This is a genomic window from Streptomyces sp. NPDC031426 (assembly GCF_055581585.1).
In genome coordinates this window covers 295177-465318 of sequence record NZ_JBVIJE010000006.1, presented here as the reverse complement: position 1 = coordinate 465318, position 170142 = coordinate 295177, and the positions used below count along the sequence as shown (strand labels likewise).

Annotated in this window: 148 protein-coding genes, 2 tRNA genes, 3 pseudogenes and 1 riboswitch; of the genes and pseudogenes, 61 read left to right on the top strand and 92 right to left on the bottom strand. The window is 71.6% G+C overall.

What is annotated here, in order from left to right; translation table 11 throughout:
- A partial coding sequence (locus ACZ5NH_RS15355; RefSeq protein WP_468775505.1) for a sensor histidine kinase occupies positions 1-2641 on the bottom strand: 2641 nt, incomplete at its 3' end.
- A gap of 384 nt (positions 2642-3025) precedes the next feature.
- Here ACZ5NH_RS15355 and ACZ5NH_RS15350 point away from each other — a divergent pair.
- Positions 3026-3814, top strand: coding sequence for a protein phosphatase 2C domain-containing protein (locus tag ACZ5NH_RS15350; RefSeq protein ID WP_468775419.1), 789 nt, complete (start codon positions 3026-3028; stop codon positions 3812-3814).
- Between the two features lie 198 nt (positions 3815-4012).
- On the opposite strand, the gene ACZ5NH_RS15345 is transcribed toward ACZ5NH_RS15350, so the two are convergent.
- Complete coding sequence (locus ACZ5NH_RS15345) at positions 4013-4504, bottom strand: MarR family winged helix-turn-helix transcriptional regulator (protein ID WP_388620810.1); 492 nt, start codon at positions 4502-4504, stop codon at positions 4013-4015.
- 235 nt (positions 4505-4739) lie between these two features.
- On the opposite strand from ACZ5NH_RS15345, the gene ACZ5NH_RS15340 reads away from it, so the two are divergent.
- Positions 4740-5582 (top strand): lysozyme, encoded by an 843-nt coding sequence (locus tag ACZ5NH_RS15340; protein WP_468775417.1) that lies wholly within the window; start codon positions 4740-4742, stop codon positions 5580-5582.
- A gap of 22 nt (positions 5583-5604) precedes the next feature.
- Here ACZ5NH_RS15340 and ACZ5NH_RS15335 read toward each other — a convergent pair whose 3' ends face one another.
- Positions 5605-5811 carry a response regulator transcription factor gene (locus ACZ5NH_RS15335; protein WP_450981211.1) on the bottom strand — a complete coding sequence of 69 codons (207 nt, stop codon included), beginning with the start codon at positions 5809-5811 and terminating at the stop codon, positions 5605-5607.
- Between the two features lie 196 nt (positions 5812-6007).
- Here ACZ5NH_RS15335 and ACZ5NH_RS15330 point away from each other — a divergent pair, with 196 nt between their 5' ends.
- The gene (locus ACZ5NH_RS15330; RefSeq protein WP_468775415.1) at positions 6008-8374 is read left to right on the top strand and encodes an ATP-binding SpoIIE family protein phosphatase; all 2367 of its coding nucleotides are present in this window, start codon (positions 6008-6010) and stop codon (positions 8372-8374) included.
- 1 nt (position 8375) lies between these two features.
- On the opposite strand, the gene ACZ5NH_RS15325 is transcribed toward ACZ5NH_RS15330, so the two are convergent.
- From ACZ5NH_RS15325 to ACZ5NH_RS15300, 6 genes are all read right to left on the bottom strand, one after another.
- The gene (locus tag ACZ5NH_RS15325; protein ID WP_468775413.1) at positions 8376-8888 is read right to left on the bottom strand and encodes a hypothetical protein; all 513 of its coding nucleotides are present in this window, start codon (positions 8886-8888) and stop codon (positions 8376-8378) included.
- Between the two features lie 35 nt (positions 8889-8923).
- Positions 8924-9379 carry a DUF1153 domain-containing protein gene (locus ACZ5NH_RS15320; protein WP_468775411.1) on the bottom strand — a complete coding sequence of 152 codons (456 nt, stop codon included), beginning with the start codon at positions 9377-9379 and terminating at the stop codon, positions 8924-8926.
- A 116-nt stretch (positions 9380-9495) separates the two neighbouring features.
- Positions 9496-10092: a hypothetical protein gene (locus ACZ5NH_RS15315; protein ID WP_468775409.1), complete on the bottom strand. Its 597-nt coding sequence runs from the start codon at positions 10090-10092 to the stop codon at positions 9496-9498.
- Positions 10093-10337: 245 nt separating this feature from the next.
- Positions 10338-11288 (bottom strand): serine/threonine-protein kinase, encoded by a 951-nt coding sequence (locus ACZ5NH_RS15310; RefSeq protein WP_468775407.1) that lies wholly within the window; start codon positions 11286-11288, stop codon positions 10338-10340.
- 152 nt (positions 11289-11440) lie between these two features.
- Positions 11441-13861, bottom strand: coding sequence for an endopeptidase La (gene lon / locus ACZ5NH_RS15305; RefSeq protein ID WP_468775406.1), 2421 nt, complete (start codon positions 13859-13861; stop codon positions 11441-11443).
- Positions 13862-14009: 148 nt separating this feature from the next.
- A complete protein-coding gene (locus ACZ5NH_RS15300; RefSeq protein ID WP_388620793.1) occupies positions 14010-14834 on the bottom strand; it encodes a rhomboid-like protein in 825 nt (274 codons plus the stop codon).
- Between the two features lie 196 nt (positions 14835-15030).
- Between ACZ5NH_RS15300 and ACZ5NH_RS15295 the strand changes: the two genes are divergently transcribed.
- The 4 genes from ACZ5NH_RS15295 to ACZ5NH_RS15280 all read left to right on the top strand — a co-directional run bounded on the left by ACZ5NH_RS15295 (position 15031) and on the right by ACZ5NH_RS15280 (position 21775).
- Entirely contained in the window at positions 15031-15708 is a 678-nt protein-coding gene (locus ACZ5NH_RS15295; RefSeq protein ID WP_388620791.1) for a spermine/spermidine synthase domain-containing protein, read from the top strand.
- Between the two features lie 113 nt (positions 15709-15821).
- Positions 15822-16562 (top strand): response regulator transcription factor, encoded by a 741-nt coding sequence (locus ACZ5NH_RS15290; protein ID WP_351623052.1) that lies wholly within the window; start codon positions 15822-15824, stop codon positions 16560-16562.
- Positions 16559-17674 (top strand): HAMP domain-containing sensor histidine kinase, encoded by a 1116-nt coding sequence (locus tag ACZ5NH_RS15285; RefSeq protein WP_388620789.1) that lies wholly within the window; start codon positions 16559-16561, stop codon positions 17672-17674. Before ACZ5NH_RS15290 ends, ACZ5NH_RS15285 begins: the two co-directional genes overlap by 4 nt.
- Before the next feature lie 303 nt (positions 17675-17977).
- Positions 17978-21775: a multifunctional oxoglutarate decarboxylase/oxoglutarate dehydrogenase thiamine pyrophosphate-binding subunit/dihydrolipoyllysine-residue succinyltransferase subunit gene (locus tag ACZ5NH_RS15280; RefSeq protein WP_468775401.1), complete on the top strand. Its 3798-nt coding sequence runs from the start codon at positions 17978-17980 to the stop codon at positions 21773-21775.
- A 77-nt stretch (positions 21776-21852) separates the two neighbouring features.
- Here the strand turns inward: ACZ5NH_RS15280 and fxsT are convergent, their stop codons facing one another.
- From fxsT to ACZ5NH_RS15235, 9 genes are all read right to left on the bottom strand, one after another.
- The gene (gene fxsT, locus ACZ5NH_RS15275) at positions 21853-24855 is read right to left on the bottom strand and encodes an FxSxx-COOH system tetratricopeptide repeat protein (RefSeq protein ID WP_388620786.1); all 3003 of its coding nucleotides are present in this window, start codon (positions 24853-24855) and stop codon (positions 21853-21855) included.
- 95 nt (positions 24856-24950) lie between these two features.
- On the bottom strand, positions 24951-26222 hold the full coding sequence (locus tag ACZ5NH_RS15270; protein ID WP_468775399.1) for an aKG-HExxH-type peptide beta-hydroxylase: 1272 nt from the start codon (positions 26220-26222) through the stop codon (positions 24951-24953).
- Positions 26219-26494 carry a hypothetical protein gene (locus ACZ5NH_RS15265; RefSeq protein ID WP_468775397.1) on the bottom strand — a complete coding sequence of 92 codons (276 nt, stop codon included), beginning with the start codon at positions 26492-26494 and terminating at the stop codon, positions 26219-26221. The genes ACZ5NH_RS15270 and ACZ5NH_RS15265 overlap by 4 nt, the downstream gene beginning before the upstream one ends.
- Before the next feature lie 91 nt (positions 26495-26585).
- Positions 26586-29804: an SAV_2336 N-terminal domain-related protein gene (locus ACZ5NH_RS15260; RefSeq protein WP_468775395.1), complete on the bottom strand. Its 3219-nt coding sequence runs from the start codon at positions 29802-29804 to the stop codon at positions 26586-26588.
- 7 nt (positions 29805-29811) lie between these two features.
- A complete protein-coding gene (locus tag ACZ5NH_RS15255) occupies positions 29812-30828 on the bottom strand; it encodes an AAA family ATPase (RefSeq protein ID WP_388620779.1) in 1017 nt (338 codons plus the stop codon).
- A gap of 192 nt (positions 30829-31020) precedes the next feature.
- Entirely contained in the window at positions 31021-33192 is a 2172-nt protein-coding gene (locus ACZ5NH_RS15250) for a VMAP-C domain-containing protein (protein WP_468775503.1), read from the bottom strand.
- A 14-nt stretch (positions 33193-33206) separates the two neighbouring features.
- Positions 33207-33620, bottom strand: a complete 414-nt coding sequence (locus ACZ5NH_RS15245) for a CU044_2847 family protein (protein WP_468775393.1) — start codon at positions 33618-33620, stop codon at positions 33207-33209.
- A gap of 97 nt (positions 33621-33717) precedes the next feature.
- Entirely contained in the window at positions 33718-33897 is a 180-nt protein-coding gene (locus ACZ5NH_RS15240; RefSeq protein WP_003992906.1) for a DUF6104 family protein, read from the bottom strand.
- 425 nt (positions 33898-34322) lie between these two features.
- Positions 34323-35192 carry a hypothetical protein gene (locus ACZ5NH_RS15235; RefSeq protein WP_468775391.1) on the bottom strand — a complete coding sequence of 290 codons (870 nt, stop codon included), beginning with the start codon at positions 35190-35192 and terminating at the stop codon, positions 34323-34325.
- A gap of 156 nt (positions 35193-35348) precedes the next feature.
- On the opposite strand from ACZ5NH_RS15235, the gene ACZ5NH_RS15230 reads away from it, so the two are divergent.
- Together ACZ5NH_RS15230 and ACZ5NH_RS15225 are read left to right on the top strand one after the other, a co-directional pair.
- Entirely contained in the window at positions 35349-36368 is a 1020-nt protein-coding gene (locus tag ACZ5NH_RS15230; RefSeq protein ID WP_468775389.1) for a DUF4097 family beta strand repeat-containing protein, read from the top strand.
- Between the two features lies 1 nt (position 36369).
- Complete coding sequence (locus ACZ5NH_RS15225) at positions 36370-37413, top strand: PadR family transcriptional regulator (protein ID WP_468775387.1); 1044 nt, start codon at positions 36370-36372, stop codon at positions 37411-37413.
- 112 nt (positions 37414-37525) lie between these two features.
- On the opposite strand, the gene ACZ5NH_RS15220 is transcribed toward ACZ5NH_RS15225, so the two are convergent.
- The 4 genes from ACZ5NH_RS15220 to ACZ5NH_RS15205 form a co-directional block, all read right to left on the bottom strand.
- A complete protein-coding gene (locus tag ACZ5NH_RS15220) occupies positions 37526-38089 on the bottom strand; it encodes a Clp protease N-terminal domain-containing protein (RefSeq protein WP_468775501.1) in 564 nt (187 codons plus the stop codon).
- Positions 38089-38298, bottom strand: a complete 210-nt coding sequence (locus tag ACZ5NH_RS15215; RefSeq protein WP_018571396.1) for a helix-turn-helix domain-containing protein — start codon at positions 38296-38298, stop codon at positions 38089-38091. The genes ACZ5NH_RS15220 and ACZ5NH_RS15215 overlap by 1 nt, the downstream gene beginning before the upstream one ends.
- Before the next feature lie 114 nt (positions 38299-38412).
- Positions 38413-39378, bottom strand: coding sequence for a zinc-binding dehydrogenase (locus tag ACZ5NH_RS15210; RefSeq protein WP_468775385.1), 966 nt, complete (start codon positions 39376-39378; stop codon positions 38413-38415).
- 232 nt (positions 39379-39610) lie between these two features.
- On the bottom strand, positions 39611-40834 hold the full coding sequence (locus tag ACZ5NH_RS15205) for an NAD(P)-dependent malic enzyme (RefSeq protein WP_388620767.1): 1224 nt from the start codon (positions 40832-40834) through the stop codon (positions 39611-39613).
- A 554-nt stretch (positions 40835-41388) separates the two neighbouring features.
- Here ACZ5NH_RS15205 and ACZ5NH_RS15200 point away from each other — a divergent pair.
- From ACZ5NH_RS15200 to ACZ5NH_RS15190, 3 genes are read left to right on the top strand one after another with little or no spacing between them, the layout of a single operon-like run.
- The gene (locus ACZ5NH_RS15200) at positions 41389-42345 is read left to right on the top strand and encodes an ABC transporter substrate-binding protein (RefSeq protein ID WP_388620765.1); all 957 of its coding nucleotides are present in this window, start codon (positions 41389-41391) and stop codon (positions 42343-42345) included.
- 47 nt (positions 42346-42392) lie between these two features.
- A complete protein-coding gene (locus tag ACZ5NH_RS15195) occupies positions 42393-43343 on the top strand; it encodes an amino acid ABC transporter permease (protein WP_468775383.1) in 951 nt (316 codons plus the stop codon).
- 50 nt (positions 43344-43393) lie between these two features.
- On the top strand, positions 43394-44146 hold the full coding sequence (locus tag ACZ5NH_RS15190) for an amino acid ABC transporter ATP-binding protein (RefSeq protein WP_468775499.1): 753 nt from the start codon (positions 43394-43396) through the stop codon (positions 44144-44146).
- A gap of 73 nt (positions 44147-44219) precedes the next feature.
- On the opposite strand, the gene ACZ5NH_RS15185 is transcribed toward ACZ5NH_RS15190, so the two are convergent.
- Together ACZ5NH_RS15185 and ACZ5NH_RS15180 are read right to left on the bottom strand one after the other, a co-directional pair.
- Positions 44220-44366, bottom strand: coding sequence for a hypothetical protein (locus tag ACZ5NH_RS15185; RefSeq protein WP_468775381.1), 147 nt, complete (start codon positions 44364-44366; stop codon positions 44220-44222).
- Positions 44367-44416: 50 nt separating this feature from the next.
- Entirely contained in the window at positions 44417-45175 is a 759-nt protein-coding gene (locus ACZ5NH_RS15180; RefSeq protein WP_468775379.1) for a class I SAM-dependent methyltransferase, read from the bottom strand.
- Between the two features lie 97 nt (positions 45176-45272).
- On the opposite strand from ACZ5NH_RS15180, the gene ACZ5NH_RS15175 reads away from it, so the two are divergent.
- The gene (locus ACZ5NH_RS15175) at positions 45273-45902 is read left to right on the top strand and encodes a CGNR zinc finger domain-containing protein (protein WP_451552063.1); all 630 of its coding nucleotides are present in this window, start codon (positions 45273-45275) and stop codon (positions 45900-45902) included.
- Here the strand turns inward: ACZ5NH_RS15175 and sodX are convergent.
- Positions 45806-46240 carry a nickel-type superoxide dismutase maturation protease gene (gene sodX / locus ACZ5NH_RS15170; RefSeq protein WP_388621076.1) on the bottom strand — a complete coding sequence of 145 codons (435 nt, stop codon included), beginning with the start codon at positions 46238-46240 and terminating at the stop codon, positions 45806-45808. The two genes, ACZ5NH_RS15175 and sodX, sit on opposite strands and share 97 nt — an antisense overlap.
- A gap of 144 nt (positions 46241-46384) precedes the next feature.
- Here sodX and sodN point away from each other — a divergent pair, with 144 nt between their 5' ends.
- The 3 genes and pseudogenes from sodN to ACZ5NH_RS15155 all read left to right on the top strand — a co-directional run.
- Positions 46385-46780, top strand: a complete 396-nt coding sequence (gene sodN / locus ACZ5NH_RS15165; protein WP_351613554.1) for a superoxide dismutase, Ni — start codon at positions 46385-46387, stop codon at positions 46778-46780.
- A 166-nt stretch (positions 46781-46946) separates the two neighbouring features.
- A pseudogene (locus ACZ5NH_RS15160) lies at positions 46947-47369 on the top strand (relaxase/mobilization nuclease domain-containing protein); the annotation flags it as partial.
- Positions 47270-47572: pseudogene (locus ACZ5NH_RS15155) on the top strand (ATP-binding protein); the annotation flags it as partial. The pseudogenes ACZ5NH_RS15160 and ACZ5NH_RS15155, both read left to right, overlap by 100 nt.
- Positions 47573-47677: 105 nt before the next feature.
- On the opposite strand, the gene ACZ5NH_RS15150 reads toward ACZ5NH_RS15155, so the two are convergent.
- A complete protein-coding gene (locus ACZ5NH_RS15150) occupies positions 47678-50023 on the bottom strand; it encodes an ABC transporter permease (protein WP_468775376.1) in 2346 nt (781 codons plus the stop codon).
- On the bottom strand, positions 50020-50763 hold the full coding sequence (locus ACZ5NH_RS15145) for an ABC transporter ATP-binding protein (RefSeq protein ID WP_468775374.1): 744 nt from the start codon (positions 50761-50763) through the stop codon (positions 50020-50022). Before ACZ5NH_RS15145 ends, ACZ5NH_RS15150 begins: the two co-directional genes overlap by 4 nt.
- A gap of 128 nt (positions 50764-50891) precedes the next feature.
- On the opposite strand from ACZ5NH_RS15145, the gene ACZ5NH_RS15140 reads away from it, so the two are divergent.
- Together ACZ5NH_RS15140 and ACZ5NH_RS15135 are read left to right on the top strand one after the other, a co-directional pair.
- On the top strand, positions 50892-51770 hold the full coding sequence (locus tag ACZ5NH_RS15140) for a sensor histidine kinase (RefSeq protein WP_468775372.1): 879 nt from the start codon (positions 50892-50894) through the stop codon (positions 51768-51770).
- A gap of 44 nt (positions 51771-51814) precedes the next feature.
- Positions 51815-52576, top strand: coding sequence for a response regulator transcription factor (locus ACZ5NH_RS15135; RefSeq protein WP_468775497.1), 762 nt, complete (start codon positions 51815-51817; stop codon positions 52574-52576).
- A gap of 37 nt (positions 52577-52613) precedes the next feature.
- On the opposite strand, the gene ACZ5NH_RS15130 is transcribed toward ACZ5NH_RS15135, so the two are convergent.
- The 4 genes from ACZ5NH_RS15130 to ACZ5NH_RS15115 are packed head-to-tail and all read right to left on the bottom strand — an operon-like array spanning position 52614 to position 57461.
- The gene (locus tag ACZ5NH_RS15130; protein WP_468775370.1) at positions 52614-54251 is read right to left on the bottom strand and encodes a glycoside hydrolase family 13 protein; all 1638 of its coding nucleotides are present in this window, start codon (positions 54249-54251) and stop codon (positions 52614-52616) included.
- A gap of 26 nt (positions 54252-54277) precedes the next feature.
- Complete coding sequence (locus ACZ5NH_RS15125) at positions 54278-55111, bottom strand: carbohydrate ABC transporter permease (RefSeq protein ID WP_450981185.1); 834 nt, start codon at positions 55109-55111, stop codon at positions 54278-54280.
- Complete coding sequence (locus ACZ5NH_RS15120; RefSeq protein WP_468775367.1) at positions 55108-56151, bottom strand: carbohydrate ABC transporter permease; 1044 nt, start codon at positions 56149-56151, stop codon at positions 55108-55110. The genes ACZ5NH_RS15125 and ACZ5NH_RS15120 overlap by 4 nt, the downstream gene beginning before the upstream one ends.
- A gap of 11 nt (positions 56152-56162) precedes the next feature.
- The gene (locus tag ACZ5NH_RS15115; RefSeq protein ID WP_468775365.1) at positions 56163-57461 is read right to left on the bottom strand and encodes an ABC transporter substrate-binding protein; all 1299 of its coding nucleotides are present in this window, start codon (positions 57459-57461) and stop codon (positions 56163-56165) included.
- Positions 57462-57736: 275 nt separating this feature from the next.
- Here ACZ5NH_RS15115 and ACZ5NH_RS15110 point away from each other — a divergent pair, with 275 nt between their 5' ends.
- Positions 57737-58825: a LacI family DNA-binding transcriptional regulator gene (locus ACZ5NH_RS15110; RefSeq protein WP_468775363.1), complete on the top strand. Its 1089-nt coding sequence runs from the start codon at positions 57737-57739 to the stop codon at positions 58823-58825.
- A 104-nt stretch (positions 58826-58929) separates the two neighbouring features.
- Here ACZ5NH_RS15110 and ACZ5NH_RS15105 read toward each other — a convergent pair whose 3' ends face one another.
- Positions 58930-59169 (bottom strand): hypothetical protein, encoded by a 240-nt coding sequence (locus tag ACZ5NH_RS15105; RefSeq protein ID WP_468775361.1) that lies wholly within the window; start codon positions 59167-59169, stop codon positions 58930-58932.
- Between the two features lie 17 nt (positions 59170-59186).
- A complete protein-coding gene (locus tag ACZ5NH_RS15100) occupies positions 59187-60341 on the bottom strand; it encodes an inorganic phosphate transporter (protein ID WP_468775359.1) in 1155 nt (384 codons plus the stop codon).
- Positions 60342-60480: 139 nt separating this feature from the next.
- On the opposite strand from ACZ5NH_RS15100, the gene ACZ5NH_RS15095 reads away from it, so the two are divergent.
- From ACZ5NH_RS15095 to ACZ5NH_RS15085, 3 genes are all read left to right on the top strand, one after another.
- Positions 60481-60879, top strand: a complete 399-nt coding sequence (locus ACZ5NH_RS15095) for a helix-turn-helix transcriptional regulator (protein ID WP_388620735.1) — start codon at positions 60481-60483, stop codon at positions 60877-60879.
- Between the two features lie 76 nt (positions 60880-60955).
- Entirely contained in the window at positions 60956-61372 is a 417-nt protein-coding gene (locus ACZ5NH_RS15090; protein ID WP_388620733.1) for a VOC family protein, read from the top strand.
- 55 nt (positions 61373-61427) lie between these two features.
- Entirely contained in the window at positions 61428-62177 is a 750-nt protein-coding gene (locus ACZ5NH_RS15085) for a VOC family protein (RefSeq protein WP_468775357.1), read from the top strand.
- Between the two features lie 302 nt (positions 62178-62479).
- Here ACZ5NH_RS15085 and ACZ5NH_RS15080 read toward each other — a convergent pair whose 3' ends face one another.
- From ACZ5NH_RS15080 to ACZ5NH_RS15065, 4 genes are read right to left on the bottom strand one after another with little or no spacing between them, the layout of a single operon-like run.
- Positions 62480-62812, bottom strand: coding sequence for a DUF952 domain-containing protein (locus tag ACZ5NH_RS15080; protein WP_451002412.1), 333 nt, complete (start codon positions 62810-62812; stop codon positions 62480-62482).
- A gap of 39 nt (positions 62813-62851) precedes the next feature.
- Positions 62852-63274: a YciI family protein gene (locus tag ACZ5NH_RS15075; RefSeq protein WP_468775355.1), complete on the bottom strand. Its 423-nt coding sequence runs from the start codon at positions 63272-63274 to the stop codon at positions 62852-62854.
- A gap of 31 nt (positions 63275-63305) precedes the next feature.
- Complete coding sequence (locus tag ACZ5NH_RS15070; RefSeq protein ID WP_451554149.1) at positions 63306-63530, bottom strand: hypothetical protein; 225 nt, start codon at positions 63528-63530, stop codon at positions 63306-63308.
- Between the two features lie 26 nt (positions 63531-63556).
- Entirely contained in the window at positions 63557-64141 is a 585-nt protein-coding gene (locus ACZ5NH_RS15065; RefSeq protein WP_468775353.1) for a dihydrofolate reductase family protein, read from the bottom strand.
- Between the two features lie 144 nt (positions 64142-64285).
- Here ACZ5NH_RS15065 and ACZ5NH_RS15060 point away from each other — a divergent pair, with 144 nt between their 5' ends.
- On the top strand, positions 64286-64876 hold the full coding sequence (locus ACZ5NH_RS15060) for a TetR/AcrR family transcriptional regulator (RefSeq protein ID WP_468775495.1): 591 nt from the start codon (positions 64286-64288) through the stop codon (positions 64874-64876).
- Positions 64877-65070: 194 nt separating this feature from the next.
- Here the strand turns inward: ACZ5NH_RS15060 and ACZ5NH_RS15055 are convergent, their stop codons facing one another.
- Both ACZ5NH_RS15055 and ACZ5NH_RS15050 read right to left on the bottom strand, forming a co-directional pair.
- Entirely contained in the window at positions 65071-66207 is a 1137-nt protein-coding gene (locus ACZ5NH_RS15055; RefSeq protein WP_468775351.1) for a family 2 encapsulin nanocompartment cargo protein polyprenyl transferase, read from the bottom strand.
- 112 nt (positions 66208-66319) lie between these two features.
- Positions 66320-67726, bottom strand: coding sequence for a family 2B encapsulin nanocompartment shell protein (locus ACZ5NH_RS15050; RefSeq protein WP_468775349.1), 1407 nt, complete (start codon positions 67724-67726; stop codon positions 66320-66322).
- A gap of 289 nt (positions 67727-68015) precedes the next feature.
- On the opposite strand from ACZ5NH_RS15050, the gene ACZ5NH_RS15045 reads away from it, so the two are divergent.
- Complete coding sequence (locus ACZ5NH_RS15045; RefSeq protein ID WP_468775347.1) at positions 68016-68609, top strand: N-acetylmuramoyl-L-alanine amidase; 594 nt, start codon at positions 68016-68018, stop codon at positions 68607-68609.
- A 55-nt stretch (positions 68610-68664) separates the two neighbouring features.
- On the top strand, positions 68665-69558 hold the full coding sequence (locus tag ACZ5NH_RS15040) for a 1-aminocyclopropane-1-carboxylate deaminase/D-cysteine desulfhydrase (protein WP_468775345.1): 894 nt from the start codon (positions 68665-68667) through the stop codon (positions 69556-69558).
- 2 nt (positions 69559-69560) lie between these two features.
- Here the strand turns inward: ACZ5NH_RS15040 and ACZ5NH_RS15035 are convergent, their stop codons facing one another.
- Positions 69561-71156: a Na+/H+ antiporter gene (locus ACZ5NH_RS15035; protein WP_468775343.1), complete on the bottom strand. Its 1596-nt coding sequence runs from the start codon at positions 71154-71156 to the stop codon at positions 69561-69563.
- A gap of 61 nt (positions 71157-71217) precedes the next feature.
- On the opposite strand from ACZ5NH_RS15035, the gene ACZ5NH_RS15030 reads away from it, so the two are divergent.
- The 3 genes from ACZ5NH_RS15030 to ACZ5NH_RS15020 all read left to right on the top strand — a co-directional run bounded on the left by ACZ5NH_RS15030 (position 71218) and on the right by ACZ5NH_RS15020 (position 73355).
- Positions 71218-71478: a UBP-type zinc finger domain-containing protein gene (locus tag ACZ5NH_RS15030; protein WP_388620711.1), complete on the top strand. Its 261-nt coding sequence runs from the start codon at positions 71218-71220 to the stop codon at positions 71476-71478.
- Positions 71479-71799: 321 nt separating this feature from the next.
- Positions 71800-72216 carry an ATP-binding protein gene (locus ACZ5NH_RS15025; protein WP_009190566.1) on the top strand — a complete coding sequence of 139 codons (417 nt, stop codon included), beginning with the start codon at positions 71800-71802 and terminating at the stop codon, positions 72214-72216.
- 17 nt (positions 72217-72233) lie between these two features.
- A complete protein-coding gene (locus ACZ5NH_RS15020; protein ID WP_468775341.1) occupies positions 72234-73355 on the top strand; it encodes an RNA polymerase sigma factor SigF in 1122 nt (373 codons plus the stop codon).
- Between the two features lie 9 nt (positions 73356-73364).
- On the opposite strand, the gene ACZ5NH_RS15015 is transcribed toward ACZ5NH_RS15020, so the two are convergent.
- On the bottom strand, positions 73365-73790 hold the full coding sequence (locus ACZ5NH_RS15015; protein ID WP_388620707.1) for a hypothetical protein: 426 nt from the start codon (positions 73788-73790) through the stop codon (positions 73365-73367).
- Positions 73791-73933: 143 nt separating this feature from the next.
- On the opposite strand from ACZ5NH_RS15015, the gene ACZ5NH_RS15010 reads away from it, so the two are divergent.
- A complete protein-coding gene (locus ACZ5NH_RS15010) occupies positions 73934-74902 on the top strand; it encodes a diacylglycerol/lipid kinase family protein (protein ID WP_468775339.1) in 969 nt (322 codons plus the stop codon).
- A gap of 331 nt (positions 74903-75233) precedes the next feature.
- Positions 75234-75491: a WhiB family transcriptional regulator gene (locus ACZ5NH_RS15005; protein ID WP_003992873.1), complete on the top strand. Its 258-nt coding sequence runs from the start codon at positions 75234-75236 to the stop codon at positions 75489-75491.
- Positions 75492-75687: 196 nt separating this feature from the next.
- On the opposite strand, the gene ACZ5NH_RS15000 is transcribed toward ACZ5NH_RS15005, so the two are convergent.
- Together ACZ5NH_RS15000 and ACZ5NH_RS14995 are read right to left on the bottom strand one after the other, a co-directional pair.
- Positions 75688-77163: a sensor histidine kinase gene (locus ACZ5NH_RS15000; RefSeq protein ID WP_388620703.1), complete on the bottom strand. Its 1476-nt coding sequence runs from the start codon at positions 77161-77163 to the stop codon at positions 75688-75690.
- Positions 77164-77528: 365 nt separating this feature from the next.
- Positions 77529-78158, bottom strand: a complete 630-nt coding sequence (locus tag ACZ5NH_RS14995) for a TetR/AcrR family transcriptional regulator (protein ID WP_468775337.1) — start codon at positions 78156-78158, stop codon at positions 77529-77531.
- A gap of 133 nt (positions 78159-78291) precedes the next feature.
- On the opposite strand from ACZ5NH_RS14995, the gene nagB reads away from it, so the two are divergent.
- The 7 genes from nagB to ACZ5NH_RS14960 all read left to right on the top strand — a co-directional run bounded on the left by nagB (position 78292) and on the right by ACZ5NH_RS14960 (position 86284).
- Entirely contained in the window at positions 78292-79077 is a 786-nt protein-coding gene (nagB, locus tag ACZ5NH_RS14990; protein ID WP_468775335.1) for a glucosamine-6-phosphate deaminase, read from the top strand.
- 164 nt (positions 79078-79241) lie between these two features.
- On the top strand, positions 79242-80006 hold the full coding sequence (locus ACZ5NH_RS14985) for a GntR family transcriptional regulator (protein WP_388620698.1): 765 nt from the start codon (positions 79242-79244) through the stop codon (positions 80004-80006).
- Between the two features lie 123 nt (positions 80007-80129).
- A complete protein-coding gene (locus ACZ5NH_RS14980; protein WP_388620697.1) occupies positions 80130-80393 on the top strand; it encodes a DUF3311 domain-containing protein in 264 nt (87 codons plus the stop codon).
- Complete coding sequence (mctP, locus tag ACZ5NH_RS14975) at positions 80390-82018, top strand: monocarboxylate uptake permease MctP (RefSeq protein WP_468775332.1); 1629 nt, start codon at positions 80390-80392, stop codon at positions 82016-82018. The genes ACZ5NH_RS14980 and mctP overlap by 4 nt, the downstream gene beginning before the upstream one ends.
- Before the next feature lie 74 nt (positions 82019-82092).
- The gene (locus tag ACZ5NH_RS14970) at positions 82093-82599 is read left to right on the top strand and encodes a GNAT family N-acetyltransferase (RefSeq protein WP_451553371.1); all 507 of its coding nucleotides are present in this window, start codon (positions 82093-82095) and stop codon (positions 82597-82599) included.
- A 52-nt stretch (positions 82600-82651) separates the two neighbouring features.
- A riboswitch (cobalamin riboswitch) is annotated at positions 82652-82776 on the top strand.
- Between the two features lie 125 nt (positions 82777-82901).
- On the top strand, positions 82902-85271 hold the full coding sequence (locus ACZ5NH_RS14965) for a ribonucleoside-diphosphate reductase subunit alpha (RefSeq protein ID WP_468775330.1): 2370 nt from the start codon (positions 82902-82904) through the stop codon (positions 85269-85271).
- Positions 85271-86284: a ribonucleotide-diphosphate reductase subunit beta gene (locus tag ACZ5NH_RS14960; protein ID WP_468775328.1), complete on the top strand. Its 1014-nt coding sequence runs from the start codon at positions 85271-85273 to the stop codon at positions 86282-86284. Before ACZ5NH_RS14965 ends, ACZ5NH_RS14960 begins: the two co-directional genes overlap by 1 nt.
- 8 nt (positions 86285-86292) lie before the next feature.
- Here the strand turns inward: ACZ5NH_RS14960 and ACZ5NH_RS14955 are convergent, their stop codons facing one another.
- Positions 86293-86505, bottom strand: a complete 213-nt coding sequence (locus ACZ5NH_RS14955; RefSeq protein WP_468775326.1) for a hypothetical protein — start codon at positions 86503-86505, stop codon at positions 86293-86295.
- A 93-nt stretch (positions 86506-86598) separates the two neighbouring features.
- Here ACZ5NH_RS14955 and ACZ5NH_RS14950 point away from each other — a divergent pair, with 93 nt between their 5' ends.
- On the top strand, positions 86599-87561 hold the full coding sequence (locus tag ACZ5NH_RS14950; RefSeq protein WP_468775324.1) for a GlxA family transcriptional regulator: 963 nt from the start codon (positions 86599-86601) through the stop codon (positions 87559-87561).
- Between the two features lie 36 nt (positions 87562-87597).
- Here the strand turns inward: ACZ5NH_RS14950 and ACZ5NH_RS14945 are convergent, their stop codons facing one another.
- The 10 genes from ACZ5NH_RS14945 to ACZ5NH_RS14900 all read right to left on the bottom strand — a co-directional run bounded on the left by ACZ5NH_RS14945 (position 87598) and on the right by ACZ5NH_RS14900 (position 97551).
- Complete coding sequence (locus ACZ5NH_RS14945) at positions 87598-88968, bottom strand: bifunctional albaflavenone monooxygenase/terpene synthase (RefSeq protein WP_388620683.1); 1371 nt, start codon at positions 88966-88968, stop codon at positions 87598-87600.
- Positions 88965-90050: an epi-isozizaene synthase gene (cyc1, locus tag ACZ5NH_RS14940; protein ID WP_468775322.1), complete on the bottom strand. Its 1086-nt coding sequence runs from the start codon at positions 90048-90050 to the stop codon at positions 88965-88967. Before cyc1 ends, ACZ5NH_RS14945 begins: the two co-directional genes overlap by 4 nt.
- 289 nt (positions 90051-90339) lie before the next feature.
- A complete protein-coding gene (gene def / locus ACZ5NH_RS14935) occupies positions 90340-90990 on the bottom strand; it encodes a peptide deformylase (RefSeq protein WP_388620679.1) in 651 nt (216 codons plus the stop codon).
- Positions 90991-91063: 73 nt separating this feature from the next.
- Positions 91064-92044, bottom strand: coding sequence for a hypothetical protein (locus tag ACZ5NH_RS14930; RefSeq protein WP_468775320.1), 981 nt, complete (start codon positions 92042-92044; stop codon positions 91064-91066).
- A 100-nt stretch (positions 92045-92144) separates the two neighbouring features.
- Entirely contained in the window at positions 92145-93437 is a 1293-nt protein-coding gene (locus ACZ5NH_RS14925) for an HD-GYP domain-containing protein (protein WP_468775318.1), read from the bottom strand.
- Positions 93434-94747, bottom strand: a complete 1314-nt coding sequence (locus ACZ5NH_RS14920; RefSeq protein WP_468775316.1) for an HD-GYP domain-containing protein — start codon at positions 94745-94747, stop codon at positions 93434-93436. Before ACZ5NH_RS14920 ends, ACZ5NH_RS14925 begins: the two co-directional genes overlap by 4 nt.
- A 109-nt stretch (positions 94748-94856) precedes the next feature.
- On the bottom strand, positions 94857-95159 hold the full coding sequence (gene rsrA, locus ACZ5NH_RS14915) for a mycothiol system anti-sigma-R factor (protein WP_468775314.1): 303 nt from the start codon (positions 95157-95159) through the stop codon (positions 94857-94859).
- On the bottom strand, positions 95156-95851 hold the full coding sequence (gene sigR, locus ACZ5NH_RS14910; RefSeq protein ID WP_468775312.1) for an RNA polymerase sigma factor SigR: 696 nt from the start codon (positions 95849-95851) through the stop codon (positions 95156-95158). The genes rsrA and sigR overlap by 4 nt, the downstream gene beginning before the upstream one ends.
- Before the next feature lie 256 nt (positions 95852-96107).
- A complete protein-coding gene (locus ACZ5NH_RS14905; RefSeq protein ID WP_388620667.1) occupies positions 96108-96734 on the bottom strand; it encodes an alpha/beta hydrolase family protein in 627 nt (208 codons plus the stop codon).
- Between the two features lies 1 nt (position 96735).
- Positions 96736-97551 (bottom strand): SOS response-associated peptidase, encoded by an 816-nt coding sequence (locus ACZ5NH_RS14900; protein WP_468775309.1) that lies wholly within the window; start codon positions 97549-97551, stop codon positions 96736-96738.
- A gap of 216 nt (positions 97552-97767) precedes the next feature.
- Here ACZ5NH_RS14900 and ACZ5NH_RS14895 point away from each other — a divergent pair, with 216 nt between their 5' ends.
- The gene (locus ACZ5NH_RS14895; RefSeq protein ID WP_468775307.1) at positions 97768-100260 is read left to right on the top strand and encodes a peptidoglycan recognition protein family protein; all 2493 of its coding nucleotides are present in this window, start codon (positions 97768-97770) and stop codon (positions 100258-100260) included.
- A 114-nt stretch (positions 100261-100374) separates the two neighbouring features.
- On the opposite strand, the gene ACZ5NH_RS14890 is transcribed toward ACZ5NH_RS14895, so the two are convergent.
- Positions 100375-101178 carry an SMI1/KNR4 family protein gene (locus ACZ5NH_RS14890; RefSeq protein ID WP_468775305.1) on the bottom strand — a complete coding sequence of 268 codons (804 nt, stop codon included), beginning with the start codon at positions 101176-101178 and terminating at the stop codon, positions 100375-100377.
- A gap of 155 nt (positions 101179-101333) precedes the next feature.
- Here ACZ5NH_RS14890 and ACZ5NH_RS14885 point away from each other — a divergent pair, with 155 nt between their 5' ends.
- The 4 genes from ACZ5NH_RS14885 (at position 101334) to ACZ5NH_RS14870 (ending at position 104914) form a co-directional block, all read left to right on the top strand.
- Positions 101334-102056, top strand: coding sequence for a M50 family metallopeptidase (locus tag ACZ5NH_RS14885; protein ID WP_388620660.1), 723 nt, complete (start codon positions 101334-101336; stop codon positions 102054-102056).
- 110 nt (positions 102057-102166) lie between these two features.
- Positions 102167-103483 (top strand): 3-phosphoshikimate 1-carboxyvinyltransferase, encoded by a 1317-nt coding sequence (gene aroA, locus ACZ5NH_RS14880; RefSeq protein WP_468775303.1) that lies wholly within the window; start codon positions 102167-102169, stop codon positions 103481-103483.
- 9 nt (positions 103484-103492) lie between these two features.
- Positions 103493-104503, top strand: coding sequence for a ribosome small subunit-dependent GTPase A (gene rsgA / locus ACZ5NH_RS14875; RefSeq protein WP_468775301.1), 1011 nt, complete (start codon positions 103493-103495; stop codon positions 104501-104503).
- 87 nt (positions 104504-104590) lie between these two features.
- Positions 104591-104914, top strand: a complete 324-nt coding sequence (locus ACZ5NH_RS14870) for a DMT family transporter (RefSeq protein ID WP_388620654.1) — start codon at positions 104591-104593, stop codon at positions 104912-104914.
- 203 nt (positions 104915-105117) lie between these two features.
- Here ACZ5NH_RS14870 and ACZ5NH_RS14865 read toward each other — a convergent pair whose 3' ends face one another.
- The gene (locus ACZ5NH_RS14865) at positions 105118-105723 is read right to left on the bottom strand and encodes a TetR/AcrR family transcriptional regulator (protein ID WP_468775299.1); all 606 of its coding nucleotides are present in this window, start codon (positions 105721-105723) and stop codon (positions 105118-105120) included.
- A gap of 191 nt (positions 105724-105914) precedes the next feature.
- On the opposite strand from ACZ5NH_RS14865, the gene hisN reads away from it, so the two are divergent.
- Both hisN and ACZ5NH_RS14855 read left to right on the top strand, forming a co-directional pair.
- The gene (gene hisN, locus ACZ5NH_RS14860; RefSeq protein WP_468775297.1) at positions 105915-106715 is read left to right on the top strand and encodes a histidinol-phosphatase; all 801 of its coding nucleotides are present in this window, start codon (positions 105915-105917) and stop codon (positions 106713-106715) included.
- Between the two features lie 149 nt (positions 106716-106864).
- The gene (locus tag ACZ5NH_RS14855; protein ID WP_451553384.1) at positions 106865-107260 is read left to right on the top strand and encodes a CBS domain-containing protein; all 396 of its coding nucleotides are present in this window, start codon (positions 106865-106867) and stop codon (positions 107258-107260) included.
- 132 nt (positions 107261-107392) lie between these two features.
- Here the strand turns inward: ACZ5NH_RS14855 and ACZ5NH_RS14850 are convergent.
- Positions 107393-108264: pseudogene (locus tag ACZ5NH_RS14850) on the bottom strand (catalase); the annotation flags it as partial.
- Between the two features lie 106 nt (positions 108265-108370).
- Between ACZ5NH_RS14850 and ACZ5NH_RS14845 the strand changes: the two are divergent.
- Entirely contained in the window at positions 108371-108787 is a 417-nt protein-coding gene (locus ACZ5NH_RS14845; protein WP_468775295.1) for a Fur family transcriptional regulator, read from the top strand.
- Positions 108788-108918: 131 nt separating this feature from the next.
- On the opposite strand, the gene ACZ5NH_RS14840 is transcribed toward ACZ5NH_RS14845, so the two are convergent.
- The 4 genes from ACZ5NH_RS14840 to ACZ5NH_RS14825 form a co-directional block, all read right to left on the bottom strand.
- Positions 108919-108992, bottom strand: a tRNA-Met gene (locus ACZ5NH_RS14840).
- Between the two features lie 68 nt (positions 108993-109060).
- Positions 109061-110869 (bottom strand): tetratricopeptide repeat protein, encoded by a 1809-nt coding sequence (locus ACZ5NH_RS14835; RefSeq protein WP_468775293.1) that lies wholly within the window; start codon positions 110867-110869, stop codon positions 109061-109063.
- A gap of 203 nt (positions 110870-111072) precedes the next feature.
- Positions 111073-111146, bottom strand: a tRNA-Met gene (locus ACZ5NH_RS14830).
- Between the two features lie 41 nt (positions 111147-111187).
- On the bottom strand, positions 111188-114124 hold the full coding sequence (locus ACZ5NH_RS14825; protein ID WP_468775493.1) for a UPF0182 family membrane protein: 2937 nt from the start codon (positions 114122-114124) through the stop codon (positions 111188-111190).
- Between the two features lie 164 nt (positions 114125-114288).
- On the opposite strand from ACZ5NH_RS14825, the gene ACZ5NH_RS14820 reads away from it, so the two are divergent.
- Positions 114289-114831: a PPA1309 family protein gene (locus ACZ5NH_RS14820; RefSeq protein ID WP_388620642.1), complete on the top strand. Its 543-nt coding sequence runs from the start codon at positions 114289-114291 to the stop codon at positions 114829-114831.
- A gap of 71 nt (positions 114832-114902) precedes the next feature.
- Here the strand turns inward: ACZ5NH_RS14820 and ACZ5NH_RS14815 are convergent, their stop codons facing one another.
- From ACZ5NH_RS14815 to ACZ5NH_RS14800, 4 genes are all read right to left on the bottom strand, one after another.
- Positions 114903-116000 (bottom strand): YlbL family protein, encoded by a 1098-nt coding sequence (locus ACZ5NH_RS14815; protein ID WP_468775291.1) that lies wholly within the window; start codon positions 115998-116000, stop codon positions 114903-114905.
- Between the two features lie 50 nt (positions 116001-116050).
- Positions 116051-116224: a hypothetical protein gene (locus ACZ5NH_RS14810; protein WP_385316635.1), complete on the bottom strand. Its 174-nt coding sequence runs from the start codon at positions 116222-116224 to the stop codon at positions 116051-116053.
- Positions 116225-116396: 172 nt separating this feature from the next.
- Positions 116397-116855 (bottom strand): molybdenum cofactor biosynthesis protein MoaE, encoded by a 459-nt coding sequence (locus ACZ5NH_RS14805; protein WP_468775288.1) that lies wholly within the window; start codon positions 116853-116855, stop codon positions 116397-116399.
- A 129-nt stretch (positions 116856-116984) separates the two neighbouring features.
- Positions 116985-118097: an SDR family oxidoreductase gene (locus ACZ5NH_RS14800; protein ID WP_468775286.1), complete on the bottom strand. Its 1113-nt coding sequence runs from the start codon at positions 118095-118097 to the stop codon at positions 116985-116987.
- A 188-nt stretch (positions 118098-118285) separates the two neighbouring features.
- On the opposite strand from ACZ5NH_RS14800, the gene ACZ5NH_RS14795 reads away from it, so the two are divergent.
- Positions 118286-119719, top strand: coding sequence for a zinc-dependent metalloprotease (locus ACZ5NH_RS14795; RefSeq protein ID WP_388620631.1), 1434 nt, complete (start codon positions 118286-118288; stop codon positions 119717-119719).
- Positions 119716-120237, top strand: a complete 522-nt coding sequence (locus ACZ5NH_RS14790; protein WP_468775283.1) for an NUDIX hydrolase — start codon at positions 119716-119718, stop codon at positions 120235-120237. Before ACZ5NH_RS14795 ends, ACZ5NH_RS14790 begins: the two co-directional genes overlap by 4 nt.
- A 63-nt stretch (positions 120238-120300) precedes the next feature.
- Here the strand turns inward: ACZ5NH_RS14790 and ACZ5NH_RS14785 are convergent, their stop codons facing one another.
- The 4 genes from ACZ5NH_RS14785 to ACZ5NH_RS14770 form a co-directional block, all read right to left on the bottom strand.
- The gene (locus ACZ5NH_RS14785) at positions 120301-121056 is read right to left on the bottom strand and encodes an AIM24 family protein (RefSeq protein WP_468775281.1); all 756 of its coding nucleotides are present in this window, start codon (positions 121054-121056) and stop codon (positions 120301-120303) included.
- A gap of 17 nt (positions 121057-121073) precedes the next feature.
- Positions 121074-121754 carry an AIM24 family protein gene (locus ACZ5NH_RS14780; RefSeq protein WP_388620623.1) on the bottom strand — a complete coding sequence of 227 codons (681 nt, stop codon included), beginning with the start codon at positions 121752-121754 and terminating at the stop codon, positions 121074-121076.
- Positions 121755-121766: 12 nt separating this feature from the next.
- The gene (locus ACZ5NH_RS14775) at positions 121767-123470 is read right to left on the bottom strand and encodes a TerD family protein (RefSeq protein WP_468775278.1); all 1704 of its coding nucleotides are present in this window, start codon (positions 123468-123470) and stop codon (positions 121767-121769) included.
- A gap of 129 nt (positions 123471-123599) precedes the next feature.
- Positions 123600-124196: a M48 metallopeptidase family protein gene (locus ACZ5NH_RS14770; protein ID WP_388620617.1), complete on the bottom strand. Its 597-nt coding sequence runs from the start codon at positions 124194-124196 to the stop codon at positions 123600-123602.
- Between the two features lie 327 nt (positions 124197-124523).
- Between ACZ5NH_RS14770 and ACZ5NH_RS14765 the strand changes: the two genes are divergently transcribed.
- On the top strand, positions 124524-125738 hold the full coding sequence (locus tag ACZ5NH_RS14765; RefSeq protein ID WP_468775276.1) for a TOMM precursor leader peptide-binding protein: 1215 nt from the start codon (positions 124524-124526) through the stop codon (positions 125736-125738).
- Positions 125731-127140 carry an ABC1 kinase family protein gene (locus ACZ5NH_RS14760; protein WP_468775274.1) on the top strand — a complete coding sequence of 470 codons (1410 nt, stop codon included), beginning with the start codon at positions 125731-125733 and terminating at the stop codon, positions 127138-127140. Before ACZ5NH_RS14765 ends, ACZ5NH_RS14760 begins: the two co-directional genes overlap by 8 nt.
- Before the next feature lie 97 nt (positions 127141-127237).
- Here the strand turns inward: ACZ5NH_RS14760 and ACZ5NH_RS14755 are convergent, their stop codons facing one another.
- The 5 genes from ACZ5NH_RS14755 to ACZ5NH_RS14735 form a co-directional block, all read right to left on the bottom strand.
- Positions 127238-127450: a hypothetical protein gene (locus ACZ5NH_RS14755; RefSeq protein WP_388620608.1), complete on the bottom strand. Its 213-nt coding sequence runs from the start codon at positions 127448-127450 to the stop codon at positions 127238-127240.
- A gap of 137 nt (positions 127451-127587) precedes the next feature.
- Positions 127588-127911: a hypothetical protein gene (locus ACZ5NH_RS14750; protein ID WP_388620605.1), complete on the bottom strand. Its 324-nt coding sequence runs from the start codon at positions 127909-127911 to the stop codon at positions 127588-127590.
- Positions 127908-128276 (bottom strand): WhiB family transcriptional regulator, encoded by a 369-nt coding sequence (locus ACZ5NH_RS14745; protein ID WP_023546912.1) that lies wholly within the window; start codon positions 128274-128276, stop codon positions 127908-127910. Before ACZ5NH_RS14745 ends, ACZ5NH_RS14750 begins: the two co-directional genes overlap by 4 nt.
- 172 nt (positions 128277-128448) lie before the next feature.
- Positions 128449-128769, bottom strand: coding sequence for a hypothetical protein (locus tag ACZ5NH_RS14740; protein WP_451553004.1), 321 nt, complete (start codon positions 128767-128769; stop codon positions 128449-128451).
- Positions 128770-128932: 163 nt separating this feature from the next.
- Complete coding sequence (locus ACZ5NH_RS14735; RefSeq protein ID WP_468775271.1) at positions 128933-131185, bottom strand: ATP-dependent DNA helicase UvrD2; 2253 nt, start codon at positions 131183-131185, stop codon at positions 128933-128935.
- 125 nt (positions 131186-131310) lie between these two features.
- On the opposite strand from ACZ5NH_RS14735, the gene ACZ5NH_RS14730 reads away from it, so the two are divergent.
- On the top strand, positions 131311-131553 hold the full coding sequence (locus ACZ5NH_RS14730; RefSeq protein WP_030649619.1) for a mycoredoxin: 243 nt from the start codon (positions 131311-131313) through the stop codon (positions 131551-131553).
- 74 nt (positions 131554-131627) lie between these two features.
- On the opposite strand, the gene nudC is transcribed toward ACZ5NH_RS14730, so the two are convergent.
- The 5 genes from nudC to ACZ5NH_RS14705 form a co-directional block, all read right to left on the bottom strand.
- Positions 131628-132572: an NAD(+) diphosphatase gene (gene nudC / locus ACZ5NH_RS14725; RefSeq protein ID WP_388620594.1), complete on the bottom strand. Its 945-nt coding sequence runs from the start codon at positions 132570-132572 to the stop codon at positions 131628-131630.
- 154 nt (positions 132573-132726) lie between these two features.
- Positions 132727-134130, bottom strand: a complete 1404-nt coding sequence (locus tag ACZ5NH_RS14720; RefSeq protein ID WP_468775268.1) for a dipeptidase — start codon at positions 134128-134130, stop codon at positions 132727-132729.
- A gap of 53 nt (positions 134131-134183) precedes the next feature.
- Complete coding sequence (locus ACZ5NH_RS14715) at positions 134184-137735, bottom strand: UvrD-helicase domain-containing protein (RefSeq protein WP_468775266.1); 3552 nt, start codon at positions 137733-137735, stop codon at positions 134184-134186.
- Between the two features lie 114 nt (positions 137736-137849).
- The gene (locus ACZ5NH_RS14710; RefSeq protein ID WP_468775264.1) at positions 137850-141281 is read right to left on the bottom strand and encodes an ATP-dependent helicase; all 3432 of its coding nucleotides are present in this window, start codon (positions 141279-141281) and stop codon (positions 137850-137852) included.
- Positions 141282-141538: 257 nt separating this feature from the next.
- The gene (locus tag ACZ5NH_RS14705; protein WP_468775262.1) at positions 141539-141925 is read right to left on the bottom strand and encodes an MGMT family protein; all 387 of its coding nucleotides are present in this window, start codon (positions 141923-141925) and stop codon (positions 141539-141541) included.
- 186 nt (positions 141926-142111) lie between these two features.
- On the opposite strand from ACZ5NH_RS14705, the gene ACZ5NH_RS14700 reads away from it, so the two are divergent.
- The 4 genes from ACZ5NH_RS14700 to ACZ5NH_RS14685 all read left to right on the top strand — a co-directional run bounded on the left by ACZ5NH_RS14700 (position 142112) and on the right by ACZ5NH_RS14685 (position 148899).
- Positions 142112-144937 carry a lysylphosphatidylglycerol synthase domain-containing protein gene (locus ACZ5NH_RS14700; RefSeq protein WP_468775260.1) on the top strand — a complete coding sequence of 942 codons (2826 nt, stop codon included), beginning with the start codon at positions 142112-142114 and terminating at the stop codon, positions 144935-144937.
- 82 nt (positions 144938-145019) lie between these two features.
- Complete coding sequence (locus ACZ5NH_RS14695; RefSeq protein WP_468775258.1) at positions 145020-146564, top strand: alpha/beta hydrolase; 1545 nt, start codon at positions 145020-145022, stop codon at positions 146562-146564.
- A gap of 133 nt (positions 146565-146697) precedes the next feature.
- A complete protein-coding gene (locus ACZ5NH_RS14690; protein ID WP_468775256.1) occupies positions 146698-148254 on the top strand; it encodes an alpha/beta hydrolase in 1557 nt (518 codons plus the stop codon).
- Positions 148255-148311: 57 nt separating this feature from the next.
- Positions 148312-148899: an SMI1/KNR4 family protein gene (locus ACZ5NH_RS14685; protein ID WP_468775254.1), complete on the top strand. Its 588-nt coding sequence runs from the start codon at positions 148312-148314 to the stop codon at positions 148897-148899.
- Between the two features lie 101 nt (positions 148900-149000).
- On the opposite strand, the gene moeZ is transcribed toward ACZ5NH_RS14685, so the two are convergent.
- The 12 genes from moeZ to ACZ5NH_RS14625 all read right to left on the bottom strand — a co-directional run bounded on the left by moeZ (position 149001) and on the right by ACZ5NH_RS14625 (position 164284).
- Positions 149001-150179: an adenylyltransferase/sulfurtransferase MoeZ gene (gene moeZ, locus ACZ5NH_RS14680; protein WP_388620567.1), complete on the bottom strand. Its 1179-nt coding sequence runs from the start codon at positions 150177-150179 to the stop codon at positions 149001-149003.
- A gap of 63 nt (positions 150180-150242) precedes the next feature.
- Positions 150243-150992 carry a spherulation-specific family 4 protein gene (locus tag ACZ5NH_RS14675; protein ID WP_468775252.1) on the bottom strand — a complete coding sequence of 250 codons (750 nt, stop codon included), beginning with the start codon at positions 150990-150992 and terminating at the stop codon, positions 150243-150245.
- Complete coding sequence (locus tag ACZ5NH_RS14670) at positions 150980-151939, bottom strand: NAD-dependent epimerase/dehydratase family protein (protein WP_351208001.1); 960 nt, start codon at positions 151937-151939, stop codon at positions 150980-150982. Before ACZ5NH_RS14670 ends, ACZ5NH_RS14675 begins: the two co-directional genes overlap by 13 nt.
- 337 nt (positions 151940-152276) lie before the next feature.
- Complete coding sequence (locus tag ACZ5NH_RS14665) at positions 152277-153890, bottom strand: hypothetical protein (RefSeq protein WP_468775250.1); 1614 nt, start codon at positions 153888-153890, stop codon at positions 152277-152279.
- Positions 153890-155587: a DUF3492 domain-containing protein gene (locus ACZ5NH_RS14660; protein WP_468775248.1), complete on the bottom strand. Its 1698-nt coding sequence runs from the start codon at positions 155585-155587 to the stop codon at positions 153890-153892. Before ACZ5NH_RS14660 ends, ACZ5NH_RS14665 begins: the two co-directional genes overlap by 1 nt.
- Positions 155588-155788: 201 nt before the next feature.
- Complete coding sequence (locus ACZ5NH_RS14655) at positions 155789-157381, bottom strand: dipeptide ABC transporter ATP-binding protein (RefSeq protein WP_468775246.1); 1593 nt, start codon at positions 157379-157381, stop codon at positions 155789-155791.
- A complete protein-coding gene (locus ACZ5NH_RS14650; protein WP_468775244.1) occupies positions 157378-158376 on the bottom strand; it encodes an ABC transporter permease in 999 nt (332 codons plus the stop codon). The genes ACZ5NH_RS14655 and ACZ5NH_RS14650 overlap by 4 nt, the downstream gene beginning before the upstream one ends.
- Complete coding sequence (locus tag ACZ5NH_RS14645; protein ID WP_468775242.1) at positions 158373-159407, bottom strand: ABC transporter permease; 1035 nt, start codon at positions 159405-159407, stop codon at positions 158373-158375. Before ACZ5NH_RS14645 ends, ACZ5NH_RS14650 begins: the two co-directional genes overlap by 4 nt.
- Before the next feature lie 4 nt (positions 159408-159411).
- The gene (locus ACZ5NH_RS14640; RefSeq protein ID WP_468775238.1) at positions 159412-161130 is read right to left on the bottom strand and encodes an ABC transporter substrate-binding protein; all 1719 of its coding nucleotides are present in this window, start codon (positions 161128-161130) and stop codon (positions 159412-159414) included.
- Positions 161131-161299: 169 nt separating this feature from the next.
- Positions 161300-161395, bottom strand: a complete 96-nt coding sequence (locus tag ACZ5NH_RS14635; protein WP_388620542.1) for an Ms4533A family Cys-rich leader peptide — start codon at positions 161393-161395, stop codon at positions 161300-161302.
- Positions 161396-161451: 56 nt separating this feature from the next.
- Positions 161452-162492: a DUF3152 domain-containing protein gene (locus ACZ5NH_RS14630; protein WP_468775236.1), complete on the bottom strand. Its 1041-nt coding sequence runs from the start codon at positions 162490-162492 to the stop codon at positions 161452-161454.
- Positions 162493-163300: 808 nt separating this feature from the next.
- Complete coding sequence (locus ACZ5NH_RS14625) at positions 163301-164284, bottom strand: alpha/beta fold hydrolase (RefSeq protein ID WP_468775234.1); 984 nt, start codon at positions 164282-164284, stop codon at positions 163301-163303.
- Between the two features lie 267 nt (positions 164285-164551).
- On the opposite strand from ACZ5NH_RS14625, the gene ACZ5NH_RS14620 reads away from it, so the two are divergent.
- From ACZ5NH_RS14620 to ACZ5NH_RS14605, 4 genes are all read left to right on the top strand, one after another.
- Positions 164552-164776, top strand: coding sequence for a hypothetical protein (locus ACZ5NH_RS14620; protein ID WP_468775232.1), 225 nt, complete (start codon positions 164552-164554; stop codon positions 164774-164776).
- Positions 164777-164953: 177 nt separating this feature from the next.
- A complete protein-coding gene (locus ACZ5NH_RS14615; RefSeq protein WP_132853227.1) occupies positions 164954-165595 on the top strand; it encodes a TetR/AcrR family transcriptional regulator in 642 nt (213 codons plus the stop codon).
- A 134-nt stretch (positions 165596-165729) separates the two neighbouring features.
- Positions 165730-165957: a DUF3107 domain-containing protein gene (locus ACZ5NH_RS14610; protein ID WP_388620530.1), complete on the top strand. Its 228-nt coding sequence runs from the start codon at positions 165730-165732 to the stop codon at positions 165955-165957.
- Positions 165958-166127: 170 nt separating this feature from the next.
- Positions 166128-166397 carry a hypothetical protein gene (locus ACZ5NH_RS14605; protein ID WP_388620527.1) on the top strand — a complete coding sequence of 90 codons (270 nt, stop codon included), beginning with the start codon at positions 166128-166130 and terminating at the stop codon, positions 166395-166397.
- Between the two features lie 170 nt (positions 166398-166567).
- Here the strand turns inward: ACZ5NH_RS14605 and ACZ5NH_RS14600 are convergent, their stop codons facing one another.
- Positions 166568-167314, bottom strand: coding sequence for a ferritin-like fold-containing protein (locus ACZ5NH_RS14600; RefSeq protein ID WP_388620524.1), 747 nt, complete (start codon positions 167312-167314; stop codon positions 166568-166570).
- A 505-nt stretch (positions 167315-167819) separates the two neighbouring features.
- Between ACZ5NH_RS14600 and ACZ5NH_RS14595 the strand changes: the two genes are divergently transcribed.
- The coding region (locus tag ACZ5NH_RS14595; protein ID WP_468775491.1) for a DEAD/DEAH box helicase at positions 167820-170142 on the top strand (2323 nt) is incomplete at its 3' end.

Sequence of the window (170142 nt, the reverse complement as noted above, 5' to 3'; positions counted from 1 at the left end):
CGTCCCGCACCGTATCCCCGGCCGAGCCACCGCGCACCCCGAGCGAGTCATCGGCCGAGCCACCGAAGGCGTCCCGCGCCGCGTCACCGGCCGGCCCCCCGAAAGCATCCCGCACCGTATCCCCGGCCGAGCCACCGCGCACCCCGAGCGAGTCATCGGCCGGACCACCGAAGGCGTCCCGCGCCGCGTCACCGGCCGGCCCTCCGAAGGCATCCCGCACCGATTCCCCGGTCCGCACGCTGAAGGCGTCCCGCGTCGCGTGCTCCGTCGAGCCGGTGGGGGCGAGGGGGTTCTCCGTGTCGGTCAGGTCGCCGTAGGCGGTCCTGGTCTGGGCCGTGGGTGCCGTTGGTTCCGCTGACGGGGCGGGCTCGACAGCGTCGGACTTCGTCCTGGTGTCGGAGACCTGTGCCACCGCTCGTTCCGCCAGGGCGACCAGGGGGTCGGTGTCCTTGGTGCGGCCGTGGAGGACGTTGGAGTTGGCCTCGGCGTCGGCGCCGGGGAGGGAGAAGGTGCCCGTGGTGCTCGCGGACGAGGCCTGTGGGGGCAGGGCGGTGGGCGGGGCCTCACTGAGCAGGGTGGCCGGGAGGACGACCACCGCGGCGATGCCGCCCTGCTTCTGCTCACGCAGCTGCACCCGGACACCGTGACGGTGGGCGAGGCGGGCGACGACGTACAGGCCGAGGCCGAGGCCGGCGTCGCCCTCGTTGTCGTAGTGGCTCTCGGAGTCGAAGTCGCTCAGGCGGGCGTTGAGCAGGTCCAGGCGGTCGGCCGCCATGCCGATGCCCTCGTCCTGGACGGAGAGCATCACCTCGCCGCTCTCCAGCAGCCAGCCGGAGAGCTCGACGGGCACGTCCGGCGGGGAGAACGACGTGGCGTTCTCCATCAGCTCGGCCAGCAGGTGGGACAGGTCGTCCGCCGCGAAGCCCGCCACATGCGCGTGCGGGGGAAGCGCCGCGATCCGGACCCGCTCGTAGCGCTCGATCTCGCTGACGCCCGCCCGGACCACGTCGACCAGCGGCACCGGGCCGTGGTGCTGCTGGACGTGCTCGGCGCCGGCCAGCACCAGGAGGTTCTCGCTGTGGCGGCGCATGACCGTGGCGAAGTGGTCCAGCTTGAAGAGCGTGGCGAGGCGGTCGGGGTCCTGTTCGCGTTCCTCCAGGCCCTCGATGACCGCGAGCTGGCGTTCGACCAGGCCGAGGGTGCGCAGGGCCAGGTTGACGAACGTGCCGCCGATGCTGGTGCGCAGCCGCTCCAGCTGGGCGGCGGACTCGGCGAGTTCGGCGCGGAGTTCCTCGCGGGCGTCGGCCATCTTCTGGCGCTGGCCGACCAGGTGCTTGCGGTCCGTCTCCAGCGTGGCCACGCGCTCGTGCAGGGCCGCAGCGTGCCCGTGCAGGGCGTTGACCGAGCGGACGACCTGGGCGAACTCGTCGTTGCGGCCGGTGAAGGCGATCGGCTCCTGGGACGCCGGGTCGCCGGACTCCGCCAGGCGGGCCGAGCCGCGGCGCAGCACCGACAGGGGGCGGGTCAGCGTGCGGGCCATGGCCGTGGCCAGGCCGACCGCGACCAGCATGAGCGCACCGAGCACGGCGATGCGGATCTCCAGCGCCGTGACGTCGTCGTCGCGGAGTTTCGCCAGGTCCTTGGTGCGGTGGTCGTAGAGGGCCGACTCCGCGCCGCGCATCTCGTCGACGCGGGCGGACAGGGCCGCGTCCAGCTTCTTGGTGCTGGTGGTCAGCTCGCTGTCGGCCAGCGTCGGCTGGTCGGTGAGCGTGGCGAGGTACTTCTCGGCCGAGTTGACCTCGGGGCCGGTGACCGTGGAGTCGTAGGAGTCGACGGCCGCCTTGGGCGCGGTCGCGCGGAAGTCGGCGAGGGCGGCGTCGGCGCGCAGCCGGGCCTGCTGGGCGGCGGCGGTCAGTCGGTCGCGCTGTTTCCGGTCGGCCTCGGAGGTGGTGGAGGTCGTGGTGGGCAGCCCGGTGACGGGGCTGATCACCGTCCGGGTGGTGGACGGCACGTTCAGCGCGGCGAGCAGCAGGCCGCGGGCGGCGGCGGACTGCTGGACGGCGGTGTCCAGCTCGGCGAGCGCATGGGCGCCGGAGCCGGCCCGCGGGGGTGTCCGATCGGCCAGCTGCTCGGCGAGGCGGTGCAGCTCGGTGATGGCCGCCGAGTACGCCTGGTGGGCCTGGAGGGCCGTGGTCTTGCCGGTGAGGGCGGCCCGGCGGACGGCGGCGATGCCGTCGAGGTCGCCGCGCAGGCTCGCCGGGGTGTCGCCCTCGGCGCGCAGGTCCTCGACCTGGCGGTCGACGCGGGCGCTGCGGTCCTCGGAGGGGGCCTTGGACTCGGGGCGGCCCGCCGCGATGTAGGAGGTGACCTCGTCGCGCTCGTCGGCGAGGGAGTTCGCGAGGGCGAGGGCGTCCTGGGTGCGGCCGGCCAGCGTCACCAGGTCCTGGGAGTCACTGACGTCCTGGGAGGCGGTGAGCAGGGAGGGCACGCCGGCTCCCGCGACGGCGGCGGCCACCACGGCGACGGCGACGATCAGTCGGGTGCGCACATGGCTGGGGCGGCCGGTGCCCACGGGGGTCTGCGGTTCGGTCCCCGTGGGAGCCGTCTGCCTGCCTGTGCGCCGAGGCCGCTTCATCTGCACCGGTGCTCGCATTCCTGAACTCGACTAGCCAAGGACCCGGGTGGCACTCCGTCATCTCGGTGCCAAGTGGTGCGTACACCCGGTTCGTACGGTTCCCGACCCTCCCAGCGCCGGTGGGCAGTAGTCGCGCATCACCTGACCCGCCACCCGAAGGAGTGAACATCGGAGGGGAGTTGGCGGGCAAGTTCCTCTGGCCCGTGCGGTGCCCTTGCGCGGCACGCCGGTTGGACGAGCGGGGCAGGCTTTGGCAGTATTCGCCACCACGCCTTCCCGGAGTGGCTGATTCCATCCCAAAACAGGCGGCTGACCTGCGGGGTCGCACCAATACAGGGGCGGTTGCCAGCCTTTGGCGCATCCTGTGAAGGCCTCGTGCAGACTGGCTGAATGCGCACTGATCTCGTTTCGGAACCCGGTGACGCGAACCGGCCCAATGAGGACTTCGCCGCTGTCGGACTACCCGCTTCCGGACAGGGCGGTTGTGTGATCGTCCTGGACGGAGTGACTCCGCCACGGGGCGAGACGGGGTGTCTGCATTCCGTCCCCTGGTTCACCGCTCGGCTCGGTGGCGCGCTGACCGAACTGACCGTTTCGAGCGGAGATCTGACGCTGCCGGAGATTCTGTCGCGGGCGATCGGCCGCACCGCCGAGGCCCACGCGCGAACCTGTGAGCTTTCTCACCCGCGAACCCCCCAGGCAACCGTGGCCCTGGCCCGCTGGTCCGCCGAGACCGTCGAGTACCTGGTGCTGTCCGACTCCGCGCTGCTGCTGCAGGGCACCGACGGGACGGTCACTCCGGTCCTGGACGACCGGCTGGCCCGGCTCCCGCGCTCCGGGCTCGCCACGGACGCCGTGGTGGACGCCACCCTGCGCAACAAGGAGGGCGGGTTCTTCACGGCCGCCGCCGATCCCTCGGTGGCCGTGCGCGCGGTCGCCGGCACGGTGCCCCGGGGCGAGGTCCGTGCCGTGGCCGCGCTGACGGACGGCGCGACCCGCTGGACGGAGAAGTTCCACGAGGGCGACTGGCAGGCCCTGTTCGAGACGGTCGCGAAGCAGGGCGCCCGGTCACTGGTGGACCGGGTACGGGAACTGGAGACGGCGGACCGCGACCAGCGGGCGTTCCTGGGCCGGAGCAAGACACACGACGACGCGACGGTGGTGTACGCAGAGCTGTGATCCCTCCGGCCCGCGTCACGCTTCCACGCGGCCTCTTCGAGACGGCCGTTCCGCCCGCCCCCGTCCGCCCGACGCCGCCCGCCCGGCCTCTTCGGGCGGCCCGCCCCGCCCCGCCTGCTTCCGCCACCGCGTCCGCTCAGCCCCTTCCGCGCGCCGCCGTCCGCCCAGCCTGCTCCGCCCACCCCCTCCTGCGTGCCCCTACCTCTCCATGACCCCGTTCAGCTGATGCAGCAGCCGGGCCAGTTCCGCGACCTCGCGGCGGTCCCAGTGGGCGAGTTGGCGGACGTAGCGGGCGCGGCGGGCCTCGCGGACCTTGCCGACCCGGCCGCGGCCCTCCTCGGTCAGGGTGACGAGCCAGGCGCGGCCGTCGGCGGGGTCGGGTTCGCGGGCGATCAGGCCCAGCTCCTCCAAGGCACGCAGCTGGCGGGACATGGTGGCCTTGCCGACGCCGATGTAGCCGGCGAGCTCCGTGGCCCGCTGGCCGCCGCACTCGTCCAGCCGGATGAGCAGGCCGTACGCGGAGGACTCCAGGTCGGGATGGACCTCGCGGGCCATCTCGCCCTGGTTGGCCCGGGCCCGCCTGAGCAGTACGGTCAACTCCCGTTCCAGTGCCAGGAATTCCTGGTCTGCACCACTGGGCGTCATCTGCTGGGCGCCGCGATGTGCGTCGCCGTTTCCGTCCTCGTGCACGTCAGCACCCCTGCTCGGTTTCGCGTCCTGAAAGTTTCTGCCAAAAGTCGTCATTGCCGCAGCTCTGTAAGTATTTCGCAGGGCTAGACCAACGGCGGCGTCCGGACCCCCTTCCCCGTCGTCATCTACGTGCGTAGCTTCCTTACCAGGCAATTAATGGCATGCCCACGCCAGTGCGGCATCCGGTACACGGTCACAGCCACGTTCCCCCCACCCCACTCCCCGGAGGCACGTCATGCCCGTGCACAGACCCGGCTCCGACCACTCCGCCCGCTCCCCGCGCCCGCGCCCCCTCGCTGTCCTGGTCACGGCCCTGCTCGCGGCGCTCTCCCTGACCCTCCCGCTCACCTCCGCCCACGCCGCGAGCACGCACAGCCGCGGCTCCGCCTACATGGGCATGGGGGTCCTCGCGCACGACGGCCGGCACGGCACCCCGGCCTCCGGTGGCGTCACCCAGACCGAGGGCGTGGACGTCTCCGGCTACCAGGGCAACGTCGCCTGGTCGACCCTGTGGAACAGCGGGGTGCGCTGGGCGTACACGAAGGCGACGGAAGGCACGTACTACACGAACCCGTACTTCGCCCAGCAGTACAACGGCTCGTACAACATCGGCATGATCCGCGGCGCCTACCACTTCGCGACCCCGGACACCACCAGCGGCGCCACCCAGGCGAGCTACTTCGTCGGCCACGGCGGTGGCTGGTCCCGGGACGGCAAGACCCTGCCCGGCGCGCTCGACATCGAGTGGAACCCGTACGGCGCCGAGTGCTACGGCAAGACCGCGAGCCAGATGGTCAGCTGGATCGCCGACTTCCTGAACACCTACAAGTCCCTGACCGGCCGGGACGCCGTGATCTACACGGCCACCAGCTGGTGGAGCGACTGCACCGGCAACTACGGCGGCTTCGCGGTGAACAACCCGCTGTGGATCGCCCGCTACGCCTCGGACCCGGGGACGCTGCCGGCCGGCTGGTCGTACTACACGATGTGGCAGTACACCTCCTCCGGCCCGACCGTCGGCGACCACGACAAGTTCAACGGGGCGCTGGACCGGGTGCAGGCCCTGGCCAACGGCTGAGCCCTCACAGACCCCTGAGCCCTCACAGCCCCAGGGAAATCGCGATCCGTGTCAGCTCGGCCATGCTCGTGTGGCCGAGCTTGGCGCGGATGCGGCGCATGTAGGTGTCCACGGTGTGCCGGGACACGCCCATGGCGCGGGCCGTCTGGAGATAGGTGCGGCCCGCGGCGATATGTCGGAGCGTCTCCCGTTCGCGATCGGTCAGCGGCCGGGCCGTAACGCCAGTCATCGAGTCCTCCTTGTTGTCACCCCCCAGCAGGATGGGTAATGCCGGAATAAGGGCATTTGTCTCCTTCACGCCGGGCAACCCCCGACCGGTTGCGGACGCCCGCGGATTTCTTGCCGCGGCCCTGCGTTGGTGCTCCGCGCCGCCCGGGATCATGCTGGTCAGGAGAGCCTGCCGAGCAAGGGCGAGATGAGCGGCGATGGAGCGACAGTCGACGTACACGGCCACGGCCACCATCGATGAGCAGGGCATTCTCACCGCGTGGAGCGAAGGCGCCCGGCGGCTCCTCGGCTATGACGCTCCGGCCGTCGTCGGACGGCCCGCCACCGCGCTTCTCGCCACCGACGGCTCGGCGGCCCGCCGGATCCTCGCCGGCCGGGACCGCTGGAACGGCACCGTCCCGCTGCGGCACCGCGACGGCCGGCTGCTGGAACTGGGCGTGCTCGCGCACCGCCGGACCTCGGAAACCGGCGTCACCGACTGGCTGGTGGTGAGCGCCGTGACGGCCCGTGCGCAGCCGCCCCGGGGCGAACCGCTGGAGGAGTGGACGTTCCTGCAGTCCCCCTTCCCGCTGGCGATCTTCGACGCCGAGCTGCGGCTCGTGCGCGCCAACCGCCGGATGGAACACGCCCTCGCCCTGCCCGAGGCCGCGATGCGCGGACTCGGGCTGCCGCACATCGTGCCCGGCTCCGCGAGCGAGGAGGCCGACCGGTCGATGCGGCTCGCGCTGGAGACCGGCCGGCCGCAGGAGGCCCGGGCCCGGCTCGGCGCGGAACTGGGCCGAAGTGCCGTGCTCACCCCGCTGAAGGACGCCGACGGCCGGGTGCGCGCCGTCTGCCTGTCCACCCAGACACCCGCCCAGGACTCCGCCGCCCGGCAACGCACGTCCGCCGACAGCAGCTCGCGCGTCGGCATGGCCGCCGACCAGGCCCGCGCCGCGCAGGAGCTCGGCGAGGTCACCGTCCCCCGGCTCGCCGACGTCATGGCGGTCGACCTGCTCGACTCCCCCCGCGAGGCGGACGAGGAACCCGCCCCGCGGCCCGGCCCGGTCGTCCTGCGCCGCGCCGCGCTGCGCGCCATGCCCGACGGCGTCGGCCCGGCGTACGGCAGCGGCGTCGGTGAGGCCGTCGTCTACCCGCCGGACTCGCCCCCGGCCCGGTGTCTGACGGCCGGCCGGCCCCTGCTGTACGACACGGCGGACCCGCTCGTCGCCGAGTGGGCGGCGGTGGACCCGGGTGCGGCGTGGCTGCGCGCGTCCGGGGCGCGCTCACTGCTGGCGGTGCCGCTGCTCGCCCAGGGCAGCATGCTCGGGGTGGCGCTGTTCGGCCGGCGGCGCGGCCGCGAGCCGTTCGGCCCGGAGGATCTGCGGCTGGCCCAGGAGTTCACGGACAAGGCGGCCACCGGCATCCGGCAGGCGCGCTCCTACACCAAGACCCGCACCACGACCATGGCCCTCCAGCAGAGCCTGCTCCCGCACACGCTGCCCGACCAGGCGGCCCTGGAGATCGCCACCCGCTATCTGCCCGCCGCGACACGGGCCGGGGTGGGCGGCGACTGGTTCGACGTCATCCCGCTGTCCGGGGCGCGGGTGGCGCTGGTCGTGGGGGACGTGGTGGGCCACGGGATCCGCGCCTCGGCCACCATGGGCCGGCTGCGCACCGCCGTGCGCACCCTGGCCGACGTCGATCTGCCGGCCGACGAACTCCTCACCCACCTGGACGACCTGGTGCTGCGGCTCGCCGCCGACGAGGGCAGCACGGACCCGACCGCCGAGACCGCCGGCGGCATCGGCACCACCTGTCTGTACGCGGTCTACGACCCGGTCTCCCGCCGGTGCACCCTGGCCCGGGCCGGCCATCCGCCGCCCGCCGTGGTCACGCCGGACGGCACCGTGCGCTTCCTGGACGTGCCCGCGGGCCCGCCGCTCGGGCTCGGCGGGCTGCCGTTCGAGGCCACCGAGACCGAACTGCCCGAGGGCAGCCTGCTCGCCCTGTACACCGACGGGCTGTTCGAGGCCCGCGAGCACGACATCGACGAGGCGCTGGACAAGATGTTCGCCGCGCTCGTCCGGCCCGCGCGGTCACTGGACGCGGTCTGCGACCACGTGCTCACCGAGCTGCTGACCCATCGCCCCGACGACGACATCGCCCTGCTCGTCGCCCGCACCCGGGTCCTGCACGAGGACCGGGTCGCCGCCTGGGAGCTGCCGAGCGACCCCGAGGACGTCGCCCACGCCCGCCACCTGGCCTGCGCCCAGCTGTCCGCCTGGGGCCTGGACGAGGCCTCCTTCACCACCGAGCTGATGGTCAGCGAGCTGGTCACCAACGCCATCCGCTACGGCCGCCCGCCCATCCAGCTCCGGCTGATCCACCAGGACGCGACCCTGATCTGCGAGGTGTACGACTCCAGCGGCACCACCCCGCACATGCGGCGCGCCCGCATCTTCGACGAGGGCGGCCGGGGTCTGCTGCTGGTCGCCCAGCTCGCCGAACGCTGGGGCACCCGGCACGACCGGGTCGGCAAGACGGTGTGGGCGGAGCAGTCGGTCACCGAGGCCCCCGGCTGAGTCAGCCGTCGCCACCGTTGCCCCCGCGGCCGCCCTGACCGCTGGTCTCGCAGCCGACGCCGAGGCAGATCCCGCCGTTCCCGCCCCGCCCGCCGGCGCCGCCGTCGCCCCCGCCCACCGCGCCGCCGCCGTTCCCGCCGGCGCCGCCGTTGACGCTGCCCGAACAGACGCCGACGCAGATCCCGCCGTCGCCGCCCTTGCCGCCGTTCCGGCCCGGTGCGCCGGCGGTGCCGTCGCCGCCGTTGGCGCTGCCGTTGCAGAGCCCGGCGCAGATGCCGCCGCCCGCGCCCTTGGTGCCGTTGACGGTGCCGTTGCAGTCGCCCGCACAGATCGAGACGCCGATACGGACGCTGCCGTTGCCCACATGGACGCTGCTCAGGCTGGACGGGCTGCCGCCGGATCCACCGCCGACGGGGCCGGTGTCGGCCATCGCGGCGGGGGCCATCGCGCCCCCGGCGATCACCACGGTCGAGACCGCGAGACCGATACCGAATTTCCAGGAGTGGCTGCCCATGGGATTTTCCTTTCTCCGAACTTCTTCTCGGAACTTCAGTCCGTCTGCAGAAATGCGAGCCAGTCGCCGTTCAGGAGCTGCCGCTCCCATGTGCTGATCTCTTTCTCCGGGATCTTGTACTTCTTGGCCGCGTCGGCCTGGGTCACCCGGCCGGTCAGCACGGCCAGCGCGATCCGCGCCTTGTCCAGCCGCGAGAGATCCGACTTCGGCTTGTCGGGCAGGTCGTGGAGGTCGAGCGGGGAGCAGCCCGGCTTGCCCGGCTTGCCCGGCTTGCCCGGCTTGCCCGGCTCACCCGGCTTGCCGGGCGCGCCGCCCTTGCCGCCTTCGCCGCCCTCTCCGCAGTGCGAGGACGGATGGGCCGGCGCGGCCGCGTAGCCGCCGGGTACCGGGGCCGTGTGAGTGGCCGCCTGGGCGGCGCACGCGGTGGCGGTGACGAGAGCCACGGAGGCTGCCGCGAGGGTGAAGGGACGCCGCCAGGAGTTCATGGACATCGGGGGTCTCCTTTTCCGATCAGGGGTGTGGTGGGGCGTTTCATGTGCGGGCGCTGTGGCCCGGTCGGGGGTGGGGGCCGGGCGGCCCCCACCCCGTCGACGGTCACAGGAGACGGTCAGAAGAGGCTGGAGCCACCGGCCCCGCCGGAGCCGCCGGACCCGCCGAACAGGCCGCCGAAGCCGCCCTTGCCGCCCTTCCCGCCGCTACCGCCCTGGAAGACGCTGTCGCCGCCCTTGCCGCCGTTGCCGCCCTTGCCGCCGACGAGGGTGCCGTCGCCCCCGCCACCGCCGCTGCCGCCGCCACCGCCGGACAGGACGCCGAAGCCGCCGCCGCCACCGTCGCCGCCCTTGCCGCCGATGACGCCTTCGCCGCCGCCACCGCCGCCACCGCCGCCGCCACCGGCCAGGACGCCGTCGCCACCCTTGCCGCCCTGGCCACCGTCACCACCGGTGCCGAGGACGCTGCCGCCACCGGATCCACCGGCGCCACCGCCGCCACCGACCAGGCCGCCACCGCCGTCACCACCGGCTCCACCGGCGCCGCCACCGTGGACGAAGGCCACGGTCGAGGTGGGCATCGGGGCCGCCATCGCACTGGAGACGGGCAGGAGGACACCCCCGGTGACCAGCGCGGCGGAGGCGGCGAGGGTCGCGAAACGCAGACCTCGGCGCTTCGGACGGGCGTCGGCGTGGGTGTGAACGATACGAGTCATGAGCTTTCTCCCAATTACTGTGAGGATTTCCCGAGAGGGATTGCCGGAGGATTTCCGTTTCCCTCGGACCGCCTCATTTCCGTTCCGGTGAGGCCGTGCTTCAAGTAGGCCCGAACGGGAAATCGGGGTCACGTTCCGAGGACTCGGGACTTGACGCGCTCACAGGCGTCGGGTAAAGCCCGCGTAAGCGGCACAGATCAGCCGCGGCACAGATCAGCCGCGGCACGGATCAGCCGCGGCACGGATCAGCCGAGGAACCGCCGGGCCCAGGCAGGGGGCTCCGGCGGCGGGACCAGGTCCACCAGGGTCGGCGTACGGCGGCGGGGCACACAGTCGGCGACGGCCGCCCGCAGGGCCGCGACGAACTCCAGACAGGTGCCGTGACGGTCGTCCGGGGCCTTCGCCAGGGCCTTGTGCAGCACCTCGTCGGCGGCCGGCGGAATGTCCGGCCGCTCCTTGCTGAGCTCGGGCGGCGGGTCGTACTGGTGCGCCCACAGCAGTTCCAGGTGGTCCTCGCGCCGGAAGGGCGGGGCGCCCGTGAGCATCTCGTGGACCACACAGGCCAGGCTGTACTGGTCGGCCCGGCCGTCCACCGGGCGCCCGGCGATCCGCTCGGGCGCCACGTAGTCGAGGGTGCCGACGAACTCGCCCGCGGTGGTGAAACCGGTGAGCGACAGCGACTTCTTGGCCAGCCCGAAGTCGGTGAGATAGACGTGCTCGGGGTGGTCGCTGTCGACGACCTTGGCGATCAGGACGTTGCCGGGTTTGACGTCCCGGTGCACCAGGTCGCGCGCGTGGGCCGCGTCCAGGGCGGAGGCCAGCTGGGCCGCGATGCGCAGCGCGACCGGCACCGCCAACGGGCCCTCCCGGTCGATCAGGGCGCGCAGGTCCTGCCCGGAGACGTAGCACATGGCGATGTAGAGGACCCCGTCGAACTCGCCGGCCTCGAAGACGGGGACGATGTTGGGGTGGTCGATGGCGGCGGCCACCCGGGACTCCTGGGCGAAGCGGCGGCGGAAGGCGTCGTTCCTGGTGTACTCGGGGGCGAGCAGCTTGAGGGCGACCGTCCGGCCGAGGCGCAGGTCCCTGGCGCGGTAGACGACGGCCATCCCACCGCGACCGAGTTCGCGCTCCACCTTGTAGCCCGCGATCTCGGCCCCGATCAGACCGGAGGGGGTCTTGGGGGGCCAACTCACGCCTGAATTCTATCGAGCCATCCCGATATAAGCGCAATACGAAGATCCTCGTACGATCCCCTGTGATCCCCCCATGCCCGCCCCTGCGAGCACATGGCGAAGGCCCGGGCCTCCCTCACGGGACCCGGGCCTCGCCTTTCCCATGGCGTCCGTCACGCCGCCACGGGAACCTCCGGCGTCGCGCCGTTCGTCGCGGGCGCGAGTGCCAGTTCCAGGACCTGGCGGACATCGGTCACGGTGTGGACGTCGAGCTTGTCCAGCACCTCGGCCGGGACGTCGTCCAGGTCGGGCTCGTTGCGCTTGGGGATGATCACGATGGTCACCCCGGCGCGGTGGGCGGCGAGCAGCTTCTGCTTGACGCCGCCGATGGGCAGCACCCGGCCGGTCAGCGAGACCTCGCCGGTCATCGCCACGTCCGTACGGACCAGCCGCCCGGACAGCAGGGACGCGAGAGCCGTCGTCATCGTGATGCCGGCGCTCGGGCCGTCCTTCGGGACCGCGCCCGCCGGGAAGTGGATGTGCACGCCCCGGTCCTTCAAGTCGCCGACGGGCAGCTCCAGTTCGGCGCCGTGGCTGCGCAGGAAGCTCAGCGCGATCTGCGCCGACTCCTTCATCACGTCACCGAGCTGACCGGTCAGGGTCAGGCCCGCCGCGCCCGTCTCCGGGTCGGCCAGGGACGCCTCCACGAAGAGCACGTCACCGCCGGCGCCGGTGACCGCGAGACCGGTCGCCACGCCGGGGACGGACGTACGACGCTCGGCCGGGTCCTGGGCGGACTCGGGCACGTGGTGCGGGCGCCCGATCAGGTCGCGCAGGTCGGCGTCCGTCACGGTGAACGGCAGCTCCCGCTCACCCAGTTCGTGCTGGGCCGCGACCTTGCGGAGCAGGCGGGCGATGGACCGCTCCAGGGTGCGCACGCCCGCCTCCCGGGTGTACTCGCCGGCCAGCTTGCGCAGGGCGCTCTCGTCCAGAGCGACCTCGTCCGTACCGAGTCCCGCCCGCTCCAGCTGGCGCGGGAGCAGGTGGTCACGGGCGATGACGACCTTCTCGTCCTCGGTGTAGCCGTCCAGACGGACGATCTCCATACGGTCGGCGAGCGCCTCCGGGATGGCCTCCAGGACATTGGCCGTGGCCAGGAAGACCACGTCCGACAGGTCGAGTTCGACCTCCAGGTAGTGGTCCCGGAAGGTGTGGTTCTGCGCCGGGTCCAGGACTTCGAGCAGGGCCGCGGCCGGGTCGCCGCGGAAGTCGGAGCCCACCTTGTCGATCTCGTCCAGCAGGACCACCGGGTTCATCGACCCGGCCTCCTTGACCGCCCGTACGATCCGGCCGGGCAGCGCGCCGACATAGGTACGGCGGTGGCCGCGGATCTCCGCCTCGTCGCGGACGCCGCCGAGGGCGACGCGGACGAACTTGCGGCCCATGGCGTGCGCGACCGACTCACCGAGGCTGGTCTTGCCGACGCCGGGCGGGCCGACCAGGGCCAGTACGGCACCGCCGCGCCGGCCGCCGATGACGCCGAGCCCGCGGTCGCTGCGGCGCTTGCGGACCGCGAGGTACTCGGTGATGCGCTCCTTCACGTCCTGGAGGCCCGCGTGCTCGGCGTCCAGGATCGCCTTGGCGCCCTGGATGTCGTACGCGTCCTCGGTCCGCTCGTTCCAGGGCATCTCCAGGACGGTGTCCAGCCAGGTGCGGATCCAGGAGCCCTCCGGGGACTGGTCGCTGGACCGCTCCAGCTTGTCGACCTCCTTGAGCGCGGCCTCGCGGACCTTCTCCGGCAGGTCGGCGGCCTCGACGCGGGCGCGGTAGTCGTCGGACTCCTCGCCTTCCTGATCGCCGTTCAGCTCGCGCAGTTCCTTGCGGACGGCCTCCAGCTGACGACGCAGCAGGAACTCGCGCTGCTGCTTGTCGACGCCCTCCTGGACGTCCTTGGCGATGGTCTCGGCCACCTCCTGCTCGGCGAGGTGGTCGCGGAGCTGCTGCGTGGCGAGCTTGAGCCGGGCCACCGGGTCGGGGGTCTCCAGCAGTTCGACCTTCTGTTCGGTGGTGAGGAACGGCGAGTAGCCGGAGTTGTCGGCGAGCGCGGAGACGTCGTCGATGGCCTGGACGCGGTCCACGACCTGCCAGGCGCCGCGCTTCTTCAGCCAGGTGGTGGCGAGCGCCTTGTACTCCTTGACGAGGTCGGCGACCTGGCCCGGCAGCGGGTCCGGCACGCTCTCGTCGATGCGGGCGCCCTCGACCCACAGGGCCGCGCCGGGACCGGTGGTGCCGGCGCCGATGCGCACACGGCTCCGGCCGCGGATCAGAGCCCCCGGGTCACCGTCGGCCAGCCGGCCGACCTGCTCGACCGTGCCCAGCACACCGGTCTTCGCGTACGTGCCGTCGATGCGTGGCACCAGCAGCACCCTGGGCTTGCCCGGTTCCGACCGGGCGGCGGCCTGCGCGGCCTCCACCGCGGCCCGTACCTCGGCGTCGCTCAGGTCCAGCGGAACCACCATGCCGGGCAGCACGACCTCGTCGTCGAGCGGCAGCACGGGCAGGACGAGCGTGAACGCCGTGGACTCAGTAGCCATGATCTCCCCTTCGGCAGTCAAGTTGAGCTATGCCGACTCAACTGCTGGGGATGGGCTGGTGTTCCCCCTGCTTGTTCGCTCTCAGCGATCAAGTTCTCCCAAGGGGGTGCCGTGGAAGGTGCGTTCGCGGGTGCGGGTGCGTGGGCCCCTATCGGGGCGCTTCAGCCCACCGGCGCACGAAAGGCCAGCTCGCCACACCTATCGTCAGCGCGATCACGTGGCCCCAGTTCGTCATCGGATCCTCCAGGGCGATCAGGTCGCCGATGAGCTCGGCGGCCGTCACGGTGAGGAGGGGCCAGCGCAGCCAGGGGCGCAGGAGCCCCGCCAGCGAACCGATGCTGGCCGCGACGCCGAAGCTGATGCCGTAGTCGAGGCGGTGCAGTGAGGTGGGCGGGAGGTGGCCGACCAGGACGGCCAGGCCCACGGGGATCTCGGTGGCGAGTGTGGCCAGGACGTGCCCGGCGAGGAAGACACAGGCCGCACGCGCGCCGCCTATCCGCCGCTCCAGCGCGGTGAGCACCAGCACGAACGCCAGCGCGTACGGGGAGAGGACCCCGCCCGCGATCCACAGTGCGCTCGCCGGCAGCACCACCCCCGGCGTGCGCACCAGATGGGCCACGTCCGTGCTGGAGTCCTGGTAGAGCGCGTGCATCACGGCGGGGTCGGCCAGGGCCGCGACCACGGAGGTGACGGCAAGCACGGCCGTGTAGGCGAAGGTGAACGGCGTGCCGGCGGGAGTGGGCAGCAGGCGCCACGGCCGCGGGAGCGGAAACGGAAGCCGCAGCGGTGCGGTCGGGCGCGGGTCGGTGAAGGCGGGTCCGGGAGCGGGGAGCGGGGCATGCCGCTGACGTGGCATGCCGTCCAGCAGGTCCGCGATCGCGGGGACCGGGACGGCGGCGGTGCCGTCCGGCTGGGGCACGCCCGGCAGGGGCGGGGACGCGGCCGTCGCAGGGCCCGTCGCGGTCCGTTCCACGCTGTGGCACTCCTTCCGTCGCGCCCAACCCTTCGGGTTCCGGGGGCCGCTGTCTATGACCGACGCCACGCGAGACCCGATTCACAGCAACCTCCTACGTTCCGGCTGCGTCCGCGCCCCGCACCGCAAGGGTGCACATCAGTGCGACATCCCTAATTCCCGTGCAGGTCAAGGCGTGTTCAAGGAATATGGGTGCATGACTGCCGCGTACGACTCCCCCGTGGTCCTCGACCGGCGCGACGGCCCGTACGGCGAGGTGGTGCTGCGCCGGCACGGCGCGCTGTTGCAGATCATCGCCAACGGCTGCTTCCTGATGGACACCTCCGACGGGCGCTCGGAGCGGCTGCTGGTCGACGCCGCACACCGGGCGCTGGACGGGCGGCCGGAGCCGAAGGTACTGATCGGCGGGCTGGGAGTGGGATTCTCACTCGCACATGCAGCGGCGGACCCCCGGTGGGGCCGGATCACCGTCGTCGAGCGGGAACCCGCCGTCATCGACTGGCACCGGGACGGCCCGCTGGCGGAGATCTCCGCCGCAGCGCTCGGCGACCCGCGCACCGAGATCGTGCAGGACGATTTCGTGGCGTTCGTCAATGAGACATCCGACACGTTCGACGCGCTCTGCCTGGACATCGACAACGGCCCCGGCTGGACCGTCACGGACGACAACCACACGCTGTACTCACCGGCCGGACTGGCCGCCTGCGCAAGGGTGTTGAACCCCAAGGGAGTGCTCGCGGTATGGTCCGCCGAACCCTCTCCGGAATTTGAAGGAAGCTTGCGGAATGCCGGGTTCCAGCAGGTGCGTACCGAAGAGGTGCCCGTTGCCCGGGGCGTTCCGGACGCCGTGCACCTCGCCCTCCGCCCTGGATAGCGACAGGATGGTGGATCCCCGTAATGTGCTGCCCTGACGCGGATCATTCAAGCGTCAATCGCAGACATGGGATCACCCCACGGGTTCCGGAAAGCAACAAGCAGGGGCGGGCGATGGAGCAGACACACACCTCCCAGAGCGGCGCGGCGACGACCACCCCGGGCGCACAGCGCCGGGTGCTGGTCGTCGAGGACGATCCCACGATCGTCGACGCCATCGCGGCCCGGCTGCGCGCCGAGGGATTTCTCGTACAGACCGCGACGGACGGCCCGGCCGCCGTCGACACGGCCGAGGCCTGGCAGCCGGATCTGCTGATCCTCGACATCATGCTGCCGGGCTTCGACGGACTGGAGGTCTGCCGGCGGGTGCAGGCACAGCGCCCGGTGCCGGTGCTGATGCTGACCGCGCGTGACGACGAGACGGACATGCTGGTCGGTCTCGGGGTCGGCGCGGACGACTACATGACCAAGCCGTTCTCGATGCGGGAGCTGGCCGCGCGGGTGCATGTGCTGCTGCGCCGGGTGGAGCGGGCGGCACTGGCCGCGGCCACCCCGCGCTCCGGCATCCTGCGGCTCGGCGAACTGGAGATCGACCACGCACAGCGCCGGGTGCGGGTGAAGTCCGAGGACGTCCACCTCACGCCCACCGAGTTCGACCTGCTGGTGTGCCTGGCGAACACCCCGCGCGCGGTGCTCTCCCGGGAGCAGCTGCTGGCCGAGGTGTGGGACTGGGCCGACGCCTCCGGCACCCGTACGGTCGACAGCCACATCAAGGCGCTGCGCCGGAAGATCGGCGCCGAGCGGATCCGTACGGTGCACGGCGTCGGCTACGCACTGGAGACGCCGACTCCATGAGCGGTGACGGGCGGCAGGCCGCACGGAGGAGCCCCGGGGAGGATCCCTGGGGCGGCGTACGCCCGTTCTCGATCAAGACCAAGCTGGGCGCGCTGGTCGTCATCGCGGTGCTGATCACCACCGGACTGTCGATCGTCGCGGTGCACACCAAGACCGAGCTGCGCTTCATCACGGTCTTCTCGATGATCGCCACCCTGCTGATCACGCAGTTCGTGGCCCACTCGCTGACCATGCCGCTGGACGAGATGAACGCGGTGGCACGGTCGATCTCCGAGGGCGACTACACCCGCAGGGTGAGCGAGGGCCGCCGGGACGAGCTGGGCGACCTGGCCGGGACGATCAACGTCATGGCGGACGAGCTGGAGGCCCAGGACCGCCAGCGCAAAGAGCTGGTCGCGAATGTCTCCCATGAGCTGCGCACCCCCATCGCGGGCCTGCGCGCGGTGCTGGAGAACATCGTCGACGGGGTCACCGAGGCCGACCCCGAGACCATGCGGACGGCCCTGAAGCAGACCGAGCGGCTCGGCCGGCTCGTGGAGACCCTGCTCGACCTGTCCCGGCTCGACAACGGCGTCGTACCGCTGAAGATGCGGCGCTTCGAGGTGTGGCCGTACCTCTCGGGCGTGCTGAAGGAGGCCAACATGGTGGCCTCGGCGCGCGCGGGCATCGCCTCCGGCTCCGGCAGCCACACGCGCAGCGACGTCCATCTGCACCTGGACGTCTCCCCGCCGGAGCTGACCGCGCACGCGGATCCCGAGCGCATCCACCAGGTCGTCGCCAACCTGATCGACAACGCGGTCAAGCACAGCCCGCCGCACGGCCGGGTGACGGTGCGGGCGCGGCGCGGGCCGCAGCCGGAGTCGCTGGAGCTGGAGATCCTGGACGAGGGCCCCGGCATACCGCGGTCGGAGTGGCACCGGGTGTTCGAGCGGTTCAACCGGGGCGCGGTGACCCGGCCGCACGGCCCGGGCAGCGACGGCGGCACCGGACTCGGTCTGGCGATCGCCCGCTGGGCGGTGGATCTGCACGGCGGCCGGATCGGTGTGGCCGAATCCGAGCGGGGCTGCCGGATCATCGTCACTCTCCCGGGAGAGTCCTCCGTCCCAAGTTGACGTAAAGTTCGGACCGGAGACACAAGATCCACGAGCGTCCGCGCCATTGCCGTGCAGCTGGACACGTGTGATCAGGAGCAGGCCCGCGCGACCGGTCGGACGAAGGCGCGCCGGGCCGGGGCCGGTGCACCCTCTCACATGCGGAACCACGCTTGTTTCCCGCCATATCAAGCCCTGAAACAAGATTTCCGATGTGACTTACGCGACGATGACCTTGCTCGACCTGACCTTCCCGGCCATGGAGGCGTAGCCTTAATTCCCGCTGTCCATCACCTTGTGAAGCGGAAGAGGGCGGTTGCCGCCGTGTCGCCACAGTCCCCCAGTAACCAGAGCGTCTCCACCGACGACCAAGCCGGGAAGAACCCCGCTGCCGCGTTCGGTCCGAACGAGTGGCTCGTCGACGAGATCTATCAGCAGTACCTCCAGGACCCGAATTCGGTAGACCGCGCCTGGTGGGACTTCTTCGCCGATTACAAGCCGGGAGCGCCTGCCACCCCGGCTGCGGCGGGTACTGCGGCCGCGGGGGCCGCAGACACCACCACCACGGCCCCTGTGGGCCAGGCCGCGCCGGCTCCCGCAGCCCCGGCGGCCCCGAAGCCCGCCGCCGCTCCGGCGCCGGCTCCCGCAGCCCCCGCGGCGAAGGCCGCGGCCCCCGCCCCGGCCAAGCCGGCGCAGCCCGCACAGGCGCCCGCTCAGCCGAAGCCGAAGGCCGCTCCCGCCGCGGAGGCCCCCGAGGGCCCGGAGCTGATCACGCTGCGCGGCCCGGCCGCCGCCGTCGCCAAGAACATGAACGCCTCGCTGGAGCTGCCGACCGCCACCTCGGTCCGCGCGGTCCCGGTGAAGCTGCTGTTCGACAACCGGATCGTCATCAACAACCACCTCAAGCGCGCCCGGGGCGGGAAGATCTCCTTCACGCACCTGATCGGGTACGCGATGGTGCAGGCCATCAAGGCCATGCCGTCGATGAACTGGTCCTTCGGCGAGAAGGACGGCAAGCCGACCCTCGTCAAGCCGCCGCACGTCAACCTCGGCCTGGCCATCGACCTGGTGAAGCCCAACGGCGACCGCCAGCTGGTCGTCGCGGCCATCAAGAAGGCCGAGACGCTGAACTTCTTCGAGTTCTGGCAGGCCTACGAGGACATCGTCCGCCGCGCCCGTGACGGCAAGCTGACGATGGACGACTTCACCGGTGTCACGGTCTCCCTGACCAACCCGGGCGGCCTCGGCACCGTCCACTCCGTGCCGCGCCTGATGCCCGGCCAGTCCGTGATCATGGGCGTCGGCTCCATGGACTACCCGGCGGAGTTCCAGGGCACCAGCCAGGACACCCTGAACAAGCTCGGCATCTCGAAGGTCATGACGCTCACGTCGACCTACGACCACCGGGTGATCCAGGGCGCCGCCTCCGGCGAGTTCCTGCGCCAGGTCTCGAACCTGCTGCTCGGCGAGAACGGCTTCTACGACGACATCTTCGAGTCGCTGCGCATCCCCTACGAGCCGGTCCGCTGGCTGAGGGACATCGACGCCAGCCACGACGACGACGTCACCAAGGCCGCCCGCGTCTTCGAGCTGATCCACTCCTACCGGGTCCGCGGCCACGTCATGGCCGACACCGACCCGCTGGAGTACCGCCAGCGCAAGCACCCCGACCTGGACATCGTCGAGCACGGCCTCACCCTGTGGGACCTGGAGCGCGAGTTCGCCGTCGGCGGCTTCGCCGGCAAGTCGATGATGAAGCTGCGCGACATCCTCGGCGTGCTGCGCGACTCGTACTGCCGCACCACCGGCATCGAGTTCATGCACATCCAGGACCCCAAGCAGCGCAAGTGGATCCAGGACCGGGTGGAGCGCGGTCACTCCAAGCCGGAGCGCGAGGAGCAGCTGCGCATCCTGCGCCGGCTGAACGCGGCGGAGGCCTTCGAGACCTTCCTGCAGACGAAGTACGTCGGCCAGAAGCGCTTCTCCCTGGAGGGCGGCGAGTCCGTCATCCCGCTGCTCGACGCGGTCATCGACTCCGCCGCCGAGTCGCGCCTGGACGAGGTCGTCATCGGCATGGCCCACCGCGGCCGCCTGAACGTGCTGGCGAACATCGTCGGCAAGTCGTACGCGCAGATCTTCCGCGAGTTCGAGGGCAACCTCGACCCGAAGTCGATGCACGGCTCCGGCGACGTGAAGTACCACCTGGGCGCCCAGGGCACCTTCACGGGCCTGGACGGCGAGCAGATCAAGGTCTCGCTGGCCGCCAACCCGTCCCACCTGGAGACGGTCGACCCGGTGATCGAGGGCATCGCCCGCGCCAAGCAGGACATCATCAACAAGGGCGGCACGGACTTCACCGTCCTGCCGGTGGCGATCCACGGCGACGCGGCCTTCGCGGGCCAGGGCGTGGTGGCCGAGACCCTGAACATGTCGCAGCTGCGCGGCTACCGCACCGGCGGCACGGTCCACATCGTCATCAACAACCAGGTCGGCTTCACGGCCGCTCCCGAGTCCTCGCGTTCGTCGATGTACGCGACGGACGTGGCGCGGATGATCGAGGCCCCGATCTTCCACGTCAACGGCGACGACCCCGAGGCCGTCGTGCGCGTCGCGCGGCTCGCCTTCGAGTTCCGCCAGGCGTTCAACAAGGACGTGGTGATCGACCTCATCTGCTACCGCCGCCGCGGTCACAACGAGTCGGACAACCCGGCCTTCACCCAGCCGCTGATGTACGACCTGATCGACAAGAAGCGCTCGGTGCGCAAGCTGTACACCGAGTCCCTGATCGGTCGCGGCGACATCACCCTGGAAGAGGCCGAGCAGGCGCTGCAGGACTACCAGGGCCAGCTGGAGAAGGTCTTCACGGAGGTCCGCGAGGCTACGTCCCAGCCGGCCGCCGGAGTCGTCCAGGCGCCGCAGGACGGCTTCCCGGTCGCGGTGCCGACCGCGATCTCCTCGGAGGTCGTCAAGCGGATCGCCGAGTCCCAGGTCAACATCCCCGACTCCTTCCACGTGCACCCGCGTCTGCTGCCGCAGCTGCAGCGCCGGGCGACGATGGTCGAGGAGGGCACGATCGACTGGGGCATGGGCGAGACCCTGGCCATCGGCTCCCTGCTGCTGGAGGGCACCCCGGTCCGCCTGTCCGGCCAGGACTCCCAGCGCGGCACCTTCGGCCAGCGCCACGCGGTTCTCATCGACCGCCAGACGGGCGAGGAGTACACCCCGCTCCAGTACCTCGCCGAGGACCAGGCGCGCTACAACGTCTACAACTCCCTGCTGTCCGAGTACGCGGTCATGGGCTTCGAGTACGGCTACTCGCTGGCCCGCCCCGACGCGCTCGTGATGTGGGAGGCGCAGTTCGGCGACTTCGTCAACGGCGCGCAGACGGTGGTCGACGAGTACATCTCGGCGGCGGAGCAGAAGTGGGGCCAGATGAGCGGCGTCACGCTCCTGCTCCCCCACGGCTACGAGGGCCAGGGCCCGGACCACTCCTCGGCCCGTGTCGAGCGGTTCCTCCAGCTGTGCGCCCAGAACAACATGACGGTCGCGATGCCGACCCTGCCGTCGAACTACTTCCACCTCCTGCGGTGGCAGGTGCACAACCCGCACCACAAGCCGCTGGTGGTCTTCACCCCGAAGTCGATGCTGCGCCTCAAGGCCGCCGCGTCGAAGACGGAGGAGTTCACGTCGGGCCAGTTCCGCCCGGTCATCGGCGACTCGACGGTCGACCCGGCCGCGGTCCGCAAGGTCGTCTTCTGCGCCGGCAAGGTCTACTACGACCTGGAGGCCGAGCGGCAGAAGCGCGGCGTCACGGACACGGCGATCATCCGCGTCGAGCGGCTCTACCCGCTGCCGGGTGCCGAGCTGCAGGCGGAGATCAAGAAGTACCCGAACGCCGAGAAGTACCTGTGGGCCCAGGAGGAGCCGGCGAACCAGGGTGCCTGGCCGTTCATCGCGCTCAACCTGATCGACCACCTGGACCTGGCGGTCGGCGCGGACGTCCCGCACGGCGAGCGCCTGCGGCGCATCTCGCGCCCGCACTCCTCGTCTCCGGCGGTCGGCTCCGCGAAGCGGCACCAGGCCGAGCAGGAGCAGCTGGTGCGTGAGGTCTTCGAGGCGTAGGCCTCCGGCGGTTCGGCCGACGCTCAGGGCCCGGTGCCGAGTTCCTGCTCGGTGCCGGGCCCTTCGCCTGCCCCCCCTCAGCCGAGATACGGCTCGAAGTCCCAGTACGGCCTGGTGCGTTGCCGGGCGGAGAGAGTGTGGGGGTGTTGCGCGCCCAGCGTGCGGGTGAACCCCAGCAGCCCGTCCTCCTCCAGTTTTCCGGCCTCCTCGTGCTCGCGCGCGGCCCGCAGATCGGCGGCGAGCGCGATCACGCAGGACAGGGTCAGCGGATGCTCGTCGCCGAGGCTGTGCCGGGCCCGCCTCAGGGTGTCGCGGCTCAGCTCCACGGCGTCGCCGATACGGCCGTTGAAGTTGCGGGCGCTGGCCGCGTTGAGGGCGCAGCCGAGGACCCAGGGATGGTCGGGCCCGAGGGTGGCGCTGAGGCCTGCGAAGGACGCCTCGAACATGGACAGGGCCTCGGCCCGCTCACCCGACGCCTGCATCACCAGGCCCGTGTTGGCGAGCATGCCGGTGGCCACGGGGTGGGCGGGTCCGAGGAGAGCCCGGTAGCCGGACTCTGCCTCTTCGACCAGTTCCCGGGCCCGGCTCAGTTCCCCGTGTTCCCTGAGGTAGTTGCCGTAGTTGGCGAGGAACGCCAGCGTCCGGTAGTGCTCCCGGCCGTGCAGCTGTACCAGCTGCTCCAGGAGGGCGGCCATCGACGGCCCGACGTCCGGGGCGAACCCGCCCTCGCGCTGCCGGCACATGGCGAGCTGGGCACGCGCCTCCAGGGTCTGCGGGTGCTGCGGGCCGAGCACCTGGACGTGCGACCGGACCACGGGCTCCTGGCGGGCCACGGCGTCCCGGTAACGGCCCAGCAGGCGCAGGCAGTTGGTGACGGCGTTGCCCGAGTTGAGGGTGTTGATGTGCCGGGCGCGCAGGACGTTCTCCCGCCGGGCGAGCGTCTCCAGGTCGAGTTCGTACGACTCCGCGTACCGGCCCAGCAGTCTGAGGCCGACGCCGAGGTTGTGCCGGGCCGCCAGCGTCATGACCTCGTCGGGGCCGAGGAGCTGCGTGGTGCCTTCGAGCACCTCCTGCTGGAGCGTGTGCGCGTCGTCGTACCGCCCGAGGTGGCGCAGGCCGTTGGCCATGGCGCTCTTGGTGGTCAGTTCGGCGAGTTCGTTGCGCCGGGCAGCGGTCCGGAGGCGCTCCAGGACGCCCCGGTCCAGTTCGTAGGCGTCGCGGAACCTGCCGCTGGCCCGCAGGATGTAGCTCTCCTGGTTGGCGAGGTCGAGCATGGGCTGGGCCAGCGGGTCCATGGTGCGCGACCAGTGGTCCCGGATCTGCTGGGCGAGCTTGAGACCGCCGCTGTACTCGCCGCTGCGGAAGCAGTACCGCAGACAGTTCAGCACGGTCTCCTGCACCCGGGGCTGGTCACTGCCGAGCGCGCCGGAGAGTTCCAGGTGGGGCAGCAGCTCGGCGTAGCGGGGCCAGTTCCTGGAGTCGACCGGGTTGCCCGGATCGGCCTCCGCGAGCAGCGTGTGCACGGCCCTGCGGTGCACGGCGCGGCTGTCGTCGCTGGTCAGCTTGGAGACGATGTCATGGACGAGCCGGTGCATGTGGACCGACTCCTGGTGCGGGCCCATGTCGGCGCCGACGGGGCCGCGGGTCTCGCGGGTCAGCACCGAGTAGTTGACCAGGGTGTCCAGGGCCCGGGTCCAGGCGGGCAGGTCGGTGGCCATCCAGCGCAGTTCCTCGGGCAGGTCGGCCTGCGGGTAGGCGCGGATCAGGCCGAGCGGGATGCGTCCCGGCGCGAAGGACGTGCACAGGCCGAGGATGTCGATGGCCTGCGGCTGGGCGCGGCGGAGCCGGTTGAGCAGTATCGACCAGGAGGTCATGGACGACTGCGGGAAGCCGTCCCCGGTGACCGGCTCGTCGACCGTGGAGAGCCTGCGCTCGCGCACCATCCGCAGGTACTCGGGCACCTCCATGCGGGACTCGCCGAGCCAGGAGGCGGCCTGGACGATGGGCAGCGGGACGTCACCGAACTCGGCGGCGACCTCGTCCGCCTCGGCCGCCGTGATGTGCGGGGCGCGGCGCATCAGATAGCCGGTGGACTCCGGCCGCAGGAAGGCGGTGACCTCCAGGATGTCGGTGTGCTCGCTCCAGCCGCGGTTGCGGGAGGTGATCAGCACGTGTCCGGGCCCCTGTGGAAGGAGCGTGTTGATGCCCTCGGTGTCGTCCCAGCCGTCGAAGATCAGCAGCCAGTTGGCGTGCGGCTCGCCCCGGCGCAGCGCGTCGCGCACGGCACGGATGCGCTCGCCGGGCTCGCTGCCGATCCCGAGCCCCAGTTCCACGGCGAGTTCGCCGAACCGGTCGCGCTGGATGTTGCGGTCGTCGGAGTTGACCCACCACACCACGTCGTAGTCGGGGCTGAACCGGTGAGCGTACTCGGCGGCCAGCTGGGTCTTGCCGATGCCGGACATGCCGAGCAGGGTGCAGGCGGCGGCGCCGCGTTCGGCGTCGGCGAGCCGCTGGTGCAGCTCGGCCAGCAGGTCGTCGCGGCCGGTGAAGCGCGGGTTGCGGCGCGGGACCTCGCCCCAGATCTCGCAGCGGGTGTCGGGGTAGCGGATTCGCGTGGTCGGGGCCCTGGGCGTGCGGCGGCGCTCCAGGCCCAGCCGGCCCAGCAGCCGTTCCTCGGCGCCTTCCTCGCCCATTCCCCACAGGCTGGCCGGTTCCAGGACCGCGGTGGCGGGCAGCAGGGGCCGGTTGGTGAGGTTGACCGCGGTGAAGCGGTCGGCGTGGGCGGCGACGAAGCCGCGCAGGGCGTCGTTCCACTCCCCGGCGGGGCGCGGGCCGAGTTCGAAGAACCAGTCGTCCAGGACGAGCAGTACCCGTCCGGAGGACAGCAGCAGGTCACCCAGCGAGTCCTCGAGCGGCACCTCGCGGGGCGGGTCCCAGCGCTGGAGGGTGACCCGGTGGCCGTGGCGCTCCAGGATCTGCGCGATCCAGGCCGCCCATGAGCGGTGATAGCCCGGGAAGACCACGAGGAAGTGCTCGGTCGCCCCCGTATCGCCCCCACCCGTCCTGCGCTGTTCCGCCATGCGCCAACTCCCTGTTCCACGTCCGCCGCCGCCGTACCTCGTCCGCGGCCCTTCCACCGGCCACCCACCAGATGTGACCGATCACGCACACAGTGTCACTCATGCCCCTGGCTCGCCACGCCGAGCCGGGCGTGGGATCTGGCCATCGCCCGGACGAACTGCCCACCCGCAAAAGTCAGTTCATCGGATTCAAGGAGAATCGACAAGGCTTGGCCGACGTGTGCGCGGTGTTGGTCGAACTGCTCGGCGGCCCGCCGCCGCCAGGCCCGTCCGGCCGTCGCCCCGCTCCTCGCCCGCCACCACAGGTCGCTCAGCGCCAGATGGGCGTATGCCCCGTGCAGGACGCCCGCCACGGGCCGCGGATCGGCGCGCCAGCCCACCCGGTGCACGGCGGCTCCACCCGGGCGGCACAGCGGAACCAGTTCGTGCAGGGCCGCCAGCTTGGTGTGGTGCGCCTCGTGGACCAGGGACTCCGCCAGGTCAGCACCGCTCGCCGGGAGCTGGGAGAGCACGGCGCCCGGCGCGGTCTGCAGGGTGGCGCTCATGGCGGGGCCGCCGCGCCGGGGCGAGGCCAGGGGCACCACGGCCCGCAGCACCGCACGGATCTCGGCGACACGCTCGGGATCCGTCGTCCGGAGCAGCGCGTGGGCCTCCCGCCACCGCCGGGCCCACACCGCCTGGGCGGAGCTCGGCCGCACGGCCGGGGGCAGCGCCCCGGGGCCGATGCCCCCGGGCGGCACCCGCTGGGGGTGCAGATCGTCGAATACGACGGCCCCGCCCGGGAGCGTGCCGAGGGCCGACCAGCCGCGCCGGGCCGGCCGCCGCGGCCCGGCCCACCGCACCGCGGGGGCGTACAGGGGTACGACGTTCTCGCGGCCGGGGCCGTCCGGGAGCCGGACGCTGCCGCTGCGGCCGTCCAGGTGTGCGCGGCCCGCCGCCGGGTCGAGGACGCCGAGTCCGGGCAGCACGAGGAAGCCGGCGGCGGGCGGGACCGTCACCGCGATCCGGTGGCCCGCGCGGACGGCCGCGGCGGCGGCCAGGCCCCGGAACTGCGCGAGCTGTCCGTGGAAGGCGGGGCCGTCGGGCGCGCCGAGGGTCTCGGCCAGCCAGGCACCGGTCATCGGGTAGTCGACGACCTCACGGACCGCTCGGGCGTCGGTGCGCTCGGCCTCTTCCAGCAGGGCCCAGTCCGCCTCGAAGTCCCGGCGGGCCGGACCGCCGCCGCGCTCAACTCGGACGGCGAGCGATTTGAGCAGGAGCAGGCGTCGGGCGTGCAGCCCTTCTGCGAGCGCGGCCAGGGCGGCCGGGCGGGGCCGGGTTCCGGCGAGTTCCGCGAACGCGTCGCGTGGCACGGACACCAGGGTCATCCCGGCCGTTCCTCACCCCGTACCAGCTCCGTACGGGTGGCTGGAAACGACCGGCCGGGCGGTCCCGGTTCGACGGGGCTGTAGTCCCCACCGGTGTACCAGACCTCACCACACCGCTGGGCCGACGCCAGGACCTCGTCGACCAGCGCCGTGAGCCCCGGATCGTCCATGGCGCGCAGAGTGCGCAGGTCCACACCGGTCAGGTCGGGCAGAAACACGGACCGACCGGCTTCCTCGCCCGGGCCGACCCCCTCCTTCGTCTGCTCCGCCACGCTCGGCTCCTCCCTGCCCACGTCCGCCCCGCACGGCCGTCATGGCTGCCCAGTTCTTCCCGACAGGCCGGAGGCAGAAACCCTGGACGGCTCAACTCCGGTCAGCATCGGCCGGGTTGGCCCACTCCTGGGTCCAGGGCCACCAGGGCGGAGCCATCCGGTGCCACCGCTCCTCCGGCGTCCACCGCGCCTCGTCGAGTCCCGTCAGCTGCTCCTGCGCCGTGCGGGTCAGCTCGACGTCGGACCAGTCGACCTCCCGCAGCGCGCCGACGAGCCGCTGCCACTGGTCCCGGGCCGCCCGGAACGCGCCGCGCGCCGCTCCCGGGCGTCCCATCAGGGCGAGCACCGCCCCGCTGCCGTGCCGGGCACGGGCCGCCGTCAGCGAGCCCGGATCGCCACCGTGGGCCGCGTGTGCCTCCCGTTCGGCGTTCTCGTACGCCTGGAGCGCGTCCATCAGCACGGGCGCCCCCGCGTGATGCCAGCCCTCCAGCCGTACCCGCCCCAACTGGAGCCACGCCTCGGCGCGTACGGCCGCGTCGGCCGCCGCGCGCACCGCCTGGCCGAGCAGATGCCGGCTCTCGAACAGGTCGGGCAGGAAGCCCAGGTGCCGGAACCGCTGGGCGAGCGCGCTGCCGACCAGGCCCTGGAGCCGGCCCCGTTGCGCGGAGCGCACCGGCAGGGCCTGCAGCGCCTCGCGGAGCACATACTCGGCCCGGTCGACGATGCCGGCGCCGTCCCGTGCCGAGGCCCGCCGGAGCAGCGACTCGCCCCAGGCGGTGAGGAGTTCGCAGCGCCGGGTGCTGTCGGCCGGGGCGAGCAGCGCGGCCCGCTCGTAGGCCGCGTCGGCCTCGCGCGCCTCCCCCGCCTCGTCGTGGAACGCGGCCAGGGCGGCGAGGCAGGGCAGCAGCAGCGCGGGATCCTCACCGGCCGCCCGCTCGGCCCGCTCCAGCACCCGGCGCGTCTCCGCCTCGTCGGCCCCGGTGGCCCGCAGCGCCCGCGCGAGATCGAGCAGCGCCGGGGCCCGTACGGCGTCAGCGGCCTCTTCGAGGTCCAACAGCGCACAGCCTTCCCTGAGTTCGGGCACGGCGGCACCGGCGCGCCGCAACGTGAGCAGCAGCCGGCCGCGCAACAGCAGCCGGGCCCGGTGCGCACCGACGGCCCAGGGGACGTCCTCGGTGTCGACGGCACCCTCACCCGTCCCGTCGGACCCGTCCTGTCGCAGACGCACCCAGGCGCGCGCCGCCTCCGCCGGCCCCGGCCACGGCGCACGGTCCGGGTCGAGCACCTCCAGCGCCGCCACGAGCAGCTCGTCCTGCGCCACCAGCTGCCACAACTCCCGCCGCGATGAGGCCAGTTCGAGGGCCGTCTCGGCGCGCTCGCGGCTGTCGGCGACGGCCGTCCCGTACGCGGCGGCGAGCTCGGTGACCGCCTCGCGGAGCAGTTCCTCGCGGCGGCCCGCGGCGCGTGCGGCCGCCGTGCCCGCCTCCGCGCGCAGCACGCGGCCGAGCAGCAGCCGGGCCCGTGCGGCAGTGCCTGGCACCAGCGCCGGACCTGTCACCGCCGTACGGGCGAGGTCGCGGGCCTGCCGCAGCGTCTCCGGATCGCCGCGGCGCCGCCACTCCTCGAACAGCCGACCGCCCTCGGTGAGCGGATCGCGAGCGGGGTGCTCGGGCTGGTAGAAGCGCAGCACCCGGGCGGGCACCCGGGCGAACAGCTCGGCCTCGACGCTGCCGCCCTCGTCCCACGCCCCGGTCCCCTCGGGCAGCGGCCCGGCGCCGCCGTCCGGGTCGTGGTCGGTGAGCCGCACGGCCGCGAGCGCGGCGAAGTTGCGGGTGCCCCGGCCGAAGTGCCGCTCCACATAGGCCGAGCAGTGTTTGAGGACGAGTCCGGCGGTGTCCTGGTCCAGGGAGGACAGCAGCAGGTCCTGGACCCGGGGCGGATAGGCGAAGCAGGGCTGGTCGGCGGTGCCCGGGAGCTGGGTCAGCAGTCCGCCGAGCAGCACCTCGGCCAGCTCCATGGGCCCGGTGTCGGGCAGCATGGCCCGCTGCACGAGCTGCATCACGGGCAGGGTGAGCGGGGCCGCGGCGAGGTAGACCGCGAGGCGCAGCGCACCGGGCGAGGCCCCGGCGCGGAAGGCCCGCAGCAGGTCGTCGTCGCTCGGCGGGCCGGCGCCGACGGACGGGGGCGGCGGGACCGTACCGGGGCCGGTGAGCGCGGCCCAGGCGCGCTCGCGGGTGGGCCCGGTGCCCGCGAGCAGCCGGGCGAAGGCGCCGAAGGCGTCCGGGGTGGGGGTGAGCACCGGCACCGGCCGGGCGTCGGCGGCCGGTTCCTCCCACGGTTCGTCGTCGGGGAGGAAATCCAGGCGTCCGCCGGTCTCGCCGCCGCGCACCAGCAGTCCGGGCTCGGCGGGCAGCGCGGTACGGCCCCACAGGCGCGGCGGCAGCGGCTGGACGACGGCGAGCGGGGCGCTGCGCGGCCACTGGTGCAGCAGCCGCTGGGCGCTGCCGTTCTGCCAGAGCGGGCCCACACAGTCGCTGATGACGAAGGTGACCCGGCGGCCGGTGGGGTCGTGCAGCTCGTCGGCGGGGCGTAACCGGGTGCGCCGGCCGGGGCCTGCGGTCGTCCCCACGAGGGGGACACCCGCATCCCCCAGGTACAGCTGATGGACCCGCACGGAGGCGAACGCTCCGGACTGCTGGCAGGCCTGGCGCAGTTCCTCGACCATCCGGCCCCACACGGCCATCGCGGGGCCGGTGTCCATGAGGAGCTGGACGTCACAGCGCCGGCGGCGGCCGGGCCGGGTGACGGGCAGCAGGATGCCGCCGGCGGCGGCCCGGTCGGCGGTGGCCTCCTCGTCGATCCGCTCGTCCTCGGGGCGGGCGGAGGCGGTCCGGTAGCGGCCGAGGGCGCGCAGGGCCCGCTCCAGGCCGAGCAGTCCGGGCAGCGCGCCGGCGGCGGGGGCGCGGACGGGGAACGCGGCCGGGGCGCCCTCGGGCTGCGCACGCGCGGGACCGGAGCCCGGCGTGCGCATGTGCAGCGGCACGGGGGCGGTGGAGTGCTCCGGGCGGGACGGACGCGGGCCGGTGCCGGGATCCGGCGGAGCGTCCGGGGTGTCCTGCGTGGCCGGTGCCGGCGTGCCGTCCCGGAGGGGTGGGCCGGGCTCGGCAGGGGACGGCCCGGGGCCGTGGCGCGCCGGGCCCGCGCCGAGCCGCCCGGCCAGCCAGAGCGCGTCCGCCACGTCCTCGGCGGTCGGGTCGAGCCCGCCCTGGCGCAGCTTGCCGATCAGCTCGTCCAGACCCATGCCGGGCATCCGGCCATCACCTCGTACGGTCGAGCGGCTGCATGAGCATCTCGGCGATGCGCTCCCGGGTGAGGCTCTGTGCGCGCGGGTCGTGCCGGGTGAGGAAGAGGGCGTTGAGCAACTGGTCCGCGGCGAGCACTTCGCCCGGCTCGCGCTCCAGGAACCGCCGGATCAGCTCGCCGCCCGCGGCGACGCCCTCCGGACCGAGATGTGCCTCGACCATGGCGGTCAGCTGCTCCTCGCCGGGCGCCTCCAGCTCCAGCTGGATGCAGCGGCGCAGCAGCGGGGCGGGGAAGTCTCGTTCGCCGTTGGAGGTCAGGACGATCACCGGGAAGGCGGTGCAGGCGACGCGTCCGCCGTGCACGGCCACCCGGTCGCCGTCGTGGTCGAGCACCTCGACCACGGGCTCGCGGTCGGCCAGCCGCTCCAGCTCCGGGATCGCGAACTCCCCCTCCTCCAGGGTGTTCAGCAGGTCGTTGGGCAGGTCGAGGTCGCTCTTGTCGAGCTCGTCGATCAGCAGCACGCGCGGCTCGTCGGCGGGCAGCAGCGCGGTGCCGAGCGGCCCGAGCCGGATGTACGACCCGATCCCGGAGGGGCTCGCCGCGTCCTGGCCGCCGCCCCGGGCCCGCTCCAGCTGGACGTCCTGCAGGCGGCCTATCGCGTCGTAGCGGTACAGGCCGTCCTGGAGGGACGTACGGCTGACGATCGGCCAGCGCAGCACCCTGCCGAGGCCCAGTTCGTGCGCGATCGCGTAGGCCAGGGTGGACTTGCCGGTGCCCGGGTTGCCGGTCACCAGCAGGGGCCGGCGCAGATACAGGGCCGCGTTGACGGCGTCGACCTCGGCGGGCCGGGGCGCGTAGCTCTCCACCAGCCGGCGGCGGACCCCGAGCCGGCGGGCGCTGCTCGGGTCCTCCGGGCCCGCCGCCCCGTTCTCCCGGGACGCCGCGAAGTCACGCCAGGGCGGCGGCGCCGGCAACCGCCGTACGCCGTCGTGCGGCTGACCCACTCCGCGGTAGATCCGCCAGTCGTTCACCTTGGGCTCCTCCCGGCTCTGGTGATCATGAAGCGGGTCCCGGTCGTCCGGCCTATGAGGCTACCGCCAGCGGGCCGTGGCTGCCGAGGTTCGGGGCGCCCGGCGTTCACTTCCGGCCGGACGAACGGCCTTGTGGATCAAGCAGGTTGACGGCGTGTCCGCGGGCCGGCGGCGGGTCCGCGCGCGGCCGGGTCAGCCGTCGGGCGCGGCCTGCGGCGGCGGCCGCATCGCCTCCGCGCCGAACGGCGGCCGGTCCGGCGGGTCGAAGAGTACGGCGACCTTCCCGCACAGCCCGTGCCCGCGGGCGGTGTCCGCGTCGGCGAGCCTGATGCGCAGGTCACGCACCGGACCGTGCAGCCCGCCCGCGTGCCGGGCCGCCTTCAGCAGGTCGGCGGCCTGCCGGTGGAAGGCCCCGCACTCCTCGTGGTCGTGCCGGTCGCGGCGCCACAGCACCACCGAGTGCCCGGCCCGCAGCGCGTCGTTCATCGCGGCCAGCCCCTCTCCGCTGCCCACGGGCCCGCAGTACACCGGTACGCACCCGTCGGCCATCCCGGTCAGGGCGCCGTAGTACGCGAAGCGGCCGCCGGGGCGGGCGCCGGGCGGATGCCCCTCGGCCGCCGGCCGTCCGTGCAGCGTCTCGCCCGTGAGCGGCCCCTTCCGCACGCCGCTCCAGCGCCGGCGCCACTCCGGGGAGGGCGCCAGGGCGGTGCGGCGCACGTCCCGGACGACGACGGTCCGCCGCATCCCGAGCGGCATGGCCCGCTCGTCCACGAACTCGTCCTCGGCGTCCTCGTCGCCCATGGGCCCCTCCCCGCCGGGCGGTTCGGACAGCAGCTGCCACTCGTCCACCGGCAGGTCGAACAGCCTGCGGGGCAGGAACACCTCGATGGCGGCCAGATGCTCGCCGTGATCACCCTGGCTCAGCGCCCGGGCCAGCGGCTCGCGCAGCGCCCGCACCAGCTCGTCGGCGGGCACGCCCCGGTCGTCGGCGGCGACCGGGGTGACGTCCTGACCGTCGTAGATCAGCTGCACGCTCCACGGATACCGGCCGTCGTACATGGGCGCGCCGACCTTGACCAGGACGTCGGTCCGGGCGTCGGGCGGTACGGCGGACCACTCGGCGGCCTCGCCGCCCGTGCTCCCTTCCTCGCCGACACAGGGGGCAGCCGATGGGCTCTGACGGCTGTCGATGCCCTCCAGCAGGGCGCGGATGGCCTCGCCGACCGCCCAGTGCCGGTGCCCGGCGGCCTGACCGGCGATCCAGGAGGTGAAGGCGCCGAGCCGGGCGGGGTCCATCTCGTCGGCGCGCTCCCATGCCGTCCTGCGGGCGACCTTCGCCGCGTAGAGCAGCACGGCGTCCAGATCGACCAGCGTGCCGCCGCCGCCCGGCTGCAGGGTGCGCAGCCCGGACAGCAGCCCGGCGCCCTCGCGCCAGGTCCGCGCGTTGCGCAGCACCAGCGAGAGCAGGCGCTCGCCGCGCACCTGTTCCTTCACGTCCTCCACGAGGTGGACCACCTCGCCCGCGCCGGCCGGCGGCGGCAGGTGCGCGAGGTGGCCGTACAGCCGGGTGCGCAGTTCGGCGCCGATCCCGGTGACCGAGGGCGCGTGCCCGGGCAGTTCGGCCTGGAATGAGGTCCAGTCGGGGTGCGCCGGGAAGGGTGAGGAGAGGGAAGCGTCTTCGAGGCGGCGCAGATGGTGCAGGTCGTGTGCGCGCAGCACCTCGCGCACCGTGCGGCCGCCGTCCCTCAGGTCGAGCAGTTCGGACAGCGCGGTGACCGGGACGGCGACGCCGTCCTCCGTCCGCCGTCCCTTGATCACGCCGATGACCGAGCCGTGCCGCAGATCGAGCACCGGGCCGCCGGACAGCCCGCCGACCGGCAGGCTCCCGGCGAGCAGCAGGGCACGCGCGTCGGCGCCGGCGAGTTCTCCGTCGCCGTGCCGGATGCCCAGTTCGCCGGTCTGCACGGACCAGCCGTAGAGGCCGACGGGGGTGCGGGGGCCGGCCTCCCGGTCGGCCAGCCACAGACAGGGCACGTCGTCGGCGCCGGTCACCTGGACGAGCGCGAGGTCGGGGAACGACCACCGGTCACGCACTGCCTGCGCGGCCTCGGGACGGGGGGCGAGGAGCCGGGCGGTGCCGGTGCCGGTGCGTTCCGTCCAGCCGTCGGCAAAGGTGCGCTCCAGCCAGGTCACGCTCATGGCGCTCTCCCCTCGGCACACCTCGGCTCCCCCCTTCCCCACGACATGGGCGCAGGTCAACAGCCAGCCCGGGGCGATGAAGAAGCCCGATCCCCAGTACGGGTCACGGTCCGTTGCATACCCGTCACCCGGTGCGCCGATGCGTGCGAGGGAGGGGCGCACCATCTCGGCGAAGGCGCTCATACGGCGCCGGAGGCCGGGGACCGCGGCGCTACGACCGTGCCGCCGGGCTGTGCGGGATCCGCGCCGTCGGCCGCGGTGGCCGGTTCGGTCCAGGTCAGGGACACGGTCAGGGACGACTTGCCGCCGCCCTCCGCGATCGCGCTCACGATCTTGCCCGCCTGCGCCGTCAGTTCGATGCCGAAGCTGACGGAGACCTCGACGGGGGCCGGTGCGTCCAGACCGGCGCGCAGGGAGCGCACGACTCCGCCGACCGTGCCGGCGAGACCTCCCGCCATGTCGATGACGCGATCTCCGAGAGAGGTGTCCTGGTATCCCTCGCCGTAACCGCCCTCGTCTCCGTCCCTCTCCCCGATCCTGGCCCAGACGACGGTCCCGTCGTCCAGCCGTATCCGCTCGACTCCGCCAGCCATGACGCCCCCGTTCGCTGATGGGAGAAGAAGGCTAACTCCCGGGAAAGGGGAGGGGGGAGGGGGAGGACCTGCTCCTACGCCACGGGCTCCAGGGGGGCTACTCGTCGTCCTCGTCGTCGAGCCGGGCGAGCCAGGTGGCCAGCCGCTCTACGGGCACCTCGAAGTCGGGGTTGAGATCCACGAACGTGCGCAGCTGCTCGGCCAGCCACTCAAAGGTGACCTCTTCCTCGCCGCGCCGCTTCTCCAACTCCTCGATACCGCGGTCGGTGAAGTACATGGGGTGCGTCTCCTGCGTGAACATCAATGCCGGTGGTGGCTACAGAGACAGCGTATGCAACGTTCGGGGGTGCGCGGCGCGGGGTTCGTGCGGGGGCGGGACCACCGCCGCAGCCCGCGTGGCTGCGGGCAGTCGTGCCGCTGGGGCGGTGCCCACCCACCGCGTCGTTCGAGACCGTACGCGACTGCGGGCCGTCCGCTGGCCGGCCGCGCAGTGCGCCGCCGCAGCCTGCACGGCTGCGGGCAGTCGTGCCGCTGGGGCGGCACGGGTGGGCGCAGCGGCACCCGTCGGCGCGGGCGAGCGAAACGCCCCGTTGGCGGGCGGCCGGCACCGGGCGCCCCGCGAACCCCGCCCAGCCCCAGCTCAGGGCACCTCAGAGGCAGGCCCAGCGGCAGCGCACCCGCGCCACGCCCCGGCGCACGCAGTCATCCGCGCCCGCGCACGCCCTCGTACGCCATCCCCAGCGCCCCGTGCGCCAGCAGCAGTACCCCCGCCGCCACCCATCCGCCTCGCCGTCGCCAGATCCCCCACGCGGTCACCGGCACCCCCGCCCCCACCTGCACCAGCCCGAGCCATCGAGCCCGCGGATCCCCCGACCCCGGCACCCACACCCCGAGCCCCCTGGCGCCGCCCACCGGCTCCCCCGCCGCGGACTCCACCGGTACCGCCTCACGCCACCCGGCCCCCTCGATCCACCGCACCCCACCGGGCACCTGCGCCGCGACCTCCAGCAGCCGATCGGCGCCCTCCCCGGGCACAAGACCGGCCGGCAACGCGACACCCGCGCGGGTGAGGACCGCGATCAGCCCCCGCATCCGTGCCGGCCCGTCCGCGTCGGAGTCCACCGCGGTCAGTCCGTCGAGGGCCTGCACGTCCAGCACCGGATCCAGCCCCAGCCGAGCCGCGAAGGTGCGCATCGCCTCGCCCTCACCCGCCGGTGTGCCGTTGGCCAGCCAGACGTATCCGACGGGGCGGCGGAAGCCGGACGCGAGGGTGTAACCGGCGCGGTCGGCGTCCCACCACAGCGCGAGCACGGGCCAGGACGACCCGACGGCGAGCGCGACGGCCCAGCCGGTGAGCACCCGGTCCACCGGTTCACCTCGGGTACCGCCTCCCCGCCACGGACTCCCCTCAGGCACCAGCACCGTCCAGCGATCGCCCGCGCGCGTGAGCGCCATCCGCTCGCGCAGCAACGGGGCGAGAAGGGCGACGGACTCCGGCTCGGCCCGGCACAGCAGCAGGGCCCCGGTGGCGGAGGCGGCCCGGTGTCCGCCCTGGAACGCGTCCGTCGGCATGGCAGACACGCTAGGCAGTTCGCCCATGTCGCGCCCGATATGAGGCGTACGCACTCACACGAAAGGGTGCCTTGACTTCACGGCACCACGATATATCGTGTTTCCTGGAGAACGCGATATGGCGTGTCGCCCCGTGTCCGGCCTAGGAGGTCTCCCATGTCCGTGTGGTCCGTCAACGAGCCCCAGAAGCTGACCTTCGACACTCGCGTGAGCGACCTCCAGGTCCGCATCGTCAACGGAACGGTGAACGTGGTGGGCACGGACGAGGGTTCCGCCCGCCTCGAGATCTCGGAGATCGAAGGCCCACCCCTGGTGGTCACCCAGCAGGGCGACACCCTCACGGTTGCCTACGAGGACCTGCCCTGGAAGGGCTTCCTCAAGTGGCTCGACCGCAAGGGCTGGCGGCGCAGCGCGGTCGTCTCCCTGGCGGTCCCCGCCGACACCCGCGTGGAGGTGGGCGTGGTCGGCGCCGGCGCGGTCGTCTCCGGCGTCCGCGGCCCGGCAGTGGTCAAGGGAGTGACCGGCGACACGACCCTGGTCGGCCTCTCGGGCCCGGTCCGCGCGGACACCGTGTCGGGAAACCTGGAAGCCCAGGCGGTCACCGGCGACCTCCGGTTCAAATCGGTCTCGGGAGACCTGACGGTGGTCTCGGGCTCCGGCCGCTCCGTCCGCGCCGACTCGGTCAGCGGCTCCATGATCGTCGACCTGGACCCGGACGGCCCGACGGAGGTCAACCTCACCACCGTCTCCGGCGAGATCGCCATCCGCCTGCCCCACCCGGCGGACGCCGAGGTGGAGGCCAACACCGCGAGCGGCACAATCTCCAACGCCTTCGACGGACTGCGGGTGCACGGCCAGTGGGGCGCCCACAAGATCACCGGCCGCCTCGGTGCGGGCACGGGCAGGCTGCGGGCCACCACGGTCTCCGGCTCGATCGCCCTGCTGCGCCGCCCGCCGCACGAGGAGGACGAGACGGACACCCCGTGGGAGGCCACCCGGCTCGCAGAACCCTCCGGCTCCTCCGGCTCCTACGCGGCCCCACGGGACCCCGGCACCGCCCCCGCCGCAGGCGGCCCGGCCACCGCGCGGGACAATTCCCTCTCCGGCCGGGGCGCCGACGCCTCCGACGGCACCGACGCCCCGGCCGACGGCACGACCGACAAGAAGGTGCTCTGACATGCCCCCCGTCTTCGCCCACGGGCGCCTCCGCCTGTATCTGCTCAAGCTGCTCGACGAGGCCCCGCGCCACGGCTATGAGGTGATCAGGCTCCTGGAGGAGCGCTTCCAGGGTCTGTACGCCCCTTCGGCGGGCACGGTCTACCCCCGGCTGGCCAAGCTGGAGGCCGAGGGCCTGGTCAGGCACACCACCGAGGGCGGCCGCAAGGTGTACGCCATCACGGACGCGGGCCGCGCCGAACTGGCTGGCCGTAGCGGCGAGTTGGCCGATCTGGAGCTGGAGATCCGCGAGTCGGTCGCCGAACTGGCCGCCGAGATACAGGCCGACGTGCGCGGCGCGGCCGGCGATCTGCGCCGCGAGATGCGCGCCGCCGCCTCCGAGGCCCGCCGGGGCGCGAAGGCCGGCGCGAGCCCGGGCCCCTTCGGGGAGTACGGCGATCTGGGCGACAAGGAGGCGTGGAAGGCCGCTAAGGAGGAGATGCGCCGGGCCAAGCAGGAGTGGAAGGAGCAGGCGCGCCGCGCCAAGGACGAGAGCCGCCGGGCCCGCGAGGAGGCCCAGCGGGCCCGCCACCAGGCGCAGGAGGCGCAGGCGCGGGCGCGGGCCCAGGCGCAGGAGGAGGTGCAGCGCATCGCCCGCCGGGTCCAGGACCGCGTCCAGGACCACTTCGCCCAGGGCGACTGGCCGACGGGCGTCCGCGAGGGCCTGTCCGAATTGACCAGGGAGCTGGGAGACTTCGGCAAGTACTGGGGCTCCCCCCGCACCCCCGGGGGACCGGCGCCGAAGCCCACCCCCACACCGGCGGACACGCACTACGTCTCTGCGGAGGAGGACTTCCCGGCCGAGTACGAACCCACCTGGGCCCACGAGGACTCCACCGGCGAACCGGCCCGCGACCTGGACCGACTCCTGGACCGCTTCCGCGACGACATCCGCGACGCGGCCCGCGACCACGGAGTCACCCCCACCCAGCTCCGGGAGGCCCGCCGCCATCTGTCCACGGCGGCGGCCCACATCGGTGCGCTCCTGCGGACTCCGAAGGCCTGACGGGGCGGGAGCGGGTCGGCACCCGGCGGCCCCGTCGAGCCGATACCCCTCAGAGGCCGGCGCCTTTGCCGGCCTGCGCCTCGACGAACCGGTGCCGCAGCAGGCCGATGCCTCAGCCGGCCTGCGCCTCGCCGGCTCCGTACAGCACCCGAGTCACGGACGCGTGCGTCACCCCGTGGTCCGCCAGCACCTCGCCCACCACTCCGGGCAGGACGGTCAGCGCGAGCAGAAGGTGCTCGTCCCCGATGTGCCGGTCGCGGTGTCCGACGGCGACCCGCAGCGACCTCTCCAGGACGGTCCTGGCGCCCCGGCCGAAGCCCGGCCGCCGCCCGGGCCGGCGGCGGTCCTCCGGGTCGCCGGACATCGCCCCGACACCGTGCACCTCCTCGACCCGGGCGACGATCTCCGACACATCGATCCCGAGCCCCGCCAGCGCGTCCGAGTCGGCCCGGGACAGCCCGCCGCGCCGCCGCGCCTCGTCCAGCGCCTGCCGTACGGACGCCTTGCGCTCCCCGAGCCCCAGTGCGGCCAGCGCGAAGGAGGCCCGGCTGCCGTCCCGGTCGAGAAGGGCGAGCAGCAGATGCCCGGCACCGACGGTCTCTTCACCCGAGCGTTCACAGTGGACGAACGCTCCCTTCACGACCTCACGGGCGTCCTTGGTGAAGCGTTCGAACATCATTGCCTCCCGTACTTCTTGTGCACGGCCTGCCTGCTGACTCCGAGCTCCGCCGCGATCTCCTGCCACGACCAGCCCTGATTGCGCGCACTGCGCACCTGTACCGCCTCCAGCTGCTCCAGCAGCCTGCGCAGCGCGGCCACGGCCCGCAGTCCGACCCGCGGATCACGGTCGCCGGCGCGCTCGGCGAGATCGGTTGCCTCGGTCATGATGTCAACCTACGTTGACAAGCGGCCCCATGTCAACCTAAGTTGACATCGCGGCATGGGAAAGGGCGGGCCCGGACACCCGGACCCGCCCGACGACCACCTTCCCGAAGGACCTCAGGAGTTGGTCAGCACGATCTTCCCGAAGTGCTCCCCCGACGCGAGCCGCTCGAAGCCCTCGCGGGCGCGGTCCAGCGGCAGTTCCTCGTCGATGACGGGCCGCACCCCGGTAGCGGCGCAGAAGGAGAGCAGGTCCTCCAGCTCCTCCTTGGTGCCCATGGTGGAGCCGACGACCTTCAGCTCCAGAAAGAAGATCCGGGTCAGCTCGGCGTGCGAGGGCCGGTCCCCGCTGGTGGCACCGGAGATGACGATCGTGCCGCCGGGCCGCAGCGACTTCACCGAGTGGGACCAGGTGGCGGCGCCCACGGTCTCGATCACGGCGTCCACCCGCTGCGGCAGCCGGGCCCCCGGCTCCACCGCCTCCACGGCCCCCAGCTCCACCGCCCGCTTCCGCTTGGCCTCGTCCCGGCTGGTGGCGAAGACGCGCAGCCCCGCCGCCTTGCCGAGCACGATCGCGGCCGTGGCGACACCGCCGCCCGCACCCTGCACGAGGACCGAGTCGCCGGGCCGTACTCCGGCGTTGGTGAACAGCATCCGGTACGCCGTCAGCCAGGCCGTCGGCAGACAGGCCGCCTCGGCGAAGGACAGCTCCTTGGGCTTGGGCAGCACGTTCCAGGTCGGCACGGCGACCTGCTCGGCGAAGGTGCCCTGGTAACGCTCGGTGAGGATGGAGCGCGGCTCGTCGGGGCCGACTCCGTAACCGGTCTGGCCGATGACGGAGTGCAGGACGACCTCGTTGCCGTCCTCGTCGACACCGGCGGCGTCACAGCCGAGGATCATCGGCAGCCGGTCCTCCGGGAGACCGACGCCCCGCAGGGACCAGAGGTCGTGGTGGTTGAGGGAGGCGGCACGCACCATGACGGTGCTCCAGCCGGGCCGGGCCTCGGGAGCCGGGCGCTCCCCCAACTCCAGGCCGGTGAGCGGCTGGTCGCGGTCGATTCGGGCGGCGTAGACAGCGAACATGCAGCCGACGATAGGTGCGTTGATCAGCCGACGGAACAGCGAGGGTCTGTGACACATGCCCTCTTGCGCAGGGCCACCCAAGCGGCGCAGGCCGGCGCCGACGCCACCGCGGGGCACCTCTTCAGCGCCGAGTCCCCCTCCTGGGCACCCTTGCGCCGCCCGAGTCGGGCGGGCGGGTGAAAAAAATGGCCCCGCCCGAACCCAAGAACGGACGGGGCCATTCAGCGCAACGTCAGCGACGAGCAACGCCCTCGGCCCGCGCGGCGGCCGCAACCGCCGCCGTGACCGCCGGAGCGACCCGCTCGTCGAACGGCGAGGGAATCACATAGTCGGCGGCGAGATCGTCGCCGACCACCGCGGCCAGCGCCTCCGCCGCGGCGATCTTCATCCCCTCGGTGATCCGAGTGGCCCGCACCTGCAGCGCGCCCGCGAAGATGCCCGGGAACGCCAGCACGTTGTTGATCTGGTTCGGGAAGTCGGACCGCCCGGTCGCCACCACGGCCGCGTACTTGTGCGCGACCTCCGGGTGCACCTCGGGGTTCGGGTTGGCCATCGCGAACACGAAGGCGCCCTTGGCCATGGAGGCCACGGCCTCCTCCGGGACCGTACCGCCGGAGACGCCGATGAAGACGTCCGCGCCCGCGAGGGCGTCCTCCAGCGAGCCCGAGATGCCGGCCTTGTTGGTGAAGCCCGCGAGCTCCCGCTTGACCGGGGTCAGGTCCTCCCGGTCGGCCGACACGACGCCCTTGCGGTCCGCCACGGCCACGTCCCCGATGCCGGCCTCGACCAGCATCTTGGCGATGGCCACACCGGCCGCGCCGGCGCCCGAGATGACGGCCCGCAGCTGCCCGATCTCCCGCCCGCTGAGCCGCGCCGCGTTCCGCAGCGCCGCGAGCGTCACGACGGCCGTACCGTGCTGGTCGTCGTGGAAGACCGGGATGTCCAGGCGCTCCTGGAGCCGGCGCTCGATCTCGAAGCACCGGGGCGCCGAGATGTCCTCCAGGTTCACTCCGCCGAAGGACGGGGCGAGCCGGACGACGGTCTCGACGATGTCGTCCACGTCGGTGCAGTCGAGCGCGATCGGCACCGCGTCGACGCCGCCGAACTGCTTGAACAGGATCGCCTTGCCCTCCATCACGGGGAGGGAGGCCTCGGGACCGATGTCCCCGAGTCCGAGCACGGCCGTACCGTCGGTGACGACGGCGACCACGGAGGACTTCCATGTGTAGTCGTTGACCAGCTCCGGCTGTTCCGCGATCGCGGTGCACACGCGAGCGACGCCGGGCGTGTACGCGAGGGAAAGGTCGTCCTTGTCACGGACCGGCACGGTGGCCTGCACGGCCATCTTGCCGCCGCGGTGCAGCGCGAACGCCGGATCGAAGGAATCGAGGGGCTCGGCCCCGCCGTCCTGGTCCGTTTTGCTGTCGCTGCGAGGATTGACGATCTCCGCTGCCACTTCGTTTTACCCCTTAGGTATGCATGGTTTGAGGGTCGACCACTCCTGGTGAGGGGTGGGCGGGCACCGCGCACCGCCCGATTGGTGATACGTACGGGCCATACGCGACGGGCGCGCCGCACACGCGCCCTGAGCCCCGGATGAGGGGTGTAAAGAACCTTCTTACCGGACGGACGGTGCCCACGACGAGTCCATTAGGTGCAAGGTCACATCTCGGAACCAGAAAGCCACACCTGGATGACACGCGGCTGACAACCGCGTCGGGCGTGCGAAGACGCTGGTAGGCCGACGCCCGCGGCGACCACATCGTGAGACGCGCCGAAGGTCTTCCGGCCGGAAGGCTGGATTCCCGCAGATGGTTCGGTGGTGAACTACCAAGGATGTACCGACCTGATGCGGTTCGGGGGTGACCCGTTATCCGATTTTGACATAGCTGCACCCCTGAACGGCGTAGTCCGAATGGCAAGATGCCGTAAACCCACGAGGTCGCGACACCCGAAGGTGTGTGCTCTCGCTGACCCATCGGCACCTTCCCACTCGCCGGAGGAACCACGATGACCGCAAGCTCCACCCGTCGTACGACCGCCGCACGCTCCCGTCTGGCAGCGGCCGGTGCGATCGCGGTCGCGGGCGCCCTGCTGCTCACCGGCTGCGGTGACCAGACCAAGGACAAGAGCAAGGACTCCGGCGCTTCCGTCAGCAGCGCCCCGCTGGCCGACAAGCTCCCCAAGGAGATCCGGGACAAGGGCAAGATCGAGGTCGGTTCGGACATCGCGTACGCCCCCGTGGAGTTCAAGGACTCCTCCGGCAAGGCCGTCGGCCTGGACCCGGACCTCGCGGCGGCCATGGGCAAGCAGCTCGGCGTGACGCTGGACTTCCAGAACGGCACGTTCGACGCCCTGCTCACCGGTCTGCGCTCGGGCCGCTACGACATAGCCATGTCGGCCATGACCGACAACAAGAACCGCCAGGAGGGCGTCGACCCGGACACGGGCAAGAAGGTCGGCGAGGGCGTCGACTTCGTCGACTACCTGACCGCCGGCGTCTCCATCTACACCCGCAAGGGCGACACCCAGGGCATCAACGGCTGGTCGGACCTGTGCGGCAAGAAGATCGCCGTGGAGCGCGGCACCGTCTCGGAGGACCTGGCCAAGCAGGAGGCCAAGAAGTGTCCGAGCGGCAAGAAGCTCACCATCGAGCCGTTCGACGACGACCAGCAGTCCCAGACCCGGCTGCGCTCGGGCGGTGTGGACGCGGCCTCCTCCGACTTCCCGGTCGCCGCGTACGCGGTGAAGACCTCCGGCGGCGGCAAGGACTTCCAGATCGTCGGCCAGCAGGTCGAGGCGGCTCCGTACGGCATCGCCGTGGCCAAGAAGGACACCCAGCTGCGCGACGCGCTGCAGGCCGCGCTGAACGCGATCATCAAGAACGGCGAGTACGCGAAGATCCTCCAGAAGTGGGGCGCCCAGGACGGCGCCGTCAAGGAGTCCGTGATCAACGGCGGCAAGTGACCCGCGGAAGCAGCAGAAGCAGAAGCGGCCACTGAGAGGCAACACCCGTGACTGACATCGAGAAGACGGCCGGAGAGGGCGCCGGGGAGGACGCGCCCGCTCTCCCGGCCGAGGGCCCGGAGGCCATCAGGGCCATCCCGGTCCGGCACTACGGGCGGTACATATCCGCCCTCGTCGCCATCGGCATCCTCGTGGCGATCATCTACGCCTTCAGCCAGGGCAAGATCAACTGGCATGCGGTGCCGGAGTACTTCTTCGACCACCGGATCATGACCGGTGTCGGCAAGACCCTGCTGCTCACGGTCCTGTCGATGCTGATCGGCATCGTCCTCGGCATCGTCCTCGCGGTGATGCGGCTGTCGAAGAACCCTGTGACCTCGTCGATCGCCTGGTTCTACATCTGGTTCTTCCGCGGCACGCCGGTCCTGGTCCAGCTGTTCCTGTGGTTCAACCTGGGCCTGGTCTTCGAGTACATCAACCTGATGCCGTTCTACAAGGACTACTGGTCGAACTTCATGACGCCGTTGCTGACGGCGCTGCTCGGCCTGGGTCTGAACGAGGCGGCGTACATGGCCGAGATCTGCCGGGCGGGCCTGCTCGCGGTGGACGAGGGCCAGACCGAGGCGGCCCACGCGCTGGGCATGAGCCACAGCAAGACCCTGCGCCGGGTGATCATCCCGCAGGCGATGCGGGTGATCGTGCCGCCGACCGGCAACGAGGTCATCAACATGCTGAAGACGACCTCGCTCGTGGCGGCCGTCCAGTATCCCGAGCTGTTCCGCTACGCCCAGGACATCGGCCAGAACTCCGGCGCCCCGGTGGAGATGTACTTCCTCGCCGCGGCCTGGTACCTGATCATGACCTCGGTGCTGAGCGTCGGCCAGTACTACATCGAGCGCTACTACGCCCGGGGTTCCAGCCGCAGCCTCCCGCCGACCCCGTGGCAGAAGGTCAAGGGGCATCTGACGACCTTCTCCAGCAGGAAGGTCACGGCATGACCGACAAGCTCAGCAAGACGCAGGACACCCCGGCCGAGGCCACGGTCCCGATGGTCAGGGCGCAGGGCGTGCACAAGTCCTTCGGCCATGTCGAGGTGCTCAGGGGCATCGACCTGGAGGTGAGGCCGGGCGAGGTGTTCTGCCTGATCGGCCCGTCCGGCTCCGGCAAGTCGACGTTCCTGCGCTGCATCAACCACCTGGAGAAGATCAACGCCGGCCGGCTGTACGTCGACGGCGAGCTGGTCGGCTACCGCCAGAAGGGCGACAAGCTGTACGAGCTGAAGGACAGCGAGGTCGCGCGCAAGCGCCGGGACATCGGCATGGTCTTCCAGCGCTTCAACCTGTTCCCGCACATGACGGCGCTGGAGAACGTCATCGAGGCGCCGGTGCAGGTCAAGGGCGTGAGCAAGGCGCAGGCCCGGGAGCGGGCCATGCAGCTGCTGGAGCGGGTCGGCCTGGCCGACCGGGCCGGGCACTACCCCTCGCAGCTCTCCGGCGGCCAGCAGCAGCGAGTGGCGATCGCCCGGGCCCTCGCGATGGACCCGAAGCTGATGCTGTTCGACGAGCCGACCTCCGCCCTGGACCCGGAGCTGGTCGGCGATGTCCTGGACGTCATGCGGGACCTCGCCGAGTCCGGTATGACCATGGTCGTCGTCACCCACGAGATGGGCTTCGCCCGCGAGGTGGGCGACAGTCTGGTGTTCATGGACGAGGGCGTGGTGGTCGAATCGGGCCATCCCCGCGAGGTCCTGACGAACCCTCAGCACGAGCGGACGCAGTCGTTCCTGTCCAAGGTGCTGTAGCGCACGCACGGCAGGGGGCGGTACGGCATCCTCGTACCGCCCCTTTTCGTGCCCCGCTACAGCAGCCGCCCGGCTACGGCAGCAGCCGCGGCTCCAGCGCCGGTTCGCGCAGCTGTGCCCGGGTCAGCGGGAAGGTCGACGGCTGAGTGAGCTTCTGCGCGGGCGTGAGCCAGATGGGCAACAGGCCGCCGGGCGCCTTCTCGTTGCTGCACTTCAGCACCGGCGCTGCGTACCGCCTCTTCTCGTACCGCGTGCGTGCCGTGCCGGCCGCTACTTGAGGGCGAGCAGCAGCGTGTCCGACGGCGAGCACCACACCGGCCGGGCCTCGGCGAAGCCCTGCGCCAGCAGGGTGCGGGCGTGCCAGGCGGCCGAGGGCGTGTCCCCGTCCGCGTGCTCGCCGTAGATCTCGAAGCGGCGGGCGGTGGGCTCGGCGAGGACCGGGTCCTCGGCCGCGAGCTGCCACCATTCGGCCCAGTCCAGGACACCGTCCCGCTTGGCCTGATCCATACGGGCGTGGCGCCGGGCGCGCTCGGCGGCGTTGATCCGGGGCGTGCTGTCGTCGATCATGTGGTCCGCGTTCATGAAGACACCGCTGTCGCGGAGCAGCTCCGCGACCTGACCGTAGAGGGCCGCGAGGGGTTCGCTGTGCAGCCAGTGCAGGGCCGTCGCGGTCAGGACGGCGTCGTAGGAGCCGTACGGCAGTTCCGCCCGCCAGTCGGGGTCCTTGAGGTCGGCGGTGACGAAGGTGACCCGCCCGTCGCCCTCGAAGGTGCCGCGGGCGATGGCCAGCAGGGCCGGGTCGAGGTCGACGCCGGTGCTGGTGGCGTCCGGGAAGCGCGACAACAGCCGGGCGGTGATACTGCCGGTGCCACACGCGAGGTCGAGGACCCTCGGGGCCGTACCGACCAGCGCCTCGACCATGTCGAGCATGATCCGGAAGCGTTCCTCGCGGTCCGGCATGTACCACTCCTGCTGCCGGTCCCAGCTCTCCTGCCACGCGGCCCAGTCGGTGCCCGTGCTCGTCGTCATGAAGCCTGTCCCCCTCGTCTGCGTAATACCCTGGAAGCACGACCGGCTGTTACCCGACCGCAGACACGACCATAGAGCGCCTTCGTAAGGACTACAAGTGGAACTGGCCTATTACTCGGACTACGCCGTCCGTCTCGTCAACAGCGAGGAACCGGCCCGGGGCAAGGACTCGCTGACCTCGGTCGAGGCCGTCCGCGACCTCTTCGGCGTCAACGCGTCGGCGGCCCGCCGCGCCACCGACGCCGATGTCACGCGCTTCCGCTCGGTGCGGGCGCGACTGCGCGCGGTCTTCGAGGCGGCCGACAAGGGCGACGAGACGCTGGCCGTGGACCTGCTGAACTCACTGCTGCTGGAGTTCCCGGTGTCGCCGCAGATCTCCGGCCACGACCACCGTGACGAGGACGGCCGCCCGCTGTGGCACATGCACCTGGCCGACCACCCGTCGAACGCCACGGCGGGCTACGCGGCGATCGCGGCGATGGGCCTGGCCTTCCACCTGACGGAGTACGGCGTGGACCGCCTGGGCCTGTGCGAGGCGGCCCCCTGCCGCAACGCCTACCTGGACACCTCCACCAACCGCTCGCGGCGCTACTGCTCCGACCGCTGCGCGACCCGCGCGAACGTGGCCGCCTACCGGGCCCGCAAGCGCCTGGAGGCCGACCGGTCGGGCAGCAGCGGCCTCGCCGCCGAGAGCGCCCAGCGCGCCAGCGTCAGCGGCGAGCGCTGACCGGCGGGCAGCGGCCGGTACCGGAAGCGGGCACGGCCGAGGATCAGCTCATCTGGTACGACTCCGTAGTCCGTGCTGTCCCCGCCCGCGTAGGGGTTGTCCCCGAGCACCCACCAGCCGCCGTCGCGCCGCTCCACGGCGCGCTTGACGACGAGCAGGTCCTGCTGGAACGGGTGCCGCAGGACGACGACGTCCCCCACCCGGACCGACGCGCCGTACCGCACCAGCAGCCGGTCCCCGTGAAGGAGCGTGGGCACCATGGACGGCCCGGTGACTTCCGCCACTCCGAAGGGCGCCACGGCCCTCCCCCGCTCGGTCTCCTGCGACAGCTCCGGCATCCCGGCACCTCCCCGGTCCGTTCCTCCACCAGTCTCAGTCTGACCCTGGACTTTTGTCCTAAGCCCTAGGGGGCACCCGAGAAATCGCCTTCCTCAGGGAGTAATGTCGCACCTGAGAAGACGATCACGAGGAAGGAATGCTCCATGCTTTCCCGCCTGTTTGCCCCCAAGGTCAAGGTCAGCGCCCACTGCGACCTGCCCTGCGGCGTGTACGACCCGGCCCAGGCCCGCATCGAGGCGGAGTCGGTGAAGGCCATCCAGGACAAGATGGCCGGCAACGACGACCCCCACTACCAGGCGCGTGCCACCGTCATCAAGGAGCAGCGCGCGGAGCTCGCGAAGCACCACGTCTCCGTGCTCTGGAGCGACTACTTCAAGGCCCCGCACTTCGAGAAGTACCCGGAGCTGCACCAGCTGGTCAACGACACCCTGAAGGCCCTCTCGGCCGCCAAGGCGTCCACCGACCCGGCGACGGGCCAGAAGGCGCTGGACTACATCGCCCAGATCGACAAGATCTTCTGGGAGACCAAGAAGGCCTGATCTTCACTCAGACCGACTATCTCCCTGCCCGCACCCGGTCCCCAGGCCGCCGAGCACGGCGCCCCTGACGGCCCGGGTGCGGTCTTTTTCACCCGGCCGGAGATGGGCGTCGATCCGCAGCGTGATGACGCCGGAGGCGCCGCCGATGACCAGCCGGACCTGCATGACGCTGCACTTGGCCCGCGCCGCCGCCAAGTGGCACGAGCAGCGCCGCCACGAGCAGCAGGCCGCAGCGGCCGAGGAAGCCTTCCGCCACCTGCAGGCGAGCTACCGGCAGGCCGCCAACCCGGCCTTGGCGGACCTTGCCCGCCGTACTCCAGGCGCCACAACCGCCCACCGTTCCGTGCAGGCCCCGCGCCGAGACCGCTGGCCACAACCCCGGCTTCTCCTGGGCATGGTCGGCTCCGAGCGGGAACTCGCCAGTGCCGAGCGCCCCGCCGAGGCTCGGCCATGCCCAGCACACCGCCCGGCAAGCCGGGCACTCTCGCCCTGGTCCCGACCCATGCCCCCGGCGCCGACGTCGAGCGCCGCAGGAAGCTCTTCGACCGACGCCGGACCACACCCGGTGCCGCCGGGAGGTTCGTCGCCGAGCCCCTTACCCGATGGGGCCGGACCGAACGCCTCGACGACGTCCAGCTGTGCGTCTCCGAACTCGCCACCAACGCCATCCTGCACGGAGCCCCCTCAGGCGGACTGGTGCTGGTGCGCATCACCCTCGACGACATCCAACTCCGCATCGAACTACACGGCAGCGGCGACGCCCTACCCCTCAGACGACATGTACCAGCCACCGCCGAGACCGGCCGCGGCTTGCCGCTCGTCTCGGCCCTCGCCGACGACTGGGGCGTGGAGGAACATGGGGCCCCGGCAAGTGGGCCTCTTCGGCTCACCCGCTCGTCACTCCGTGCGCAGCACCCGGGCGATGGTCTGCCGCGCCGCCGTATGCGCCGGAATCACCGCACCGAGCCCGGCGATCGCCACCCCGGCCAGCACCGGCACGGCCAGGGTCGCGGGGTGCCAGACGTCCAGCATCCGGGCCGGGAAGGTCAGATGGGCGTTGTGCTCGGTCATCGGGATCACCAGGCGGTAGGCCGCGACGCCCACCGGCAGCCCCAGGATTCCGCCGGCCAGGCCGAGTCCGGCCATGGACACCACGAGCATCACTGTCACCTGGCGTGGTGTCATGCCGATCGACTTCAGCATCCCCAGGTCGCGCCGCCGTTCCCGGGCGCTCAGCACGACCGTGTTGAACACGCCCATCGCGGAGACGGTCGTGAGCATCAGGGTCAGCGCGGAGGCTGAGCCGATCACGGTCACCGCCCCGGCGTTGACCGCGGACTGCTCACTCGGGTAGAGCCCGGGATCGGCTGCCCGGACGGCCTTCACATAGGCGCCGGCATCGGCTCCGGGGGTGAGCCGCACCCAGTACTGATTGGCCTGCGCGTGCGGTGCCAGGGCGGTCACCGTCGGCCAGTCCGCGCGCAGCCAGTCCGCCGGCCCGGCCATGGCCTCCCCGACCAGGGTCACGCGCTCCGTCCGGCCGTCCGCCGCGCTCAGCGTGAACGAGTCACCGACATGCAGGCCGTACTTGGACAGGAACCTGCCGGAGGCCACCACCTCGCCGGGCCTGCGCGCCCACCGGCCCCTGGCCAGGTCGTCCTGGAGCGCGGACCGGCCCCCGCGCGCGCCCTGAATCGTCACGTCCTGGCTCTGCCCGAGCAGCCGCACCCCGGCGAAGCCCACGCCGGACACGTCCGCCGCATGCGGCAGCGAGCGCAACAGGCCCTGGGTCGCGGCGTCGCCCTGGTGCGGAACGGTCTCCCCGAACCTGGCCTGCCCGGCAAAGACGACCACCTGCGTTCGGCCGGTGCCCTCGACCGCGACGCCGTAGGAGACCATCGTGGCCGACAGGCCGGTGGCGAAGGTCACCGTCGCCACCCCGAGCAGGACGGCGCAGACGGTGAGCAGCGCCCGTCCGGGCCGGGCGAAGGGCAGGCCCAGGCCCAGTGTCACCGAGCGCGGCAGCCGCACCCCGCTCAGCCACCGCTGCACCGCAGGCCGGCGTCCGCCGTCGGGCGCGCTGCCCGCGCTGATCGCTCGCGCCGCGGAGAGCCGGTGAGCGCGCAGCGCCGGAATCAGCGCGGCCAGCAGCACGACCGCGGGCATGCCCAGCGCCGTCGTCACGTACACCCAGGAGCTGATCGTCGGCCTGAGGGTCACCGTGCCGAGGTCGGCGCCGTAGAAGACCTGGTGCAACAGCGGCCGTGCCACCACCGCGCCCAGGGCGGTGCCGATCGCTGCGCCCGCCGTCGCCGGGACACAGACCATCACCAGGTAGACCGCGGTCACCTGGATCGGCGTGAATCCCACGGACTTGAGCACCCCGATGTGCCGGAAGCCGGACACGACGGCGCCGCTCACCACGTTGCCCACGATCAGCACGGCCACCAGCAGGCCGAGGATGCCGAAGGCCATGAGGAACGGCACGAAGGCGTTGGGCTCGGTCGCGACCTGCGCCTTCAGGGTCAGATACGACTGGTGGGCGACGAGCGAGCCGGACGGCAGACCGGCGCTCACCGCCGCGGTGTCCGCCGTGATCTGCCGGGCCGTGCCGGCCCGGTCGAAGCGGTACAGCATCTGGTACGTCGTGGGGTGCAGGGCCGTGATCTGCCGTGGTGAGACCCAGGCCTGCGCGGTGCCGCTCACGCTGGACGCGAGTCCGACGACGGTCAGCGGCGCCAACCCGGGCAGCCTGATCCGTCTGCCGATCGGAGAGTGCGGGCTGTCGCCCATCCCGGGCGCGTCCGGAAGCGCCAGGACGAGCTGGCCGGGGCCGGTGGCCCAGTGCCCGGCGAACAGGTCCAGCCGGTCGACCGTGCCGCCGGGGTCCGCCCGGCCCACCACGGTCAGCGGGCCGGGTCCCATCCCGGGCAGCTCGGCGACCGCGCTCTGCGGCAGGTCGACCACCGCTTCCGGGAACGGCCCGGCCGAGGCCCGCACGCCCGGTCGGTGCGCGGTCCGTGCCAGCCGGGAGCCGGTGACCTTCGTCGCGTCGAACGTGGCGACGACGTGGGCGCCGTGCGCCTGGCCGAAGATCCGGTCGAACGGCCCGGACGCGACGTCCAGCAGGCCGAGGGCGACCACCAGCGCCACGGAGGAGACGAGGACCACCGCCCCGATCACGGCGGTCTGCAGCCGGCGGCGGCGCACGGCCGCGCGGGAGGCACGCCACACCGCGCTCATGCCGTCCGCTCCAGGGTCCGGTCGCCGGTGATCCGGCCGTCCGCCATGGTCACCAGCCGGCCGGCGCAGCGCGTGGCCAGCGTCGGGTCGTGCGTCACCAGCAGCAGGGTCTGGCCCAGTTCGTTGAGGTCGATGAGCAGGTCCATCACCTGCTCGCCCGCATGGCTGTCCAGCGCGCCGGTGGGCTCGTCCGCGAGCAGCAGCGCGGGCCGGTTCATCAGCGCGCGGGCCACCGCCACCCGCTGGCGCTCGCCGCCGCTGAGCGCGGCGGGGTAGACGTTCCTGCGGTCGGCGATGCCGAGTTCGTCCAGCAGCTCCAGCGCCCGGCGCCGGGCCTGGCGGGCCGAGGTGCCGGTGAACTGCGCGGCCAGGGCGACGTTGTCGATCGCGGGCAGGTCGTCGATGAGGTTGAAGAACTGGAAGATCATGCCGATCCGGCGCCGTCGGAACAGCGCCAGCCCGGTCTCGTTGAGCGCGCCCAGGTCCTCGCCGTGCACGCGCACCTGTCCGCCGCTCGGCCGGTCCAGACCGGCGATCATGTTCAGCAGGGTCGATTTGCCGCAGCCGGACGGCCCCATCACCGCCACCGCCTCCCCGGCGGCGATCTCCAGCGACACGCCGTCCAGAGCGACGGTGTCGCCGTACTCCTTGCGCAGGCCGCTCAGCCGGACGACTTCCTGGTCGGGTACGGCGGCCGGGCCGGCCCCCCGGCTCGGGTCGCCGATGTCTTCGGTGGTCATGGCAGGGACGGTAGGCGGCCGGGTCCGTCCCGGCGTCAGCCCCCGGAGGTATCCCGCGGCGGTGGTCATCCCGGCGATGTACGGGATGGCCCCGGAGGAGGACGCCCGTCCGTCGGCCGGCTGGCACGATGGACGGCGTGTGGACATCGGAGACGGGCGCGCTGCTCATCGCCCTGGCAGCGGTGGGCCTGGCGTCGGCCGGTGGCACCGTCGTGCTGCTGGCGCGGGCCCGCCGCCGGTACCGCAAGGTGCTGGAGGACCGGCGCTGGCTGCTGGAGCGTGAGCGGGAGGCCGCAGCCCGTACGGCGGTGGCGGCCGAACGCGCCCGCATCGCCCGCGAGTTGCACGACATCGTCAGCCACAAGGTCGGCCTCATGGTGGTACAGGCGACGGCCGCCCGGGAGGTGCTCGCCACCCTGCCGGACGCGGCGGAGACCGCGCTGGCGGCCGTCGAGGGCGCCGGCCGCGACGCGATGACCGAACTGCGCCACCTGCTCGGTCTGTTGGCGCCGTCGCCGGACGGCGACGACCCCGCCGTGCCGAGCGAGCACGGAGACCTCTCCGGACTCGCGCCGCAGCCGAGCCTGCGCCAACTGGGCACGCTCGTCGACCGGATCGCCTTCGCCGGACTGCCGGTCGAGGTGCGGATCTCCGGGGAACCGCGCCCGCTGCCTCCCGGCATCGACGTCACCGCCTACCGGATCATCCAGGAGGCGCTGACCAATTCGCTCAAGTACGGCGACGGCGGCACGGCGACCGTGACGGTGCGCTATGCCGACCACAGCCTTCGGGTCGAGGTGCTGGACAGCGGACCGAGCGTGCTGGCCGCCGACCACGCGAGCAGCGGTCCGGCACCGGGTCCCGGGAAGCGCCGGGACGAGGGGGCGGGGCGCGGCCTGATCGGCCTGCGTGAGCGTGTGGCCGTCTACGGCGGCCACTTCGACGCCCGGCGCCGCATCGGCGGTGGGTACCGTGTCCGTGCCCGCATCCCGCTGGAGCGCCCGTGACCGAACACGCCGCAGACCCCGGCCTCGGCCCCGCGCCGGGCCGCATCCCGGACTGCCCTGCCCCGGCCCCTGTCCCGGCCCAGGAAACCGGTGCCCCGCGCGTCCTCATCGCCGACGACGAAGAGCTCATCCGCACCGGGTTCCGGCTGATCCTCACCTCGCGCGGCATCGAGGTCGTCGGTGAGGCGGCGGACGGACTGCGGGCCGTGGCGGAAGCGGAACGGCTGCGCCCGGACGTCGTCCTGATGGACATCCGGATGCCCGACCTGGACGGCCTGGAAGCCGCCAAGCGCGTCCTGCGGCTGGTCCCGCGCTGCCGGGTCCTCATGCTCACCACGTTCGACCTCGACCGCTACGTCTACGCGGCGCTCGCCACCGGCGCGAGCGGTTTCCTGCTCAAGGACGTCACCGCCGCCCATCTCGCCGCGGCGGTACGGCTGGTGAACACGGGCGACGCGCTGCTCGCCCCCTCGATCACCCGCCGTCTGGTCGAGCGGTACGCGGCCGGCCACGAGGCCGGCCCGGCCGTGCCCGCGCACCGCCCCGCCACCGCACCGCCCCCACCCGCGCTCCACCGTGACCTGGCCGCGCTGACCCCCCGCGAGCGCGAGGTGCTGATGCTGATGGGCCGGGGCCTGTCGAACACCGAGCTCGCCGCGTCCCTCACGCTCAGCGAGGCCACCGTGAAGACGCACGTCGCCCGGATCTTCGCCAAGCTCGACCTCCGCGACCGCGCCCAGGCCGTCGTCCTCGCTTATGAGACGGGCCTGGTCACGCCCGGCGGAGCGGCCACCGGTCGGCAGTGACCGGTGGCCGCCTGTCGCTGCTCACGGAAGGGAGCCGCTACACCGCCAGCCAGGCCGCCTGGTCCGGGGCCAGCCGGCCGTCCTCCAGGGGTTCGCTGGTCAGCAGGACCGCGGTGTGGTCGGGCAGCGGGTACGGCTCGGTGGAGAGGTTGACCACGCAGACGAAGCCGGGGTCGCGGCGGAAGGCGAGGACTCCGGCGGGGGCGTCCAGCCAGGTGAGGGTGCCGTCACCGAGGGCCGGATGCTCGCGGCGCCGGCGCAGCGCGGTGCGGTAGAGCTCCAGCATGGAGGTCTCGTCGCCGGTCTGCGCCTCGACGGTGCGCGCGGCCCAGTCCGCGGGCTGCGGCAGCCAGGGTGCGGCGGAGGCGCCCTCGGGGCTGAAGCCGTACGGTGCCGTCCGCCCGGACCAGGGGATCGGCACCCGGCAGCCGTCGCGGCCGCGGTCGGTGTGGCCGGAGCGTTCCCAGACGGGGTCCTGCAGCACCGCCTCGGGCAGGTCCTCGACCTCGGGCAGGCCGAGTTCCTCGCCCTGGTAGACGTAGGCGCCGCCGGGCAGGGCGAGCATGAGCAGGGCGGCGGCGCGGGCGCGGCGGGTGCCCAGGTCGAGGTCGAGGGGGCCTTCGGGTTCGTAGCGCTCGTTGGCCACCCAGCGCTTGGCCGCCCTGCGGCCGTACCGGCTGGCGTGGCGCATGACGTCGTGGTTGGAGAGCACCCAGGTGGCGGGTGCGCCGACCGCGCCGAGCATGGCGAGGGAGTCGTCGATGACCGTGCGCAGGTCCTTGGGGTCCCAACTGGACATCAGGAAGTCGAAGTTGAACGCGGTGTGCAGGCCGTCGGCGCGGACGTAGGCCGCCAGCCGCTCGGGGGTGTCGGCCCACGCCTCGGCGACGAAGCACCGGTCGCCGGGGAACTCGTCGGCCACCTTGCGCCAGGCGCGGTAGATGTCGTGGACCTCGTCGCGGTCCCAGTGCGGGTGGTCGAGGTGGTGCCGGCGCCGGCCGACCCCGGCCGGAGGCGGCGGCAGGTCGGGCAGTTCGGGGTGCTTGATCAGTCCGTGCGCCACGTCGATACGGAAGCCGTCCACGCCCCGGGCGAACCAGAACCGCAGGATCGACTCGAACTCCGCCCGCACCTCGGGGTGCTGCCAGCTCAGGTCGGGCTGCTGCGGGGCGAAGAGGTGCAGGTACCACTCGCCGTCGGGCAGCCGGGTCCAGGCCGGGCCGCCGAAGGAGGAGACCCAGTCGTTGGGCGGCAGGTCGCCGTCGGGGCCGCGGCCGGGGCGGAAGATGTAGCGGTCGCGTTCCGGGCTGCCCGGGCCGGCCGCCAGCGCCGCCCGGAACCAGGCATGCCGGTCGGAGGTGTGGTTGGGCACCATGTCGGGGATGACGCGGATCCCGTGCCGGTGGGCTTCCTCGATGAGCCGCTCGGCCTCCTGCACGGTGCCGAACAGCGGGTCGATCGCGCGGTAGTCGGCCACGTCGTAACCGTGGTCCGCCTGCGGCGACTTGTACCACGGGTTGATCCAGAGGGCGTCGACGCCCAGCGCCTTCAGGTACGGCAGTCGGGAGCGGATGCCGGCGATGTCACCGACGCCGTCCCCGTTCCCGTCGGCGAAGCTGCGGATGTAGACCTGGTAGATGACGGCGCTGCGCCACCACGGTGCGGTGCCGGACATGCTGCTCCTTAGGAGTGGAAGAGGGCTTACTTCGCGGCACCGGCCGTCAGGCCGGCGACGATGCGGCGCTGGAAGAGCAGCACCATGACCACCAGCGGGATCGTGACGAGGACGCCCGCTGCCATCTGGCTGCCGAACGGGGTCTCGTAGGTCGTGGCGCCGGTGAACTTGGAGATGGCGACCGGTGCGGTCTGCATGTCCGGCCGGTTGGTCATCGACAGGGCGATGAGGAACTCGTTCCAGGCGGCGATGAACGTGATGATCGCGGTGGTGAAGATGCCGGGCGCGGCGAGCGGGACGATGACCTTGCGGAAGGCCTGGCCGCGGGTGCAGCCGTCGACCATGGCCGCGTGCTCCAGTTCGTCCGGCATCTGCCGGAAGAAGGTGGTCAGGTTCCACACCGCCAGCGGCAGTGCGAAGGACATGCTCGGCACGATCATGGCCTGGTAGGTGTTGATCCAGCCGATGTCCGTGAACAGCTTCAGCAGCGGGACCACGATCGACACGACCGGGAACATCGAGGTGGCGATGATCAGGGTGAGGATCAGCCGCTTGAACCGGAACTCCAGCCTCGCCATCGCGTAGGCGGTGAACGTGGCCAGCAGCAGCGCCAGCACGGTGGTGACACCGGCCACGACCAGGCTGTTGAGCAGCGCCCGGGTGAAACCCTGGGAGGCGCCGAACAGCGACCGGTAGTTCGCGAACGACACCGGTGACGGGACGAGCGAGGTGTCGAAAATGTCGGAGGTGCGGCGCAGGCTGGAGACCAGCATCCAGTAGAAGGGGGCCAGGCAGTAGGCCACCACCGCGGCGACCCCCACGTACAGCAGGCGGCCGCGCCACTTCGCCGTGGTCGTCATGCCGTCACCTCCGTACGGCGCGCGAACACGAGCCTGGTCTTCGTCTTCCGGCGGCCGCCGCCGGTGTCGCCGACGAGATCCGCGCCCAGCAGCCGTACGAAGGCGAGCGCGATGAGGAAGACGTACAGGAAGAGCAGGACCGCGTAGGCGGAGGCGGGCCCGAAGCGGACGTTGGACGCCTCGTTCTGCGCCAGCATGGACAGGGTTTCCACCGAGTTCTTCTGCGCGCCGATCAGGATGTACGGCAGGTCGAACATCCGCAGCGCGTCCATGCAGCGGAACAGCATGGCCACCAGCAGCGCGGGTTTCACCAGGGGCAGCGTGATGTGCCAGAACCGGCGCAGCGCGCTCGCCCCGTCGATGCGGGCCGCCTCGTATACCTCGTTCGGAATGACCTGCAGTCCGGCCAGGACCAGCAGCCCGATGAACGGGGCGGTCTTCCATACCTCGGCGACGATGACCGCGACCTTGGCGTGGAAGCCCTCGGTGGTCCACAGGATCTGGTGGCCGATCAGGGCGTTGGCGATGCCGTCGCTGTTGAAGATCCACCGCCACAGCAGGGCGGAGATGGCCGTGGGCACCGCCCAGGGCACGAGGATGCTCGCCCGCACCAGGGCCCGGCCGCTGAACGCCCGGTGCATGATCAGGGCCATGACCACACCGGTCACCGTCTCCAGTCCGACGGTGACGACCGTGAAGAAGCTGGTGTTCCAGAAGGCGTTCCAGAACCGGTCCCCGGCGGCGCCGAAGATGTCGGCGTAGTTCTTCAGCCCGACGAACGGCTCGGTGCTGCGGATGAAGCCGGTCCTCGGGTCGAGACCCTTCGGTCCGTACAGCGACTCCCTGAGCGCCATGAGCGTCGGGTAGAGCACGACGACCGTCAGCACCAGCAGCGTCGGGGACACCAGCAGGGCCGCCATCCGCCCGGCGCCGGCCGTGGCGCGGGCCCGGGAGCGGGACCGCCGGCCTGTCACGGTCGTACCGGACCGGCGATGGGGCTCGGCCGCCGCGGGTCCGGGCGGTATCTCGATGTCGGTCATGGCCCCGCTCCTCACTGCCCGGTGGACTTCAGCAGCTCCCGCTGCAGGTCCTTCAGCGCCTGTGCGCTGCTCTTGGTGCCGGTCAGCGCGGCGTACGCCTCCTGCTGGACCGCCGAGGTGACATCGCCGTACTGGACGACGCGCGGGCGCGGCACGGCGTGCAGGATCGACTGCTTGAGGACCGGGAGGTACGGGTACTGCCCGGCCAGTGCCGCGTCGTCGTACAGGTCGGCGTACGGCGGGGCCAGGGAGGCCTTCTCCAGGAAGGTCTTCGCGGTGGTCTCGCTGCTGTAGAACTTCATGAAGTCCAGGGCCGTCGCCTTGTTCTTGGCGAAGGACGACAGGGCCAGGTTGTGACCGCCCAGGCTGGAGGCGCCGAGGCCGTTCAGGCCGGGCAGCGGCGCGACGGCGTACTTGCCGGCCAGCTTGCTCTTGCCGGCGAGCGCGTACATGTACGGCCAGTTGCGCAGGAAGACCAGCTTGCCGGCCTGGAAGGCCTGGCGGCCGTCCTCCTCCTGGTAGGTGATGGCCTCCTTGGGGATCGTGGCGTCCCGGAACGAGCCGGCCAGGAAGTCCAGTCCCTTCTTCGCCTCGGGGGTGTCCACGTCGGGCTTGCCGTTCGCGTCGGTGACGACGCCGCCCGCGGAGTTAACGGCCTCGGAGAAGTTGACCGTCAGGCCCTCGTACTTCTGGAACTGCCCGGCGTAGCAGGACACGCCCTTGGCGGCGGGCAGCTTCTTCACCTTGGCGCAGTCGGCCTTCAACTCGGCCCAGGTCGCCGGGGCCTTGCCGATTCCCGCCTGCTTCAGCAGGTCGGTGCGGTAGTACAGCATGCCGCCGTCCGAGCTGGCCGGGGCCGCGTACAGACCACCGCGGTACTTGGCCGTCTCCACCACCGGCTTGAGCATCCTGTCCAGGGGGAACTGCTGCTCGGGCAGCTTGTCGATCCACTGGTGCGCGGCGAACTCCGACGTCCACACGACGTCCAGAGAGAGCACCGTATAGGCGTCGGACTTCGTCTCGGCGTTCTGGATCATCTGCTGGCGCTGCGCGTCCGCGTCCGTGGGCAGCTGGATGAAGGTGACCTTCTCCTTCGGGTGCAGCTTGTTCCACTGGTCGAGGACCGGCTGGACGGCTCCGGTGGTGTCCTTTCCGGCCACGTAGGTGATGGGGCCGCGGCCGGTGAACGAGGCGGGCCCGGACTGGCCTGCGGAGCCGCCGTCGTCGGACGAGCCGCAGGCGGCGAGGAGGAGTCCGGCGGCGGCGAGCGCGGCCGAGCATCGAAGGGCTCTGGCGGTTGTGGTCTTCACTGTCTCTCCTGGTCGTGCGGAACCTGAGGCGACGCTGTTGTGAGACTGCGTTGTCACAGCAACTTCTTGGATCAAACGCGCAGGTCAAAGCACATGGCGCAAGTACATGGGGGACTGCTTTGACCCGTCCGAGACAACGCTTGCACGCTAGGAGTGGGCTAAGCGGAAGTCAATGCGTTACTTCCCGGTAACGAGTGGGAATCAGGGCCCCGAGCTTGTGAAAGCGCTGTCACAACCAGCGTCGACAGCGGGCCTTCTGTGCTACCGTCCGGCACATGCCTCCAGCTCAGCGACACCCGACGATGGCTGACGTCGCCGAACGGGCCGGGGTCTCCACGTCCACCGTCTCGCGGACCCTGCGCGGCCTGACCACCGTCTCCCCGGAGGTGCGCGCCCGGGTCGAACAGGCCGCCCGCGAGCTGAACTTCGCCGTCTCCCGGCAGGCCGCAAGCCTTGTCACGGGGAAGACCGGGACCGTGGCGGTGCTCGTCCCCACACTCAACGCGTGGTTCATGGGCTCGGCCCTCTCCAGCCTGGCCCCGGTGCTGCGGGCCGCGGGGATGGAGCTGACCGTCTATGTGATCCCCGACCTCGCCGAGCGCACCTCGTTCTTCGACCGGCTGCCCGCCCGCCGGAACGCCGACGCGCTGCTGGTCTTCTCCTTCGACCTCACCGAGGAGGAGACCGACCGGCTGGACACCCTCGGCATGCCGGTCATCTACGTCAGCCAGCACGTCGACGGCCGCCCGAGCGTGTACGTCGACGACGTCGCCGGCGCCCTGCACGGCACCCGGCACCTGCTCAACCTCGGGCACCGGCGGATCGCGTTCATCAAGACGGTGGGCGCGAGCGGCTTCTCCTTCAGCTCCAACGAGCGGCTGCTCGGCTATCAGCAGGCGCTCACCGAGGCGGGCGTCCCCCTCGACGAGAACCTGGTGGCCGGGCTCCCGGTGGGCGACAAACGCGCCACCGCCGAAGCGCTGGGGAAGCTACTGAGCCTGCGCGAGCCGCCCACCGCCGTCTTCGCCGAACAGGACGAGGTCGCCGTCGCCGTCCTCCGGGCCCTGCGCCGGACGCACATCGAGGTACCCACGCAGATGTCCGTCCTCGGCTTCGACGACCAGCCGGTGGCCGACTGGTTCGACCTGTCCACCATCGCCCAGTCACCCTCGGACATCGGCCGCGAGGCCGGCCGGCTGGCCCTGCGGCTCATCGACGGCTCCGAGGCGGACCAGCCCGACCAGGCGGACCAGGGGGACCACAAGCAGCACATCGTGCTGCCCACGCATCTGATCCCGCGGGCCACCACCGCGCCCGTCCCGCACGGCGACCGGGACGCCGACGGCGAACTTCCGCGCGCCTGAGGCTTTCTGCCGTACGCGTTCGGAGGACGGGTACGGTCGCGAGTTCGGCGACGGGTTTGGTCGGTTTCCCCTCGACCGGGCCCCTGCCGTCCGCGTATCCGCCGTCAGTGGAACTGCGGCACGATCAGACAGATCCCGTACACCACCACCGCCGCGCAGGCGAGGAAGCACAGGGCGGCCTGGACCCGGCCCGCGGTGGCGGCTCCGGAGCGGCCGGCTTCGGCGGCGTCGGATTCGGGCCGGGACAGGCCCAGGACGCCGAAGGTGAAGACGACGACCACGGCGACCGTGACACCGAGGCTGACCGCGGCGACCTTGCCGAGGGCGGACCAGTCGACATGCATGGGGACTCCCAGGGGGTTCAGGCGGCCGAGCGGACGTTCGTCGGGCCCGGGGCGCGGAGGGTGACCTCGTGGTGGTCGTTGACGTTGTCGGCGCGCACCGGGTTACGGCGGGACGCGGCGACGATGACGGCGGCGAAGGCCAGGGCGACCAGGGCGATGACCGCCGTACCGAGATTGCCGCCGTGCTTGACCACGCTCGCCGCGAGGCCGCCGACCAGCGCGGCGGAGGGCAGGGTGATCAGCCAGGCCAGCACCATACGGCCGGCCACGCCCCAGCGGACCTCCGCGAGCCGGCGGCCCAGGCCGGCGCCGAGGATGCTGCCCGAGGCGACCTGGGTCGTGGACAGCGCGAAGCCCAGGTGGGCCGAGCTGAGGATCACGGCGGTGGAAGCCGTCTCGGCGGCGAAGCCCTGCGGTGACTGGATTGCCGCCAGACCCTTGCCCATGGTGCGGATGATCCGCCAGCCGCCCAGGGAGGTGCCGAGGCCGATGGCGAGGCCCGCCGAGCCGATCACCCACACCGGCGGACCCGCGTCATGGCCGAGGGCGCCCACCGAGATGAGGGTCAGCGTGATCACGCCCATGGTCTTCTGCGCGTCGTTGGTGCCGTGCGCGAGGGAGACCAGGGAGGCGGAGGCGGCCTGGCCGAGGCGGAAGCCCCTGGTCACCGACTCCTGGCGGGCGCGGGCGGAAAGCTTGTAGGCGAGGTAGGTGGCGACCAGGGCGGCCAGGCCGGCCACCACCGGAGAGGCCACGGCCGGGATCAGCACCTTGTCGACGACCTTGTCGAAGTGCACGGCGCCGGAGCCGGCGCCTACCCAGACCGCGCCGATCAGACCGCCGAAGAGGGCGTGGGAGGAACTGGAGGGCAGTCCGGCGAGCCAGGTCACCAGATTCCACAGGATCGCGCCGACCAGCCCCGCGAAGATCATCGCCGGGCTGACCAGGGCGTCGTCCACGATCCCGCCGGAGATCGTCTTCGCGACCTCGGTCGAGAGAAAGGCCCCGGCGATATTGAGGATCCCACTGATCATGACCGCTACGCGCGGTTTGAGTGCGCCGGTCGCGATGGAGGTGGCCATCGCGTTCGCAGTGTCGTGGAACCCGTTCGTGAAGTCGAACGCCAGTGCCGTGACGATGACGGCCGCCACGAGGAACGTGATGTGGTCCATTCCCCAAGGCAAGCAAGAGAGGGCCAGTGCATGGGGAACCGAAGGCGAACGGCGTGTCGAACATGCGGAGGCCTGTTGTGCAGTCCTGTGCGAAACCGTTGCATCCCGCGGTGTCGGTGCCCTGTGCCAAGCTGTGGACGTGACCCTGGAGGACCTCAGACAGCTGCGGCGCGTGCGCGACCGCATGGACCGGGAGTACGCCGAGCCGCTCGACATCACCGAGCTGGCCCGGGGCGCCCATATGTCACCCGGCCACTTCCAGCGCAGCTTCCGCAAGGCCTTCGGGGAGACGCCGTACAGCTATCTGATGACCCGCAGGATCGAGCGGGCCAAGGCGCTGCTGCGCCGGGGCGATCTCACCGTGACCGAGGTGTGCCTCGCCGTGGGGTGTACGTCACTGGGCTCCTTCAGCTCCCGCTTCACCGAGCTGGTCGGGGAGACCCCGAGCGCCTACCGGGCCCGCGACCACGAGGAGAGCGCGGTGATCCCGTCCTGCGTGGCCCGTACGTTCACCCGGCCCCGCCGCCGGCCGTACTGAGCCCCGCCCGCCCGTACCGAGCCCCGCCCGCCCGTACGGAGGCGCGCCGTCGCCCGGATGGGCCTAGCGTGAGCCCATGGACGTGAAACTCAAGAACTGCTTCATCGCGGTGGACGACCACGACAAGGCGCTCGCCTTCTACCGTGACGTGCTCGGCCTGGAGGTCCGCAATGACGTGAGCTTCGAGGACATGCGCTGGGTGACGCTGGGCTCGCCGCTGCAGCCGGACGTCGACATCGTGCTGGAGCCGCCCGGCGCGAACCCGGACGCCTCCCCCGCCGACCGGCAGGCGATGGCCGAGCTGTTGGCCAAGGGCATGCTCCGGGGTGTCATCTTCACGACCGAGGACTGCGACGCGCTGTACGAGCGGGTGCGGGCGTCCGGCGCCGATGTGCTCCAGGAGCCGACGGACCAGCCGTACGGTGTGCGCGACTGCGCCTTCCGGGACCCGGCGGGCAACCAGCTGCGCTTCCTCCAGCGCCCCGCGGAGTGAGTGCCCCGGCTGAATTCCCGGAGATCGTCGAGGAGTTCGGACCTACACTCCCCACATGATCGTTCGCTGGACGTACGCCTTCGTCGACCGCCCCGCCAGCCGGCTGCCCGAGGCGCGCGACTTCTGGACGGCCGTCACCGGCACCCGGGCGTCCCGGCCCCGTGGTGAGCGCGGCGAGTTCCTGACCCTGCTGCCCGAGGAGGCGGCCGGGACGGACCCGTGCGTGAAGCTCCAGGGCGTCACCGGGGGCGACGGCGGCGCCCATCTCGACCTGTGCACCGAGGACGTACGGGAGTTGACCGGGGCGGCCCTGGAACTCGGCGCGGCGCTGGTGTCGGACCACGGCGACTGGGCCGTACTGCGTTCCCCGGCGGGGCAGTTGTTCTGTGCCGTGCCCTGGCACGGAGAGACGGTACGGCCGCCGGTGGTGGCCGGCGGCCGGCTGGACCAGGTGTGCCTGGACATCCCGCCGTCGGCGTACGCCGCCGAGTCGGACTTCTGGGCCGGTCTCACCGGCTGGGAGCGGCTGAAGGGGTCCCTGCCGGAGTTCGAGGTGCTGAGGCCGCCGGCGGGGCTGCCCGTCCGGATCCTGCTCCAACGGCTCGGCGAGGAGCGCGCCGCCTCCGCCCACCTCGATCTGGCCTGCGCGGACATCGCCGCCGTCCGCGCCCGGCACGAGGAGCACGGCGCCGTCGTGGTGGGCGGCGGCCCGCACTGGACGGTGCTGCGCGACCCGGCGGGCGGCGTCTACTGCCTGACCGGCCGCGACCCGGAGACCGGCGGCCTGCCGGGCGCCGGCCGGTGAGACGGGCGACGGGTGCCGGTCAGCGAGCCGTCGTCCCGTAGAGGCACACGACCCCGGTACGCGAGGGCTCGGCCGGATCCTGCGGCGGACTCGGCGGGCAGGAGCGGTCGTCACCAAGCGGCTTCCGCAGGCGCCGCGCACCCGGCGACGGACGGGCCCCGTGCCCGCCGTCCAGACGTACGGCCCCGGGGCCGGGCGTCCTCCTGGAGCAGGAACGTGAGTCCTCCCCCACGGCCACGGCGACCGCCCAGACCATCACCGCCCACCGCCACCCCGGCGACGAGGCGTTCCCTGCTGCCCGGTCACCCCCAGGACTCCACGGCCACCACGGCGTCGGCCGGCACCGGCCCGTACACATGCGGGAACTCCTCCCCGCCGGGCTCCACGGCCTCGTACTTCACCGGCGCGCCGACCAGGGCCGGATCCACGACCAGCACGACCAGTTCGTCCGGGCCTGCGTAGTCGCCGTAGAGGAACTCGGCGATGCGGGGGAGCTGTTCGCGGGTGGAGAAGTGGATGAAGCCCTCCTCCTGCAGGGTGCGGCCACGGGTCGACACCTCGTAGGTGCCGCGCTCGCGCGCCGCCTCCCACAGGGAGCGCTCGGTGATGTGGACGATGTGCGGAAGTTTCGGCATGCGGCCACGCTACGGCCCCGGCCGGGGGCGCGCGTCTCCTCATCCGGTCCCGATGTCGTCCGCTCCGCCCATGACGGGCCGGATCACCACGGGGTAGTCGGTCAGGTCCTCGGGGCCGGGACAGCGGGTGACGCGTTCGGCGATCTCGGTGACCCGCTCCAGGCTCGCGCAGTCCACCACCCAGTAGCCGGCCATCAGCGGTTCGGTGTCGCCGTACGGGTCGTCGGTGATCAGGGTCCGGCCGTGCTCGCCCCGCGCGACCAGCCGGGTCAGGGCGGGCTCGGCCAGGCCCTGTGCCTCGACGAGTTCGCCGGACTCGGCGAGGCTGTCGCCGAGCGCCGCCATGTACAGGTACATGGCCTTGAGCTGCACCTCGGTCCAGGCCGGGGCGTGCTCGGTGCGCTTGCCGGCCATCGCGTCGTAGTCCGCCTGGGTGCCCTGCACCATCACCAGGTACCTCATGGCCCCCTCCTTCGGCTCGGGACCGCCCGGCTCAGGACTCCTCGGCCGTGGATCCACCGGGGCGCGGCTGCTCGTTCCCGTCGTCCGGGGCCGCGGGCTCGACGGGCTCGACGGGCTCGCCGTAGGCCGGGCAGTCGGGGTTGCGGCAGGGGCCGGGGCCCCACACCGGCACCCAGGCGCCCAGCGTCTTGCGCCGTCCGACGACCGTGTCGACGGGCTGTCCGCAGACGGGACAGACGTGGTCCTCGCTGTCCATGTCCTCAGGGTAGGGCGGGCGAGGGTTCAGCGCTTCCTGCGGTACGTCCGCACCAGCGCGCCGTTGCCGAAGGTGCGCACCGAGTCCAGGGTGAACTCCTTGATGTCGAGTCCGGTGCCGAACATCGGCATGCCGGTGCCGTAGACGATGGGGTAGGTCTTGATGACGAGTTCGTCGATCTCGTCGAGCAGTGCGCCGGCGAGCAGCGAGCCACCGCACAGGAAGATGTCCAACCCGCCTTCCTCGGCCTTCAGTTCACGCACCCGGCCGACCAGGTCGTCGGCGATGATCTCGACGTTCGGGTCGGGGGAGCTGCCCAGCGTGCGCGAGGCCACGTACTCGCGCAGGTGGGCGTAGGGGCTGGTGATGCCCTCCTTCAGTGCCAACTCGTAACTGGCACGGCCCTGGATGACGGTGTCGAACCGCTTGTTCTCCAGGTGGTCCAGGCCCAGCGGCCGGCGGGCGTGGGTGGGGAGGGTCTCCGGGAACTCCGTCCCGAGGAACCTCAGGGAATCCTCGTCCAGGAAGCGGAGCATCGCGGAGGCGTCGCCGTGCTCGTCGCCGATGAAGCCGTCGAGCGAGCAGGCGATGAAGTACGTGAGCTTTCGCAAGCTTGGTCTCTTTTCGTAGGCTGCTGGGCGGCCGGACGACCACTCCGTCTGTAGTGCTTCATTTGTAGTACTCCGTGTGTAGTGGTTGCAAGGGCTTTGGGGGATGCTGTCGTGACCGAAGGCAAGTGGGAGAAGGGATTCCGCATGGCGGGCAATCCGGAACGGCGGGCGGCGCTGGTGGACGCCGGGATCGCGGTGCTGGCGCGGGAGGGCGCGCGCGGGCTGACGTTCCGCGCGGTGGACGGCGAGGCAGGCGTGCCCACGGGTACCGCCTCCAACTACTTCACCAACCGCGACGATCTGCTCCGCCAGATCGACGCCCGGTTGCATCTCCGGCTCGCGCCCGATCCAAAGGTGGTGGAGACGCTGTTGCACGGGGCCCGCGACCGCTCCCTGGTCATGGCGTTCATGCGGGATCTCATGGACCGCGCCACCCGCGACCGCACCGGCTATCTGGCCCTGCTGGAGATGCGCCTGGAGGCCACCCGGCGCCCGGAACTGCGCGCCTCCTTCACCAGGTCGGTGCGTGGGGACCTGGAACAGGGCATGGCGTTCCACCGCGAGAGCGGCCTGCCCGGCGGCGACGAGACCGTCACCGTCCTCTACCTCGCGATGCTCGGCCTCATCCTGGAGCACCTGACACTGCCCGGCGTCCTGGACGGAGCCCTGGCAGGAGTGAGCGTGCCGGAGGGACTGGTCGAGAGAATCGTGACGACGATCGTCCCGGCCGAGTAGACCCCGGCGGGCCTCGTCGGCGCAACGGCCCCTTGACGACGACCGTCCCTGCCGAGCGGACCGACGGGGCCCCGCGGCTCAACGGCCTAACGACGATCGCCCCGGCTGAGTAACCCGGTGGGGCTCCGCGGCGCGACGGCTCATTGGCGACGGCCGTCCCCGCCGAGCGGGGCCGGCCCCCGGGCCCGCAGGGCTCAGCTGTTGCGGCGGGTGACGAACTCGGCGAGTGCCAGCAGGCCGCCCGCCGCCTCGGGAGCGGGGACCGCGCGGGACAGCTCCTGCATGGCGCGGGCCATCCGGTCGGCCGCCTCGGCCTGCGCCCAGTCCCGGCCGCCGGCCCGCTCCACGGCCAGGGCCGTACGCGCGATGCCCTCGTCGTCACCGGAGACGTACGGCTTGCCGTACAGCTCGGCGAGTTCGGCCGCGGCCTCGGTGCCGGAGGTCAGGGCCGCCACCACGGGCAGCGACTTCTTGCGGGCGGCGAGATCGGCACCGGCCGGCTTCCCGGTGTGCCGTGGGTCACCCCATATGCCGATGACGTCGTCGATCAGCTGGAAGGCGAGCCCCGCCTGGCGGCCGAAGCCGGCCAGCGCCGCCACCTCCTCCCGGCCGGCGCCCGCGTACAGCGCGCCGAGGGCGCAGGCGCAGCCCAGCAGCGCGCCGGTCTTCGCCTCCGCCATGGCGAGCACCTCGTCGAGGGTGACCTCGTCCGGGGCACGGTGCTCCAGGTCCGTGTCGGTGTGCTGGCCGGCGCACAGCTCCACGACACAGTCCGCCAGCCGGGCCGCGGCCGGACCGGAGGCCGGGTGCGGATCCTCCGCGAGCAGCCGCAGGGCCAGCGCCTGCAGTGCGTCACCGGCGAGGATCGCGTCGGCGTCGCCGAACACGGTCCAGGCCGTGGGCCGGTGCCGGCGGGAGGTGTCGCGGTCCATCACGTCGTCGTGCAACAGCGTGAAGTTGTGGACCAGTTCGACCGCCACCGCCGCCCGGACCGCCGCCGTACGGGCCTCGGGTCCGCCGAGGGCCGCGGCCGCCGCCAGGACGAGCGCGGGCCGTATCGCCTTGCCGGCGTTACCCGTTGCCGGGCTGCCGTCCGCGTGCTGCCAGCCGAAGTGGTAGAGCGCGATCCGGCGCATGGAGGCGGGCAGCGACTCCAGGGCCGACCGCAGCTCCGGGTCGACCACGGCCCGGGTGCGCTCCAGCAGCTCCGGCGCCTCCTGCCCTTCGGACCGAACTTCGAGCTGTCCGTCGAGATGCCGCCGCTCCCCCGCCGTGCCCGGCTGCGGCACGGCGGGGCAACGCTGTTCGGTCTCCGTCATGAACTCGGCCATGTCTCCCCCTCGCCAGGTCCGCGGACACCGGCGTCGCCGGCCCGGCCGGACGCATATTCCGAGGGTCTACCCCGCCCGGCGGGCGGGGACACGGCCGCGAAGTGCGGAAACGTCACCTCCACCGGCCGATCTCGACGTTCTCCAGCACGCCGAGCGCGTCCGGCACCAGTACGGCGGCCGAGTAGTAGGCCGTCACCAGGTACTTGATGATGGCCTGTTCGTTGATGCCCATGAACCTCACGGACATGCTCGGCTCGATCTCGTCCGGGATGCCCGACTGCCGCAGGCCGATGACACCCTGGTCCTGCTCACCGGTACGCATCGCGATGATCGAGGTCGTGCGCTCCGGGGTGACCGGGATCTTGTTGCACGGGTAGATCGGCACTCCGCGCCAGGTCGGGATGCGGTTGCCGCCGATCTCGACGGTCTCCGGAACCAGTCCGCGCTTGTTCAGCTCGCGCCCGAACGCGGCGATCGCGCGCGGGTGGGCCAGGAACAGCTTGGTGCTGCGCCGGCGGCTGAGCAGCTCGTCCATGTCGTCCGGGCTGGGCACGCCGTCGTGCGGCTGGATCCGCTGGTCGTACTCGCAGTTGGGGAGCAGGCCGAAGTCGCGGTTGTTGATCAGCTCGTACTCCTGGCGCTCCTTGAGCGCCTCGACCGTGAGCCTGAGCTGCTGCTCGGTCTGGTTCATCGGCTGGTTGTAGAGGTCGGCCACGCGCGTGTGGATGCGCAGCACGGTCTGGGCGATGCTCAGCTCGTACTCGCGGGGCCGCGCCTCGTAGTCCACGAAGGTGTGCGGGATGTCGGGCTCACCGGAGTGACCGGCGGCCAGCTCGACCTCCTTCTCGCCGTACTTGTTGGTCCGCTGCTCCGGCACCGAGCGCAGCTGTTCGAGGTGCTCACGCAGGCTGTCCGAGCGCTCGGCGACCTGCTGGAAATCCTGGCGGCTGAGGATCAGCACGGTGGTCGCGGTGTCGGCGCGAACGGTGTACTCCCAGATGGCGTCCGGGTCCAGCAGCGCCTGCTCGCCGAAGTAGGCGCCGTCGGCGAGGACTCCGAGGACGGCGTCGTCGCCGTAGGGGCCGGTGCCGACCTTCTCGACCCTGCCGTGCGCCAGCAGGTACACCGCGCCCGTCTGGTTGCCGAAGTCGGCGATCACTTCGCCGGGTGCGAAGTCGCGCTGGCGGCAGCGCCGGGCGAGCTCCGTCAGCACCTCCTCGTCCTCGTAGGCGCGCAGGGCCGGCAGCTCGCCGAGTTCGGCCGGGATGACCTCGACCTGGTCCCCGGTCTTCACGAAGGTGATGCGGCCGTCGCCGACGGAGTACGTCAGCCGCCGGTTGACGCGGTACGTGCCGCCCTGGACGTCGACCCACGGGAGTGTGCGCAGCAGCCAGCGGGAGCTGATCTCCTGCATCTGAGGAACGGACTTGGTCGTGGTGGCCAGGTTCCGCGCGGCCGCCGTCCCGAGGGACTGCTGCGGCTTGCCCTGATCCGTGCGGACCTCTTCGCCTACCGACATAGAGAATTGCCTCCCAAGTATGCCCGGCACCGAATCGCAGGGGGCACCGGTCTCACCGTCGAGGCTTCCATCACGGAGCGTGTTCGCGCCATTACCCGAAAGTGCGGGAATGGATCATCGGACTACTGGGCAGGAAGAGGGACTCCGGCCGGCGCGTCGTGCCGTCGGCGACCTGCGCCGCCTGTCCGGATCGGCTCGCACAGCGTGCGAACGATGTGGTCCGGGACGTCCGGTTTCGGTAGAGATTTCATCGCAAATCGGCAGACCGGCACGGCACGAAGGAGGCGGCATGGCCCCACCCATGTCCGCGAGCGGATTCCTGGACGCACTGCGCGCGGAGGGCGTCACGGTCGTCGAGGTGGGCGACTGGCGGAACCACAACCGCAACCACAAGGGCCCGTGGGGGCCCGTCCACGGCGTGATGATCCACCACACGGTGACCCGGGGCAGCGCGCACACCGTGCAGATCTGCCGGGACGGCCACCCGGCGCTGCCGGGCCCGCTGTGCCACGGCGTGATCACCAAGGACGGCACGGTCCACCTGGTCGGCTACGGCCGCGCCAACCACGCCGGCCTCGGCGACGACGACGTGCTGCGCGCCGTCATCGCCGAGAAGGGGCTGCCGCCGGCCGACGAGGCCAACACCGACGGCAACCGGCACTTCTACGGCTTCGAGTGCGAGAACCTCGGCGACAGGGAGGACCCCTGGCCGCACGCCCAGCTGGACGCGATCGAACGGGTCGCGGCCGCTGTGTGCCGGCGGCACGGGTGGACCGAGAGGTCGGTCATCGGCCACCTGGAGTGGCAGCCGGGGAAGGTTGATCCTCGGGGGTTCGGGATGGATTGGCTGCGGGATCGCGTGGCAGAGCGGCTGAAGGGGTAGCGCCGTAGGGATGCATGGCCGTCTCCGAGCCCGGCCCCCGGGCGACAATGGAGCGGTGACCAGCCGTACCCCGCTCACCCCCCGCCTCCCCTCCCCCCTCCAGGAGGTCAGGGACGACCGGTTCGAGCGGCACGGGCTGCGGCTGGTGCTCAAGCGGGACGACCTGATCCACCCCGAGCTCGTCGGCAACAAGTGGCGCAAGCTCGTGCCGAATGTCGAGGCGGCGCGAGGGCGGCCGCTGGTGACCTTCGGCGGGGCCTACTCCAACCATCTGCGGGCCACCGCCGCCGCGGGCCGCATCCTCGGGCTGCCGACCATCGGTGTGGTCCGCGGCGAGGAGCTGGCCGACCGTCCGCTCAATCCCTCGCTGGCCCGGTGCGCGGCGGACGGCATGCGGCTGCACTTCGTCGACAGATCGACGTACCGGCGGAAGAACGAGCCGGAGACGCTGGGCGCCCTCCTGCGCGCGGCCGGCGCCGAGGACGCGTACGTCGTGCCCGAGGGCGGCAGCAACAGCGCGGCCGTGCGCGGCTGCCGGGTGCTGGGAGCGGAGTTGCGCGGGCTCGCCGAGGTCGTCGGCGTCGCCTGCGGCACCGGGGGCACGCTCGCCGGGCTGGCCGCCGGGCTGGCCCCCGGGCAGCGGGCACTCGGCGTGCCGGTGCTCAGGGGCGGCTTCCTGGAAGGCGACGTACAGGCCCTGCAGGAACGTGCCTTCGGCGGCCGTACCGGCTCCTGGTCCCTCGACGAGCGTTTCCACTTCGGCGGTTACGCCCGTACGACACCCGAACTTGACGCGTTCGCCAAGGACTTCGAGGACCGCCACGGGCTGCCTGTCGAACGTCTCTATGTCGCCAAGTTGCTCTACGGACTCGCCGCCCTCGCGGAGGAGGGTGCCTTCGCGCGTGGGACGACGGTCGCCGCCGTCGTCACCGGGCGGCCGTTCCCGTAGCGCTACTCCGCCTCCCGGTAGGCCGCCGCCTCCTCCAGGTCCAGGCGTCTGAGCAGCGCGCGCAGCATCTCGTCGTCGATGTAGCGGTGATCGCGGAGCGTGACGAAGACCTCGCGCTCGGCGCCGATCATCTCGCGCGAGAGGCGGCGATAGGTGTCGTCGACGGACTCGCCGGTGATGGGGTTGATCTGGCCGAGGCGCTCCCAGACGGCGTTGCGGCGGCGCTCCAGGACGGTGCGCAGACGGTCGGCGAGCGGCGGGGGCAGCTCGTTGCGCTCGTCCGAGAGGAGGTCGTCGAGGCGGTTCTCGGCGGCCCGGGAGGCCTGCGCCTGGGCGTTGGCCTCGGCGAGGGTCTCGGCCTGCGGGTCGCGGGCGGGGAACTTCAACAGGCGGATGAGCGGCGCGAGGCTCAGTCCCTGCACCACAAGGGTGCCGATGACCGTGGTGAAGGTCAGGAAGAGGATCAGGTTCCGCTGCGGGAAGGGGGCGCCGCCGTGCACCGTGAGCGGGATCGAGAAGGCGATGGCCAGGGACACCACGCCCCGCATGGCGGCCCACCCGGTCACCACCGGGCCCCGCCAGGTCGGGTTGTCCTCGCGCTCCCTGATGCGGCGGAAGAGCAGCCGGGGCCAGAAGGTCGCCGGGAACACCCACACGAAGCGGGCCGCGACGACCACGAGGAAGACCGCGACGGCGTACCACACCGCATCGGCGCCCTGGTACGCGCCCAGCCCCTTGAGGACGGTGGGCAGTTGCAGACCGATCAGCGCGAAAACCGCCGATTCCAGCACGAAGGCGACCATCCGCCACACCGCGTCCTCCTGGAGCCGGGTGGCGAAGTCGACCTCCCACGCGTGGTGCCCGAGATAGACCGCGACCACGACGACCGCGAGGACCCCGGAGCCGTGGAACTGCTCGGCGACGCCGTAGGCGACGAACGGGATCAACAGCGAGAGGGTGTTCTGGAGCAGGGCCTCCTTCAGGTGGGTGCGCAGCCAGTGGATCGGCACCATGAGCACCAGACCGACCACGACACCCCCGATGGCGGCCCGCAGGAACTCACCGATTCCGCCCGCCCAGGTGGCGCCCTCGCCGACGGCCGCGGCGAGGGCCACCCGGTAGGCGGTGATCGCGGTGGCGTCGTTGAGCAGGGACTCGCCCTGGAGGATGGTGGTGATCCGGGAGGGCAGACCCACCCGGCGCGCGATGGCCGCGGCCGCGACCGCGTCCGTCGGCGCGACCACCGCGCCCAGCACCAGCGCGGCGGGCAGCGGCAGCCCCGGTACGACGAGGTAGGCGACCCAGCCGACGGCGAAGGTCGCGAAGAGCACGTATCCGATGGACAGCATGCCCACGGGCCGCATCTGGGCGCGCAGGTCCAGGTACGAGCTCTCGGTGCCCTCCTTGTACAGCAGCGGCGGCACCACCAGCGGCAGGACGATGTTCGGGTCCAGGGTGTAGTGCGGGATGCCCGGGATGTACGAGACCGCCAGGCCGACGGCGACCAGCAGCAGCGGTGCCGGCACCGGCGTGCGCCGGGCGACCCCCGCGACCCCCGCGCTGCCCGCCACCAGCAACAGCAGCGGCATCACGTCCATGATCCTCGCCCACCCTCGTTTTCCGCGCGGCCGACCGCACGCCCGTCGTAATCTGGCAATCATGAAACAGTGCACGCACGCCGGCGCGCTGCCGCACCCGGAACCGGAACCGCTCGATCCGACCTGCCCGGAGTGCCTGCGTGACGGCACGCACCCCGTGCAGCTGCGGCTGTGCCTCACCTGCGGCCATGTCGGCTGCTGCGACTCCTCGCCCGGACGGCACGCGACACAGCACCACGAGACGTCCGGTCACCCGGTGATGCGGACCATCGAACCCGGCGAGGACTGGCGGTGGTGTTTCGTGGACCACGTGCTCGTCTGACCCTCTTTCGAGCGGGTTCTCGCGTGATCGCATTCCCGTTCGGCCGTGTTCTCGTGTGACACTGCATGCGGCGGCTGCCGCACGACGGTTCGAGTGTCTGACGTCTGGGTACGTCAACCCGGCGCGCGCTCCTCCCTTTTGGGCCCGCAAACCCTCTAGACACGGAGCGTATGCACAGCTTTACTGTGAGTGACGCATGGGGGGTTGGGGTCCCGGGACAGGACCGTTCGGAGCGCGATAGCGTCACCGCGGAACCATGTGCGCGTTACCCCGGGGGGCGACCCTCGGCCCCGTAAAGCTTGTACCACCATGGAGGTGAGGGTGTCCCAGATCGCAGGCGAGCCCGCGGCGAATCAGGACTTCGTGGAAGTCCGGCTGCCGGCCGCGGGTGCCTACCTGTCGGTGCTGCGGACGGCCACGGCCGGTCTCGCGGCCCGCTTGGACTTCACCCTGGACGAGATCGAGGACCTGCGCATCGCCGTGGACGAGGCCTGCGCGATCCTGCTCCAGCAGGCCGTGCCCGGCTCTGTGCTCAGCTGTGTCTTCCGGCTCGTCGACGACTCGCTGGAGGTCACGGTCTCGGCGCCGACCACGGACGGTCACGCCCCCTCGCGGGACACCTTCGCCTGGACCGTGCTCTCGGCCCTCGCGGGCAAGGTCTCGTCCGCCGTCGACGAGGACAAGACCGTGTCGATCAGCCTCTACAAACAGCGCGGCGCGGGCCCCGGCCCGGCGTGAGGAACGGGGACGGTCCGGTGCGGGACGAAGAGCGCGGCACACGGGAGCTGCCGGCCGAGGACGGGGGCGCCTCCTGGCCCAGCACGGGCGACCTGTCCGGGGAGGCCCCCGGGGACGGTTCCCGGCGCATGGCCGACGGCATCGACGGCATCCCCGAGCAGGCCAGACCACACCCGGAGGACGACTCCGCGCGGGCCGGAGGTGACGGTGCCGCGCAGGGCGTACCGCCGGAGGGCTCCGGCGACGCCGGGTCCGCCGGCCGCAGGGGGGCCAGGGCTCGGGGAAGGGCTACGGGCGGGACGATGAGCGAACACGAGCGGTACGCCGGGGACGACGCGCCGGGCGCGGAGGCCATGGGGGCCGTGCAGGCCGTACAGCACGACCCGGCGGACCGCAGCGGGGCGCGGGCGATGTTCGTGGAGCTGCGCACGCTGAAGGAGGGCAGCCCGGAGTACGCGGCGCTGCGCAATCAGCTGGTCCGTATGCATCTGCCGCTCGTGGAGCACCTGGCACGCCGGTTCCGCAACCGCGGCGAGCCGCTGGACGACCTCACCCAGGTCGCCACGATCGGGCTGATCAAGTCCGTCGACCGCTTCGACCCGGAGCGCGGCGTGGAGTTCTCCACGTACGCCACCCCCACCGTGGTCGGCGAGATCAAGCGGCACTTCCGCGACAAGGGCTGGGCGGTGCGCGTGCCGCGCAGGCTGCAGGAGCTGCGGCTCGCGCTGACCACGGCGACGGCCGAGCTGTCCCAGCTGCACGGCCGCTCCCCCACGGTCCACGAGCTGGCCGAAAAGCTCGCGATCTCCGAGGAGGAGGTCCTGGAGGGCCTGGAGTCCGCCAACGCGTACTCCACGCTGTCCCTGGACGTCCCCGACACCGACGACGAGTCCCCGGCCGTCGCCGACACCCTCGGCGCGGAGGACGAGGCGTTGGAGGGAGTGGAGTACCGGGAGTCCCTCAAGCCGCTGCTGGAGGATCTGCCGCCGCGCGAGAAGCGGATCCTGCTGCTGCGCTTCTTCGGGAACATGACCCAGTCGCAGATCGCGCAGGAGGTCGGCATCTCCCAGATGCACGTCTCCCGGCTGCTGGCCCGCACACTGGCCCAGCTGCGGGAGAAGCTGCTGGTGGAGGAGTAGAGCGCCTGCCTACTCGGTGCGGCCCGGTCCCTTGATGCCGAGGGCCCGGGTCGTCTCGCCGTTGACGAGAAGGATCAGCGCCGCCACGGCAACCACCGCGAGGGCGATCCCGGCCGGGATGGCCATGCTGTCGGCCTTGAGCAGGTTGTAGGCGATGGGCAGCGCCATGACCTGGGTGATCACCGCGGGGCCTCGGCTCCAGCCGCGCCGCAGCAGCAGCCCGCGCGCGGCGAGCAGCGGCAGCAGCGCGAGCACGACGAGGGTGACACCGAGGGTCACGGCCTGCTGCCGGTTGTCCGGGGACCCGGTGAGGCCGAGCACGAGCACCCAGACCCCGCCGACGCCGAGGGCGACGCCCTCCAGCCCGGCCAGCACAGCGGCATAGGTCAGCCGACGGGGACGGGGTTCCTGGGCGGGGTTCTGCTCACTGCTCACCCCAGCAGGGTAGCGGGGGCGGTGTCAGCGCCCCGAAGGGGCGGCCCGCAGACCACCGGCGTGTCCAGGCTCACGCCCGTCCCTCTTACCCGATCCCTACCTCGCTGTGGGCCCGGTACCCCCCAGTAGGTACGCTGCAGACCATGCGTGCACTTCTCGTGGTCAACCCGGCGGCAACCACCACAAGCGCACGCAGGCGTGACGTGCTGATCCACGCGCTCGCGAGCGAGATGAAGCTGGAGGCGGTCACCACCGAGTACCGCGGACACGCGCGCGACCTCGGCCGGCAGGCGGCGGACAGCGACGACATCGACCTGGTCGTGGCCCTCGGCGGCGACGGCACGGTCAACGAGGTCGTCAACGGCCTGCTGCACGCCGGCCCCGACCCCGAGCGCCTGCCCGGTCTCGCCGTCGTACCCGGCGGCTCCACCAACGTCTTCGCCCGCGCCCTGGGCCTGCCCAACGACCCGGTCGAGGCCACCGGCGCCCTGCTGGACGCGCTGCGGGAGAGCCGGGAGCGGGTCGTCGGCCTCGGGCTGACCTCGGGCACGCCCGGCACCGAGGACGAGGCGGTCCCGGACCGCTGGTTCACCTTCAACGCGGGACTCGGATTCGACGCGGGTGTCGTCGGCCGGGTGGAGCAGCAGCGCGAGCGCGGCAAGAAGTCGACACACGCGTTGTACGTACGTCAGGTGATCCGGCAGTTCCTCGGTGAGCAGAACCGCCGGCGCGGCTCGATCACGCTGGAGCAACCCGGCGAGGACCCGATTGCCGATCTTGTGGTGGCCATAGTCTCGAACACGTCCCCTTGGACGTATCTCGGCAATCGCCCCATGTACACGTCGCCTAAGGCCTCGTTCGATACCGGCGTCGACGTGCTCGGTCTCAGCCGTCTCTCGACTGCCGCGGTTGCCCGGTATGGCACCCAGTTGCTCACTTCGTCCCCCGAGCGTGGACCCCATGGTCGACATGTCGTCTCGCTGCACGATCTGGACCAGTTCACCTTGCATTCGAAGGCGCCCCTGCCCCTGCAGATGGACGGTGACCACCTGGGACTGCGTACGAGCGTGACGTTCACAGGCGTACGCCGTGCACTGCGTGTGATTGTGTGAGCGGAACGGGCAAAAGTCCTTTCACTCGAACGTTTAGGCCAGGATCCACCCCATGGAAGTACGGCTGTGACCTAGTCGACACCGAGGAATCAAAAAAAACTTTCTGGAAGGGGTTGTATCCGCCGCCGAGGTTTGCGAGTCTCTATCTGGCGATCGGGACGGCCCGCACGACCGGCCTCCAGTGATCGCCGGAACCCCTCCTCAAACCAAGGACCACGCCGGGGAAGACTCGGCGGTCGGCCCTTCACTTGTTGAGGGATTCGTGAAAGCGTTCACATTCACAAGCAACCTGCACGTAATACGTTCAGAGAACCTAGGAGAGGTAGCAGCCATGGACTGGCGTCACAACGCCGTTTGCCGCGAGGAAGACCCCGAGCTCTTCTTCCCCATCGGCAACACCGGTCCTGCGCTGCTGCAGATCGAGGAAGCCAAGGCCGTCTGCCGTCGCTGCCCGGTGATCGAGCAGTGTCTGCAGTGGGCGCTCGAGTCCGGTCAGGACTCCGGCGTCTGGGGTGGTCTCAGCGAGGACGAGCGCCGCGCCATGAAGCGCCGCGCCGCCCGCAACCGGGCTCGTCAGGCCTCCGCCTGACATACCCACCCCTGCTGACAGCCTGAGCTTGGCGGCGCGTGCAGCACGCACGCATCTCCCGCCCCCGAGCCGCAGCGCGCAGTATCCCCCGATGTGCTTAGCGATATAGCGGAGCAGCAACGAGCACGAGCCCCGGACCAATGGCGGTCCGGGGCTTTTTGCTGTCCTCAAGCTCCTTTATGGCGCACGGAGTTGCTCACTTCTGCGCCCGCACCGGAATGTCGAGGATCACCCTGGTCCCCCGCCCCGGCGCCGGGACCATGTCGAAGGAGCCACCCAACTCCCCCTCCACCAGCGTCCGTACGATCTGCAGCCCCAGGTTGCCCGAGCGGTGCGGGTCGAAGCCCTCGGGCAGGCCGACGCCGTCGTCCTGGACCGTGACGAGCAGCCGGGCCTCCTTCGTCGTACCGCCCCGGACCGCCGAGACCTCGACCGTGCCGGTGTCGCCCTCTCGGAAGCCGTGCTCCAGGGCGTTCTGCAGGATCTCGGTGAGGACCATCGACAGCGGTGTGGCCACCTCGGCGTCCAGGATCCCGAACCGCCCGCTGCGCCGGCCCGTCACCTTGCCCGGCGAGATCTCGGCGACCATCGCCAGCACACGGTCGGCGATGTCGTCGAACTCCACCCGCTCGTCCAGGTTCTGAGACAGCGTCTCATGCACGATCGCGATCGAGCCGACCCGGCGGACGGCCTCCTCCAGGGCCTCCCGGCCGCGCTCGGACTCGATGCGCCGGGCCTGCAGCCGCAGCAGCGCGGCGACCGTCTGGAGGTTGTTCTTCACCCGGTGATGGATCTCCCGGATGGTCGCGTCCTTCGTTATCAACTCGCGCTCGCGGCGTCGCAGTTCGGTGACGTCCCGGCACAGCACCAGCGAACCGATCCGGGTGCCCTTGGGCTTGAGCGGGATCGCCCGGAACTGGATGACGCCGTCGTTGGCCTCGATCTCGAACTCGCGCGGCGCCCAGCCGCTGGCCGCCTTGGCGAGCGCCTCGTCGACCGGCCCCCGGGTCGGGGCGAGTTCGGCGGTGGTCTGCCCGAGGTGCTGGCCGACCAGGTCGGCGGCGAGGCCCAGGCGGTGGTAGGCGGACAGCGCGTTCGGGGAGGCGTACTGGACGATGCCGTCGCCGTCCAGCCGGATCAGGCCGTCGCCGACGCGCGGCGAGGCGTCCATGTCGACCTGCTGGTCGGGGAAGGGGAACGATCCTGCGGCGATCATCTGCGCGAGGTCGGAGGCGCTCTGGAGGTAGGTGAGCTCCAGACGGCTCGGGGTGCGGACCGTGAGCAGGTTGGTGTTGCGGGCGATCACACCGAGGACGCGGCCCTCGCGCCGTACGGGGATGGACTCGACCCGTACCGGGACCTCTTCGCGCCACTCCGGGTCGCCCTCGCGCACGATCCGGCCCTCGTCGAGCGCGGCGTCCAGCATGGGCCGCCGGCCGCGCGGGACCAGGTGGCCGACCATGTCGTCCTGGTAGGAGGTGGGGCCGGTGTTGGGGCGCATCTGGGCGACCGAGACGTACCGGGTGCCGTCCCGGGTGGGGACCCACAGAACCAGGTCGGCGAAGGAGAGGTCGGAGAGCAGCTGCCACTCCGAGACCAGCAGATGGAGCCACTCGAGGTCGGAGTCGTCGAGGGCGGTGTGCTGGCGGACCAGTTCGTTCATGGAGGGCACGTCTGCGAGCGTACCCGGACGTTCGAACATGGCTGAAAAACATCTGCCACCGGCTCCGGAAACACCCGCGGGCCGCGGCGCCTGGAAGGGACCCTCAACCCTCCCGGCACCGCAGCCCGGAGCATCATCGGCCGTGGGGTGTGCGGTCCCGGTCGGCCGAAGGTCGAGGAGCCGGGGCAGTCAGGGCAGAGAGCTCCGGGTCCTCGATCCGCCTTCCTGTGCGGGGAAGACGGAGGCTTGTTCGCGTGGATACGTCGTCGGATCCGTCGTCGTCGATTGTGGACTAGACCACAACGATGTGTCCATGGCTTTGTCGGCATGCACGACTGATGGCACCCGATGCCATGAAGCCTAGCCCGCCTCGGTCAGCCGTGGGGCCAGATGGACATGGCAATTTCCGCGAGTGCTTCCAGTTCCTGCCGGCTCGCTCCGTCGCGGGCCTGCTGGGACATGCCCTGGATCATGGCGCCGGCGTGCCGGGCGAGGGCAGCGGCGTCGGTGCCGGCCGGAAGTCGGCCCTCCGCGACATCGGCCCGGATCCGGGACTCCAGGGCGGCGATGTTCGCGTTCCGCCGCTCCCGCAGCAGCCGCGCCACCTCGGGACTGGTGCAGTTGGTGGCGGCGTGCACGACAAGGCAGCCGTGGGGATGGGCGAGGTCGGTGTACTCGGCGGCGGCCTCGCGCAGCATGCGTTCGACAGCGGCGCGGGCGGTGGGCTCCTCGGCGAGGGCGCGATCACCGAAGGCGCCGTACGTATCGGTGTAGAGCCGTACGACCTCCTCGAACAGCGTCCGCTTGTCGCCGAAGGCGGCGTACAGGCTCGGGGCGCCGATCCCCATGAGCCGGGTGAGGTCGGCGACCGAGGTGGCCTCGTAGCCGTGCTCCCAGAAGGCCATGAGCGCCTTCTCCAGCGCAGTGGCACGATCGAAGGAGCGTGGGCGGCCCCGCGTTCCGGATGCCCCGGCCCGTGTTCCCGTCTCCTGAGCGCTCACCATGGAGGGCATTTTATAGCGGGCCCTAGAAAAAGGCGCCGGTCGGGAGAAGCGCATCGCCGGGGGACCCGGTTCTGTTAGATTGGTCTAAACCACATAGGACGTCCAGAGCCCACTTCAGAACGGCAGGCCCAGCGTGGAAGTTGTCATCGTTCCGGACGCCGCGGCGGGCGGCGAACTGATCGCCGAAGCCATGGCACAGCTGCTGCGACGCAAGCCCGGGGCCCTGCTCGGCGTGGCCACCGGCTCCACCCCGCTGCCCATCTACCAGGCGCTGACCGCGAAGGTGCGCTCCGGCTCCGTGGACACATCGCGGGCACGCATCGCCCAGCTCGACGAGTACGTGGGACTGCCCTCCGACCACCCCGAGTCCTACCGCTCGGTGCTGCGCCGGGAGGTCCTGGAGCCGCTCGGCATCGGCATGGACGAGTTCCTCGGGCCCGACGGCACCGCCGAGAACATCCAGGCGGCCTGCGAGGCGTACGACCGCGCGCTCGCCGAGGCCGGCGGGGTGGACCTGCAGCTGCTCGGGATCGGCACCGACGGGCACATCGGGTTCAACGAGCCGTGCTCCTCGCTCGCCTCGCGCACCCGGATCAAGACGCTGACCGAGCAGACCCGCGTCGACAACGCCCGTTTCTTCGACGGCGACATCGAGCAGGTGCCGCGCCACGTCATCACCCAGGGCATCGGCACCATCCTGGAGGCCCGCCATCTGGTGCTGCTGGCGACCGGCGAGGGCAAGGCGGACGCGGTCGCCGCGACGGTCGAGGGCCCCGTCGCGGCCGTCTGCCCGGCCTCCGCGCTGCAGCTGCACCCGCACGCCACGGTGGTCGTCGACGAGGCGGCGGCCTCCAAGCTCAAGCTGGCCGACTACTTCCGGCACACCTACGCGGGCAAGCCGGACTGGCAGGGGATCTGACGCCTGCTCGGCGGCATGGACTAGACCAAACCCGGTCACCACTGTATATAGAGGAGATCACGGAGCGTGCGGGTGGAGTCCTGACAGAAGAACCCGTGCCACGATGTGAGCCGTGGCCGATGTCAGTCGGTCGCTTTCGGCATCCGGAGCCGGGAAGGCAGAGCATGAGCACCGACGTCAGCAGTGCGGAGAACGAGGCCGCGACGACCGTCCGTACGGCGCGCGTGCCCAAGTACTACCGCCTGAAGAAGCACCTGCTCGACATGACGGAGACGCAGGCGCCGGGCACGCCGGTCCCGCCCGAGCGCACGCTGGCGGCCGAGTTCGACACCTCCCGCACCACCGTCCGCCAGGCCCTGCAGGAGCTGGTGGTCGAGGGGCGCCTGGAGCGCATCCAGGGCAAGGGCACCTTCGTCGCCAAGCCCAAGGTCTCCCAGGCGCTCCAGCTCACCTCCTACACCGAGGACATGCGCGCCCAGGGGCTGGAGCCGACCTCGCAGCTGCTGGACATCGGGTACATCACCGCCGACGACCGGCTCGCGGAGCTGCTCGACATCACCGCCGGCGGACGGGTGCTGCGCATCGAGCGGCTGCGCATGGCCAACGGCGAGCCGATGGCCATCGAGACCACCCACCTGAGCGCCAAGCGCTTCCCGGCCCTGCGCCGCTCCCTGGTGAAGTACACGTCGCTCTACACCGCCCTCGCCGAGGTCTACGACGTCCACCTCGCCGAGGCCGAGGAGACCATCGAGACCTCGCTGGCCACGCCGCGCGAGGCGGGCCTGCTCGGCACCGACGTGGGCCTGCCGATGCTGATGCTCTCCCGCCACTCCCTGGACCACGAGGGCAAGCCGGTGGAGTGGGTGCGCTCGGTGTACCGGGGCGACCGGTACAAGTTCGTCGCGCGGCTGAAGCGGCCTGCCGAGTAGGACGCGCGGACCGTCGCTGAATCGATATACCGAGATCCGGACGAGGTCTTCCGCTTCCACGACGCCGTCACCTACATTGCCTGCGCATTACACAGGTGATCAGCGAGGGGACGGAGCCGTGGCATGTCCGAAACGCCTGAAGTGAAACCACCGGTGGTGACGCCGGTGCGTGTGATCATCGGCCTGTGTCTCGTCGCGCCCTTCGTGGCGACGCTCTGGGTCGGCTCCTACGCCAAGACGGACCCCGCCTTCATCGGGATCCCGTTCTTCTACTGGTACCAGATGCTCTGGGTGCTGATCTCCACCGCGCTCACGATGACCGCGTACAAGCTGTGGCAGCGCGACCAGCGCGCCCGCGCCGCTCAGCAGGGTGGTGAGGCGAAGTGAAGAACGGCGTCAACGGCGTCGCGCTCGGCGTCTTCATCTTCTTCTTCCTGGCCGTCACGGTCATGGGCTTCCTCGCCGCCCGCTGGCGCAGGGCCGAGAACGAGCACTCCCTGGACGAATGGGGCCTGGGCGGACGGTCGTTCGGCACCTGGGTCACGTGGTTCCTGCTCGGCGGCGACCTGTACACCGCGTACACCTTCGTCGCCGTACCGGCGGCGATCTACACGGCGGGCGCGGCCGGCTTCTTCGCCGTGCCGTACACGATCCTGGTCTACCCGCTGATCTTCACGTTCCTGCCGCGCCTGTGGTCGGTCTCGCACCGCCACGGGTACGTCACCACCTCCGACTTCGTCCGGGGCCGCTTCGGCTCCAAGGGCCTGTCGCTGGCGGTGGCGCTGACCGGCATCCTGGCGACGATGCCGTACATCGCGCTCCAGCTCGTGGGCATCCAGGCGGTGCTGGACGTGATGGGCGTCGGCGGGGACAGCAGCACCAACTGGTTCGTACGGGACCTGCCGCTGCTGATCGCCTTCGGCGTGCTGGCGGCGTACACCTACTCCTCCGGTCTGCGCGCCCCCGCCCTGATCGCCTTCGTGAAGGACACGCTGATCTACATCGTCATCGCGGTGGCGATCATCTACATCCCCATCAAGCTGGGCGGCTTCGACGACATCTTCGCCAAGGCGGGCCACGCGTTCAGTCAGGTCAACCCGGTGACGGGCAAGCCGCGCGGCGCGCTCGTGCCCCCGGAGGCCGGACAGTGGACGTACGCCACCCTGGCCCTGGGCTCCGCACTCGCGCTCTTCATGTACCCGCACTCGATCACCGCGACCCTGTCCTCCAGGAGCCGTAACGTGATCCGCCGCAACACCACGATCCTGCCGCTGTACTCCCTGATGCTCGGCCTGCTCGCGCTGCTGGGCTTCATGGCGATCGCGGCCGGGGTCAAGGTCACCAACGGCCAGCTGGCCATCCCCCAGCTGTTCGAGAACATGTTCCCGGACTGGTTCGCGGGCGTGGCCTTCGCGGCGATCGGCATCGGTGCCCTGGTCCCCGCGGCGATCATGTCGATCGCCGCGGCGAACCTCTTCACCCGCAACATCTACAAGGACTTCATCAAGCCGGACGCCACGCCGAAGCAGGAGGCCCAGGTCTCCAAGATCGTCTCCCTGCTGGTGAAGGTCGGCGCCCTGGTCTTCGTCCTCACCATGGACAAGACGGTGGCGATCAACTTCCAGCTGCTGGGCGGCATCTGGATCCTGCAGACCTTCCCGGCCCTGGTCGGCGGCCTGTTCACCCGCTGGTTCCACCGCTGGGCGCTGCTGGCCGGCTGGGCGGTCGGCATGGCGTACGGCACGGTCGCCGCGTACGGCGTCGCCTCCCCGACCCAGAAGCACTTCGGCGGCTCGGCGAAGGAGATCCCCGGCATCGGCGAGATCGGCTACATCGGCCTCACGGCCTTCGTCCTCAACGTCGTGGTCACCGTGGTCCTCACCGTCGTCCTGAAGGCCGTGAAGGCCCCCGAGGGCGTCGACGAGACCAAGCCGGAGGACTACACGGCGGACGCGGGCGACCCGGGGGTGCAGGTGGAACTGCCGCCGGCGACCGCGGGCGCCGGTCACTGAGCGACTGCCGTACGACGGGCCGCCGGAGGAAATCCGGCGGCCCGTCGTCGTACCGCTCCGGCAGACTCGACGCCATGGACATCGTGATCCGGCCCGCGCACCCCGGCGACTACGACGCCCTCGGCGAGATCACCGCCCGGGCGTACCTGGACGACGGACTCCTCGACTTCGGGGAGAGCGACTGGTACCTGGGCGAACTGAGAGACGTGGCCAAGCGAGCGGCCGCGGCACAGGTACTCGTGGCCGTCCGGAACGGCACCCTCCTCGGCGGAGTCACCTTCGTGCCGTCCCCCGGCCCCATGGCCGACATCGCCCGCCCCGCAGAGGCCGAGATCCGCATGCTGGCGGTCGCGCACGCGGGACGGGGACAGGGTGCGGGCGAGGCCCTCGTCCGGGCCTGCATCGACCGCGCACGGGCCACCGAGGGCTGCCGGGCCGTCGTCCTGTCGACCCAGCGCACCATGCACGCCGCCCACCGCATCTACGAGCGCCTGGGGTTCGTCCGCGTCCCCGAACGCGACTGGAACCCGCTCCCGGAACTCGCCGACATCACTCTCCTCACCTACAAGTTGACGCTCTGACACCGTCACGACACAACATCTGGGGGTGACACGACAGCCCGACACTAGATGTATGCTCATGCTCGCTGTCGTCGCAGGGGAATCCGGTGCGAATCCGGAACTGTCCCGCAACGGTGTACTTGTGCGCGTCTGCGCTCAGGAGTCAGTCCGAGGACCTGCCGGCAGCGCACCCGGCCGTCCGGTTCGGGTGCCCTGAGACGTCCGGGCCTCGTGGGATGGGCCGGTGGACGCGACGCCGTGTGCGCTCGTGGTTGCCCCCTGCCCTCGGCAAGGCCCCCGTGCCCAGCGAGGGAGAGCCCCACGTGACCATCGCGCCAGCAGATCCGGCTTCAGCCAGCGGCCTGGAGACCGACGGTCCCGGTGCCGCGCTGCTGCGGACCCTGACCCAGCTGACCGTCGACCTCCCCGACGCCGACCCCGGCCGGGTCGCCGCCGCCGCGCTGCGCGGCCGGTCCGCCCGGGCCGACGAGGCGGAGTTGCGCGAGCTGGCCACCGAGGCCGCCGCCGGGCTCATCTCCGAGGACCCCGCCTACTCCCGGCTGGCCGCCCGGCTGCTGACCATCTCCATCCGCGCCGAGGCCGCCTCGCAGGGCGTGACATCCTTCACCGGGTCCGTGACCGTGGGGCACCGCGAGGGGCTCATCGCCGACCGCACCGCCGAGTTCGTACGGTTGCACGCCGAGCGGCTCGACACGCTGATCGACGCGGCCGGCGACGACCGCTTCGGCTACTTCGGCCTGCGCACCCTGCACAGCCGCTATCTCCTGCGGCACCCGATCACCCGCAAGGTCATCGAGACGCCCCAGCACTTCATGCTGCGGGTCGCGAGCGGCCTGGCCGAGGACGACACGACCCGCTCCGTGGACGAAGTGGCCGCGCTCTACGGGCTCATGAGCAGGCTCGACTACCTCCCGTCCTCCCCCACGCTCTTCAACTCCGGCACGCGGCACCCGCAGATGTCGTCCTGCTACCTCCTCGACTCCCCGCTGGACGAGCTGGACTCCATCTACGACCGCTACCACCAGGTGGCCCGGCTCTCCAAGCACGCCGGAGGCATCGGTCTGTCGTACTCCCGGATCCGCAGCCGGGGTTCGCTGATCCGCGGCACCAACGGGCACTCCAACGGCATCGTGCCGTTCCTGAAGACCCTGGACGCCTCGGTGGCCGCCGTGAACCAGGGCGGCCGGCGCAAGGGCGCGGCCGCGGTCTACCTGGAGACCTGGCACTCCGACATCGAGGAGTTCCTGGAGCTGCGGGACAACACCGGTGAGGACGCCCGCCGTACGCACAACCTGAACCTCGCGCACTGGATCCCGGACGAGTTCATGCGCCGGGTCAACGCCGACGAGCAGTGGTCGCTGTTCTCCCCGTCGGACGTGCCGGAGCTGGTGGACCTGTGGGGCGAGGAGTTCGAGGCCGCCTACCGCAAGGCGGAGGAAAAGGGCCTCGCGAAGAAGACCATGCCGGCCCGTGAGCTGTACGGCCGGATGATGCGCACCCTCGCGCAGACCGGCAACGGCTGGATGACCTTCAAGGACGCGGCCAACCGCACCGCCAACCAGACGGCCCTGCCGGGGCACGTGGTCCACTCCTCCAACCTCTGCACGGAGATCCTGGAGGTCACGGACGACGGGGAGACGGCGGTCTGCAACCTGGGGTCCGTGAACCTGGGTGCCTTTGTCGACACGACGACCGGTGACCTCGACTGGCAGCGGCTGGACGACACCGTCCGCACCGCCGTCACCTTCCTGGACCGCGTGGTCGACATCAACTTCTATCCGACCGAGCAGGCGGGACGGTCGAACGCCAAGTGGCGTCCCGTCGGTCTCGGCGCGATGGGTCTGCAGGACGTCTTCTTCAAGCTGCGCCTGCCCTTCGACTCGCCGGAGGCCAAGGCCCTGTCCACGCGGATCGCCGAGCGGATCATGCTGGCCGCGTACGAGGCCTCCGCCGACCTGGCCGAGCGCAACGGCCCGCTGCCGGCCTGGGAGAAGACCCGTACGGCCCAGGGCGTGCTGCACCCCGACCACTTCGGTGTCGAGCTGTCCTGGCCGGAGCGCTGGGCGGCGCTGCGCGGCCGTATCGCCGAGGTCGGCATGCGCAACTCCCTGCTGCTGGCCATCGCGCCCACCGCCACCATCGCCTCCATCGCGGGCGTGTACGAGTGCATCGAGCCGCAGGTGTCGAACCTGTTCAAGCGCGAGACGCTGTCCGGTGAGTTCCTGCAGGTCAACTCCTACCTGGTGCAGGACCTGAAGGAGCTGGGCGTGTGGGACGCCCGCACCCGTGAGGCGCTGCGGGACAGCAACGGCTCGGTGCAGGACTTCGCGTGGATTCCGGCCGACGTACGGGCGCTGTACCGCACGGCGTGGGAGATCCCGCAGCGCGGCCTGATCGACATGGCGGCGGCCCGCACCCCGTTCCTGGACCAGGCGCAGTCCCTGAACCTGTTCCTGGAGACGCCGACCATCGGCAAGCTCTCCTCGATGTACGCCTACGCCTGGAAGTCGGGCCTGAAGACGACGTACTACCTGCGCTCCCGCCCGGCGACCCGCATCGCCCGCGCCGCCCAGGCGCAGACCGCCGCCGGCATCCCCGTCCAGCAGGTCGCCGACCCCGACGCGGTCGCCTGCTCCCTTGAGAACCCCGAGTCCTGCGAGGCCTGCCAGTAATGTCCAACCGTTCCCAGAACCTTCTCGACCCGGGCTTCGAACTCACCCTGCGCCCCATGCGCTACCCGGACTTCTACGAGCGCTACCGCGACGCGATCAAGAACACCTGGCACGTCGAGGAGGTCGACCTCCACTCGGACGTCGCCGACCTCGCGAAGCTGACGCCCGAGGAGCAGCACCTCATCGGCCGCCTGGTCGCCTTCTTCGCGACCGGTGACTCGATCGTCGCCAACAACCTGGTGCTGACGCTCTACAAGCACATCAACTCCCCCGAGGCACGGCTCTACCTGAGCCGTCAGCTCTTCGAGGAGGCCGTGCACGTCCAGTTCTATCTGACGCTCCTGGACACCTACCTGCCCGACCCGGACGACCGCGCGGCGGCCTTCGCCGCGGTGGAGAACATCCCCTCCATCCGCGAGAAGGCCGGGTTCTGCTTCAAGTGGATCAACGAGGTCGAGAAGATCGAGCGGCTGGAGACGAAGGCCGACCGCCGTCGCTTCCTGCTCAACCTGATCTGCTTCGCCGCGTGCATCGAGGGCCTGTTCTTCTACGGCGCGTTCGCGTACGTCTACTGGTTCCGCAGCCGGGGTCTGCTGCACGGTCTGGCCACCGGCACCAACTGGGTGTTCCGCGACGAGACGATGCACATGTCCTTCGCCTTCGACGTGGTCGACACCGTCCGCAAGGAGGAGCCGGAGCTGTTCGACGAGGAGCTGGGGCAGCAGGTCACCGACATGCTGAGGGAGGCCGTCGAGGCGGAGCTGCAGTTCGCGCGCGACCTGTGCGGCGACGGCCTGCCGGGCATGAACACCGAGTCGATGCGGCAGTACCTGGAGTGCGTCGCCGACCAGCGCCTCGGCCGCCTGGGGTTCGCCCCGGTGTACGGCTCGGAGAACCCGTTCTCCTTCATGGAGCTGCAGGGCGTCCAGGAGCTGACGAACTTCTTCGAGCGCCGCCCGTCGGCGTACCAGGTCGCGGTGGAGGGCACCGTCGACCTGGACGAAGACTTCTGACCGGCCGTTCAGACGGGGTGGGCCGCGCCGTGCCTCCTGCGGGTCCGGCTCGGCCGCCTCGTCTCGTTCTCCCCCTTCGCCTCCTTACGCTGTGACCTGCTGATCTGGCGGTCGATCATCCTGTCGTGCGCGATACCGATCACCGCCGGGAGGATCAGCAGGCCCAGGATCCCGATCACGGCGATCATTCCGAGCAGTCCTTCTGTCTGTGATGTGGTCATGGACATCACTGTCCCGCCGAACGCTCCTTACCGGGAGCGGCAGGACTGCCGCACACCCTCGAATTACTGCCACCGGCGAGGCAGACTGGCAGCATGCTGCAGAACGTGGCCGCCGTGCTGCTCGACGGCGTGAACCCCTTCGAGATGGCCGTCGTCTGCGAGGTCTTCGGTACCGACCGCAGTGACGAGGGACTGCCGGTGTACGACTTCGCGGTCGCCTCGGCCGAGGGCCCGGTGCTGCGCTCCAACGCGGGGTTCACCCTGCAGGTCGAGCACGGCCTGGAGCGCCTGGAGGCGGCCGATCTGATCGCCGTACCAGCCGGGGCCTGCTACGACTCGCGCGCGTTCCCGCCGGAGCTGCTCGCCGCCCTGCGCCGCGGGGTGGATCGCGGCGCCCGGGTGCTCAGCGTCTGCTCGGGCGTCTTCGTGCTCGCCGCCGCCGGGCTGCTGGACGGCCGGCGCTGTGCCGTGCACTGGCACCACGCGGCGGAGCTGGCCCGCCAGTATCCGCGGCTGACCGTCGAGCCGGACGTGCTCTACGTCGACGAGGACCCCGTGATCACCTCGGCCGGCACCGCCGCCGGGATCGACGCCTGTCTGCATCTGGTGCGCAAGGAGCAGGGACCCGAGGTCGCCAACAAGATCGCCCGCCGGATGGTCGTACCGCCGCACCGGGACGGCGGGCAGGCGCAGTACATCGAGCGGCCGCTGCCGAAGGGCCCGTGCGACACCGTCGGCGAGGTGCTGGTGTGGATGGAGGAGCACCTCGACCAGGAGGTGACCGTCGAGCAGCTCGCCGCCCGCGCCCACATGGCCCCGCGCACCTTCGCGCGCCGCTTCCAGCAGGAGACCGGGACCACTCCCTACCGGTGGATCCTGCGGCAACGGGTGCTGCGCGCCCAGGAGTTGCTGGAGGGGACCGACGAGACCATGGACGCGATCGCCTGGCGCACCGGGTTCGGTACGGCGGCTGCCATGCGGTACCAGTTCGTGCGGGCGCTCGGCACCACCCCGAACGCCTACCGGCGCGCGTTCCGGGGCCCTGAGGCCGCCTGAGCGCGCGCCGGTACCAGGTGTCCTACCCAGACACTCCTACCAAGGCAGCGGCCTCAGCAGCAGGTTGTGCGGGCGGAGCGTGATGCCCACGCGGGTGGTGTCGTTCGACCCCGCGACCTGCTCGAAGCGGTACTTCGCCGAGATCGCCGCGGTGATCAGGCTCAGCTGGGTCATGGAGAAGTGGTCGCTGGGGCACTTGCGGTTGCCGACGCTGAAGGGGCTCATGGCGTACTTCGGCACGTCCTTGGCCCGCTCCGGCAGCCACCGGTCGGGGTCGAAGTCGAGGTGGCGGTCGTAGGAGCGGGCGTCGCGCTGGATCGCGTAGGGGCTGTAGACGATGTCCGCCCCGGCCGGAATGCGATATTCACCGAGCGCGGTGTCGGTCACCGCTCGCCGCGTCAATATCCATACGGCGGGCCGGAGCCGCATGGCCTCGACAACGACATTGTTGGTGTGCCGGAGCGAGCGGACGTGTTCGAAACCGACCGGTTGACCACCGGTCACGGATTCAACCTCGGTCCGTACCTTCTCGGCGTGTTCCGGGTGTTCCGCGAGGACCTGGAGCAGCCACATGATCGTGGACGCCACTGTTTCGCTGCCGGGGGTGAGTATCGCGACGACCTGGTCGTGGATCTCCTGTTCCCCGATGGGGTCGCCATTGTCGTCCTTCGCCTCCAGCAATGCCGTCAGCAAATCGTCCGGCTTTTGACCAGACGCCCTCCGCTCGGCGATGATCTCGTCGACCAGCAGATGCAAATCGGCCAGCGCCCGGTTGAATTCGCGGTTGGCCGGGAACGGCAGCCGGTAGAGCGGCCCGAGCGGGATGACCATGCGCCGGTACATGCCGCGGAAGACGGTGGCGAGGTCGACGCTGAGCCGCTCGGCGCGCTCGTCCATGTACTCGCCGCGCAGCAGGCATCGGGCGGCGATGCGGACGGCCACCCGGAAGGATTCGGAGGTGCAGTCGACGGTCTCGCCGGGCCGCCAGCGCTCGGTCAGCGCGTGCGCCTCCTCCTCCATGACCGGCCCGTAGTTCGGGATCGCGTCGAGCCGGAACGCGGGCTGGATGGTGCGCCGCTGGCGCCGGTGCCGGGGGCCGTTGGCGGTGGCCACGCCCTCCTTGCCGAGCAGCCCTTCGAGGGACTCCCACAGGGGTCCGTCGATCTTGAAGTCGGGGTTGAGCGCGAGCGCGCCGGTGAGCTCCGGGGCGGTGACGGCGTACACCGTCTTGGGGCCGAGCCTGAGGCGTACGACGTCGCCGTGGTCGCGGAGCCGGGACATGAACGCGAGCGGATCGCGGACCAGTTGCAGACCGTGCCCGAGGCCGGGCACCGCGCCGCCGGCCAGCGGCGGTTCACGCAGCTCGGCGGTCTCGGAGGTCAGGGGCCGCACAGACTGGACGGTCATTTCTCACCTGCCGTTTCGTTCGTCACGTACGGGGGTGTGGACCGGTCGTCCCAGGTGTCGACCATGTACCGGCCGGACTCGTGGTGGAACCAGTAGACGGAGCTGAACCAGTTGCGCATATTGCCGACGCAGGTGCGGACCGCGGCGCTCAGTTCCTTTCCGTGGACCGTGCCGTCGGCGAGGCCGTCGGCGAACCGCAGGGCCTCCTGCTCGACTTCGAGGAATTCACTGATACATTCCTCGATGCGCCGCCTCACTTCGTCCACCGATTCCTCGAGAGTCAGCCTCTCATGGGCGATGAGACTGATGCCGAGATTGTGGACCTCGTCGCCCGCTATTTCCTTCGGCAGCGAGCACAGATCGTTGTACCAGGCGGCGAATTCCTGACTGAGCAGTGCGGCCCGGCGATAGGCCGGGTTTTTCCGCACCGAATCCGGGAGTTCACATCCGGCGCTCGGCTCCAGCAGGTCCGTCCATATCCGGTGCGCGAAGGTGTGGCGGCGCAGGGCGAGGTATTCCTCGACGCCGGGTATGTATCCCTCGGTGCGGTTGCGGAACTCGCGGTCGTAGGCCTCGATCACCGCGTGGAAGTGCCGGGCGAACCGCTGGTTCCAGGTGCGCGACAGGAAGCCGTACAGCCGCAGCACGCTGTCCGCGAACCCCGCGACCAGCGAGTCCGGGTGGTGCAGATGGTGCCGGGGTGCGTCGAGGGCCGTATGGAGGCGGTGCCTGAGGCGTCGCCAGTCGTCGGCCCGGCCGTGGACGACGTACCGGTCGTGGCGGTCGTCCCAGACGAAGAACCATGCGCTGTAGTCGGCGATGGCCTGCATGACCTCGTCGGGGGCACCGAGGTAGTACCCCGCCATGAGGTCGGTGTAGCACAGTCCATCGGCATATTCCCGCACCAAGTCCGCCGGCATGAGCCGCTTTTCCAGCAGCCAGAGCCGTGTCTTCTCCTGGAGTCGCGGCCAAAACGGGTGCAGTTGCCGAGGAAAGGCGGACTCGATCACCGGGAGTGCCAGTGAGGGTGGTACTACGACCGCCATCGGCGTCGCTGTGGTGCCGTATGGGAAAGCATGCACGTACAAACCCCTCTCCGCCGCCAGGAGCGCACACCCCTACCGTCGTGCCGGGCGTGCGCCGTTGCGTATCCCCGCACTTACATTCAGCACCACAACTGTCCGCCGTGGGAACGGATTTGCTTCACTCACTACCCCTAGGTGCCGAGAATCTCCCCCTGTGTGACCGATTAAGGATCATTAGGAGGGCAGAACGGGTCGGTTGTACGACGCACGGATGATCGAAGCCGGACATACGAAGGGCGCCCGACCGGGAGTGATCCCGCCGGACGCCCCAAGTCCGCGGCGTCTGCTAGTCGTTGGCGACCACCGGATAACGTGGCTCGTTCTCGGCCATCTGCCGCAGCGCGTCCTTGCGGTCCCGCTTGGACAGCCGGTCGATGTACAGGTAGCCGTAGAGGTGGTCGGTCTCGTGCTGCAAACACCGTGCGAAGTAGCCGGTGCCACGGACCTTGATCGGGTTGCCCTGCTCGTCCTGGCCGGTCACCTCGGCGTAGTCGGGCCGGGCGAGCGGTGCGTACGCCGTCGGCACCGACAGGCAGCCCTCGTTGCTGTCGTCCAGGCGGCGCTGGTCGGCGGGCAGCTCGACGAGCTTGGGGTTGCACACCACGCCCACGTGCCGGACGCCTTCGTCGTCGGGGCAGTCGTAGACGAAGACCTTCAGGTCGACACCGATCTGGTTGGCGGCCAGACCCACGCCCTCGGCGGTGCGCTGGCTGGCGAACATGTCCGCGACGAGCTGCTGCAGCTCCTCGCCGAACTCGGTGACGTCCTTGCACTCCTTGTGCAGCACCGGGTTGCCGACCACCGTGATCGGCCGCGAGGTGCCACGCTCCCGCCAGGCCTTCTCGCGCTCCTCGCAGTCCTCCGTGTCGACGACGTACCCCTCCTCGTCGACGGGGAGCACGCCCGCGTGCTGCTGATCGGTGTCCTGCTGCGCCATGACCGACGTACGCCTTCCTGCAAACCTTGGAAAAGTCTCGGGTACAGCCTAAAGGCGGCTGGTCACCGGCGGCTCAGCAAACCTCTTCGAGATCCCGCCAGTCCCTGGAGTCCGGGCTGTCGGCGACCCACCCGTCCAGCAGCCCCCGCACCAGCGAAGCCGGCGCGGCCACCCCGCACTCCCGCTCCGGCACCCACAGCTGCCCGTCCGTCCGGTGCCCCAGCGGCCCGGGATGACCTGGCTCGCTGTGGTCGTGCGGGTCCAGGTGATCACCCTCGCCCTCGTCCGACGGCATCCGCGACTCCGAGCACATCCGGCACAGCAGCCGCACGGACGACGACCAGTCCTCCGCGGCGAACCCGGCGTCCGCGGCGAGCTGCTCCAGCGCGTCCCGGTCCGCCTCCGTGGCCGCCTCCAGCAGAACCACCCAGGTCGGCACGGGTGAGGGCGCCCACAGCTCGATCTCGTCGAAGACCGGATACGCATGGCCGGTGGAGGTCGTGCGCTCGCCGTGCGGGACCCCGTCGTGCAGCACGACCTCGCCCCAGCGTCGCCCGGACGAGGGAAGCGGGATGGACAGCACCTCCATCCGCGCGGGGTCCAGCCTGCGGCCCCACACGACCTCGGCCTCACCCTCCGGGGAGAGCCGTACGGCCGCGCTGCCCAGCTCCATGCCGACCGGTTCCCCGGCCACGGCGGCGCCTCCGGGCACCTTCAGCCCGTACGCCTGCCAGGCGCGGCGGGCCAGCGGCCAGTCCTGCAGGGCGGTGGCGGCGATGCCGACGTTCCACCAGTCGGGCGCCCCGGCCTCCCGGTCGAGCAGGGCCACCGCGCGCAGACCGGCCGCGCGGGCCTGCTCCCAGTCGTGCCGGAACTTGTGCAGCAGGGCGAGGTTGAACCAGGACTCCGACAGCCAGGGTTCCAGGTCGGCGGCCCGTGTCAGCAGCTCGCCCGCGTCCTCGTACCGACCGTCGCCGATGAGCGTGAACGCCCGGTCGGTGGCCTGCCGCCAGGAGGCGGAGGGCCGGTGCCGTCCCTTGCCGAAGATCCTCACGATTCCCGCCTGCCAGTTCCAGTTCCGCTCAGTGGGCTGGCTTGTGCCCCCGGACACCCTCTCCCTCGCATCCAACCACGTACGGTGGGAAAGGCGCTCATTACCCATGGGTTACCCAGCCGCGAGCGGGGTCAGACAGTGCCGTGCGTCTCCCGTCGCCCGCCACTGGCGCGCTCTCCCCCCAGGTCCGTGGCTGGGCCAGGACGCGGGCGAGGGACTCCACCACCTCCGGAGCGTAGTCACCGGCGGTGCCGAGACGCAGCTCCTCCAGCGCCCGCAGGGGTCCCTCGGGGCCCGCGTCCCGGGTCTTCTCCTCGTAGGCGTTCACGGCCCGGATGATCCGGGCGGCGAGGGGCTGTTCGCGGTAGGGGTCCGCCTGCCGTTCCACCATCACGGCGACGGCCGCGGACACACCGGTCTGCCGTACGACGGCCCCGCCGAGCAGCGCGATCCGCCGCTGCTGCGCGGGCGGCAGCCCGGCGGTGGCACCGGCCGGGACCGGGTCGACCAGGCTGAGCTGGCCGATGTCGTGCATGAGGGCCGCGTACTCCAGGACGGTCAGTTCGCCGCCGGTCAGGCCGAGATCCCGGCCGACGGCGAGGCTGAGCGCGGCCACCCGGCGGGCGTGCCCGGGTGGGGTGCAGCCGGCTATCTCGGTGGCGCGGGCGAGGGAGGCGATGGTCTGCCGGTAGGTGGCGCGGACGGCCGCGTATCTGCGCAGGGACAACTGAGTGAGCAGCAGGGGCAGACAGAACACGGGCAGCGCCCACAGCCCGGCGACGGCGACCCCGAGCGCGATCACCGCGCCGGTCGCACAGACGGCGGAGCCGATGCCGAGCAGCCCGCGCAGTTCCTCGCGCAGCAGCGGGCCGAACGGCCAGCGGGTGCGGGAGTGGGCGAGAGCGGCGGCCAGAACGGCGTCGCACAGCGCGGTGAGGCAGAGCAGGGCGACCAGGAGCAGGGCGTAGGCGGGGCCGCTCCAGGAGGTGAATGCGCCCTTGCTGTAGAGGGGTTGGAAGCAGACGGCGGCGAAGCCGACGGTGAGCACACGGCGGGCCAGATGGTCGAGGGTGGGGGTGCGTCCGTGCCAGATGTGCGGGACGGCGCCGAGCAGGGCGGCCGCCAGGACCACGGTGACGACCTGCGCCGCGTCGTGGTGCGCGGGCCGACCGGCCTCCGCTCCGAGCAGGGCGTACGACAGCGAGCCGGCGGTGGCGAGGGGGGCGGCCTGCCGTACCTCGGCGTCGCTCCACCGGGTCAGCTCGCCGACGGCTATGAGCACCCCGAAGGCGAGGGCGACGCCCCGTTCGTCGAGCCCGGTCCAGAGGGTGACGGCGAGGGACCCGGCCGCGGTGAGCGCGGCGGCCCCGTGCACGATCCGCAGGGCGGTCACCGGGGTACCCCGATGACCGGCGACCGGCCCTGGCTCTCGTGCGGCGTCGCGGTGTCCTCGGAGGTGACCGTGGGGTGCCAGCCGTAGCGGCCCAGCGCGCGCCGGAACGCGTCCACCATGCGCGGGTCGAACTGCGCGCCGGCGCAGCGCTCCAGTTCGGCGACGGCCGCCTCGACCGGGCGGGCCCGGCGGTAGGAGCGGGTGGAGGTCATCGCGTCGAAGGCGTCGGCGACGGCGACGATGCGGGCGCACTCGGGGATCTGGCTTCCGATGAGGCCGTACGGGTAGCCGCTGCCGTCGAGGCGTTCGTGGTGGTGCAGGATCGCGGCGCGGGCCTCGCCGAGGAAGGAGATCCCGCGGACCATCTCATGGCCGTACTCGGGGTGCAGTTCGATGATCCGGCGTTCCTCGGGGGTCAGCGGGCCGTCCTTGCGCAGCAGCCGCGTCGGGACACCGAGCTTGCCGACGTCGTGCAGGATGCCGGCGAAGCGCAGCACCTCGACGCGGTCGTCGTCCATGCCCAGTTCGCGGGCGATCATCACGGAGGCCTGTCCGACGCGTTCGCTGTGGCCGCGGGTGTAGCCGTCCTTGATGTCGACCGCCTGGACGAGGGCACGGATGGTGGCCTGGTGGGCGGCGCGCTCGCGGTGGTACTGGGCGAAGATCCACCAGGACACGCACATCGGCAGCAGCACGAGCAGCGCGGCGACCGGGCCGTACGGGCTGCGCCACAGCACGGCCGTCATCAGCCCGGCGAGTCCGTGCACCGCGACCGGCGCGAGGGAGCGGGACAGCAGCCCGCGCCAGGCCCGGCGCAGCGGGACGCCGAGGGCGACGGCGCGGATCCCGCCGTCGAGGACGGTGAGGATCAGGCAGAAGGCGAGCACGGCCGCGCCCGCGGGCAGCAGCGCGTACGGGAAGTCGGAGGCGACGACGGCGTCGCGGCCGCCGAGCGCCCAGTGCACCCGGGCGGCGCCCCACACGGCGAGCGCGGGCTGCGCGGCCCGCCACAGGCGTCTGAGCGGCGCGGGCCGGTGCCCGGCCCGCTCGACCGGGGAGAGCAGGGCCGCGGGCAGCGGGACCAGCGCGGCGGCCGGCGGCGGCAGCAGGAACGCCCCGGCGAGCAGCACGGGGTAGAAGGTGCCGCCGAAGCGCCGGCGCACGGCGTGCTCGCAGACGGCGTAGAGCGCGCAGAGAAGACCGAGCGCCCACCACGGGGTGCGTACCGTCGGCAGCGGCAGGAGGCAGAGCAGCGCCAGCAGGGCGACACAGGCCACATAACCGCGGGCCCTCGCCGGTACCGCCTCCATCACGCCCCTCCCCCGACCATGCCTGTCCAGGCTCGGAGCCTAGGGCGGGGATCGGGGGGTGCGGGGCCTATGACCTGAGGATTAGCACGTTCGAGTGACGACCCGGCGGTCAGCTCTCCTGCGGGGTGGCGGTCACGTCGTGCTCGGGGACGGCCTGGCCGGAACGGATCAGGTCGATCCGCCCCATGACCTTGGCGCGCAGGTCCGCGGGTACGTCGTCATGCCCGCAGCACCGCTTGACCAGCTTCTTCACGGCCCGCTCCAGGCCGTACTTCTCCAGGCACGGAGAGCATTCCTCGAAGTGGTGCTGGAACTTGTCGCGATCGACGTCCGGCATCTCACTGTCGAGGAACTCGTACAGATGGTCGAGGACCTCACTGCAGTCCGTCTCGTGCGGCTCTCCGCAGCTCATGAGCCCGAGCCTTTCGCTTCGTTCGACTCTCCGGCGCCCGCCGGGACCAGCCCACGCTCACGGGCGTAGTCCTCCAGCATGCCGCGCAGTTGACGGCGGCCCCGGTGCAGCCGGGACATCACCGTACCGATGGGTGTCCCCATGATGTCCGCGATCTCCTTGTACGCAAAGCCCTCTACGTCCGCGAGATAGACGGCGATGCGGAACTCCTCGGGGATCGCCTGCAGCGCCTCCTTCACATCCGAGTCGGGCAGGTGGTCGAGCGCCTGCGACTCGGCGGAGCGCAGACCCGTCGACATGTGCGACTCGGCGCGGGCAAGCTGCCAGTCCTCGATCTCCTCCGCGGCGGAGCGCTGCGGCTCGCGCTGCTTCTTGCGGTAGGAGTTGATGAACGTGTTGGTGAGGATCCGGTACAGCCACGCCTTGAGGTTGGTGCCCTCGCGGAACTGGTGGAAGGACGCGTACGCCTTCGCGTAGGTCTCCTGCACCAGGTCCTCGGCGTCGGCCGGGTTGCGCGTCATGCGCAGCGCGGCCGAGTACATCTGGTCGAGGAACTCGAGCGCGTCCCGCTCGAAGCGCGCACTGCGCTCGGCGGTGGACTCGGAGATCGCCTCCGCGCTCGCGCCCTGGCCCTCGGGCTGCTCCGCCTGGCCGTTGTCGGTCCCTGCGTCGGTACCGGTGACCGGACCCACCTCCTCAAGATCCCGGGCAGGACCGAAACCGGTCCCACTCGTTTCGGAGGATAGAACACGACCCGTGCCTGCCGCCCCTCGAATAGGAGTGGCCTTGGCCGCGTGCAGCACCGTCCAGTCCAGGTCAGCGCTGCGCTTTTGGCTCGGGCAGATGGTCGAACCCATGCGGCGGACTTCCTCTCCTACGACGTCGGTGCCGAGGCCTCAGCACTTCTGTCCCGATCAACAGAGGTCCGGCCGGCAACATTCCCGGGGGTCACCCGAGTGACACGGTCCACTCCACTACGCCCTCGCTGACGATCTCCAGGGCCCTCTCCTGGGTGATCTCCGCACGCTTGGGGACCGCGAACCCGTGATCGCCGTACGGCACCTCGATCAGCTCGAAGTCACCCTTCGGGAACTCCTCCGGCTTGCCGAAGGGGTCGTTGCCGCCCTGCACGACCAGCGTCGGCAGCCCGGCCCCCAGCAGTTCCTCGGCGCGGGACTTCTCGGGCTTGCCCGGCGGGTGCAGCGGGAAGCTGAGCGCGAGCACGGCATGCGCGCCCAGCTCGGTCGCCGTACGGCAGGCGACCCGGGCGCCGGCGCTTCGGCCGCCGGAGACCACCGGCAGCTCCATCCCGGACAGCGCGGGCCAGATGCCGCGCCAGCCGGTGTCCAGGGTCTTCGGCGCGGGGGCGACCTTCTTCCCGGCGACGCGCCAGGGCTGCTCCACGAGGGCCACGGTCACGCCGTGCTCCGGGAGCACGCGGGCGAGGGCCTGGAGGTCCCGTGCCTCGATGCCACCGCCCGCTCCGTGGCTCACGGCCAGGACCAGCCGCGCCTTCTTCGCCTTGTGCCAGGTGATGCGTGCGGTCCCGGCGTCGGTCTCGACAATCTCGATCACGTTAGAAGAGTGTGCCCGTTTCCGGTGCCTCAAGCTCCTTCAGCAGTTCCGGGCCGTTGTTGCGGACGTTGCTGACGGCCGTGGAGACCGGGTAGGCGCGCATCAGGCCGGGCGGGGGCGGGGCGAGGAGGTCGCGGAGGGCGTCGGGATCGGTGCGGGCCGGGTCGAGCCAGGCGTCCCAGCGGTCCGGGGTGAGCATCAGCGGCATCCGGGGGTGGATGTCGACCAGCGAGTACGGGCCCTCGGCCGGGGCCACGGCCAGCGGGGTCTGCTCCGCCTCCGTGGTGATCACCGAGCAGGTCACCCACCAGGCCTGGGGGTGGTCGTCGGGCAGGGTGCGGTCCCGCCAGAACTCGTACAGCCCGGCCATCGCGAACACCGAGCCGTCGGCCGGCAGCACGAAGTACGGCTGCTTGCGCGGCCGCTTCTTCTTTCCCTCGACCTCCAGGTCGCGCTCCTGCTTGCCGGTGACCCACTCGTAGTAGCCGTCGGCGGGGATGATGCAGCGCCGGGCGGCGAAGGCGCGGCGGTAGGCGGGCTTCTCGTGCACCGTCTCGGCCCGGGCGTTGATCATCCGGGCGCCGCCCTCGGGCGTCTTGGCCCAGGACGGCACCAGACCCCACTTCAGCTTGCGCAGCTGGCGGACCGGACGCGGGGAGTCCGCGTCTTTGAGGGGACGGTCGAGGACGGCGTAGACCTCCTTGGTCGGCGCCACGTTGTAGTCCGGCTCCAGGGTCTCCTCGGGCTCCCACTTCTCGACGTCGAAGATTCCTGCGAGATCCTCGGGCCTACGACTCGACGCATACCGTCCGCACATCCGAAACCACCCCTCCGACCTGCCCAGTGACCCCAGGGTCGTCACCACCTTACGCAAGGAGGACGAGCCGTCCGAGAAACGAAAGTGACGCGTGATGCGCTGGATCTCTCGGGGATCATGTAATGGCCCGCCGGTCATGGGCCGGCCGGGCCACGTCATCCGGTCCCCATGGGTTCGACGTGTGGCAAGGGATGCCACGTTTCCACAAGGTGGGGCATGAGAACTGCATACAGGGGCCGGCGAACGCGTCCGTCCGGACTGAAGAAGCGCGCCTGGGTGGCGCTGGGAGCGGTCGTCGCGGGAGGCGGCCTGGCGGTGGCAGCCGTCGCGGCGGCCGGGCAGGGCGGTGGTTCCGGGGCGTCGGCGGCGGGGCCGGTCAGGACGCATGTGCACTCGCTGCCGCTGACCGGTTCGAGCGCGTCGCTCAAGACTCTGGGCGCCCGGTCCACGGCCCCGTTCAGCATGGTGGGCGTCACCTGGAACGGCGCGCACACCTCGCTGCGCGGCACGGTGGAGGTACGCACCCGTTCCGCCGCCGACGGCCACTGGACCCAGTGGCTGAAGATGCAGCAGCCGGACGACATCCCCGACGCGGCCGAGCTGAACCGTCCCGGCGTACGGGGCGGGATGTCGCCGATGTGGGCGGGGCCGTCGAACGGCATCCAGGTCCGCGCGGCCGGCGCGCACCGCGCGGCCGCGCTGCCCGCCGGGCTGCGGGTGGATCTGATCGACCCGGGCAAGGCCGCCTCGGGCACCACGGGCTCCGGCATGGCCCCGGCCGGCTACGCCATGGACGCGACGGCCACCGACACCGCCACGGCCACCGATACCGCCACGGCCACCGACACGACCACGCCGACGGGCACGGCCACCGCGACCGGCACGGCGACGGCCACCGACAGCGCCGCCCCGACCGACTCGGCGACGGCGACGGACTCGGCCACCCCCACGGCCACGGACTCCACCTCCGCCGCACCGTCCACCAGCACCTCGCCCTCCGCCTCCGGCTCCACCTCGCCGAGCGCGTCGGCGACGTCCTGGCCGAGCCAGTTGCCGACCATGGACCAGGCGTACCCGTCCTGCCCGGCCTCCTCGGCCAGCCCCTCCGCATCGGCATCGCCGGTCCCGCCCGACCCGATGCCGGCCACGACCACCTCGACGGTGGCGCCGCCGACCGTGGTCACCCGGGCCGGCTGGGGCGCGGACGAGTGCGCCCGGGAGACCGGTTATCCGCTGTACGGGTCGGCGGTGAAGGTGATGTTCGTCCACCACACGGACACCACGAACAACTACTCCTGCTCCGACTCTCCGGCGATCGTGCGCGGCATCTACGCCGAGCACCTCAACCAGGGCTGGCGCGACCTCGGCTACAACTTCCTGGTCGACAAGTGCGGCACCATCTTCGAGGGCCGCTTCGGCGGGATGGCTCTGCCCGTCGTCGGCGCCCAGACCTACGGGTTCAACACCAACAGCATGGGCGTGGCCGCCATCGGCACGTACACCGACTTCAGCGGCGGTGACTCCACGGCCAGCACCTTCCCGGGGGCCGCGCCGACGCAGGCGATGCTGGGCTCGATCGCCCGGATCGCCGCCTGGAAGTTCGGCATGAGCGGGGTGAACCCGGGCACCGACTCCGCCTCCCTGCCCGAGGGCGCCTCCGACAGCCACGGCTTCACCCTGGGCAACAGCTACAACTTCGACGTCATCTCCGGTCACCGCAACGGTTACGCCACCGACTGCCCCGGCAACCAGCTCTACAACGCCCTGGGCACGGTCCGCTCCTACGCGGCCGGCCCGGTCGGTGCCGTCACCGTCACCGGAATGTCCGGCGGCGCGACCAAGTCCGGCACGAGCTACTACACCAAGGGCGCGGCAACGGTGAGCTGGACGACCGCCACACCGTCCCAGGTGATCTCCGGCTTCGACGTCCTGGTCGACGGCAAGGCCGTGGCGCATGCCTCCGGTTCCGCCCGCTCCGCCTCGATCTCGGTCGCGGCCGGCAGCCACACGGTCCAGGTCCGTGCCACCCACGTCCGCGGCTCGACCACCCTGTCCGGCTCGGTCACCCTGGTCGGCGACACCACCGCGCCCGCCTTCCCGACCACTCCCGACGTCAAGACGCGTACGGGGACGGTGAGTTCGACAGCCGTTCCGGTCACGGTGACCTGGAAGGCAGCCGACAGCGCGGCGCTGGCCCAGGTCCTCGCGACCTCGCCCTCCTCCGCCTCCTTCGGCCCGACCACCACTTCCTGGAACACCACCGCCAAGCCCGGCAGCTCGGACCTGTTCGCGCTGAAGGCGTACGACGTGGCAGGCAACAGCGTCGGCGCCTCCGTCTACCGGACGCCGAACATCGTCCAGGAGACCTCCACCACCCGCACCGGCACCTGGACGCACAAGAGCAGCACCAGCTACCTGGGCGGCTACTCCTACAGCGCCTCCTCCACCGGGGCCTCGATCAGCTGGACCTTCACCGGCCGCTCGGTGGCCTGGATCGTCTCGCGGGCCTCCACCTCCGGCCAGGCGTACGTCTACGTCGACGGCACCAAGGTCACCGAGGTCGACCTGAAGTCCTCCACCACGCTGTATCGACAGGCGATCTGGACGAAGGCGTGGTCCAGCTCCGCCAAACACACCCTGAAGATCGTCGTGGTCGGCACCTCGGGCCGCCCGACCGTCACCACCGACGGCATCGCCACCATCGGCTGACCAGCGCCCCCGCCGTCCCGCCCACGGTCGCACCGCTGGGCGGGGCCGGCGGGCACGCGCGTCAGCAGAGACACCGGGAGCGCCCACCCGCGACCTTTTCGGCTTTCGGGCCGGTCAGACGCTTTCCCGGTAGTTCATGAACCAGTGGGTGTCGAAATAGCGGGCCATCGTGAACCGGTGGTACGGGTCGATGAGGATGCGGCAGACGAACTCCGCGGCCCGGCAGTCGAAGGAGACGTCCTCGCCATCGAAGGACCGGACCACGACGGGCCAGCGGTCGGGGTCGTCGCCTTCGGCCCTCCAGCAGTACAGGTCCTCGTGCTCAGTGCCCGCCCAGATCAGCAGCCCGTCCTCCCTGAGATGCGTCCACGGCTCCTGGTTCAGGCCCAGATATCCGTCGAAGGCGCCCTTGCCGAACGTCTCGACCATGCGCTTGTAGTCGCTGGGCAGCGCCGTGCCCAGGCGCGACTCCACCTCCGCCCAGTCCACGTCCGGCCGCTGGGCGGGCTGCGTCCAGCCGGTGATCCGTCTGAGCCGCTCCATCCAGTCGACGTCCTCGTCCTCGCCCGGAGCGACCGCCAAGGGTTCTGGCATCTCCCTGTGAGCGATCACCAGCACCGGCCGCTCGACCCCCTCGGCGTCGCGCACCGTACCCGTGCCGACCCACTGATCCCCGTACGCCCACGCCCGTATCTTCACGGCCCGGTCCTCGAAGGGGGCAAGGAGGGCCGCGCCCCCGGACTCGTCGACCGTCGGATCGGTGAAGCCGTCGAGGACGAGGGTGCGCGGGGCGCCGTACCTGTCGCTGAGCAGGTCGGTCAGGTCCTGCGGGTCCAGGTCGCCGCCCAGGTACAGGTAGCCGTCCCCCGGGCCGAGTCGGGCCAGCAGGTCATCGACGGTCGCTTGGGTGAGCTCCATGGCGGGCAGTGAAGCGCACCGCACTGACAACGGACGTGCTGTCGACGAGCCCGCACCTCAGGAACGATCGCTGCGAGGTCGGCGTCTCGGATACCGTCCGCACAGACGTGCCACACTGCCAGACTCCGCACCAGAACAGGGGGCCTCTCGGACCTATGGACAGCCTCGCCGCCACCGCGCTGCCCGACATCTGGGACCGGCTCACCGGTACCCAGCCCGATCCCGATCTGTGGGTGGTGCTCGCCACCTCGGTGGCCGCGCTCGCCGTGGTGGTCCCGCACACCGTGTGGCGGATATCCCGCAACGCGATCACCATCGCGCACGAGGGCGGCCACGGGCTGATCGCCCTGCTCACCGGCCGGCAGCTCACCGGCATCCGGCTGCACTCCGACACCAGCGGTCTCACGGTCAGCAGGGGCAAGCCGCACGGGCTCGGCATGATCCTGACGGCCGCCGCCGGGTACACGGCCCCCTCGCTGCTGGGCCTCGGCGGCGCCGCCCTGCTGGCCGCGGGCCGCATCACGCTGCTGCTCTGGGCCGCGACGGCGCTGCTGGTGGCGATGCTGGTGATGATCCGCAACGCGTACGGCGTGCTGACCGTGGTGCTGACGGGGGGCGCCTTCCTGCTGGTGTCCTGGCTGGCCGGGCCCCAGGTGCAGGCCGCCTTCGCGTACGCGGTGGTGTGGTTCCTGCTGTTCGGCGGGGTACGGCCGCCGTTCGAGCTGCAGCTGAAGCGGTCGCGGGGCGGCGCGGGCGACTCGGACGCGGACCAGCTCTCGCGGCTCACCCACGTACCGGCCGCGCTGTGGCTGTTCCTGTTCCACGCGGTGTCGCTGTGCTCGCTGATCGGCGGCGGCCGCTGGCTGCTGGCGGTGTGAGCCCCGGGCAGGGACACCGCCCGGGCGACGGCTCCCGTCGGGCTCTCGTCGGGGGTTTCGTCGCTTTTGATCGAGATCTCCGGCCGCCCCCAGCCACTAAAGTGGGGCGCATGACCGTTAACCCCGCACACACCGCCCTCTGGCCCGCCCCGCACGCGAGCGGAGCCGTCGACGCGACGGTCCACGTGCCCGGGTCCAAGTCGGTCACCAACCGCGCTCTGGTGCTGGCCGCCCTCGCCTCCGAGCCCGGCTGGCTGCGCCGCCCGCTGCGCTCCCGCGACACCCTGCTGATGGCCGGTGCCCTGCGCGCGATGGGCGTGGAGATCGAGGAAGGGGTCGGCCCCGACGGCACCGGCGAGGCCTGGCGGGTGCTGCCGACGGGGCTGCACGGCCCGGCCACGGTCGACGTCGGCAACGCCGGCACGGTGATGCGCTTCCTGCCGCCGGTGGCCGCGCTGGCCGACGGCCCCATCCGGTTCGACGGCGACCCGCGGTCGTACGAGCGTCCCCTGCACGGCGTGATCGACGCGCTGCGCGCGCTCGGCGCCCGGATCGACGACGACGGCCGGGGCACGCTGCCGCTCACGGTGCACGGCGGCGGGGCCCTGGACGGCGGCCCGGTGTCGATCGACGCCTCCTCGTCCTCCCAGTTCGTGAGCGCCCTGCTGCTGTCCGGACCCCGCTTCAACCAGGGCGTCGAGGTCCGCCACACCGGCGCGACCCTGCCTTCCATGCCCCACATCCGGATGACCGTCGACATGCTGCGCGCGGTCGGCGCCCAGGTGGACACCCCGGAGTCGGGCGGCGAGCCGAACGTGTGGCGGGTGACGCCGGGCGCGCTGCTCGGCCGGGACCTGACGATCGAACCGGACCTGTCCAACGCCCAGCCGTTCCTGGCGGCGGCCCTGGTGACAAGCGGCAAGGTGCTGATCCCGGACTGGCCGGAGCGCACCACCCAGCCGGGTGACCGGCTGCGGGAGATCTTCACCGAGATGGGCGGCTCCTGCGAACTCACCGAGTTCGGGCTGGTGTTCACCGGTTCCGGCGCCATCCACGGCATCGACGTGGACCTCGGCGACGTCGGCGAGCTGACGCCGGGCATCGCGGCCGTCGCCGCCCTCGCGGACTCCCCCTCGACCCTGCGGGGCGTTTCCCATCTGCGGCTGCACGAGACGGACCGGCTGGCCGCGCTCACCAAGGAGATCAACGAGCTCGGCGGTGACGTCACCGAGACCGCCGACGGCCTGCACATCCGCCCGCGCCCGCTGCACGGCGGCGTCTTCCACACCTACGAGGACCACCGCATGGCGACCGCCGGCGCGATCATCGGCCTGGCGGTCGAGGGCGTGCGGATCGAGAACGTGGCGACCACGGCGAAGACGCTGCCGGACTTCCCCGAGCTGTGGACCGGGATGCTCGGGCAGTAGGGACACGCCATGCGCCGCTACGGCAAGCACACCGACGAGGACGACATCCGCACCCGCCCCGGCCGCCGGGGCACCCGGCCGCGTACGAACATCCGGCCCAAGCACGAGGACGCCGCCGAGGGCCTGGTCCTCACGGTCGACCGCGGCCGGCTGACCTGCCTGGTCGACGACCGGACCGTGCTCGCGATGAAGGCCCGCGAGCTGGGCCGCAAGGCGGCGGTGGTCGGGGACCGGGTGGCCCTGGTCGGCGACCTGTCCGGCAAGAAGGACACGCTCGCCCGGATCGTGCGGATCGAGGAGCGCACGTCGGTGCTGCGGCGCACGGCCGATGACGACGACCCCTTCGAGCGCGTGGTCGTCGCCAACGCCGACCAGCTGGCGATCGTCACGGCCCTGGCCGACCCGGAACCGCGCCCCCGCCTGATCGACCGCTGCCTGGTCGCCGCCTTCGACGGCGGCCTGGAGCCGCTGCTGGTCATGACCAAGTCGGACCTCGCCCCGCCGGACAAGCTGCTGGAGCTGTACGGCGCCCTCGACATCCCCCACGTCGTCACCAGCCGCGAGGAACTGGAGGACGGGGATGCCGCGGACCGGGTGCGGGAGTACCTGGACGGCAGGGTGACGGCGTTCGTCGGCCACTCGGGCGTCGGCAAGACGACCCTGGTCAACGCGCTGGTGTCCCAGGAACGCCGGCGTTCGACGGGACACGTCAACGCGGTGACGGGCCGCGGCCGCCACACCACGACGTCGGCCCTCGCCCTGCCCCTGACCGATGTGGACGGCTGGGTCATCGACACCCCGGGCGTGCGCTCCTTCGGCCTGGCCCACATCGACCCGTCCCGTGTCATCCACGCCTTCCCGGATCTCGAACCCGGCACGGAGGGCTGCCCGCGCGCGTGCAGCCACGACGAGCCGGACTGCGCGCTGGACACCTGGGTCGCGGACGGCCACGCGGACCCGGCGCGCCTGTACTCGCTGCGCCGCCTGCTGGCCACGCGGGAGCGCAAGGAAGGCGACTGAGCCGCCCTGCGTTGTTTGCCGGGGCCCGGGTTCGGTAAGTGCATAATCGCACCGAGCCGGAGATCCGGATCAACGGGAGGACCGCACATGGCGTGGCTGCTGGTCATCGTGGCCGGGATGCTGGAGACCGGTTTCGCCGTGTGCCTGAAGCTCTCGCACGGGTTCACCCGCCTCTGGCCGACCGTCGCCTTCGCCTCGTTCGCCCTCGGCAGCTTCGGCCTGCTGACCCTGTCCCTGAAGAAGCTCGACGTGGGCCCCGCGTACGCCGTGTGGACCGGCATCGGCGCGGCCGGGACCGCGATCTACGGCATGGTCTTCCTCGGCGACCTGGTCTCCACCCTGAAGATCGTCTCGATCAGCCTGGTCATCGTCGGGGTGATCGGGCTGCAGTTGTCGGGGTCGGCGCACTGAGGGCACGCGATGCTCCCGCGACTGCCCCGGTGGATGAAGGAGTCCGGCCATCGCGCCGAGGTGCTGGCCGGCCTGGAGCGGCTGCGCACGCTGTCGGAGCGCGCGGCCCCGCGCACCGGTCCGACGCCGCCCACGAGCACGGCGACCACGCCCGGCCGTACGGCGCCCGGTACTTCCGGCGTGGCCCCTGCTGAGACCCGGACTCACACCAACTGGCGTGGGACGACCGCCTGGATCAGCTCCGCCACGCCGCCCTCCCCCGGCGGTGCCGCGACGCAGGACAGGGCGAGGCGTACGGCCAGTTCGCAGGGGCGGGTCAGCTCGGCGGGATCGGCCAGGGTGGCGGCGTGGCCGGTCAGGGCGGTGACGGCGCGGTCCCGCACGATCCGTACGAAGTCGCGGGGCGTGGGCAGCGGCCCGTCCGCGCGGCGCTGGGCCGGCACCGAGGAGGAGGACGGCACGGCGGCGAGCGGCGGCGTGGGCAGCCGTTCGCTCCAGCAGCCGGTGAGCATGGCCCGTACCAGTTCGTTGTCCCGCGCGGCGGAGCGCGTCCACTCGGCGACGGCGGTGAGCCGTTCTCTCGGCTCGCCCGGCCCGGCGAGCGCCCGCTCGACTCCGGCGAGGTACCCGTCGGCCTCCCGCCGCACCAGCGCCCGCGCCAGCCCGTCCTTGCTCCCGAACTCGTTGTACAGGGTCTGCCGGGACACGCCCGCCGCCGCTGCCACGTCGACCATCCGCACCGCGGACCACGGCCGGCGCGCGAGCGCCGTATGGGCGGCGTCCAGTAGGGACTCCCGGGCAGCAGGCATCATCGCCTCCCTGGGTCAGAGCGGCTCTGCGCCCAGATTTGACGCGCTTGTATGCACTGTCAAGGGTTCGCGGCAGTACGGGCCGGTGGACCGACGCGCCCGTCACCACGGCCCCACCGGCACCACAAGCCCCCGACACCGCCCCGTCCCCTGGTAGCCCCGTACCGACCCCGGCAGATAGCGTTCGTCACATGCCGGACTACCTCGACGATCTACGCCTGGCCCACGTCCTCGCGGACGCCGCCGACGCCACCACCATGGACCGCTTCAAGGCCCTCGACCTGAAGGTGGAGACCAAGCCGGACATGACCCCGGTGAGCGAAGCGGACCAGGCGGCGGAGGAACTCATCCGCAACCACCTCCAGCGCGCACGCCCGAGAGACTCGGTCCTCGGCGAGGAGTACGGCGTCGAGGGCTCCGGCCCCCGCCGCTGGGTGATCGACCCCATCGACGGCACCAAGAACTACGTACGCGGCGTCCCCGTATGGGCGACCCTCATCGCGCTGATGGAGGCGGGCGAGGGCGGCTACCACCCCGTCGTCGGCGTCGTCTCCGCCCCCGCCCTCGGCCGCCGCTGGTGGGCCGCCAAGGACCACGGGGCCTTCACCGGCCGCAGCCTGACCTCCGCGACCCGCATCCACGTCTCCGCCGTCGGCAAGCTCGCGGACGCGTCCTTCGCCTACTCCTCCCTCTCCGGCTGGGAGGAACAGGGCCGCCTCGACGGCTTCCTCGATCTCACCCGCCAGGTGTGGCGCACACGCGCGTACGGCGACTTCTGGCCGTACATGATGGTCGCCGAGGGATCCGTGGACATCTGCGCGGAGCCGGAGCTGTCGCTCTGGGACATGGCCGCCCCCGCGATCGTCGTCACGGAGGCCGGCGGCAGCTTCACCGGCCTCGACGGCCGCCCGGGCCCGCACAGCGGGAACGCGGCGGCGTCCAACGGTCTGCTGCACGACGAGTTGCTGGGGTATCTCAACCCGCGCCACTGAGACCCGGGTGCAGTCCCGATACGCCCTCAACTGGCGCTGCGCGCCCCCTTGTTGACCGCACCTTTACCTGTCACCCTGAAGTCACCCCCACTTGTGAACTTGTGAATCCAGGAACTAACCCACTGGATTCCTAGGAGGTGGCCCCATCCATGCTCGTCCGTGACGCCATGAGCACGGTGATCCTCACCGTCGGCCCCGCCCACACCCTCCGCCAGGCAGCCGCCCTGATGTCCGCACGCCGGGTCGGCGCCGCCGTCGTCCTCGACCCGGACGCCGGCGGCATCGGCATCCTCACCGAACGCGACATCCTCAACTCCGTCGGCCTCGGCCAGAACCCCGACATGGAACGCACCCACGCCCACACCACCACCGACGTCGTCTTCGCCGCCCCGACCTGGACCCTGGAGCAGGCCGCACGCGCCATGGCCCACGGCGGCTTCCGGCACCTGGTCGTCCTCGATCGCGGCGAGGTGGCCGGCATCGTCTCGGTCCGCGACATCATCCGCTGCTGGGCCCCGACCCGCGAGCCCGCAGCGGTGCTCTGAGCAGTCCCGGGCCAGGCACGTGACCCAGCGGAACGGGCCGGACCCCGAGCACCAGGGGGTCCGGCCCAGCGGCACGGGCGTGCCGCCGATCTGTTGTCTCCGACTCAATACGGCCGGCTCGGTACGACCGACTCAGCCGCGCAGCGCCTGCACCGCCGCCTTCAGCCGCTTGCCGAAGCCGAAGCCGGCGTCGGCGTCGGCGTTGCGGAAGTTGCCGATGGCGCGCTCGACGATGTCCTCGCGCGAGACCTGGGAGACCGCACCCGCCAGGTTCGCGATCAGGCGGTCCCGCTCCTCCTGCGACATCGGCCGGTAGAGGTTGCCCGCCTGCACGAAGTCGTCGTCCTCGGCGTGCGCCGGTGTCGCGTGGTCGAAGCCGTTCGGCTCATAGTTCTTCGCCGAGCCGTGCCGGCCGTCGTAGAGGTGGCCGTCAGGGGAGTTGGTGCGCGCCTCGGTGGCGTGCGGACGGTTCACCGGCAGGTGGTCGGCGTTGATGCCGACGCGGTAGCGGTGCGCGTCGCCGTACCCGAAGAGGCGGCCCTGGAGCATCTTGTCGGGCGAGGGGCCGATGCCCGGCACGAAGTGCGCGGGGCTGAAGATCGACCGCTCGACCTCGGCGAAGATGTTCCGCGGGTTGCGGTTCAGCTCCAGCCTGCCGATCTCGATGACCGGGTAGTCCGCGTGCGGCCACACCTTGGTCAGGTCGAACGGGTTGAAGCGGTACGTCCCTGCGTCGGTCGCCGGCACGATCTGCACGCCGACGGTCCAGCTCGGGAACTCCCCGCGCTCGATCACCTCACGCAGCTCGCGCTGGTGCGAGTCGGGGTCCTTGCCCGCGAGCACCTCGGCCTCTTCCGTGTGCGAGCCGAAGCCGTCCATGTGGCGGACGACGCCGGGATGGTGTGGATGAAGTCGGGGAACTTGATCGCGTCCCGGATGAAGAAGACCGGGGTGTTGTTGCCGACGAGGTCGCAGTTGCCCTCCTCGATGGAGAACTTCAGCGCGAGCCAAAGCCACGCTCGATCCACATTGGACAGGTTCTAAATCAAAGATCGATCCAAAATCACACCTATTCCCGTCCTGGTCCCCCTTGCTGTTAGGCTTGGGTCCATGAGCGACCTTCTGGAACGGCTGCGTGGACGCGGATGGCGGATGACCGCGCAGCGGCGCGTCGTCGCCGAGGTCCTCGACGGCGAGCACGTCCATCTGACGGCCGACGAGGTCCACGCACGGGCTGTCGCGAAGCTGCCCGAGATCTCCCGGGCGACCGTCTACAACACGCTGGGTGAGCTGGTCTCGCTCGGCGAGGTGCTGGAAGTCGCGACGGACAAACGCGCCAAGCGCTACGACCCGAACGCGCACCGGCCGCACCAGCACCTGGTCTGCGCCCACTGCGGCGCGATCCGCGACGTCCACCCCACGGGCAACCCGCTCGCCGACCTCCCCGACACCGAGCGTTTCGGCTTCACGGTGTCGGATGTCGAGGTGACGTACCGGGGGCTGTGCCCGGACTGCGCGCGGGCGTGAGCGAACGCTGGAGAGGGGGCGCAAGCCCCCTCTTTTTTCTGCCCTGCGCGCTCGAACTCCTGGATCTCCCGGATCTCCCGGATACGACAGAGGGCCGGAATCCATCCTGGATTCCGGCCCTCGGCCTTCAGTAGCGGGGACAGGATTTGAACCTGCGACCTCTGGGTTATGAGCCCAGCGAGCTACCGAGCTGCTCCACCCCGCGTCGGTGAACACGACATTACGTGAGGGAGGTCGACGGAAGCAAATCAGTTACCGGGGACGTGGCCGGGCTCACGCCGAGAGCTCCTCCCGCAGCGCATCCCGCAACCGCCCCGCCCGCTCCGAAACCTCCGCCGGCCCCAGCTCGACCGCCCGGTCGGCCCACCGCTGGCCCTCCGCCAGCTCCCCCCGACGCGCGTAGACCAGGGCCAGCCGCAGCGCCGCCCGGCCGTGCCCGGCGTCAGCCGCTCGCGTCCACCACACCGCGGCCTCCGGCTCGCTCCCCTCCCGCGCGAGCAGCAGCCCGAGGTTGAAGGCGCCGTTGCGCGACCCGGCCTCCGCCGCCGCCCGGTACCAGCGCGCCGCCTCGACCACGTCACCCCGGGCCGCCGCGAGCATCCCGACCCGCACCTGCGCCCGCCGGTGCCCCTGGGTCGCCGCCCGCTCGTACCACTCCTCGCACTCGGTCTTCTCGTGCACGATCTCGCCCAGCTCGTGCGCCGGCTCCGGCGGCCGCCGCGCGTCGAGCAGCGCGGCCAGCCGGTACGCCGCCTCCGCGCTGCCCCCGCCCGCCGCGCACCGCAGATGCCGCTCGGCCTCCTGCTCCTCGCCCGCGCGCAGCCGGGCGATCCCGACCTGGAGCGCGGCCTCGGTGTGCCCGGCGGCGGCCGCCCGCTCGTACCAGCGCAGCGCCATGGCCTCCTCGCCGCGTCCGGCGTAGAGGATGCCGAGGTTGAACGCGGCGTCCACGCTGCCGGCCTCGGCGGCCTTGGAGAACCACGGCTCGGCGCCGGTGGTGTCGCCGCCCTGGAGCAGCAGGATGGCCAGGGCGTTGGCGGCCTCCCGGTGCCCGGCGTAGGCGGCCCGCCGGTACCACTGCTCGGCCTGCGCGGTCCGCCCCTGCTCGGCGCAGAGCAGCCCGAGGTTGTAGGCGCCGTTGTCGTCACCGGCGTCCAGCGCCGCCCGGTACCAGCGCTCGGCGGTCTGGGTCTCGCCGCGCTCGGCGTGCAGTGCGCCGAGGGCGTTGGCCGCGTTGCCGTCGCCCTCCTGGGCCGCGCGCAGCCACCACACGGCCGCGCTCTCGGTGTCCCCGGCGTCGCGCAGCAGAAAGCCGAGCGCGCAGGCGGCGCGGGCCTCGCCGTCCTTGGCGGAGGTCAGGTACCAGCGCCCGGCCTCCTTCAGATCCCCGCGCTTCTCCAGGATCGCCCCGAGGTGCAGCGCGGCCCGCCGGTGGCCGCGCGCGGCGGCCTGCCGGTACCACTGCTCGGCCTCGGCGACAGCGTTGTCGGCCCCGGCCTCGTCCTCACGCCCGGCCGTGTCGAGCGCGCGCGCCAGCCGGTAGGCGGCCTCCCGGTGCCCCCGCTCGGCCGCGGCCCGCATCCAGTGCTCGGCGCCCACGTCCCCGCGGTGCTCCAGCAGGTCGGCGAGCGCGTAGGCGCCGAGGACATGGCCCTGCTCGGCGGACTGGCGCAGCCAGTACTCGGCGGCGGGCTCGTCCCCGCGCTCACGGTGGTAGCGGCCCAGGGCGTGCGCGGCGGCCGCGGAACCGGCGACGGCGGCGATGCGCCACCAGCCGGCGGCCTCCTCGGGGTAGCCGCGCTGGTGCAGCAGGACACCCAGGTTGTTGGCGGCGGCCCGGTCACCGGCCGCGGTGGCGGCTCGCAGATGGGTTTCGGCTCCGTCGAGGTCGCCGCGGCGCAGCAGCATGGCTCCGAGGACGCTGGCGGCCTCGGCGTCGCCGCTCTGCGCGGCGAGTCCGAGGCGTACCTCCTCGGCGGCGTCCCCCGTGTCGGTCATCTCGTCACGGGACGGTTCCTCACCGGAAGGCTGCACAAATCGCCCTGACTCGAACAGAGTTGCCTTGTCCCCCATAACGTCCATCGTCGCACCACCTGCACCCCGGGTACACCCGGTATACCGCAGCCCGTGAGGTCACTTCAGCGTTTTGTCGACATGCCCACAGGACGACAAGTCAAACACACACCCCGCAACTCCCCACGGCGGCGCGGCCGTCCCTCCCCTCAGCACATGAGTTCGCACACCACGAAGGCCCGGATCCTTGGGATCCGGGCCTTCGACTGCAGTAGCGGGGACAGGATTTGAACCTGCGACCTCTGGGTTATGAGCCCAGCGAGCTACCGAGCTGCTCCACCCCGCGCCGTTGCCTGTCAACCGTACCACGACGTGGGGCGCCCTTGATCAAGTGCCCTTTTTGCCGGTGCTCTTGTCGGCGTTCTTGCCACCGCCGGACTGACCTGCCTTGGCCTCCGCCTCCCGGGCCCGCTGCAGCGCGTCCTTCAGGTCCTTCTGGGCCTTGGCGTACGCGGTCCAGTCCGGTCCGCTCGGCCCCTGCAGGGCCTTCTGTCCGGCGTCGTACGCCTTCTGGGCGTCGCTCAGGGCCTGTTGGACGGTCGGGTTGGCCGACGTGGGGGGATTGGGGGTGCCGGTGTCGGGCGGGGTGGTCGAACCCTGCACCCCGAACACCTTGTTCAGCGCCTCGTCCAGGGTGTTCTCGAAGGCCGTCTTGCCGTTGTAGGTGACCAGAACCTTGCCCAGCAACGGGTACTTGAGCTTACCGCCGAGGACGTAGACCGGCTCCGCGTACAACAGTCCGCCGTCGAGCGGCACGGTCAGCAGATTGCCGTACTCCACCTTGGAATGTCCCCGGGTGAGCAAGCTGATCGTCTCCGCGATGTCCGGCCGGGAGTTGAACTGGCTCTGCACCTGTTTGGGACCGTCGGCCGTCGTGCTGGTCGGCAGTTTCAGGATTCTGATCTTGCCGTATTCACTGGTGCCCGGGTCGGAGTCGACCGCCATGAACGCGCTGAGGTTGTCACGTCCGTTCGGCGTGAACGTCGTCGTCAGCGAGAACGACTGCCTGCTCTGGTCCGGCATCTTCATGCTCAGGTAGTACGGCGGCACCGCGCTGCCCGAGTCGTTGGTCGGGTCGTCGGGCACCTGCCAGACCTCGCTTCCGGTGAGGAACGTCTGCGCGTCGGTCACGTGGTAGCGGCTGAGCAGCTCGCGCTGGACCTTGAACAGGTCCTGCGGATAACGCAGATGGGCCAGCAGGTCCTTGGAGATGGTGCTCTTCGGCTGCACCGTGCCCGGGAACGCCTTCATCCAGGTCTTCAGCACGGGGTCCTGGCTGTCCCACTGGTACAGCTTGACCTCGCCGGTGTACGCGTCGACGGTCGCCTTCACCGAGTTGCGGATGTAGTTGACCTGGTTCTGCTGGGCCACCACCGCACGGTTGTTGTTGGCGGCGGTCAGCGAGTCGGCCGTCGTGTCGCCCAGGGTCGTACGCGAGGAGTACGGGTAGCCGTTCGACGTCGTGTACGCGTCGACGATCCACTGGATACGACCGTCCACGACCGCCGGATAGGCGTCCCCGTCGATGGTCAGCCAGGGGGCGACCGCCTCCACGCGCTCCTTGGGCGTACGGTTGTACAGGATCCGCGAGCCCTTGCCGATCGCGCCCGAGTAGAGGATCTGCGGCTCGTTGAACGCCACCGCGTACGCGGCCCGGTTGATCGGATTGTCGAGGTTGACGCCGCTGTTGCCGGTGTAGCTGAAGGTCTTCTCGTCGCCGTTGTCCGCCGAGTAGTCGACCTCCTTCTGCGGTCCGCCGACGATGGAGTACGTGGTGGTCTTCTCGCCGTAGTAGACGCGCTGTTCGTACGTGCCCAGGTCACCCTTCGACGGCAGGTTGGACTCGGTGAAGACCGGCTGGCCCTGGTCGTCGGCCTCGGTGCCCTTGGCGGCGACCACGCCGTAGCCGTGCGTGTAGCGGAAGTGGTCGTTGATCCAGTTGTTCTTCGGGACGCCGTCCAGGTTCAGCTCGCGCAGGCCGATGACCGTGTCCTGTTCCTTGGCGTCCCTGGCATCCTTGCCGTCCTGCGGGGGGTAGCGGTCGACGTCCAGATTGGTCGGGAAGGCGTAGTAGTTCTTCATCTGCTGCGCCTGCTGGAACGTCGGCGAGACGATGTTCGGGTCCATGATCCGAATGCTCGCCGCGTCGTCCGCGTCACCGCGCAGCCTGGTCGTGTCCGAGGTCGTGGACTTGCCGGCGTACTCGGTGACCTTGGTGTCGTCGATGCCGTACGCCTCGCGGGTCGCCTTGAGGTTCTTCTGGACGTACGGGGCTTCCTTGGCCTGCTCGTTGGGCTGGACCTGGAACTTCTGCACGATCGCCGGGTACAGCCCGCCGATCAGGATCGCGGAGAGGACCATCAGGCCGAAGCCGATGACCGGCAGCTGCCAGGTGCGCCGCCACAGCGTGGCGAAGAACAGCAGCGCGCAGATGACGGCGATGCAGAACAGGATCGTCTTCGCCGGCAGATAGGCGTTGGCGTCGACGTAGCGCAGGCCGGTCCAGTTGCCGGTCGCCTTGAAGTCGCTGGACTTCACCGCGAGGCCGTACCGGTCGAGCCAGTAGGCGACCGCCTTGAGGGCGACGAAGATCCCGAGCAGCACCGACAGGTGCCCGGTCGCGGCGGCGGTGGCCCGCGCGCCGGGGCTGGTGACGCGCAGCCCGCCGTACAGATAGTGCGTGAGCGCGGCGGCGATCAGGCACAGGACGGTGGCGGCGAAGCCGAAGCCGAGCAGAAAGCGGTACCAGGGCAGATCGAAGGCGTAGAAGGAGATGTCGAGGTGGAACTGGGGGTCCTTCTGGTGGAAGGGCACGCCGTTGACCCACATCAGCCAGGTCCGCCACTGGCCGGCGGCGGAGGCGCCGGCGATCAGCCCGACGAGCGCGGTGACGGCGAGCAGCAGCCACTTCTTGTACGGCGCGATGCCCATCCGGTAGCGGTCGAGGCTCTGCTGCTCCATGGACATGGCGCTCAGCGGGGGCCGCAGGCGGTGCGCGAGCCAGATGTTGACCCCCACGGCGACCGCCATCAGCAGACCGAAGACGAAGAAGAGACCGATCTTGGTCCACAGCGTGGTCGTGAACACGGACGAGTAGTGCACCGACCGGTACCACAGCCAGTCCGTCCAGAAGCCCGCGAACATGGTGAACGCCATGCCGAGGACGGCCAGGACGCCCAGCGTCATGAGCAGGGTCCGGACACCCCGGGGCGGTCGTCCCGCTCTGATCCGCGGCCCCGTCGGGCCTCCGCCGCGGTCCGGCATCTGGAAAGCCAAGGTGCGCACCTCGAAGTTCGCTGTCGATCCGTCAGGCCCTCGTGTTCGCGGACCCGCCGTGGCCCCCCGTGATCGCGGACCCACACCTATGCAACTTACTCACGCGTTCCTCGGTTCCCGATTCCGGTGTGGAACGAGGCAGGATTGTGACCATGTCCAACACTCCCATGGCAGCGAGCCCGCTCACCCGGGCCGTACTCGAGATCGACGAGTACGTCTCCGGCCTCGGCTGGGACCAGCCCGCTCGCCTCTTCGCCCTTGTCGACACCGCACGGCTGCGGGCCCAGGAACCCGCGCTCGCGGCCCAGCTGGGCCTTGAGGACGAGTCCGCCTCCGCCGGTCTCACCCCGATCGAGCAGGACGAGATCCCGTCCGGCAAGCCGCTGGACGAGTTCCTCGGCACCATCGCCTGGCCGGACGCCGTGGCCGGCTGCGCGCTCTCGGTGGAGCGCCTGATGCTGCCGCCGTCAGCCGAGGCCCAGGTGCCGAAGAACCTGAGCGAGGCCAAGCTGGCCCAGTGGGTGGCCGACCACCCCGAGCGCCAGGAGGTGCGCATGACGGTCGCGGTGCTGCGCGACGGCGGCCGCGAGTCGGCGCTGCGGCTGCGCGAGAAGGACTCCCCGACGGAGGTCCTGACCGGCCCGGACCTGGTGCCCGGCCTGGCGGCGGCCCTGGCGGCGACGTTCGCGGACTGATCCGGCCCGGTTCGGTACGGCGCTGGGGGCGCCCCCGCCTCAGGGGCGCCCCCAGCCGTGGCACAGGCCGGTCAGCCCTTGGTGGTGCACTTGGGCAGGGCCGCGGTGTTCCCGCTGCGGATGTCCTTCAGCGCGCCGAGCGCGTCGCCGATGTTCTTCACCTTGACCAGGGTGAGCCCGCTCGGGGTGTCCGTGGCGGCGGCCGCGCAGTTGTCGGCGGGCGTCAGGAAGTACTGGGCGCCCTTCTCGCGCGCGCCGACGGTCTTCATCTCGACGCCGCCGATCGGCCCGACGGTGCCGTTGTCGTCGATGGTGCCGGTGCCCGCGACGAACTTGCCGCCGGTCAGGCTGCCCGGGGTCAGCTTGTCGTAGATGCCGAGGGCGAACATCAGACCGGCGCTGGGGCCGCCGACGTCAGCGAGCTTGATGTCGATGCTGAACGGGAACGTGTGGTCGGTCCCGGCCGAGATGCCGACGACGGCCCGCTTGGCGCCGCTGTCGTTGGAGGTGGCCGTGGTGATCGTGACGTCCTGCGTCCTCGTCGCCGCCCTGTGCGCCTTCTCGGCGGCGGCCTGCTCCTTGGCGGGGACGACGGTGAAGACGACCTTCTGCCCGGGCTTGTGCCGGGTGACGAGCTTGGCGACGTCGGTGGGCTGCTTCACGGCCGTGCCGTCGACGGCCTTGATCACGTCACCGGCGTGCAGCCTGCCCTGGGCGGGCGAGTCCTTGACGACGGTGGAGACGATCACCCAGGACTTCACCGGGATGCCCAGTTCCTTCAGGGCGGCGACCTTGGCGCTCTCCTGGGACTGGCTGAACTCCTCGGCGTTCTGCTGCGAGGACTGCTCCTCGGTCGTCCCGTTCGGGTACAGCGTGTCGTGCGGGACGACCTTGGTGTCGTGGTCCAGCCAGCCGTAGACGGCCTCCACCAGGTTCATGCGGAAGTCCGCGCTGGTGACCCGGACGGTTGTCATGTTCAGGTTGCCGCTGGTCTTGTACGTGTCGTGCCCGGTGATCTGCAGCACCGGCTCGCCGTCGTGGTCCCCGAGCGTGTTCACGGTCGGGCCGGGGGACATCTCCGAGTACGGCACGGGGATGAGCACTCCCGCGCACAGGAGCGCGATCAGCATCAGGGTGGAGGCGAGCATCGTCGCGGTGCGGCGTGGCATGCCACGACAGTACGGGACGCCTCTGTCAGCGCACCGTCAGGGCACCCCAGTCACGCCCCGCCGGCACCCGTGTGGGATCTCTCCATGGCCTCGCGGAACCGGGCATACCCGTCCAGCTCCGGGCCGTCACCGCGCACCTTACGAGTCCGATTGGCCCAACTGCCCCACAGTCCGCCGCCGACCGCGGCCACCAGCGGAATGAGCAGCCAGACAAGCGCCCCCATGCCGACCTCCCAACGCCATGAGCGTCCGCAACTGACTGATCAGCAGATTAACCATCCGCACTGACAACGCTCACGCGAGGGTGCCGGTTACGCAACACGGGGTAGCCCGTGTGCTCCGAGTGACCCAGCTCAGCAGGCCCCGTCACCCGACCACCACCCCTCAACGACGGCGTTACGCGCCGACCCATTCATCGGTACCGTCGGAGAACCTCTGGTGCTTCCAGATGGGCACTTCGTGCTTGAGGTCGTCGATCAGCTTCCGGCAGGCGTCGAAGGCCTCGGCCCGGTGCGGACAGGCGACGCCGACGACCACGGCGAGATCCCCGACCCGCAGGTCCCCCACCCGGTGCACGGCGGCCAGCGCCCGCACCGGGTACTCGGCCACCACCTTCTCGGCGATCCGCCGCATCTCGGCCTCGGCGCTGGGGTGGCAGGAGTACCCGAGGGCGTCCACGTCCGCACCCCCGTCGTGGTTCCGCACCGTCCCCACGAACAGGGCGATGCCGCCGGCCGCGGCGTCCCCGACGGCCTGGAACACCTCGTCCACGGAGAGCGCGGTCTCCCGGACACCGATCAACTTGATGGGATCCTGTGCCGCCTGCTCACCGGGGTACTCGTTCACGTGTGCCATGCCCCCATCGTGCCGCACGCCTGTGACACCGGGGAATACGAGATTCACCAGGCACGCGCGCGGGGCGTTTTGGATGCTTGTACCACTCGGCCGCGGGCACGGAGCCCATCCCGCCCGGCCTCACCGGTCTCAGACCCGCCGCCGGGCCTTCCGAGCCCGCCGGACCACAGCGGCCGCGCCGAGCAGCGCCACCGTCGCCCCCGCGGCCCCCGCGGCCGTGGCGTCCTTGCGTCCCAGCCGCCGCCCGGCCACCGTGTGCCGCCCGGAGACCTCCTCCAGCAGCTCCGCGAGCACCTCCTCGTTGGTCCACCCCGGCCGCCACCCGGCGTCGTGCAGCCGGCTCCCGCTGACCACCCACGGGTACATCGTGTAGGCCAGGTCCCCCGCGGGGGACGGCGTGAGCCCGATCCGGTGCAGCCGGGCCGCCGCGCCCAGCGCCACCGCCGACGGCAGCTCCATCCGCCGGATCCCGCTCAGCTCCTCGACCTCCTCCTGCTCCAGCCACCCGTCGCAGCCGACGGCCAGCTCCCCGTCGACCTTCTCCAGGACCGCGCACTCCAGGGCACTGCACAGGTCCTCGACATGGCAGAACTGCCACGCGGGCCGCGACCCGGCGACGACGAGCAGCCGCGGCGACTCGAAATAGCGGGTCAGCGCCGTGTCGGTACCCCCGACCAGCACGGCGGGCCGGACCACGGTGACGTTCAGCCCCGGATGCGCCCGCGGCGCCCGCCGGGCCAGCCGCTCGATCTCCAGCAGGTCCCCCACGCCGGTCGCCTCGGCGGTCGCGCGCAGCTCGGCGTCCTCCGAAAGGGGCAGCTCGTTGTCCGGCAGCGCGCCGTAGACCATCGCCGAGGTGCACAGCACGACCCGGTGCACGCCGGCCGCCGCCGCGGCCGTCAGGACGGTCTGCGTCCCCCGGACGTTGTAAGCGGTGCGAGCGGCCGGATCGGTCTCCAGGTCCAGGTCGAGCGCGAGGTGGACGACCACGTCGGCGCCCCGCAGCTTGTCCGCGATGGCGGGGTCGCGCACGTCCAGGATGTGCCACTGCGCCTCGGCGCACTCCCCGCGCCGCTCGTCGATGGCGATGACCTGCTTGATCTCCTCGGAGGCGGCGAGCCGCTCGGTGAGCAGGGCACCGACCCCGCCGGCGGCGCCGGTGACCGCGACGACGGGGCCGCGCACGGCGGGAGAGGTTGATGGGTTTCGCGCTGCGCGAACCTGCGGATCTGGGGAACTCACCGGGCGTCTCCAGCGGTTGTCTTCGGTACGGGCGCAAGTGACGCGCACGTACCAGGTGCATCCATCCTGCCGCAGGCCTGCCGTGAGCGAAGCACCGAGGCTCGATCGGGTCCGGGTGTCTACGCTTGGTGTTGTCGGGCAGCCGCGCCGCCGGAGAGAACCGGTGGCCTTACCAGCCGAGGAATCCCGTGAGTGACACCCCATTCGGTTTCGGCCTTCCGCCGGAGGAGCCGGAAGACGGCGACGAGGGCAAGAAGAAGGACCAGCAGAGCGGTGGTGGGCAGGGACCGGCCAATCCGTTCGGCTTCGGCGGCCTGCCCGGAGCCGGAGGCTTTGGCGGCCCCGGCGCCGACAATCCGCTCGCAGCGATGTTCGGGTCGCTGAACCCCACGGATCTGGGCGCCGCGTTCCAGCAGCTGGGCCAGATGCTCTCCTACGAGGGCGGCCCGGTGAACTGGGACATGGCCAAGCAGATCGCCCGCCAGACGGTCGCCCAGGGCACCCCGGACGGCACGAAGGACGCCAGCGTGGGCCCGGCCGAGCGCAGGGCGGTCGAGGAGGCCGTCCGCCTGGCCGACCTGTGGCTGGACGACGTGACGTCCCTGCCGTCGGGCTCGGCCTCGGCGGTCGCGTGGTCCCGCGCGGAGTGGGTCGAGGCGACCCTGCCGGCCTGGCAGGAACTGGTCGACCCGGTCGCCGAGCGGGTCGGCGCGGCCATGGGCGACGTCCTGCCGGAGGAGATGCAGGCCATGGCGGGCCCGCTGATCGGCATGATGCGCTCGATGGGCGGCGCCATGTTCGGCACGCAGATCGGTCAGGCCGTCGGCGTGCTCGCGGGCGAGGTCGTCGGCTCCACCGACATCGGCCTGCCGCTCGGCCCGGCCGGCAAGGCCGCGCTGCTCCCGGCCAACGTGGAGGCCTTCGGCAAGGACCTCAGCGTGTCGCAGGAGGAGGTGCGGCTGTATCTGGCTCTGCGGGAGGCGGCCCACCAGCGCCTGTTCGCGCACGTGCCGTGGCTGCGCTCGCACCTGTTCGGCGCGGTCGACGGGTACGCGCGCGGGATCAAGGTCGACACCGCCAAGCTGGAGGACGTGGTCGGCCAGTTCGACCCGCAGAACCCGGAGCAGCTGCAGGACGCCTTGCAGCAGGGCATGTTCCAGCCGGAGGACACGCCGGAGCAGAAGGCCGCCCTGGCCCGGCTGGAGACCGCGCTGGCGCTCGTCGAGGGCTGGGTGGACGCGGTGGTCCACGCGGCCGCGAAGCCGCGTCTGTCGTCGGCCGACGCCCTGCGCGAGACCCTGCGCCGCCGCCGTGCCACGGGCGGCCCGGCCGAGCAGACCTTCGCCACCCTGATCGGCCTGGAGCTGCGCCCGCGCAGGCTGCGCGACGCCTCCCGCCTGTGGGCCTCGCTCACGGACGCGCGCGGGGTCGACGGCCGGGACGGTCTGTGGGCCCACCCGGACATGCTGCCGACCGCGACCGACCTGGACGACCCGGACGGCTTCGTGCACCGCGAGCAGCTGGACTTCTCCGAGCTGGACAAGATGCTCGGGGAAGCCGCCGACAAGCCGGACCTGCGCAAGAAGGACGACGGCGAGGCAGAGGGCGACGACGCCGAGTGAGCCTGCACGACGACGCGGTCCTCGTCCTGAAGGGGTACGAGGGCCAGGACGAGCTGCGCCAGGCCTACCTCGACCATCTGGCGGCCCACCCGGACGGCATGTGGAAGGCCTGCGAGGCCGGCCATGTGACGGCGAGCGCCCTGGTCATCGATCCCGAGCACGGCCGGGTGCTGCTCACCCTGCACAGGAAGCTGCGGATGTGGCTGCAGATGGGCGGCCACTGCGAACCGGGCGACCCGTCGCTCGCGGCGGCGGCCCTGCGCGAGGCGACGGAGGAGTCCGGCGTCCCCGGGCTGACCCTGCTGCCCGGCGGCCCGGTGCGCCTGGACCGGCATCCGATCCCGGCGCCCTGCCACTGGCACTACGACGTGCAGTACGCGGCCCTGGCACCGCCCGGCGCCATGCAGGCGATCAGTGACGAGTCGCTCGACCTGCGCTGGTTCCCGTACGACGAGGTGGCCGAAGTGGCCGACGAGTCGGTCGTACGCCTGCTGGAGGCGACGCGCGCCAGGCTGTGACGGTGTGAGCGTGGCCCGGTGTGAGGGGTGGCCACCATGGGCGGCCACCCCTCACCTGTGGGCTCAGCTCCAGACGTTCCCCTGGTTCTGCCCGCGTGCACCGTGCTGCCCCATGCCGAACTGTGCGGCGAGGCCCTGCCCGATCACCGCGTTCTGCGGCGGCAGCAGCTCGCTGGGCTGGACCAGCGCGAAGCCGGACCCCATGAAGCTCAGCTCCCAGCCCTCACCGGTGCTGCCGCGCCGGCGCCACACTCCGGAGGAATGCGTCTGCGCCTGCATCTGCACGCGCAGCCCGGTGGACCAGGCGACGATCGCGTCCGCGTCGCAGTTGACGTACTTGTCCGGCGTCACCTGCATCAGCAGCGGCGCTCCCGACGTCATCAGGGCGACCCTGCCGCGCCCGGTGATGTTCAGCTGGTACTTCCCGGAGCCGGAGATGCCGTAGAGGCTGTCGACGGCGACGACCTCGTAGTGCAGCGAGGAGTCCATGGCGAGGACGTACGAGCTGTCGACGGTCAGCCCGTCCTGCTCGACGTCCATGATGTGCACGTGCTGGGCCAGGTTGGCGAGATACACCGTGCCCTGCCCGTGACAGCGCATCAGGTCCAGGCCCTCGCCGGTGTACGCACGCGCGCGTGCCTGGCTGCTGTTCTGGTACTCGGCGTCGAACTCCATCAGCCCCTGGTAGGCGACCATGGTGCCCTTGCGGGCGAGGATGTCGTCGTGGCCCTCCAGGGTGACGCGGAGCATCTGCGAGTTCTGCAGGCTCCAGCGCTCCTGCGTCTGGACGTCGTTGTGCGCGAAAAGCGGGCTCTGCATGGCTTGGTGACTCCCCCTCAGCCCCGGATCCGGAGGCGGTCGGTGCTGTCCTCACTGGGCTGGACGACGACGATGCCCTGGCCGGAGAAGGCCATCTGGTAGGCCTCACCGCTGCCCCGGCCGATCAGCGACTGCGCCTTGAAGCTGCGCTTGCCCTTCACCTTCAGGTTCGGCGACCAGGCGACGAGCGCGTCCGGGTCGACGTAGGTCTCGTCCTCGCCGCCGCCGCAGTCGACGACGATCGGCTCGCCGCGGGAGGTCAGCGCGACCCAGCCCTGCCCCGAGATCCTCGTGTTCCACAGCCCCTGCCCGGCGAACTTCGCCAGGCCCTTCACCCGCTCCACACCCCAGTTGAGGTGGGCGTCGAAGGCGAGCAGGTTGGTGGCGTTGACGGAGATGCCGTCACCGTTGAGGTTGATCACGACGACGTTGGCGCCGTAGTCGGCGAGGTAGAGCAGGCCGTCCCCGGTGCACTTCATCAGGGGCGCGCCCTCGCCGGTGATCCAGTCGCGGGCGATCTGGCGGACGGCCGGCGGGTTGGGCTCGTACTGGATGAAGCCTTCGTAGGCGACCATCGAGCCCACGCGCGCGAGGAGGTCGTTCCCGGTCTGCATGGCGACCTTCAGCATGTGGCTGCCGTGGTTCTCCATGCGCGCGGTGACGGGTGCGGGGGCGTAGCCCGCGAGCGGCTGGTTCATGACGGGCTCCCCTTAGACCTCGTACGGCTGGACGACGATGAAGTTGCCGGGCGCGCCCCGGAACTGGAGGTTGACGCTCTCGCCGGTGTCGCCCGGGTAGGCGTTGCGGCGCATGCGGACCTGGCTGGAGACGATCACCTGGGAGGCGGCGGACCAGGCGACGACCGCGTTGCAGTCGGCGAAGGTGGTCGGCGTGACCGGCAGGACCACGGGCGTGCCGTGCGTCTTGACGACGATCGTGCCGGTGCCCTGGAACTGCATGGTGAACAGCGCGCCGCCGGGAATGCCGTGGCCCTCGATGCGGCGGACCTCGTACTGCAGGCTCTCGTCGAAGGCGAGGACGTTCTCCGCGGACACGCAGATCGCGTCGCCCTGCAGTTCGACGGGGTGCACATGAGTGGCGTTCTCGGCGAGGAACACCTGGCCGTTGCCGGTGCAGCGCATCAGCTGCATCTCCTGGCCGGTGGCGTTGCCGACGATCCGTCCGGCGAATCCGGCGCCCTTGTAGCTGAAGTCGACCTTGCCCTGGTAGAGCACCATGCTGCCCTGCCGGGCCAGCACGGGCTGCCCGCCGATGCCGAGGTCGACGCGGATGAGCTTCTTGTTCTGCTGCGTCCAACGCTGCCCGGTGGGCGCCTCCTTGTACATCTGCAGCGCGGCCGTCACACCGGCACCGCCCTGCGGGGCGCCCTGCGGCACTCCGTAGCCGGCGGGCTGCTGGCCGGGTACCTGCCCGTAGCCCGGGGGCATGGGCGCGGTGGGCTGTCCGCCGTAGGAGGGCGGCTGCTGGCCGTAGCCCGGCGGCATCGGCGCGGACGGCTGACCGCCGTAGGACGGCTGCTGGGGCGGCTGGCCGTACGGCTGCTGGGGCTGTCCGTACGGTGCGGGGGCCGGGGCCGGCGGCGGGACCGTGCCGCCGACGGGCGGGGTCATGGGGGCGATGACCGTCGGCGCGGCGTGCACGTCCGCCGCGGGCGCCGGGGGCGGGGTGTGGCCGGGCGGTGTGAAGCCCTGCGGAGTTGTGGCTCCGGGCGGCGGCGCGAAACCCTGGGCGGCGGGCTGTGGCGCGGGGGCCGGGGCGGGGACGGCCGGGGCGGCGAACGCGGGCGGGGCAGCGGCCTGGGCGGGCGGGGCGAAGCCCGGGGCGGCACCGGTCTGCGGCTGTTGCGGGGCGGCGGGCGCCTCCTCCTCCAGCACTTCACCGCCGAAGTTCTTCAGCAGCGCCTCCAGTCCGCCGTCGAAGCCCTGCCCGACGGCGGCGAACCGCCACACGTCCTTCAGGTAGATGTCGCCGACCATCACGGCCCGCTCGGTGGAGAACTCCGCGCCGTTGAAGGAGTACCGCGCGACCTCCTCACCGCCCGCCACGATCCGCAGGTAGCCGGGGCCGATCTGCGACATCTGCCCGGCGCCGTCGATGGTCGCCGTGAAGGCCAGCTTGTGGATGTGCGGGGGGATCCGGTCCAGCGTGACCCGGAACGACTCGGTGTCGCCCGCCTGGGCACCCAGCAGCTGGATGGACTCCTCCGGCGACTTCGGCTGGTTGAAGAAGACGAAGTACCGGTCGTCCGAGAGGCGCTCGTCGGCGTCCAGACCGAAGCAGCTGATGTCGAAGGTCAGCCCGGGGCCGGAGATCTGCACGCCCACGTACAGATCCGTGCCGGCCGTGAGGTCACTGATCCTGGCCTTGTGGCCGCGTTGGAATTCCCTGGCCATGCGTAACGACCGTCCCCCATCCCGAATACGAGTGCGTCGCGCCAGGCTAACGGCAAAGTCCGACAGCGGACGCAGCCGGTACAGACCCGGTACACAACCGCGCCCGGAGGAGGACGGACGGCGCCGGGTTCACCCCCCGCGCGCCCCGGGCACATGCGGCAGCCGTTCCGCGGCGACCACCCCTTCGAGGTAGCCGCGGGCCCGCTCGGTGCGCGGATACGCCTCCAGCAGCCGCCAGAAGTCCGGCCCGTGACCGGGGACCAGCAGATGGGCCAGCTCATGGCAGAGGACGTAGTCGACGACGTACTCGGGCATTCCCTGCAGCCGGTGCGAGAGCCGGATGCTGCCCTCGGCGGGGGTGCACGAACCCCAGCGCGTGTTCTGGTTGGTGACCCAGCGTACGGAGGCGGGGCGCGCCCGGCCGTCGAAGTACTGCGCCGACAGCCGTTCGGCACGCTCGGCCAGCTCGGCGTCGCCGAGCACCCGCTTGCTCTCCTGGGCAGCGAGTTTGTCGAGCATGACGGTGATCCAGCGCTGTTCCTCCGCCTTCGACATCCGGGCGGGGATCAGTACGACGGTGCGATCGCCCTCGCGGTACGCGGAGACCGTCCGGCGGCGCCGGGAACTCCTGCGGACCTCGATCGCGCTCGCCCCCGAGCCGCCGGGCGGCTGGCTCGTCGTGCTGCGCTGTGGAATTCCGGCACGGTGCAGTGGGTCGGCGGGCACGCCCCGACGTTACCCGCTGGGCAGGGCCGAAGTCCCGGCTCCGGAACGGTTCGATGCCGATCCCCCACCGTGCGTTTGATTCCTATGATTCCTACCACTGATCCGCACATCCGGTTTACGAGGCTCCGTACGAGCGGTTTGCCGCCACCGTCCGACCGATTTATAACGCTTTGATCGGTCGACCTATACGACAAATACCCACACCCTGTGGATAACCCTCGGCACCGGGCCGACTGGCACGGCATGCTGGCAGGCGTCGGTGGAGCGTGACCGGTTCCACCGGCGACGAGATGTTCAGGATGCTTTCCACGGATACGGGGGCCAGTCATGCATCCGGTGATGAAACCCGCGCTGCGGCGCGGCTGGCGTGATCGCGAGACCGTGCAGTTCGGAATGACCCAGGCACACGCGCTGACACTGGGACCGATGGACCCGGCCACGCGCGGCTTCCTCGACCTGCTCAACGGCACGCGCGGACTGCCGCTGCTCCGCGAGGAGGCCCGCCGCATGCGGCTCCCGGCCGGCCATGTCGACACCCTGCTGGAACGGCTGACCCGCGCGGGCCTCGTCGACGACGCGCGCGGCGGCGGACCGGCCGCCGACGCGCTGCGCACCAAGACGCATGTCCTGGGGCGGCTGCGCCCCGACCTCGCCGCGCTGTCCCTGACCACGGCCGAGCCCGGCGGCGCGCTCGCCCGGCTCGCCGCCCGCCGCGCACTGCGCGTCCAGGTCCGGGGCGCGGGACGCGTCGGCGCCGTACTGGCCTCGGCGCTGTCGGGCGCCGGAGTCGGCGAGGTCGACGTACGAGACGTGGGACGCGTCGAGCCGTGGGACGTGGCACCGGGCGGGCTGCCCGCCGAGTCGCTCGGCGAGCGCCGGGACACGGCGGCGCGGGCCGCGGTGCGCCGTGCGGCACCCGAGCGCCCACCGCGCCGCGCCCACTCCCCCGGATCCGGCGCCCAGGACCCCGGGTTCTCCCTGGTGATCCTCACTCCCCGGGACGACGTCGCCGTGCACGCACCGGACCCGGCCGACACCGAGCCGCTCATGGCCTCCGGAACGCCCCATCTGTACGCCGGTGTCGTCGAGGGCACCGGAGTCGTCGGACCGCTCGTCCTGCCCGGCGCATCGGGCTGCGCCGGCTGTCTGCACCTCGACCGCGGGGACCGGGACCCGGCCTGGCCCCGGCTGACCGCCCAGTGGCGGTGCGCCAGGGCCCGCCGGGTCGGAGCCTGCGATCTGACGCTCGCCACGGCGGTCGCCGGACTGGCCGCGGCGCACGCGCTCGCCTTCCTCGACGGGGAGTCGCCGTCCAGCACCGGCACCCGCTGGGAGGTGTCCGCCCCCGGCCTGAACTGGCACGCCCGACCGGTCCGGCCGCATCCGGCATGCGGGTGCGGCGCTGCGGACAGACCTGAAGAGGAGCACCCCTCAACCGTCGGCGAAGCACGCGCGACAATGGCGGTGCAACGGCCGTCGACGGAGCGACGACGCAAGTCACGCGCGGCGGGGCCGACTGGGACTTGGAGGGCGCATGTCTGATCTTCCCCGGAAGGCGGTCACCCGTACCGCCAAGCTCGCCGCGCTCCCGCTCGGCTTCGCCGGCCGGGCGACCTGGGGGCTGGGCAAGCGGATCGTGGGCGAGTCCGCGGAGATCGTCGGCCGGGAACTGCAACAGCGCACGGCGGAGCAGCTGTTCAAGGTGCTGGGCGAGTTGAAGGGCGGTGCGATGAAGTTCGGGCAGGCCCTGTCCGTCTTCGAGTCCGCGCTGCCCGAGGAGATCGCGGGGCCCTACCGCGCCGCCCTGACCAAGCTCCAGGAGGCGGCGCCACCGATGCCGACCCGCACGGTGCACGCGGTGCTCGCGGAGCGGCTCGGGCCGGACTGGCGCGAGCTGTTCGAGGAGTTCGAGGACAAGCCGGCCGCGGCGGCCTCGATCGGGCAGGTGCACCGGGCCGTGTGGCACGACGGCCGTGAGGTGGCGGTCAAGGTGCAGTACCCGGGCGCCGGCGAGGCCCTGCTCTCCGATCTCGGCCAACTGAGCCGCTTCGCCCGCCTCTTGGGCCCGCTCATTCCCGGCATGGACATCAAGCCGCTCATCGCGGAACTGAAGGACCGCGTCTCCGAGGAGCTGGACTACGGACTGGAGGCGCAGGCCCAGACCGCCCACGCGGTGGAGTTCGCGGACGACCCGGACGTGGTGGTCCCGGCGGTGGTGCACCAGTGCGACCAGGTCCTGGTGACCGAGTGGATCGACGGCATCCCGCTGTCCGAGGTGATCTCGGACGGCACCCCGGAGCAGCGCGACCGCGCCGGCCAGCTCCTGGCCCGGTTCCTCTTCTCGGGCCCGGCACGCACCGGCCTGCTGCACGCCGACCCGCATCCCGGCAACTTCCGGCTGCTGCCCGGCGGCCCGACCGGCGAGGACGACTGGCGCCTGGGCGTCCTGGACTTCGGCACGGTCGACCGGCTGCCCGGCGGTCTGCCGACTCCGATCGGCATCTCGCTCCGTATGACGCTGGACGGCGAGGCCGAGACGGTCTACGAACTCCTCTGCGAGGAAGGATTCGTGAAGGAGTCCATAGAGCTGGACCCCGACGCGGTCCTCGACTACCTGCTGCCGATCATCGAACCGGCCCGGGTCGAGGCGTTCACCTTCAGCCGCACCTGGATGCGCAACCAGGCCGCGCGCATCGCCGACCCTCGCTCCCCCGCCTATCAGCTGGGCAAACGGCTCAACCTGCCGCCCGCCTATCTGCTGATCCACCGGGTGACCCTGAGCACCATCGGCGTCCTGTGCCAACTCGGCGCGACGGTACGACTCCGCGAGGAGCTGGAGGACTGGCTGCCGGGGTTCGTCCTCGACATCCCCGAGGACGAACTGGTGGACGGCGAACTGAAGGACGACGAACTGCCTGAGGAGGAGCCTGCGGCGGAGGCGTGATCCCGTGATGCGGGGTGCCTCGTATCGGGTGACCGGCGATTCTTGAAAGCGGGGAGGGGAGGGGAGGGGGCGGGGGGGAGGGGCCCCGAGGAGCGGCTCACCACCAGGACGAGTCCAGCCGCCCCTCGATCGCCCTCAGGTTCTCCCTGGAGCAGGTGTCGCAGAAGTACTGGCGGACGCCGTTCTCCACGGAGCAGGTCCAGGTGACCGGCTGGGGGCCTTCGGCGGGGGTTCCGCAGCGGGCGCACACGAGAACGCGGCGCTCCGGGGTGGAGCCGCCCTGATCACTTCCTCCGGGAAGACTCGTCACCCGGCGACGATAACTCCGCAGGCGGCGGAACGCCGTACAACGCACCGCGGGGACCGGTCCGTTCAGCCGGACCGGCCCCCGCTCGAGAAGGCTTCGCCTCCCGGTCCGGGAGGCCGCCGCTTCCGCAGGCGTGATCGTTACTGCATGACCGCCATGGCGAGCGCGCGCCGGGCGCGCAGCGAGGCGCGCTCGGCCCGGCGCTGCATCCGCTCGGCGACCGCCAGGCGCACGGCCCGGCGCTCCCGCGCGGCGTCATGGAGTCGCTCGTCCATATGCGCACGAGCCAGGGCTTCTTGCATGAGTTGCATCTCTCGGGTCCTGTTCTGGCGCGCTTCGGTCGCGCCGGTGGTGGTGACGTCTGGAGTCGCGGAGCCTGCGGGCTCGCTGGTGGACGGCTTCATCGGGGCCTGCTTCTTGGGGTCGTGCGTGAGGGGACGGTCGATGGTTCCTGCGGTGTTCATGCCGTGACCGGGTTCTTCCGCGGGCGACCACGCGGCCGCTTCCGGGCGACGACGACACCCTGGACGAACAGCTCGCCACCCCAGACGCCCCAGGGCTCACGCCGCTCCTTGGCGCCGGCGAGGCATGCCTCGATCAGCGGGCAGGTGCGGCAGAGGGACTTGGCGTACTCGACGTCCGCCGGCGACTCGGCGAAGAAGACCTCCGGGTCGTAGGAGCGGCAGGGGACGGGTACGCCGAGGTTCTCGATGGCGTCGTCGAGCGCGGTGAGCGCGGTGAGGGGGGTCAAGGTGGAGTCCTCCGTGAGGCCGGGCGGGGGGATCGTTTGCGAAGGCGGTACGGACGGGGCGTGCGCTTCGAGTTGCACGGTTGGTCTTCCTCGTCTGGTCGGTCCGGCCGGTTGACCGGGTGTCGGCTTGGTACCGGGTTCTTTTCTTGTCCCGAGGCCCCTTCGCTCCGTCGTCCCCGTTCAGGGAAAACAGAAGGGCCGCGGATCCCGGATGGGGTTCCGCGGCCCTGAAGGCGCCGGCCTGATCGGATCAGGCTGGATCACTCCAGGGTTCTGGCCCACGGAAGGCCCACATCAGGTGGTGCTGCGTCGTCTGCTTCCGGAATCCGGCACCGGCCGCCGCAAAGGCATAGGCCTGCGCCTGTGCCGCTACCGCTTCCAGTGCCTTGGTCGGTCGCTCATTGCGCTCACGGACGGGAAGGCCCGCGGGAGCAAGGGAGGACGCCGGGCGGTCGGCACGGATGCCGGACAGACCGGTGCCCTGGTGGGAGGCGCCGAGCATGCACAGGGAGACGGTCGAGCGATCGGTCAGTTTGGCCGTGCTGATGGTGCTGGTGTTGATGCTGATCACTGGACTCGCCTCCTCTCGGCGTCTCAAGGACTGGGTGAACCAGTCCGTTCGGATATGCAAGTACATCACGGAGGCGGGCCCTTCGAGAAGGCCGCTGCTTCCGTGCCTAGAACCTATGGGGATTGCCGGGGCATGCGCAAACTATTTTTTCGACGAGTTCGCATCAGTCGCCCTCGTCGCCTTCCCCAACCTCGTGGCCTGCGCAGATGGCCAGAACGTCGGTTCCGTAGCTGCGCAGCTTGCGGCTGAGGACACCGGGGATGCGGGAGAGCTCGGCGGGACTCTCGGGCCGTGCCTCGGCGATGGCCATCAGGGTGCGGTCGGTGAAGACGCAGAAGTCCGGTTGTCCGCTGCGCTCGGCCTGGATCGCCCGCCACTCCCGCAGCCGTGCGTAGAGCCCTTCGTCCATGTCCGAGGGGCAGTCCTCGCAGCGCATCAGCTTCATCTCGCCGGCGTCGGTGAGCGTGCGGCCGCAGACCCGGCAGCGGGCGGGGGTGCGCTGGGTACGGCGGGGAGCGGCGAGGGTGCCGATTGTGGTCCCGCGCTCGATGCCTCCGGTGACGGCGGTGTCGGCGTGGCCGACGGTGGGGGTGGTGCCGGGGCGCAATCCCTCGAGGAAGTGGCTGGGTCTGCGGTTGGGGCGGGTTCCGGGTGAGCGGGACAGCGCCCAGGAGAGGTGGAGCCGTTCCCGCGCACGGGTGACGCCGACGTAGAGGAGCCGGCGTTCTTCCTCGATCTGCTCGTCGGTCCTGGCGTAGGTGATGGGGAGCATGCCCTCGGCGATGCCGACCAGGAAGACGACGTCCCACTCCAGGCCCTTGGCGGCGTGCAGGGAGGCGAGGGTGACGCCCTGGACGGTCGGGGCGTGCTGGGCGTTCGCCCGCTCGTCGAGTTCCGCCACGAAGTCGCCAAGGGTGGCGCCGGGTCGGGCGGCGGCGAGGTCGTGGGCGAGGCCGACGAGGGCGGCAAGGGACTCCCAGCGTTCTCTGACGGCGCCGGAGCCGGCCGGGGGCTCGGTGGTCCAGCCCTCTCCGGACAGGACGGCGCGCACCTGGGAGGGCAGGTCCACGGCGTCGTCCAGCAGGGAGTCGTTGCCGCCGAAGCGGGCGGCGCCGCGCAGGGCGATGCCGGCCTTGCGGACCTCGGGGCGGTCGAAGAAGCGCTCGGCGCCGCGTAGCTGGTAGGGGACGCCGGCGTCGGCGAGGGCCTGCTCGTAGGTCTCGGACTGGGCGTTCGTACGGAACAGGACGGCGATCTCGGCGGCCGGGACGCCCGCGTCGATCAGTTCGCGGATGCGGCGGGCGGCGCCTTCGGCCTCGGCCGGTTCGTCGGTGTACTCGGTGTAGACGGGCTCGGGGCCGGGGGGCCGCTGGGAGACCAGTTCCAGCCGGTGGTCGGCGGCGCGGCCGCGGGCCTGGGCGAGCAGGCCGTTGGCGAGGTGGACCACCTGGGGGGTGGAGCGGTAGTCACGGACGAGTTTGACGACGGTGGCGCCGGGGTGCCGGGTGCGGAAGTCGAGGAGGTGGTCGGGCGTTGCTCCGGTGAACGAGTAGATCGTCTGGCTGGCGTCGCCGACGACGCACAGGTTGTCGCGGTCGCCGAGCCAGAGTTCCAGCATCCGCTGCTGCAGGGGGCTGACGTCCTGGTATTCGTCGACGACGAAGTGCTGGTACTGCGCGCGGACCTGTTCGGCGATGTCGTGCCGGTCCTGGAGGATGGCGACGGTCAGCAGCAGGACGTCCTCGAAGTCGATCACGGCGCGGTCGCGCTTGAGGTCTTCGTAGGCCGCGTAGAGGTGGGCGATCTCGGCGGGGTCGCGGGGGGCCTCGCGGCCGGCCTTCGCGGCCGCGTACGGGTAGTCGGCGGGGATCGTCTGGGTGACCTTGGACCATTCGATCTCGGCGGTGACGTCGCGCAGCTCGCCCCGGTCGAGCCGGGTGCCCAGTCGTGCGGCCGCGTCGGCGACGAGCTGGATCTTGCGGTCGACGAGCCGGGGCATGCCGCCACCGATCGCTTTCGGCCAGAAGTACTGGAGCTGGCGCAGGGCGGCGGAGTGGAAGGTGCGGGCCTGGACGCCGTGGGCGCCGAGCTGGCGCAGCCGGCCGCGCATCTCTCCGGCGGCGCGGTTGGTGAAGGTGACGGCGAGCACGCTGGAGGGCTGGAGGATGCCGGCGCGCACGCCGTAGGCGATGCGGTGGGTGATCGCCCGTGTCTTGCCCGTGCCCGCTCCGGCCAGGACGCACACCGGGCCGTGCAGGGCGGTGGCCACCGCGCGCTGCTCGGGGTCGAGCCCTTCGAGCACCGCGTCGGCAGAGTCCGGTGCCTGCGGGAAGAGGGTGGAGTGCGGTGCTGCTGTCACACCGCCATGCTGCCAGGTCGCCCGGGACTGCCGTGCCGGTTGTCCACAGGCGGGCACAGATAGTCGTATGAATGCGGCAGGCGTCACAGCCGCCTGTGGATACCCCGGGCGGGAATGGCGGACGGCTCGCGTACGTTCTTCCCCCGGACGACTTTCCGAGCTGCCTGAGGAGCGCGAGAGACATGCAGGGCACTGTGACGATGTACAGCACGACTTGGTGCGGCTACTGCCGGCGGCTGAAGAGCCAGCTGGACCGGGAGGGCATCGCCTACACCGAGATCAACATCGAGCAGGACCCGGAGTCCGCCGCTTTCGTGGAGAAGGCGAATGGCGGAAACCAGACGGTCCCGACGGTGCTCTTCGCGGACGGTTCCACGCTGACGAACCCGTCGCTCGCCCAGGTGAAGCAGAAGCTCGCCGCCTGACGCTCCGCGGGTTTCCGCGGTGACCACACAGCAGGGCGGCCCCTGAAAGGATCGGGGGCCGCCCTGCTGTGACTTCAGACGAAGCTGCGTGTCGGCAGCGGCTTGCCGTACCACATCTCGATCAGGCGGGCCGCGATGGAGATGCCGTAGGGCGGCAGTACCTCGCCGGATTCGAAGGCGTCGTGCAGTTCCTCGCGGGAGAACCAGCGGGCCTCGTGGATCTCGTCGCCGTCGACGTCGATCTCGGTCGAGGTGGCGCGGGCCATGAAGCCGAGCATCAGGCTGGACGGGAAGGGCCAGGGCTGGCTGGCCACGTACTCCACGGGTCCGACGGTGACGCCTACCTCCTCGGACACCTCGCGGCGCACCGCCTGCTCGATGGACTCGCCGGGTTCGACGAAGCCGGCGAGCGTGGAGAAGCGGCCCTCGGGCCAGTGGACCTGGCGGCCGAGCAGGATGCGGTCGTCCGCGTCGGTCACGGCCATGATCACGGCCGGATCGGTGCGCGGGTAGTGCTCGGCGCCGCAGGCCGGGCAGCGGCGGATGTGGCCGGCGGCGGCGATGACCGTGCGTTCCCCGCAGCGGGAGCAGAAACGATGGGTGCGCTGCCAGTTCTCCAGGCCGACCGCGTGCACCATCAGCCCGGTGTCGCGCGGCGAGAGCAGCAGGCCGGCCTCGCGCAGCCCGGCGGGCCGTGCGGACTGGTCGATACGGCCGGGCAGCGCGTCCTTCTGGAGCGCGAAGTAGCTGACGCCGTCCTCGTCGATGCCGAGGAAGTAGCGGTGGGCCTCGGTGAGGGGGGCCTCGAAGGACGGCGTCATGACGAGTTCGGTCCGGCCGTCCGGGGTCTCGTCGATGAGCACCTGGCCGCCGGAGACCACGAAGCAGCGGGTCGTGGGGTGGCTCCACGCCGCCGCGAGCCAGGCCTCGTCGAGCCGGTGGTGGGCGGCGCGGTCGATGCCGTTCGGGGCGGTCAGCGAGATGGGACGGTCGGCTGTGTCGTCGGTCCAGGTGGTCACGGGTGCTTCCAACTCCCCCAGTGCAGCGGTTCGTTCGGCGGGCGGTTCGGCGGGACGTGGGCGGGAGGGCACCGGGCCGGGCGCGGGTGGGACGGGCGGGACGGTCCTTCCAGTGTGCCCCGCGCGCTGTGCCCACCCGTACGGCACCGGCCGGTCAGGGCGTGTGACGCCAGTGCTCGGCCAGGTCACCCCACAGATAGGCGCTGGTCTCGACGCCCTTGAGGAGGAGATCCAGCTCGACCTTTTCGTTCGGGGCGTGCCAGCCGTCGGAGGGGACGGAGATGCCCAGGAAGAGCACGGGGGCGCCGAGGACCTCCTGGAGGTCGGCGGCGGGTCCGGAGCCGCCCTCGCGGGTGAAGCGGACCGACTTCTCGAAGGCGCGGCCCATGGCGCGGACCACGGACTGCAGTGCGGGGTGGTCGAGCGGGGTCAGGCATGGGCGGGTGGCCGCGCCGAAGCCGATCTCGTACCGGATCCCGGCGGGCACCTGTGTCTCGGCCCAGGCGCGGACGGCCTTCTCGAGGTGGTCCGGGTCCTGGCCGGCGACCATCCGGAAGGACAGCTTCACCATGGCCGAGGAGGGGATGATCGTCTTGTTGCCGGGGCCCTGGTAACCGCCACCGATGCCGTTGACCTCGGCGGTCGGGCGGGCCCAGATGCGTTCGAGGGTGGTGTATCCGGCCTCGCCGTGGGTGGCGCGGGACTTGGCGGTGTCCAGCCAGCGCTGCTCGTCGAAGGGCAGCTCGGCGAACAGCTCGCGCTCTCGGTCGGTCAGCTCCACGATGCCGTCGTAGAAGCCGGGGATCGCCACGCGCGCGTGCTCGTCGTGCAGGGCTGCGACCAGGCGGGCGGCGGCGACGGCCGGGTTGGGTACGGCACCGCCGAAGGAGCCGGAGTGGATGTCCTGGTCGGGGCCGTACAGCCGGATCTCGCACTCGGCGAGGCCGCGCATGCCGGTGCAGACGGTCGGGGTGTCCTCGGACCACATGCCGGTGTCGGAGACGATCACGGCGTCGGCGGCGAGCCGGCCCGCGTGCTCCTCGACCAGGGCCCGGAAGTGCGGGGAGCCGGACTCCTCCTCGCCCTCGATCAGGAGTTTCAGGTTGACCGCGGGGGCGGTGCGGCCGGTGGCGGCGAGGTGGGCGCGGACGCCGAGCGTGTGGAAGAACACCTGGCCCTTGTCGTCGGCCGCCCCGCGCGCGTAGAGACGGTTTCCGCGGACGACCGGCTCGAAGGGGTCGGTGTCCCAGCCGTCCTCGCGGGCGGCGGGCTGTACGTCGTGGTGGCCGTAGACGAGGACGGTGGGTGCCTCGGGGTCGCCGGAGGGCCACTCGGCGAAGACGGCCGGGGCGCCGGGGGTCTGCCAGACCTCGGCGGTCGGGAAGCCGGTCTCCTTGAGCTTGGCGGCGAGCCAGTCGGCGCTGCGCCGTACGTCGGGCACGTGGTCGGGCTGGGCCGACACGGAGGGGATGCGCAGCCATGCCGCGAGGTCGTCGAGGAAGGTGGCGCGGTGCTGCTCGATGTACGTGCGGACGGCGCTGTCCGGGGTCTGGCTCATGTTCACGAGCCTATCGGCCCGCACGGACATCCTCGGCGGGCGGTTCGTCACACTCAGATTGCCGGGTGTGCCGTTTCGGTGTCTTCCGTGAGGAGCCGTTCCAGGGCGGCCCGGTCCGGCAGGTCCTGCGGCCGTACGACCTCGCCGGTGCGCACGTACAGGAAGGCGGCCGTGACGGACTCGGGGGGCACGCCCTGCTGCTCGGCCCAGGCCAGCCGGTACACGGCGAGCTGGAGCGGGTCGGCGGTGCGGGTACGGCTGGTCTTCCAGTCGACGATCTCGTACGTCGCCCCGTCGCCGTCGCCGTGTCTGTAGACGGCGTCGATGCGGCCCCGTACGACGCGGCCGGCGAGGGTGAGCTGGAAGGGCGCTTCGACGCGGTAGGGGGTGCGCCGGGCGTACTCGGTGCTTTCGAAGGCCTCCTTGAGGGCTTCCAGGTCCTGTTCGTCGGCGATCTCGGCGTCGCTGCCGGGCAGCTCGTCGGGTTCCAGCAGGGGGAGCGTCAGTTCCTCGAAGCGGGCTTCGACCCAGGCGTGGAACCGGGTGCCCCGGCGCGCGGCCGGTTGCGGAGGGCGTGGCATGGGGCGCGCGAGTTCCTGCGCGAGCCCGTCCGGGTCCTCGGCCAGGCGCAGCAGTTGGGTGGCGGTGAGCGCGGCGGGCAGCGGGACGTCGGTGACGGTCTGCCGGGCGCGCAGCAGTTCTCCGCTGAGCGCGTCCAGGTCACGGTCCCAGGAGGCGATGGTGCGGGCCTCCTCGGGGGTGAGAGAGGTCTCGGGCGCGGGACCGGGGGTGCGCGGAGCGCGTGCGCCGGGCGCGGGTGCCTGGTGGGGAACGGTCGGCCGCTCGGCGCTCCAGGAGTCCCAGCTGTCGGGATCCTGCGCATCGGGGCCGCCGTCGTCGTACGGGAACTCGTCCCCGTACGGATCCTCGGGCAGGCCCTCGTACGGCTCCTCGCCGTAGGGGTCGTCGTCCGGGGGCGGGGGCCAGGCCGGGTCGTCGAGGGCAGCGGGGTCGTGGGCGGCCGGCGGGTGCGTGGTGTCCTGGGCGGCGAGGGCGTCCAGGTGGGCGAGGACGGTCTCGGCGGCCGCGCGGCGGCGGGCCAGGGCGGCGGCGTCCAGCGGGAGCGGCCACACCTGGTCGGCGCCGGCCGTGTGCAGGGCGGGGTTCTCCTCGTCCTCGGCGGGCTCCTCGGCCCAGGCCTCGATCTCGCCGTGTCCGGCGGCGCAGTGGTCGTGGAGGGCCCGGAGGAAGTCGGAGGGGCCGCGTGGTTTCTTCTGGCTGGGCCCCCACCAGTGGCCGGAGCCGAGCAGCAGCGAGCGGGGGCGGGTGAAGGTGACGTAGCCGAGGCGGAGCTCCTCGGTGTGCTGGTGGTCCTTCATGGCCTCGTGGAAGGCCTTCATGCCGCGCGCGTCCCAGCTGTCGACATCGGGCAGGGTGTCGGTGTCGCCGCGCAGGGCGTGCGGCACCACCTTGGCCTGCGCCGTCCACTTCTCGCGGCCCTGTGCGCTGGGAAAGGTGCCCTTGACCAGGCCGGGGACGGCCACGACGTCCCACTCCAGGCCCTTGGACTTGTGGGCGGTGAGCACCTTGACGGTGTTCTCGCCGCCGGGCAGGGCGTTGTCGAGGCCCTTCTCGTACTGCGCTGCGGTGCGCAGGAAGCCGAGGAAGGCGAGCAGGGTGGCCTCGGCGTCGCTCGCCGCGAAGGACGCGGCGACGTCCAGGAAGTTGGACAGGGTCTCGCGGCGGCGGGCGGCCAGGGCGTGCGGGGACGCCGACAGCTCCACTTCCAGGCCGGTGACGGCGAGCACGCGGTGCAGGACGTCCATCAGCGGGTCGGACAGCGAGCGGCGCAGGTCGCGCAGTTCGGCGGCCAGGCGGGCGAAGCGCACGCGCGCGTCCGGGGAGAACGGCAGCCCGTCGTCGTGCGCCTCGGCGTCCATGGGTGCTTCGAGGAAGGTGTCGAGGGCGTCCGCGAGCGAGATCACCTCGGCGGGGTCGACCCCTTCGACGGCGGCGGCGAGCCGGCGGTCGGGGTCGTCGCCGTCGTCCACGCGTGCGTGGGCGACCAGCAGGCGGGCGCGGCGGCCCAGCAGGGCGAGGTCGCGGGGGCCGATGCGCCAGCGCGGGCCGGTCAGCAGGCGCACCAGGGCGGCGTTGGCGCCGGGGTCCTGCAGGACCTCGCAGACGGCGACGAGGTCGGCGACCTCGGGCAGGTGCAGCAGCCCGGACAGGCCGACCACCTCGACGGGGACGTCCCGTGCCACGAGGGCGCCCTGGATCTCGGCGAAGTCGGTGGCCGTACGGCACAGTACGGCGATCTCGCCGGGGGCCGTGCCGGTGTGCACGAGGTGGGCGATCGAGTCGGCGATCCAGTCGAGTTCCTCGGCGTGGGTGGGCAGCAGCGCGCAGCGGACCGTGCCGTCGTACTCGGCGCCGGGGGCCGGGCGCAGGGCCTCCACGCCCGCGTGCATGGCACGCAGGGGTTCGGCGAGGCCGTTGGCGAGGTCGAGGAGGCGGCCGCCGCTGCGGCGGTTCTCGCTGAGGGCCTGCCGGGTGGCTCGGCGGCCGTCGGCGTGCGCGAAGTGCGCGGGGAAGTCGTCCAGGTTGGCGACGGAGGCGCCGCGCCAGCCGTAGATGGCCTGGCAGGGGTCGCCGACCGCGGTCACGGGATGGCCCGTGCCGCCGCCGAACAGGCCCGCGAGCAGGACACGTTGGGCGACGGAGGTGTCCTGGTACTCGTCCAGGAGCACCACGCGGAACTCCTCGCGCAGCAGCCGGCCCACCTCGGGGATGCGGGCGAGGCGGGCGGACAGGGCGATCTGGTCGCCGAAGTCGAGCAGGTCGCGTTCGCGTTTGGCCGTCCGGTAGCGGCGGACGAGGTCGGCCAGTTCGCGGCGGGCGGCGGCCGTCTCGGGCACCTTGCGCAGGTCGGCGTTGGTGAGCTTGGCGCTCTGGAGGGTGCGCAGCAGGTCGGCGTCCCAGGAGCGCAGTTCCTCGGGGTCGACGAGGTGTTCGGCGAGTTCGGAGTCGAGGGCGAGCAGGTCGCTGACGAGGTCGGCGAAGGAGCGGGTCAGCGCGGGGTAGGGGCCGGGGGCCTCACGCAGCACGCGCGCGGCGAGCTGGTAGCGCGTGGCGTCGGCGAGCAGCCGGGAGGTTGGCTCCAGGCCGAGGCGTAGTCCGTGGTCGGTGAGGAGGCGGCCGGCGAAGGCGTGGTACGTCGAGATGACCGGCTCGCCGGGCGGGTTGTCCGGGTCCGACGAGAAGGAGTCAGCGCGAAGCAGTGTCGTTGAGGGGTGGTGGTCGGGTGACGGGAGGGCGTCCGGGTCGGTGACGCCGGCCTTGATCAGGGCCTTGCGGACGCGTTCGGCCAGCTCGCCTGCGGCCTTGTTGGTGAAGGTCAGGCCGAGGACCTGTGCGGGGGCGACCTGGCCGGTGCCGACCAGCCAGACCACGCGGGCGGCCATCACGGTGGTCTTGCCCGACCCGGCTCCGGCCACGATCACCTGCGGGGCGGGCGGCGCGGTGATGCAGGCCGTCTGCTCCGGGGTGAACGGGATGCCGAGGAGCTCTTTGAGCTGCTCGGGGTCGGTGATGCGGGCGGACATGTCGCAAAAGGCTAGCGGCGGGGACTGACAGTCGAGCCCCGATCGGCCCTCCGGGAGCAAGAAGTGCAGGTCAGCGCATGTGGTGCCGTGCGTCACTCCGGCATCCCCGGTGGCTCAGTCGATCACGTGCCGTCCCTCGGGACGGGCGCTGCACGAGGCACGGAACGCGCAGTGCGTGCAGTGCTGGCCGGTGTTCGGCGCGAACCGCTCGTCGAGGACCTTGCCGGCGGCGGTGGCCAGCAGCTCGCCGACCCACTCCCCCGACAGCGGTTCCTGGGTCTGCGTCTTGGGCAGGCTGTCGCCGCCGTCGCGTCTGGCGGCGCCCTGCCTGAGGTGCACCAGTTCGGCGCCGCCGGATTCGGGACGTGCGCCGTCGAAGGCCTCGTCGACGGCGCCCTCCTGGACGGCCAGCTGGTAGACGGCGAGCTGGGGATGGCGGGCCACCTCGGCGGCGCTGGGTGCCTGCTTGCCGGTCTTGAAGTCCACCACGTAGGCGCGGCCCTCGGCGTCCGTTTCCACACGGTCCATCTGGCCGCGGATGCGGACCTGGTAGTCGCCCGCTTCGAGGGTGACGTCGAAGTCCTGCTCGCTCGCGACCGGGGTGCGGCCGGTGCGGTCCAGCACATGCCAGTTCAGGAAGCGTTCGAGCGCCACGCGCGCGTTGTCCTTCTCCTGCTGCGACTTCCAGGGCGCGTCGAAGGCGAGCGCGTTCCACACCGAGTCCAGGCGTTCCATGAGGACGTCGAGGTCGGCCGGGCTGCGGCCGGAGGCGACCTCGTCGGCGAGGACGTGGACGACGTTGCCGAAGCCCTGTGCGGTGGTGGCCGGGGCGTCGGCCTTCACCTCGCGGCCCAGGAACCACTGGAGCGCGCAGGTGTTGGCGAGCTGGTCGAGGGCGCTGCCGGAGAGCACGACCGGCCGGTCGCGGTGGCGCAGCGGCACCTTGCTCTCGGTCGGGTCGTACATGCCCCACCAGCGGTAGGGGTGCGCGGAGGGCACCAGCGGGCGGCCGTCCTCGTCGGCGAGGGCGGCGAGCCGGGCCAGGCGGCGGGCGGCGGCCTCCCGCAGGGCGGCGGTCGCGCGCGGGTCGACCGTGGTGGCGCGCAGCTCGGCGACGAGCGCGGCCACGGACAGCGGGCGGCGGGGGCGGCCGGTGACGTCCTTCGGCTCGACGCCGAGTTCGGTCAGGAAGCGGGACGGCTGGTCGCCGTCGTCGGCCGGTGCCTTCACCGCGGTGACGACGAGGCGTTCACGCGCGCGCGTGGCGGCCACGTAGAACAGCCTGCGCTCCTCGGCGAGCAGGGCGCCCTGGGTGAGCGGTTCGGCGAGTCCGTCGCGGCCGATGCGGTCGGCTTCCAGGAGGGAGCCGCGCCGACGCAGGTCGGGCCACAGGCCCTCCTGGACACCGGCGACGACGACCAGCCGCCACTCCAGGCCCTTGGCGCGGTGCGCGGTCATCAGACGGACGGCGTCGGGGCGTACCGCGCGGCGCGTGAGCGTGTCGGCGGCGATGTCCTGGGCCTCGATCTCCTCCAGGAAGTTGAGCGCGCCACGGCCTCCGGTGCGCTCCTCCGCGCGCGCGGCGGTGGCGAACAGCGCGCACACGGCGTCCAGGTCCCGGTCGGCGTTGCGGCCGGCCGCGCCGCCGCGCCGGGCGGCCCGTTCCAGGCGCGTGGGCCATGGCGTGCCCTCCCACAGGTCCCACAGCGCCTCCTCGGCCGTACCGCCGCCCGCGAGGCGCTCGCGGGCCTTGCGCAGCAGCGCGCCGAGGCGCTGCGCGCCGCGCGCGTACGCCGGGTCGTGCACGGCCAGGCGCTCGGGCTCGGCAAGCGCCCGTGCGAGGAGTACGTCGGAGGGGGGTGGCAGCGGGTTGCCGGCCACCCGCTCCTCCTCGCGCAGGGCGCGGCCGAGGCGGCGCAGGTCGGCGGGGTCCATGCCGGCGAGGGGGGAGGCGAGCAGGGTGAGCGCGGTCTCGGTGTCGAGCCAGGAGAGGTCCGGGGCCGGCTCCGCCATGTCTTCGGAGGCGGTGTCTTCGGGGGCGGCGTCCGCGGCGACGGTCTTTTCTGGGCCGGTCTCCTCAGGATCGTCCGAGGCAGTCCCGACAGATTCGGCGGCAGGGGAGAGCACGCCCGCGTTCTCCTCGTGGCGCCGGGCCTCCGCCGTGGCCACCGCGCGCAGGGCCGTCAGCAGCGGCGCCACCGCCGGCTCGTGGCGCAGGGGCAGGTCGTCGCCGTCGATGTCCAGCGGAACGCCGGCCGCGGTGAGGGCGCGGCGCAGGGTCGGCAGGGTGCGGGCGCCGGCTCGGACCAGGACGGCCATGTCGCTCCAGGCGACGCCGTCCTCCAGGTGCGCGCGGCGCAGGATGTCCGCGATGTTGTCCAGTTCCGTACCTGCCGTCGGGTACGTGTAGACCTCCACGCGGCCCCCGTCGCGTACGGCGGCCGGCTCACGGTGGACGCGAACCTTGTCGGCGGGCAGCCGGGGCAGCGGCATGCGCTGGGTGATCAGCCGGGTGGCGGCCAGTAGGGCGGCACCGGAACGGCGGGAGGTGCGCAGCACCTCGACGGGGGCGGGGCGGCCGTCCGCGCGCGGGAAGGCCGCCGGGAAGTCGAGGATGCCGTTCACGTCGGCGCCCCGGAAGGCGTAGATCGACTGGTCGGGATCGCCGAGGGCGACCAGGGTCCGTCCGCCGCCGGCCAGTGCGTGCAGGAGCCGTACCTGGGCAGGGTCGGTGTCCTGGTACTCGTCGACGTACACGGCGTCGTACTGGGCGGCGAGCCGTGCGGCGGTCTCCGGGCGGCGGGCGAGCAGGACCGCGCGGTGGACCAGTTCCGTGTAGTCGATCACGCCCTGCATGTCGAGCACGTCCAGGTACTCGGCGAGGAACGCGGCGGCGGCGCGCCAGTCGGGGCGGCCGATACGGCGGGCGAAGGCGTCCAGTGCGCCGGGGCCGAGGCCCAGCTCGCGACTGCGGGCGAGGACCGCGCGGACCTCGTCGGCGAAGCCCCGCGTGGTCAGGCAGGCGCGCAGCTCGTCGGGCCAGCGCACATGCGCCAGTCCGAGCCGCTGCAGTTCCGGCTGCCCGGCGAGCAGCTCGCGGACGGTGACGTCCTGCTCCGGGCCGGAGAGCAGCCGCAGCGGCTCGGTGAACAGGCCGCTGTCCTGGTGGGCGCGCACGAGCGCGTAGCAGTACGAGTGGAACGTGGTCGCCCGGGGCGCGCGGGCGGCGCCGATGCGCAGGGCCATGCGGTCGCGCAGGTCGACGGCGGCCTTGCGGCTGAACGTCAGCACCAGGATGCGTTCGGGATCGGCGCCGCGGGCGATCCGCGCGGCCACGGACTCGACGAGGGTGGTGGTCTTGCCGGTGCCGGGGCCGGCGAGGACGAGCAAGGGTCCGGCGCTGTGGTCAACCACGGCGCGCTGAGCCGCGTCCAGACGAGGGGGGTCCATGGCGGCCGGCGGGGTACGGACCAGTCGGTAAGCGCCACGGCCCCCCTGCCGCACCGGGGGGTGCGGCAGGCGCCTGGTGGAGGAAGAGGAGCTCACTTGATCGGCCGGTCCTGGTGTTCGTGCTGGTGGGCGGGCGGTCACGCGTGCGAGGCGGTGACCGCGGGGTGAGGGGGACACGTGCAGCCGACGCTACGCCGCCGCACCGGACGGAAGCAGGGCTTCCGCTTCTTCCCTCGCGGCGCTCATGCCACGCGTGCCCCACAACCCACGAACGTACGTCATGCCACGGATGTCCCCCGTGTCACCCGTACGTGCCATGGGCTCTCCCCGAGGGCATCGAATGGCGGAAGCTGTCAGGTGTGAACCACTGCGCCCGTTCCGCCGTCCCATCGGGCCCGCCGCATGTCGATCCGCGGCAGATGCCCCTCGGCACCCCTGGCCGCCTCCTTCAGCGGCGTGCCCTCCGCGCGGTAGTGGGCGAGCGCGCGCAGTTCGTGGCCGGGCAGCAGCACCCCGTCGGCACGCACCACCCGCCACCACGGGACGGCGCCTCCGTAGAGCGACATCACACGGCCGACCTGGCGCGGTCCGCCTTCCTCGAGCCACTCGGCGACATCGCCGTACGTCATGACCCGGCCCGGCGGGATCCGCTCGGCGACCTCGAGGACCCGCTCCGCGTACTCCGGCAGCGCGTCCGCGTACTCCTCGCGGGTGTCCCCGGCAGGGCTCTGCTCGCTCATTCGCCCCATCCTGCCCCACCCCACCGACATCGCGGCGCGGACCGCGAGGAACGGCCCTCTCGCCGCCGGACGGCGCTTCCGGCAGACTGTGCGCCCGCGCATCCGCACCCTGATGCCCCCGTGTGTCGGTGGAGCATGCCACCATCGTGCGGGCGGTGACTGGTGATACGAGACCAAGAAGAGACCATGAAGCAGCAGGGCGTGCACCCCGAAGGAGCGGCGGGCACCCCTGGCGCGGCCGCGCGCCCCGACACCGCCGACGGCGCGCAGGACGACGGCCCGCGCGCGCTGGAGAACAGCGCAGACGGCAGCGCACGCGCGCGTGAGAACAGCGCGGCCGACGGAAACGACGACACCGAGGGAGCGCACGTCCCGGAGAACACGCCCCCCGGCCACGGTCCGGGCGCAGACGACGATCCGCACGCCGAGGCCGTGGAGGGCGACGAACCGCTGCTCCCCGCGCGCGTGCACCGCCCCTCGGACCTCATGCGGCTCCTGGTGGGCGTGCTCGCCATCGTGGTGCTGCTCGCGATCGCCGCGTTCGCGCACGGCACCACCTCGGGCTTCGAGCAGGACATCCACAAGGGCACCGGTCAGGCCCCCGACCTGCTCATCAAGATCGCGGGTCTGGCGTCCAGCATCGCGATCCTGCTGGTGCCGGTCGCCTTCGCGATCGAGCGGCTGATCAAACGCGACGGGCTGCGCATCGCCGACGGCGTCCTCGCGGCGGTCCTCGCCCATGGAGTGACCCTCGCGACAGACCTGTGGGTCGCGCGGGCCGCCCCGGGCTCGATCCAGGAGGCGCTAACCCAGCCCTCCCCGGGCGACATCCATGCCCTCACCGACCCCGTCCACGGCTATCTGGCACCCGTCATCGCCTATATGACGGCCGTCGGCATGTCCCGCAGACCCAGATGGCGCGCGGTGCTGTGGATCGTGCTGCTGCTCGACGCGTTCTCGATGCTGGTCACCGGCTACACGACGCCGTTCTCGATCATCCTGACAGTGCTGATCGGCTGGACCATCGCCTACGGCACGCTGTACGCGGTCGGTTCCCCCAACGTGCGCCCTACCGGGCAGACCCTGATGGCGGGCCTCAGGCACGTCGGCTTCCACCCCGTCAGCGCGGCCCGCGAGGAGGCCGTGGAGACGGAGAACGGCGACCGCGGCCGGCGCTACTTCGTCACCCTGGAGGACGGCCCGCCGCTGGACGTCACGGTCGTGGACCGGGAACAGCAGGCCCAGGGCTTCTTCTACCGCGCGTGGCGCAATCTCACCCTGCGCGGCTTCGCCACCCGCTCCAGCCTCCAGTCGCTGCGCCAGGCGCTGGAACAGGAGGCGCTGCTGGCGTACGCGGCGATCGCGGCCGGCGCCAACGCGCCCAAGCTGATCGCCACCTCCGAACTCGGCCCCGACGCCGTCATGCTCGTCTACGAGCACACCGGCGGGCGCACGCTGGACTCGCTGGCCGACGAGGAGATCACCGACGAGCTACTGCGCAACACCTGGCACCAGGTGCAGGCGCTGCAGTCGCGGCGCATCGCACACCGCAGACTCGCAGGTGACGCGATTCTGGTGGATCGTTCCGGCAGGGTGATCCTCACCGAGCTGCGCGGCGGTGAGATCGCGGCCGGCGAGCTGCTGCTGCGCATGGACGTGGCCCAGCTGGTCACGACGCTCGGTCTGCGGGTGGGCGCCGAACGCGCGGTGGCCTCGGCGGTCCGGGTGCTCGGGCCCGACGCGGTCGCCGACTGCCTGCCGCTGCTCCAGCCGATCGCCCTGACCCGCTCCACGCGCGCGACGCTGCGCAAACTGGCCCGGGAGCAGGCCCAGCGCGAGCGCGAGGCGGTGCTGGAGGCATCCCGGCAGGCCAAGGAGGTGCCTCCGGAGGAAGCCGGAACGCAGGGCACGGAGGCCCTGGGGAAGGCCGACAAGAAGGCCGTACGCGCCCAGGCGCGGGCCGAGAAGCGGGCCGTCGACGAGGCCCTGGAGGAAGCGCGTGAGGAGGATCTGCTCACCCAGATCCGCCATGAGGTGCTGCGGATCAGGCCGCAGGCGCCGGTGGAGCCGGCCCGGCTGGAACGGGTGCGGCCCCGCACTCTGATCAGCGTCTTCGCCGGTGCCATCGGCGCGTACTTCCTGCTGACGCAGCTCACGCACATCGAGTTCGGGCCGCTCGTGGCCAACGCCCAGTGGGGCTGGGTCGTCGCCGCCGTGCTGTTCGCGGCGCTCAGCTATGTCGCGGCGGCGATGCAGCTGCTGGGGTTCGTACCGGAGCGGGTGCCGTTCCTGCGGGCCGTGGCGGCCCAGGTGGCCGGCTCGTTCGTGAAGATCGTGGCACCGGCCGCGGTCGGCGGTGTGGCCCTCAACACGCGGTACCTGCAGCGCTCGGGGGTGCGACCGGGGCTCGCGGTGGCGAGCGTGGGCGCCTCGCAACTGGCCGGGCTCGGCTTCCACATCCTGATGCTGTTGTCCTTCGGCTATCTCACCGGTACCGAGAAGACGCCGTCCCTGTCGCCGTCCCGGACGGTCATCGCGGGCCTGCTGACGGTGGCGGTGCTGGTGCTCGTGGTGACATCGGTGCCGTTCCTGCGGAAATTCGTCGTCACGCGCGTGCGCTCACTTTTCGCGGGTGTCGTGCCCCGCATGCTCGATGTGCTGCAGCGGCCGCAGAAGCTGATCACCGGCATCGGCGGCATTCTGCTGCTGACGTTCTGCTTCGTGATGTGCCTGGACGCCTCCGTCCGGGCGTTCGGCGACGGCTCGGCCTCGCTCAGCATCGCCAGCGTCGCCGTGGTCTTCCTCGCGGGCAACGCCCTCGGCTCCGCGGCGCCCACCCCGGGCGGCGTCGGTGCCGTGGAGGCGACCCTGACGGTCGGCCTGATCGCCGTCGGCCTGCCCAAGGAGGTCGCCGCCCCGGCCGTCCTGCTGTACCGCCTGCTGACGCTGTGGCTGCCGGTGCTGCCGGGCTGGCTGGCCTTCAACCAGCTCACCCGCAAGGGAGCCCTGTAGGGATCGCGCAGGGCACGGGGTGCCGTACCTCATACGGCCCGCGCCCCGCGCGTCCCGGCGTGTGCGCCTCCAGGATGGGAGTATGGCGAATTCCTCCCGGCTGCGCGCCGCCGCCCTGACCACCGCTGCCCTGATGCTCCCGGCTCTGCTGGCCGGGTGCGGCGACCGCAGCAAGGACAGCGACCTCTCGGCGCAGAAGCTGGACTGGAAGGACTGCACGGCTCCGTCCGAGGCCGAGGGCGGCGGCAGCGCCCCGTCCCCGCTGCCGAACGGCGGCACATGGCAGTGCGCCACCATGAAGGCACCCCTGGACTGGAGCGATCCGAAGGGCGACACCATCGGCATCGCCCTGATCCGCGCCAGGGCCAGCGGCCCCGCGAGCGAGCGGATCGGCTCACTCGTGTTCAACTTCGGCGGCCCCGGCGGCAGCGGCGTCAGCTCGCTGCCCGCGTTCGCCCCGGACTACGCCGCCCTGCGCACCCGCTACGACCTGGTCAGCTTCGACCCGCGCGGGGTCGGCCGCAGCGCGCCGGTGCAGTGCGAGAGCGACTCCCAGCTGGATGTGTACTTCCAGCAGGACGCGACCCCCGACAACGGCGCCGAACGTACGGCGCTGGTGAACCGCACCAAACAATTCAACGCGGCTTGTGAGAAGAACTCCAGGAAGATCCTGCCGCACGTGGCGACCACCGACGCGGCCCGCGACATGGACCTGATGCGCCAGGTCCTCGGTGACGAGAAGCTGCACTACTTCGGCATCTCCTACGGCACCGAACTCGGCGGCGTGTACGCCCACCTGTTCCCCAAGAACGTCGGCCGGGCCGTGCTCGACGCGGTCGTCGACCCCACGCAGAACCCCGAACAGAGCGCGCTCGGCCAGGCCAAGGGCTTCCAGCTCGCACTGGACAACTACGCCGCGGACTGCACCTCCAAGACCACGCAATGCCCGGTCGGCACCACCGCGCAGGATGTGAAGAACCGCATCGCGAAACTGCTGAACGACCTGGAGAAGAAGCCGATCCCCGGCATCGCGCCGCGTCAGCTCACCCAGACCGCCGCGACGAACGGCATCGCGCAGTCCCTGTACTCCAAGGACTTCTGGGAGTACCTCACCGAGGGCCTGGAGCAGGCGTACGCGGGCGACGGCAAGATCCTCATGCTGCTGTCCGACTCGATGAACGGCCGCAGCGAGGACGGCCAGTACAGCAACATCACCGCTGCGAACATCGCCATCAACTGCGCCGACGAGAAGCCGCGGTACACCGTCGGCTACGTCCAGCGGAAGCTGCCCGAGTTCCGTGCCGCCTCCCCGCTGTTCGGGGACTACCTGGCCTGGGGCATGGTCAGCTGCACCAACTGGCCCGTGGCGGGTGCCGCCGACCATCCCGACGTCAGCGCGCCCGGCTCGGCGCCCATCCTCGTCGTCGGCAACACCGGCGACCCGGCCACCCCGTACGAGGGCGCCAAGAAGATGGTGGAGGCGCTCGGCAAGGGCGTCGCCGTCGAGCTGACGTACAAGGGCCAGGGGCACGGTGCGTACGACAGCAAGAACAGGTGCGTGCAGAGCGCGGTGAACGGCTATCTGCTGGACGGGAGGGAACCGAAGGCCGGCGAGGTCTGCTCCTGAAACACCCCCACACCTGCCAAGAAACCGCTGGTCAGAGCGTTATCCACAGGCCGCCACGAGATCGGCAGGGTATGCCTACCATGGCCTGGACACCCGGCGCGGCACGACGCGCAGGGCCTGTGAGGGGGTGCGTATGAGGCGATTCCTGCGCTGGACGGCCGCGCTGGCCGCGGCGCTGCTGGTGGCCGGCTGCGGCGGCGGCTCGTCGGACGGACGGGGCAACGGCAAGGGGCACGACGGCGGCGAGGACAAGGGCACGAGCACGGCCGGCCCGCCGGCTCCGGCGACGGACCTGCCCGCGTCCCTCACCTCCCAGCACCTCGACTGGCACGGGTGCAAGGCCACGGGGAAGTCCCCCGCGCCGAGCGGCGACTGGCGGTGCGCGACGCTCAAGGTGCCGCTGGACTGGTCCGAGCCGGACGGTGCGACGATCGGCCTGGCTCTGATCCGCGCGCAGGCGACGGGCGGGAACCGTATCGGCTCCCTGCTGTTCAACTTCGGCGGCCCCGGCGGCTCGGGCCTGGAGATGATGCCGTACTACGCAGGCACGGTCTCGAAACTCCGTGAGCACTACGACCTGGTGAGCTGGGACCCGCGCGGGGTCGGCCCCAGTGAGGGCGTCCGCTGCCGCGGCGACCGGCAGATCGAGGCCGCCGAGGACGTGGACGCAACGCCGGACAGTCCACAGGAGGAGCAGGCGTTCCTCCAGGACGCCACCGACTTCGGCAAGGGCTGCGCGAAGGCCGCAGGCAAGCTGCTGGCCCATGTCTCCACCACCGACACCGCACGCGACATGGATCTGATGCGCCAGGTCCTCGGCGACACGCGGATGCACTACTTCGGCATCTCCTACGGCACCGAACTCGGCGGCGTGTACGCCCACCTGTTCCCGCAGCGGGTGGGACGGCTGATCCTCGACGCGGTGGTCGACCCGACTGCGGACACGGTGGGCCAGGCCGAGAACCAGACCCGCGGCTTCCAGCGGGCGCTGGACGACTACCTGAAGTCCGCCGGGCAGGACCCCGCACTGGGCTCCCGGAAGATCGCCACCCTGCTGAAGCGGATCGACACGCGCCCGTTGCCGACATCGTCCGGGCGGAAGCTGACCGACACCCTCGCGGTCACCGGGATCGTCCTGCCGCTGTACAGCGAATCCAGCTGGCCGAGGCTGACCGCCGCGCTCGACTCAGCGGAGAAGGGCGACGGCTCACCGCTGCTGGCGCTCGCGGACGACTACAACGAGCGGGACTCCTCGGGGCACTACGGTACGACGTCCCACTCACAGCGGGTCATATCGTGCCTGGACGAGAAGGAGCGGCCGACGCTCGCCGAGACGAAGAAGCGGCTGGCGGAGTTCGAGCGCATCTCGCCGGTGTTCGGGGACTTCCTGGGCTGGGACACGGCCGGCTGGTGCCACGACTGGCCGGTACCGGGCCAGTTCACCACCCCGGACGTCAGCGCGCCGGGAGCGGCACCGATCCTGCTGGTCGGCAACACCGGCGACCCGGCCACGCCCTACGAGGGCGCCCGCAGAATGGCCGACGAACTGGGCAAGGGCGTCGGCGTCGAACTCACCTGGAAGGGCGAGGGACATGGGGCGTACGGCAACGGCAGCGACTGTGTCGACTCGACGGTGAACGCCTACCTGCTGAACGGGACGGTGCCGAAGGACGGCAAGGTCTGCTCCTGACGTTGTCTGAGGGTGCGTCGGTCTCAGGCCGGCGGTCCCTGCGATAGCGTCCGCCGCATGGCCTCACCATGTGACCTCGTCAGCCAGCTGAAGCCGGGTGTGACGGACGCCGCCGAGGCCTGGCGCTTCATTCGCGGATTCGCCGCGCACTGGGTGACGCCACTGGCTGAGGGCGACGGTTGCGACGATGCGGAGCTGGCATGTGCGCAGACCCGACTCGGTCTCACCATGCCCGCGGCGCTTCGTCAGGGCTACCAGCTCATAGGTGACCGACAGGATCTGACGAGCAACCATGACCGCCTGCTCAGTCCGGATCAGTTGTACGTCGACGAGCGCGGTGAGGTACTGGTGTTCCGGCATGAGAACCAAGGGGCGGCGTCGTGGGGCATCTGGCTCCTTGATCTCGACAAGGCCGATCCTCCAGTGATGACGAAGCTCGATTTGGCCGACAAGGCGGCCGAGCGTTGGGAGGACTGGATGGAACGGTGTTCCCTGGCCTGGGTCGAGATCGTCCGGTCGGAGTCCCTGCACGCGCCGGAGGAGCTCAGTGACTTCTTGCCGGACCTCGACGAGCCGTTGGACAACCGCTTTGTGTACACCGAACCGAGGGTGGAACTGCTGGTGGACCGGCTCGCCATGATCTGACAGCCGCTGCCCGACGCCGACCAAGAACGACAGAAGCCCACGGCTCCGACCTGGTCGGAGCCGTGGGCTTCGTCAGCCTCGCCGGTGGGCGGGCCCGGTGATCAGTAGACCGGCTTGTGCGGTTCGATCTGGTTGACCCAGCCGATGACGCCGCCGCCGACGTGGACGGCGTCGGCGAAGCCGGCGGACTTCAGGACGGCGAGGACTTCCGCACTGCGGACACCCGTCTTGCAGTGCAGGACGATCTTCTTGTCCTGCGGGAGGCCCTCCAGGGCGGCGCCCATGAGGAACTCGTTCTTCGGGATCAGCCTGGCGCCCGGGATGGAGACGATCTCGTACTCGTTCGGCTCGCGGACGTCGATGATCTCGATGTTCTCGCCGTCGTCGATCCACTCCTTGAGCTGCTTCGGAGTGATCGTGGAGTCGGCGGCCGCCGCCTGGGCCTCCTCGGAGACGACGCCGCAGAAGGCCTCGTAGTCGATGAGCTCGGTGACGGTCGGGTTCTCGCCGCAGACCGCGCAGTTCGGGTCCTTGCGGACCTTGACCTGGCGGTACGTCATCTCCAGGGCGTCGTAGATCATCAGGCGGCCGACCAGCGGCTCGCCGATGCCCGCGAGGAGCTTGATGGCCTCGTTGACCTGGATGGAGCCGATGGACGCGCAGAGCACGCCCAGGACGCCGCCCTCGGCGCAGGAGGGGACCATGCCGGGGGGCGGGGGCTCCGGGTAGAGGCAGCGGTAGCAGGGGCCGTGCTCGGACCAGAAGACGGAGGCCTGGCCGTCGAAGCGGTAGATCGAACCCCACACGTACGGCTTGTTCAGCAGCACGCACGCGTCGTTGACCAGGTAGCGGGTCGCGAAGTTGTCGGTGCCGTCGATGATCAGGTCGTACTGGCTGAAGATGTCCATCACGTTGTCGGCCTCGAGCCGCTCCTCGTGAAGGATCACGTTCACGTACGGGTTGATGCCCTTGACGGTGTCACGGGCGGACTCGGCCTTGGAGCGGCCGATGTCGGACTGGCTGTGGATGATCTGGCGCTGCAGGTTCGACTCGTCGACCTCGTCGAACTCCACGATGCCGAGGGTGCCCACGCCCGCGGCGGCCAGGTACATCAGCGCCGGCGAGCCCAGGCCACCCGCACCCACACAGAGCACCTTGGCGTTCTTCAGCCGCTTCTGCCCGTCCATGCCCACGTCGGGGATGATCAGGTGGCGGGAGTACCTGCGGACCTCGTCTACGGTGAGCTCAGAGGCTGGCTCAACCAGGGGTGGCAGCGACACGGGGACTCCGTTGGTCGGTCAATCACTACAGTTGTTCTCTCCGTAACACTGCCACGGCCTTCTTCATTCCGAGACACCTGTTCCGACACGCGAGACGATTTCGTCCCAGTAACCGGGCATGGTCTCCCAGGGATCGGTGCGGCCGCCGCGGTCCGTGCGGTCGGTGAAGTAGATCGTCGCCGCGCCCTGCCAGCGGGCGATGCGCAGCGCCTCCTCCAGGTGACCGCGGGGCACGCCGTGCACGAAGTGGCAGAAGCGGTCGGGCGGGTAGTCGGCGGTCCACTCGGCGACCTGCGACCAGCGGTAGTCGGACCAGGGGCCGGAGAAGGTCACCAGTTGATCGGCGTTCTCCGCGTACCCGGGGTGCGGATGGCTGCCGTGGCCGAGGACGATGTGGGCAGTGTCACTGATCGTCCGCAGCGTGGTGACCGCGCGGCGGACCTCGGGGAGCGCGGTGCGGTCGGTGGGGCAGCGGTCCAGCAGGAAGCCGTCGACCCGGTACCAGTCGAGGTGGCGGTGGGCGTCGGATAGCAGGTCGGCGAAGGCGCGGGTGCCGTGGGCGAGGTCCAGGTGGCCGAGGACGCGGACGCCCGCTTCCCGCAGCCGGCCCACGGCCTCCAGGCAGTGCGGGTCCGGGCGGGTGCCGGGACCGGCGGCCACGTTCAGGACCACCCAGTCCAGGGGGGTGCCCGGCCGGGCGAGCTGGGCCCACTCGGCGGGGGCGACGAGCGGGTGGGCGTAGCCGGGTACGCCGATGGCAGTGCGCAGGCCGGTGCTCGTGGCGCCTGCTGTGGTGCTGGTCAGATGCGGCATGCCGCCTCCATCCAGATGTCGGCCAGGGATTCTTCGAGGTTGATGCGGGGCCGCCAGCCGAGCCGGTCGCGCGCGGTGCGCACGTCGGCCTGCTGCCAGCTGCCGCAGCCGTCCGGGTACGGGTAAGCCACCGGGGCCGCGTGGTCGGAGTCGGCGCGGGGGTGGCCGATGGCGCTGCGCAGCGGGCCGGGCGGGGCGTCGAGTTCGTGCAGGGCGCCGCCGTAGCCCGCCACGCGCGCGAGGACGGCGGCGGCGTCACGGAGGCGGACGGCGCGGCCGGAGCCGATGTTGATGACGCCCTGCGCGGCGGAGAGCGAGGCGGCGTGCACCGCGCGGGCGACGTCGCGTACGTCGACGAAGTCGCGCTGCACGCCGAGCCCGCCCAGCTTGAGCTCGCCGTCGCCGGACTGCATCGCGCGCCGCATCGCCTCGGCGAGCCGGCCGAGCGGGGAGCCGGCCGGGGTGCCGGGGCCGGCCGGGGAGAAGACCCGCAGCACGACGGCGTCCAGTCCGGAGCCGAGGACCAGTTCGGTCGCGGCGAGCTTGCTCACGCCGTACGGGCCGCCGGGGCGCGGTACGGCGTCCTCGGCGGTGGAGGAGCCGGGCTGGCTCGGCCCGTACTCGGCGCTGCAACCGACCTGCACCAGCCGGGCTCCGCAGCCGCTGCGGCGCAGGGCCTCGCAGACGGTGGCGACGGCCACGGTGTTGTGCCGGGTGAGTTCGCGGGCGCCGCCGCGGATGGCACCGGCGCAGTTGACGACGACCCCGGGGTGGACCGCGTCCAGGAAGCGGGTGAGTGCGCCGGGGCTGCCGGTGGCGAGGTCGAAGCGGACGTCGGCGTCGTCGCCGCGGCCGAGCGCGGTGAGCTGGACGGCCGGGTCGGCGAGCAGGCGGTCGGCGACGAAGCGGCCGATGTATCCGTTGGCTCCGATCAGCAGGACCCTCATCGGGCGGCTCCCGTCATGCGGGCACCGGCGTGACTGGCGGGGCCGATGTGACAGTTGTGGCTGGCTGCACCGATGTGCCAAACGTGGCTGAAGGGTGCTTTGAGCCATGAGGGTGTGCTGGGTCCGCCCGTGCTCGCGGTGCCTGCGGATCCGGTGGTTGCCCGGACTCCGGCTCCGGCGGTCCCGGCTTGTGCATCCGCGGCTGCGCCTGCTGCGGACGCGCCGGAGGTTCCGGGGGCTCCGGACGCTCCGGGTCGGGAGGTGGTCATCTCGTCTTCTCCTTCAAAAGGGGCGGTGCGGTCGCTGCCGGCGGCGGTTCGGGCCGGTGGCGGAAGATTCAGTCGGGGGCTCCCGTGGGCGCGTGCGCCGAGGCCTGGGTGAGGGTCCGGCCGGCATGGCACAACAGGGCCAGCGCGGCCGTACCGCAGATGAGGGCCGGGACTGCGGCCTCACCCCAGGCCTCGACGAGGTTTCCCACGGGGGTCGCCAGCACAGCGCAGCCCGGCAGCCTTCCGGCCAGCGGCAGCGCGAGGGGCACCGCCTCCGCGGCCGCCGCGGCGCCGAGCGCCACGGCCGGGGCGTGCCGGCGGCCGTGGACGGTGAGCACGCGGGCGAGCAGCAGCAGGGCGCCCAGGGCGAGGGTCTGCGGGTAGGCCACGGGCTCGTGCAGGAGGGTGCCGCACACCAGGAGCAGGGCGGTGAGGGCGCCCAGGAACAGGACGAACATGCCGAACAGCAACGGTTTGGCGCTGGCTGCGAAGTCCTCCAGACCCCGGCTGCCGGCGAGCCTGCGGCGGGCGCCCGCGCTGAGCAGGTGCGCGCACCAGGCCGCCGGAGCACAGGCCAGCGTAAGGGCCAGGGCTGGCGCCAGGGCCGTGGGCCAGGGGCCGTCCGGGGCGCCGGTGGGCAGGGCATCGGGGCCACCGGTCGTGATCGCGTGGAGGAGGCCGTCGCCCAGGAGGGCGTATCCGAGCAGCCACAGGGTCCACGCACGCGTGGCCTTCGCCGTGCGCCACGCGTGCGTGCCGTGCGGTCCGGCGAGGGGGCCGCGGCGCAGTGCGGCACGCGTGGCGAAGGCCACGGCGAGGATGCCGACGGCAGCGGCGAGCAGGCGTGGCTGTCCGTGGGTGAGACGCAGTCCGGCCACGGTGGCCGCGCCGAGGGCGCCGGGCAGGAGGGTGAGCAGGATCCAGTCCGCGCGCACACGCGGTACGGGCAGGGGCTCGGACTCCGGGCCCTGCTCGCCGCCTCGCGGCACGCGCGCGTACAGCTCCTCGGCGAGCGAGAAGACGTCGCGGTGGCGGAAGCGGGCGGCGGTCCGGTCGGTGACACCGTGCGCCTCCAGCCCGGCGGCGATCTCCAACGGGTCCACGGCCCGCTCGCACAGCTCGCGGTGCCGGTGCAGCAAGGCTTTCACGGGGTCGGCGGCTCCACGCCGGGGCGCGGCGGCGACGCGCCGCTTGTCCGACTCACCCTTGCCCGACGGGGAGTTGTCCGAGCGGGAGTTGTCCGAGAGTGAGTTGTCCGACGGCGAGTCGTCCGATTCCGCCTGGGTGACGGCGCCCGCGGCGGGCGTTCCGGCGGCGGACCGGGCCGACGAGGTCTCGCCGGACAGGGCTCCCTCATCGGCTCGCTCGGCCTCGAACCACTCCCCCGACCGCGAGTCCCAAGGTTCAGCAGCACTGGGCATCCCGAGCGGCGCGCCCAGCCCGCCCGGCGCTCCCGACACCCCGGCGGGCGAACCCGAGCCCCCCGTCTCCCCGGACCCTCCAGTGCCCCACGCGCCCCACCCGCCCAGCGCCTCCGCCACCCCGGCGGCCGAATCCGCGCACCCCAGCCCGCCCCGCACCTCAGTGCCCCGCGAGCCGAGGTCTCCCGGCGTGTCCGGTTCGGTCTGCTCGTCCACCGACACGGTGCGGTCCCCGCCCGTGTGGTCGTCCCGTGTGCCCATCACGTCCCCTCCGCGGCAAGTCGTGTCGCGCGTACCGGTGGGGCCGTGGCCCAGCCAGGGGCGGTCCGGGGCAGGACGCGGGCCGTGGGGCCGGTCCAGCGGCCGGAGACATGGGACTCGGCGGGGGTGGCGAACGGCAGGGGGTCACCGCCCTCGTCGAGGACGAACCTGCGGACCGGGCAGCGAGATACGATCTGCAGGTAAATGCCGTGAAATGCCGCGATGTTCTGCTCGACGGTGAACAGTTCGAGCGCGCGGGCGCGCGCGGCGGCGCCCAGGCGCTCACGGCGCTCGGGGTCGCGCAGCAGCGCCACGCACGCCTCGGCGAGCGCCCGCGGATTGCGCGGGGGCACGACGAGCCCCGTGCCCCCGATGACCTCCACCACCGCGCCGACGTCGGTGGACACCGTGGCCCGGCCGCAGAACATGGCCTCGATCAGGCCGATCGGGAAGCCCTCGACCACGCTGGACAGCACGACGACCGCGCCGGCCGCGTACGCCTCGGGCAGCGTGGGCGCCTCCGGGCCGCCGATCTCCTCGAAGGAGACCGGGTTGTCGCCGACGGCGTGCACACCCTCCGCCTCGTCCGGGAAGAGCTGCGCGGCGAGCGCCCGGCAGTGACCGAGGTAGGCCGCGCCCTCGGGTCCGGAGGGCGCGCCGACGATCCTGAGGCGCGCCTTGGGCTCCTCCTTGCGGACTTCGGCGAAGGCGTGCAGCAGCGAGATCAGGTCCTTGGCGGGTTCGACCCGCCCGACCCAGACCAGCGTGCCGGGGTCGGCGCGGTCCGGGGTCTCGCCGACCTCCGTGAAATGGCCGGCGTCCATGCCGGGGTAGACCGTGCGGATCCGGGCCCGGTCGGCGCCGCACCGTTCCTGCCAGCGGCGGGCGTGGGCGTTGCCGGGGGTGAGGACCTCGGCGCGCCGGTAGACCTCGGCGGCGAGCCGACCGTGAAAGGCGGCGAGCAGCGCGCGTACGGCGGGGGCGGCGGTGTCGGGGCCGAGGGCCAGGTAGTGCGAGCGGAGCTGCACGCCGTACTCGGTGACGAGCAGGGGTACGCCGGCGAAGTGCCGGGCGAGTAGCCCGGGGAGGGCGGCGGGGCCGCCGCCGGCGGCGTGGCAGAGGTCGGCCGCGCCGAGGTCCTCGTCGCCGTACCAGTCGAGGGAGAGGGGGCGCAGGGCGCGTTCGAGGTGTGCGGTGACGCTGAGCAGATCGGGTACGCGCGCCTCGCGCGCCGTGCGCAGCGCGCCGGGGGCGCGACAGGCGCGTTCGAGGGTGCGTACGGCGGTGTCCGAGTGCAGGGCGCCGGCCAGTCCGCCTTCCTCGCGGGCGAGTTCGGCGAGTCCGTACAGCGCGCTGCCGAAACGGTCCGCCATGTCGGTGGATCCGCCCCCGGAGACCGGGTCGGCTCCGGCGCACATGGCGGCGACCAGTTCGCCGTAGCACTCGGTGAAGCGCCGGCGCGTGCGCCGTGAGTAGGTGACCCCGTCGTCCTCGGCCGTCCACAGCGGCGCCGTACGCACCCGGCCGACCTGCGGCGGGAGCGCGACCCAGCCGTCGTCCTCCTGGCGCCGGCTGCGGCTGAGCGCGTAGATGTCGAACTCGTGCTGGTCGAGCCCGCGCACGAGCCGGTCGCACCAGAGTCCGGCGTCACCGCTCACATACGGGTAGCCGCCTTCCGTAAGCAGTCCGATGCGCACGTGTGCACCCCCGATCTCCTGTCCGGTGAGCCGCCGTTCCCCCGGCGGCTCGCAGCGGGACGAACGTAAGCGGACAAGGCGGTGGCGCGACGGACGGTTGTCCATCGCGCCACCAAAAGGGGTGAACGGACGTAACTTTCGCGTGCGGGTCGCGTTCCGCCGCGCTAAGGCTTCACAGGGCGATCAGTCATGCACGAAACGTTACGCCGCGGCCGGTTCGCGCCGCGCGGCCCGTCGCTGCGCCGCCAGCTCCGGGTCGAGCGCCGGTACGGCCGCCAGGAGCTGCCGGGTGTACGGCTCCCGCGGGCTGTCGTACACCTCGTCGGCGGGCCCGTATTCGACGAGCCGGCCCTGGCGCATCACCGCGACCCGGTCGCTGACCTGCCGTACGACGGCGAGGTCATGGGCGATGAAGACGAGCGCGAGGCCGAGTTCCCGCTGGAGTTCGCCGAGCAGCTCGACCACCTGGGCCTGCGTGGTGACGTCGAGCGCGGAGACCGGCTCGTCGCACACGATGACGCGGGGGTCGGCGGCGAGTGCGCGGGCGATGCCGATGCGCTGGCGCTGACCGCCGCTGAACTCGTGCGGGTAGCGGTCGTAGTGCGCCCTTTCGAGCCCGACACGCTCCAGCAGTTCGGTCACGCGCCCCCGGATGCGCTCCTCGTCGTGTTCGCCACACGCGCGTAGCGGATCGGCGATGGACTCGCCCACGCTGCGACGCGGGTTGAGGGAGGAGACGGGGTCCTGGAAGACCATCTGGACGGCCGGGTTCACGCCCTTGTGGCGGCGGCCCTCGTAGCGGATCGCGCCGGCGGTCGGCTCCAGCAGGCCGACCAGCATCCGGCCGAGCGTGGTCTTGCCGCTGCCGCTCTCGCCGACCACCCCGAGCGTCTCGCCGCGGCGGACGGTCAGCGAGACGTCGTCCACGGCCGCGAACGCCCGCCGGCCACGCCCGAACTCGCGCCGCACCCCGGTGGCCTCCAGCACGACGTCGGCGGAGGCGCGGGAGCCGGTGCGGCGGGTGTCCACGCGCGGTACGGCGTCGAGGAGTTCCCGGGTGTACGTCTCGGCGGGCGCCGCGAGGACCGTGCCGACCGGGCCGTGCTCGACGACCCTGCCGTGCCGCATGACGAGGATGTCGTCCACGCTCTCGGCGGCGACGCCCACGTCGTGGGTGACGAGCAGCAGGCCCATGCCGGTCTCCTCGCGCAGTGTGTGCAGCAGGTCGAGGATCTGGGCCTGGACGGTGACGTCGAGCGCGGTGGTCGGCTCGTCGGCGATCAGCAGCTCCGGCTCGCAGGCGAGGGCCATGGCGATGAGGGCGCGCTGGCGCATGCCGCCGCTGAACTCGTGCGGGCGGGACCGGGACCGCCGTGCCGCGTCCGGAATTCCAACCCGCTCCAGCACCTCGACGGCACGCGCGCGTGCGGCGCGGCGCGACACGCGCGTGTGCACGCGGTGGACCTCGGCGATCTGGTCGCCGATCGCGTAGTACGGGTCCAGCGAGGACAGCGGGTCCTGGAAGACCATGGCGGCCGTGGCGCCGCGCAGCCGCCGCAACTCCTCGTCGGGGGCCGCGTGTACGTCCGTGCCGGCGACGCGGACCGAGCCGGTGACCCGGGCTCCGGTGCCGCGGTGCAGGCCCAGCAGGGCGCCCGCGACCGTGGACTTGCCGGAGCCCGACTCGCCGACCAGGGCCAGCGCGGCCCCCTTCGCGAGGCTGAAGGAGAGTCCGTCGACGGCCCGCAGCGAACCGAACTCGACGGTCAGATCCGTGACTTCCACCAGGCTCATTGGAGTACCACCCGTCGGTCGGCCACCGCGTACAGGACGTCCGCGACGGCGTTGGCGAGGACCACGAAGAAGCCGATGACCAGAACCATGCCCACGACCACCGGCAGGTCGACGACCTTCACCGCGTGCACCAGCTCCTGGCCGATGCCGGGCAGCCCGAAGAGGGTCTCGGTGAGGACGGCACCGCCGACGGCCGAGCCGACGTTGTTGGCGTTCAGCGCGATCACGGGCGCCAGGGCGCCGCGCAGGGCGTGCCGGCCGACGATGGAACGCTCGGACACCCCGTATGCCCGGAAGGTCCGAATGTGGTCCTCGGCGAGGGTCTCCAGCATGGCGGCACGGGTGAGGCGGGCGAAGGCCGCCGCCTCGATCAGGGCGAGCGAGAGCCAGGGCAGCAGCAGGTTCCAGGCCCATTGCTCGGGATCGTCGGAGAGGTTCACGTACTGCGGGAAGGGCAGCAGCTGCAGTTCGCCGCAGACGACGATCATCAGCACCAGGCCGATGACGAAGACGGGCGTGGCCGTGCCCGCGAGGGTGATCGCGGTCAGCACGCGCTCGGAGATCCGGCCGCGCCGCCACGCGGAGAGCACGCCGGTGCCGACGCCGAGGACGAGCCACACCACCATGCCGCCGAGGACCAGCGACAGACTGACCGGCAGCTTGGTCACGATGATGTCCAGGACCTGCTGGTCGGTCTGGTACGACTGCCCCAGGCAGGGCGCGGCGCAGTGCACGACCGATGTGCCCGTGGAGAAGTCCTGGCCGACGACGAGCCCTTCCAGGAAGTGCCAGTAGCGCAGATAGAGGGGGTCGCCCAGCCTGAGCTGCTCGGCGACCTGGCGCACCTGTTCCGGTGAGCAGCGCGGGCCGCAGGTGATCTGGGCGACGTTGCCGGGGGTGACGTAGAAGACGACGTAGACGATCAACGAGATGGCGAGCAGGGTGACCACTACGCCGACGGCGCGGCGCAGCAGAAAGCCGCCGAGGCCGCTCATGCGGTTGCCTCCTCGTCGCTCTTGGCACCCTCGGTTTCCTGGGCGTCCTGGACGTCCTTGCGGCCAGTGCCGACGCGCAGGCGGGAGGCGGCGCGCGGGTCGAGTGCGGTGCGTACGCCGTCGCCGAGAACGGTGAGGGCGAGGACGGTGACGAACAGGGCGCCGGCCGGCAGCAGCAGGTACTGGGGCGCGGCCTGGTACCAGACGTCCGCGGCGGTCAGCATCTGTCCCCAGGACGGGGTGGGCGGCTGCACGCCGACGCCGAGGAAGGACAGCGCCGCCTCGACGGAGATGTTCGTGGGCACCAGCAGCGCGGCATACGTGATGACGGGAGCGGCGAGGCCGGGCAGCAGTTCGCGGCGGGCGACCTGCCAGGCGCCCCAGCCGCTCAGCCGGGCGGCGGAGACGTGGTCGAGTCCCTTCAGGGAAAGCGTCTGGGCCCGCACGATCTTCGCGATGTTGCCCCAGGCGATCAGGCCGATGACCAGGGTGACCAGGACCGGCCGCGGAAAACTGGATGGCACGATGGCCAGCAGTGCCAACGACATGATCATGAGGGGCATCGACACGATGATGTCCGTGGCGCGGCTCAACAGTTGATCAACCCATCGATTGCCGAGCGCGGAGGCCACGCCGACCGCGACCCCGATGGCGACCTGCACCACCGTGGCCGCGAAGGCGACGCCCAGCGACACCCGCGCCCCGTAGACCAGGCGGGCGAACAGGTCGCGGCCGGTCTGCGGTTCGACGCCCAGCCAGTGGTCGGCGCCGATGCCGCCGAGGGAGCCGATGGGCACGCCGCCGCGCGCGGAGTCGATCAGGGACGGGTGGTAGGTGGTGGGGTCCTGGCCCTCCAGGGCGGTGAGCAGCGGCGCGGCGAGCGCGACCAGGACGAGCAGCGCGACGACGGCCGCGGCGACCAGGGCGGCGCGCTGCGCGCGCAGCCGCCGCCAGAACTGACGGGCCCCCGAGGCCGCCGGGACGGTGGCTTCCGTCCCGGCGGTCTCGACGGCGAGGAGTGCCTCGCTCACGGCGCTACTTCACCGCGACCTGGGAGATGTCCAGCACGCCGGTCCAGTCGCTGATGACGATGTTCTTGACGTCCTTGCCGTACAGACGCTTGTAGACCGGGTGGAACAGCGGCACGACGAGGGCCTGATCGCCGATCCTCTTGTCCAGTGCGCCCCACCGCTTGGCGGCGGCGTCAAGGTCGGTCAACTTGTTGATCGCGTCAATCTCGGCATTGACCGACTTGTCGTTGAGCAGCCCCGTGTTGAAGTTCGCGCCGTCCTTGACGATCTGCCGGCCGTCGAAGATCGGGGCGAGGAAGGGACCGCCGGAGGGCCAGTCGGCACCCCAGTGCGCGAGGAAGAAGCCGGGCTCGGTCTTCACGCTGTGGATCGTGTCCCGGTAGTCGTTGTCCTCCAGGCCCTGCAGCTTGACCGTGATGCCGGCCTTCTTGAGCGCGTCCTGGACGGCGGTCGCGATCTCCGGGCTGGTCTCGAAGTCCTTGGCGTTGGAGTGGGTCAGCGTGATGGTGAGCCCGTTCTTGTAGCCGGCCTGGGCGAGCAGTTCCTTGGCCTTGGCCGGGTTCCCGGACGTACCGGCCGGGAACGGGTCGTACGGCGTGTAGCCGAAGGACTTCTGGTTCGGCAGGAAGGTGGTGGCGGGCTCGGCGAGCGCGCTGCCGCCGGCCGCGTTGACCACCGAGGAGCGGTCGACGGCGTAGGCGATCGCCTGCCGCACCTTGGGGTTGTCGAAGGGCTTCACGGTCGGGTTGAACGCGATGTAGTTCGTGTAGCCGAAGTGGCCGGTGCCGACGCGCGCGGCCAGTTCCTTGTCGCCGCTGACCTTGGCCAGCTCGGCCGGACCGAGGTTGGTGTCCGTGGTGACCGCGGCGGCGTCCGCACCCTGAGACGCGGACAGTCGCTGGTTGATCACCGAGGAGTCGAGTCCGGAGCGGACGTCGATGGTGTCCGGGTAGGCCTTGCGCTCGTCGTCGACAGCCGTCGACCAGTACTTGTTGCGTTCCAGGACCAGGTGCTCGCCGTCGTTGTCGTTCTTGACGACCCGGTAGGGGCCGGACGAGATCGGGTGCTCCTCGTACTTGGTGCCGTTGTCCTTGCTCCTGGGCACCGGGGTGAACTGCGTCTGCGTCGCGAGGAACGGGAACTCGCCCTCGGGCTTGTTCAGGTGGAAGACGATGGTCCGCGCGTCAGGCGTCTCGATCGCCGCGAGCCCCTTCTTGTCCTTGTAGGGCCCCTGGTAGTCGGCCGCGCCGACCAGCCAGTCCCTCAAGTAGGGAGCACCGCCGGAGAGTTCGGGGGCGAAGGAGCGCTCGATGCCGTACTTGATGTCGGCCGAGGTGATCGGGGTGCCGTCCTCGTACTTGAGGCCCTTCTTCAGGGTGTACGTCCACACGGTCGCGTTCTCGCTGGGGCGCCCGGTGTCGGTGGCGAGGTCGGGGACGACCTTGGCGCCGGCCGCGCCGCTCTCGCGGTTGCGCGTGGTGAGGGTGCGGAAGACCAGCGAAGGGACGTTTCCGCCGCCGGAGGTGTAGAGGCGCGCGGGGTCGAAGTCGGTCTGCGGCTCGGAGTTCAGCACCGTCAGGGTGCCGCCCGTGTGGGGCGTGGAGTCGCCACCGGAGCCCTTGGCATCGTTGTCCTTCGGGCCGCAGGCGGCGGCGCCCGCTGCCACGACCAGGCTGACGGATGCCGCTGCCACGCGGCGCGCTATGACGGACGGTTGACGCATCGGTATGACGACCTCTCGAATACTGAGACTGAAGGACAAGGGGTGAGACGATTGCGGGCAGACGTCAGCCCCGGCGTCAGGTCGTCGAAAATCCGTGACTCAATCCGTGACTGAGTCACGGACGTGAAAGGAGAAAAAGGGTCGCGACGCGAACGCCAGGGTGGCGGCGTCAGCGACAGTCGATGTCGGCCACGCAGAGTGCGGTCACGCCGATGAGCGCCAGCTCGATGGCTGCGCTCTCACGGGCGGCATGACTAGACCACATGGGCAGAAATATGAACGAACCTGCGGCTCATGTCAATGTGACGTAAGTGGCGCCGGTCAACTCCTGGGATACGGCCACGGGTTGGGCAGACAGTGGATTCCGTCATGGTCGAGGAACTTGGTCTGCTGCTGCATGACGGGGGCGAGTTCGCCGTCCCTCTGGCACGTCACATGGCCGTGGCCGAGCCGGTGACCGACCTCATGATTGATCAACATCTGCCGGTAGGCGTGGATCTTGTCCCCATATGTCTTGCTGCCCTCGGCCCACCTGTATGCATTGATCATCACTCGTTCGGTGGCGGCGGAGTCGCAGGAGACGTTGTCCTCGGTGGTGTCGAGCCCGGACTTGGCGCACCACTTGGCGGTCGTACCGGGGCTGGCCAGCGTGATCACGAAGTCGGGCTTCCCGGAGGAGACCCGCTCGAAGGTACGGGCGCCGTCGTGGGCCCAACTGCGGTCGTCGTTCAGGGTCTTCTGTACGGCCTCGGCGAACAGTTCGCCGTCCAGTCCGAGTCCCTGCTCGATGTCCACGCGGTAGGTGTACTTCTGCCCCTTGCCGGGCGCCTTGGCGGAACCGGGCACGGTCTCGAACTTCCCGGAGCCCTCCAGCGTGGCGCTGAGCGGGTACGTCCGGTCCATCTTCTGCTCGTACGACAGTGTGACCGTGCCGGGCGGGGCGGACGGGGCCTCACCGCCGGGGATGCCTGCGTCCCGGGCCTGGTCGGCGGCGGAGCTCGGCTGTCCACCGCCGTGGTGCTGCGACGCGGTGACCTGGCCTGCGACGACCACCGCGAGCACGGTGGTGACGGCGGCCGCCGCGATTCCGGTGAAGGCCCGCCCCTTGCCGCCGGGGCGCTGCGCGGGCAGGCCGACGGAGGGCTGCGCGGGCGGACCGGCCGGGGGTGCGTCACCGGCGTCCGCCTCCGGCGCGTCGGCCGGGTGCCCCTCGGCGGGGCGAGGCTTCCCCGTGCGGGGCGTGAAGACGTCGATGTCGTCGTCGAGGCCGACGCCGCCGCGCCCGTCGGCGAAGGCGTCGAGGTACTCCCGCCGGGGCCCGGCCCCGGCGCCCGGACCGGCCGGCCGCTGCCGCGGAACCACGACACCGGGACCGGCCGCCCCCGCGAACTCACCCCAGCCACCACCGGCTTCCCGCTGCTGAGGGTGCCCACCACGAGCAGCCGGACCGCCTTCGCGAAGACGGGGGACACCGTGCGCGGGGGTGCCATCGGGAAGCCTCGGCATGCCGTGCGCGGGGGTGCCGTCAGGGAGCCTCGGAACACCGGGCGCAGGCGTGTCATAAGGAAGCCTGGGCACACCGCGCGCGGGCGTCCCGTAGGGAAGGCGCGGCACACCGCGCGCGGGCGTCCCGTCGGGAAGGCGCGGCACACCCTGAGCCGGCGTGCCGCCCGTGAACCCCGGAACACCATCGGCGGGAGTGCCGTGAGGAAGCCGGCGAACACCCCGTGCGGGGGTGCCGTCGGGAAGCCTCGGGACGCCATGTGCCCGAGTGCCGTCAGGCAGAGGCGGCACACCCTGACCCGGCGCGCCCCCCGGGAACCCCGGGACACCATGCGCTGGACCGCCGTCAGGAAGCCTCCGAACACCCTGCGCACGGGTGCCGTCGGGAAGCCCCGGAACCCCGCGTGCAGGCGTGCCGTCGGGAAGCAGCGGCATGCCGTGCGCAGGCGTGCCGGCGGGGAAGTTCTGGGCGCCGCCCGTAGGAGTGCCGGGCCGGAAGGGCTGTGGGCCGCGCGGTGGGGACCCGGTGGTGGCCGTCGGTGCCTGTCGCTGGCCCGGTAGCAGGGGCCGCCCGTCTCGGGTGCCGGTCGTCCGCCCGGCGGCGGGTATGTCCGCGGAGTCGCCCTTCGGGGACGGGCCGCGGCGGCTGTGGCGTCCCACGCCGGCCTCAGCTCCCCGTGCCCGAGTCGGTGCCGGTGTCCCCGGTCTCCGCGAGGAGTTCCCGGAACGCCGTGGCCACCACGCCCGGGTACTCCATCATCGCCACGTGCCCGGCGTCCGGCAGGGACAGCAGGCGCGAGTCACGGAAGGCGCGGGCGGCCCGGTGGGCCATGCGGAAGCCGACCAGTTGGTCACGGCCGCCGTAGATCAGCAGGGTCGGCGCGAGCACCCGCTCGGCCTGGCGCCACAGACCGTGCTGTCCGCCGAGCGTGTAGGCGTTGACGATCCCGCGCGCGGAGCGGGCCATCGCGTCCCAGAAGTACGGCAGTTGCAGCCGTCGCTCCAGCTCCTCCACGGCGTGCTGGAACGCCTCGGGCGACACCGTCCCGGGGTCGCCGTAGCAGAGCGCCAGGACCCCGCGCACCCGCTGCTCGGCCGTCCACCCCTTGGTGAACCGGGTGAACAGGGCGGCGACACCGGGCACCCCGAGCAGCGCGGTCGGCGCCGCGGTGCGCTGGATGCGCAGCTCCGGCAGGGCCGGGGACACGAGCGTGAGCGTACGGACGAGATCGGGGCGTACGGCGGCCACGCGCGTGGCGACCGCGCCGCCGAGCGAGTTGCCGAACAGGTGCACCGGGCCGCGGCCGGCCGCGTCGAGATAGCGGATCACCGCACGCGCGTGCCCGGTGACGGAGTAGTTCCCGTCGTCCGGGGGCGGTGAGTCGCCGAAGCCCGGCAGGTCGACCGCCTCGCTCTCGACGACGCCGTCCAGCTCGGCCATGAGCGCCGACCAGTTCTGCGAGGAACCGCCGAGCCCGTGGACGTACAGCGCGGGCGGCAGGCCCTCGCGCGCGGGACGGCGGGACCGGATCGACAGGGTGACCCCGGGCAGTCCCACGGACCGCAGCCGCTCGCCCTCGCCGACCCGGACGGGCGCCACCCTCGGAAGAACACTGGCGGCCGGCACGGACGGCGACTCGGTCGAAGACATGCGGCAATGTTACGAGGTGATCACGTCGTGGTTCATGTGTTCGCCGTCACAGAGCGACCCGCGAATGACGGGTGAAGCGGCACCGCACCCGGATCCCGACCAGATCCCTACCGGATCCGAACCGGATCCGAACCGGATCCGAACAGGTCCGCTGCAAACGGGCGAGACGGCATGGCATCCGGTTCCGGCGTCTCATAGGCTCGTACAGAGGGCACCCGTATGTGGCCCCTGCTGTTTCCAGGGACGTTCGTAGGAAGGGAGCCCACCATGGCCTATGACCCCACCGAACCCGACACGATCGAGGATCTGGAGGCCGACGCGGTCCCGGAGATCGACGTCGAAGCCAACGAGGTGGACGCCGCCGAGCAGCACACAGACGTCAAGCCGGACCGTGACGACCCCCTGACGGGCGTGGATCCGGCCCGCGCGAACGAGGCCGATCTGGTCGAACAGGCGCGTGTGGTCTCACTCGACGAGGACGACTACCGCTGACCTCGCCGACCCCGCGGCCGCACGAGACGCCCGCTGCAGCTCGCACGGAGCCCGACTGCTGCTTTCGCCGCCGTCCGGTACGTGAAATTCTGCGCTCGCACCGCGCACACCACGGTTACCGAAAAGTACGATGGCCGCGCGGCTGACACCGCGAAATGGACGACTTTGGGAGGCGGCGTGACAGCCATCGAGCAAACTGAGGCGGCACGCCCGCGTGGCACCCGTCTGCCACGCCGAGCCCGACGGAACCAGCTGCTGGGCGCCGCCCAGGAGGTTTTCGTCGCGCAGGGGTACCACGCGGCGGCGATGGACGACATCGCCGAGCGTGCCGGCGTGAGCAAGCCGGTGCTCTACCAGCACTTTCCCGGCAAGCTCGACCTCTACCTCGCCCTGCTGGACCAGCACTGCGAGTCGCTGATCCAGTCCGTGCGCAACGCGCTGGCGTCGACAACCGACAACAAGCAGCGGGTCCGGGCGACCATGGACGCCTACTTCGCCTACGTCGAGGACGACGGCGGCGCCTTCCGGCTGGTCTTCGAGTCGGACCTGACGAACGAGCCCGCGGTCCGCGAGCGCGTCGACAAGGTCACCAACGACTGCGCCGAGGCGATCTGCGACGTCATCGCCGAGGACACCGGACTGTCGCGCGCGGAGTCGATGCTGCTCGCCTCCGGCCTCGGCGGCCTCGCCCAGGTGGTGGCCCGCTCCTGGTTGCACAGCGACCGCAGCGTGCCGCGCGACCAGGCGGTGCAGCTGCTGACCTCGCTGGCTTGGCGGGGCATCGCCGGCTTCCCGCTGCACGGCACCGAACACCACTGACGGCCGTTTGTTCCCGTGCGCTGTTCGCTGACGGCGTTCCGGCCCGCGGCGTACGGGTCCGCTCACCGGGCTAATGTGTGCTGGGTACGGCGCGGAAGATCGCGCACATCACTGACCGTCGGAGGGACATAGCCGTGGAGGTCAAGATCGGCGTGCAGTACGCGCCCCGCGAGATCGTTCTGGAGAGCGGTCAGAGCGTCGAGGAGGTCGAGCGCCTGGTGAGTGACGCGCTGGCCGGAAAGACGCAGCTGCTGGCCCTCCAGGACGAGAAGGGCCGCAAGGTCCTGGTGCCGACGGACCGCCTGGCGTACGTGGAGATCGGCGAGCCGACCGTGCGCAAGGTGGGCTTCGGCGCGCTGTAGGCGACGTCACGAGAAGGGCCCGGCGGCCGTGTGCCGCCGGGCCCTTCCGCATGTGCGGGGCACACGGTCGGAGCACAACTCCTCCACGGCGGATGATTGCACTTTGCAGGTCACGGGTATGACCAGCTACGACCGCATGTGGGCAGGCCGGCCGTGGGAGGAACCCCGACATGATCCTGGAAGCACTCGCGTCCGCAGTGCTCGGTCTGATCCTCTCCTGGGCGGCGGCACACCGTCTGTCCCACCGCCTGCCGGCCCGCCCCATGGTCTTCTCCACGGGCATCGCCGGCGCCCTCTTCGGCGACTTCGTCACCCACACCGCCCTCGGCCCCGGTGCCGCCTGGCTGAGTCTGCTGGGCGCCGCGATCATCTCCGCGGCATCCCTGTCCCTGCTCCTGCGCCCGTCGGGCCGCCTGCGCCGACGATCATTGACGGCGTAGCCAAAAGCCGAGCCGTCAGGAACGCGGAGGGCGCAGCGCCCCCGAAGGGGCGCGGGGCTGTGTCTGATATGCGGCTCCGCCGCGGGGCGCGGGCAACCGCACCCCAGCCGCAGCCGCGCAACTCACAGCACCCACCCCCACAGAGAGCACCGGACAGAGCGCACCGGCTCTCAGGCCGCGAGGCCCAGCGCAGCCATCCGCTTCGTGTGCGCCTCGGTGATCCGCGAGAACATCCTCCCGACCTCCGCGAGGTCGAACCCGTCGGCAACCCCGCCCACGAGCATCGTGGACAGCGCGTCCCGGTCCGCGACCACCCGCTGGGACTGTGACAGTGCCTCGCCCATCAGCCGCCGCGCCCACAGCGCCAGTCGGCCCCCGACCCGCGGGTCCGCGTCGATGGCGGCCCGTACCTTCTCCACCGCGAACCCGGCGTGCCCGGTGTCGTCGAGCACGGCGAGGACGAGTTCGCGCGTGTCCGAATCCAGACGGGCGGCGACCTCCCGGTAGAAGTCGCTCGCGATCGAGTCGCCGACGTAGGCCTTGACCAGGCCCTCCAGCCAGTCCGAGGGCGCGGTCTGCCGGTGGAAGCCGTCGAGTGCGGCGACGAACGGGTCCATCGCCGCCGTCGGCTCCTCGCCGATCTCGGTCAGCCGGTTGCGCAGCCGCTCGAAGTGGTGGAACTCGGCCGAGGCCATCTTCGCCAGCTCCGCCTTGTCCGCGAGGGTCGGCGCGAGCTTCGCGTCCTCCGCGAGCCGCTCGAACGCCGCAAGCTCCCCGTACGCGAGCGCGCCGAGCAGGTCCACGACGGCGGCGCGGTACTGCGGGTCGGCGGAGGCCTGCGCCCAGTCCTGGGCGGCGACACCGGTGGGTTCGGCGGAGGCGGCGGACGCGTTCTCAGGCTTGTCAGAGCTAGTCATGAGGCGCACAATAGCCCGCTTGCGCGGCACCGGAAGGTCGTTGCCGATCAGTGTGACGACCATGACGTGACCAAATCGGCCATCGCATGTGCGCGAATCCGGGGTATGGTGGTAATGCGCCTGCCCGAGTGCGTCGACGGTGTTCGACGTCTCAGAACAGGCCGCATGCATGAGGATGCCCGGTCGGTGGCCCGATCGGCTCCGACCCGACAGCCCTCCCTGGCCGTACGGAACAGTTCGTACGACGACCGGAGGGACACCCTCAGCGGTACGAGCGCTAGAGCGTCGGCAGAGGTCCCGTGCCCTACGGCTTGCCTTGAGTGGCTCGCCCGTACGGCGGCCGACGTCCCCGGCACGGTCGCACATGACCCCCGCGCTCGCCTCGCGCCGCGCACACAGAAGAGGCATGACCCTGACTACGACGTTTCGAGACCTTGGGATTCTCCCCGAGACCGCCGAGGCCCTGGAGGCCGTCGGCATCATCACTCCCTTCCCCATCCAGGAGATGACGCTCCCCGTCGCCCTTTCCGGCACGGACGTCATCGGCCAGGCCAAGACCGGCACCGGCAAGACGCTGGGCTTCGGTCTTCCGCTCCTCGAGCGCGTCACCGTCCCCGCCGACGTCGAGGCCGGACGCGCCGCCCCCGAGGCCCTCACCGACGCCCCGCAGGCGCTCGTCGTCGTCCCCACGCGCGAGCTGTGCACCCAGGTCACCAACGACCTGCTGACCGCGGGCAAGGTCCGTAACGTGCGCGTGGTGGCGATCTACGGCGGCCGGGCCTACGAACCCCAGGTGGAGGCCCTGAAGAAGGGCGTCGACGTGGTCGTCGGCACTCCGGGCCGGCTGCTCGACCTCGCGGGCCAGAAGAAGCTGAACCTCAAGCACGTGAAGTGCCTGGTCCTCGACGAGGCCGACGAGATGCTCGACCTGGGCTTCCTGCCCGACGTCGAGAAGATCATCGACATGCTGCCGGTCAAGCGCCAGACCATGTTGTTCTCGGCGACCATGCCGGGCGCGGTCATCGGCCTCGCGCGCCGCTACATGTCCCGGCCCACGCACATCCGCGCCACCGCGCCGGACGACGAGGGCGCGACGGTCGCGAACATCAAGCAGTTCGTCTACCGCGGTCACTCCATGGACAAGCCGGAGATGGTCGCCCGCATCCTGCAGGCCGAGGGCCGCGGACTGGCGATGATCTTCTGTCGCACCAAGCGCACGGCCGCCGACATCGCCGAGCAGTTGCAGCGCCGCGGGTTCGCCTCCGGCGCGGTCCACGGCGACCTCGGCCAGGGCGCCCGCGAGCAGGCGCTGCGCGCCTTCCGCAACGGCAAGGTCGACGTCCTGGTCTGCACCGACGTCGCCGCACGCGGCATCGACGTCGAGGGCGTGACCCACGTCATCAACTACCAGACCCCCGAGGACGAGAAGACGTACCTGCACCGCGTCGGCCGCACGGGCCGCGCGGGCGCCAAGGGTACGGCGATCACGTTCGTCGACTGGGACGAGATCCCGCGCTGGCAGCTGATCAACAAGGCGCTGGAGCTGGACTTCAACGACCCGGTGGAGACGTACTCCTCGTCCCCGCACCTGTTCTCCGACCTCGGCATCCCCGCGGGCACCAAGGGCGTCCTGCCGCGCTCGGAGCGGACCCGAGCGGGTCTCGACGCGGAGGAGCTGGAGGATCTCGGCGAGACCGGCGGGCGTGGCGCACGCAGTCGCGGCCGTGGCGGCCGGGGCGAGCGTGACAGCCGTCCCGAGTCCGGCACCACCGAGCGCGAGCCCACGGACCGTACGGCGCGCCGTCGCCGCCGCACCCGTAGCGGAGCGCCGGTCGACGCCACCACGACCACCTCGGTGCCGGCGTCCGAGTCGGGCGCCCCGGAGGCCGCCGACGTGACGGAGTCCAGCGCTCCCCGCACCCTGCGCCGCCGTCGCCGTACGCGCGGCGGGGCACCGGCGCAGCAGGTGACGGCCACCGAGGCCGCCGTCGAGTCGGTGGACACGGCGGAGGGCCCGGCCCGGCTGGAGACCCCTGAGGTCCCGGAGGCTCCGGAGAAGCCGCGTCGCCGCCGCACCCGCAAGTCGGCGGAGCCGGCCGTGACCGAGACGGCGCCCGAGACCACCGCGCCGGCGGCGGAGACGGCACCTGTGGCCGCCGAGCCGCAGGCCGAGGCCGCCCCCGTGGAGGCCCCGGAGGCGAAGCCGCGCCGCCGTACGCGCAAGACGGCCGAGCCCACCGCCGAGACGGCCGTCGCCACGGCCGAGGGCACGGAGGCCAAGCCGCGCCGCACCCGGAAGACGGCCGCCGCCGTCACCGAGGCAGCACCGGCCGAGGCAGCACCGGCGGACACGGAGGCGGAGCCCAAGCCGCGCCGCACCCGCAAGAAGGCCGCCGCCGCACCGGTGACGACGGAGGCCGCGGAGGCCGAGGCCGCCGTGGACACGGCCGAGGCCGCGGAGGCCAAGCCGCGCCGCACCCGCAAGAAGGCCGCCGCCGCACCGGAGACGACCGAGGCACCCGAAGCCGAGGCCAAGCCCCGCCGCACCCGCAAGACGGCCGCCGCCGTCGCCGAGGCGGACGGGGACGCCGAGGCGGCCGCGCCGAAGGTCCGCCGGACCCGCAAGACGGCTGCCGCCGCCGAAGCCGCGGTGGACACGGCCGAGGCCGCGGAGGCCAAGCCCCGCCGCACCCGCAAGAAGGCCGCCGCCGCACCGGAGACGACCGAGGCAGCCGAAGCCGAGGCCAAGCCCCGCCGCACCCGCAAGACGGCCGCCGCCGTCGCCGAGGCGGACGGGGACGCCGAGGCGGCCGCGCCGAAGGTCCGCC

Excerpts from the sequence above, each read along its gene's own strand:
- ACZ5NH_RS15350 (WP_468775419.1), top strand. The coding sequence starts at position 3,026 with ATGCGCACTGATCTCGTTTCGGAACCCGGTGACGCGAACCGGCCCAAT.
- ACZ5NH_RS15340 (WP_468775417.1), top strand. The coding sequence starts at position 4,740 with ATGCCCGTGCACAGACCCGGCTCCGACCACTCCGCCCGCTCCCCGCGC.
- ACZ5NH_RS15335 (WP_450981211.1), bottom strand. The coding sequence starts at position 5,811 with ATGACTGGCGTTACGGCCCGGCCGCTGACCGATCGCGAACGGGAGACG.
- ACZ5NH_RS15330 (WP_468775415.1), top strand. The coding sequence starts at position 6,008 with ATGGAGCGACAGTCGACGTACACGGCCACGGCCACCATCGATGAGCAG.
- ACZ5NH_RS15325 (WP_468775413.1), bottom strand. The coding sequence starts at position 8,888 with ATGGGCAGCCACTCCTGGAAATTCGGTATCGGTCTCGCGGTCTCGACC.
- ACZ5NH_RS15320 (WP_468775411.1), bottom strand. The coding sequence starts at position 9,379 with ATGTCCATGAACTCCTGGCGGCGTCCCTTCACCCTCGCGGCAGCCTCC.
- ACZ5NH_RS15315 (WP_468775409.1), bottom strand. The coding sequence starts at position 10,092 with ATGACTCGTATCGTTCACACCCACGCCGACGCCCGTCCGAAGCGCCGA.
- lon (WP_468775406.1), bottom strand. The coding sequence starts at position 13,861 with ATGGCTACTGAGTCCACGGCGTTCACGCTCGTCCTGCCCGTGCTGCCG.
- ACZ5NH_RS15295 (WP_388620791.1), top strand. The coding sequence starts at position 15,031 with ATGACTGCCGCGTACGACTCCCCCGTGGTCCTCGACCGGCGCGACGGC.
- ACZ5NH_RS15290 (WP_351623052.1), top strand. The coding sequence starts at position 15,822 with ATGGAGCAGACACACACCTCCCAGAGCGGCGCGGCGACGACCACCCCG.
- ACZ5NH_RS15285 (WP_388620789.1), top strand. The coding sequence starts at position 16,559 with ATGAGCGGTGACGGGCGGCAGGCCGCACGGAGGAGCCCCGGGGAGGAT.
- fxsT (WP_388620786.1), bottom strand. The coding sequence starts at position 24,855 with ATGGCGGAACAGCGCAGGACGGGTGGGGGCGATACGGGGGCGACCGAG.
- ACZ5NH_RS15270 (WP_468775399.1), bottom strand. The coding sequence starts at position 26,222 with ATGACCCTGGTGTCCGTGCCACGCGACGCGTTCGCGGAACTCGCCGGA.
- ACZ5NH_RS15260 (WP_468775395.1), bottom strand. The coding sequence starts at position 29,804 with ATGCCCGGCATGGGTCTGGACGAGCTGATCGGCAAGCTGCGCCAGGGC.
- ACZ5NH_RS15250 (WP_468775503.1), bottom strand. The coding sequence starts at position 33,192 with ATGGTGCGCCCCTCCCTCGCACGCATCGGCGCACCGGGTGACGGGTAT.
- ACZ5NH_RS15245 (WP_468775393.1), bottom strand. The coding sequence starts at position 33,620 with ATGGCTGGCGGAGTCGAGCGGATACGGCTGGACGACGGGACCGTCGTC.
- ACZ5NH_RS15240 (WP_003992906.1), bottom strand. The coding sequence starts at position 33,897 with ATGTACTTCACCGACCGCGGTATCGAGGAGTTGGAGAAGCGGCGCGGC.
- ACZ5NH_RS15235 (WP_468775391.1), bottom strand. The coding sequence starts at position 35,192 with ATGCCGACGGACGCGTTCCAGGGCGGACACCGGGCCGCCTCCGCCACC.
- ACZ5NH_RS15230 (WP_468775389.1), top strand. The coding sequence starts at position 35,349 with ATGTCCGTGTGGTCCGTCAACGAGCCCCAGAAGCTGACCTTCGACACT.
- ACZ5NH_RS15225 (WP_468775387.1), top strand. The coding sequence starts at position 36,370 with ATGCCCCCCGTCTTCGCCCACGGGCGCCTCCGCCTGTATCTGCTCAAG.
- ACZ5NH_RS15220 (WP_468775501.1), bottom strand. The coding sequence starts at position 38,089 with ATGTTCGAACGCTTCACCAAGGACGCCCGTGAGGTCGTGAAGGGAGCG.
- ACZ5NH_RS15215 (WP_018571396.1), bottom strand. The coding sequence starts at position 38,298 with ATGACCGAGGCAACCGATCTCGCCGAGCGCGCCGGCGACCGTGATCCG.
- ACZ5NH_RS15210 (WP_468775385.1), bottom strand. The coding sequence starts at position 39,378 with ATGTTCGCTGTCTACGCCGCCCGAATCGACCGCGACCAGCCGCTCACC.
- ACZ5NH_RS15200 (WP_388620765.1), top strand. The coding sequence starts at position 41,389 with ATGACCGCAAGCTCCACCCGTCGTACGACCGCCGCACGCTCCCGTCTG.
- ACZ5NH_RS15190 (WP_468775499.1), top strand. The coding sequence starts at position 43,394 with ATGGTCAGGGCGCAGGGCGTGCACAAGTCCTTCGGCCATGTCGAGGTG.
- ACZ5NH_RS15180 (WP_468775379.1), bottom strand. The coding sequence starts at position 45,175 with ATGACGACGAGCACGGGCACCGACTGGGCCGCGTGGCAGGAGAGCTGG.
- sodX (WP_388621076.1), bottom strand. The coding sequence starts at position 46,240 with ATGCCGGAGCTGTCGCAGGAGACCGAGCGGGGGAGGGCCGTGGCGCCC.
- sodN (WP_351613554.1), top strand. The coding sequence starts at position 46,385 with ATGCTTTCCCGCCTGTTTGCCCCCAAGGTCAAGGTCAGCGCCCACTGC.
- ACZ5NH_RS15150 (WP_468775376.1), bottom strand. The coding sequence starts at position 50,023 with ATGAGCGCGGTGTGGCGTGCCTCCCGCGCGGCCGTGCGCCGCCGCCGG.
- ACZ5NH_RS15145 (WP_468775374.1), bottom strand. The coding sequence starts at position 50,763 with ATGACCACCGAAGACATCGGCGACCCGAGCCGGGGGGCCGGCCCGGCC.
- ACZ5NH_RS15140 (WP_468775372.1), top strand. The coding sequence starts at position 50,892 with ATGGACGGCGTGTGGACATCGGAGACGGGCGCGCTGCTCATCGCCCTG.
- ACZ5NH_RS15130 (WP_468775370.1), bottom strand. The coding sequence starts at position 54,251 with ATGTCCGGCACCGCACCGTGGTGGCGCAGCGCCGTCATCTACCAGGTC.
- ACZ5NH_RS15125 (WP_450981185.1), bottom strand. The coding sequence starts at position 55,111 with ATGACGACCACGGCGAAGTGGCGCGGCCGCCTGCTGTACGTGGGGGTC.
- ACZ5NH_RS15120 (WP_468775367.1), bottom strand. The coding sequence starts at position 56,151 with ATGACCGACATCGAGATACCGCCCGGACCCGCGGCGGCCGAGCCCCAT.
- ACZ5NH_RS15110 (WP_468775363.1), top strand. The coding sequence starts at position 57,737 with ATGCCTCCAGCTCAGCGACACCCGACGATGGCTGACGTCGCCGAACGG.
- ACZ5NH_RS15105 (WP_468775361.1), bottom strand. The coding sequence starts at position 59,169 with ATGCATGTCGACTGGTCCGCCCTCGGCAAGGTCGCCGCGGTCAGCCTC.
- ACZ5NH_RS15100 (WP_468775359.1), bottom strand. The coding sequence starts at position 60,341 with ATGGACCACATCACGTTCCTCGTGGCGGCCGTCATCGTCACGGCACTG.
- ACZ5NH_RS15090 (WP_388620733.1), top strand. The coding sequence starts at position 60,956 with ATGGACGTGAAACTCAAGAACTGCTTCATCGCGGTGGACGACCACGAC.
- ACZ5NH_RS15085 (WP_468775357.1), top strand. The coding sequence starts at position 61,428 with ATGATCGTTCGCTGGACGTACGCCTTCGTCGACCGCCCCGCCAGCCGG.
- ACZ5NH_RS15080 (WP_451002412.1), bottom strand. The coding sequence starts at position 62,812 with ATGCCGAAACTTCCGCACATCGTCCACATCACCGAGCGCTCCCTGTGG.
- ACZ5NH_RS15075 (WP_468775355.1), bottom strand. The coding sequence starts at position 63,274 with ATGAGGTACCTGGTGATGGTGCAGGGCACCCAGGCGGACTACGACGCG.
- ACZ5NH_RS15070 (WP_451554149.1), bottom strand. The coding sequence starts at position 63,530 with ATGGACAGCGAGGACCACGTCTGTCCCGTCTGCGGACAGCCCGTCGAC.
- ACZ5NH_RS15060 (WP_468775495.1), top strand. The coding sequence starts at position 64,286 with ATGGCGGGCAATCCGGAACGGCGGGCGGCGCTGGTGGACGCCGGGATC.
- ACZ5NH_RS15055 (WP_468775351.1), bottom strand. The coding sequence starts at position 66,207 with ATGGCCGAGTTCATGACGGAGACCGAACAGCGTTGCCCCGCCGTGCCG.
- ACZ5NH_RS15050 (WP_468775349.1), bottom strand. The coding sequence starts at position 67,726 with ATGTCGGTAGGCGAAGAGGTCCGCACGGATCAGGGCAAGCCGCAGCAG.
- ACZ5NH_RS15045 (WP_468775347.1), top strand. The coding sequence starts at position 68,016 with ATGGCCCCACCCATGTCCGCGAGCGGATTCCTGGACGCACTGCGCGCG.
- ACZ5NH_RS15035 (WP_468775343.1), bottom strand. The coding sequence starts at position 71,156 with ATGGACGTGATGCCGCTGCTGTTGCTGGTGGCGGGCAGCGCGGGGGTC.
- ACZ5NH_RS15030 (WP_388620711.1), top strand. The coding sequence starts at position 71,218 with ATGAAACAGTGCACGCACGCCGGCGCGCTGCCGCACCCGGAACCGGAA.
- ACZ5NH_RS15010 (WP_468775339.1), top strand. The coding sequence starts at position 73,934 with ATGCGTGCACTTCTCGTGGTCAACCCGGCGGCAACCACCACAAGCGCA.
- ACZ5NH_RS15005 (WP_003992873.1), top strand. The coding sequence starts at position 75,234 with ATGGACTGGCGTCACAACGCCGTTTGCCGCGAGGAAGACCCCGAGCTC.
- ACZ5NH_RS14995 (WP_468775337.1), bottom strand. The coding sequence starts at position 78,158 with ATGGTGAGCGCTCAGGAGACGGGAACACGGGCCGGGGCATCCGGAACG.
- ACZ5NH_RS14985 (WP_388620698.1), top strand. The coding sequence starts at position 79,242 with ATGAGCACCGACGTCAGCAGTGCGGAGAACGAGGCCGCGACGACCGTC.
- ACZ5NH_RS14980 (WP_388620697.1), top strand. The coding sequence starts at position 80,130 with ATGTCCGAAACGCCTGAAGTGAAACCACCGGTGGTGACGCCGGTGCGT.
- ACZ5NH_RS14970 (WP_451553371.1), top strand. The coding sequence starts at position 82,093 with ATGGACATCGTGATCCGGCCCGCGCACCCCGGCGACTACGACGCCCTC.
- ACZ5NH_RS14960 (WP_468775328.1), top strand. The coding sequence starts at position 85,271 with ATGTCCAACCGTTCCCAGAACCTTCTCGACCCGGGCTTCGAACTCACC.
- ACZ5NH_RS14955 (WP_468775326.1), bottom strand. The coding sequence starts at position 86,505 with ATGACCACATCACAGACAGAAGGACTGCTCGGAATGATCGCCGTGATC.
- ACZ5NH_RS14950 (WP_468775324.1), top strand. The coding sequence starts at position 86,599 with ATGCTGCAGAACGTGGCCGCCGTGCTGCTCGACGGCGTGAACCCCTTC.
- ACZ5NH_RS14945 (WP_388620683.1), bottom strand. The coding sequence starts at position 88,968 with ATGACCGTCCAGTCTGTGCGGCCCCTGACCTCCGAGACCGCCGAGCTG.
- def (WP_388620679.1), bottom strand. The coding sequence starts at position 90,990 with ATGGCGCAGCAGGACACCGATCAGCAGCACGCGGGCGTGCTCCCCGTC.
- ACZ5NH_RS14920 (WP_468775316.1), bottom strand. The coding sequence starts at position 94,747 with ATGGAGGCGGTACCGGCGAGGGCCCGCGGTTATGTGGCCTGTGTCGCC.
- rsrA (WP_468775314.1), bottom strand. The coding sequence starts at position 95,159 with ATGAGCTGCGGAGAGCCGCACGAGACGGACTGCAGTGAGGTCCTCGAC.
- ACZ5NH_RS14900 (WP_468775309.1), bottom strand. The coding sequence starts at position 97,551 with ATGTGCGGACGGTATGCGTCGAGTCGTAGGCCCGAGGATCTCGCAGGA.
- ACZ5NH_RS14895 (WP_468775307.1), top strand. The coding sequence starts at position 97,768 with ATGAGAACTGCATACAGGGGCCGGCGAACGCGTCCGTCCGGACTGAAG.
- ACZ5NH_RS14890 (WP_468775305.1), bottom strand. The coding sequence starts at position 101,178 with ATGGAGCTCACCCAAGCGACCGTCGATGACCTGCTGGCCCGACTCGGC.
- ACZ5NH_RS14885 (WP_388620660.1), top strand. The coding sequence starts at position 101,334 with ATGGACAGCCTCGCCGCCACCGCGCTGCCCGACATCTGGGACCGGCTC.
- aroA (WP_468775303.1), top strand. The coding sequence starts at position 102,167 with ATGACCGTTAACCCCGCACACACCGCCCTCTGGCCCGCCCCGCACGCG.
- rsgA (WP_468775301.1), top strand. The coding sequence starts at position 103,493 with ATGCGCCGCTACGGCAAGCACACCGACGAGGACGACATCCGCACCCGC.
- ACZ5NH_RS14870 (WP_388620654.1), top strand. The coding sequence starts at position 104,591 with ATGGCGTGGCTGCTGGTCATCGTGGCCGGGATGCTGGAGACCGGTTTC.
- ACZ5NH_RS14865 (WP_468775299.1), bottom strand. The coding sequence starts at position 105,723 with ATGCCTGCTGCCCGGGAGTCCCTACTGGACGCCGCCCATACGGCGCTC.
- hisN (WP_468775297.1), top strand. The coding sequence starts at position 105,915 with ATGCCGGACTACCTCGACGATCTACGCCTGGCCCACGTCCTCGCGGAC.
- ACZ5NH_RS14855 (WP_451553384.1), top strand. The coding sequence starts at position 106,865 with ATGCTCGTCCGTGACGCCATGAGCACGGTGATCCTCACCGTCGGCCCC.
- ACZ5NH_RS14845 (WP_468775295.1), top strand. The coding sequence starts at position 108,371 with ATGAGCGACCTTCTGGAACGGCTGCGTGGACGCGGATGGCGGATGACC.
- ACZ5NH_RS14835 (WP_468775293.1), bottom strand. The coding sequence starts at position 110,869 with ATGGACGTTATGGGGGACAAGGCAACTCTGTTCGAGTCAGGGCGATTT.
- ACZ5NH_RS14825 (WP_468775493.1), bottom strand. The coding sequence starts at position 114,124 with ATGCCGGACCGCGGCGGAGGCCCGACGGGGCCGCGGATCAGAGCGGGA.
- ACZ5NH_RS14820 (WP_388620642.1), top strand. The coding sequence starts at position 114,289 with ATGTCCAACACTCCCATGGCAGCGAGCCCGCTCACCCGGGCCGTACTC.
- ACZ5NH_RS14815 (WP_468775291.1), bottom strand. The coding sequence starts at position 116,000 with ATGCCACGCCGCACCGCGACGATGCTCGCCTCCACCCTGATGCTGATC.
- ACZ5NH_RS14810 (WP_385316635.1), bottom strand. The coding sequence starts at position 116,224 with ATGGGGGCGCTTGTCTGGCTGCTCATTCCGCTGGTGGCCGCGGTCGGC.
- ACZ5NH_RS14805 (WP_468775288.1), bottom strand. The coding sequence starts at position 116,855 with ATGGCACACGTGAACGAGTACCCCGGTGAGCAGGCGGCACAGGATCCC.
- ACZ5NH_RS14785 (WP_468775281.1), bottom strand. The coding sequence starts at position 121,056 with ATGCAGAGCCCGCTTTTCGCGCACAACGACGTCCAGACGCAGGAGCGC.
- ACZ5NH_RS14780 (WP_388620623.1), bottom strand. The coding sequence starts at position 121,754 with ATGAACCAGCCGCTCGCGGGCTACGCCCCCGCACCCGTCACCGCGCGC.
- ACZ5NH_RS14775 (WP_468775278.1), bottom strand. The coding sequence starts at position 123,470 with ATGGCCAGGGAATTCCAACGCGGCCACAAGGCCAGGATCAGTGACCTC.
- ACZ5NH_RS14765 (WP_468775276.1), top strand. The coding sequence starts at position 124,524 with ATGCATCCGGTGATGAAACCCGCGCTGCGGCGCGGCTGGCGTGATCGC.
- ACZ5NH_RS14760 (WP_468775274.1), top strand. The coding sequence starts at position 125,731 with ATGTCTGATCTTCCCCGGAAGGCGGTCACCCGTACCGCCAAGCTCGCC.
- ACZ5NH_RS14750 (WP_388620605.1), bottom strand. The coding sequence starts at position 127,911 with ATGAACACCGCAGGAACCATCGACCGTCCCCTCACGCACGACCCCAAG.
- ACZ5NH_RS14730 (WP_030649619.1), top strand. The coding sequence starts at position 131,311 with ATGCAGGGCACTGTGACGATGTACAGCACGACTTGGTGCGGCTACTGC.
- ACZ5NH_RS14720 (WP_468775268.1), bottom strand. The coding sequence starts at position 134,130 with ATGAGCCAGACCCCGGACAGCGCCGTCCGCACGTACATCGAGCAGCAC.
- ACZ5NH_RS14715 (WP_468775266.1), bottom strand. The coding sequence starts at position 137,735 with ATGTCCGCCCGCATCACCGACCCCGAGCAGCTCAAAGAGCTCCTCGGC.
- ACZ5NH_RS14705 (WP_468775262.1), bottom strand. The coding sequence starts at position 141,925 with ATGAGCGAGCAGAGCCCTGCCGGGGACACCCGCGAGGAGTACGCGGAC.
- ACZ5NH_RS14700 (WP_468775260.1), top strand. The coding sequence starts at position 142,112 with ATGAAGCAGCAGGGCGTGCACCCCGAAGGAGCGGCGGGCACCCCTGGC.
- ACZ5NH_RS14695 (WP_468775258.1), top strand. The coding sequence starts at position 145,020 with ATGGCGAATTCCTCCCGGCTGCGCGCCGCCGCCCTGACCACCGCTGCC.
- ACZ5NH_RS14690 (WP_468775256.1), top strand. The coding sequence starts at position 146,698 with ATGAGGCGATTCCTGCGCTGGACGGCCGCGCTGGCCGCGGCGCTGCTG.
- ACZ5NH_RS14685 (WP_468775254.1), top strand. The coding sequence starts at position 148,312 with ATGGCCTCACCATGTGACCTCGTCAGCCAGCTGAAGCCGGGTGTGACG.
- ACZ5NH_RS14675 (WP_468775252.1), bottom strand. The coding sequence starts at position 150,992 with ATGCCGCATCTGACCAGCACCACAGCAGGCGCCACGAGCACCGGCCTG.
- ACZ5NH_RS14670 (WP_351208001.1), bottom strand. The coding sequence starts at position 151,939 with ATGAGGGTCCTGCTGATCGGAGCCAACGGATACATCGGCCGCTTCGTC.
- ACZ5NH_RS14665 (WP_468775250.1), bottom strand. The coding sequence starts at position 153,890 with ATGGGCACACGGGACGACCACACGGGCGGGGACCGCACCGTGTCGGTG.
- ACZ5NH_RS14655 (WP_468775246.1), bottom strand. The coding sequence starts at position 157,381 with ATGAGCCTGGTGGAAGTCACGGATCTGACCGTCGAGTTCGGTTCGCTG.
- ACZ5NH_RS14650 (WP_468775244.1), bottom strand. The coding sequence starts at position 158,376 with ATGAGCGGCCTCGGCGGCTTTCTGCTGCGCCGCGCCGTCGGCGTAGTG.
- ACZ5NH_RS14640 (WP_468775238.1), bottom strand. The coding sequence starts at position 161,130 with ATGCGTCAACCGTCCGTCATAGCGCGCCGCGTGGCAGCGGCATCCGTC.
- ACZ5NH_RS14635 (WP_388620542.1), bottom strand. The coding sequence starts at position 161,395 with ATGTGGTCTAGTCATGCCGCCCGTGAGAGCGCAGCCATCGAGCTGGCG.
- ACZ5NH_RS14625 (WP_468775234.1), bottom strand. The coding sequence starts at position 164,284 with ATGTCTTCGACCGAGTCGCCGTCCGTGCCGGCCGCCAGTGTTCTTCCG.
- ACZ5NH_RS14620 (WP_468775232.1), top strand. The coding sequence starts at position 164,552 with ATGGCCTATGACCCCACCGAACCCGACACGATCGAGGATCTGGAGGCC.
- ACZ5NH_RS14605 (WP_388620527.1), top strand. The coding sequence starts at position 166,128 with ATGATCCTGGAAGCACTCGCGTCCGCAGTGCTCGGTCTGATCCTCTCC.
- ACZ5NH_RS14600 (WP_388620524.1), bottom strand. The coding sequence starts at position 167,314 with ATGACTAGCTCTGACAAGCCTGAGAACGCGTCCGCCGCCTCCGCCGAA.